This window comes from Paenibacillus lupini (assembly GCF_011761355.1).
Taxonomy (GTDB): domain Bacteria; phylum Bacillota; class Bacilli; order Paenibacillales; family Paenibacillaceae; genus Pristimantibacillus; species Pristimantibacillus lupini.
On the sequence record NZ_JAASRW010000001.1, the window covers coordinates 806,565 to 1,037,250 of the forward strand.

A 230,686-nucleotide genomic window follows, 5' to 3' on the forward strand; every position below is an offset into this window, starting at 1 on the left:
TCCTGTTACAGAGCTAGAGTATAAGCGCTACAGTTGTAATGCCGTACTCGAAGAGGCTGATATGGCGACATATCCGCGAATTTAGGGTGGTACCACGAGTATTCAAATCTCGTCCCTGAGACTATAGGAGTCTTGGGGGTGGGATTTTTTTATTTTAAACCAAAGGACGGCGAAAGCTGGTACGCCTTGGTGGCAAAGGGAAATATACCGCATACATGTAAGGTACGGCATACAAAATCAGGCTGAAAGGATTTGAATACACTTATGTCACAAAAACTTAAAGTTGGTATTGTTGGAGGAACAGGCATGGTTGGCCAGCGCTTTGTTCAATTGCTGGATCAGCATCCTTGGTTTGAAGTTACGGCTATCGCAGCGAGTGCAAGCTCGGCAGGCAAAACCTATTTGGAATCTGTCCAAAAAAGATGGAAACTCGCTACGCCAATTCCTGAAGCCGTTAAAAATATTATCGTGCAAGACGCTTCTAAAGTAGAAGAAGTTGCCGCAGGAGTTGATTTCGTATTCTGCGCAGTAGATATGCCTAAGAAAGAGATTCAAGCACTGGAAGAAGCTTATGCGAAAACAGGCACGCCAGTTGTATCAAACAACTCAGCTCATCGCTGGACTGCGGATGTTCCTATGGTTGTCCCAGAAATCAACCCGGAGCATCTTGAAGTGATCGAGGCGCAAAGAAAACGTCTAGGTACAACAACAGGCTTTATCGCGGTTAAACCAAACTGCTCGATTCAAAGCTATGTGCCGGCCCTTCATGCTTTGCGTGAATTTAATCCGACAACAGTAGTTGCATCGACTTATCAAGCGATCTCTGGTGCAGGTAAAAACTTTACCGACTGGCCAGAAATGCTGGATAACGTTATCCCATACATTGGCGGCGAAGAAGAGAAAAGCGAACAAGAGCCGCTTCGGATCTGGGGTACTGTTGAAGATGGTGGAATCGTGAAAGCGAGCTCGCCAATCATCACAACACAATGTATCCGTGTTCCTGTAACCGATGGACATTTGGCTACTGTATTCGTGAAGTTCGAGAACAAACCTTCGAAAGAAGAAGTTCTTGCGCGTTGGAAAGAGTTCCAAGGCCGCCCGCAAGAGCTGGGTCTGCCAAGTGCGCCTAAACAATTCATTACGTACTTCGAAGAAGAGAACAGACCACAAACGAACCTGGACCGTGACATTGAAGGCGGGATGGGTGTATCGGTTGGACGTCTTCGTGAAGACTCCCTCTACGATTTCAAATTCGTAGGTTTGTCACATAATACACTTCGCGGCGCAGCAGGCGGCGCGGTATTAATTGCCGAGCTGTTGAAAGCTGAAGGCTACATCCAAGCGAAATAATGATAAGCTGCAGCAAGCTCCTACTAGATTTTAGGGGCTTGCTGTTTTTTAATTCCAGCCTATTATGGTTTGTATCAGAGGAGGAGAGGATCCTATGAAATGCGCGATATTAGATGATTATCAGAACGCCGCCTTGTCGATGGCGGATTGGTCGACAGTTACTGACCGAATGGATGTTAAAGTGTTCAACCATCATTTTGACAATAAGGATGAGCTTGTCGCCGCGATCATAGATTGCGAGATTGTCGTGATCATGCGAGAGAGGACGCCATTTCAGAGAGAGTTACTGGAATGCTTGCCGAACTTAAAACTTCTGGTTACGACCGGCATGCGTAATAACTCCATTGACTTCGTCGCTGCAGCCGAATTCGGCGTAACGGTATGTGGAACACGCGGTGGAGGCGAAGGGACAACCGAGCTGACTTGGGCGCTAATTCTTGGACTTACAAGGAAGCTGGTGTTGGAAAATGAAGGGGTACGGAGCGGTGGTTGGCAATCAACCATTGGGGTTGATCTGAATGGCAAAAGGCTTGGCTTGCTTGGTCTTGGTCATATCGGGACCAATGTTGCTCGGATCGGACAAGCCTTTGGTATGGAGGTTATGGCCTGGAGCCAGAATCTCACGGCTGAGAAAGCGGAGGCGGCAGGGGTTACTCTTGCGTCTTCTAAGGAAGAGCTGCTTGAAAGCAGCGATATTGTATCCATTCATCTTGTATTAGGTGATCGTACGAGAGGATTAATTGATGCTCGTGAGCTCGAAAGAATGCGTCCAACAGCGTACTTGATAAACACTTCCCGCGGCCCCATCGTTGACCGGGAAGCTCTGCTCGAGGCACTGCGAAACGGTCAGATCGCTGGTGCCGGCATCGATGTATTCGAACAACTCAGGATGATCCGTTCCGGACGCTGCCGAATGTGCTTGCTACACCGCATATTGGTTATGTAACGGAAGCTGCTTATCGCGGATTTTATGAGGGAATCGTAGTAGATATTGAGGCGTATTTGAATGGTTCACCAGTAAACGTATTAATATAGTCTCAAAATTTCAAAAAGAGATAGACGATCGGATAACCGACAGTCTATCTCTTTTTGTTGTTTATTTAACTAGCGGAGCTTGAATTAAGGTCGAAAATTTAAATTTATGAACATGTCCATCATTGAAGGTCGTCTGGCCTTTTACAAAATGAACATGCTTGCCTCTTCCGACAGGGATAGCTGCTCCTGTCGTAATTTTTTTCAATTTATGAAAATGATTAAAGAAATCTGTATTGGTCAAGTCAATTTCATGAACATGGCTGTTTCCTCGTGGAATCGCCTGACCTGTAACACCTGCGAAGCGGTGATTATGACGATCATCTCCTTCTTCAGCAAGCTGAGTGCTGCCCTGAAACTCATGGACATGGCGCTGTACCTTGTAACATGGTGCAGCTTTCTTATTAATTGTCGCTCTTTTTCTAAGCATATTGGACAAACCTCCTAAATAATAGAACTGCTATCATCGTATTAAGAGTAGGTTTGATCCGTTCTAGGTTATTTCATTGATTTTAGTTGAAATAAAAGATTTACATGTACTTGTAAGCTCGCTATGATTTGGCGGGCTTTTTTGCATTGTTTCCTTATTTGGAATAATTCGTGAATAATTTATCAGCTTTTGGAAGAAAATTAGAAAACCTTCTAAAACGATATAGTAAGGAGACAACCATTATGGCAAATGATAAACCAAATCAGCCGCAGGACGAATCACGGCGAAGGTTCCTTAAGTATTCCGGTACAGCAATTGGCGGGGTCGTTTTAGGCGGAGTGATTGGCGGATTAGTTGGCGCTAACCTCAAGGACAAAGATAAGGAAGAGACACCAGCCGCGCCGCAGACGGCAACGGATAACAAAGATTACAACCAGGCGCTGATGTTCTTCAATCAGGATCAATTCCTTACAGCAGAAGCTGCCGCTGAACGATTGTTCCCTAAGGACGATCTAGGTCCTGGTGCGAAGGAGCTTGGGGTTGCTTTCTTCATCGACCATCAGATGGCAAGCGCTTTTGGCACGAATTCCAGAGACTATATGCAGCCGCCTTATTACAAGGCAGAAGCAACGCAAGGCTATCAGCTTGTCTTTAAACGCAGAGAGCTGATTGCTCTTGGACTAGATGCCTTGAACGGTTACAGCAATACGAAGTATAAGAAGCCATTCGTGGAAATTGCACCAGAGGAGCAGGATGCTGTACTAACTGCATTCGAAAGTAATGATATTGAGTTAAAAGATGTTCCTGCTTCGAATTTCTTCGCTATGTTTCTCAATTTGACGCTTGAGGGAGTTTACGCTGACCCACTGTATGGCGGCAATAAGAATATGGCCGGTTGGAAGATGAGAAATTTCCCAGGCAACCAAATGAGCTATACCGAGTACATCGAAAAAGAAGAATTTGTAAAACTTGAGCCGATGAGCTTGCATGATCATCTTGAGCTCGGATAAAGGAGGAAAGCATAATGGCAACTAAACTTCCAAAGGTTCCTGTTGTAATCGTTGGCATGGGCTGGGTTGGCGGCATAATTGCAGCCGAGTTATCAAAGGCGGGAATATCCGTTGTAGGAATTGAACGGGGCAAAAGCCGCGATACACAGGATTATTATCATGTACATGACGAGCTTCGCTATGCTGCACGGTATGAGCTGATGCAGGATTTGTCCAAGGAAACCGTCGCCTTCCGGAACACGATGAAGATGAGAGCATTGCCAATGCGTACATACGGGTCATTCCTGCTTGGAGATGGATTAGGTGGAGCAGGGGTTCACTGGAACGGTCAGTATTATCGTTTCTTGCCTTATGATTTTGAAATCTACAGCAAGACAGTAGAGCGTTATGGCAAAAAGAAAATCCCGGAAAATATGACAATCCGTGACTGGGGTATCACGTACGAGCAGCTCGAGCCTTATTTTGTGAAATATGAACAAATGGCCGGCATTTCTGGAGAGAAGGAAATCCCTTCTAATATCGGTGCGATGTCTACTCCTTTCCCTACAGGACCAATGAAGAAATCGCCAGGGATGAAGCTGTTTGAAAATGCAGCGAAAAAGCTTGGCTACCATCCTTACGTTATTCCGTCAGCTAACTTGTCTGAGGTATACAAGAACCCTGATGGTGTGGAAAGAGCACCTTGCCAATATTGCGGCTACTGCGAACGGTTCGGCTGTGAATACGGCGCGAAAGCAGATCCTGTTGTTACGGTGCTGCCTGTTGCCAAAAATACAGGTAAGTTCGAGCTTCGTACCCATTCCAATGTGACCAAGATTATTCACGATGGCAAAAAAGCGACTGGCGTCACTTATGTCCACACACCAACAGGTGAAGAATATACGCAGCCTGCAGATGTTGTTATCCTTGCTGGTTACTTGTTTACAAACGTAAAACTGCTGTTGACCTCCAAGCTAGGGGAGCCGTATGATCCACAAACGGAAAAGGGCTCGGTTGGACGTAACTATGCCTACCAGGTGAATGGTGCAAGTACAAGTGCCTTTTATGAGGACCGTGAGTTTAACCTCGCCATGGGTGCAGGGGCACTAGGCAGCAGCATTGATGATTTCAATGGCGATAACTTCGATCATAGCGATCTGAATTTCCTGCATGGTGCGAATATCCGATTTACCCAGACTGGCTTACGGCCAATTCAATATCAACCTGTTCCAGCTGACACACCGAAGTGGGGAGCTGAGTTCAAGAAGGCAACGATCCATAACGCAAACCGGGTGTTATCCGTTACCGGACAAGGTGCGAGTATGCCGAACCGTTATCACTATTTGGATCTCGATCCGGAATATAAGGATGCGTTTGGCATGCCGCTGATTCGGATGACATTTGATTTCGAAGATCAGGATCGTGAGCTCGTGAAGTTCATAGCTCAGAAGACAAAGGCGATTGCGGATGAGATGGGTGCGACCAAAACGGAGATTCATGATTCGATTAAGCAATACAATATCGTCCCTTATCAATCCACCCATAATACAGGCGGGACGATTATGGGAGCAGACCCTAAGACTTCTGTTGTCAACAACTATCTCCAGATGTGGGATGCTGAGAATGTGTTCATCTGCGGCGCTTCCAACTTCCCGCATAACAGTGGATATAATCCAACTTCGACGGTTGGTGCACTGGCTTACCGGACGGCAGAAGGGGTTCAGAAATATTTGGATAAAGGCGGTTCACTCGTGTGAGCAAAACGATGGGCAAAGCGGCAGAGGCGATCGACAGCGATTTGATCAGTCATTTAACAGAGCTCCGCAAACGCCTTATCTATGTGGCTGGCTGGTTTATTGCCTCCTTATGTGCAGGACTGTATGTTGCGCCAAGGATACTAACCTTTGTAAAAGGACATTTGGGTTCGATTGAAGTGGAGTGGAGCGTATTCGCTTTGTCAGATGGCATCGCCGTCTATATGAAATGTGCGCTCCTCGTGGGGATCATCTTAACCTTACCGTTCCTGATGTACCACTTATGGGCATTTGCAAGACCCGGCATGACAGAAAACGAAGCAAAGAGCACCCTTGTATATGTACCGACTTCGTCGTTGCTGTTCGTCTGCGGCGTGATGTTCGGATACACGGTTGCCTTGCCGATGATGATCAAGTTTATGATCAAGCTGAATCAGTCGATGGGAGCCAATGAAGTATATGGCATCCAGCATTATATGTCGTTTCTGATCAGTTTCTTGCTGCCAATGGGAATTGCTTTTGAAATGCCACTTGTGATGACCTTCCTGACGCGTATAGGTATGCTGACACCGGACAAGCTAAAGCAAGTTCGTAAATATGCGTATGTTGGGCTGGCTATTGTGGGAACACTTATTTCACCTCCGGATTTTGTATCCCATTTGTCCGTTACTTTACCGCTCATTGTTTTGTTTGAGATCAGCGCTTTTATCTCGACGCGCTACTATAGGCGGAAGCTTGCGATGCAAACGATCTAATCCTGGAGGGAGGTGCTTGTTATGTTTAACAACGTAGGTATTTCAGGGCTGATTATTATATTGGCTATTGCGTTAATCGTCTTTGGACCGGCTAAGCTTCCTCAGCTTGGACGCGCTTTTGGCGATACGCTGCGCGAATTCAGAAACTCGACAAAAGGAATTGCTGATGACGAGCCTGAAGTCAAATCAAACATCATTGAGCTTGACCAGTCAAAAAATTAAAGACTAAAGGAGAATAACACCATGAAGATTCGTAAGCTGCTTATGATTGCCGCACTTGCTGTTACGGTAATGGGTACTGCTGCAGGCTGCGGCTCCAGTAATGACAATGATGCGAACAACAATACAGGTGCTAATACCGGTACAAATACAGGTACAGATAATACAGTTGGAAATAACGCTGGCACCAATGCCGGTACTAACACTGGCGGCAATGCTTCTGGCGGTGGCGGCGAGAAATCGTTCACTGTCAAAGCAAAAAACTTTGAGTTTGATCAACCGGAGATTCGTGTGAAGCAAGGCGATAAAGTGAAAATCACATTGAACAATGCGGAAGGCTTCCATGGCTTTGCCATTCCGGACTTCAATGTGGACATCAAAGAAAACAACGGGACAGCTGAGTTTACGGCAGATAAAGCCGGTGAACATGAGTTCCAATGCTCTGTTGTATGTGGTGCCGGGCATAGCAAAATGGTTGGCAAGCTTATTGTGGAGTAAAACCTAAATAACGCAGAAGCCGCGAGTTTCGCGGCTTTTTTGTTGTGCCCAGAGTATGCTTGAATTCTCGGCTCATATAGAGGAAAATCACCTATACAGAGTAGGAGGAAGAACAGATGGTGATTACCGAAGTATTCTGGGATTCCTTATCCCATCCGGCATGATCTATTTGGCTGCCACAGAAGCGGGCTTAATCCAAATTACATTGCCAAATGAATCATTTGCTCAGGTTGAAGCGTGGGTAAGTAAGAAGATTCCGAAGGCGATTCTTATCCAAGATCCAACAAGGGTATCGGAGTACAAACAACAAGTACAGCAATATCTCGATGGTACTCGTAAGACGTTTACGTTTCCACTCGATTTCCGCGGTACAGCTTTTCAAAACGCCGTCTGGCAAGCTTTATTTAACATCCCCTATGGGGAAATGAGAAGTTATGCCGAGATCGCGGAAGCTGTTGGCAATCCTAAGGCCGTACGAGCTGTCGGGACAGCTAATGGTATGAACCCGATTCCGATCGTTGTCCCATGCCATCGGTGATCGGCAAGAATAATACGCTCACGGGATTCAGAGGCGGGCTGCAAATGAAAGAAGATTTGCTTCATCTGGAAGGGGTTAAGACCTTTAAGAAGCAAGGACATGAGAAGTATCGGTTCTAATTTGAGGAAGGATGTGATGGTGTGAAAGAAAAAGTTCTCCAAGCCTTTGATAAACTTGCCGCTGATTATGAACGAAATGTGGATACAAGCGGTGGTCACAATGCTTTTTATGAGCGACCAGCTATGATGAAGCTATTACCAGCTGACCTGACTGGACTTCATGTGCTTGATGCAGGCTGCGCGGCAGGCTGGTATACGGGGCAGTTCGTCGAGCGAGGAGCGCAAGTAACGGCAATCGATTTGAGTCCCGAAATGGCTGAGGCATGCAGAAGGCGCGTTGGAGACAAAGCAACGATATTGAATTGCGATTTGAGTCAGCCACTTCCGTTTGAGGATGAAGCTTTTGACCTTATTGTCAGCTCGTTAACTCTGCATTACCTCAAGGACTGGGCGCCAACCTTTCAGGAATTCCGCCGTATACTAAAGCCAGGTGGAAGTCTGCAATTTTCTGTTCATCATCCGTTTATGGATTATAAGCAATTTGATAGACCGGACTACTTTGCCCATGAATTGTTGACTGAAGTATGGAATAAGAAAGAATCAGGACCGGTGGAGGTTAGCTTCTACCGCAGGTCGATGATGGCTATTGTTAACGCAACTGCGGATTATTTTACACTTGATCGTATGGTTGAAGCGCAGCCAAGTAAGGAATTTATCGACCTTCCCGAGGCAAGCAACTGGTACAGCCGGTGGTACGAGCGTCTCATGACCGAACCATGGTTTCTAATTGTAAAGGCCCGGAAATAACACTAATCGCAAAAGTTAATACTAATCTAACAATCAATAAATACGCGGTTAATATAGTTCCTTTATGATAATAAAAAAGCACAAAGGAGCTATATAACGATGACAATGATTAAATTGCAAAAAACCGAGCCTGTCAAAATGGCGGAATTCCGAATTAGCGAAAGTGAATCGATGCAGTACAAGCTGCTTTATCAGATCCGCACAGGAAATATGAGCGCTAGCGAGCTCGACAAACTTCAATTCTTATGTACAAATGAACTTCATCAGCTTCGTTCCGAGCTTGATAAGATGCTGCAAGAGCTTCGTGATCAGAACAATCAAATGCAAGGTAAGAACGAAGAGAATAAAGAAAAAGATAAGGAAAGCATCGCTGCTTAAGAGGCACTGATGCTTTTTTTATTTGCCTGAAATCGCAATCGAGGACATATGTCCTTTTCGGAATCCATCGCTCATCGTTAAATAAGGGGAGTGGGATTAACGAGGAGGGGAAAAATAAATGAAAGGCGTAATCTATGCCTTGCTTGGTGGTATGTTCCTTACCTTACAAGGCACTGCTAACGCGGCAATTGGCGACTATCTTGGAACCTGGCAAGCAGCAGTACTGACGCAAGGCATAGGGTTTGTGGCGGCAATACTTATCGTATTGTTCACTGGGGATCGATCGTGGAGACAACTCTCGCAGGTAAAGCTGCCATTCCTATTCGGCGGTGCTTTTGCTGCGTTTATATTGTTCAGCAACATCACAGCGTTTCATCATAATGGTGCAGCTGTAACCGTATCCGGTGTTTTGATTGCGCAAATTATCGTCACTTTATTGATGGAAAAAGCCGGCTGGTTTGGTACAGTTCCTATACGCTTAAAGACACCGCAATGGGTTGGTCTTGGTCTGATGATCATTGGCATTCTGTGTTTATCCTTCTAAAGGATATAATATCCATGAAGGAGGTGCGCAGTAAATGAAGCAAATATTCGATTCCGAGCGGATTAATCAATATCTTAAAGAGTACGCTCTTGAGAATGTGCTGCCAAAGCCATTACAGCAGCACTTGTCATTGTACCAATTCGAACCAGAAGAAGCGCTTTGCCAGCAAGGAGAGGTTCCGGAATATTTCTTCTTTCTTGTGCGTGGTAAGGTAAAGGTTTACACCACTTCAGCAGAAGGACGAACGCTGCTTATTAACTTTACATCTCCGCTTGGCGTTATTGGTGAGATTGAATGTCTGCGGGGATTGGAAAATTTGAATACCGTATCAGCTGTTACTCCTGTCGAGGCTATTGGCATTCACAAGCGATTGTTAAGCCAATATGAAGAGGAAGTGTCCTTCCTGCAATTTATGCTTCATCTGGTCACTCAGAAGTTTTATAACAAATCGGTATCTCTGAGCTTTAATCTGTTGTATCCGGTAGAGGTTAGGCTTGCAAGCTATCTTCTCTCTGTCACCTCACTTGAAGACGCTGCGGTTAGTACTGCTAATCTGAAAGACATGGCGAACTTGATTGGAACCAGCTATCGGCATTTGAACAGAGTGGTTCAGAACTTTTGTAAGGAAGATTTGATTGAACGCAGCCGTGGAACCCTTGTACTGAAGGATCGGAGAGGTCTTGAAACGGTTGCTGTCCGTAATATTTATGAGAATGGAAATAGGAGGGATCAGTCATGATCGCAGGTATACTATTAGCTTTGGCGGCGGGGGCGCTAATCAGTGTTCAAACGCTGTTTAATAATAAAGTAAGTGCATCTGTTCACTCGCACACGACAACTGCACTGGTGCTTGGGATGGGGTTTATTGCTTCTCTCAGTATGGGCGTACTATTTGAGGGCGCAGATTTCTTTAACTGGAGAGCGATGCCTGTCTGGTTCTGGTTCAGCGGCTTGGTTGGGATAGGGGTTGTTACTTGTGTGGTCCGCGGAGTGAATTTGTTAGGGCCAAGTTATGCGATTTCAATCGTCATGTCCTCTCAACTGTTATGCGCATTATGGTGGGACTCGGCTGGCTGGTTTGGACTGGAGCAGGTTCCCTTTTCACCGCAAAAAGCAGTTGGTGTGATAGCATTAATCGCCGGATTGATCTTGTTTAAGCTCAAACCAAGAGAGATGAGAGAAGCAGCTGCTGATATTTGAAAAAAGTCTAACATAGGATACGGTTTATGCTATTATAGCAGGATAACTATTTAGCTAGAGAGGGAAGTACATGCAGCAAGAGAACGTACAACTAAGATTGGGTAGCAGCGAGGACAGCTTCCTTCAAGGAATTAAAGATTGTGTACCAACATTATTAGGTTATTTAAGCATTGGGTTTGCAGCTGGTGTGGTTGGACATACGTCCGGATTAAGTGTCCTCGAGATCACCTTGATGTCCATCCTCATTTATGCAGGTTCAGCACAATTCATTATTGCGGGTATGGTGGCAAACCATGGCTCCATTGCTGCGATTGTGTTCACTGTATTTATCGTTAATCTTCGACATCTCCTGTTAAGCGCAGCATTGTCGCCTTATTTCCGTCATTTAACCACGTTAAAGACCATGATGATTGGCTCCTTGCTTACCGATGAGACCTTTGGCGTATCTATTAATAAGGCGTCTAATCAATCATCTCTAAGCGAAAAGTGGATGAACGGCCTGAATGTGACCGCTTATCCGAATTGGATTTTCGCCACGATGGCAGGTGCTTTCTTTGGACAATGGATTACGAATCCGGAGAAGTTTGGACTGGATTTTGCACTGTCAGCGATGTTCATCGGACTACTTGTTCTACAGCTGCTTGGGCGCAAGAAGCTCGCAAGAGACCTCATTGTCGTTATTAGTGCGGTCGTCATCGTAGTGGGAATAAGTATGGTGACCTCCGGCAGCGTGGCGGTAATCATCGCAACCATTGGTGCCGCAACAATAGGAGTGTTGATTGAAAAATGGAAATAAGATGGGGAATATTCGCAATTATTATTGGTGCTTCACTTGTTACTTTTATTCCGCGGGTGCTTCCGCTTATGGTGCTCAGCCGTCTGCAAAAACCGGATTTGGCGATGAGATGGTTAAGCTACATTCCTGTTGCCGTTATGGCTGCATTATTAGGGAATGAATTGCTGATGACAGATGGAGAGATTACTCCTCTGAAGGATAACATCGAATTATTCGCAGCACTGCCGACATTCTTAATCGCTATTTTTACTCGTAGTCTATTAGGAACAATTCTTGTTGGGGTAGTTACGGTTATGATTTTACGATTCCTATTTTAAGTAACCTGGGAGGACGCTATGAGCATTCTTGCAATCATTTTTATGGTATTGGTCGTATTAGGCTTAATAAGCTTAGAAAGAAGACTCCAGCTCCAACTGAAAAATGATGAAAGAATCATTGCCAGACTCGACATCCTCATAAACGATCTGCGAAAACAGCGAGACGAGAACACATAAGCTTTGATGTTGATGTAGGTCTGCCTAAAGAGGCAGGCCTTTTTTATTCAAGTTTAGTTCCTAACGTACAGAAAATTAGTCTTGTTTACGAATTATTATCCAAGACAAAAGTAGCAGGTTGACGGAAGCTTGGAGGAAGTCGTATGAGAAGATCAGAAATTCATCAGCAAAAATCAAAGAAACGGGGCATTTGGAAAAAGGCTGCCCTTGCTGTTATTGGGGCAGGCATTGTGCTAGCCGTTGCATGTATCATTATTTTCAATATGCTTGTTGCCAGGCAGGATGTATCCCTGCTGGACGAGCCGCTCCCCGCAGCGACCATTATTTATGATCAGAACAAGGAGGAAGCGCTTCGTATTTCTCCCAAAAAGTCTGAGGCTGTAAGTTATGACAGCTTGCCGGAGCAGCTTATCGAAGCGGTTGTTGCTGTCGAGGATAAGCGGTATTTTGAGCATAGTGGTATGGACCTACAGGGAATTGGTCGTGCGTTAATGACTAATCTGACGAACGGGAAAACCGTACAAGGTGCAAGTACCATTACGCAGCAATTAGCTAAGAACGTCTTTTTGTCTCAAGAGCGGACTTGGACAAGGAAATGGAAGGAGCTTCTGCTTGCTGAGAAGATCGAGAAAAACTACGATAAGCAGCAGATTATCACGTATTATTTGAACCAGATTTATTTCGGCGAAGGGGCTTGGGGAATTAAGAAGGCGGCTGAAATCTATTTTGGCACAAGTGTAGATAAGCTTACGCTCCCTCAATCGGCTCTCTTGGCAGGCATTATTAAGGCACCTTCTGCGCTTACACCATACAGCCATCCGGACGAGGCCAAAGCACGCAGAAATGTGGTGCTTCAGCTTATGAAGAATCAAGGGAAGATTGATCAAGCAACGTATGAGAAGGCTATTAACGAACCACTTCAAATTCAGAGCTCTAAGCCAAGCAGCAGTAACTCAATAAAGTATCCTTATTTTGTGGATCAAATGATCCGCGAGGCTGGCGAGAAGTACGGCCTTACTGAGAATGAAGTTCTTCACGGTGGTCTAAGGATATATACAACTCTGGATACGAAAATGCAGGAGGCTGCTGAGAATGTATATTCACAAGACAGCCTGTTCCCTGCAAGCAGCTCTGATCAGCTCATCCAAAGTGGAGCGGTAATGGTTGATCCTAGGGATGGCGGCATTCGAGCCCTTATTGGGGGACGCGGGGAGCAGCCGTTCCGGGGCTTCAATCGAGCTGTTCAACTGAAACGCCAACCTGGTTCTACCATGAAGCCTATTTCAGTGTATACACCAGCCTTGGAGCGGGGCTACTCACCTGAAGATACCATTGTAGATGAACCCGTAAATTTTGGAGGCTATCAGCCGAAAAATGCAGGCGGCAGCTACCATGGCGAAGTGTCTCTTTATGAAGCGCTTATCCATTCCTACAATGTGCCGGCTGTCAAATTGTTAAACGAGATGGGGATCGAAGCGGGGATGGAATCGTCAGATCGATTCGGTATCGAGCTGATGGATGCGGACCGAACATTAGGGCTTGCCCTTGGCGGTTTGCAGGAAGGGGTTTCACCACTTGATATGGCGGAAGCATTCAGCGTCTTTGCAAATGACGGAACCCGGATTCCTGCGCATTCGATAACACGAATTGAAACGGCCGAAGGGGAAGCTGTCGCAGATGCAGAAGTAGTTAACGGCATTAAAGTAACAGAACCAGCAATAGCCAGAACCATGACCTCCATGATGGAAGGTGTCGTTAGTGAAGGAACGGGCGACGCGGCTCAGCTCACGGATCGTCCGGTAGCAGGTAAAACAGGCACTACAGAAATGCCTGGTACAGGTGGAGCAGGGATGAAGGACAACTGGTTTGTCGGCTATACGCCGCAGCTTGTTGGAGCGGTTTGGCTTGGTTACGATCATACAGATGCGACTCATTATTTGACCACGACATCTAAGGCTGCTGCTGCTGTATTCCAGAAGCTGATGAACGAAGCATTGCAAGATGAGAAGGTTATAGCTTTCCCGAAAGCTCCAGGCATTCCTGCAAAACCAAAGAAAGACGATAAGGAAAAAGGAGAGAAAGAGAAGGATAAGAAGCCTGAGCCACCAGGGAAGAATAAGCCAGACAAGGCTGACAAACCAGGCAAAGAAGACAAAAAGAAAGATGAACATAAAGGTAAAGAAGACCGCGGACCAGGGAGAGGCCGGGACCGAGAGGAAGATGATTGAGATGAAGAGCCAATCGGAGAGCGCTATTCTTGTTGCTCATGAAATTTATGGCATTAATCAACATATGATTTATACCTGCAAGGCTTTAGGTAAACATGGGTTTGATGTGTTTTGTCCGAATTTACTGGATCGACCTGAGTCGTTCGTTTATGAGGAAGAGCAAGAGGCATACAGCTATTTTATGACCAACATTGGCTTCGATAAAGCTTCTGCTGCTATTCAGCAAAAAGTCACAGAGCTCAAGGCCTTATACAAGAAAGTGTTCCTAGTCGGCTTTAGCGTGGGGGCGACTGCATCCTGGATTTGCAGCAGCAATCCGGATGTAGCCGGTGTCGTTGGGTACTACGGTTCTCGGATTCGTAGCTACATGGATGTATCCCCAGCTTGCCCTGCCTTATTGTTTTACCCGGAGATTGAGCCATCCTTTCAGGTGGATGAGCTCATCACTTCACTGAAGGAAAAACCTCAAGTAGAGGTTCATAAAATCAGCGGGCAGCATGGCTTCAGCGACCCTTATTCAGCCCGCTATTTGGAATCATCTGCAAATGAGGCCTTCCATATTATGTTGACTTTTCTGAAATCCAAAGGTTGAAATCCGGAAAAGGCTATGTTAAGATACGTTTAATTTAAGGATTGGGGATGAAGAAGATATGTAGAAATTTCTTGCGATGGTATAAATCAATAAAACAAACCAGGACGATCTATTTCGGTTGTTTTATTTTTATATGCGCAAGAAAGTTACTACATCTTTTTCATCTCAATGAATATCCCATTCTAACCCTGCATGCGAATTAGCGGGCTAGATTTGCTGTATTTATTTGAGTTGTGAGAAAGGTAACTTTCTTGCAGCTCTTTATTTATGTACAGGGGGAATTTGTTTATGACATTAATTAACGTATCTAACCTCACGTTTGCCCATTATGGCAGCTATGACAATATATTTGAAAATGTAAGCTTCCAAATCGACACCGACTGGAAATTAGGATTTACCGGCCGGAACGGCAGAGGGAAAACCACATTCATGAATCTGCTGCTTGGCAAGTATGAATACAGCGGTCATATTTCGTCGAGTGTAACCTTTGAATATTTTCCATTCCACGTCGAGCATCCGGAGTATCATACCATTGATGTGGTGGAGGAAATTTATCCCGACTATCAGCTCTGGGAGCTGATGCGCGAGCTGACTTTGCTGAGGGTATCCGACGATGTGCTGTACCGGCCGTTCGAGTCACTTTCTAACGGAGAACAAACGAAAGTGCTACTTGCTGCTTTATTCCTGAAGGAGAACAGCTTCCTGCTGATCGATGAGCCAACCAACCATCTTGATATGGAGGCTAGGAAGCTGGTCAGCCAATATTTGAACAGCAAAAGCGGCTTTATTCTAGTTTCTCATGACCGGACATTCCTGGATAATTGCGTCGATCATATCCTGTCCATCAATCGAACAAATATTGAGATCCAGAAGGGTAATTTCTCCGATTGGTGGTTGAACAAAGAACGGCAGGATAACTACGAGCTTGGTGAGAATGATAAACTAAGGAAAGATATTAAACGGTTGTCTGATGCGGCCAAACGTACAAATAACTGGTCAAATGAAGTAGAGAAGAGCAAAAATGGCACAAGAAACTCCGGTTCGAAGGTGGATAAAGGGTACGTTGGCCATAAAGCGGCGAAAATGATGAAACGCTCAAAATCGATCGAGCAGAGACAGCAATCGGCGATTGATGAGAAGTCAATGCTGCTCAAAAACATCGAAAACTCGGACAGTCTAAAAATTTCACAGCTGGCTTACCATAAACCTCAATTGGTAGAGCTCGAGCATGTCTCCATTTATTATGGGGAAAAGAGTGTCATCCATGATATCAGCTTCTCGATCGAGCAGGGTGAACGAATTGCTATAGCTGGCAAGAACGGTTCCGGCAAATCAAGCCTGATCAAATTAATCAACGGCGAAGATATCCAATACACAGGTACCTTCAGAAAGGGCAGCCAGCTGAAAATATCTTATGTATCGCAGGACACATCACATTTGCAGGGGAATCTGACCGATTATGCACGAGACCAGGGAATTGATGAAAGTCTCTTTAAAGCGATTTTGCGGAAGCTGGATTTCTCCCGAGTGCAGTTCGAGAAGGATATGTCCTCGTTCAGCGGCGGCCAGAAGAAGAAGGTGCTGATTGCAAAGAGCCTTTGCGAAAAGAGTCATTTGCATATTTGGGATGAACCACTTAACTTTATTGATGTCATCTCCAGGATGCAGATCGAGGAGCTGCTGCTGGAATATACGCCAACGATCCTGTTTGTTGAGCATGACCGAGCGTTCTGTGAAAATATTGCGACGAAGATCATTAATCTCTGATCTTAATAAAAGTTCATAAAAAAAGCCGCCCAGTTGGGCGGCTTTTTTGTTCAAAAAGTATTTGCACATTAAAAAGAAAGGTGCTATAGTAAGAGGATCTCTGCATCCTCAAATTTAATCGACATAGTTATTACATCTTATCTATACTTTAATAATATCATGTGGCGCCGGGGATGTCAAATGTCAAATCGTTTTTTGAGAAAATAATCTTCGAAAAGGAGTGTTCAGGTAAATGAACAAGAAAGATTGGGAACAAGAGCAGCTAAGGCTTCAGATCGTTTCGGAGAAGCTGCAGGAGAAATTAACGGAATTGGAACCCGAAGTTCTACAACTATACGGTCAGGCATCGGAGCTCCGCAAGCATTTCTGGGAGGAAGTAACGGTAAATACAAGTACGGATGAAGACTTCGAAGAATCCTTCTACAGTATCAAGCAGCAAGCTGCATTGTTATCCGAGCGGGAACGCATCCATCAAAAACGACTGCAGCAGTGGAAGAGTCTTAACCGGCTCCAGAAGTCTCCTTATTTTGGACGAATAGACTTTAAAGAGTATGACCTTAATAACACGGAGCAGGTCTATATCGGATTATCTTCATTCCTTGCATCTGACGGGATGGAATTCCTGGTGTATGACTGGCGTTCACCTATAGCAAGTCTTTATTATGACCATTCTCCAGGTCCTGCTTCCTATATTACTCCAGGAGGTCAGATTTCAGGATCGATGGAGCTTAAGCGGCAATACCAGATTCGGGGCAATCAGCTCATTAACTTCTTTGATGCTAGTATTACCATTGGCGATACCTTACTGCAGCAAGCACTTGGTCAAGGTGCAGATGCACAGATGAAAAGTATTGTGGCTACGATTCAGAAGGAGCAGAATGCCATCATTCGTAATGATTCGAGCCGCATGTTGATCGTACAGGGAGCTGCTGGCAGCGGGAAGACAACCGCGGCTTTACAGCGTGTTGCTTACTTGCTGTACAAACACCGTGAGCGGCTTAAAGCCGATCAGATCGTTTTATTTTCGCCTAATCCGATGTTCAACAGCTATGTATCGACCGTACTGCCAGAGCTTGGTGAAGAAAATATGCAGCAAACAACGTTCCAGGAATATCTTGCATTTTGGCTGGGGTCAACGATGAAGGTTGAAGATCCGTTTGACCAAATGGAATATGTTCTAACTGAACAGAATGCAGAAGGATACGAGGCAAGAGTAGAGGGGATTCGCTACAAGGCATCGGAAGACTTCCTTCAAGTGCTTCGCAACTATGCAGAGTGGCTCAGCAAGGAAGGGATGTTATTTAAGGGGATCAGGCTCCAGGATCGTGACCTCATCACCGCAGAGCAAATGAAAGAACAATTCTATAGCTATGATCCTTCAATCCGCCTTGCTAACCGAGTTGAGAAGTTACAGGAATGGCTGCTTAATGAGCTGAAGATCATCGCACGTAAAGAGAAGAAGATGGATTGGGTTTCGGAAGAGCTTGATTATCTGGACAATGAGCAGTATGTCGAAGCCTACAATAAGCTTCTCAAGACGGTTCAACGGGATGAAGAACTGTTTGAAGCTGCTGAGCGATATGCCGCGGTACATGATCGAATCCACAATTTTGAAAATATTGGTGAAGATAATGTATTCGACTTTGCTGATCAGCAAGTTGATCTGCTTCGTCAGATGATTGTGAAGGAGCATTTCAAGCCGCTGCGGCGGAAGGTGAAGCGATTGAAGTTTATCGATATGAATGGGCTGTACTCGCAGCTGTTTGGTGAGGAGTCTGAATATCGGGAGATGGCAGGAGCTGAAGTTCCATCATGTTGGTCGGACATGAGAGAGCAGACCAAAGATAAGCTCGGTAAACGTGAGCTGTTCTATGAGGATGCGACTCCATATCTATTCTTGAAAGAGCTGATCGAGGGCTCTAGAACGAATACGATCGTGCGGCATATCTTCGTGGATGAAGGCCAGGATTACTCGCCATTCCAATATGCATTTCTGAAGAGACTGTTTCCTAATGCCCGGATGACTGTACTCGGAGACTTCGGTCAAGCGATATTCACCCAATCCACCTTGCTTCAAGGAGGAGACTCTCCACTTAATAAGCTGTACGGTGAAGCAGAGACGACCTTGATTCCACTTCTGCGAAGCTACCGCTCAACGCAGGAAAATGTAGAGTTTACGCGTTCTATGCTGCCAGGTGGAGAGGAGATCATTCCGTTTAATCGGAGCGGCAGCAAGCCATTAATCCAATTATCGGACAGCCAAGAGGAACGCTTGAAGCAAATGGCTAAAGATCTAGCTGCGTTAAAAGCGGAAGGCTTTGGATCCATCGCTATCATTACGAAGACCGCTGAGGAAAGCCGAGAAGCTTATGAAGCGCTGACCTCATTGGGCTGCGAAGGAGTCCGTCTTATCACAAAAGAAACCCTTACCTTCGAGACCGGTATCATGGTGATCCCGGCTTATCTGGCTAAGGGTGTGGAATTTGATGCTGTCTTGATCTATGATGCTTCTTCGCATACGTACAACCGGGAAAGTGAGCGCAAGCTCTTCTATACGGCTTGTACACGAGCGATGCATCGTCTTCATCTCTATATAACAGGAGAGTGGACGCCGTATCTTCACTCCATTGATAAGCAATTGTATGAAGCTCGTTAAGGAGTATCAGCCTTAGCCAGTTCAGCGAAGTATTGAATGGTACGGTCCCGGAATGAGGCTGCTGCCTGAGTTAAATAACGTCCTTTTGGCCAATGAAGCGAGATTGACCGTTCACAATACCCTTCTTGTAATGGGATCGTAACGACATCAGCACCTGTTGATCCTCCCCAAGTAATGGCCGGAAGAAAGGCAACACCTTGCCCTGCTCGTATAAGTCCACGGACAGTCGCAGGATCATCACTTTCAAATTGAATATGCGGAGTGAAGCCGGCAAGCCGGCAGAAAGCATCTGTTGTCTCCCGCAGAGACTTGCCAGGAGGAAGGCTAATGAATCTTTCCTCCTTCAGGTCCTCTAAGCTGATGTACTCACGTTTCGCATAACGATGCTCAGAGGGGAGGGCGACTACAATGGCCTCCTTAAGCAGGGAGACAGAGTTGCAGCTAGGTGGTGGATTAGCGCCGTCCGATAGACATAGATCAAATTCATAAGCATGATCATTTGGCAAAGCATGCTGGAGCAGATGAAACTGCGTATCTGGCTTTTCCTTGCGGTATTCGGCTAGCAGGCCGGGAAGCAGGTGAGAAGATACTCGTACATCAAGTGTAATAAACTCCGAGGCTGCTTCTGTTAAATCCTTAAGTTCCCGCTGACCATCTTCTAGAGCCTGTAGAGCAATATCGACTTTGCTTAGAAAATGCCTGCCATGCTCATTAAGACGAATCGCTTTGCTTGTCCGCTCGAACAGCTTTACCCCTAATTCAGACTCGAGGGAAGCAATCATTTTGCTAAGAGCTGGCTGCGAGATATGGAGACGCTGCGCAGCTTGCGTCATATGCTCCATTCGAGCAGTCATTTGAAAATATTTTAACTGAAGCAGTTCCATTGTCTCATCACAGCTTTCTATTTTGTCATAACCTATAAGTTATGTATGTTATGAATTAATATATATTAGGATTTATCAATTCTCAAGACTATAATGATCTCATCAGACAGGATGGGAGCAACGTTCAAGTGATCATACAAACCTCATCAGGGAAAGTAAAAGGTGTTCAATTAAAGGACACTTATGTGTTTAGAGGTATTCCTTATGCAGCACCACCAGTAAGTGAGCTTAGATTTAAGCCCCCGGTTCCTCCATTATCATGGGAGGGAATAAGGGAGTGTGATAGCTTTGGTCCTATTGCACATCAGAGACATGATCCGAATACCTTTTTGCCCGAGCTTATGCATTCGGAGGACTGCTTGAATTTAAATGTCTGGACTCCTGGTACTCAAGGCAGCCCACGTCCGGTTATTGTCTACATCCATGGCGGCGGATTTATTGGCGGCAAAGGGGCGGAATGTGATGGTGCCCGCTATGCGACAGAGGATGATTTCGTCTATGTGTCGATTAACTATCGTCTTGGTGCTCTAGGTTTTCTTTATTTAGGGGAGCTGCTTGGAGAGGAATACAGCACCTCAGGCAATAACGGAATGCTGGATATTTTTGCTGCCCTTCGCTGGGTACAAACGAATATTACAGCCTTTGGCGGAGATCCGCATCGTGTAACGGTTATTGGCAATTCGGCTGGTGCGAAATGTACGGCAACACTCTATACGATGAAGGAAGCGGAGGGGCTGTTCCATAGAGCGATTGCCCAAAGTGGTGCAACACAGTCCATACGAGATATTCATACGGCTGGAGTAACGACAACAAGATTACTTGAAGCATTGGATTTGCAGCCAAGTGAAGTTGGTAAATTACTGAGTGTGCCTGCCGAATTATTAATCGAGGCACAGATGAAGGTTGGGCCGGATACGTCTAGAAATCTGCATATGTTTGGACCGGTTGCGGACGGCATCCTCATTCCAGTTGATCCGCTGGCTTCCATACAAGAAGCGGCTAATCTACCGCCCTTACTAATCGGAACCAATGAAGATGAAGCGGCTATGTTTATTTTGTATGACCCAGGTCTTCAGAAGCCTGATCCAGGTACAATCGAGAGATTGTTTGGGCAAAATCAGCTGATCGTATGGGAGTCCTTCATCCAATATTCTCAGATCATGCCAATCGACAAAGCGTGGAGTAAAATATTAACGGAGCATCTGTATACGATTGGCTGTTTGCAATTAGCGGACGCCATTGCTGACACAGGCTCTCCAGTATGGGTTTATCGGCTGCAATATGGCGGAAGTCTTGGAGCTGCTCATGGGTATGAAGGTAGTTTAATTCATTATATGAAGAATCCTGAACGAGAAATAAAAGTGGATACAACCGACCCGTATTACGTTGCTGACGAAGGGCGGGAGCTAGCCCAGAGTATGCGTGCGGCCTGGAACGCTTTTATTCGAGAAGGGGATCCTAATGCTGCTTTATTGCCTGAATGGCCGGTTTATGGGGATAGTCATTCGATGATGGTGCTTGATTTGGTCAGCGCTGCCAAGGAAGATCCTTCGCCGCCAAACGGTGTTGCCTGTTCACATCAGGTATGGAGGGCTGAAGGATGATGCTTGTCGAAGTTACAGCTACAATGCTGCTGCTTGGTCTGCTGCTAGGGTTTGTTGGGGCAGGCGGATCGGGCTTTATTATAGCGATTCTAACCGTTGCGTTTGGTTATCCCATTCATACCGCTTTGGGTACAGCACTAGCTGCTATGTTCTTTTCTTCCTTATCCGGTTCAATCAGTCATTATCGTGAAGGCAATATGATTCTGAAGACGGGAGCCATCGTTGGCTTAGCAGGAGCGCTCGGTGCTTGGATCAGCTCTAGCTGGTCCTCTTTTATTCCGGCGGATCAATTAGGGTGGATGACTTCGGGAATGCTGTTTACTTCCGGACTTGCTCTATGGTTCAGGATGGTGCATCAGGCTAAATATGCAGGCAAGAAGGCTGCCGCTCCAATGAGGACGAATGGTTGGAAGTTCTACCTATCTGCTGCTTCCATTGGTCTCGTTACTGGGGCGTTGTCCGGGTTGTTTGGAATTGGCTCAACACCATTTATCCAGCTTGGACTGATGCTTATTCTTGGCTTGTCGATGAGATTTGCTGCAGGCACAACGATGCTTGTCATTATTCCTATTGCACTAGCCGGGGGAGCTGGTTATTACTCCGTGGGTTATTTGGATATTCAGCTATTAATCGCCGTTGTGATAGGAACCATGCTTGGTTCCTATGTAGGCGCCAAGTTCACGAAGCGTGTGCCTGCCCTTATGCTCAAGACCTGTATGGTGCTGACACCAATGCTTGGCGCAGCGATTTTGTTGATCTAGTCATATGGGAAGGAATAGTCATTCTAACAGCGAACTTTTAATTTAGTTATTAAAGAGGAGGCGGTTAGCATGAGCATGAACACGGCTTTGCTGGTAATTGATGTACAAGCAGTGATGTTTCACGACGATTATCCCGTATTTGCGGGAGAGAAGCTGTTAGAGCACATACAAGAACTTCTGGTAAAAGCGCGGGCAAATCAGGTTCCGATCATTTATGTTCAGCATAATGAAGGGGCTGGAGAGCCTCTTGAATCAGGTACTCCCGGTTGGGAGATTCATTCTTCAATTGCGCCGGAAGAACAGGATACAATTGTTCAGAAGACTCGGCCTAACTCGTTCTATGAGACAAACCTTCAGCAGATCCTTGAGGAAAAAGGGATAAAACGTCTCGTCCTTACTGGCATTCAAACGGATATGTGCGTGGATGGAACCTGTTTAGGAGCATGTGAGCTCGGTTATGAAGTTACCGTTGTCAAAGACGCACACAGCACATGGGGACAAGAAACGATCAGTGCCGCTCAAATCATTGAGCAGTATAATGAGCAATTTGCAACAATTGCAGCAGTACAAGAAACGGCAGCCATTATATTTTAATGAGATTATAACTTGTATTAAGGGAGAGTACAGATGGGTTATATCGATGAGGTCACGAAAGACTTGTATAACTATTTGCCGCCATTAACGGGAAAAGATGATCTGGATGTGTTCTGGACGGCAACGCTGCAGCAAGCGAAGGAAGTTCCTTTACAGCCTGAACGGACAGAAGTGGCTTATCCAAGCAAACATGTGAAGGTTTACGATATCTCGTACAACGGTCTGGATGAGACAAGAATTCATGGTTGGCTTATTGTGCCGACTTTTTTGAAGGAAGCTTCTTATCCATGTCTCATTCATTATCATGGCTTCACGGGGAGTCGGGGAGAGCCTTCGGGGCTCATGCATTGGGCGATGATGGGAATGGCGGTCTTATCGGTGGATTGCCGGGATCAAGGCGGGCCTACAGGGAACAGCGCGAGCTATTCACATGGATTCCTCTCGAATGTGGCAAGTAAAGGCGTGCAGAACAAGTGGGAGTACTACTATCGTTATGTATACATGGATTCCTTGAAAGCAATCGATTTCGCCTGCGCGCAAGCCGAGATCGATCCAGAGAAAATCATCATTGAAGGTGGCAGCCAAGGCGGCGCAATTGGCATGGCTGTCGCAGCTCTGGATGATCGACCAAAGGCAGCATTGGTAGATGTGCCAAGCAACAGCAACATAGTGAGCCGGATTGAAGGCAATCACGGCGCTTTTGGTGCGGTAGCGGAATATTTGAAGAGACATCCAAATCAGACGGATCTTGTACTCGATAACCTGAGCTATTTCGATACGATGAACCTGGCTGAACGGATTACTTGTCCAGTTCTTGCCTCGGTGGCGCTCAAGGACGAGACATGTCCGGCACAAATGTACTTTGCCACCTATAACCGGATTCTAAGTGAGAAGGAAATCATCATCTATCCGTTTAATGGTCACGAAGGCGGAGGAGAAAGACAGACCGAAGTGAAGCTGGCTTACCTTGCGAAGCATTTTGGAGATTGGTTCGAGTGATGCAAGAAATTATTAACATCGCCAAAGAAGTTGCGATTCAAGCTGCCAAAGAGGCAGGAGAGCTAATCAAACACTATTATTCCAAAGATAAGCAAATCGTTGAAAAGGGTGATGATGGCGATCTCGTAACCTTAGCCGATCATCTCTCTGAAGAGATCATTATGAAAGCGATCCTCTCCCATTTTCCCGATCATCAGATAAGAAGTGAGGAAACAGGCTGGACAGGTGATGAAGGAGACTGGCTGTGGCTGGTGGATCCGCTTGATGGAACAAATAATTATGCGATAGGATTGCCGGTATACGGCGTCTCTATTACCCTCATCTATAAGAAAGAACCTGTGCTGGGAATCATCTATGAACCCCATGATGGCAATCTGTATGTGGCGGAAAAAGGCAAGGGTTCGGTTTGCAACGGTGCTCCTTTAGCTATCAGGAAAAGTGCTGACTTCAATAAAATGACAGTAGGCTGGATTCAAGGACATGCTGTTCAAAAAGATCAGATTGCCTTACAGCTTAAGCATCAATTAGAAGTCCGATTTAAGCGGGTGATCCGCCTCTGGGCTCCTACGATTCAATGGTGTATGCTTGCTCGAGGAGATTTGGATGGCATCATTCTGTATAATTCCGAAGGCGATGATCTTTATGCGGGATTGTTAATGGCCAAGGAAGCCGGCGCTATCATTATGGATTTCCAAGGAGAGAGCTTTGAAGGCATGCATCCGGAGCCATACATTATTGCGTGTCATCCTGCGTACAAACAAGAGTTCCTTGATTTAGTAAGTCAAAAATAAAAAACGGAGCTATGTTCAACGATTAACGTTGGCATAAGCTCCTTTTTTTCATGCTGTCGTTATGGCAATGTTGTTAAGTACGGCTTTACCGTATTGGCTAAGAGGTAACCACTTGAAGCATCCCAGTTAATTGACCAGGTCATTGCCCCGCGGAGATCCGGGTACTTGGCGACCGGTTTATAAGTGCCGCAATCACTGCCAGTTGCTAGACATTTGACCGCTTGATTCACGACGGATGGAGCAACATAACCGCCGCCTGCCGCTGAGCTTGTAGCTGGCACACCTATACCTAATTGAGATGGAGCAACCCATTGCAGGGTCAGATCAGAGAGAGCGGTCAAGAAATCAACAGTTCCTTGGGAGTAGCATTTACCATCACGTCCAAGCATGCAGCCTGAATTATAATACTGAACATTGATGACTGTCGTAATATCTTTCAGATTCGTGTAGAGCTGCATATAGGAAGTGCTTGCGCTTTGCATATCAATCGTCTGAGGAGCCATCGTAAGGATAAAGCTTGAACCAACTTTTTGTTGAAGCTGACGAACCGCAGAAGTGAGGTTCGCGACATTCATGCCATTCTCGAGATCGATGTCAATCCCGTCGAAGCCAAACTGTGTAATTAAACCGTACATGCTGTCTACAAAATTCGTTACGTTAGGTGAAGCTGAATTCAGATTAATATTACCTTTCTCGCCGCCGACAGAGAGAATGACCTTTTTACCCTGAGCATGTTTCTGGCTTATGTCGCTGATCAAGTTCGCATTCGTATAACCGCCAAGTGCGGAGGATAAGCCGGAGTCTACGTTAAAGGTAACACCGCCAGGTTTAGTTGTATCCATCTCAGCAAAGGAGACCACGATAATGTCGTACTGACTTGGTACAGCGCTTAATTTCAGATTTGTTGCTCCGTTCACAAAGTTTTGCCAGTAGCCTGTCAATGTATGCTTCGGAATGCTGCCGCTGCCGCCAGGATCTGTAGGGCCAGTTGTGACGCTTAAGACACTGCTCGGTGAAGAAATATTGCCGGCTGCATCCTTGGCTTTAACAGTAAAGCTATAAGTAGTAGAAGCTGAAAGTCCCGTAATAATGGCAGTGGTTCCTGATACAGAAAGTGCGAGTGTGGATCCCTTGTATACGTCATAGCCACTCACACCAACATTATCTGTGGAGGCATTCCAAGCTAAGGATACACTGGTGGAAGTCGTTGCTGTAGAGCGAAAATTGGAAGGAGTGGACGGAGCAGTCTGATCAACCGAAGGAGCGAGAGTTGTTACACTGAGTGCCGTGCTTGCAGCCGAACTGTTGCCTGCTGCATCTTTGGCTTTAACGGTAAAAGAGTATGTTGTACTTCCACTTAATCCGCTATTAGTAAAGGTAAGTACTCCATTACTTGTGCTGCCTGCAAGTGTGGTTCCACGATAGACATCGTATCCAGTAACGGCAACATTATCTGTGGAGGCATTCCAGGTTAATGTAACACTAGATGATGTAGTAGCAGTAACACGTAAGTTGGACGGGGCACTTGGAACCGTTGTATCACCACTACCACCACCTTGAACGGTACTCCACAATGCTGGAACAATCGGCGGTTCCCAGCCAACCAATGATGTGTGACCTTGTATGCACTTATACGTTGTACCGTTGTACGTGACCGTGTCGTTGACGGCGTACGATACATTTGGTGCCCAGGCCCCTCGGTCGGCTGCTTTGGCAGCAGTTGGCAGGAATGTGAGCAGCAGCGAGAGAGATAGAACGAGTGTTAGTAATGTGCGGGTGAAGCGGTGATTCTTAGCTTCCTTCATCATTTACTCCTCCTCTTTATTCAATTCTATCTTGCAGGAATATTATGGATTGGCTAAGGCAAGCTCTCAAGAGGAAAAATATACTTTTGATGGGATACAATTCATTGGGGGAGTGAAGCTATGAGGTTACTCAACATAGTATGTAAACGGTAATACAGAGCTTTAGAACTGCCGTTTTTTCAATCTATTTGACAAAGTGTCTATAACATCCCTATAATTTAAATGAACAACTGTTCAATAACTAGGCGGAGGGATTTATATGCGTTTGGAAGGTAGAGTAGCAATCGTTACAGGAGCAGCATCGGGTATGGGCAAAGCTATTGCAGAGTTGTATGCAAAAGAAGGAGCAAAAGTTGTTGTCTCCGATCTTAATATCGAAGGTGCTGAAGCAGTTGTTGCGGGTATTAAAGCAAATGGCGGCGAAGCCATTGCAGTAAAAACGAACGTTGCTGAGCTCGAAGATATCAATACAATGATCGATACTGCTGTTAATGAATTCGGAACGCTTGATATATTGGTTAATAATGCAGGAATCATGGATAATATGGCGCCAATTGGCGATGTAAATGATGATAGATGGGATCTTATCTTTGATGTAAATACAAAAGGCGTTATGCGTGCGATCCGCAAAGCCATTCCGATTTTCCTGGAGAAAGGTAAAGGCGTTATTGTGAATACGGCTTCTACCGGCGGTTTCAGTGGTGCGCATGCAGGTGCGGCTTATACAGCGTCCAAGCATGCTGTCATCGGGATTACGAAAAACACAGGTTTCATGTACGCTCAAAAAGGCATTCGTTGTAATGCCATCGCACCAGGGGCAACAATGACGAACATTACGTCTTCGATGAGTAACTGGGATGAATTTGGTGCTTCACGTACCAAAGTTACGCAAGGTGTTATTCCTCGTGTTGGACAACCTGAAGAAATTGCTCAAGTGGCCTTATTCCTGGCATCGGATGAGTCAAGCTTCGTAAATGGTGTAGTTCTGGCAGCAGATGCTGGCTGGACAGCAGGTTTCTAATCCACTCATATAAGAGAGTTGCAAGCAGCTGGACTGCTTGCAACTTTTTTTTATTTTTTATGATGCTATAATGGATTAGCAATAATACTAACTGTCAGTCACGAGGTGGAGGACTTGAACGAGAACGATCTAAGAATTGTGAAAACGAAAAAAGCCTTACATCATGCGCTTCTTACATTATTAAAAACAAAACCACTTGAAACTATTTCTGTATCAACCCTATGCCGTGAGGCTAGTGTGAATAGAGGAACCTTTTACTTGCATTACACGGACGTGGCTGCATTATTTGACGAGCATCTTCAACATTTGCTTAAAGATCTGGAAGACTCTTATTACGAGCCTTACCGTCATGTAACCGTGATCAATCATAAACTACTTGATCCTTCAACGATCAGGCTCTTTCATCATGTGAAGAAGTACCAAGCGTTCTATGAGATCGTGTTTGATAAAAAATCATCGCTGTCGTATTACTATTCCTTGTTTGAGAAAATTAAGGGATTAATATTGGAAAGCACCTCAGCTAATGGAGGACTGGATTTGTTTGTCATCTCCTATACAGCCAATGCCATAATGGGCTTGATTATTCAGTGGAGTGAAGAAGGCTTCGAGCATAGCCCGGAATATATGAATGAAAAGCTTAGTTATATTTTGAAGACGCTAGATCAGGGATGAAAAAATAATTTGCTTGACATTTCAGCGTGCTCGAACGGGTACTTGACTTCCGTATGCTATAGTAAATAGGCTAACTTATCATTTATAGGAGGCTTATTATGTTTCAATATAGCGATCAGAAATATACAGGAGTAGATTTTGGCTCACAGGATTTACGATATGGGGAGCTGATCAGTTGCACCTTTACTCGATGCTCGTTCGCGAATGGATCCTTGGAAGAGCTGACCTCCATGAATTGTCGATTTATTGAATGTGACTTTCGCGGGGCATTGCTAAATGGCTCTATTCATAAAGAATCAGCGTTCGATAATTGCAACTTTAATGGCGCAAATCTATTTGTCACCAAATTCGAAGCTTGTAAAATGACAGGTTCGGATTTCTCTGGATCAACGATGGATGGCATCAGCATCATTCAAGGGGATTGGTCTTATACGAACTTGCGGTTCTCCAACTTAGTGAAACAGGATTTACGTGGGATAAAATTTCATGAGGCAGACTTGTCTGGAGCCAATTTGGAAAAAGCGGATTTGAGAGATTGTGATCTTACGATGGCCGTGCTCGCCAAGGCAAAGCTGCTTGGCGCAGATGTAAGAGGAGCAGAAATGGCGGGTGTGGACTTCAAGAATTTCTCCATCGCCGGTCTACGAATGGATCGGGAGCAAACCGTATTGTTCGCGTTGTCTCATGGTGCAAGAGTAAGGTGATATGAATAAAAAGTATTAAAGAAATAGCAGCTGGATATCTATTATCCGGCTGCTATTCTTTTGCTGTCGAAACAAACATGTTCAGGATCTCGTAAATATGTAAAAATAGGGATAGACTGGAGGCGCGGAATGAAATCAAAAATTCTGGTTACTGCTTTAACGGTAAGTATAATAGCTATGATTATTAGTGTAATTGCCTTAGGAGTTGTATTAAGTAAGGTTTAGACTAATCATTCTTGTTATGCAAACATAGACATACAGGAGGTTCCGTTATAGGATACAACATTCAAGGCAATTGGAGATATGATGGTAGAGATTGGATCGCAAATGTTGGCAGCTTTATCTTTGAGCCTCCAGGTGATATTCATACTCTTATCTCGGAAAAGGAAGAATTCAGAGGAGATCTTATTTATTGAATTAATAGGGGTTACAACAAACGTCTTGACTAATCTTCTTCATTATGGTTATCATAGACACATGAAGTCCTTGATTGGGAGGGGTAAACAACAATGAAATATTCAAAAGCGACGAACTATGCCCTCCATACGATGCTTTATTTGATTGCTGTAGCAGTGGATAGACCTGTAGGCGTTCAGCAGCTCGCTGAAAAACAAGGCGTATCTCCGACCTACCTTTCGAAGATCCTGACTAAGCTGGTGAAGGCAGGGCTGATTGAATCTGCATCCGGCGCAAATGGCGGATATAGGGTAAAAGGGAGAAAAGAAGATATTTCTTTTCTAGATGTCATTCATGCGATTGAAGGCACTACTTCATTGTTTGAATGCTGCGAAAGTGAAAATCCCCATTGCCTTATAAATCACGTAATGGTGGCCGCTGAAGAAGATATGGAGCGCCATTTAAAGAATGCGAAGTTGGCTGATCTTGCTAAGCAAGCGGGCTTGTCCTTGTGATTACAAGGGCAATTTTTATTCAGCAATTATAGATATCATTTATCTACAAAGTCTTTAATTAAACGAATGGAGGGATTTATTATTAAGATTTATGATGTAGCTATTGTTGGAGGCGGACCGGCGGGATTAAATGCGGCATTGGTGCTTGGCAGAGCCAGAAAAAATGTGGTTTTGTTCGATAATAACGATCCAAGAAACAAGGTGACACATGCATCTCACGGATTCATAACACGGGATGGAGTTGAACCAGCCGAGTTTCGGCGCATTGCGTTGGAGGAGGTGCTGAGTTATCCAACCGTTCAGCATTGGCAGAAGGAAGTGACCGATATTCAGCGATCGGACAATGTCTTCACGGTATCCACCTCCGATGGTGAGCAAATGAAAGCCAGCAAGGTGATTTTATCCGCAGGGTTGAAGGAAATCTTGCCCGAGATTGATGGGATCCGTGATTTTTATGGAAAAAGTATATTCCAATGTCCCTTCTGTGATGGCTGGGAGCTTCGTGATCAACCGTTGGTTGTGATCTCGGATATGCCAAGCGTGATGCATAAAGTGAAATTACTGCTTCACTGGAGTAATGATCTGGTTGTATGTACGAATGGCAGTGACGTTCTTACAGATGAACAACAGGAGCAGTTGGCTTCCCGAGGTATACCGGTTATCCAGACTCCTATCTCAACTTTATCCGGGCAAAATGGGATACTGGAGAAGGTTCACTTTACGGATGGTTCTTTTATTGAACGAAGCGGCGGGTTTATTGATCCTATTCAACTTCCTAAGGCTGCTTTCCAAGAGTCATTGGGTTATCAAACGACTAGCAACGGTGGAATCGAGACCAGTGAGATGGGTAAGACCACCGTAGAGGGCGTATACGCAGCAGGGGATTCGGCTTATGTAATGCCGTCGCAATTAATCTACGCCGCGGCATCCGGCAGCAAAGCAGCAATGGCGGTAATGGCAGATTTGACTGAGGAAAATTGGCTTAAGCAATAAAATGGAGAAGTGTGCATGAGGAATGCACACTTCTTTTTTTCTGTAATAAAGGGGTATTCATCTGCGCAACATATACATGAACTTTCTGGAAGAGGAGGTAATCAGAGTGGAAGCCGTGGATGTGAGTGAACATTTAGCGATCAATCAAGATACTTTGCAATCTATTTTTCATAACTGCGCTGATGTGGTATTTCGCTCTTTGAAGCTATCGGAGAATTCGAGTATTCTTCTTGTTTACATATTAGAGATGACAGACTCCAAGGAAATGGAGCAGATTATTTCGGCATGTATGATAAGCCAAGATTACGAGCGGCTGACAAAGTATAACATGGTGACCCGTATATCGGATATTGTAGCTAAAGTTCTAAAAGGCAGCACCGCAATCATTATAGATGGTAAACCATATGCTTATATTGCAGAACTGACTTCTTTCCAGCATCGCTCAATCGACGAGCCCTCGAATGAAGCATCTATACGAGGACCACGTGAGGGATTCACTGAAGATCTAAAGACAAATAAGAGCCTGATTCGAAGGAAAATTAGCCATCAAAATTTAAAGTTTGAAATGCATCAAGCAGGAGAGTTGACCAATACCGATTTTGTTGTTGCTTATATTGAAGGTAAGGTAAAACCAGAACTGCTCCAAGAAGTTTCAAGGAGACTGCAAGCTTTCCGTACGAATCAACTGCTTGATTCAGGCTATATTGAAGAATTTATCGAGGACAAGACCTTCTCCTTATTCCCGCAAATTCAAAATACCGAACGCCCGGATACAGTTGCAGCGAGTTTATTGGCAGGGAGAGTAGCCATTATCGTTGACGGGTCGCCTAATGCATTGTTGTTACCAATGACATTCTGGTCCGGATTTCAAGCAGCGGAAGACCATTATGAACGTTTTATCTATGTATCTGCTGTTAGACTTTTGAGGTTCTTGCTTGCTATCCTGTCCTGCCTGCTTCCATCTATATATGTTGCACTGACGACATTCCATCCCCAGATGATTCCCCTGGCTCTAATGCTTAGTATTTCAGTATCCAGAGAAGGCATTCCGTTTCCGACCGTTATTGAGACGTTATTAATGGAGCTTATGTTCGAGGGGTTGCGAGAAGCTGGTCTACGTCTGCCAAAAGCAATCGGTTCAGCCGTGAGTATCGTAGGCGCATTAGTTATTGGGGAAGCAGCTGTTCAAGCTGGATTTATCTCTGCTCCTATAGTCATGATTGTTGCAGGTACAGGTATAGCTTCATTCGCATTTCCTAGTTATAGCCTTGCATTGCCATTTCGAATGTTAAGGTTTCCACTACTCATATTTGGGGGATTCCTTGGACTTTATGGTGTTGCGATAGGAATAATGTTTATTATGATCCACCTTGTGTCACTCAAGTCGTTCGGAGTTCCTTACTTAAGCCCAATGGCTCCTATTGCACCTAAATTTTGGAAAGACACATTGATTCGAATGAACAAACGTTACATATCGGGAAGGCAAAAACAATGAAAAGAATCTATTATTCCATCCTTTGTGTAATTGTAATACTGAGTGTTCTCCTTACAGGCTGCTGGGACAGGAATGAGATAAACGATTACGCTTTCTGGATTGGAACATCCTTGGATCTATCAGAGGACGGTCAGCTTGAAAAAAGCGCTCAAATCGCCGTTCCATCGGGCATTAGCAGCTCCAGAGGAGGGGGCGGTGGAAGTGAAGTAAGGGCAAATATCGTAGTAACCGCTTCTGGAGCTTCGATTGTTGATTCCATGCAGCAAATTCAAGATAAGCTGCCCCGGAGGATCTTTCTCGGACATCGCAGGTCTATATTCATCGGTGAAAAAATGGCCCGCAAGGGAATTCTCGATATAATGGATCAATTCACGCGAAACACGGATACGCGAATGCGGACAGATATTTTCGTTGTGAATAATGGAAAAGGAAAGGAATTGTTAGATATTAACAGTCCTTTTGAGCAATTCTCGACAATCGTGGCGGTTAATCAAGACCGATTTTGCCGATTAGGAGACACTGCCTTAAGGGATGTGTTACTCGATGTTGGACGGGATGGCATTCGGCCTTCGATGCCGATGGTCGATATTGCTCCCAAGAATAAACAAGAGAAACATCAAATTATCGAGGTTAGATCCGTTGCTATTTTTAATAAAGAGTTACGGATGGTTGGAGAAGTTAGCGGGAGAGAGTCACTGGAATTGTTTTGGGTCAAAGGGGTGCTAAAGAATCTATACATGACGGAAGAAACGGGACAAGGCAGCGTATCTCTGTATGAATCTAATCTTAAAAAAACCGTTCGTACGGAAATCAAAGACAATAAGCTTAAAGCCCATGTGAAACTGATGGGAACTGGACGGCTGCTTGAAAACAATACGAATATTGATCTTTCCGTAACTACCGAACGAATCCGTTTAGAACGAGAGTTAAATAAAATGAAAGCTAAGCAAGTAGAAGAGACAATAAAAAAGCTACAGAGTCAATACGGGCAGGACGTGTTCGGATTTGGAGAAGAGATACATAGAGAACATCCTTACTACTGGAAAGGAATTCGGACCAAATGGGATCAGCTTTTCCCTACCCTTGAAGTGTCTGTTGAGGTCAAATTGAAAATACAGAGTACAGGGGATATAGGCAAGCGCGTCCCGGGAATAGGAGATAGAAAGTGAAAATTTCAACTTGGCAGTTGTTCTGGATCTTCACTACGTTAGAAATCTCGATGAGCATATGGCTGACTGTATCGCCAACGATTGAGATAGCTAGACAGGACGCCTGGATCTCCCTTGTGGTGGCAGGCGTCATTGGTCTTGTTGTGACCATGATATTAATTCGAGTCAGTCAGATGCACGCCTCCCATACCTTAGTTGAGTTTACTCAGAAGCTATTTGGGAAATGGGTCGGAAAAGGAATTGCTATGCTGTATATTGTGATGTGGTTTTCTGTAGCCGCTGATATATTAAGAATCTTTTCATTATTTATTAATCAATTTCTATTTCACGATACGCCGGTATGGATCATCGCAGTTCTTATGGTCGCAGCTATGGTGTATATCAACTATGCAGGAAACATCGAAGCGATTGCCCGCTTTAGTGAAATGGCAGGGCCATTGCTCCTGGTGGGGATTATCATTACTTTTGCGTTGAATATAACTAATCTGCACCCATCACTTCTTTTGCCTGTATTTGCGGATACCGGTGTCATACCGATTTTGAAGGGTTCAATGGTGAATGCTTCTTTCTTAGGGGAATCGATGATGCTCATGATGTTAACCCCGTTCATCACAAATTCGAAAAAACTGATGAAGCCAACGCTGCTGGCGATTGGAACTCCATCATTAATTGCTGTAGTGACGGCGGTTATGGTTGTCGCAACCTTTGGAACTAATATTGGATCCACTTTATACTTTCCGTATTTTAGCATGGTCCGATTTATTAATTATCTGGAATTTATTCAAAACATGGATGTCTGGATCGTGTTCATCTGGATCTTCAGCGTATTTATCAAGTTGTCCATTTACTTGTTCATTAACAGCTATGGAACTGCACAATTATTAGGCATCAAGAACTGGCGGGCAGTGCTCGGATATGCTGCAGCCATCATTTTGGCTATAGCCTTAATACCGGCAAATATCGTTGGGATGTTGGATTACGCGAATTTTGTATGGATCAAATACATATTCCCTATTTTTATTGTTGGGTTTCCGATTATTTTCCTGCTCGTTAGCTTGATTCGAGGCAGGAAATTGGCAGCATCCTAGTGTGGCAGACATCACGGAGCAGGATTGGAATCAAGATGTCATCAAAGTCCTTCAGATGGAACCGAATTATATTATTGAAGAAGGACAATTTCTGGAGTACGTCGTTATGGTGCTGGAGGGCACAGTTAGAATGTATAAAGTAAGCTCCAGTGGCCGGGAAATCACATTGTACAGGATTCATAGCGGAGAATGTTGTCCACTAATGAGCTCTAGTGTTTTGGGAGAGTCCGAATATGAAGCTTCAGCTTGCGTAGAAACAGCCGGCCTGGTGCTGATGATTCCTGCGGAGATTTTCCGAGAGTGGACGGATCGATATCGGAACTTCCGTCAGTTCATCTTTAAATCTTTTGCCAGACGGATTGTCATTATGTCTAATCTGCTCGACAGTATCAACTTCAAATCCATTCGTGGACGAATTTCAGAGTTTCTCATTCAGATGGCCAATCAAACCGATAATTCCAATACTTTTCATATTACGCATGACAGTTTGTCCGTTGAGTTGGGTACGGCCCGCGAGGTGATCAGCAGAACGTTGAAGGAACTAGAGAGGGAAGATATCATTCAACTTTCAAGAGGGAGAAATACGATTAGAAATCGAAGCGCACTCGAGCGGTATATAGAGTAATAAATGATCAGCCACCTGTTAGATGGTTTTTTTTGTAAGTGACGAAGTAATTGCTTTACCATTTCTAATTACTGGCTTGGCACAAAAATGTGCCATCAATAAATTATTATTCCGTAATACTTGCCGAATCAGATAAGAGTGCCCTTTTTCGTAGTGTGTGAGCTAAATTCTTTCATAAATATTGACAACTCTGTTTAACAATGATAGTCTCACTTAGATGCAATTGATATCGATTATCATTATTGATTGCGATAATTAAGCTATTATGGAGGAAAGCACAAATGAAAAAGTTTTTACAAGTAAGTTTGGTTCTGCTATCTATTCTAATTATTACAGCAGCTTGTAGTTCGAAAAATACGAATAACACCAGCAACGTTACCCCTAGTATTGATACAGCAACTGGTTCTATCGTGATTAAACATGGTAAAGGCGAGACTAAGCTTGACAAGCCGGCAGTGCGAGTTGTCGCTTTGGAGTGGATTTTCTCAGAGGAATTAATCGCACTAGGAATTCAGCCAGTTGGTAATGCGGACAATAAGGAATATACGCTATGGGTCACTAAAGAAGCGGCACTCGCAGATAACGTTACAGATGTCGGCTTGCGTTGGGAGCCTAACCTGGAGACGATCGCTGCGTTAAAGCCTGATCTGATTATTTCCAATACAGATAATAACGATGCGATTTATGATCAGCTTAACGCGATCGCTCCCACGATTGAATTTGATCCTTATCCGAACGAAGGAGACGCTTATACAGGAATGGTCAAAGACTTCAAAACCATTGCTCAAGCAGTAGGTAAATCGGAGGAAGCAGATAAAGTGCTTGTCGATCTGGATCAGCATTATGCAGAGGCTAAGGAAAAGCTTGCAGCAGCTGGCAAAGACAAATTTAATTATGTTATATCTCAAGGATTCAGCAGTCAGAATTCAGTAACATTGCGGATGTTTACGGATACGTCGACAGTCGTTCAAACGCTCGATCGTATCGGTATTACCAGCGACTGGAAGTCGGACAAATTTGAGAAGTATGGTTTTACAGATGCGACCTTCGAGGCCCTACCCGCAGTGAGCGATTCCAACTTCATATATATTGTCCAAGATAACGATAACGTTTTTGGTGACGCTGCGAAAGATAATACGGTTTGGAATGGATTAAATTTTGTTAAAGAAAACCGGACTTATGGCATTGGTGGAGACACATGGACCTTTGGCGGCCCACTATCTTCCAAAGTATTAGTTGATCGTGTTGTTGAAGCTATTACAAAATGAGAACGTTTAGTTTATTCGTGAGCGGCTTAGCCGCTCTCTTCTTATTGTCGATAGCCAGTTTGTGTTTTGGAGAAGCTCAGATTTCTTTCAAAGTTGTCTTAGATGCGCTGATTCAGCGCGAAGATCTGCCCTTACATAATGTGGTATGGGATATGCGTATGCCGCGTGCAATATTAGGCATTTTCTCCGGGGCAGGGCTTGCGGTAGCCGGGGTCTTGCTGCAGACGATTACTAAAAATCCGCTAGCATCAACAGATACACTTGGGATTAATGCTGGTGCTTATTTTATGGTTGTTGCGGGAACGATCTTTTTCCCTAGCCTTCTTCACCAGTCACCGTTTCTCTTTGCCGCCGCTGGCGGAGGCGTTACAGCAATGTGTGCCTATTTGCTTGGAGGCGGTCGAGCTACAAGTCCAATCCGACTAGCTCTTTCCGGTATGATTGTAGCGATGGTAACTGGTTCATTTACAAGCGCCCTACATATATTCTACGCCACAGAAACACAATCGCTATACTTATGGGGCTCAGGCTCGCTCGCGCAACTTGATTGGAAAGGTGTTTCGTATGCCTGGCCTGGAGTCAGTGCTATTATAATTGCAGCTTTTTTTATGGGCAAGCAATTCGACGTCTTTAACTTGGATCAGTCCACTGCGCAATCATTAGGTCAGAAGGTTGAACTTACTCGCTTTGCGGGATTGGCGCTTGCCGTATTGGTTGCTGCAGTTGTGGTCAGCGTAGTTGGTCCTATCGGATTTGTTGGTCTCGTTGCCCCTCACTTAGTACGTCTAAGTGGATTGCGCAAGCATAATTGGCTCATTCCCGCTGCCGCCCTTTGGGGAGCCGTATTGCTTACTGCAGCAGATGTTCTGACGCGAATGGTTCGGAGCAGCATGGGGGAGATGCCCGTTGGCGCGATGATGGCGATAATCGGAGCACCATGGTTTATTTGGCTCATACTTAAAAAATTGAAAGGAATCTCGGGTTCTCTATCCAGCTCATCCATGTCTATTGGCAGAACTCGTGTTCACCTTTCATTCCCGCTTATTGCATTCAGTATGCTTTTCTTAGTTGTTGCATTCATTCTTGTAAGCATGACAATGGGCGGTACACGTATTCCACTAAGTCAGTTATTCCCGAGTCTGATGGGGGCTGATCAAGCAGGCACTTATTCCATACTCATGAATTTACGATTGCCTCGTACCCTTGTTGCTGCAGGTGCTGGCATTGCACTAAGCGTAAGTGGTGTTCTTGTTCAAGCAGCTGTTCGTAATCCGTTAGCTGATTCTTCTATATTGGGAGTAACCTCGGGAGCTGGATTCGGAGCATTGCTGGTACTCATTGCCTGGCCGCAAGTGTTGATTATCTTTCTTCCGATCGCCACTGTTGGCGGAGCTATTATTGCTGCAGGCGTCATCTTTCTATTCGCTTGGCGAAAAACGCTCAACCCATCAGTTATTATTCTACTGGGGATTGCGGTTTCCGCTATTGGATCCGCCGGCATTCAAGCTTTAATCGTACTGGGGCCATTATGGGGGAGTACAGGTTACATATGGTTGACGGGTTCGACATACGGTCGCACATGGGATCAATTCCTCATGATCTGTATCTTTCTAGTCGTTCTCCTGCCAATTGCATGGTGGCTAGGTCGTAAGTTTGACTTACTCGCATTTTCTGATGACAGCTCTATAGGATTTGGTTTGCCGGTGCGTAAAACACGATTAATAGCTATGACTGTTAGTGTTCTTTTATCCGCCGGTGCTGTGGCTGCTGTTGGAACGGTAGGCTTTCTCGGTTTAATTGTCCCACATATGATTAGAAGCTTAATTGGGCATAACACGCGACAATCTATTGTATTATCAGGCTTACTTGGGGCACTGCTGCTTGTATTGGCCGATACGATTGGTCGAACGATCCTTGCTCCGGTTGAAATTCCATCCGGTCTATTAATTACATTGATTGGTGCACCTTATTTTCTATACTTAATGTTTCGATCACAAAAGAAGACGTTTTAGGTTATATGCTAGTGAGCTCAATAGAGACACGACGACAGCCGATCACTATGATCGGCTGTCGTTTTCTCATTATTGGAGCTTAGCGTAACTTTTACTTTATTAACGCGTCCTAATTGTGGAAACATACAAATAACAAGCTTTGTGGAGGCGTAAAAGTTGAATAGAATATTATTGATTTTAATTATTGCCTTAATAGGAACGCTGCTTGGTTGTAGTAAACAACCTGATAAAGGTGATTATATCATCGGAAAAGAATACGAGAGTAATATACCTAAAATATATGTAGTTCATCATATCACGGATAAAGAAGCTAGGACTAAATCTCTTCATGATTTTTTAGTCAATGATGATGAGAATGATGTGGTACTGTACCACGTAAACGATATTAAACTATATAATGACCTGGATATTGGCGAAAGGGTAACTGTAAAACCAGGGGGATATACGATGTTATCTTATCCCCCTCAAGCAGTTGCTGAAGAAATCATTAGATATTCAAAAAGAAATTAACTGCGCAAAACGGTGATTACAAAATGTTGAGGCGCTTCAAGGCCTCCAGTGTAACCGTCTTGGCAGTTGTTCCGCTGCTGTCCACATTTGCAGCGAACACCCAGTCGGTCGTCCCGCGCTCCACATAGCCCACATACCAGCCGAGTCCCATGTCTGACAAACGCGTACCTGTTTTACCATGAACAGTGTATTTGTCCTGATCGTCATCAATCATGATGCGCTTGACGGTCTTCATCGTCTGCTCTTGGAAGGGCAGCGTCTCGTCCACTAGGTCTTCCATGAAACCGACTTGCTCTTGCGCCGAGATCTTGAGCGAGCTGTTCAACCAAAAGGTATCGATGCCCCCACTAGTATCCATATTACCGTAATGAATACGCTCCACGTAGCTCTTCATCCTCTCGGCCCCGATGTCTCTAGCCATCTCCTGGTAATACCAGATTGCGGATGCCCGCATTGCCGAGCCTAACGTATGGTCTCGGTTCCACACCTCGAACGGTCGAACGATGCCGTCCCACCGTTTGACATCATATTCGTCCTGAACGGCGCCAACCTCAAGTCCTATTAGCGCGTTCGGTACCTTGAATGAAGATTCTGGCGTGAACCGTTCCCGGCTGCGTTCGGGATTACAGACGTAAACGCGGTTTGTCTTCAGGTTTTTGACAATCAAGGTGCCATGCACGTCATGAAACAGCTCGTCACATGGAAGCTTCATTTCTTTCGGGGCGGCATTCACGGGAAGTACCGCTGTACCCGTTGTACCGGCGAACAACAGTGCGGCAAACGTTAAGGTGACTCGGTTAATCTTTTTCCAACTAATCAAGTTGCATTCCTCCTCGGGCTTCTTCATAATGGCGAAACAGTTGTCGACAACACTGAGTATAGAGGTATGTAAGGCTTGGCTGCACATCCGTTTGAAGCGAGTGTACCCATACAGTTGGTATGAAGGAGGCATGTAAAATGCTTTATGAAGCGATTGTGGAAAAGATCCTTCAAGAGATGAAGAACGGTAAGCGGAAGCCAGGGGACAAGCTGCCGTCAATCCGGGAAGCGGCGGAAACGTTCGGCTGCAGCAGAAATACAGTGATTCGGGCGTACGGAGAGCTCGAGCAAAATCACCGAATCTATGCCGTACCTCAGAGCGGTTATTATGTCGCGCACCGAAGTTCAGGCGCGGTGGAAGGAAGAGGGGCGGCGGAGAAACAGGACGTCATCGATTTCGAATGGGCAGGCCCGGACCGGAACGCCATGCCGTACCGAGACTTTCAGCACTGCATGAACGAGGCAATCGAACGGTACCAAGAGGACATGTTCACGTATTCAGAGGGGCAGGGCCTCACTTCGCTGCGGCTGCAGCTGACCCGGCATCTGCAGGATTTGCAGGTGTTCACGGTTCCAGAACGCATCTATGTGGTGACTGGCTCTCAGCAGGCGCTGCATTTATTAGTAGGGCTGCCTTTTCCGAACGGTAAGAGGAATATCGTCGTGGAGCAGCCGGTGCATCCCGGTATGGTCGAATCGCTGCGAGGATACGGGGGAGAAGTGCATGGCATTCGGTACGACGAAGGCGGCATGGATCTGGAGCGGCTGGAGGTGCTGTTTCGGGACGGCGACGTTAAGTTTTTCTACACCGTCTCACGTTTCCACAACCCAACCGGGTACAGTCATACGAACGAAGCACGCAAGCGCATGGTGGAATTGGCGCAACGGTATGACGTGTACATTATTGAGGATGATTACATGGGCGACTTGGACTTTAATCCGAAGAACGACCCCATGTTCGCATACGATCCGTCCGGAGTGGTCATCTATGTAAAAAGTTTTTCCAAAGTTATGCTTCCAGGCCTGCGCCTTGGGCTGGTCGTGTTACCGGACGGGCTACGCGAAAGGTTCCTGCACGCGAAGGCTGTGGCTGACGTACATTCGCCATTGTTGACACAAGGGGCTCTTGAGGTGTACCTCGAGAGCGGCATGTTCGCCGCTCACATTGACCGGATGCGAGAAATCTACCGCCGCAAAGCAGTGCTGCTGCAGGAGGCATACCGCAAACATTTGCCGCCTGGAACCATGTACACTAGATCGAACTCTGGCTTCTATACCACTATCGGGCTGCCCGCCATGCTCAAGGCACAGGCAGCGGCCGAACATCTACTGCAGTGCGGCGTGCGGGTTGATCCTGCCCAGCGGATGTACCTACCGCAGTTCCGGGAGGAGAATGTCCTTCGTCTGAGTGTCTCGCAGGTGGAGGAAGGACTCATCGAGCCAGGCATCCGAGTCATTGGTGACGGAATTCGGGAACTTCTCCGGCAGCGCACAGAAGTAAGGTTTGTGAGGCGGGGGTAGGCGCCCCCACAACCTCACCACTTCCTGATAGGCTTTGGGGAACGTAATATCACGTGCGGTGTGACGCTCTCCAATGGCTAGGAGTAATGCCGGTTACTTTTTTAAACACGGTGCTGAAATGCTGGCTCGTCTTGAAGGCAAGACCTAAAGCAAGGTGGGTAATGGAAATATCGGAGTGCGTTAACAGCTGTGCGGCGTGTTCCACACATGAACGTTCTACGAATGAGGAGGGCGACTGACCAAAGCTCTGCCGGAACAATCGGTAAAAATGGGATTCACTTACCCCTATTGAGGCAGCGATGTCTCGGTTGTTCCATTGCAACTCAGGGTTTCGTTGGATGTTTTCCGTAATGGAACGCAAGGCAGTCGGCAGGTCCTCAGGAATATGTAAATCAGGAGAAGGCTCGGTCATGTTAAGAAGAAGATCAAGCACAAGATGACGGACTTTCAGCTTAAGCCATGGCTGTGCTTCCGATTGAAGAGCTTGCTGCAGCTTACGGAATCTTATTTTCAACTGGACATTGGTTCGTAAGATTCTTGGCAGGCTTCGTAATTTATCGATGACAGCGGCGGCTTCACTCTCGCAAAGACCAAGCCACGAGGAAGAGTCCTTTGAAGGAGGTATTCTTACAATCATCCACCAGATCGTGCAGGGTTCCATAAAATCCATACGCGCTCGGTGAGGCTCATTCGGGCGGGTATGAAACAGTTCGCCGGCTCTTGTTTCATAATATTGTCCATTGACCTCCCAAGTTACTTTCCCGCTCTCTGTCAGCACAAATTCAAAGGCTCCATCATGCTCATGATGAGACAATTTCATTGCTTCTGTAAAATGATCATACCCAAGCATGAGAAGCTCGGGAACCTGGCTGACATTGGAATGGTCACTACTATTATCTGCTTCATATTCCCATCGTCCAGAACGGCTTTTCAAGGTAGTCATCAATAGGTCTCCTTGTGTCGAATCATATCTATGTATAAAATCCTATTCGATAGTTTTCGGGAAGTCAAAGCCTATATAAGCTGATATCTTGAGAGGGTAAATAATTAATAGTGATGAGGTGGAATGATGGGTTTTATTCCTTATGAAGTGACTGCACAAGATAAGCAGGATTTCGAAAATAACGGCTATTGGATCAGCCCTAAGCTTATTGATGATGAGACGATTGAAAAGCTTCGGCTGGCGCATGAGCGGATCTGGTCATCAGATTTCGACGGTGACGGCTACCCCATGCATGACATCCGTTTACCCGAGAATAAATTAGCGCTGCGTAAACATGATAATGGCTGGTGGATTAACGACGAGGTTCGAAGCGTTGTAACCCAACCAGATTTAGGGCATATGTCCGCTGAACTGCTTGGTGAATCCTCTATTAGGCTATGGCATGATCAGATCATCTACAAGCCTAGTGCTGCAGGTCAGGAGACGAGGGTAGGCAATGTTGGATGGCATCAGGATTATGGGTTTTGGAGATGCAGCAGTACAACAAATATGGTAACAGTCTGGATTGCCTTGCAGGATACCGATCTGAGCAACGGAGGAATGAGAACAATTCTGGGCTCTCACAAGTGGGGAATTGTTGAAGGCAGTGCTGCTTTTTTTGATCAGGATTTGGAAGGACTTAAACAGAAATTCTCAAAAGGCGACTGGAACGATGAACCTTGTATTTTAAAGGCTGGCCAAGCAAGCTTCCACCATGGATTAACGTTCCACGGCTCGGGTCCTAATCTGTCTGAAAATCCACGGCTCTCCATTGTTGCACATTTGATGCCTGGTGATACGGTCTATAAGGCAGGCAGAGGCAGACATGATAATGTTCGTCTGCTTGGTCCTCGTCCATACGACGGCCAGCCTTTCGACAATGAATATTTCCCTTTGCTTTACAGCAAATAAGAAGAATAAGTGGAAGGAAGGGCATATGCCTTTCCTTTTTTGTTAAGTGGTGGGCAGGATAACGTATTGACTATGCAGAATCAGTTTGTATCTTACAACTCAATAAAAGGATTGAAATAAGGAGGACTATGAGGAAAATCAAGAACATTTAATAGTCGCGGGGATAAGTCGGCTCGTCGACACTGGGGTGCTGTTCTACATGTTGCCCGTCGAAAAGATGGCTAATGGAGATAGTGAAACATGCTAACGTGAAGGAGGAAAGAATCATGTTGTATATTTTTGGCGGTCTGCCAGGCACCGGAAAGTCTACGTTATCGTCAGCTTTGGCTAGGGAACTTCGGGCAACGTACCTTCGGGTTGATGTTGTAGAGCAGGCTCTGCGAGCTACCGGACTCAGTGTTAATGGACCTGAGGGTTACATCGTGTGTTATGAAATTGCAAAGCAAAGCCTCCGTTTAGGACATGATGTGATAGCAGACACGGTTAATCCTATTCACATCACTTGTCATGACTGGAGAAATGTAGCGGAGTCTCTCGAAATTCCGTTTGTCGAGATCGAAGTGGTCTGCTCTGACGAAAGTGAACATAGACATCGGGTTCTTACGCGTAAAACAGATATATCTGGCTTAATGCTCCCCACATGGGATCAGGTTAAGAACAGGCATTATGAAGCTTGGGATCGCGATCATATCATAATAGACACGGCGAATCATACTGTGGAGGAAAGCTTGATAGAGTTACGTAAACGGCTAGGTCTTGAAAATTAATCGATAATTAGATGACGGATCATAAAAGTACTAAACATGACGAGGCAGCCAGAACGGCTGCTGTTTTATTTTAATAAATTTGAGGTGTGTTCTCTTGGTTACTGTTTCGACAGAGATTGAAATTAAAGCATCTATTGCAGTTTGTTTTGATATGGCAAGAAATATTGAATTGCATACGAAAACGGTCTGGAGACATACCCAGGAAAGTGCAGTAGCTGGAAGAACTTCTGGATTGATTGGTGAAGGGGAATTTGTCACTTTTCAAGCAAAGCATTTTTTAATAAGACAAAAATTAACTTCAAGAATCACTGACTATAATAGACCATACAAGTTTGTTGACGAGATGATAAGTGGTGCTTTTAAAAGTATGAGACATGAGCAAGAATTTATTGATTTAGGAAATCGAACGCTGATGAGAGATACCTTACACTTTGAGGCTCCATTAGGCTTAGTTGGATGGATTGTTGAAAGAGTTATTTTAAAAGGATATATGGAGAGATTTTTAAATTACCGTAATAAACAATTAAAGGAGCTAGCCGAAAGAGCAGTTTGATGGTGTAACGTAAGAAAATATAACCACCTTTATGCAAAAAAAGAGAACGTGCCCGAGTTATTCTCGAGCAACGTTCTGCAATATTCTTCGATCTAATGGGATACCCTTATTTACCGTTAAACGCGCTCAACATCCAAACATGTTTCTCAAGCTTTTTATGGATGGCAAGTAACATGTCTGCCGTTGTCTCATCGCCGGCTTCTTGCGCGATTTCCATGCCTTCCTTCAATTCATCGATAATAGACTTGAAGTCTTTTATTAGTTGATCAACCATTTGTTCAGCCGTTTCCTTGCCGCTGGCTTCCTTGATCGTGGACTCTTCTAGAAAGTCTGTCATCTTGGCAATTGGCTGGCCCTTCACCGCGAGCAGACGCTCAGCGATTTCATCGACGTGTAACGCGGCTTCCTCGTATAACTCTTGGAATTTTACATGCAGCGTAAAGAATTGCGAACCTTTCACATACCAGTGATAGTTGTGAAGCTTAATATAGAGGACGCTCCAATTGGCGACCTGGCGGTTCAAGAGTTGTTGAACGGATTGTGTTGTTTTTGTAGTCATGGTTTATTCCATCCCTTTCAAGTTAAATTGAATTATTAATATTGTTATATTTAAACCTAAATACGTTAAATGAAACAGCGATGCTTAAAATGGCAACAGCTTACAAGTTAAAATTAAATACATAGTTTAAAGAGGGGAAATAAAATGCAACGCAGATCGTTTCAATTTAATGTGAGACATTTTCACGGAATTACAGAATGGATTGCAGACGTTCAACCAATTAGTAATAAGAGTAATAAATTTTTAGTCCTCACTAAAAATAGTAAGATTTATGAATTGGATACTAAAAATGAAGTTATTACTGAGTTGTTTAGCTTTGATAGTGAAGGAATAATATTTGACGAGAATGTCTCGCTTCTGGTATCTGCAAAGGGCGAACTAATTGCCGTATATAATACATTCGGTAGTCATGGGATTGTAATAGATGTCCAAACAAAATCGATAATAATGCGTTTTAATCGAGATGATTATCATTCTGAACAAACCGTTTTTCCTGTCGCTTTTACCTATCATAACAAACAAATATTATTGATTCATGGTACAAAATGGAATAGGCTGGATATTACAAATCCTTTAACCCACGAAGTCTTTTCTAAGAGAAATGATCCTAAATTCGAATTATCTGAAAACAAATCTACAGAATCAGAACATTACTTGGATTATTTCCATGGGCAGTTACTAGTTTCTCCTGATTATAAATGGATTGTAGATAATGGATGGGAGTGGCATCCTGCTGGATGTGTGACAGGGTGGAGTATTTCTGAATGGTTACAAAACCGATGGGAGTCTGAAGACGGTAAGAGCAAAATGAATCTTTGGAGCTGGAAAGAAGATTGGAACGATCCAGTATGTTGGATTAGTAATAATGAGATTGGCTTAGTTGGTAGACATAATTCTGATTTTATTGATGAGAATGAGATTTTTGATGATAGATGTTTATTTAGAAAGGTAGATGTAAGTACAGGAGACGTTTTGAATGAGTTTCCTATTGCACCAGGCAATATATATTATGATGCATACTTATTTTCATGTTCCAAGGACGTAGGAATAAAAATATATGATGTTAATTCAGGTGAACTACAATACGAAAATAAGGAATTAATTATAGATAATTATCATCACAAATCAAAAGAGTTTATCAGATATGATAATGAACAAATAATAATCTATAGGTTGATCGAAGAGATTAACATACTTTAAAAGGGGATACTCAAATGTCATGTTTTATTTGTGATAAGCATCGTGGCATTTCAAATCAACCGCCTGGTGGATATTTTTATGAAGATAAGCATTGGAAAGTTTGTCACTTTCCCGCGGACCAATCTGTTCTTGGGCGTATTGTATTGGAATCTAAACGTCATTTTTTGGATTTTGCTGAGATGACAGAAGAAGAGGCTGCATCTTACGGAAATGTAATAAAGTTATTGTATGCAGCACTAAAACAGGTCACAGAAGCAGAACGGGTGTACCAACTCATAACTATTGATGGTACTCCACATTTTCATGTGCATTTTATTCCTCGTGGACGCGATGGCAAGACAAGAGGGTTAGAATATTTAAGACAAGAATTATCTTGTAATGAAGAAGACGCCATTCAATTAGTTAATAAACTGCAAGTAATTCTTAATCTTTCTAGATAGCTGGCTTGAAGATCCATTGTCACAACCTTTGTTTAAGTTATTCAAATAATACGTTGCTGGCATCTCAACAGGCGAACGAAGCTGGCAAGTCCGCTATAAACCGATTCTCCAAGATTCATTCCATAGTGATCAATGGAAGAACGTAGCTGGGGATGAAGAATTGCGAAAACTGGCCGCAGATTCACTAGATTGGGGGAACCCGAAAGCCCCGACAGGGTCCGATGCTATAATAAATGGCTGCAAGAACTCTCTATGCAGGTCCAGTCGGATGGCGAAACGTATTTTGTTGCCCGCAGCTTTGCCGACCAGTACTGGGCATACGTGCGTGATTCGGTCCGTGGCGGCGTGCTGGTGCTGGAAGACTTCGCTACGAAGGAATCTCATGCGGATGCCCTCATATATATCCTGCAATGGGCGGCTCACGAGGCATCCACCTTGGGATGCGAGTGGGTTACCATTACACGCCGTATTCATAAGCTGTGCGAGCAGCTGGGATTCGAAGCGGAGATTGTTTTACAAGAAGGATAGAGCTAAGAAGCCACAATGATAGGACTCGGTTCAACAGAGAGTCGCGTAAAGGTTAATTATTAAACTATAGAAGAACGTGGAAGCTGCATAAATTGCGGCTTTTTTTTATTAAAGTACATATCAGATTTGATCATCTTGACTTTCTTTGATTACAAATGTAGTATTGACTACAAAAGTAGTCTAATTGGAGGTAGAATGATGAAGGAAATTCCACGCATTTCTGATGCGGAATGGGAAGTCATGAAGGTGTTATGGGCAAAATCGCCGATGACAGCAGGTGAGGTGATTGACTCCTTAGCAGATATAAACGACTGGAGTCCAAAGACAATCAGAACCTTACTCACCAGGTTGGTTCAAAAAGAAGTGATAACCTTTGATTCAAACAGTAGGCCATATGTGTACTCTCCTCTAGTTGCAGAAGAAGAAACCACTCGAGCGGAAACGCAATCTTTTCTGAAACGGTTGTACGGTGGTGGAGCTTTAAAACCGATGTTGGTTAATTTTCTGAAGTATGAAAAATTGTCTAAAGAAGACATACAAGAACTGAAAAGTATTCTGGACGAAAGAAAGGAATAAGCCAGATGACTTCTGTTCTTACTGACGCATTAACCTGGATCTTATCCACGTCGTTGATGGCTAGTGTATTGGTCATTTTTATTTTAGTTGCCAAGTGGTTACTGAAAGATAAATTAAAGCCTAGGTGGGCCTATTTGCTGTGGATTCTCTTGGTCCTGAGGTTATTGCTGCCGTGGGCGCCTGAAAGCTCGTTTAGTGTTTTTAATATTTTCCAAACGCTTCCGGAAAATAGCCACCTAGTAACAGAGATAGAAAATCCAGCCTCCCCTGATGTTGAACCAAGCTATGAGATGTCATCAACGACACAGGTACAAGATTCATCCCCAAATACGGTATCGACCATCGGAGATGACTCGACTGTGAAAAAGCCGATGTCACTCTTGCAAATAGCGTCAATGATTTGGCTGGTTGGCATGGTTATGTTCCTAAGCTTTATGGTTAGGGCAAATGTACGGTTCGCTGCGCTAATTAAAAAAGAGGTTGCTGTCATTGATCAAGGGATTAATTCATTGTTTGAACGATGTAAAGACGAAATGAAAGTGCACCGAAAAATAGCGTTAATCCAGACGAATCAAGTATCTAGCCCAACCTTGTTTGGTCTACTGAAACCGAAACTCTTGATACCTGACTTGGCTCTACGTTATTTGAATGAAGTGCAGCTTCGCTACGTGTTCTTACATGAAATATCGCATGTCCGACGTAGAGATATTGCCATGAACTGGCTAATGAACATTTTGCTTAGCGTACATTGGTTTAATCCTTTTTTATGGTATGCATACCACAAGATGCGAGCTGATCAGGAGACGGCTTGTGATGCCTTGGCCTTATCGAGAATTAAGTCTGAGGAGTCCAACGAATATGCCTTAACGATAATAAAATTGTTAGAGCTATTCGCAAATCCAGTTCGTTTAGCAGGGGCAGCCAGTATTTCAGGAAATAAGAAAGAACTTAAGAGGAGACTAGTTATGATCACTTCATTTAAAAAACACTCCTATAAGTGGTCTTTGATAGGTCTTGCAGTCATCTTGTTATTGGGTGGTGCCGCGTTAACGAATGCCAGCACACAAGATAAGGGTAATCAGGCGATCGAGGACAACAATCAATCAGTTGATGTTGCAGCAATTGGAGAGCTAACTGAGGTATGGGCCAATGCACTAAAAACGCGGGAAGGTAAACCCCGTTATGAGATGATGTCTTCAAAAGCGAAAGACAAATTCATACAAGAACAAATCATTAGGAGCGGAGAAAACTGGAATTATAATATAGGGGTTTCTAGTCCTTGGGTTGTTGATTTTGAGAGTGAGATTGATGGTATGAATGTTATTATTACATATTTAACTTTAACAAGTGAACCGAACTATTATAAAACAGTGGAATCTCTAAAGTTTTCCAGGGAAAATGGTAAACTTGTAGTAGATGATTTTGAAACCGTTTATGAAGGAGAATGGACGGAGGACACAAAGATTTCAGCAACAGACTATGAGCGAATGATCAATATAATTATTTCAGTTAATAAAGGTGATCTACCTGTTTCCGCTCTAAAAGATGCTGAACCAATACTTCGTAAAAAAGGTGGTCTAAATAAGTTATCTACATCCATTAGAAAAAAGTATATTAGAGAGACTGTGGATAGGGTAACTACAACAGACCATTGAATTATCATAGAAGAAAGTATTTAAAAAGTATTTAAAAATTTCTCAACTCTCTCGGTGTACATAGGTTCCATGATTTCGTTAGAGATGGAGCAACCACTAAGCTGCCGGCATAATCGGCGGCTTTTGTTACGTTAACGGGCGTTTATCTTTAATAAATAACATCACAGCGCCAATCAGAATTGGTAAAATAATAGATAAAAAATAATTAATGGAAGGAGATTTTCACTCCATCACGAATTATTCAGATTGTTCACTTTGAGCGTAAGACAGCTGAATCTACAATCTCAACTACTGCTTGATAGGATGATATCCACGGCTGTGCTATTCTGATTTCGACAGTACTCTTCATCCATATTTCATAAGGCAATGCTTGCGAAGTAAGAATTGTCACAATGAGCCCATAAGGTGCTCATAAGGCAACAATTCTTTTTAGGAGGTTTTAGAGTGTCAACAGAGAAAAAAGCTGCGTACTCCGGGTGGTCAAACATTATGTACTCCATGCAGTTGCATTGGCGGGCGAGGCCGCTTACGTTGATTTGCTGTGCAGTCTCGATGCTTGTCGGCGTAGGTGTGCCTTTTGTAAGCATCTATATGCCTAAAATTGTCATCGACAACATCACTGCAGGAGTCACGCCAAGCGAGTTTATACTGTCGGTGGGCATTATGGCGCTTCTCCTGGCGGCGTTAAGCAGTGCTAAAAGCTACGCCGATCTCATCACCCATGAATCTGTAGGTACCATCAGCATTTTGAAACACCTTCAAACCATTATGCATAAGCATCTAAATATGGACTACGAGGTGCTGGAAAGCCCCGGATACGCAAAACGGGGTGAGAAGGCGTGGCGTGCCATGCAAAGCAATCACTCTCCAGCCTCCAACATACCGAGAAACCTATCACAGTTTCTAATGAACGTATTAGGTTTTCTTGTATATGGAACGGTTATTGTATCGGTACATCCCCTTATTATTCTCTTTCTAGCCATATCGGCCGGGATCAATTGGCTTGCGCTCTCTCGCGCCAGAAAAGTTGAGAGGGACACGCGGGAAGAGCGGTCAAAGCTTCAAGGAAAACTCTGGTATCTTCAGAAAGTATCGAAGGAGTCGTCCGGCGGCAAAGACGTACGTCTATATGACCTTAGCAGCTTAATCCGCGGTATTTTTCAAAACGTACTCGGTACCTCAACCGAAAAGGAACAAAAGGTAGCAACAGGCGATATGAAAGCACAGTTATCGGATGCGGTGCTCAGTCTGATTCGTGATGGTGCCGCGTACGCGTTTCTTATTTACTTGCTGCTGAACGGTGAGATGACATTGGGCAATTTCGTGCTCGTATTTGCCGCCATTGGCGCATTTGCAGGCTGGTTGTCGGGTATATTGACAAGCGCAAGCGAGCTGATTCGTGCCTTAAGTGAGCTGTCAGATATACGGGATTATCTGGATGTTCCCGATCTGTCTAATACAGGCGCCGGCCATGCGCTGCCGTCCGGCGATCTTCTTCCCCCAACGATTACATTAAGAAGCGTTGGATATACCTATCCAGAGGCAAAGGAGCCGACCCTTTACGGCATCGATTTTGAGATCAAGCCGGGAGAGCGCATCGCCATTGTCGGGGCAAACGGTGCGGGCAAGACGACGTTTATTAAGCTTTTATGCGGACTCTATAAGCCAACATGCGGGGAAATTACGCTCGGCGGCGTCGACATCACGCGATATAACAGAGACGAATATTTTTCTCTTTTTTCAACGGTATTTCAGGATATTCATCTCTTCTGCTGTGATATTGCCGGCAATATCTCGCAGCAGTCCCCGGATCAGACAGACTACGAGAAGGTAGAGGAATGTCTCGTCATGTCCGGACTTATGGATAAGGTAAGAGGGCTTGAGAAGGGTGAATCAACGCTTCTTGTACGTCGGGTGCACACCGACGCTATCGAACTGTCGGGCGGCGAGAAGCAGAAGCTGGCGCTGGCGCGCGCTTTGTACAAAGACGCGCCGGTTATCATCTTAGATGAACCTACAGCTGCGCTTGACCCGATCGCTGAAAGCGAGATTTACCAGCGATACGCCGAACTGACTGCAGGGCGAACTTCGATTTACATCTCCCATAGGCTGGCAAGCACACGTTTCTGTGACAGGATTCTATTAATCGACGGCGGCGGCATCGCTGAGTGCGGCACACACGACGAGCTCATGAGATATGGCGGGAAATATGCCGAGATGTTTAATGTGCAGTCCCACTACTATAAGGAAGGGGAGGTGGCCGATCATGAAGGAGCGTTCCATCTGGCATAACCTGCGCCGCGGATACGGCATCGTAAACCGTTTAACCCCAACCTACATACCGCTTACCATCGTCTCATCCTTTATTAAAGCGGTTCAGCCCTTAATGGTGCTCTTCCTGTCTGCCCAGATCATAAACGAGCTGGCCGGCGAGCGCGACATCGGGCGCATTATGCTGTATGCCGCACTAACAGTAGGGCTAGCTTTTGCCGCTTCGGCTATCAATGCCGCAGTTAACCGCCGGATAACGACATTAAACAGTACGTTGTGGGCGCGTTTCTACTTTTTCCTGGGCAATCGATATATGCAGATGAATTACGATCAAGTGGAAGATACGATGAATAATGAAAGGTTAGCGGATATTGAAGCTAAGTCGAACGGAAACGGGCTTGGCATTCTGCGCCTGCACTACAGTCTGCCGGAACTTTTACAGCCTCTTTTTGAACTGATACTATCTATCATACTGGTTATCGGGATGTTCACATCCACTTCATCCTATGAGCAGACATTTATAACATCACCGTATGCTACCGGTTTGCTTATTCTTCTCATCCTCTCTATGATTCCCTTTACTTATGTACTCAAAAAGAGGGAGGAGAAAATTCAGAAGAAAGTGTTCGAGGATAACCCGAAGTCAAATACCTATGTGAGTTTCTTCAACGAATATATGCAGGCAAAGAATGCAGCCAAGGACATTCGACTCTATAAACAGGCATCGGCGATAGAGGATCACTACAATAAATCGGTTGGAGCTGAGTACTGGTACCGCATTTTTGACTTGATCGGTAAGAACAATGCATTGTCAGCAGCTATGAATGCCATACTAGGCGGCTGTGTTTATCTCTTTATCGGTTTGCGGGCGCTAAATGGCATGTATCCTTTAGGCAGCGTAGTTCAGTACATTGGCGCGGTAACAGGTGCTGTCGGTGCGCTGGCCAAGCTTGTCTCAGTTGTGGGCAATTTTATTACAAACAACCCGTATCTGAACCTCGTGTACGAGTATCTTGACTTGCCGGACAATATGCAAAATAGCGCTAGAGGCAGACAAATCCCGCAAGAAGGATTAGAGTTTGAGTTTCATGATGTCTCATTCAAGTATCCTGGGTCCGACAATTACGCGATCAAGAACCTAAGCATGAAATTTAATATCGGCGAACGGCTTGCCATCGTAGGGCTGAATGGCAGCGGTAAAACAACGATGATTAAGCTGCTATGCAGGCTTTATGAACCTACGGAGGGCGTTGTCACGTTAAACGGCATCGACATTAAGGAGTACTACTATTCGGCATATATGGGCGTATTCAGTGTTGTGTTTCAAGATTTTAAACTGTATTCGTTCTCACTTGGCCATAATGTTACCGCATCCGAGCGTTATGACGCAGCATTGGCTGAGGAATCACTTATCTTGGCGGGGCTGGGCGAAAAGGTTAAGAACATGTCGGAAGGGCTTCATACCTACCTGCATAAGGAGTTCTCAGACGACGGCGTGGAGATTTCAGGAGGCGAAGCGCAGAAGGTAGCTCTCGCAAGGGCGCTGTACAAGAACGCGCCATTCGTGATATTAGACGAACCTACGGCGGCACTTGACCCGATCGCAGAGTTTGAGATTTATTCCCGATTTAATGAATTAATCGGCGGTAAAACGGCAATCTTCGTCTCACACCGGCTTTCGTCCTGCCGATTCTGTCATGACATCGCCGTGTTTCACGAGGGTAGGCTTATTCAACGTGGCTCCCATGATAAGCTTGTCGCCGACCGGGACGGGAAATACGCTGAGCTTTGGAATGCGCAGGCTCAGTATTACGTTGGGGCATAAGTAAGTGTCGGATGACAGGTGGCTAGTGAGAAATTAGTTCCTGAACATGGAGCGAACAGGAAGCCGGGTTAAATTTCGGCAAATAAGGGGAAAATAGTGGAGCTTAAGATTCTAGTTCATGGAGCGTGACTTTGCTTGTTTGACTTTTTCCATAAACAGGAGACCTTATCAGCCGTTGAATGGGCAATGCGGGCTATCGTAGCCTATTTCTTTCTGCTTATCGTAGCCAAGCTGCTCGGACAGCGTTCCATTTCCCAGCTGCGATTTCTTGACTTCATTATTGCGCTCATACTTGGCAACATTATTGCCCACCCCCTCTCTGACGAAGGGTTGTCGCTCACAGGCTCCATGATCACCACTATTGTTCTTGTAATCCTGTACATGATTACCTCATGGCTTGGTTTAAAATGGAACTTCCTGAAGCATTATCTTGATCCAGCCCCGATGAAGCTGATTCAGCATGGCAAGATCATCATGAAAAACTTAGGCAAAGCCCGCATTTCGATCGATCACCTCTTCTCGGAGCTGCGCAAGCAGCAAATTGAAGATTTTCAGAAAGTCGCCCTTGCCCTCTGGGAGCCGGGAGGAACCATCTCCTTCTTCCTTGAGACTCAGTATCAAACTGTTACAACGAAGGACTTGAAGATTCCGATCTCCCCATTCTCGTTAGTTAAGCCTATTGTCGTGGAAGGAACTACGAATAGTGCAATGTTAAAGGAGCAGGGGAAAAATGAAGCATGGCTGGCGATGAAGATTCAACATGCACATCTAGATATGAAGGATGTTGTACTAGCGACCATCGACGATCAGCAACAACTGCGCATATATACCGAGGTGGACATGATCGAACAAAACGAGCTGCCTCCTACTTGAGAAGAGTTCGTTTTTTTGTGTGTTTGAATATACTGGAGATTGTCAATCGATCAGCATATAGTTACAGATATTCCTGATGGGCAGACTTGCCTTGCGGATCCTAAAATGTTGGGAAAGGCGGTTTCAAATGTCATATTGAATGCAGTACAGAACACGCCGAACGGCGGAGAGATTCGGATATGGAGCGAATCTATTGCTTATCAATACCGCCTTTGTGTCTTAAACATTGGCGTGAGGATTGACAATACCGCTCTGCCGAAGCTATTTGACCCGTTCTACCGCGTGGATAAGGCACGGAGCCGGAATAACGAACGAAGTGGTTTGGGACTAGCTATTGTACGGAAAACGTTGGAATCAATGAACGTTGATTTTACTTTGGAAAACACTGCGGAGGGCGTTCTGTTTTGGATGAACTTGCCGAAGAAGTAATTGCGAAGGATGAAAAAAAAGGAGCTATTATGAATATACGAGAGCGAGTAATACAAGTCTGTTTATATGTTGTTTTCATCTGTTACCTGTTTTTATTAATTAAAATATTTTTCTTATCGAGAGTTTCAATTTCGGAGCTATTTAATAATGACAGGACGTTAGTTAGATCGATAAATCTTATTCCTTTTGATAGCATAGGTGAATACATATCTGGCAGCTCTGTAAATTTAAAAAGATTTGCTTTTGCTAATGTGGTTGGCAATATACTTATTCTTATACCCTTTGGTGTTTATTTGCCGTTATTAAGGAACAACAAGAGAGTAATGAATAATCTATTGTTTATATTTATAGTGAGTTTATTTGTAGAAATCATTCAGGGGATATTAGGCATTGGAACAGCAGATATTGATGATATCATTTTAAATTGTATTGGTGGATGCATTGGGATTCTAGGATTCAAAGTTTTACTATTTATATTAAGAGATGAGAAAAGAGTATATACTGCGGTCACAGTATTATCTGTTATCGTTGGATTACCTATTATCTATTATTATTTGTTCATGATAAAAATGAGATTCTAAATATCTTCATTAAACAGGCTGCCGATATTATCGGCAGCCTGTTCAGCAACTTGGCAGGAGAAGTACTCATTAATCAAAACATTATTGTCAACCAAGTCCAATCATTAGGCTTGGATTATGCACTTACACCTTGACTCCATTTGTAGAAGCCGTAGCCTTGCCCCTCAAAGAACTCTAAAAACCCAACTCCGGCCTGTATTGGTTCAAGTGTTACCTTAATCGATCTGGTAGTGTCACGTCTATGGATGAGCTTGCCCACCCATTCTCCCTTTAAGATATCTTCTTTCACCTGTTGCATAGTTTGACTTACGTACATGCATTTCCACCTTTCTTGTGCCTCATATTAGTGTGACAGCAATCTATTATACCCGCTATTTTTAGTCATCACTTCAGGTATTCATAGTTTATGCCGCTACTCGATTATATAGAAGGTGGTGGATAATTAATGTCACTTTCCGTTGTCGCATATTAGGTAGTTTTATCGACTGAGTTGTATAACCATGATAGCTGAGATCGTATTTTTATTTTATTCTATTTAACTTCCTTTTTCCGCAGAATCCATCAACGCCATCTTGTTTGCCAGCATTCGTGCCAGATGTGTTTGAACCTGCACCAATTCATCTTTTTTCTTTTCGATCTCCTGCATTTTTTGACTAAGAAGCTCAATTTTCTTACGAAGGGGAAGATCATCAGCCTCTTCCGCTTGGATCACTTCTTTGAGTTCAACTAACGTAAATCCTACGGCTTGAACCTTTTTGACCATCAGAAGATGTTCGACTGCTTCTTCGCAATAGTAACGATAATTGTTTTCTCCCCGTTGGACATGTCGGGCATCCAGAAGCCCTTCTTTTTCATAAAAGCGAATAGTAGGAGGGGTTAAACCGGTTCTCTGTGCCAGTTCATGTATTTTCATAAGAATCTCCTCAAAATGGTCTTGACCTTCAAGAGTACTTTATAGTTTATACTCTAAACGTCGAGAGGTACCGCGTCAAAAGAATAAAAAAGACCAGGAAAAAAATTCGAAAAGAAGGAGACACATGATGAATACTATTCGGGCCATTGTTGTTGATCCAAATGAAGAAGCACGTTTGAAAGTAGACGAGGTTGAGGCTCCCCATCCTGCATCGTCGGAAGCGTTGGTTCGCGTTTTTGCGGTCTCTCTTAATCTTGGCGAGGTTCGCACTACAACTAGAGCAAATGCAGGGTGGCGTCCGGGTTGGGACCTATCAGGTGTAGTAGAACAGCCGGCTGCCGATGGATCGGGGCCTCCGCTCGGGGCGAGAGTTTTTGGCATGGTTCATTCAGGTTCATGGGCGGAACTTGTCTCCGTTCCAACGGCTTTCTTATCAGGAATCCCCGAAAATGTTACTTTTGCTCAAGCTGCAACCTTGCCTGTGGCTGGACTCACTGCTTTACATGCATTGGAGAAAGGCGGCTTTCTGCTTAAGCGAAAGGTGTTAGTTACTGGAGCATCCGGCGGTGTAGGCCATTTTGCCTGCCAGCTGGCAAAGCAAGCAGGCGCTATAGTTACTGCTCTTGTACGACGCGAAGAGCGTGCGGCTTGTTTTCATAACATAGGATTACACAGAATAGTCGTAGGAGAAAACGTTGTTGCAGCCCAATCGTTCGGCCCTTATGATGTTATCATCGATACGTTAGGTGGTAAATCATTAAACATCGTTACGACATTTCTTGAAAAAGGTGGAAGTTGTATTAACGTTGGAGCTGCAACAGAACCGGAAATGACGCTACAGGCTAGACTTGAATCGCTACCGGTTGGAGTGCTCGTACTTGATGGAATAGGAAGTCTGACAAGTGTATCGAATGACCTTGAAAGATTAGCACAAATGGTTGCCGACGGTTTATTGCAGCCGCAAATCGATCTGGAGGCATCATGGACCGAAATTGCAGAGGTTACCCAGAGCCTTTTGAATCGACGAATTGCCGGTAAGGCGGTGCTGTCTATTTCTTGATGTTACGTATAAAAAGTTCGCTTTTTATAGGATTACACTAGTTGCAGCAAAACGAGCCGGAAGTGCTGCCATATGGCAGCACTTTCCTGCGTTATACAAAATGGTAGGATAGTGTGGTAATTATGGTATAATTTACAGCACTAAGGTTGAGAACGAGTATACCAATAAGGAAACGGAAAAAATGGTTTTTTTAGAAAATGAATGTTCAGAATGGAGACAGATATGACTTCAATCGTCACGGATATGAGGTTGCTTGAAGTATTTCCATGTTTGAGGGATGTATGCGCCGAGGATTGGGCTGAAGCAAAGCCGGAAATGCGGACATTCTCCGCCAAATCTCGTCTTTTTAAGCAGGAGGAGGCAAGGTTCTACGGCATGTTCTTGCTGAAAGGCAGTGCTCGTATCAGCCAAATCGGCAAAGATGGGAGCGAGAGGGTTGTCAATAAACTTAATCCTGGCGAAATATGTGCTCTCCTAGTGCTTAGCGGTCTGAGCGGACGAGACTACCCAGGCGTCATCGAGGCTGAGACGGAGGTCGAGACGCTGTTTGTATCCAAACGCAGCTTCTTACTCTGGGTGCAAAAATACGAGTCGATCCGTAAAACCGTATTCGGTAACCTGCTCGAAGGAATTATGCATATGGGCGAACTGCTTCAAGCGAGACAGACCAAACCACTGGAAATGCGGCTAGCCGAAGCACTATTGCGTTCCACATCAGAGCAGCAACCGATGCTGAGAATGACACATAATGAGCTTGCTTCAGAAATCGGTACTGCCCGTGAAGTCGTGAGCCGTACGTTACAGCGTTTTCAACGTGAGGGATGGGTGGAGACTGGACGGGGTTGGGTACAAATTACCTGCCGTACTGAATTGGAGGAGCTATTTGGTGACTAGGTCACAGAAGCGGTAATGCTATTCTGGTAAATTGGATCAGTAAGTAAATTCCAAATACAGGAGGTACCTACCGATGACTCACCAACTACTGCAGGGCATGATTGCTCCAACATTCCGAACAGTCGACCACTGCGGCAATCCTATTTCGTTTGAAAATTATCGTGGCCGCAAAGTACTGCTCGCCTTTATGCGCTTCTCCGCTTGCGCTCTTTGTAATTTGCGGGTGCATCAATTTATCAACAGATATCCCGATTGGCAGCGCCAAGGGATGGATGTTATCGTCGTCTTCGAATCAACAGAGACGAATATGCGGACATATGTTGGAGCTCAAAATGCTCCGTTCTCACTAGTCACCGACCCACAAGCGCACTTGTATGATTTGTATGGTGTTGAGACTTCTGAAGAGAAAGTACGTATGACAATGGCCGATGCGAACACAAAAAAGTTCGCTGAAGAAGCTGCTGCTGCCGGCTTTCCTCTTACTCCAGAGGAAGGTTCAAATTTTAATCGAATACCTGCCGATTTTTTGATTGATGAGAGTGGTATTGTACGGGTTGCACATTATAGCCATCTTATTACCGATCATCTCCCGCTCGTGGAAATCGACAGCTTCGCTTCAGGTGAATCACATATTTCATCATAATGCTGTACGCCTGGGAAAAGTATTTGAAGGGTTAACCTCAAATGCTTTTTTTTTCCGCCGGATGCTGTGAAACTAGCATCTGACCAGAAATCTGCTGTTGTTTTTGCTGAAGTAAAGGGTATTTCGATTACAATATATGGTAATATAAGTGTAATCCTCATGGAGCTAAGGAGTGGTACAACTGTCTACCAATAAGCTCATTGATTGGTTAAACCGAAAGCGCATATGCCGTTGCGAAGTATGTGATACTGAGCTTCATGTTTACGCGTATGCCTCAAAGAGATCGGTGATATTATTCTGTATTGAATGTACACAGTATTACTATATGGAGGACTTATATTCACCTATTATCAAATATGAAGTACCTGAGGGGCTTATGAAATTATGGGAGGCGGTTTTCTATGCAATTAAAAACCAGTTATCAGTACATACCTGTAACTAATCTTCAAGAGGCTTCGAAATGGTACTCTGAACATCTCGGCTTTAAATTAGCGGTTGATGACCCGATTTGTCTGGAATTGAGAACTGAATCAGGAGTCCGAGTATTCTTAATCCCTAATGATGAAGGAAAAGTTACATCTCATATGAAGTATACTAATGGTGTACAAGCAACATACGGCTTTACTGTGGATGATGATATCCGTTCGCTCTACCAGCAATTTAATGACAAGGGTATTAAGGTAGGAAAGTTGTCAGACTATCAAGGCTTGTCCTTTAAGTTTTTTGATCCTGATGGAAATGCAATTGAGCTTTGGGGTGACTACCCAACAACATAGCATTAAACTAACGTAAGAACATTAGCTAAATAAACACAGCACGACAGCTCAAACATGATGAGCTGTCGTTTTTTTAACGTTAGTTCAAAACAATGCAGTTTTATGGAAGTAAAGGGAAGTGTGTGTAATACAGTATCTCATACAAGAGAAACATGCTAATATAAGAGTGTTTTAATAAATGTAATTCAATTAAGGAGAGTTAACATATGATCATCAAATTCATTCGATTAAGGTAATGTAAGGTGCAGATCACATAACCCAGCTTTTTTAAACAAAATGCATGGGTTTATTTGACTGTGCCTTTTTTCGTTTACCTAATTTGAATGAAAAGGGTGCTATTTATGTTGGGAAAAAGTAAAAAGTTGATGAGTGCTGGAAAAATTGAAAGGTTTCAGGAGATATTCATATGCCCATTATGTAAAAAACAGATGCAAATGGTCAATTTACAAAGTTTAGTTTGCAGCAGTCAGCATTGCTATGATATAGCAAAGCAAGGATATATAAACCTATTGTCTCGAGCTAGTAATACTAAGTATGATAAAAAAATCTTCGAATACAGAAGGGTAATCAGCAAAAGCGGTTTATTTATTCCCTTACATGCTGCGGTAAGTGAAATTATAATGAGTCAACTCCCAAATATTGAGCCTATAAGCATACTGGATGCAGGTTGTGGAGAAGGCACTCACTTAAATAACATAAAAATAGAAATAAATCAGAAAAAACTCAACTCATTATTGGCTGTAGGAATCGATATTTCAAAAGAGGGAATTAGTTTTGCTGCAGCTGAATATTCAAATGCGATTTGGTGTGTCGCGGACCTTGCAAACTGTCCATTTGCAAGTCAGCAATTCAATTACATTTTAAACATTCTTTCACCTGCAAATTATTCTGAATTCCAGAGATTGATTACTGATGATGGTTTGGTGATTAAAATCGTCCCTGAACAGGATTATCTAAAAGAATTACGGGAAATCTTTTACGAGGGATTAGATAAACAGGTTTATTCAAATTCACTTATAATTAGTCATTTTAACGAGCACTTCAAATTATTAGATGTAGAAAGCATTCGATATCAAGTAAATCTAAGTGCCCCTTTAATCGAACCTTTACTAGGTATGACGCCATTATCCTGGGGGACTTCCAAAGAGCGCCTAGAAAAAATTCTACACATGAATCTGAAACAAGTCACGATGGACTTTAAAATTTTGATTGGTAAGAAATTAACCACATGATTAAACTATTTTACTAACGATGTACAGTAGTTGATAGTTGAATTCCCAAACTGATGAAGCTGCCGGTAAACCATCGGCAGCTTTGTAACGTTAATGGGCAGGATCATTTAAATGGAGGGGTTATCCTTCTCTTGATTGTTGTAAAACGTTTTACAGGTTCGGATAGGTTGCTTGAACTTGCATGCGGCTGGGGAACTTTAGTCAGGGCACTTGTCTTGCTCGGCTTGAACGATATTCATGGAGTTTCAATCTTGGTTGGAAGTATGGCGGCTCTAGTTATGCTGCCATTCTTAAAGCGATCGTCTACAGCACTCCCGTCTTGAAACTGGCATTTGGAACGAATTCGGAAATAGTGATTCAAACATCGATATAGAGGGTATATCTTAGAAAAGAAGCAGCATTCAACGTATCACCACACTGAAATGAAGGAGTCATTTAATTCTATTAATGCCGGCCTGAATCTAGGTCTTGTTGAACATTTGCTCCTTTTTGTTAATACATGGAGCAAGTGTTTATTTTGTTTGGGATACGTAATTAATCATTTGGGGGAATTTTCGATGAATAAACAATCTTTGGATTTCATTAAACAAACACTTGAAGAGTTAAAGCAAAGAACAATTTCTGTACTGGAGGAGGGACAGATTGAGCACGTTATTCTGATGTTGGACAGGAAGTATCCAGCGCATTTGTTAGAAGAAGCCAGTGGTGATATCTCTATTCAAGAAAGCTCTGAACTGAGGTATTTAGATGAGCAAGTATCAACTCGAAATTAAACTTATATATCGAAAAGGAGTGTTTGTAATGTCTGAAAAAACATTATACGTATCTGTATCCAGCAAAAGTCTTGATACGGAAGCTTCTATGAATGAACAGCTTGAGGTCCGCGGGACAGAGGAGGAGCTCGAAAAGCTGCATCGAATGCTTGAACATCTACAGCGGGACGATGAGGTGACCCAATTCAGAGCTCCAATTCCGTATAAATCCGCGGATCACGATAAAGCAACGGATCAGTTTAACGATGATCTGCTCAAACTCTATCAAGTAATCTACAATTTGGGGACAGACAAGACGAAGGCTCATATTCATGATATGAACATACTTAATAAGCTGCAGAATACCGATTACGAATATCCTGGCTACGAGCGTTAATTGGTAACACAATGTAAAACCTTCCGTTTCGAGTTTCGACGGAAGGTTTTTTTACTTATAATTTTTAGAACTCTTATGAAAGGGCAGGGTGATACTCCATCCAATCAATCACCTGCTATCAAGCTTCTGCCTAATCGATTGCTCAATCGAATCCATCGGATTGCTGCCTGGTTTCGGAATAAAGTAAGCAGGCACGTTTGGCTTATACAGTCCGCTGGCAGTGGCCAACTCAACGCTAATCGAACCTTTATCTTCAACGAGCGATTGGAGCAGAGTCGAGGTCATGCCGGCTTTCTTTGTCTGCAAAGCTGCGTGAACGACTTCGACCATATCACCTCGAAGGAAAGGCTTAGCGTTGGCAAGCCGCGAGGCAGCACCCTCTGTCAGCATTCCGTTGTTATGTGACAATTCTGCCGCATTGGAAGTCGTTGCGTTGGAATAACCAAGCAATCGGTTGATTAAGGTCAAAAATTCTTTGCCCGTCATTAAACGATCTGGAGCAAATGAGCCATTCCCGATGCCTTTGACATAACCCTTGCTAGCTGCGTAAGCAATGGATTGAACAGCCCAGTGTGAGCCTTTTACATCGGTAAAGCTGGACTTCTTTTGTATTCTTGCGGCGTCGTCCGCCTCACCGGAAAGTCGAAGCAGCATAACGGTGCCTTGCGCGCGAGTTATGGGGTCCCCTAATTGATACCCGTAATTGGTTCCCATAAATAGGCCAAGCTGATTCAACGTATCCGCTTGTTGCGTACGTTGGCTGGAATTTGTGGAATCGGATGCGGAAAGGATAGATACTTCTTCTAGTAGTTGATCCGATTGAACTTGTTTTGAATAATTTGAGGTTACTTCTTCAAGCTTTGGTTCATCGGTTTTCGGTGTCTCCGGTATTGGTTCAACTTCCACGCCGTTTATTTCTCCGGTATGGACTAGACTAGAGGGATCGGAGATATACGAGCTGACATAGTAGTCTGGAGCAGGCGGGTTATTAATCAAAAAGAGTGGAGAGGCGTTCAGTTGATATTCAGTTAAAATTCCTTGCGGGTCGAAGGATTGGACAAGAGTAATCGACTTCATTGGCTCATTAAAATCCTTTACTACCGTACTTTCATCCAATTTTTTACCAGACCAGAACTGGACGGAAGTTTGTTTCTTCAGCATACTATTCTCATCAAACTCATTGCTTATTGCATTGCTTAAGAAGCGATCCGACCCGCCTTCTCCGGACATTCTTATAAACTGCTCTTCGATGTATTGGTCGCCTGTGAACAAATGCACGATACCGTATAGGATTTGAACCGGCTTGTCCGTTCCGCCTGCAATTGTAGTCAGCCAATGATCGTCAGCGGCATAGCGTGGATATACAGCAAATTCAGCAGCATATACGACTTCAATTCGATCAAAGTCATATTTGATTTCTCCATCGGCAGCCGAGACTTGAGCAAATTGAAAAAGCATAATTACGGACAGCAAGACTGCAAACACAATTTTACGAGAATTCTTTTTCATATAGATACACATCCTCACCAAATAATTCCATTACAATCATACAAAGAGATATGGAATTTGTCACTATATTTGCGGATGAAGCAGCTATATGCTAAAGATACAATTTTACAACTTTATTAATTTTAATAGTGATTCAATCGTCTCGGAAACAACTTTCTAAGAGACTAATCTGGAATTGATATAGCACAGGAATCTTGAGTCGAATGATCTATATTTCTATAGCCTGCTACTTAATCTAAACGGAACGATTCTTACATCGCACTGCTTGATACAGTGCTGTACGAAGCCTTCTGGAGCCATGTTTGGTGATCCTATTCTGGGTTGCCACAAACTTACCTGAAGCAAATACACTGTCCAGCAAAGGCTAGATCGAACCATTCGATCCCCGGCTACCGCTATCTTACGACCATACAAAAAAGAGGTCGACCAGAAAGATCTGGTGACCTCATAATACGAAAGGGCAGGATAGTTTAGTAACGATGAGCCATACTTACTTTGACTTGTTCGGTTATAAAGGAAAGGCTTCGTGAGTTCAAGTTGCCTTTGTAAATCAATTGTATCGTAAATTATCGAATCTATGAACAAGTCACAGACTTAACCTGCTAAGAGGACAGCTGCGAGAAACACGAGCTGCAGCAATGTACGGACAAGCAGCTTAGGTGTAGGTCTTCCACCGATAGTTAATCCTTCCCGGGCTGCCCTTACATTGGCAGGAAACATGGTCAAGAGTAGAACCGCCAAACAGATGGAAGCCGCGTGGGAGGTAGCGGGGAACAGAATGCCGAAGGCACCCGCAATTTCCAGCCACCCGGTGGCAGTCACAATCCAATTCGGTTTTGGAAAAGCAACCGGGATCATCCGAATGAGATCAGGGCGTCTTTTTCCCCAGTGGGCAGAAGCTGTAAGCAGCAGCATGACGGCCACTGCTCCCTGAAGCGAAGAATGCCAATTGTCGAAATAAGACCAGCCGAACAGCCCAAGAACCCGGAACAGCAGAAACGAAACAAAAAGCGCAAATAATGGTGCCATTGTATCCCTCCGTTTAGAAGCTTTTCGTTATCATGAGAAATAATATGATGATCGGTAGCAATGTCGCGGGGATTCCGAAGAATGCCCAATAGCGGGAAGCTTGATGATATTCATTGGAGATGTTCCCACTTTCGATGCATTGAGCGCTATGGCGGATCATTCCGCGCTGCAGTGGAATGAGAATGGCTAACCAGATCACGCCGGTAACGGCAAACAAAATCAGCGATAGCGTAAGCCAATTCAGCCCCGACAGCGACATTTTCGCCTGTACGGCCATCACAATGCCCGAGACAATGATGATCACGAGACCCGGAAGCGTAAATACATAATCGGCAAGCATGACGTTTTTTACCGTGCTGTGAATGACGGCCGGGTTTTTCGACAAATCCGCACGAACTTTCCAAAATGCTGCAGTAATGATATTTCCTACGAATACCACGACTCCAACTAGATGCAACGTTAACCACAAGTTCATGATGCATTCTTCCTTTCTGTCTCTATTTATCGGGATTTTAAAATATTGACCATAAACGACGAATAATCTTGGGTATTGAAAGAAACCGAAGCTAAAGGAATAGAGGATCGGACGCGCAATCCGAGTGTTAGCAGGACGAACATTTCAGCTGTTTTATCCGTATCAATCGAATCCGAAATAACCCCGTGCAGTTGGCCGGTCAATATCCATTGCTTGGATAAATGCAGAGACCGCTCATAATACTGATTGAGAGTTTCCGCGACGATAGGTTGATCTTCCTTTCCAAGTAAATAGATCAGCACCTTGTTCGTTACATCCTGAGCATCTTCCAGCATGGTAAGATTGTCAATGATCTTTTGCATGGGTCCCTCGAGCGTCTTTTCACCTTGTTCCACTGCGTTCATAAAATGATCGTTTGTCTCTTCGAGCCGCTCCTGCAGCACCCAGGCAAAGATCTCATCCTTGCTCTTCACGTAATGGAAGATAGCGCCCTTTGACAATCCCGATTTTTCCATGATGTCCTTCATAGTGACAGAGTGACACCCTTTTTCCCGTATCAGCTCTTTGATCGAATCAAGCAGCAGCCTAGTTGTTTGCTGTCTACGTTCCTCATGCTTCAAAGTAATCCCTCCGTGTACTTTTAACGATTGATGAGTGTTATTATCCTTATTATAAAAACCGACCATCGGTTTGTAAATAGAAATTATCAAATCTCATCTCATCATTTATCTGAAGCAGGGATTATTGAAGGATTTCTCCGCCTCGAAGGCCTGCCGCATGGCAGCCCTTCGATATGCAACCGAGAGATGATAGTTCAGAAGAGCAAAGCGTCAGCTGAATAAGGATCAGTTGACGCTTCTATTGAAGTGAAGGGCAGAATAGTTTAAGAACGCACGCGATGAACCTTACCACAAGAACGGCAAGGTTTATAATAGAGAGCTTGAAATAGAGAGCTTGAAAGCTTGCTTAGAGTGCATAGGAGGGGCATTAAAATGTAAACTGAATCCGAAATAAAGCCCAACAAAAACCAATGCGAAATTGTGCAATGGTTTTTGTTGGGCTTTGTTAACTCGCCGATTTCACCACCGCTGAGTGTGAAGAGTTCGCCCTGCCAGCTCAAGTATCCGATCGACGAAATCAATGCCGCCGTACCTGTACCGAACACTTCTTGCAGTTGGCCGTTCTTGTGAATATTTGGCTTTGAGATTCGAGTTCGTTAGTATCTTTGTACCTTTAAATGTGGAGAATCCCGAAGAAAAACTCATTGTAAAAAGCAAAAATAGATATTACTCTTTCAAAGGAGATAAAGAAAAGACTAAAGCTGTTTTAAAATTTGCAGAAAATTAGGAGTACACGATTTCATAAGTACATCTGGACGGCATTTTAGCGCGAACTTGTTTATGAAGGAAAACACAGACCCAATCTGGAATATTATCTCAGGAGGACTAGGTCTATTCCCTTATAACCAATGTTTACAAAATTAGGTGGGTGTTCATATGGAAGATGTGTTCAATGCGCTACCAGTCTTAGAGACAAATCGACTTAAACTAAGAAAGATAACATTAAAAGATGCAGAGGATATGTATTATTACTGTTCTAATGAGGAAGTACCGAAGTACGCTTCTTGGTATCCCCACAAAACAATCACAGAAACAAAAGAGGCGATTGAGCGAGTACTTATTCAGTGGAATAATAAGAGCTTGGTTCATTGGGGTATTGAATATAAAGAAAATAGTAGGTTGATCGGTACAATAGAGTTCGTCACATGGGATAGACAGCATAAAATTGCCGAAATAGGATATGCCATATCACCGGATTATTGGGGAAAAGGTAACGCAACGGAATCCGCAAGAGAAGTAATCAAATTTGGTTTTACTAATATGGACATTGTTCGTATTCAAGCAAAATGCTACTTAGAAAATATCGGTTCTGCACGAGTTATGGAAAAGGCGAAAATGTCATTTGAAGGAATTATTAGAAAGGGGCTCTTTATAAAAGGGAGACATCAGGATTTGAAAATTTACTCCATATTAAAAGAAGAGTTTCAATCTATATGCTGAACTAAATGTAGTTTGATGCACCTACAAAAACAACTAGTCGATTCAACGGAGAACGAGTTCAGATCACACGACAGCGGTCAGCAGATAACCTGATGCTGTATTTCTTATCAAAGTAAGGTGCCAGGATAGCACCCATACTGAGCGAAAGTATAAAGTAATTATTTTACTAGCTATTAATAGTAGGTATGGACTTACTATAGGCATTGTTGGACTTATTACTTGAATATTTGGTTCTTTTAAAGATCAGAATACGGCCAAAGATAACTAAGGATACATTAGTAATATAATTTGAAGAACCGCCTTTATTAAACTAAACAGGAACATTAGTTTAAAACAACAAGCAGGCAACAGACCAGAGGTCTGCTGCCTGCTTGTTGTTGAAGTAAAGGGTAGTTATTACGAATTGGATAATGTTTTATGGAAGCGAAGTAAACCAATAAGGGGTTGTAAAAATGGAGTTTTTCATAGGAATCGTTCCACCCGAAGATTACAAACAACAAATTTCGGTATTTCGTAATAAATGGTCCAATACATTTCGAAATCGATGGGATGTTAACGGCTTTAGGGAACATGTGGAGCCCCATATTACTATTAAAGCAAAAAGTGGACTTACGAAAGATATGAATTGGCATAAAAAAGTAAGAGAAACTTGTTCATCATTTCCAATCTTCCAGTTAACTTTGTCTGAACCAGCAACATTCGGAACAGCGCTTACATTCCTTAGCGTTGAATCGAATGAGATATATAGTCTGCATAAGAACTTGGTAGAAGCGGTTTCCCCACCGCCCGAGCTTATTGAAAGGCATATAGAGTTGGATCACTTCATTCCACATTTGACTTTGGGTCAAACAAAATGGGGCATGAATGAAGCAGAAATTATAGAAATGAAATTGGCTGCAAGAGAAGCATTATCTCCTTACCCAAGCTTTGATGTAACATTCGTGCGAGTATTTGATATCAAAACAAACGCACCTTTTGAAGATATTAAACTTGCCAAGTTTTTCTAATCAGATCATAGAACGCTAACGGGAAACATTAGCTCAATAAAGACACTTGTTGAGCTGCCGTTTTTTCAACTAAGGACAGAATAACGTGATGGATGAACTAGTCTTATTTGAAGGGATTTACTATTTTATGGCGAAAATCGTTAAAGGAGGTGTTGAAATGGAAGTCAAAATTGACTTAGATTTTACCCCGAGATCGCCACGTCCCGGTATACCATATACTGAATCATCCTTTGTACGTTCGTCATCCCAGTTTACATTGCGAAATAGTGAAATTGGCGTAGCCCTCGTGGATTTGTGGAACTTTGGATGGGAGAATGGACCTGGTGTTTAATGATTCCTGGATGAATGTGCAAGGTCATGCCTATGAACAAATCAAGATACCAATTGAATTCGAGCCTCAAGAGGGAGATCTGCTTACTTACTCTAGAGAACAATTCTACCGTCTTCTCCGCAATAGAGGTATTAGAGTTCTTTTTTATATGGAATTCGAGACGGATGAGTGTATTATTAACAGCACGTACGGCATTAGGAATATGTATTCTGATGGAATCGGCTACTTTGTTCACTCTAACGGGATTAAGTACAAGCAGCTGTGTACATGGGAAGGATTTACATTTAACAAGAACCTGTGCTAAGATAAATTTAATTCATTTTGAACGGAGGGTTGTGTGTGGCAAACTAATTTTTCGATCTATCATTGCACAAAAAGAAGGGTACTTTAGTACTTTGGGTTATATTGTGTGCATTAGTAATCGAAGAATGGTCTGCCTACCTGGCTCCCAATTAAAATGATCGTTAATATTCCTTCTTGATAATCCATTTCGTTCAAGCTAGATTTATCTGTATTTTGACGAGTAGTGGGTTAGTCAACAAGGTATTCACACTCCGATCAAACCATTCTTTATCGATTACTTGAACACATGCACCCAGCATGTGTTTTTTTATTTTACACATTGAGGAGTGATACTCGTAATGAGCGAACAACTTTTTAAAGTAAACGGAATCGAACTTTGTGCTGAAAGCTTTGGAAACTCAGAACACCCAGTCATATTACTGATCATGGGGGCTCAAGCTTCCATGGTTTGGTGGGAAAAAGACTTTTGCCAACGTCTAGCCGATAAAGGACACTTTATCATTCGATACGATAATCGTGATGTCGGTCGGTCGGCCATCTACGAACCCGGAAATCCCCAATACACCTTTGAAGATATGGCTGACGATGCAATCCATATCCTCGATCATTTCGGAATAGAAAAAGCTCATATTGTAGGCATGTCCATGGGTGGCATGCTGACCCAAATCCTGGCCATGCGACATCCGGAAAGAGTCTTGACCGTTTCTCTACTCTCCACATCAAATTTCGCTCCGGATCTGCCGCCGATGGAAGAGAGGGTGCTGGATTATTTCTCTAATGCGACAGCGACTGATTGGTCGAATGAAGCATCAGTTATTGCTTTTACAGTTGGCAAATGGAAAGTTCTCGCAGGTTCGAAGCATCCATTTGATGTCAATAGAATCTATGATCTGGCTGAAGAAGAAGTCAAAAGAAGCCGTAATATGGCGAGCATGAACAATCACGGATTGGTGACGGGGGGAGAATCCTATTTGGTACGAACAGGCGATATTGATGTCCCCGCTCTCATTATTCACGGTACAGAGGATCCGATAATACCTTATGAGCATGGGGTTGCTCTTGCCCGAGTTGTTCCTGGATCCGTATTACTGACCTTAGAGGGGACAGGTCATGAACTTCACCATGAAGACTGGGATACCATCATAGACGCAATTTCCAATCATACCACGATTCAAGGTAGTTATACTTAAGTTCCGGCAGCATTCCAATTGGCTAAAAGAAAATGAACGCAATTATCTAATGATTCTGATGCGTAAGGCTATCATGCCTTTCCTGAAAAACGAGCCAGAACCGGGGAGGAGACAGTATCTTCTCAGTTCAATTATGTTCCCTTCCGATGACTTGCTTCCTGAAAAGGAGAAACTTAGTCAATGATAACGTGTCCGCGTTACCTCTACTTATCAGGTGAATCGGCCACGAGCCAAGGGCTGGGATACCTGCACGCGGGTTCCTCAGCGCGAATTTCAACATCAAACATGGATTTAACTATCGAGGGAACGAGAGCTCAATCCGACGAAACGGCAGCCGAACAAAAGATCGGTTGCCGTTTTCATTAAGCTAAGGGCAGCATTTTTGCCACCGTTCTTAAAGACATATTCTTTGGAAAGTATACCCTCACTGGAAAAACGAATTGCCTGAGAAACTCTTATTGATAGTAGTATTGTTGGAGCAGCTGTCAATGATTTGAAGCGCGAAAAGATCGCCATACACCAATCAAGCAGGTGCAGGCGATCTTATTAGAATTAATTAAACCCGCCGTTCACGCGAATCGTCTGTCCAGTAATCCAACGAGCTTTGTCGCTTACAAGCAGATCTACAGCATTAGCTATATCTTCAGGTTCCCCAAGGCGACCAAACGCATTCATCCTGCGGAACGAATCAACAAGTTCCTCGGATTTGCCGTTCAGGAACAACTCGGTCGCGACCTGACCAGGTGCTATACAATTGATAATGATATCCTTTGGAGCAAATTCTTTGGCCAGTTGACGGGTTAACTGCTCAACTGCGCCTTTTGTTGCAGCATAAACACTATAGGTCGGGAGCATGGCACCGGATACGGATGTCGAGAAATTGATGATCGTTCCGCCGCCTAGCATATGTCTCATCGCTTGCTGACAAGCAAAGTAGGTCCCTTTGACATTAATATTGAACTGCCGGTCAAACATCTCCTCCGTCACATCCGTAATCGGCGTCGTTTCCAAAATACCTGCATTATTCACTAAGATATCTACGCGTCCAAAATGTCCAAGCGACTCCGAGAACAAGGCTTCGACCTCGCTCAACTTGCTGATATCGCCGCGAATTGCCGCTGCTTCACCGCCTGCTTGCTCAATCAGCGCTACAACTTCATTTGCTTTATCCTGGTTGGAGGAATAGTTAATGACTACTTTTGCGCCTGCTTGCCCCAATTGAATGGCGATTTGACGACCAATTCCTCTCGAAGCTCCGGTAACGATTGCAACTTTTCCTTGTAAACTCATTTTTAATTCTCTCCTTTTTAAGTACTTAATGATGTTCTATTCGGAATTTCTAAGTGACTGTCTACAACTAAATTATATAAAGTATGGGATTACAACCGGTAGAACATAACCGTTCGTTCCTTGCCTAATTCTCTTTCATCCAGCTACAATAACATTAACCACTTTTTAGGAAAGGAATTCACGAACCATGGATGAAACTTTGCGTTTAGAGCAGACGTTGCAGCAAATGGCGGATTTAATACAACGCCACGCTCCAACGAGTGGCACGTTTTCTACCCCAGTTCCTAACTTGTCACTGATGCATGCTACACAATTGCGAGAGCCGCTGGAATCCGTATATAAGCCTTCCATCTGTCTGGTAGCACAAGGAGCGAAGACAGCTACATTAGGAAATGAAACTTATAGGTACGACCCTATGACTTATGTCGTCATTGCCGCTGAACTACCGATCATCAGCAAAATTGTAGAGGCAACACCTGATATTCCGTATTTAAGCCTAAAGCTGAGCTTCGACCCGGATGTGATTCTGGATATTGTAAAAGAGAGCAGCCGCCCAGTTTCCTCGGAGGCTTCGCGCGGCATAACGATGAATCGGATTTTTCCGGAATTGCTCGATGCCTCCATACGGCTTCTGCATTTGCTGAACAAGCCGAAGGACATTCCGATACTTGCTCCGCTCATTATCCGCGAGATTTTGTACCGCGTGCTCCAAGGCGAACATGGCGATTTTATCCATCCGTTTGCGATCATCGGCAGCCATTCGCACAGCATTGCTCAAGCGATTCAGATGATTAACCAGCAATACGACCATCCGCTCGCAGTCGAGCAATTAGCAAAATCAGTAAACCTTAGCACATCCGCTTTTCATAAGCATTTCAAGCGTGTCACGGCGATGAGCCCACTTCAATATCAGAAAACACTGCGCTTACAGGAAGCTAGACGCCTGATGCTTACTGAAACGGTTCAGGCCTCCGAAGCTGCCTTTCGCGTTGGATATGAAAGCCCATCCCAGTTCAGCCGGGAGTATACACGGATGTATGGACGGCCGCCAAAGCTGGATGTCCAGAAGCAGCGAGTATCAACAGCAACAGGGCCATGACGACGGATCGTCACGGCCCTGTATTTTTTTGATCTTATAATAGGTTCCAGTGTATTCAAAATGCCATGAATGGCTGACACGTTAATCGACTATTGGGCGAATATAAAAAACGATCATTATAATTTAGAAAGTTTAGGTAATTATAACCATGTAATGAAAAAGTATCATTACGCTGTAGGGAGATTGGTTAAACACGTTCAAAGATACTCCAATTTAATCCAGATTTATTGAGGAGTTAATGTTTGAATGTAAGCAAGGAGGATTGACCAATACAGCAATGAAGATAAAAAATTTAAGCCGTGCAATAAGCATTAGTATAATTTGGGTGATTCTTCTCATGCTGACAGGCTGCTGGGATCGTCGTGAGATTAATGACGTTGCGTTTGTATTAGCAGGTGGAGCTGATAAAGAAGGAGACAATATTCGTATCAGCGTACTTATCCCACTTACGGGTAATATGGGGGACAGTGGTGGTGGGGGAGGCTCCGGTGGACAAAAACCTTACAGCATTAAGACGGAGACAGGTAAGACAGTTAGCGAAGCAGTTTCGAAACTTCAATCTCGTCTCTCTCGACATCTGTTCTTTGGCCATCGACGTGTAATAATCGTTGGCGAGGAGCTAGCAAGAACAGGGGGCATTGAAACCGTTATAGATGCTATTACCCGTACACCAGAAAAGAGATTATCCACATTTATTGCAGTTTCTGAAGGTAGTGCCCTTGATATGCTTAACGCCGATACACGCCTTGAACGTTTCTCTGCAGAATCTATGAGGGAAGAATTACAATCAGAAACAAGCGCTGGTATCAATCTAAAGGAAATTCTCTACAAACTAATTTCTATAGGCGATGATGCCTATTTCCCATATGTACAGAAGGTGAAAACAAAAATAGAAGGGCAGGAATCTGAGGATATTCGGAGTGATGGTTTTGTTCTTTTTCATAATGGAAGAATGACTGGGGAATTAACAGGGAACTCGGCTTTAGGTTTTCGGCTGCTCAATCAGTCAATTCGCAATTACGATGAGACAATTAATATAGATGGGAGTTATTTAACAGTATCAATTAATCAGGCGAAAATAAGTATTAAGCCGATAGTTAAGAATGAAGAGTTATCCTATCGTATTCACTCTAGAGTGAAGGTTAGTATCAGAGAAGATAAAAATCTGGAAAGAAATTATAGCTATTCGGAGCAACGATACCAAATTGAGCAGAGCATTGCACAGCATGTTGTCGACAATATTAATCTCGCTATTAATAAGATGCAGCAAAATAATAGTGATGCCATCGGATTTGGATTGCAAGCGTATCGTGCCTATCCAAAAATTTGGACTACAAAATACCGAAAAGATTGGGACGAGCTATTTCCAAAAATAAAATTTGAAGTAACTGGAGAAGCAAATGTGTTCCGACTAGGCATGAGTAGTGAGAACTTGGGTAAAAAAGATAATTAGAATGATAGTTGAAATACAAATGCAGTATGATCGATCTTCTTTAAACGGACTAGCGTAATGTCGAACGCTAGTCCGTTTCTGTTTGTTCACTTTTCTCCCTTTTGAGTTGCTTTCGCTCAACATGGGCCACTCCCCATTGATGTAAGGTTTCCAAAATCGGAGACAGGCTCATGCCGTATTCCGTGATGGAGTATTCCACTTTCGGCGGGATTTGCGGATAAATGACTCGTTTAACGATCTCTTCCTCTTCCAATTCGCGCAGATGGAGCGTAAGCATCCTTTGAGTGATATCGGGCAGCAATCTTCTTAGCTCATTGAACCGCAAAGTTTTACCTTGAAGTAAATGATAAAGAATAATCGGCTTCCATTTGCCGACGATCGAATCTAACGCCACAACGAATTGACATTGGTCAGAGTTCTTTCGCATACTTCAGCCTCCCTTACAGTACCTTTTTTAATACTATACCACATTATTGTGCCTACTTAATATAAGTAAGTATATATATTATGATTATCCCTGAAAGTATAAAAATTCTGATTACAGAAGGGATGTTTTCATTCATGGTAACTGTATTGTACATCACCGCACACCCTCTCGATCCTCAATCATCGTATAGCCTCTCGGTAGGCAAAGAGTTTATCGAAGCGTACCGAGAGGCAAATCCGGGAGATGAAGTTGTTCATTTGGATCTGTACAAAGAGAATATTCCGCAATTTGATGCTGATGTTTTAAGAGGTTGGGAAAAGCTTCGGTCAGGTTCATCTTTCGATCAACTGACTGATCCTGAGAAGTCAAAGTTGTCTCGTCTTGAGGCAATTGTTGATCAATTCGTGGCAGCTGATAAGTATGTATATGTTTCACCGATGTGGAATTTCACGGTCCCACCGGTTATGAAAGCATACACGGATGCGACTTCAATTCCGGGTAAGACTTTTCAATATACCGAAAACGGCCCTGAAGGTCTGTTGAGCGGTAAGAAAGTCTTACACATTCAAGCTAGTGGTTCTGTTTATTCGGAAGGTCCTTTAGCTCCACTTGAAATGGGATACAACTATCTGAAAAAGGTTTTACAGTTCTATGGGATTCAATCTATTGAGGCAATTTTTGTTGAAGGAACAGCATTAAAATCACAAGAGCAAGCTCCAGCTATTAAAGAAAAAGCAATTGCACGTGCTAAGGAAGCTGCCAAACGTTTCTAATTAGGGGCATCGTTCTCAAACCGGAATTTATGAGAGTATATCCACCAAAAGTGAAGTAATAATAAATAGCCTGATTTCAATAGATATTTTTATTAAGCTTGACCGAGGATTCTTCCCTTAATTTTTTTGCTTTTTGTCACACTTCACATCCCTTGCCCGTCATACAGGTAAAATTTGAAAGGGATGATAAGCGATGCAAAAAGTTGATGTGGTCGTGGTTGGTGGGGGGATTGCAGGTTTAACCGCAGCAATTTACGCAGCCATAGTCGGGAAACAAACGGTGGTCATTGAAAAACAGAATCGCTTAGGCGGCCGAGCAATTTCCAATAAGAAAAAAGGAGCTTACTTCAATTTGGGCGCGCATTCCTTGTATAAGGGAGATGCATACGCGACTTTCCGGGAATTGGGGTTGACCTTGCAAGGAAAGCAGCCTTCATCGTTCGCTTATGGCGTTTGGAAAGGGAAATTGAACACCTTGCCTTCGGATATGAAATCCTTGTTTACGACCCCGCTGTTGTCTTGGAAAGGAAAGATGGAGTTTGCTTCCTGTCTAATGAAAGTTAAAAAAGCGGATACTCGTCAATTTGACCGGATCAGTATCCGCGAATGGGTAGAAGGGAATTTGCGAGATCCCATGGTGCGTAATATCTTTTATTCGTTACTTCGTGCCGTCAGTTATGTGGTCGGGCCGGATTTGCCAGCCGCTGGTCCCGTATTGAAACAGCTGCAGAATGCCCTTAAAGGCGCGTTATACCTGGATCGTGGCTGGGGCGAATTGATCGAGGAATTGCGGAAAAAGGCATCCGACCTGGGAGTGCGGTTTTTAACAAATACCAAAGTCTCGTCCATCGATACCCGGGGCGGTATCGTGCGGCAGGTTCTCTTGGAAGACGGTACGAAAATCGATACGGACCATGTTATCCTTGCCACATCGCCTTCAATTGCCAATGAGTTGGTACCCTTTGCAGAAAAAACGACCCTTCATACCTGGAAAGAACAAGCGATTGAGGTCACTGCGGCTTGCCTGGATGTGGCCTTGAAACGACTTCCCAAGCCTAAACAACAATTTGCTTACGGGATTGATCAGACCGTGCTTCTTAGCAATTATTCGCGTGCGGCTTATCTAAGCGACGATGGCGCGCAAGTCATATCGCTCATTAAGTACCAAGGGAAAGAATCGGACCCGGATAAAGATTTGCAAGAACTGGAAGGCGTGCTGGATTTGATGCAGCCGGGATGGCGAGAAGAATTGATTGTCAAGCAATACCTTCCTAAAATGACGGTTTGTCACGACTTTATGCATATGAAACGTCATGAGAATCCCGGACCCACTGTCCCGGAAATACAAGGATTATATGTAGCAGGAGAATGGGCGTCGCACGGTGAAGTATTGGTTGATGCCGCGACGGCAAGCGCCAAAAGAGTCATACAACACATGCTCTCCCTTGAGAGTAAGGAGAGGAATGTCACTAATGAGCACAGAGGAATTATATAAACGTCATAAAACGGAGCTGTTTTCGTTAGCCTATCGAATGCTCGGCAGCGTCATGGATGCGGAAGATATCGTACAAGATGCTTTTTTGAGCTATGAAGGAATGTACGACGTCGCGACAATTCGTAACGAAAGGGCATTCCTATACAAAATCGTAACGAATCGTTGTCTTGATCTTCTGCGTTCGTCAGCCAAAAAACGGGAAATGTACGTCGGTCCATGGCTTCCGGAGCCACTGATTGAAAAGGGGGCTTCGGACAACGATCCATCTAATAGGTATTTGCGCTCGGAGTCGATTTCCACGGCTTATCTTCTACTTCTGCAGCAATTGAGTGCAACAGAAAGGGCAGTTTTTCTTCTTCGAGAGATTTTTTATTATTCATTTGAAGAGATTGCCGATATAGTCGGGAAAAGCAGTGCGAATTGCCGGCAAATTTTCCACCGCTCCAAAAAAAGCATCCATTTCGACCCGGACCAACAACCGTCGGTTTCCATTGCAGAGGATAAGATTAAAGAGTTTGTGAATTCGCTGCTGCAAGGAAATACGGCTAAGCTTCTTGAACTGGTTAGTGAGAATGTTGTGCTCTACTCGGACGGCGGAGGCAAAGTAAGCGCGGCACAAGTGCCTGTTGTCGGGTTTGATCAAGTGCTGAAGCTTCATCAAAAAGTGATCAATTTGCATGCGGGTAATTTTAAGTACTCGTACCTTATGGTTAATGGGCTCCCCGGACTCCACATTCGTTTGGATACAGGGATTCAATATATTTATTCTTTTGCTTATCGAGATCATAAGATCGAAGCGATTTATACTGTAGCAAATCCGGAAAAGCTAAGACATCTATAGAATTACTATATAAAAAGAACTGTATAGTAAAATTCTACGAAAGGAGCTGCAGAGGCACTCCTTTCATTTTTTTTGCAAGTATTTAGGCGGTGATTAGCCGAAAGTAGGCTGCCATCAGATGATCCGAGGGCAGCCTACTTGGCTATCAGGCTTACTGCAGAGCCGCGAAATACATAGGATTAAATTTTAGGTGGTCATTTCCATATACGCTTTTGCTTGAAAATTTCTTCAGCATAACCGGAGAGAGCAACAGGGGCGATGATCATTTGAAATACGAATATGAAACCAAGCAGACCTATAAAGCTTTTCTTTTGATGGATGCCCAGTTGTCCCAACAGTCGTTTCTGATACAGATTAAGTAAATAAAAAATGATCAGTGTCACAGGTAAAACCATTAAGGTATTTGGTCCGACCAATCCAAAATATCCGAATGCGCAAAGAAATAGTCCCGGTATCCAAATAAAGGTATAGGCCAAGTCAAAGATGCAGATAAATTATTACATTTACTCAATTCGGTAGCTTCTTCTCCACTAGATATTGAAGGAGTAAATACAATTATAGAAGGTTTCGATTTAAATTTTGACCTAGATACATTATCTGTACAAATCAATGATGCTGGACTTGCAATGTATCCTGAAGGTGGGCAGTATGAATTCGCTTTGGTGGATAAGAACTTTAAGGAGTATGATGAAGAGAATTCGTTAGTTATTCTTTATCAAAACGGGGGTATTGTCTACCGCAATCCTTATTTACGGTATTTTCCTTATGCAGAGAAAATGGTCCTAAAATATATTGACCTTATTAATAAAGAGAATACAACCGAATTGGCTGGTTTTCTAAACCCCGACGATCTTGCCGTCCCAGATTGGGTAGCTGATGAGGTAATATGAAATTATAAGAATTTATTTGATTCGGGTAACATGTCAGTCCGTTATACAAATCATTTTACTTTCGTGATAGAGAACAACGAAGGTAAAGAGCATGAAATAAAAGTGATTTATGGTGATGGATTAATGGGTATAAAAGATAATTTTATACCTGATTTCTAAATTAGCTGGTGAAGTTACGTTCTTCAACCAAAGGGAGGTTAAATCACCAGGTCGATGCCTGATAAGCGAAAAAGGGGAATGTAAATTTTTTACAAATATATTCCAATCTTACAAGTGATGAACGAGAGGGAGTTAAAAGTGAAGAGAAAATATGGTGATCTATCTCATTGGAAAGGAGTACTGCAGAAAACTTACAGACAAATACATATCGATGAAGTGGATTTTACTGGACATGTAACACTTGTTGTTTTTAATAAAGTGAAGGAACCCATTTCTTTTAAACTCACTGATCATGACGACTTTAATATTGTAGCAGATGGATTTATTTGATTGCAGTATTTTCCAAAAGATGCCCATCATACAATGACGGCAGTTATTAATGAAAAAAGGGAAATAGTTCACTGGTATTTTGACATTACTTTGGCCAACCTCGATGTTGTAGTGTTACCTAACAGAGAGATATTTGTGCTGGATGAAGCTGAATTATTAAATGCATTGAATAACGAAAAAATAACTGATGACGATTATCGATTGGCAAAAGCGGAGCTAGATAAATTACTTACGACTTTAACAGCTGATAACAATGATTTACTAAAGCGATGGGAAGCTGATTTTAAAACATTACATGCTGTCATTTAAATTCCTGTTATTGTGACTGAAGTTGACGCTCCAAGTTTATGTCAATTGGATTGGTTATTATATGGGCTTCTATAGTGATCGCCGTTTTTGCTGATGTTAGAAAATGATTTAACGATCTAAGGGAATATCATAGCGATTAATATCACATATGCCCCGATGCCATAAAGCAAAGGAGATTCAACAAGCAAATGATTAAACCTATTCAAATCAAGCTTGACCATAATGCAAAAATGGTGCTGGACGTGCAAATTCCATCCTACTTAGTTGAAGCAGAGCTCATTCAGTCGCATGACCTGCCGCCACTAAGAGACACGATTGTTTCCTTGCAGCAATGCGATGAAACGTTCTATGGCTATTTTGATGACAACTCGATGCAGTTACTTGGCGCGATTTCTTATAAAATCGAAGACGCAGTCCTGGATATTCACCGCCTCATCGTCCATCCCGACAGTTTCAGACGAGGAATCGCAAACGATTTGCTCTCATACATCCAAACACTTGCAACCGATTGTACTAAAATCATCGTTTCAACTGGAGCAGCAAATGTTCCAGCGAAAGAGCTGTACCTGAAACATAACTTTCATGCAATCGGCGTTATCGAAGTGCTTCCAAATCTTTTCATCACATCATTCGAAAAAATGATTGTGCGTTAATACAGTTTAGAAGAATCTTCTGGAGCTTTTCGAAATTAATCTGATTTAGAACCTGAAGAAGCTGAATTAGTTTTAAGCGAAATTCGTCTTCTTGAAAGAAGTTCAGGTTTGGAACGATAAACCTTTAACAACTTTGTCGTTAGACTCCTTCAGGAGCCAATAATTCCAAACCAAACACGACAGCGGCCGACAAGTAATCGGTTGCTTTTTTTTGGTAATCATTTATAGAGCGTTTTTTGTATTCGCTAATTTAACCGACAACTCACCTGTCAGGGCTACACTGTTCTTAGTTGAGATTGCAACGTAGAAAATTCCAGTTGACCACGTTTTATCTGCGGTAACATATCTTTGAGTACCAGGTGCCACTTTAAATAACATCTTCTGAGTTCCTGTAAGACTGCCTCGAGTAACTCGGACTGTCATGGTCGACTTCGTTTTATTTTTAACTCGGACTTTGACCCAACCGTAGTTTACTGGGATAGTGAAAAATTGCTCTACTCCATCTTTAAGGGCATTATTGAAAATCACGTCTTGTGTATGATTAGTATTTATTTCAACTTGAGTCCTCTTGCTTGAAATAGAACTTGATAAAGGAGAAGCTTTATCGGTAGTCAATGCACACGCTCCGCTAACCAATAAAGTAGTAGCTGTTACTGCAAATGTTGTAAATTTCATTATTCTATTCACTTTTTAAAATAACCCTTTCTATAAAGACACTTTCATTTTCCATACTTTTCCGAATTGAAATATATCACATGCGACAGATTTTTCAAACCCTTCGATAGTCCCTTACCTCAAAAAGTTATCCCATAATAAGATTATGCAGTGTTAACATTAAACTAAATTGGTTATTAAATGAAACTTTTCACTTAGTAATGTAGTCTAATAAGTCGGGAACTTTGACCGGCTGCTTTTTTAGGAGGTTTGTTAGTGAAAAGGTGGAGAATATGGCTTTCAGTAGTTTCATTCGCTCTTGTGGTCGTTTTATTTTATGTTCTAAATACTAGAGTTTGGGTCGATAAGTACGAAATTAGAGGTGACACAATAGTATTTGAGAATAATCATTATGTATATGAGAATTCCGACTCAGATAAACTCGGCAAGCCAATCGGTATTGCTTATTTTGAAGGAAGAAAAAGGGGAATAACCGATTACATTTGGCCACAATGGGTGTATGGGTACAAAGGCGATAAAGATCATAAGCGTATCTTTGTAAGAGGCTTAATGGATCTAGGAGATACTTATATTAAGCAGTAATACTACTAGGAGGGTCTCGTATGGAAATAGCTTTAGGGCTTTCAGCTGATTTGGAATTATGAATAACAAATACTAAACGGAACACTTACGAGGGGATAGAATAAAAAATGAACAACAATAGCACAAGAATTCCATTAGTGTTGATTATTATAGGAGCTTTACTGATAGGTTATATTTTAGGAGTCACTGTTAATAAATCTAACTCAACTAATGAAGAGCAATATCGCTACCAATTAATTAATGCAAATGATAGTAATCTAATTTTCTTCGACCAGAAAACAGGCGAGTATTGGAGAAAGTTCATTCCAGTTAATGAAGGCCCTACTGAATGGGAAAAAGAGAAATCACCAATAGAGAAATAATAATGGAAACGGTCAGGTAGTTTTTATTGAAAATCTCTGCAAGAGGAGGAAGCTCTTGAATAGGTTTGTGTTACTTATTGTTGCTGGTGTAATATGCATTTTAATACCGGTAGTAGGGCTGCTATATTTTTACTGGGATTTTCATCAACCGAAATTAGGAGCTGTAGGTAATGGAAAAACAAGTTTCATTACGTTACCTGCATTAATATCAATTATATTTTGTTTCATTCTTGGAGTAGGGAACTTTCATGCTGCCATTGTATTTCGTAGACAAAATAATAAGACTCAACAACACGATAAGGAAAATGATAAATAAACCCATTATTTTCATAAGGAGTAATTCAATGAGTACACCAAAACATATCGTTTCTGCAGCAGCAATTGTTGTTAATGAAAAGAATGAATTATTAATTATAAAAGGACCAAGAAGAGGCTGGGAGATGCCTGGTGGTCAAGTAGAAGAAGGGGAATCCTTAAGTCATGCTGCAATAAGAGAAACAAAAGAAGAGTCCGGGATAGACATTGAAATTATCAAATTCTGCGGGATATTCCAAAACGTAGAAAATTCAATCTGTAACACCTTATTCCTAGCGAAGCCAATAGGTGGTGAATTAATTCAATCCTCTGAAGAAAGTTTGGAGACGGGATATTTCCCCATAGAAGAAGCACTAAATAAAGTGCAATGGAAAGATTTTAGACAAAGAATAGAGTACTGTTTAAGACCTGAAATTCAACCTTTTTGTATTGAGTTTCATGATGAGAAAAATATTTAAATAGTATTATGGTAGTAGCGGTAGCGATTGGAGGAAGTATGAAGAAAGAAGATTGGATTATAGTGATTTTAGTAGTATCCCTAATAGGGAATGTGGCATTATTAATTGATCATAGACATGTTAACAAGGATCAAGAATTGAAACATGAGTTATTTTATGCAAACATTTGGCGAGACCTATCTCAATTAGAAGTAACTATACAGTATCAAATAGATAATAATTGGAGTAATGAAACCCTGATTACCCAGAAACTAGATGATGCAATTGATTCAATTATCTTAGACACTGCAATGGAAAATGATGATGATAAGGAAGATATCCTTTGGAAGTTATATGAATACATGGAAGAGTTCAGGTTTGATGGCGATACCTTAGATGTTAGCCTAAACGATAAACAACGGACTGATTACATAAATCTAGGCAAGAAGCTGCGTTCAAGCGGGTGGACGTTTAATGCAGCATACGATATGAGTTGGAGTACTATTAAATCAAAAGTAGAGGATCTTACTTTGGAATCATGATTATTAATAATCAGTCAACAGGTATAACTGGTGCTTAAAATCCAGTAATTACCATAGTTGAAATCACAATAGTTTGCGACAATCAACATTGAAGTAATCACAACATAAAGGAAGTTAAATGAAATGAAAAAGTTCATAATTGCGTGCGCTGTAGTTGGTATGATTTGTTTCAATTCGACTGCTTTAGCTGCCGAAAATATCAGTATTAAAGTAAAGAATAAGCTAGTGCAAACAGACAGTGCAATCGTTCAGGGCAGGGTGCTGGTTCCTCTTCGTACGGTTTCAGAATCGCTTGGAGCCTCAGTCGAGTGGAGGCAGCAACAGAAGACGGCTATCGTGTCCAAGTGGTCAAAGAAGGCTTCACAAAAATGAGAGCGAATCAATTGGAACGATTTCGAATGTGCTTCCAAACGAGGTTCGAAATGAAGTCATAGCAATAAATTAAAAATGGTAACGGTAGCCGGGCAGAAGTTCGGCTGCCGTTTTTACTGAAAACACGTAAAGTAATATATAGTCATCGATGAAGGAGGAGTAGCAAATTGAAGAATAAGATCATTGAATACTGTATAAAAAAGAAAGGCGCGACTAAGGAATATCCCTTTGGATTCGATCCAATAGTGATCAAGGTCGCAGGAAAAATGTTCGCCCTTATTTTTGAAGACAAGGGTCAGAATCCCTACATAAATCTTAAATGCGACCCATTAATTGCGGATAATCTGAGAGAGCAGCATGATTATGTTAGTCCAGGGTACCACATGAACAAAAAGCACTGGAACACGATTACAATCGGATCAACCTTGCTTGAGTCAGATGTCTTTGCTATGATTGACCATTCTTATGATTTAGTTGTTCAAAAACTTCCTAAGCGTTTAAAAGCATCACTATCGGAAATGAAATAATTCAATAATTTATGATCTCGTTAAACAGTAGACAGGCAGGAAAATAAAGGGAAATATCCCCAGTTGGTAGAATTAATATATGGTGTATAGAATTGTAAGCTGACAGCGGTTGAGAATAGATGGGCTGACTTGTCTGTATGTTCAACCAAATCATAAAAGACAGAATATCGGAAGAGACGAAGATTTATGCTGTAAGTTCGGATCAACATTTATAATACCTAACGTTAATTGAATTGAAGGAGGACTATTTCTTGCCTTTTTTTATGAGGACAATGCTGAAGGTCTTGCGAGTACCCAATACGACAATCCTAATTGTTGTATTCGCATTCGTGTTCGGCAGCGCCACAATCGCTTATGCACTTGAACCGTCCACTTTTCATAACTGGTTTAATGCCCTTTACTGGGTGATGACGACTATGGCGACCGTTGGCTACGGAGATTTCTTTGCAAAGACCTATATTGGTAAAGCATTCACAATATTTATTTATGTGTTTGGCATTGGTCTACTCAGCTTGATTATTGGTAAAGTCATAGATATGTTTTCAACTATCTACAAACATTGGGAGGCAGGGAAATTGAACTTTCATGGGAAAGATCACATCATTATTATTAACTGGAGCAAAAAAGCCCAGTACGCTATAGAGGAAATCCTGTCCTTCTCTCCATCATCCCATATCGTCATAATAGATGAATCGGATAAGCATCCCATTCTGGACCGTCATGAGATTCATTTTATAAGCGGCGATCCGTCTTCGGAAGAGATCCTGGAGAAAGCAATGATTAGAGAAGCGAAGGCGGTCATTATATTCGCAGATACTCGTATTGATGAGCCTGCGCTTACTGACGGCAAGACATTGTTAATTGCGTCTAGTATTGAACGTCTCCACCCGAATGTTCACACGACAGTTGAGATTACTCAGGATAAGAATACGAAAAACTTCCGCCATGTAAAAGTGAATGATTTTGTACTGTCGTATGATGCCGTATCACGCCTTGCCGTTCGAGCTGCTTTACAGCAAGGGAGTTCCGAAATTATTAACCAACTGATTAGCCGAGAAGTTGGCGATGATATATATGAGATCCCGGCGAAGCGGGAATGGAGAACTTACAAGGATGCTTTCTTAGGGACATTGGAATACGGAGCAACTCTTCTCTCGGACAGAGGTGATCTTGGGATCAACCGCAAACTAAATGAACCGATTCCGCAAGATGCCAGATTATTCGTCGTGTCCGATGAAGCAACCTACCTTAAACTTAAAAGCAGCAAATAGATACGTAGAAAAGAGTGAAAATAATTGAGAGTCATCGTTATTGGAGCAGGGATTCTCGGTGCATCCACTGCCTATCACCTCGCGAAAACGGGAGCAGAAGTGCTGCTCATCGATCGAAAAGACCAAGGACAAGCTACGGATGCGGCTGCCGGCATCATTTGTCCTTGGATCTCGCAACGGCGGAATCAGAAGTGGTATCGGCTTGCGAAAGCAGGCGCTCGTTATTATCCCGAGTTGATCGAAGCTCTTGAGAAAGAAGGGGAAATCGACACGGGTTATGCTAGGGTTGGAGCCCTTAGTATTCAAACGGATGCTGAGAAAATGGATAAGCTAGCGGAGAGGGCTTCTATTCGTTTAGCAGATGCACCGGAAATAGGTGAGATTACGAAGCTTGATGAGAACTATACCCATGAACGGTTTCCATTGCTTGCGGAGGGCTATTCATCCGTTCATATTAGCGGAGCCGCACGTGTAGACGGTCGAGCGCTTCGTGATGCACTGATCCGTTCGGCACAAAGGCATGGAGTAGTTCTGATTCACGGCGATGCTGCGCTTGAGGTTCAGTCTAACCATGTAACGGGAGTTAAAGTTGATGAAAACTACTACGAAGCGGATAAGGTGATTGTCTGTGCGGGAGCATGGGCAGGGCAATTGTTCCAGCCGCTTGGTATAGATCTCAAAGTCAGCTATCAGAAAGCGCAGATCATGCATGTTCAGGTTCAAGATAGCCATGAAGATTCGGGCAGCTGGCCTGTTATTATACCACCTACTGATCAGTACTTGCTTGCATTTGATAATCATAAGATCGTTATTGGGGCAACTCACGAAAACGATGTCGCAGGATATGATACAAGAATTACTGCCGGCGGGATGCAGGAAGTTTTGAATAAAGGAATCACATTAGCGCCTGGTCTCGCTAATAGCACGTTCCAAGAAGTACGAGTAGGCTTCCGGCCGTTTACGCCTGGCTTCCTTCCGGTTATTGGCACAATTCCAGGTTGGGATAATCTTATTATGGCGAATGGGCTTGGAGCTTCCGGATTAACAACAGGTCCGTTTATCGGGAGCCAGCTTGCGAAGTTAGCTATAGAAATGGAATTAGATATTGATATTAGCGATTACGATGTAAGAAATGCGCTATAAAGAAAAGGCAGCCACGATGGCTGCCTTTTTATATACTTATTTTGCTGCAAGGGTATGGTTCGCATGGTATTCCCGGTAGAGAGGGTTCTCGCCACATACCATAAGGCCTTGACCCCAGTTAACATGAACGTCTGCAGTTGGAATGTCCATCGGATCTCGGTATTGGTACAGCACATTCCGGCGGTTACGGGTACTGCGGTTGACGTCAGAGCCATGAACCGTCAAGTAGTTGAAGAATAGTACATCTCCAGCTTTGGCAGGGCAAGGAGTTGCCATCGAAAGAGGGTATTCCTTATGGTCCAGATAATAACGGCCTACATGCGGCATGATGTCGTTCTTGTGAGTACCCGGAATCACGCAAAGACAACCGTTCTCCATATCCGAATCATCCAAATGAACACTAGCTGCCAACATAGAGTGATTAGCATGAGGGAAGTAAGGTGCATCTTGATGAAGCGGGAACGCAGCACCGTTTTCAGGTGGTTTTACGAGCATTTTGCTATGGTGCAGTTGAACGTTAGGACCAATCAGTTGGGAGAGAACAGACGCCATATTCGGATGAATAGCTGCACGAGTGAAGGAAGCATCTTGATAATGGACATCATGGAAGCCTTTCAGGACTAGCTTCTTCAATTGATCAGGTGGAAGATAGTCACCTTGCCAAGTTGCGTTAGAATCAAATTTAGATTGCGCAGCACGATTGAGGATGCCATCGATTGCTGTTCTCATTTGCTCAACTTCATTTTGGGAGAAGACACCTCTTACAAGTAAATACCCATTTGTTTTGTAAAATTCCACATCAGCCTGATTAATCACTTTTTTCAGCTCCTTGTATTGAAGTATATGGTAGCGATTACTTATACTCGAATTATAGGAAATTCAAACGAAACTGTATTTACTGAAAAGAGACGTAGTTTTAAGATTTTACGCCAAGGTGGTGTTTTATGAATACGGATGGTTTTGAAGCGGGAAGTGCATTTCTTAGTGAGATGTTGACAAAATGTCAATCGAGTAATCTATCGTTTCGGATCTATTATTGGGGCTGGAGAGATCCTCATTACAATAACAATGTTCATAAGCACTCCTTTTACGAGGTTTGTTACGTCGTATCGGGAGAAGGCGAGTACCAGGATGAGGATACCGTATATCAGCTGCGTTCAGGTTCGTTGTTTGTGTCTAGACCTGGCGTTTGGCATCAGATTCGAAGCACGACGGGCCTTGGGCTGCTCTATGTGGCGTACGAATTGGAGAAAGAGCAGTGCAGGGGAGAAGACTTCGCTTTGTACAGTGCTAATTTGGATACAGGACCAGTCTGCATGGAAGTGGATAACAGCGTAATTCATTATTGGTTAGGCCTTTATAAACATGCTGATTCTCGGCCTTATGGAGAACTCCAAGAATTGCATACGGTAGCTGGTATTCTGCTGGCGGGTCTACTACGGCCGTTTGTCAAAGATGATAGTAATAGAAGTCAAAACGTTGCGAAGCCAAGTAGCGAGACCCGTTCCGCAATTTTACGTCTGTCCAAACAATATATTAGAGACAACCTGTCGAGTCCTCTGAAAATTGAAGAAGTTGCTGAATATATGAACCTTTCCACGCGTCAGCTGTCCAGGCTCTTTCAACTCGATGGTAGAGACACATTTCTCACTTATTTGCGCAATGAGAGGCTGAAGCATGCGGAGATGATGCTGAAGACATCCATATTCTCGTTGAAAGAAATCGCAGCTTATTCGGGGTTTCAATCTGTCCATTATTTTACGAATGTGTTCACCGAGCAGAAGGGCTTGCCCCCAGGGGAGTACAGGAAGCAGTTCTTGGATGTGAAGTAAGACTGGGAGAACAAGCCTATTATTTAGTTTCATGAAAGAGGATTAAGGGCAGAGACAAAGAAATCTACTGAAGGTTAAGCATAAAATACGATGAGAAGGGATTGTTCTAATGAACGTGTATAATTCCGCTTCTAATGTTGCCAATCCGCAAGTAGGTCATCTTCTAACTGATATTCCAGCTCATGATCCGTTTATTGTAGCGGACCAAGCAACACAAACCTATTATTTGTATACGGGCGGTGGCCCAAGAATACATGGCATGGACCGATATGGTGTTTTAACTTATAAGAGCAAAGACTTGGTTAATTGGGAAGGACCTTATGTTGTCTTTACTATCCCTGACGGCATTTGGGCTAATCCGCAGCATGGCGCTTGGGCACCTGAAGTTCACTCTTATAATGGACGATATTATATGTTTGTTACGCTTCATAATAACGATAGAGCGCTTGAAGGTGAAGGACATGGCGGTTATCGCCTCCAGTGGCGAGGCTCCGTCATTGCCGTATCCGACTTCTTAGAAGGACCATTCGAGATTATAAAGCAAGAAGCGCCAGTACCTCCGGAACATCATATGACGTTGGACGGCTCTTTGTATGTAGATGAAGAAGGCGTGCCTTGGATGGTCTATTGCCATGAATGGGTACAGACAGCAGATGGGACGATCGAAGCTGTAAAATTAACGAATGATTTAACCGATCGGGCTTCTGATCCAATTCATCTCTTTGATGGTTCTGCGGCGCCATGGGATAACGGAGATCATCCGGCTGACGGCTCTAAATCCATCTATGTCACGGATGGCTGTCAGTTATATCGAACCAAGAATAATCGATTAGTCATGTTATGGTCTACATACGACAAAGGGAGCTACGTCCAGACAATCGCACGTTCTACGAGTGGTAAGCTGGAAGGACCATGGGAGCAGCTTGAACCTCTTGTTTTTGACGATAGTGGGCATGGCATGTTGTTCCAAACCTTCGAAGGCGAGTGGAAGCTAATCTTGCATTCTCCGTTCCGGATGCCAGCATCACGCTGCAAAATATACGATATCGTCGATGACGGGGATTCGTTCAGCATTAAGCAGGACTAAGTATATTTGTGATAACGCTGTCATGAAATGAGCTAGCCCTGAGATGATTAGATCTCAGGGTTTTTACTTTAACAATGAGAATTAAGTTGGAGGTATAATTATTTTAAAATGTTAAAATTAGTGTAGATTGATGAAAGTTACAGGAGGGTAATATGGAAATTCTAGTTATATTTATATTAATTTTTGGATTAGCAGGTGTGATAGGAAATCAATATTCGATGATAAGCAGAATGAGACGGATTGAAGAAGTCCTAGTTGAAATTAGGGACAAACAATAAGGGTAAGGAGGTTCATTACAAAACATGATGTGGTTCATTTACATAGGTTGTGCTTTTATTTTTATTAGTGGATTAATGGTTGGAGCATGGACAACGGCTGATCAGCAAAGGGCGAATTTCAATACAGAGGTGCCGTCTGAGAGAAAAATAAAGAGAAAGATTGCAACTATTTCAGCTGGTTTAGGAGTAATCTGTTTTGCAATAGCAGCAGCTATATATTTATTATAAGTCGCGTAAACCGCGGCTTTTTTATTTTTATATTGATAAAAAGATACTCGTCCGATATAATTCACAAAATACCCAATTGTGGTAGAAATATCAAAAGAAGGAGTGGTCGCTAGATGAACAACGTATCTGATTATTACGAGTTGATCGACGAGGATGCTAGATTCTCCAGAAACTCAAGAAAGATTGAATTTTACACAACCAATCTTGTCATGGAGAGTATGCTGCCGGGACGTTCAACGATATTAGATGTTGGTGCAGGCACTGGGGTCTACTCGTTCCATTATGCAGAGCGTGGTCATGAGGTCATCGCTGTGGATCTTACTCCGAAGCATATCCAATATATGACGCAAAAGAGTCAGGACACAGGTGTTCCTATACAAGCACATCTAGCTAATGCTACGGATTTAAGTAGGTTTGATAACTCCCTATTTGATGTTGTATTCTGCTTTGGACCGATGTACCATCTGACGAGTGAAAATGACCGCAATAGCTGCATTAGCGAATGTCTCAGGGTTCTAAAGCCAGGTGGGATTCTTGCTATCGCTTATATTAACAAGTTTCCTGTCCTGCCAATGCTGGCTACAAGAGATAAGAAATTTATTAGAGACAGCGTTATTCATAAGGTTATAAATGAAGGAGTCATTCAAGTTGGGGACGAGGATTGTTTTTGGACAGATGCTTATTTCACCTCGCCACCAGAGATTGAAGCGTTCATGCAAGATTACGATGTTTCACTCGTTGATCATGTAGGTACTGATGGAGTCAGTCATACGATACAAGAATACGTAGATGGATTGAGTGATGAAGAGTTTCATTCCTGGATGAATTATCATTATCAGACATGCAGAGAGAGCAGTATTCTTGGCATGAGTACTCATGGTCTAATCATCTGTAGAAAAAACTAATCCCCACGTATAGCTTCACGATATTGCCGGGGGGTAACCCCGGTTTTTTTCTTGAACAGCCGGTAGAAAAACTTCCTGTCAGCATATCCGACGGCGGAAGAAATCTCGTCCACCTGACTTTGACTCCCTGCAAGCAATCGGCATGCAGCATCCATTCGGATCCCCTGAACATATTCGATAAAGCTCATACCTGTCTGATGACGAAATAGGCGGCTGAATTGCCGTTCACTAAGCCTCGCTTGGGCAGCGAGTTCGGTAAGTCTAAGCTCAGAGGCATAATTACGGTCAATATAAGTAATCGCTTCATCAACGCTTATCCACTGCGGCCGTTCGCTTATCGGCGATTCGATCTGCAGCTTGTGCCTATACAAGCCAGTTAATATACGCATGACGATAGTGGTGAGAACAACTAAGTAACCTGGAGGTCTGGCCGCGAATTCTTGGTAGAGCTCACGAAACATCGCATGATATTCGCCTGTAGGATCTTTTATGGAAAACCAGGTTAGCTTCTCATCCGCAAAACAATTAAAAATCTCTGCAGCATAGGGGAACCCGTTGTGCAGCTCGGTCAAATACGCAGCTGGAAGTAAGCAGTTATAGACGATAAGAGGCCGGTCCTTTTTTGGCGTCTTGGGCCGAAACACATGACTTTGCCCTACGGGGATAAAAAACAAAGTGCCATGCTCGACGGGGACGGTTTCACCGGCAATATAGTGAACGCCAGCTCCTTCGCTGACATACGTTATCTCAACAAATTCATGTGAATGCTCATCCATATCGAAGCTTTCATAAGCGCGGTTTACATAGAGTGGTACACCGGGTTCGAAAAAGGAATCCGCAGACATGACATAAGTGCTTCGTTTGATACTCATCGGTATACCTCCTTCTATAACCTCACAAAATATCTGTATCTATCGTACGAAACCGTTTGCAATATGTCTAGATCAACCTATAAAAATGTCCGGATCGTCCCCTGAATGTCATTCTCATTTGCCATACAATCTAGGTAAGATGCCGACGATCGTTCGGCATATATGAGAAGCTGGAAGGGGCATTCAAAAATGACATTATTACAAGCGACGCACCTGCGGTGCGAGTACCAACACAATCCAATTGGTCTAGGAGTCACTACACCAAGACTCAGTTGGCAGCTTCACTCGGATGATGTTCATGTGATTCAGCTTGCTTATCAAATTCAAGTGTCATGCAGTCTTGAAGGATTTGATGAAACAAAGCTTGTATGGGATACCGGTCGGATCGAATCAGATCAATCTGTACTCATGGAGTATGGCGGTCAGCCGCTTCAGCCAAGAGGTCGTTATTACTATCAGATTAAAGTGTGGGACAATAAAGGCCGCGAATCAGACTGGAGCGAAGCAGCGTACTGGGAGATGGGATTGTTAAGTCCTGCGGATTGGACTGCAGCATGGATTACACCGGATAGCAATGCCATCGATGCGCAAGCTGAGCCAATTTTCCTCCTAAGAACAACGTTCAATACTAGCGAAAGCATTAGCCGGGCGACCATCTATGCGACATCGCTTGGATTATATGAATTGGAATTAAACGGACAGCGAGTGGGCAATTGGCAGTTCACACCGGGCTGGACGAGCTACAAAAACAGACTGCAAGTACAGGCTTACGATGTGACAAAGCAGCTCCTTGCCGGTGAGAACAACGCAATAGGAGCAGCACTTGCAAACGGATGGTACAAGGGCGATTTGGCCTGGAATAATCAAAAGAGTATTTATGGCGATACACGCGCCTTGCTCCTTCAGCTTCATATTGATTATGCAGATGGGACTACAGAAGTTGTCAGAAGTGACAGCTCATGGCGTGCTTCGACGGGGCCAATCTTAATGTCCGAGTTGTATCATGGCGAGACGTATGATGCCCGTTTGGAAAAAACAGATTGGGCAACTGCCGCATTCAATGATCAGGACTGGAGCAGTGTAAACGAATTGCCTCATTCGAAGGACATTCTTATTATGCAGGAGAATGAACCGGTTCGTATAACGGAGAAGTTGAAGCCAATTGAGCTGATCAAGACACCTTCAGGCGAAACCGTTATAGATATGGGTCAAAATATGGTTGGACGCCTGCATTTACAAGTGGATCTTCCAGCTGGTACAACCCTCACGCTCCAACATGCAGAAGTACTGGACCGTGAAGGCAACTTCTACATCGGAAACTTGCGCAAAGCAAAGCAGACCGTCCACTATGTATGCAAGGGTGGTGGAGAAGCATACGAGCCACACTTTTCCTTCCAAGGCTTCCGCTACGTGAAGCTCGAAGGCTGGCCTGAAGATGTTACACTGGACCTCAATTTGTTCACTGGCCACGTGATTCATTCCGATATGGAACCATCAGGTACCTTTGAATGCTCGAATCCTCTGCTGAACAAGCTGCAGCAAAATATTACTTGGGGTCAAAGAGGCAACTTTCTTGATGTGCCAACGGATTGTCCACAGCGGGACGAACGGCTTGGATGGACCGGCGATGCTCAAGTGTTTATTCGAACAGCTGCGTTTAACTACGATGTTGCACCATTTTTCACCAAATGGCTTCGAGATCTGAAAGCTGATCAACGCAGTGACGGAGGAGTGCCATTCGTTATTCCACATGTACTGGATGAGGGTTCCTATTCCTCTGCAGCATGGGGTGATGCAGCCGTTATCTGTCCTTGGGTCGTGTACTTGAGTTACGGGGATAAACGGGTGCTAGAGGAGCAGTATGACAGCATGAAAGCATGGGTCGAGTACATGCGCCAGCAAGGGGAAAATGAGCATTTGTGGAATACGGGCTTCCACTTTGGTGATTGGCTTGGCCTTGATGCCAAGGAAGGTGATTATGTAGGCGCTACTCCTCGTGATTTGATCGCAACGTGCTTCTATGCTTACTCTACCAAGCTATTTGTAAGGACAGCAGAGGTACTTGGCCGCACAGAAGACGCGATGTCGTATCGCGAGTTGTATGAACAAATCATCACGGCATTCGAGCAGGAGTTTGTAACCGCAAATGGACGGCTTGCGGCTCACACCCAAACCGCACATGTGCTGCCGCTGATGTTTGATCTTGTGGAAGGACCAGTACGTGAACGGATGGCAAAAACGCTCGCCGAGTATGTGACGGAGCAGAAGTTCCACTTGACCACTGGCTTTGTAGGTACTCCGTATTTGTGTCATGTGCTGTCGGAGAACGGTTATCATGACGTTGCTGTTAAGCTCGTACAGCAAGAGGATTATCCATCTTGGCTGTATTCGATTCATCAAGGAGCAACAACCATTTGGGAGCATTGGGATGGAATCAAAGCTGATGGCACTTTCTGGAGCGACGACATGAACTCGTACAATCATTATGCTTATGGCTCCATAGGGGAGTGGCTGTATAGAGTTGTTGCTGGACTTGATCTGGATGAAGCTCAGCCAGGTTACAAACATATTGTTTTCCGTCCACGTACGGATTCGGGACTTTCCTATGCCAAAGCATCGTATAAGTCAGCGTACGGCTTGATCCGCAGTGAATGGAGCACCGGTGAAGAGGGAGCGGCGACATATGAATTCGAGGTTCCAGCAAATACAACAGCAGAAGTAAATTTGCCTGGAGTATCTCTTGCAGTGATTTCAATTAATGGCTCCACCATCGGTCAAACGCCAGGTGTGCTTGCTTCACAAGAACAGGATGGGAAGCTTGTGCTTACGCTTGGGTCCGGGATTTATTACGTTCATGCTGCGGCAAAAGTTACCGTTTAAAACAAAAAATCCGTTCCCTCATCGGGAACGGATTTTTTTATAGTAGGCCTATGCTTTCTTAGATTGAATGTGCTTGGCGACTCGTGCTGCCAATTCAGTAGACGCATTGTTTAGATAAGTAAGCACAATGTTTTGTGTTTCCTGAGACACTGCTGCAAGATCAATAGCAAGATTTTCGACCAAATGATCTTTCTGCACAGGCTGCAGTCTATCATAGAACTCACCGGCTTGCGAGAAGTTATCAGGCTTCGGAATTTCGGACCGCACAAGATGGCCTTCTACATATCTGCCATTACCACTAGTCTGCATGGAGCCGGGAGTCCAATTCGCCTGATGGTTGATTGGCACTTTGCGGAAGTCTGAACCAATCCGATGACGCTGAGAATCCGTATAAATATTGGCACGTCCTTGAAGCATTTTATCATCGGATAACTCTGCTCCCTCCAGCAAGTTCGAAGGGGAGAACGCGAGCTTCTCAACCTGTTCCATATAATTGTCCGGATTTTTGTTTAAGACCATACGCCCAACCGGCAATAGCGGGTATTGGTCTTCATCCCAAATCTTCGTGTCATCAAGCGGGTCATAAGAAAGACTTGCCTCGTCAGCAGGGTCCATAAGCTGGACATAAAGTCCATACTCTACAGTTTTTCCACATGCGAGAGTATCGTATAGATCTTGACCGGCATAATCCGGGTTCTGGCAACTCAGCTCATTCGACTCATGGCGATCAATGTACTGGACGCCTGCATAAGGAATCCAGTGGTATTTGACATACGTACGAACCCCTTGTTCATTTCTCCAAACATACGTATTAACGCTATGCCCAGGGATGTGGCGGAGACTCTTAACGGTTCCAGCATCGGAATACAGCCAAAGTACAAAATTTGTTGATTCAGGCGCTCGTGCGATAAAGCTCCAGAACCGTTCGGGATCAATCAAATTGTTGATTGGAGAAGGCTCGAATGCCCTAATCGACTCTGGAAAGCGCATAGGATCTCTGACCAAGAACACCGGGATGTGATTGAATACCATATCAAATACGCCTTCATCCGTATAAAACTTGGTGGCGAATCCGCGCACATTGCGGGACGTATCTGGAGTGCCTCTATTGCTTACCGCAAGTGAGAATCTTACCGTTACAGGAACCTGACACCCGGGCTGTTGTAAAAAACAGAGCTTCGTATGAGCAGCCATCGAATGCACCGTTTCGAAATAACCAAATGCCCCGTAGCCTTTGACATGCACAGGTCTTTCCAAAATTTTAGTATGTATAAAGGTTTCCATGGTCTCATGCAAAACACTATCCTGTTCGAGAATCGGGCCGCGAGCGCCTACGGTTTGTGAATGAAGAGTGGCCGGTTGGTCAATTGCTTCCCATTGCGATGGTGACAGTCCATGAGAAGGCTCCTGTTTACTTGGCTTCTTGTCAGGCATAGGGGCATTATTTTCAGAAAAACCTTGATTATTGTCCATCGAATAACCTCCGAATCAGAATTTATCCACCTTTATGTTTATTCTGTCAGCTGGAGTAAAATGCTTGAGAGGGACTTGCATTCAATGGGTATATCCAAATATTAAGGAACATACGATCTAATTGAATGTAATGGGGGGATTTTTTGTGAGGGAGAAAAAAACCTTTTATTTGCTGGCACCATGCTTCACGGATGCACTCTTAACGAAGGATGTAGGCATTATCCCATATATCATGCAGAAGTATTATGGTTATAAAGCAGTATATGTCACCTATAGAAATAGCGATGGATACATGGACTGGCCTTCCCTTGATATGTTCGAAGAGGAGGTTGAATTTGATTATCTGGAAGCAGCATTCACTTATCATCCGGATAACGCTATTGAGACGATATTTGGCGCCAATGTTCAGGATTGCAGCAACGACTTGGTTCAATACATAGAGGATCATGCAGCACATATCGAGGTGTTATTCTTATTTGGGTTTTATCCGTTTTATTCTGAGGCGGTTGATCGATACAAGAAGCTTAATCCTGCCGGTAAGGTTTACTTAAAGCTGGACGCCAATATTCATTGGATTAATCGGACTCCATTAACTGATTTTTTTATCCATTTCCTTCGTAATTGCGATTTGATTAGTACTGAATCCATGATCGAATATATCAGGAGGAGATGGTCTGTTCCTATTTGTTATATTCCGAATGGATATTATTCTTTTGGCTTTGAATCCGAATCCATTATTCCATTTGAACATAAAGAGGATCGATTCTCACTGTTGGTCGTATTGGAAATCATGCAAAGGCTAGCGATCAATTATTAGAAGCATTTAAGATGGCTGTTCCTTTTATTCCTGTTAGCTGGAAACTTGCTCTGGTGGGGAAGGTGGATGAGTTATTTCGACCTTATTTGAATGATTTTCTACAAGCCAATCCTGAGCTTGAGGGCAGGATCATTCAAACCGGATTTATTCAAGATAAAGAACAGCTTCAGAATTGGTATCGAAGAGCGAAAATTTTTGTGCTCCCCTCCTTATATGAAGCTTCTGCCCATGTAGTATCTGAGGCAAAAACCTTTGGTTGCTATCTTATTACTTCAGATATAGAGTCCAGCCGGGAAGCCATAACCAAGCATGAACGAAGATTTGATCTGGTGGATGAATCGTTTAAAATCGCAAATCGTCATTTGGACTATGGATCGGTGCATGCAGTTGGTGATTATATGGAATTAGCGCATCGAATGATCGAAGCATGTAATAATCAGGAACGGCTAAAAGACGTATGTTACAGCACGCAGCAAGATGCCAGGGAGCACTTCGACTGGGTGAAGTTATGCGGCGAAATAAATACTTTATTATGAACACGTGGTAAGATAGGTAGAAATATTGCGGGCTAGACAAAGGAGTATGTTTAATCTTGGATGATAAGGACGCGGCAATCTTACAGTACGTGGCCGAAGAGCAAAGCTTGACCAAGGCAGCAGAGAGGCTGTATATGACGCAGCCGGCGTTATCTTACCGTATTCAGCAAATGGAGCGGGAGTTTGGCGTCCCCATCATCGTGAAGCACACGAAAGGAACGCACTTGACGCCGGAGGGCGAGGCACTTGCCGCTTATGCCAGGAAAATGCGGGATGAGCTTAACGCGATGAAAGATTATCTTGTGAATATGCGAAGTAGTGTGAAAGGAACGCTGCGACTTGGCGTAGCCAGCTATTATGGACTTTATAAGCTTCCGCCATTGCTCCGGAAATTCAGAGATCTGTATCCTGAGGTACAATTCAGTGTGACATGTGCACTCAGCTCCGAAATTATCGAACTGTTGTCTGAGCAGGAGATCCACGTCGGTATCGTCCGAGGAGATTATCATTGGCTGGAAGCGCAGCATTTACTGCATGATGAGCCGATCTGCCTCATTTCCCGAGAGCCGATTCAATTGGAGGAGCTGCCAAGGCTGCCTCAAATTCATTACAGTGCACCAAAGGCGAAAGCCGTCCGCCAAGCGGCGACAACATTTGATCATACGATTCAAGGCTGGTGGCATGAGCATTACAGCACACCTCCTGTGATTGCGATGCAGGTGGACGCATATGAGACTTGTAAGGAAATGGTGAAACAAGGTCTCGGATATTCGATTATTCCTGGGGTGTTCGTGACACCGGAGGATGAACTATATACCATGGAGCTCAAATTGAAAAATGGAGAAGCAATCCGCCGGAATACGTGGATGCTGTACCGGGAACATTCCCGTGAGCTTGCAATCGTGGATCGATTCGTGGCTTTTATGAAGACGGAACAACCAGGAAGTCCTGCAGAAGCCTAATGCAGGGCTTCTTTTTTTGTTTGAAATTCAAATACAAGGGCCATAAAAAATCTTAAGGTGCATCCCAAAAAACAATTAATTGTACTTATCGGGACTATTTCCTTATTATTTGATACATATTGATGCATAAATATACGGGTTGAAACGAATAGGTGGGATAATCATGAACAAGCAACAAGACAAAGAAATGAAACTTCAAATCGCGCAAGCAGTTGACGCACGTGACAGGCAGCTGCGGGAGCTTTCACTAAACATACATGCAAATCCGGAGCTTAGCTTTCACGAACATAAAGCACAACAATGGCTGACCGAGCCGCTGATTGAAGCCGGATTTACGGTAGAGAAGGGGATCTCTGGATTAGAAACCTCCTTCCGTGCAACCTGGGAAGGAACGGCTGGCGGACCAACAATCGCGCTGCTGGCCGAATACGATGCACTTCCGGGACTAGGTCATGGATGCGGGCATAGCCTCATTGGTACAGCGGCAGTTGGAGCGGCTTTGGCACTGAAGGATACTTATCCTGAGCTGCCAGGTAAAATCATCGTTCTGGGTACACCTGCTGAAGAAGAGGGCGGCGGCAAAATTATCATGTGCAATGATGGCGTCTTTGACGAGATTGACGCGGCTATGATGGTCCATCCTCAAAACAAAACGATGGTGCTTCGAGGGGCTTTGGCCTGTGTAGATGCCACGTTTACGTTCCACGGAAGACAAGCCCATGCTTCTTCTTCGCCTGAAAAAGGAATCAGTGCGCTCGATGCACTTGTTAATGCTTATGTAGCGATTAATTCACTGCGGCAGTATATGAAGGAAGATGTGCGGATCCACGGCATTATTACAAGAGGCGGAGACGCGCCAAATGTAGTGCCGGAGCTAACAGAAGCGGTGTTTATTTTGAGAGCATCTACCGTAGATGAGCTTGAGATCGTTAGAGAAAAGGTATATCGTGCGGTTCGTTGTGCGGCAGAAGGCGTAGGCGCAACCGTTGATATTAACGAAGGGTTGATTTATGCCGAGCGGAACAACAATAAAGAGTTAGCCGGTCTATTTGCCCGCAATCTGGAAGAGGAGCTTGGACTTGAGGTTTGTGATCCGCCGCAAAAAGGTGGGGTTGGATCATCGGACATTGGCAATGTCAGTCAAGTGACCGCAGTCATCCATCCGTACATCAGACTTGGAGACGCGACTACTCATACGCCTGAATTCGCAGCATTGGCAGGTTCAGAGGAAGGTATGACTCAGTTGAATTATGCGGCCAAAGCGCTGGCTATGACCGTTTATGACCTTTGCACTGACCGCGATGCGATGAAGCTCGTGCGAGATGAATTCGAAGAGTGGAAGAAACAAAAAAATGGGGGATAAGGCAATGAACGACTCGACTAAATCAACATCCCGCAAGTGGTTTAAGATGCCTCATACGTATGTTATTCTTATTTTCCTTGTTCTAGTGGCAGCAGCTCTGACTTATGTAGTCCCTGCAGGTGAATTTGATCGGGTAGAGGATGCTGCGACTGGTAAAACGTTAGTTGTACCTAATTCTTATCATGAGGTAGAATCCAATCCCGTTGGTATCTTCAGTATTCCTAAGTTAATCGTGCATGGACTGATTGACTCCGCGGACGTTGTGTTTTTCATCCTCATTATCGGGGGAACATTTGAGATTATCTCTTCCACGGGGACGATCGAAGCAATCACAGGGCGGGTAGCTAGAAACTTCTCGAATAAAGGCAGATGGGTCATCCCGATCTTTATCATGCTGTTCTCTATCGCTGGGTTCACGATGGGTATGTCGACGGAAGTTATGGTATTCGTACCAATTGGGATAGCAGTAGCGAGGGCACTCGGGTTCGATGCACTGACTGGTACAGCGATGGTCTCACTTGGTGCTTCATGTGGTTTTACGGCCGGAATTTTGAATCCGTTCAACGTAGGACTTGCCCAATCTATTGCTGAGGTTCCCATGTTCTCAGGAGCATGGCTGAGAGTGATTTTGCTCATCTGCCTTATCGCGGTTACAAGTTTGTATATCATTCGTTACGCTGGCAAGGTGCGTGCGAATCCTGAGAAAAGTCTCGTTGTTGATCTCGAACGTGAAGTGGAATCAAAAGAACTCGATTTGACTAAGCTGCCACGCATGCAGGTGAAGCATTATTTGACGATTATCGTCATCATTGCAGGCTTTGCAACACTTGTCTGGGGTGTATCCAAGAAAGATTGGTGGATGGAAGAACTGGCCGCGTTATTCTTGACGATGGGTATCGTGAGTGGTTTTTGTGCTGGGTATGGACCAAGCCGAGTCGCTACGGAATTCGTTAAGGGAGCTAAAGCGATTACTTACGGAGCGTTGATTATTGGCTTTGCACGCGGAATCATGGTCGTCCTGGATCAAGGCAGCGTCATCGATTCCATTGTAAATGGCTTATCCGTCTTGGTTGGCGAGCTTCCAGGACCGGTGCAAGTGCTTGGTATGTATCTGTTCCAGAACGTCATGAACATCTTCATTACATCAGGTACAGGTATGGCTGTAACAACGATGCCAATCATGGTGCCGCTGGCAGATATTATTGGCGTTACACGTCAAACCACGGTACTAGCCTTCCAATTAGGTGATGGCTTCTCGAATATGATTTTGCCGACATCCTCGGCACTGATGGGCAGTCTGGCTGTATCCGGCATTCCGTATCAGAAGTGGGTCAAGTTTTTCTGGCCGCTCATGCTGATGTGGATTGTAATCGGAGCTGTTCTGATGGTTGTAGCTCATATGATTAACTATTAGTTCGATCTTTCTAATAAAACGTGCCGTCCAGCTGGATGGCGCGTTTTTTGATTGTGGCAGGTTCCGTGGACATGATATGCTTTTCTAGGAGTCTATTGATTTTATGATGGAATAAGATGCTGTGCATGATTTGAACAATTCATTTTCCTGGAGGCTATTATGAAAATTCAAAGCTATGAACTGTTCCAAGTACCGCCGCGTTGGCTGTTTCTGAAAATTCAAACGGATGAAGGATTAGTAGGCTGGGGCGAGCCTATCGTTGAAGGACGCGCTGAAACGGTAAAGGCTTGTGTTCATGAATTAATGGAGTATTTGATCGGCAAAGATCCCCTGCGGATTGAAGATCATTGGTCAATGATGTATCGATCAGGGTTTTATCGGGGCGGCGCCATTATTATGAGTGCCATTGCTGGCATTGACCAGGCACTCTGGGATATTAAAGGTAAGTTTTATAATGCACCTGTTTATCAGTTGCTTGGTGGAGCTTGCCGGGATACTATGCGAGTTTACTCCTGGATTGGCGGGGACCGGCCGACTGAAGTTGCGGAAGAAGCGAGAAAAGTTGTAGCAGCCGGATTTACCGCAGTTAAAATGAATGGGACGGAAGAGCTGCAGTATATCGATTCTTATGACAAAATTGACGCAGCTGTCGCTAGGATTGCAGCTGTTCGGGAAGCATGCGGTTCCTCGATCGGAATTGGCATCGATTTCCACGGACGTGTACATAAGCCAATGGCCAAGATTCTTGCCAAGGAGCTGGAGCCGTTCCGTCCGATGTTCATCGAAGAACCAGTTCTGTCCGAGAACAACGAAGCCTTGAAGGAGCTTGCTAAGCATACCTCGATTCCTATTGCAACCGGTGAAAGAATGTTCTCGCGCTGGGATTTCAAGCAGCTTCTTAGCGATGGGGCAGTCGATATTATTCAGCCTGACTTATCTCATGCAGGCGGTATCACAGAGTGTAAGAAAATAGCATCGATGGCCGAAGCTTATGATGTTGCGTTAGCACCTCATTGTCCATTAGGCCCGATCGCCCTTGCAGCATGCCTGCAGGTTGATGCGACAGCGCATAATGCGTTCATTCAAGAGCAAAGCCTTGGTATTCACTACAATGAAACCAGTGATTTGCTTGATTATATAACGGATGCAACTGTTTTCGACTATAAAGATGGTCATGTTGCAATTCCGCAGGGTCCAGGTTTAGGGATTGAAATTAACGAAGAGTATGTGAGGAAGATGGCGGCCGTCGGACATAACTGGAGAAACCCCGTGTGGCGCCACAAAGACGGAAGCATTGCAGAATGGTAATTGAATAGCAGCTGGAACGTGGAGGAGGCCCCAATTTTTGATTGGGACCTCCTCTTTTATGTTAAATTGGGGGAGTTAATAAATCTTCTTTAACAGCTCTACGACTTCCTCAATCGAAAGGCCAAAGGATTTGTAGTAGGAAGCATCACTAACCATCTGCTTTAAGACCGTTTCGTTACGTATTTGTAATATCTCATCGGGTGAGAATTCGGCTACAAAACAACCCTTCCCCGTTACGGTATTGATTAAGCCGCATCTTTCAAGTTCTTCCCAAGCTTTTTTCACGGTAATAATACTCACACGCAGCTCTTGGGCGGCTTGACGGATAGGGGGGAGACAATAGCCGCTTTCTAACTCGCCTTTTAGAATTTGAGCACTGATTTGTTCGAATAGCTGCTGATAGATCGGTTTATCAGACGAATTCGAAATAGCTACATTCATTATATCTCCACTTTCGGGAATCGTTTAATCGCAACTCGGTAAGCTATCATGGTGAATGCAATAAATATAGCAATTCCAACAATGAGGATGGATGCTTGAAGGGCCATATTGTCCAGACCATCACCATAAAAAATATCATGCAAAAATGGGCTCTGGATCCCTAACCATTGTGCAACTCCGGCAAATAGCATAGCGGCCCCAACTGCCACGAATATCGCCTCGCCATATTTATAAGCTGTTTTATAAAACTTGGCTATAAAGATAATGTTGAAGATACCAAACATGACAAAACATAATCCCCAGAACCCCATATGTGGTTCGAAGAAATAGTAGGTGATATTCGAGTATAATCCGTTACTGATCATACCAAAGATCATTGCAATGACGATATGCATGAGTTCGAGGATGACTATCACATACACTTTTGCTTTCACAATATCTTTTTTTGTTACAGGCAGCATGAAGGTAAACATCAAATCATTCTGCGATCTAAACCCGGCAAACATATTGGGTATCGTGATCCAGCAAAAATATAGAAGGACAATAAAATAAATCCAGCCAGGAACAAACATTAGAGCTCCTGTCAGAACAGGCATAATTAAAAATGTGGGAAGTACGCCTATTTTAAACTCCTTTATCAACAAATTATACATACGAATCCTCCTTTTTCGAGAAATAAATCATAATTTCCTCGAGACTTGGTATGGCTGCATTAATCTCGGAAGATGGATCAAAGTCTTTGGAGTGGATTAAGCCTGTAAAGCCAAATGAATTTTTCTTATAGGAAATCAATTGATCTTTCACTTGTTCCAGCTGACTTTCTTTCCCGTTCAGCAGGCGATAGGATTCAATGAATTCTTCTTTCTCCGAACTTTTTACAATCTGGCCATTTACGATAAAGGTGATATAATCCGCGCATTTCTCCAGGTCAGATGTAATGTGAGTAGAGAATAGAATGCTGACTTCACCATCAACAACGAGCTCTTGGAAAATCTCCAATAAATTATCTCTTGCGACCGGATCAAGACCGCTTGTTGGTTCATCAAGAACGAGAAGCTTAGCACCATGAGATAAGGCTAGGGCTAAGTTGTACTTCACTTTCATACCTGTCGACAATTCAGCAATTTTTTTATTCTCATCTAATTTGAATCTTCTCAGGTAGTTGTAGTACGTTTCATCATTCCAATTCTTATAAAACTTCTTAATCACATCGGTCAAGGTTTTGATTTTGCTTCGAGTATAAAAATCGATATCGCCAAATGCGTATCCGATTTCTTGTTTTAGCTCGATTTCGTGTTCGGCAATATTTTTGCCCAGTATAAGGACCTCTCCGCTATCGATATGAAGCATATTCAAGATCGATTTGATTGTCGTTGTTTTACCTGCGCCATTGGCACCGATAAAACCCATGATATAACCCTTTTCTAGTTGGAACGAAACATTTTGTAGCTGAAAATTTGGATAAGCTTTATTTAAATTTCTGATGTCTAATGCCAGCATAACGTACCTCCTCGTTAAATTGTGTATGATGTATATGCACAATATATCACTTGAGGTTTTAGGAGTCAATGTCTCAAACCATATCTTTACAAAAAAATGGAAACTTTATTAACTTCATGTGCGTCTAACTGATTAAATACAGATTGAAATAGAAAAGGTGTATACGATGAGGCTTAAAATGATGTCATGAAATGACATCGTTCCATACTAGGGGGTTAGTGAACATGCGTGAAAAGGATGAGGCACAGCCTATCGAGGAAAAAGCAGCATCGACAGTAACTTCATTTAATGATGTGACCGATCACTATCAGAAAATAATGGGTGTACCTGCCCAAAGAGCAGATTTAAACAGTATGCCTAAGGTTCTGCGATGGTTTGCGTATTTCTTCTATACTGTCTTAATCCTAGGTGCTTTATTATTCCTCATATCTTGGTTGATGCAATAATGAAAGGAGCAACGATGAAACACTTCATTATCACGGGGACCTCTAGAGGAATCGGAGAGGCCATCGCTTATCAACTGCGTTCATCAGGTCATTTTCTACATTGTATCTCTCGGGAGAGGAATACAGCTCTAATAAGCAACAGTGAGAATATGGCTTATTATGAGTTCGATCTGGTGCAAACCGATGCGATTGAAGCCCTAATGGAGAGGATATTCAGTCAAATTGATCAGTCCCAAGTAGAAGGGCTTTATCTCATCAATAACGCTTCGATGATCGCGCCAGTGGCCCCAATAGATGCAGCAGATAGCAGTGAAATAACACGTAATATACAGGTGAATCTGATCGCTCCAATTCTTCTAACCTCTCTTTTTATTAAATATACAAGGGAATTAGCTGCTGAGAAGAGGGTTCTTAATATCTCTTCTGCATCTGCAAAAAATCTTCATCCAGGGATGAGTTTGTACTCTGCGGCTAAGGCTGGATTAGATGTTTTCACCCAAAGTGTAGCACTTGAACAAAATAACTCAAATGCTCCAGTTAAGATTGTATCCATCTGGCCAGGTATGATTGACACCAGCTTGCAAAGTGAAGCTAGAAGCATGGACCGAGCTATGCTCCCGACAGTAGAGTTGTTTAAGCAGGTCATGGAATCAGGAATGCTGACTACACCTGAAGAAACGGCGAAACAGATCATTGCTTTTTTGTTTAAAGAAGATATAGAGCATGGAGAAGTTGTCGACATCTACGATTATTCAAAATGACATAAGAATTACAGCTAGCTATTGAATTACGGAATAGTTTCTGGCAAAATAAAATCAAACGTTCAGTATGTGTAACTGGCGAGACGTGGAGTACCACGGTGGAGCACATACTTCATATGGCCGTTCGCCTGGGCAGAGGTAAGGAGATTTCTCCTTGCCTCTTTCTGTTTTCTATAACAAGTGGAGAGGATGACAGCTAATGAAATCAAGTCCATTATTGCTTGACGGAAACCGAGTTGCCATAGATATTAAGAACCAATTAGTAGGCCGTGTATCTAAGCTCAAGGAGAGAGATATCGTCCCATGTTTGGCAACGATTCTTGTTGGAGAAGATCCTGCCTCAGCAACGTATGTCCGAATGAAAGGTAATGCATGCTCACGGGTCGGTATCCGATCTATTCGGATCGAACTTCCTGAAGAAACAACTACGGAAGAATTGATACGCGCAATTAAGCAGTTAAATGATGATCAATCCGTACATGGCATACTTTTGCAGCATCCGGTTCCTAGTCATATCGACGAGCGAGCCGCATTTGAAGCTATTTCCATAGATAAAGATGTAGACGGAGTGACGATGCAAGGCTTTGCTCAAAATGCGTTTGGTATTGCAGCGTTTCCTTCCTGTACACCAGCAGCGATCATGGAAATCCTGAAGTATTATGAGCTGCCTATAGCTGGTAAGCATGCTGTAGTGATTGGCCGCAGCCCGATTTTAGGAAAACCAGTCTCAGCTATGCTGTTGAATAAAGACGCCACCGTAACAACATGCCATTCAAGAACGAGCAATTTGGAACAACATGTCCGTTCTGCCGACATTGTTGTAGCTGCCGTAGGTAAGCCTAAATTTGTTCAAGGCGATTGGATTAAGCCCGGTGCTGTTGTGCTGGATGCCGGTTATAATCCAGGCAACGTAGGAGATGTTGACTTTGAGGCATGCATCCCGCATGTATCTGCTATCACACCAGTTCCTGCTGGAGTAGGGCCAGTAACCATTACGATGTTGTTGAAGCATACTGTTGAGGCAGCGGAGAGAAGCAAACGGTAATAAACTCCAAAAGGGCTATACCTTTAGTCATTAAAATGACGATGGTATAGCTCTTTTTTTTCGAATATCACCTGGACAGAGCAGCGATAAGACCCTCGCAGGGTCTTATGATTACTAAATTCACATAACTACCACTACGTAAGACCCTCGTGGGGTCTTATTGGACCTTCGAGAGGACAGGTCAGCTTGATATTGTATCAATATAAAGAAAATAAGACCCTCACAGGGTCTTATGATTATTAGTTTCGCATAATGAGCACAGTATAAGACCCCAGCAGGATCTTACGCCATTTAGAACTTATTCAATTGTCATTTCATTCTATTTAGCAGTCAAATAATATGGTAGAATTTCCTAATAAACAATTCTCTTGAAAGGAGCTTACTTACAATGCGGCTAACAATATGTTTGTTCATTATTTTACTCGTCATATCTGGGTGTACTAATGAAAGTAATCAAACAGTGACTAATAACAAACCAGGTACTTCAGAAGAGAACAAAGTAACTGAAGACACTACAAAAGTGAAGGAAAACAAAATAACATTGACCCCTGTTGATGTATTTTCAGGAGATGCTGCGATTTTCAAGCCTTTCCTTGGTACGATGTCAGGGGCTTTCAAATTGTCTTATGAAGGAAGTGAGCCAAACGTATGGTTGGATCTGGACGTTTGGGAGAATGGAAAGAAGGTAGCGACGAAGGGTTCAATTGGTCAACTATTGTACAGTTCGGAGGAGAATCCGAGCAGTGGTGAAGTCGAAGTTATTATGTCGGTTGATACAGTTCCAATCGAGGGAAATGATGAAATAAGACTGATTAAAGTGAATGTTGTTCATGATAAAGGAAATTCAAGTCTTGCAACAACAACGATTCCTTGGGATAGCAAGCTGACTTTGCAGGGACTGCTTCAGCATAATGAGAAGAAGTCGTTTACAGCCGTTGAAACTGTGTATGCCTTTGGTGTGCAGGCTTCGAGCGCTAACAGCATGTCCACAGCAGAGCTTACTTCCGAATCATTAAGTAAGACGGAATGGGCACTTGTATTTACTTTGCGTTATCAAAACGATTGATGGCTCCTATCGATTTCTCCCCATAATGCCAGGATTGGCTGGGTGTTATGATAAGAGAAATGGTAAAGGGAGTGATTGTTGGTGACGAGTGTTGTTACGCATCTTGAAAAGCTAATCAAGGCAATACCAGATAAGCTAAAAGCATGGCCTGAAGAAAGGATGGTAACCCCACGTGCCGTCGGAAAATGGTCAAACCTTCAAATTCTTGGTCATCTCTGTGATTCGGCTATAAATAATCTAACAAGAATGATTCAAGCTCAGTCCGCTTCAGAGCCCTTGGCCATAACCCCGTACAACCAAGATAAATGGGTAGAAGCGCAGCGTTATGCGGATGCTTCTGTAAATGAGATCATCACCTTATGGGCAAGTTTAAATAGTGCTCTGATACGAGTCATTACGGCAGTGCCAGAGAATCTGATTAGGGCTAAACAAATAAGGCTTACAAGTGGAGAACAGCACACTCTGGAATGGCTCATTAGCGATTATTTGGAGCATATGAAGCATCACCTTCATCAAATCTCCCCCAAACTATTGGAAGACTAGAAAAAATATAATGATTCATGAAGCTGTCGGCCATTCGCCGCAGCTTTTTTATTTTCCGATAGTTAATCTGACATGCAATTTCAGTTAATGTGCATCATGCACAAATCAATCTCTTCTTTTTAGTGACTACTCTATATTTAATGTCAGTAATATTGACGTATAACTAACAATGACCTATATTTTCTCTAAGCTTTTCGAAAGATAAGGTTCGGCAAATAGGGGAGGGTCTCGTATGAAGAAGCTCATGATGGTTGTTGCGGCAGCTCTGCTTGTCTTCACTGCTGCGTGCTCAAAGGAAACAACGAACACCAATTCCGCAGAAACGGGAGCAACAGAATCGAAAAAGCCGCGCGTAGCATTCGTCTATCTAGGTGTACCGGGTGACGGCGGCTGGACTTACGAGCATGATCAAGGACGTAAGATGATGGAAAAAGAACTTGGCATTACCGCAACTACAGTGGAGAATGTTCCTGAAGGAGCAGACGCTGAACGCGTATTTGAAGAACTAGCCGAGAAGAATGATATTATTTTTGGCACTAGCTTTGGTTATATGGATGCCATGTATGCTGTGGCACAGAAGCATCCCGATGTGAAGTTCCTTCACGCGAGTGGATATAAGACTTTGGATAATCTCAGCACTTATCTGGGCAAGGAATATGAAAGTGCTTATCTCGTTGGGATGGCAGCTGGCAAAATGACGAAAAACAATCATCTGGGCTATGTCGGTGCTTATCCGATTCCAGAAGTTATCTATACAATTAACGCGTTTACTCTAGGTGTACAAAGCGTTAATCCGGAAGCGAAGGTAGATGTAGTATGGAGCAATACGTGGTTTGACCCAACTGCTGAACGTCAAGCAGCAACAAGCTTGCTGGATAAAGGTGTAGATGTGCTTGCGGCTTATCAAGATTCACCAGCCAGCATTCAAGCTGCTGCAGAACGAGGAGTCTGGGGAATCGGGAATGATTCGGATATGAGCAAATATGCGCCAGACCATTACATTTCGAATCCGAAGTGGAATTGGGGTCCTTATTATGTACAGACGGTGAAGGCGATCATGGATGGAACATGGAAGACGGAAAGTTATTTTGGTTCCATGAAGGATGGTATTACAGACATCGCGCCATATGGCAAGAACGTTCCGCAGGATGTACAAGATTTGGTCGAAGCAAAGAAAACAGAAATTTTGGACGGCAAATTTGATGTCTTTACTGGACCAATTGCCGATCAGAGCGGTGCGGAAAAAGTAGCACAAGGCAAAGCGATGACAGTTGATGAGATTTTGAACATGAACTGGTTCGTAAAAGGGATTGTAGGCACGATTCCTCAGTAAAAGCATTCATTCAATTTCATCTAAGTGAAATCAACAACGATAAGGGAAGAGTGGTGACTGGCATGATACTTAATGATCCTGTACTGCTTCATGAATGGCATCCGGTTGCTATCGCAGCCGATATTACAGATACCCCTAAACAGGTTATTGTAATTGGGGAGAAGGTTGTCTTATTCCGCACAAAACAAGGGATTCGGGCGATGAAGGACCTTTGTATCCATCGCGGTGTTCCGTTGTCGCTTGGGCGAGTGGAGAATGATGAGATCGTCTGCGCCTATCACGGCTGGCGTTATGATGGCGATGGCCGGTGTGTCTGTATCCCATCCCTGCCTGCATCCCAAGCGATACCACTAAAGGCAAAAACACATACCTACTCATGCCAAGAGCAGCACGGATTTGTGTGGGTGTGTCTCGGTGAGCCAAGGGAGGAACTCCCGCCGCTAAAAGGGAAGGTGGATGACGAGCTGCTGCCAATCTGGATGGGGCCTTATCCGGTAACGGCGTCAGCACCCCGTGTGGTCGAGAATTTCCTGGATGTCTCCCACTTGATGTTTGTACATGAAGGATTGCTGGGTGACAGTGCATTTGCCGAAATTAACGACTATAGTGTGCGCGATGTAGATGGAGCACTTGTCACAGACGAAATTGTTGTGTATCAGCCGGACCCGGATGGCCGTGGTGTAGGCGTCGACAATCGGTATATTTATGAGATTTACACCCCATGCTGCGTGAAGCTTGTTAAACGTAGTGAAGGTTCGGATGAAATATTCCATCTGTTCCTAATCGTGCTGCCGGAGACGGAGACGACCTGTACGGCGTTTATGCTGCAGCTTCGCAATTACGCACCTGATGTACCGGATCAAGTCTTTATCGACTTCCAGAACACTTTACTTGAACAGGATAAGCGAATTGTTGAGGAGCAAAAGCCGGAGCTGCTGCCACTTGATCTTCAGGCGGAGCTGCATCTCAAATGTGATCGCGTCAGCATCGCCTACAGGCGCAGACTGAAAGAGCTTGGCGTTATGATTGGAACAGAGTAAATAGCAAGCAAACAAAAAGCCGCAGCCACGCGGCTTTTTTTCATGTTGACTTATGGCTAATGGAACCGTATACTCCACTTATTAAAATAGTTTTAAAAAGTGTCGTAATAAAGGAGTCGGAACATGTCGTCTCACACACATAACACCGTTCATATTAAAAAAATGAATGTTGAGCTGGTTAAGAATGTTTTAAAAGCACAAGGAGTTGGAACCAAGGCTTCGATAGCGAATCTAACTAAGCTTAGCGTAGCCACATGCGGCACGATTCTGAATGAGCTTCTCGCTATAGGCGAAGTGATTGAATTGGATTCAGATAAGCCAAATGGAGGGAGGCCAGCGAAGCAATATAGGTATAATGAAGATTTCGGCTGCGTGATCTGTCTGCTTGTCAAAACAGAAGGAGGCATTCACTCCATCAGCTGCAGCATTGTGAATCTGATCGGTGAAACGGTCCATGAATCCACCGTTGAACTTCCGCATATTGACGTGAAGACGATCGACCACTTCATTGAGACCATGATCAGTGGCAATGAGAATGTTCAGGCCATTGGAATTGGAATACCTGGCGTTGTCCATCAAGGTGTGATCGGCGTATGTGATGTTCCGAATCTGGCCGGACAGGCGCTAGGGCCATATTTGGAAGATAAATATGAGATCCCTATTACGATAGAAAACGATATGAATATGACGGTATACGGCTTCTATCATCTTCAAGATTTTGAGGAGGAAAAAACGTTTGCTGTTGTTACCTTTCCGAGAAACCATTTTCCTGGTGCAGGATTTATCGTAGATGGACGGATCATAACCGGTAATACAACGTTTGCCGGCGAGGTCTCCTTTTTGCCATTTGGTATGACTCGAGAAGCGCAGCTGCAACAACTGCATACGGATGAGGGGTTTATCCAGCTGGCTGTTCAGACATTAACCTCGATCATTGCGATCATTAACCCGGTTTCCATTGCGATTACAGGCGATTTGCCTCGCGAATCACAGCTGGAGAAGCTCTATAAGGGCTGCTTGATGAATATTCCGGAAGAGCATATGCCTCAGCTTATGCTGCAGAACAACATACACAAGGAATATATGAAAGGTATGGTGACAGCAACCTTGGAAAGCTTAACCTACCGACTGTAGGACGTTTGGAGAAGATAACGAGTTAGGAGCACACTTAAAGTGGAGAACACAAAAAGCAAGATTAACAAGATTTATTTGATGCAGCTGGCCACCATCTTTATTGGATTTATTATCTTTGGATTTTCTGAAAATATTAAAGGACCGGCCATCCCACGCATTCAATACGATTTTATGCTAGATGAATCACAGCTTGGCACCTTATTATCCTTAAATGCCCTAGGCTATTTAATTGCGTGTTCCTTTACCGCGTATCTGACTAGAATATGGGGAATAAAGTGGGTGACCGTTACTGCATTTGCTTCAATGGCAGGTTCGGGAGTGCTTATTTTCTTCTCCCATTATTACACGATGTTTTCCGCTTCCTATTTCCTTATGTATATCGGTAACGGGATGCTGGAGATCGGCTTAGCCATTCTAAGCGCAAGGATTTTTGTAAGAAATACAGGAACGATGATGAATATGACGCACGGCTTTTATGGTCTTAGCTCCACGGTTGCGCCGCTTATTGCAACTGGTCTGATGAAGGTTACGATCGGTGGGCATACCCTGGATTGGCGCGGCATGTATCTCATTATACTGTTATTATCCGTTATTCCGATTGTCTTCGCTTTGCTAAGTAAGTTTCCCAGAGATGACTTTTCACATGAAGAGCGTATTCCATTAAAAGTGTTGCTGAAAGACAAAGTGTTGTGGTTAATGATTCTTGTTCTAACATTTGGTGTTGTGTCCGAATTAGCAGTCGGAGGGTGGCTGGTCAACTTCCTGGAGAAAGCATATGACTGGGATACCGTTAATGCTTCGGGTATGTTGTCCATCTTCTTCTTATGCTTTGCGATAGCAAGACTTGTGCTTGGTCCGTTGACCGATAAAATCGGATTCGTATTATCGCTAATCATATTCTCAGCCTTCTCTGCTATCTGCACTTTTGCTGCAATTACTGGAGGCGAGCGAACGGCGTTCCTCTTTGCTGCATCCGGCATTGGGATTGCTATGATCTACCCGACCGTAATGGCGTTCATCGCCAAGCGATATCCGAAAGAAAGCGACACAGCAATTACCTTCACAGTTACTTTGATGGGACTTGGCAGCGTAATTGGTAACTATCTCATCGGAGGAGTTATTGAAGTTGTGAAACATATGGTTGGCGAAGATACCGAGATCGGTCTGCTACGAGGACTTCAAGCGGGCTATGGCTTTATCGGCCTATGCGCAGCGTTATGTGCAGTATCTGGACTTATCCTCTATTTTTATTTATCCAAACGAAAAGAAATCATCTAACCGAAAAAGCCACTATTCAAGCCGACAAGCTGGATAGTGTCTTTTTTATTTAAAGTACCTCATGAGTGCTGACTTGAATGGCGGAAGCAGTAAGCCGCAACATTTCGACAATCTCCCTCGTTTACAGATAAAGGAATATACTTATGATAATGGGGGAGAACATTGGAATTATTGTTACATAGTCTAATTCATCTTGCAGCAGGCGCCAGCACAGCATATGTACTCAGCAGGAAAGTACCGGAATCTTTCCTAAAGCGATGCTGGCTGCTGCTCATTGGCGGGTTTGCAGGATTATTTCCTGATTTTACGAAGTTTTTCGGAGATATTTTCTTTCACTCTGTAATACTGATGCCTTTAGCCGGTTTGATCTGCGCCTTTATCTATCGGATCTTTCAGAAAGAAATCTCTTTCAAGCAGCAATGGCTCATATTTTCTATCTGCGTTTGTACTCATCTCTTCATTGATTACATAGGCAATGGGGTAGCGTTCCTGTATCCAATTATTGAGCATGAATATGAGTTCAGTATCGTTCAGCGTGATGATGTTATCGTTTTGTCTCCGCTGTTGCTAGCCCTGATCATTGGTGTTTGGTTTCGTAGCGGGAAAAAGGTGGTATGGGCAGGAGTTATCATCTCGCTGCTCTATCTTGGCGCTATGGCCGGATTTAAAATCAAACTGGAGAATGCCTTGGAGCAAAGGTATCAAATGGAGCATGTGCAGTCGTTGACCACGTATCCAAATGAGTTTAAGAGAGAATGGAGATTCATGCTTACTACGGATCAAACGGGTGTTTTTGGCCATTCGAACTTATTCGCTACGGATATTCAGATTGATAATGAGAATCCGTTTCCAATTTCATTTGATACTGCGCTGCCTGTCGAGCCCATCACGGTTACAGGAGCAATGACGATATCTCGGAATGATATAAATGAATACCTGAATAAGCCGTATTTTCTAAATATAGAGATGTTGAGCGGAACCTATTCGGAGGATTGGTCTCCTGGACCATTGATGGGGACGAGCTTGACTGGGGAATTTGAGATTGTTTTACGAGACGATAGTGGCAATGCAATTACTGAAGTAAGGCTGAATGATTTTTTTACGGAAGCATTGCTGTTTAATTCGACTTTTAACCTTGCATTCGATGATTACAACGGAGATGGAAGTATTGATTTTACGATTGGGCAATACGGGACCAGCAACGGGAATTATTATAAGCTGTTTACTTTGACGGCAAGAAATGAGTTCAAAGAACTGAAGGTAAGTGGTATGAACGAATTGTTCATTGGGGCAAGTGATTCGAGGTATTCCACTTATTTGGAAAAGGTAGATGCGACCACATTTAAGAGGTCCTATTACGATAATGCAACAGGCAGTAATGTCGAGGATATGTTTAGTTGGAATGGACAAGAATTTGTGAAAAGAAAATGATAAAACACAATAATAGGGTGATACAAAGCTGTCGGATAATCCGGCAGCTTTTTGTGTTAACAATCGGATTTGATCATGAATATCCTTATCGTTTCATATTTATAGATGGTGATTTTTTACAGCGAGAGGAGATAACTCTTATTTTGTTGAAATTAATATGACTCCTTACAGACAGAGAGGTAGAATATGACGTCATTAACGGAAGCTTACATTGATAGTTTGGCTCCTAATGCGGGAGCAATGAAGAATGGCCGGGATCTGGTCAAAAAGAACAGCTTCCCTGTACTTCGCATCACGGCAGACGGAACTTTGCTGTTTGGGGAATGCAAAGGCAGCGGCAAGGAGCCGTACCGTTGTTCAGTTGATTTTGTACAACCAGATAGTCCGCTGTCACGCTGTTCATGTCCAAGCAGGCAATTCCCTTGCAAACACACACTAGGCTTGATGTATGCCTATGCACTTGGCAAGCCATTCGAGCAAGCGGAGGTTCCACCAGATATCGCTGAGAAGCGGGAGAAGGCAGACAAACGCGAAGAGAAGAAGAAAGAAGCCGAAACGGCTGAAGCAAATGGGGAAGCTCCGGTTAAACGAAAGGTTAATAAGTCGGCCTTAACGAAAAAAATGAATGCTCAGCTGGAAGGTCTAAGCCTATTGGAGAAGCTAGTCCTTCAAACGGTGCAGGCTGGACTTGGAGGCTTAAATAAAAAGTCTGTTCAGCTTATCGAGGAACAAGCGAAGGAAATGGGCAATTATTATATTCCAGGTGTGCAAGCCGAGTTGAAAGGGCTGCTCTTGCTTTTGGAAGAGGAAGGTAACCGGGAAGCTGTCTATTCACAGGCGATTGAGCAGTTGATCCGTCTTCATTCTCTGGTGAAAAAGGGCAGAAGCTATTTGGAGCAGCGATTAGCTGATCCGGAAATGCCGATGGATACCGAGACAACGCTTGAGGAGCTTCTTGGACACGCTTGGCAGCTAGCTGAGCTCAAGGAATATGGCCGTATTAGACAGTCATCAGAGCTGTTACAGCTTTCGTTCTTATCCTATACCGATCAGGCAAAAGGAGAATATGTGGATGCCGGATGGTGGGTTAATCTGCAGGATGGCACCATCCATGCGACCCGCAATCTGCGTCCTTTCCGAGCGGCGAAGGCGATTAAAGAGGAAGACACCGTCCATGCGGTTGTTCAAACCGAGGAACTCTTTCAATATCCAGGCGAAGTAAATGCTAGAGTTCGCTGGGAAAAAGGTACGTTCCGCGATGCAAGCGGCCTGGATTATAAAGCAGCGAAAGCATTCGCGACAGCTTCGTTCCCGGATGTGGTCAAACAGGTGAAGAATGTAATCAAAAATCCACTCGCTGACCGGAATCCCGTTATGCTCATCGCATTTCACTCCCTAGAGAAAGTTGGAGACAGCTTTGTATTTAAGGATGTGCAGGGCAAACCGCTTCCTATAAATACAGAAATGATCGAAACACCTGCTAAAGTGGAGACGATCTTACCGTTGCTTCAAGCAGATGATTTGCAGGACCAAGCTGCTCTTGTAATGTTTCGCCATGATGTGGAGAGCGGTCGCCTGACGGCGCAGCCAATGAGCATTATCACAGATAGCCGAGTTATACGGCTGTTGTATTAGAAGGAGGACCATCATGAGCGTAAATGTATTACTAGACTTGCAGCAGGAGGTCCGCCGGTTGTTTGTTACCGGAAGTGCCTTAGCAGAAGGGGATTTGCGGCTCTCGAAGCTCCTTCCATCTTTGCGAAAAGCCGGAGAAGCAGCCCCAGTCTTTATTCGATTGGCTGATTCGGCAGAAGCTCTCTTAACGGCACCTCGCACAGAAAGTGCTTCAAAGCTTCTAGAGCTTGCAACACTTCTTAGTGCCATATTACATACGCAGGGAAAAACAGATGTTTCTGGAGAGCAGCAGCCTTTGGAGGCTCTTGGCATTGGTTTATCTACGGACATAACCTATCGAAGATTACATCCACTGCTGGAAGCTTTAACGACCAAAGGCTCCGGCCGGTTGGAGCAGCTCAGGCAAGCTTATGAAGGCCGAAGCTACCTCGACCTGCGAGCGCTGCCTGCGCTTTGCCGCGCACTTGATGACGTGTATGCGGAAATTCCTGATTTTTTGCAGCAAAAGCTAATTCCCGAATTTGGCACAGCAGCCGTACCCGTTCTAAGAAGCCAGCTTGATCTTCAAGGTGGAAAGGGAGATGCCAGACGTCTGCAGCTTCTTCACAGCAGCTTGGGGGAAGAGTCGCTCGAGCTCGTTAGTGAAGCAGGTTCTTCAGGATCGCCAGAACTTAAAGTGGCAGCGATCGGACTGCTGAGTGGATATGACGGGCAAGAACCATTCCTGCTCGAGCAAAGCCGCGAGAAAAGAAAGGAAGTCCGCGAGGCTGCCTATTTTGCTTTATCCCAGATTGCTTCGCTGCCAAGTCAGGATCGTTTATTCGAGGCTGTGAAGTCCAAGGACGGCGAACTGGTTGTTGATCCAATACGAAAGTGCAAGGCACTTGATCTTCATAAACGAATAATTGATCACGCCGATATACAGTTGGACCGTTATTTGAATAATGAGGGCAAGGACAAGAGTAATGCGCTTCAGCAGCTGCATATTGATCTCCGTTGCTTGAACGGGAACGGTCATGCACTCGCGAATGAGGCTTTCCCTTTACTTGGCAAGCTTCTAGCGACAGACGAATTTATTACAGCGGAATCCGAGGCAGTGCAAGAGTTAGCTGCAGAGCTGCTTCTAGAGTTGAATGCAGAGCCTGCTGATCGGTTTGCAATTGGTCTGCACTCAGCTTATAAAGGCAAATTTATCGGTTACAGCTTCCGCGCTGCATATAGGCAATTGTCCAAGGCCGAGCTTTACGATCGTTATGCTGATGCGATCAAGGGGCGTTCTGCTTCGGCAAAGCTCCTTCAGGCTGCCTTGCAGGAAGTGGCGCACGGTCAACTAGCGGATGAAGATTATGATAGTGCGGCGGCTGTACCTGTGGATGCTTGGGATCCTCGGTGGGCGAAAACGTTAGCCGCGCAGGATCTGATCGAGCTTGTATGCATGTTCACTCATAAAGAGGAGCGTGAGGTAACGACTTATCTGTTGTCTAAGTTGAAGGACGGTTCACGAGTTAATGATTATCGGACACAAAATGTACTGCTCACCTTATTCCGAATCGGTTATAAAGAGGCACCTGAGTTGTTCATGAGTCTCTTGGAAAATAAGTCTTCACGCAGCTTTTATTACATCGATTGGCGGATGAAGCTTCTCTTCTCATCGATGCCCAAAAGCTATGTACCGCGCCTGCGCGCATTCACAGAAGTGCTCACTTATGCAGCAGTTAAAAATGAATTGCTGGAAATCGTTGAGGCGATGGAAGCATTGCCTGATGAACCGGCAGGGGAGAGTGGAAAAGGAGTATGGGCATGGATCAAAAACAAAATGTATTAAGATTGCCTGCAGAACAGTTGTATGCACACGAGCTTGAAGCACTGAAAGCAGCTGATAAGGATAATGTCAAACCAACCGGCTGGCAGTTATCGCCTAAAGCAGTGCTTACATTTATCACTGGAGGAGAGGCTGGTAAGACGGTCATTACTCCAAAATATATCGGGAACAAACGACTGGTGGAGATGGCTATTGCCACTTTGCTCACAGATCGTGCTCTACTCTTGATTGGGGAACCAGGTACAGCAAAATCTTGGCTGTCGGAGAATTTGACCGCTGCTATTCACGGTGATTCGTCCAAGGTTGTCCAGGGTACTGCTGGCACAAGCGAAGAGCATGTCCGTTATTCCTGGAACTATGCACTTCTCTTAGCGCAGGGGCCATCCGATCAAGCGCTGATTCGCAGTCCAATTCTTCGTGCCATGGAGGGCGGCGGAATTGCGCGATTTGAAGAAATCTCGCGCTGCGCTTTCGAGGTGCAGGATGCGCTGATCTCCATTTTGTCCGAGAAGACGATCTCGATCCCAGAGCTGGGACGCGAAGTGCCGGCTGAGCGCGGATTCTCGATTATAGCTACGGCCAATACACGTGACCGTGGAGTTAATGAAATGTCTGCTGCATTAAAACGCCGGTTCAACATTCTTGTACTTCCGGCTCCATCAAGCCTCGATACGGAGATTGATATTGTTCGCCGCCGTGTCAGCGAAATATCTGCCAGCTATGAACTTCGTTCTTCACAGCCGGATGACGAGTCAGTTCGCAAGGTCGTTACGATTTTCCGTGAGCTGCGTAATGGTTTGACGCTGGATGGCAAAGAGAAGGTCAAATCACCAAGCGGCGTCATATCCACGGCCGAAGCCATCTCCCTCCTGACAGGCAGTATGGCACTTGCCGGAAGCTTTGGCACGGGTGAACTATCTGATGATGATATTGCGGCTGGCCTGCAGGGAGCGATCGTCAAGGATGATACGAAGGACCAGCAGGTGTGGAAGGAATATCTCGACAATATTATGAAAAAACGGGGGGCGTCATGGCGAAGCCTATACAACGCTTGCACGGAGATGAACGGTTGAGTGATGGACCCCATTATTTTGGCGTAAGGCATTTGTCTCCTGCCGGTTCTTATCATCTTCTCGCCCTCCTTCAGGAGGTAAAGCCCACAGCCGTATTAATTGAAGGTCCCAGTGACGCAGGTATATTGGCAGAACAGCTGACAGCTCGAGGTGTTATTCCGCCGGTTGCGATGCTTGCTTATACCGACCGGCTGCCCGTCCGCACGCTATTGTATCCGTTTGCCGAGTATTCACCGGAATATCAGGCGCTGCAATGGGCCAGATGGAATGATTGCCAAGCGGAGTTTATCGATTTGCCGACTGAAGTCTCGCTTGCGCTCGCTGACGTGAAATATGACTGGAAACCTGTCAATGATGAGAGCAGCCAGGAGCAGCCAGAACGGTCTGTCGACCTATACTCTCGGATAGCCGAGTTATCCGGGGAACCGGACTATGAAGCTTATTGGGAGAGACATTTCGAGCATCATTTACAGACGGATACGTATAACAATGCTATTAGGCATTATGCAGAAGAGATGAGAGCCTTAACGGAAGGCGATGAGCAGCGACTAACACCTAGAGCTTATGCATACAACGAAATACGCGAAGCTTACATGCGAAGAAAAATTCAAGAGACGATTGCCGCAGGGCATAAACCTGACCGGATTGTAGTCGTCAGCGGCGCTCATCACACATCAGCGCTTTCTCTAGAGCTTCCTGAGATGACAGATGCTGAGCTGAAGAAGCTGCCACGTGTTCCTGCCAAAATGACACTAATGCCTTATTCCTATTATAAATTGTCATCGCATTCTGGTTACGGAGCCGGCAATCAGGCTCCTGCTTATTTCACTTTGCTATGGCAATGTATGAAGCAAGGGAAGATGGATGAATTGCCAGCCCTATACTTGTCCAAGGTTGCTGCGCAAATGCGTGAGCAGGGAACCTGGCGTTCAACCGCATCTGTCATTGAAGCCGTTAGACTAGCCGATGCGCTCGCTTCCATGCATGATGGTGTACAGCCAACATGGAAGGATCTGCGGGATGCGGCAACGGTACTCTTTGGATTTGGAGAATTTTCGGTCGTTGCAGAGTCACTTGCTAGAGTGGATATCGGTACCACGATCGGCAGTCTCCCAGAAGGAGTCAGCCAAACCCCTGTTCAGGATGATTTGAACCGTGAGCTTAAAAGGCTCAAGCTGGAAAAGTATAAGACGCTTGTTGCAGCAGGATTGGAACTCGATCTTCGGGAGAACAGGCGAGTGAAATCCGAAGAAGCTGCTTATCTAGATTTGAATCGTTCTGTATTTCTACATCGTTTGGAGGCGCTGGGCATTCGGTTCACCCGTAAGCAGCGTGTCAGCCAGACGGATGCGACTTGGGCAGAGCATTGGGTACTGCAATGGTCACCGGAAGCTGAGATTGAGACCGTAGAGTCGACCTTAAAAGGGGAAACCGTGGAGCTTGCAGCCGCTTATGTCATTCATGAGGAGCTTCTCGCATGCAGCAATATAGCGGACGCGGCCAAGCTGATCCGCAAGTCCTGCGAATGTGGTCTTCCGCAAGTCATGGGGCAGGCAACCAGCTCCCTTCAAGCTCTAGCAGTTGATGCTGGCAGCTTCGAGCAGATTGCGGAAACCGTGCACGAGCTGTCCGTTCTGTTGCAATACGGTTCGATCCGGAGAATCGAGACGGAAACACTGGTACCTATCCTGCAGCAATTGTTTTTGCGTGGAGCCCTTATGCTGCAGGATGCCGCAGGCTGTAACGACGATGCCGCGGCTGGAATGCTTACGGCCATTCATGCGATGGATGCAGCAGCAGGCGAGCATCACCAGGAGTTGGATGGTCAGTTATGGATGACTAAGCTGAAGGAACTCGCGGAGCGCGACGACCGCAATGCGAAGCTGTCAGGCTATGCTTTCTCCATTGTACTGGAGCGGAATGAAGATGGCGAAGAAGACTGCGCAAGGGAAGTGTCGCGGCGGCTGTCGCCCGGCATTCCGGCAGATATCGGCTCTGGCTGGTTTGAAGGAATGTCCATGCGAAACCGATATGCCCTGTTATCCAGAGACTACTTATGGCAGCAGCTTGACGCTTATGTTCAATCGCTTGAAGCGGAGCCGTTCAAACGGTCGCTCGTTTTTCTCCGTCGGGCATTCGGCGGGTTCGAGCCTCGGGAGAAAGCGGCGATTGCGGAGCTGCTCGGTGATCTATGGGGCACTGGCGCTGAGGATACTGGAGCAGCACTGCAGCAACCGCTTAACGAGGAAGAAAAGGAGCAGCTGGATGAACTTAATGACTTCGACTTTGGAGATTTATAGCCTATGACGACGATCGATCAGGATCAGATCAGACGTTGGAGACTTATATTGGGAGCCGCAGCTGAGCAAAATTTACAAGGTGCTGGTGGTCCAGCAAGTGGATTTCAGTTAAGCGATGAGGACCTGCTGATGGATGAAGCGCTGGCGGCTATTTATGATGGAACGCCGGATGGCAGCACAGGTACAGATCTTGGAGGAAATGGTGCTGGAAGTCGATCAAAAGCACGCTCAGCTGGACTTGGATCATCTTCACCAAAGCTAGCCAAGTGGCTAGGCGATGTAAGAACCTTTTTCCCGCCGGATATTGTATCTGTCATTCAAGCAGACGCAGTCGAACGGAAAGGGTTAACCCAGTTGTTATTTGAACCGGAGCTGCTGTCTCAGGTGAAGCCTGATATTGGAATGGTTGCCACCTTGATGACCTTGCGTGGACAGATTCCAGAACGTACGAAAGAGACGGCAAGAGCGCTCGTTCGTGAAGTGGTGGATGACATTATGAAGCGGCTTGAGCAGAACCTTACTCGGGCTGTGACAGGCGCGATTAACCGCAGGCAGCACTCGCCACTTCCTTCAATAAGCGGTCTGGACTTCCGCACAACGATCCGCAAAAACTTGAAGCATTACGACCGAGAGCGTCAACTGATGATTCCGGAGAAGGTATACTTTTTCGACCGTGCCCGTAAGAGTAAGGAATGGACGGTTATCCTGGATATTGATCAGAGCGGATCCATGGCTAACTCCGTTATCTACGCTTCACTAGTTGGCTCGATCTTTGCAAGTATGCCATCACTGGATACGAGAGTTGTCGCGTTCGATACGGAAGTTGTGGATTTGAGTGAGCAGTGTGCTGACGATCCGGTTGATATGTTGTTTGGCATTCAGCTTGGCGGTGGAACTGACATCAACAAATCTCTTATCTATTGCGAGCCTTTCATTACGGAGCCGAAGAAAACAATCTTTATCCTCGTCTCCGACCTCTATGAAGGCGGCAACCGAACGGAGATGATCCGTCGACTAAGAGAAATGCACGAGTCAGGAGTTAAGACGATCTGTCTACTGGCTCTCTCGGATGACGGTGTCCCGTCCTACGACGAATCCGTGGCGAAGAGGCTTGCCCAATACGGCATTCCTTGCTTCGGCTGTACGCCAGATCGATTACCCGAGCTGATCGAAGGCGCGCTAAAAGGGATGGATCTGCAGCAGCTTGCTCAGCGGATGGGGGAGAAGGGGAAAGGCTAGCAGAACTGAATAAGCAATAATAAAAGAGGGACTGCTCACCAAAAGTCGATGACTTTGGAGCAGACCCTCTTTTTTCTAACGAATCGTCATATTCTCATGGCAGCGGAATAACCCGCCGGAAGCTTTTCCAATTAATAGTATTGGTCAGCATGAGGGTGAAGAAATAGAACAGCATAGATGCGACAATTGATGCGACTGTACTCCAAACCATCGTCCAGCCTTGAGAGGTAAAGTAATGCATAGTCCATCGTCCGCAGAGTGCCATCATCACCATACATAAGCCAACCTTGATATAAGGATCTACCCTCCAATAAAAACCGATCGAGCTTGATATCGAGAAGAAATTAAGCATCATCTGCAGGACCATGCCAATCCCGATGCCAAATGCGACACCTACGATTCCGAATTGGCTGCCAAATACAAAGATCGAGACTGCCTTAAAGGCAGTGGAAATAACAAAATTCCAGAGCGCAGCATTAGTGCGGCCAAGTCCAAGCAGAATCGCATGCAGCGGTGCATCGAAATAATGAAAGAAAAACATCGGGGCTAGTATTTGAAGCAGCAGACCGGCATCAGGAGCATTGTAAATGATCGTGGTCAACGGAGTAGCCCATTGAAATAAGATAACGGTAGCCGGAGCGCCTACTAAAAGCCCAACAATCATAGCTTGATTCATGCGTTCATGGATTAGTAAACTGTTCTTACTGACTGCAGCTTCGCTGATGGCAGGTACGAGTGCTGTGGACAAGGAATTCGTAATAAAGCTAGGCATAAATAGAAGCGGAAAAGCGTACCCGGCCAGCAGGCCAAACTGCTTCGTTGCTAAGGCCGTACTGATGCCGGCAAGAGCTAGGCTGGTTGTAATAAGTAACGGTTGAAAAGCGCTGTATATCGAGTGAATCGCACCTTGACCAGCCGTTGGTAAACCAAGATGAAGCAGCTCGGATAGTGTACTTCTTCCATGCTTAATGTGGCTTTTCCACGTTTCGCCAGCTTCTTTTTTCTCGCCATAAAGCTTGTAACTAGCCGCGAGGAAGAGAAGGCTGATCATTTCACTAACGACAGAGGCGGCCATAGCGCCTGCAGCTGCATAGGCTACGCCGTAAGGCAGGAGCAGGTGGACTAATGCCAGAACGCATGCGATTTGCACCGTATGTTCTAGAACATCGGATGCGGCGATTGCCTTCATCTGCTGCATGCCACGGAAGTAGCCTTTGAGTACTGCTGAGATGGCCACAATTGGCGCTATTGGTGTAATGGCAAGCATCGCATAATAAGCCCGCTGATCACTCAGTAAGATGGAGGCGATCCATTCAGAGCCAAGCAGTGAGAATGTTGTGAGCGTTACGCTTAATACGGAAGTAATGGCGAGTGATATATGCAGAATCCGTCTGATTTTCGCGCGGTCGCCTTGTTCATTCGCTTCAGCCACTAATTTGGAAATCGCTACAGGCAGTCCAAGTTCTGTTATGGTAATGACTAACGGAACAAGCGGATGTGCCATCATTAACAGACCAATGCCTTCCGCACCAAGAGCACGGGCAATGTACATTCCGCTAATAAAACCGAGAATCCGGTTAATGAAAGCGGCAGCCGACAGAACTAACGTACCTTTTACAAATGAAGATTTGGGTTGTGCCATGCGATCCTCCTGAGAAACAATCGAATACTTAAGTGTATTCATCGATTGGAAAAGCATGCGAACAAGCTGATTGGTTAGCTTTACTAGTATAATTTAGTAGATGACATCTATACGGAGGTAACGTTTAATAGGAAGGACTACTTATTAGAAATGAGGACTACTAAACTTGAATCAGGCTAGAATGTACAAAATCATTTCAATTATATTGTCATTAGGTTTGATAGGTTTCATGATGTATGGACATTCGTTACATAAACAATTAAACGAATACGAGAAAGAAAAACTCCAAGATACACGCACTTGGGTACAGATGCACCAGATGTATACAGAGGACTTTGATCGTGATTTGGCGAATGTGCTAGCCTCCAATTCTTCTTCCTATTACAAAAAATATTTGAAATCTGCTTATGACACAGCTTCTTCTCTATCGAAATCTAATCGGTTTAATCCACCATCTGATGTATTCAGTGATTTTCAGTATAATTATGAGGATTCAATGTGGAGCAACGCTGCGAGTTATTTAGGCTATTTGGCAGATGATAAAGCAGATACACTAACGGAGGTTCAGCGGCAGAATTTGCTAGAGATGCGGAATTACACGCTCAAAACAGTTCCGGCGATGCATCAAATGGTTAATAATGTATTATTTGTTCCGAATGTAACGGAAGTACCTTCAGAAGAACTGAGTGAACTTCTAACCTCTTTAACAAATGAAATTAAACCTTTTCCTACATTTGGGGATGAGGAGCCTTTGTTTAATGAGTATCTTTACCGATTACATCCTTACCAGCCTCATGATAAGACTCTTCTGTTTGAAAAAGACAAACGAATCCATAAAGAAGAATTACAGACTAAAGTGGTCTCTTTTATGGAATTGCTGTGGAAAGATAAACGTGATAATCAAATTACGTCAAGCGGTGGAGGTTCAGCTCCCGACTTTGGAGACAGTCTCAAGTTTTGGTCAGGTAACAGTAAGAAAATGTTCTACGAAGTTGAAATCAGTGTTGCAGGCGGACATATCTTACGTATTTATCCATCTGAAGATGGACCTAAGAAGCTTGATAATGGAAAGTTGACTTCGAACGAGGCTAAGCAGCTAGCCCAATCTCTCGTCAATGGCTGGGGAGAGGCTCAACTTGTTGTCGATCATACTTCAACAAAAGGATCTATTCTATATGTAACCTTTGTTCCGCAAGTTGAAGGGGTTCATAATACGGACGCATACCTGGATGTTTCTATAGATATGGAGAAAGGAATCTTGAATTCCTTTGATACGACAATGTATTATTTGAATAAAGATAGAAGCGATCAAGTAGTAGCAACAGTGACACCAGAAGAAGCGTTAAAACAAGTTAATGACCAAATGGAAGTTACCGGTGATCCAACATTGATGAAACGTGATGGGAAATTGGTTTATTCTATTGCTGTAAAAGGTTATGAGAAGGTTACAAAGGTCTATATTAACGCAAATACCGGGAAACAAGTTGATATTGAGTATGAAAGTGAATGGTCGAATTAATCAGATCACAAAAAAACCTGCGTGCCCAAAATGGCATGCAGTTTTTTTGCGCTTACGCTTAGTTATCTAGGCGTGAACCCTTTGATCTAATATCGCTTTCAGGCGTTTGATATCTTCCCTAGGCGGAAAGCCAAACATACGGGAATATTCACGGCTGAACTGGGACGCACTTTCATAGCCGACTCGGAACGCCACTTCAGCAGCATCTGCTAATTCGGTTAATAACAGGTGCCGGGCTTCCTGTAGACGCAGCCTTTTCTGAAATTGAATGGGACTCATCGCTGTGATTTCTTTGAAATGTCTATGAAAAGTAGAGACACTCATGCTTGCTGCGTCTGCAAGTTCTTCAATTCTTAAGGACTGATCAAATTGCTGAATGATTTGCTCGATGGCGTCTTTGATTCGATAGGTGCTGCTACCTTCCATGGCAATTTGTGCCAACGCAGCTCCATTTGGCCCTTGCAGCAGTTTATATAAAATTTCTTTGGTGTAGATCGGTCCGAGGTAAGCAATATCATCCGGCTGTTCCATCAATCGAACGAGTCGAAGGACCGCATCGAGTAAAGAGGACTCAATCTGACCGACGAACATAGCGCGGGAAGCATTTTCTTTTGAGGTGATTTGAATATCCGAGTCCTTCAGTACCTCTAAAATTTGATTTTGCGTAAAATCTAATCTCAAACTCAAATATGGAGCCTCGGAGGACGCTTCGATAATCTGGCCCATCACCGGTAAGTTCATAGAGGTAATCAGGTAGTCGGCAGGACCATACTCGTATCGTTCTTGTCCCAGTAGTAATTCTTTCTTCCCCTGAGCCAAGAAACAGAAGGCAGGTTTGTATACTCTGTGGAGCTGATCAGTTACATCAGAACGCTGAACAAAATAAAGGGACGGAACAGCTGTCTCGTAAACGCCGTCTTGATCGGAAAAACTTCTGATTCGCTGGGCAATTTCATTTCGCTTTTGATCGATGATTTCAGACATAAATTCACTCCGTTCCACAACTTCATTACTCGTTAGATTATAATGCAGAATTGACCTAATGAGAAAGTGCTGTGAGAGGATTAGGCAATCATATGGGAAGATAAAGATATTGTTCTCTATATCATTTGGTGCATAATAGGAGAAGCTCAAAAAAATCGAAAGAGGGCACATAACTTGTACATCCGTATTAAAAACCTGTTTGCGATCAAAGGCTACCGTTTATTTGTCTTATGTATGCTGCTGCTCGGAATTGGCATATCGATAACATCACCTTATCTATCCCTTTACGGTACGGAAGTATTGGGTATGAGTACAGGAGCCTTTGGTGTATTTATGGCGGTTAGTTCCTTAAGTGGTGTTATAGTCAATTCACTGATTGCAAGACGCTCGGAAAGAGGAATGGATCGAAAAAGAATTATTATTCTAGCTACAGTCTCTTCCGCATTAGCTTACATTTCGTACTTATTGTTTCATAATTATTTTGTTCTAATCATCGTTGTTACCTTATTGAATGGGGTGGGGGCTTCTACCATTCCGCAGCTGTACGCCAGCGCGCATGAAGCGGCATCAGACAGCAAATCGGATGATAAGACGTTCGCGATCTCTACCATGCGTTCATTATTTTCTCTCGGATTCCTAATTGGACCTTTAGGCGGGGCAATTCTGCTGGGAGCTCTGGATTACAAGGGACTTTTCTGGGGGACAGCAATTATCTACTTGATTATTGCATCACTTGTACTCTTGTTTCTGCAAAAACGAGTATATAGTAATACGAAGAAAATCAAATTTAAAAATGTCTCCTTTTTTAATAACAAAGGGATTAGGACGCCTGTGATTGCTTTTATTTTTCTGTTTGCCATTAATGCCATTAACAGTATCAATACGCCATTATTTATTGTGAATGAATTGGAGGGTTCACATACCGAAGTGGGGCTAGTGGCAAGTATTTGTGCCGGTCTGGAGATCCCGATTATGATTGTACTGGGAGCCTTGAATCGCAAAATATCGAACAAAGTGCTGATGATCAGCGGCTGCATAATAGCAGTCTTATATTATGTGATTCTAAGTGTATCCAGCCATTCTTGGCAGTTAATCGCAGCACAGCTCTTGCAGGCGACGTTTGTCGCTATCGTTATGGGCAATGGGCTCAGTTATTTTACAAGTATGCTGCCAGATTCTCCGGGGCTTGCAACCACATTCTATGCCAATAGTTCAACCATTGGACGGTTAGTAGGGAGTCTAGGAGGCGGCTTCCTTGCTCAGTTTATCGGGTTTCGTTATGTAAACTTGGTATGTCTCGCGATGGCTGTCCTGACCTTCTTAATCTTTTGGAAAATAAGACGCCAGGAAGTACTCGTCCAATAAAAGGACTTGACCTGGAGTTAACTCCAAGTGAGATAATATAAAACGATGAACCAATATCAATCAGAAAGCAGGGATACATATGGAATATGTGAAATTAGGAAATACGGGGCTAGATGTTTCCCGTCTATGTCTGGGATGTATGAGCTTTGGTGATGTCGATAGATGGAATCATCCGTGGATTCTTGATGAAGAGAATAGCCGCCCCATTATTAAGAAGGCTTTGGATCTGGGAATCAATTTCTTTGATACAGCGAATATTTATTCTACTGGAGCAAGTGAAGAAATTGTTGGTCGAGCGCTTAAGGATTACGCTAATCGAGATGAAGTCGTCATCGCTACAAAAGTGTTCTTCCGAATGCAAGAAGGACCTAATGGCGCCGGTCTCTCCCGTAAAGCCATCATGACTGAAATTGACAATAGTCTTAAACGTCTTGGAACAGATTATGTAGATCTGTATCAGATTCATCGTTGGGATTACAACACACCGATTGAAGAGACGATGGAAGCTCTGCATGATGTCGTTAAAGCAGGCAAAGCAAGATATATAGGTGGATCCGCCATGTATGCTTGGCAATTCCAGAAAGCACTGCATGTTGCTGAGCAGAACGGCTGGACCCGGTTTGTTGCGATGCAGAATCACCTCAATCTCATGTATCGTGAAGAGGAGAGAGAGATGATGCCGCTTTGCAAAGAAGAAAAAATCGGTGTCATTCCATACAGCCCGCTCGCATCTGGCCGATTGGTCCGTGAATGGGATACTGTAACGCATCGTTCACAAACCGACGCAGCGCAAAAAATGAAGTATGACTCATCGGCAGACGTGGATCGGTTGGTAGCTGATCGAGTTGCCGTTATCGCAGAGAAGCGTGGCATTCCTCGTGTACAAGTTGCCCTTGCTTGGCTGTTGCAAAAGGAACCAGTGACGTCTCCGATTATTGGCGTAACGAGCAATGCACAGCTTGAGGAGACAATTGGCTCAATTGAAGTTACGTTAACACCGGATGAGATTAAATTCCTCGAGGAGCTGTATGTTCCTCATCGCGTAGTAGGCGCATTGTAAGAATAAAATAAAAAGCTGGTTCCTTATCGGAGCCAGCTTTTTTGTATGATTAATTGGTTGCCAGTAATTTAGCATTAGCTTCTGCATCAAACAGGGTGCTTTTCCCACCCTCGATAATAATCGCTGACTTTGCTTTCACGGATTGACCATCCGCAGCGACAGCATCCTTGTCAGAGAAATTGACAATCACCTTTAAATGATCACCATACTGCGCGCTTTGCACCAATCGGTCATCAGAGAGGACCGAGAAATTAGTCATCTCCTGTGTAACAGCCTTGCTGTGGAAAGCGGACCATATCTTCAGAAAACCCGTAATGCTTGCTTGCTGCTTGTCCCAAGCTTCTGAATCTAGATGGTACAATGGGGGAGCGTTATACAGCAGCTCATACAGCATTCGCTCTGCCTCTGCACCTTTGATTTTGTAGCTTCCCCATTCCCAATGATTGGTTGTAATGATGGAATCATTGTAGACCAGCTTGTATAGAGGAAGAGAGTAGGTGGGGTCTAGGTACACTTTATCGTACAACGGTTTAATTGGCACCGCTTTGCTATAACGTTCCGGAACACCTGTCATGGCATAATAATCGCCAACATAATAGGAGCTGTCTTTATTTTTGCGCATATCGGGGTCTCCCCAGGCAATAATGGGGCTTTCTATCCCTTGGGCATAGGCGATTACGCTGCTTGCATAATCATTGCCGCCTTCGGATCCAACGACCATCTGTTTATCCTTCGCAAAATAACTAAGACGCTGGAGTCGTGCCTTCAAATCCTCCGCTTGAGTGGTGGTATGGCTTTGTGAGTAATCGTCGAAAATCTCGCCTGTAGCATCACAGTCTACAAACCACGAATTGAATGCAATTCCTTCCTGCAGGATGCTGTCGGCTCTCTGCTTAACGCTTGGCATTGCGAGTGTGGGGTTCAGCTTGCGCCCACGGTTTAGAAAACCAGCAACTTTCAAACCGTCCTTACGGTTAATAGTAGCTTGATCATACAAGGTTGAATCCGCGAAGGAAGCGGTATTCCAGGACGGATCTGGATTCTCCTGAATGGAATGGTAAGAATCGTACGGTGCGATGAGGTAACCGTCTTTCACCGCTTCATCAACCATCTCTGGATTTATTAAGCCGTCTGCCCAATTGGAGAGACCAATCCATGCTTTATCAATACCAGCTTCATGCATGTCTTGGATCAGCCCAGTTGAACCGGTTTGGCCCCAGCTTTTCAGATCAGTGGCAGCATCACCTAAAGCATCTTTTAGAAGAAGCTTATTTAATTCGTACAACTTTTGTTCACTGAGGCTGGACACACCTTCTTGAATAAGGGCAGTCGCCTCTTTTCCTGGATCAGGGAACATGTCAACCGAGTAGAAATCCTTCATTTTGACAGCCTGATTAATCGCGTTTAAAATAACCTTCTTCTGATACTTATCCAGATAATCCTGTTTTGAAATCTGCTCAAGCGTATCGGTAAGCTCGCTGCTGCCGTCGGCTGTTTCATCCATAAGATGCTTGAGCCATATACCAAATTTACCGGCCAGCACAGTCCTTATATTTGGCCAATTCACGTTCTCTTCAGTCAGAATAGATGGGCTCCACAAATAGATTTGTGGTGCTCCATACAGCTTTTGAATATTAGGGTTTTCCAAAGCTTTTTCTTCTAAAGTAACGAAGTTACCACTTTCAATGACGTAATTTTTGTAGGGCTGAACGACTTGTTGAGGGTCATTGCCCGTTACATACAGGCGGAAGCCATAACTTTTGTCTGGATTAATCGATGGGAAATCGTGAGTGAACTGCATTTGTACAGACGGTTCCGTATCGAAATGGACCTCGTCGTTATATTTGTTGGTGACCAGATAAACCATGGAGAATGACTTATGGTTCAAGGCAAAGAAATCCATCGAGAAGGATTCGCTGAATGTATAGCTCTGATCCTTTAGAGATGTTCTCCAATCCTTGTCATCTGCCGGGATCTGCTTTCCTTCTCCCAGCGGAAGCATGTAGCTGTCAGCCTGTACAACTGGCCATTGGAACGAATCAGCTCCTATAGATTCCAGCTTAATATCAAGGTAATTATTTTTCTTGGCAATCGTAACCTTCATCTGCCCCGGGTAAGTCCAGGACACAGAATCATCGCTCTTAACCAGGTTGCTCACTTTGGCCTTCGGCAGAGGCAGTGATGCTTGTTCTCGTACACCATCTTTGATAATAGTGAGTGCGAAGGTTTCTGGATCTACCTCGAACTCAAATGGTTCACCTGCCGGTATTACGGCATCTTTGACGGGTATAACATCGGCTCCTGTCTCATTGGGCGGTATAGAATTGTTTCCACTATTCGTACACCCTGATAATAAAGCGGCAAGCAGAGTAGATGTGACCATCCACGTGAATTTTGGTTTCATACTTTTATTCCTCCATCTCAAAATTTGAAATCGAGGTTATTGTAAGGGATGAATGTTACAGCAATGTGCCAAATTCAAATAGAGATGGAGATAATGAAGATATCCATTAATAAGTTAGGTTCGTCACATTGGTGTAACCTTTTTTTTATATAGTAGAATCATGAATGTCATTTCGTAAAATTTAAGCAGAAAGGTTGAAGTCTATGAATGTGCTGCTTGCAGAAGACGAACCGCTGATGCTGCAGATTTTAAGCAGTTATTTTATGAAAGACGGATTTAACGTACTGACAGCTGGGGATGGAGAACAGGCACTGGAGATGTTCTATGAGCATCAGATTGATATAGCTATATTGGATTGGATGATGCCAAAACTTAATGGGGTAGAGGTATGCAAGGAAATCAAAAAAGTCAGCAGAACCAAAGTGCTGCTTCTTACTGCCAAGGGTGATCCGGAGGATGAGCTGTATGCTTTAAACGCAGGAGCAGATGAGTATGTTAGAAAGCCATTTGATCCAAGAGTACTGCTTGTTCGAGCACGTAAGCTGCTGAATTGGGCTGCACAGGTGCGAGTTGGGGATTTACTGGTGGATATGGATGCGCAGAAAATGTACCGTGACGGTAAGGATCTTCAAGCTACATCCAAGGAATTTCAACTTATGAAATATTTGATTCAAAATAAAGGACAGATTGTAACCCGTAAAATGCTGCTGGATCAGGTCTGGGGATTTGATTATTTCGGAGATGAGCGGACGGTGGATACCCATATTCGCAGGCTAAGAGAGAAAATAGGTGAGCATTGGATCCGCACTTACCGAGGAATGGGTTATTGTCTCGAGGATTATACCAATGAGTAAACTGTCCTATAAGTTAATTACACAGATAACATTGTCGCTGTGCTTGGTGTTTATCATCACTTTTGCGATGAATACTTATTTTCTGCCAAAGTATTTCTTATATCAGAAGAAAGAAAAATTGGCAGCGCTGACTTCTGAGTTATCAGCGCTTCCGGTTGGCGCGCTGAACGTTCAGATCCCTGAGATGGAGCAGCGTGATCACGTTACAATCGCGTATACCTCTATGTCACAAGGGATAAATGATCTGAATGACCAAATGATGTTTCAGTTCGACCGGAAAGGAATTACTTTAAGCAAGTTTTGGTTAACTGAGGAAAATCTTAATTTACTAAGAGAAGGTAAGCGGGTAAATAAGCTTTTTGATCAAGCTAAATTAAAGTCCAGCTTTCTGGTTAATTTTTTGCCGTCAGGTGGGAATGTGCTTGCTGTTGGAGAATCGATATCCTATTCAACCGAAACCATTGGCATCATAAATCGGTTTAATCTATATATTTGGTCAGGTATGTTGCTGTTATTGATTCTTCTGTCGGCCTTGTACACGACAAGGATCGTGAAACCACTGGCCAAGCTGAATGAAACAGCCAAATCGATCGCCGAATTATCCTTCATTCATGCAAATATCCGTACAGGAGATGAGATTGAGTCTCTTGCCGACAGCATCAATAAGATGAGTGATAAATTGAAAGCATCTCAGCAATCGCTGGAAGTAAGAAATGCGAATTTGCGAACCTTTATTGCCGATGTATCACATGAGCTGAAGACACCTCTGTCTCTGATCAGGGCTTACGCTGCTGGAATACAGGATGGACTGGATGATGGCACATTTGCGGAAGTGATTAAGCGTCAATCGGAAGAGATGGGTAGTATGATTAATCAGTTGTTAGAGCTGTCTAAGCTGCAGACGGAATCGTATGAGCTGGAACCAACCGAGTTCCACCAGCTTCTAAACTCAACTATAGAGGACTATCATATTGTTTTTGGTCAGAGGAACCTGAAGTTAATCGTGGAAGACGAGCTCCCTCCTGAGGTTTGGGTCATGGCAGATCACCGCAAGCTTGAATCCGTGCTTCGTAATTTATTGACAAATGCGATGAAATATACGGAAGGTAATTGGATTGCTGTATCTGCAAAAGTGGGATCAAATGCTGTTCATTTTCGGATTGCAAACGAAGCGGATACAAGCGATAAAGCTAAATGGGAACGGGTGTGGGAACCCTTTTTCGTTATGGAAGAATCCCGCAGTAAACAGCTAAGCGGGACAGGACTAGGACTATCCATTACTGACACTATTCTGCAGAAACATCACGCGTACTACGGACATGAGGCAGGGGAAGGTAGAGTGGAATTTTATTTTTCCATTGATCTCATTAAGAGATGAAAATACCGACGTCTTTTACCCAAATTGTACGAGAATTAGTGTATACTTTGTAAAAGAAATAAATTATTGGAGGAATAACGGAATGGCTAAAACAAAAGTCCCAAAACGACCTACTCGCGATGAGTTTGTATTAGAGGAGATAGGGAACCAACTTTCTGAAGCCTTCCATGAAGGATCTACAATCGTTCTGACGATTTGGGGCCGAGAAGAGCCCGTTCAAGGCATCATTAATCATATGGATTCCCGTACAGGTAAAGTTCATGTCGAGACTGCTGCAGGAACTGATAAAGTTCCTTTCATGGATATTATGAAAGTTGATTACCCTAGGTATTGATGTGAAAGTCGCTTCTAAAAGCGGCTTTTTTCTTTGTTAACCTATAATGCAGCAGGAGGGATACCATGAGAATCAAAGCCATCTTCTTCGACCTGTTTGAAACACTTATCTCAGAATTTGAGAATGGCAGCAGGAAAGCACCGCGTTCTACATTATTGGAAGAACAGCTGCAGGTGGATGCCAAAAGGTATAGAGAGGAATGGAATTCTCGGCAAGAAAAAAGAATGGATGGCACCTACACAGATTTCCCTTCCGTTGTAAAAGAAATACTAGATGTACTCGATCATCGTGTTGATGATGAAATCATTGAGACCTTACATAAAGAGCGCATAACAGCAAAAGCAATCCCGTTTAGCAATATAGATAAGAACATCATTCTTATGCTCGAAGAGCTAAAGCAGCTTGGCCTGAAAGTTTGCCTTATAAGTAACTGTACGCCAGAAGAAGTAACCGCATGGCATACCTCAGAGCTGGCCAAATACTTCGATGATGCTTTGTTCTCCTACGAAGTTAAACTTGCTAAACCAAACCCACAAATTTATCACCTTGCGTGCGACAGATTGGGAGTTTCTCCTGAAGAATCGTTATTCGTTGGAGATGGTGGTTCCAATGAGCTTAATGGTGCTACTAACGTTGGCATGAATGCGTATCATGCTACATGGTTTATACCGCCGTATATCAGTGAGCGAATATCAGATTATCCAAAGCTGACGAAACCAGCTGAATTGATTAATTTAACCCGTAAGTTGGCGCTTTGACAAGTAGATATCCTCGTATCTTCATCTCATCTTTACATCACCTGAATAAAATCTTCATCTACCCGCTATAAAATGAAGATGTAGATCGAATTATCGATACTTTTTGTTTCGGCTTGATGATTTGATACACTGATTTCAGAACAACATGAAATGGGAGCATCGGGATGAAAACGATATTAATCGTTGAAGATGAGGAAATATTACGCGAAATCAGCAAGGATTATTTCTTAAGCGAAGGCTATAAGGTTATTGAGGCTGCCAATGGGAAGGCGGCCCTTTTACTATTTCAAGAGCATGAAGTGGACCTGATTGTGCTTGATATTATGCTGCCGGAGCTTGATGGCTGGTCGGTGTGCCGCCGAATCCGTAAAATATCAGACGTCCCAATCATTATGCTGACGGCACGCAGCGATGAAGAGGATACACTGCTTGGATTTGAGCTAGGTGCTAACGATTACGTAGCGAAGCCATATAGTCCGCCAGTGCTTCTTGCAAGAGCAAAGCGTCTCCTTGAGAGCCGCAGCGGGAGCGGGAAGGCGAAGCCTTCGGAGGATTCATTAATCATAAATGGGATCAAGGTTCATTTTCCATCGCGGACCGTTACGATTGATGGAACAATGGTTAACCTCACACATACGGAATTCGAGATTCTTGCCTACCTCATGGAGAATCAAGGGATTGTCATTACACGAGAGCAGATGATTACGAAAATATGGGGCTATGAGTATGCAGGAGACGATCGCACTATAAATACACATATGCGTAATCTACGAACAAAGCTTGGAGATAAAGCCTCGATGGTTGTCACCGTTGTTAGGACAGGTTATAAGTTCGAGGCACATACATGAAGATCTCCATTGTAGTAAAGCTGTTCCTGCTAACAACAGCATTGTGCATGCTCATCTTAGCGGTGATCTATATCGGTCAGACGTTTTTTTTCAAAGAGTACTATGCGAACCGGAAAGTAAGCGACTTACAAGCAAAGATTGAAGCTTTCAAGACAGCTTACATGAATACGGATGGCAATTCGCTGACTATAGAAAGGTTAGAGCAAGATTTCTATCGGAATAACAATACAACGATTACGACTCTGGATCATGATGGAAATCTTAAGACTGCGAATGACTTTTACCTGGAATTTAAGCTGCTTAAGCCTGTAACGGACGAGGATAAGCAGGAGCGAATTCGAGTTCCTCTGTATCACCTGATGAGTATAGAGGAAGCAAGTTCAGAACAAGCGTTGATTAAGGCTGCCGATGAAATTTTTTTCACGGGTATTAGGAACAAGTCCATGCTTATTCCAATCGAGCTGTATCAACAGTCGGGGAATATCTTGTATTCCAATGAGCTGCTCATGCATCAAGTTTATGGTCGCAAGGAGGAGAAGCTTAGTGATAAATCAAAAAAGGAAATGGCTTCCTCTAGTCAGTCGTCCATTATAACTTTACTTGGAAAGATCACAGATATCCAGCTTCCGAATGGCGGAGGATCATCGGATTTTATTTACTCCAATGAGCTATTTCTTGAACAGATCAACATTTTTCAAGTAAAGCTCTTGTTTAATGAGATTCCATTAACCGACTCACTTGTGATTCAGGATTACGAGGAAAATAACGTAAAGTACAAGCTGTTCATCCAGCCAGTTCATTATGATAATGGGACAACCAATTACATTTTCGCCATGGCATCGCTGCAGCCGGTAGATGAAGCCGTACAAATGGTGAAGGACTATTACGTCTATATTGTATTGTTTGTCATTGTACTCATTCTGATCGCGTCCCTGTACTACTCCATGAAGATCGCAAGGCCTCTTCTGAAAATAAATCAAACGACGAAGAAAATCGCAAATCTTGATTTCTCAGAGACCATTCCTGTTCGTTCCAGAGACGAAATCGGTGACTTGTCGCTTAATATCAACCAATTATCGGCGACATTGCATTCTTACATCGGTCAGTTAAGGGAAGATATCGAGCGGGAAAAGCAGCTTGAAAATACGAGGAAAGAGTTCATCTCTGGCGTATCCCATGAGTTAAAAACACCACTCAGCGTAATGAAGAGCTGTATCTCGATTCTGAAGGACGGCGTGGCTGCGCATAAGAAGGACCATTACTTCGAGGCGATGGAGAAAGAAGTCGACAGGATGGACCATCTCATCGTGGATATGCTGGAGCTCGCGAAATACGAATCCGGAACCTATAAAATGCAGATGGACGAATTCTTCATCGACAAGTCGATCGAATTGATCTGCGCTCAGTTAGCACCTGAATTATCAGCTAAACAGTTACAGTTACGAACCCAGCTTATTCCTACTCAAGTCATAGCGAATCAACATCGAATCGAACAAGTGATCACGAATTTCATGACCAATGCGATTCGATATACGCCAGAGAACCAGGAAATCATCGTATCAACAACAGAGGAAGCGGGACAAATCATCGTTTGTGTGGAAAACAAAGGAGCACGGATCGATAAAGATCAGCTGGATAAAGTCTGGGATCGCTTCTATCGTGGAGATATGGCCAGGCAGCGATCTGATGGTGGAACGGGACTGGGACTTGCTATCTCCAAAAATATACTGGAGCTGCACGGCGCTGAATACGGTGCAGCTAATGCGAAGGATGGCGTTGCGTTTTACTTTTGCTTGAAGAAGAAAAGCTAATCTATGACTCTGGTCATCAGCACCCGTGTAGAAGGTGAACTCCACCTTTTCCATGGGTGTGGTGATCAATCTTTATCCTATCTTTATTTCGGCTCCATTCCGTCTTTATGGGCGGTCATTATGATGTACCTATGAAAACAACAGCCAAATACTTAGTAGTCGCAACTGTCGGAGCTATTTTATCATCTATCATTCTTCATACCCATTCGGAAGGAGCAACAAAAACAAGGAATCAACCATCTAAAACAATCGAAATCGACGAAGAATTGAAGCTTCCTCTAGAAGGAAAAACAATCGTTCTTGATCCAGGCCATGGGGGCAAAGATGTAGGTTCAACAGGTAGTCAAGGGACTTATGAGAAGGACGTGACGCTGCTTACAGCGCTAAACATAAGCAGTAAATTGGTTGAGCAAGGAGCAAACGTGGTCATGACGAGAGCTGACGACACCTTTATCTCTCTGGAGGACAGAACAGAGTTGGCGCAAATCGAGGATGCGGATTTGTTCCTTAGTATACATTTTGATGCTTTTGAGTGCAGTGATGTTCACGGAATGACGACCTACTACAACAAATCGCAGGATCAAGATCTGGCACAGTCTATACATGACGAGCTGTTTAAGTTGGATACGGAAATAAAGGATAGAGGTGTGATGTTTGGAGATTACCATGTGATCCGTGAAAACACACAGCCTGCGATTTTGCTAGAACTCGGGTACATTTCGAATGCAAACGAAGAAAAGAGAATGCAAAGCGAGTCGTTCCAAGAACAAATATCAACCAATATTGTCAACGGTGTTATCAATGGTCTTGGTTAGCTTGAGAATGGAGGGAGCTGCCGTGATTCGTAAAATGATGCGTCGACACCGTTTAGCAGATGCTGTCCGAGGCCAGCGTAAGAAATATTGGTTATGAGACGACGATTCAGAAGATAATCGCCGAAGAAGTGGAAGCATTTTTCGCAGGGCAGAAGTCTGCTGATAATGTTGCCAAATTGATTCAGAATCGAGTAATGACGTATTTGAATGAGTAGGGTCAAACAAATTCTTGTTTTTTCAAAGAACAGGAAATTGTTATAAATGGAGTTAGTCACCTGCAAGTTGGCACTTTGACAAGAGTGCCCTTCTTGCGGGTTTTGCGTTGTCCGTAAATGGTGATATTGTTAATACAAGGAATGTGATGATTCACTGTGTCACTGAAATGTCATTGTGACGTCAGTACAAAATAGTGTTAATCATCCACCTTTTGAGTTACGATACAGATTGAAGTGAATTCCGAACACCGATGGCAGGAGTCATCGCAAACGGAGGGGACAAGACTTGGAAAATTTTGCATGCTTATATATCATTCGAGGCGAACCCTACCGAACGGGCACCTGTGTGAATCTAACCGCGGATGAAACGCAGATTGGAAGACAATCCAATCAGTTGACTCCGGATCTAGCCTTTACGAATCCATTTATCTCAAGGCAGCATGTTGTTATTCGCAAAGAACAGGACAAAGCGGTCTTGTATGATCTGTGCAGCCGCCATGGAACAGAAATTAACGGAATACGGGTAACGCCGCACACTCCATATATCTTGAACAATTTTGACATCATCAGACTCGCCAACGGGATGAGCGTTATTCACTTTTCCTATATGTTCGCCGATCAGACTCTTGAGATAGAACCGCTCAGCATCACGATGCAGCTCAATGTTTCAGACCTTCTGCCTACGATTCATTGGGAAAAACGAGAATGTGTGGTTGAAGGCAAGCGGATACCGATGTCTGAGAAAGAGTATTTGCTGCTTCGAATCCTGAACGAGAGTTTAAACAAACTCGTTCCACTTGAAGATATTAAATCTCAAGTATGGCCGGAACGTCCTGCAGGAGAAGAAGGTATCCCGGACGTTACTCTTGATGAAATTAACACGCTCATCTACCGGGTGCGGAAAAAATTCGGCAAAGATACCTTCCTTATTAGCGCAGTGCGCGGCAGTGGTTATATGCTGGAATCAGAATTTAATTCGCTATAACGAAAGTGGGGATCACCTCATGAAATATATTCAAGCAGAGTACTCAGGACCGTTAAACGGAACGGTGCAAATACCAGGTGCGAAGAACAGCTCTTTGGCGCTGCTCGCCGCTGCTTGCCTGGCCGACGATATTGTAACACTCGAGGGCATTCCTCGTATTGATGATGTTCGAATCATTGCAGAGATTTGCCAGGATATCGGCATGGAGATGAAGATGGAAGGCGGATCGGTTACCATTGATCCTCGCTGGATACATACTGCCGTCATTGATCCGGGAAAGGCCTCGAGCTATCGTGCGTCTTATTATTTTGCTGGTGCACTGTTGTCGAAGTTCGGGAGTGTGACGATTGGTATGCCGGGTGGAGACAATTTTGTCTCACGTCCTATTGACCAGCATATCAAGGCGTTTCAAGCGCTTGGAGCGCAGGTTCAAATTTTCGAGGACTATTATGTAGTAGTAGCTTCTGAGCTTAATGGTGCGGAGATTTATTTCGATACGATTACTTCGGGAGCGACGATCAATGCCATGCTGGCAGCTGTGCGTGCCAAAGGGCGGACGCTGCTGTGCAATGCAGCTGTTGATCCAGAAGTTGTCGATACGGCAAATTTCTTGAATCGGCTTGGGGCTAGAATCTATGGGGCAGGAACGGACCGGATTCGCATTGAAGGTGTCTCTTATTTGAACGGTGGAACACATACGGTGATTCCGGACCGTCTTATTGCTGGGGCTTTTCTGATGTCGGCAGGGATCAACGGTGGTCAGGTCACCGTTATGGATGTCATTCCTGAGCATTTGGGCTCTTGCCTATACAAGCTGCAAGAAATAGGAATTCATATCGAAACCGGTGAAAATCATATTACTGCTTACGGTTCGGGGACTTTAAGGGCTACACGGATTCGTACAGGCATGTATCCAGGTTTTGCGACCGACTTGCAGCAGCCTATGACTGCTCTGCTCCTGCAGGCAAAAGGCAAAAGTATTGTGACTGAACGAGTGTATCCGAAGAGATTCGCCCATGTACCGCAGCTGCGGCGGCTTGGTGCAGAGATAGAACTACGGAAAGAAAGTGCCTTTATCCGAGGAGGACTTCCACTGCAGGGTGGTTGGGTCCATGCAACGGATGTACGTGCAGGTACCAGCTTGCTTTTAGCCGGTTTAGCAGCAGAAGGGAACACATGTATTACAGGAATCGAGCATATTGAGCGTGGATATGAGGACGTTATAGGCAACTTCCGATCCATCGGTGCTAAGCTCTCTATCCGGGAGCTGGATAGTCAGGAGATGCCTGATATGATTAATCTGCAAGGCTAAAATAGTTAGTAGGGCATTCGGTTAATGGCATATTAACTGAATGCTCTTTTTTTGTTTACGTAATTAACATTATGTAAACTAATTAGGATAAATATTGCCATAGGCATCTAATTAAGCTGTAGGAATAAAATTTAGAATGAAGTGGAAGAAGAAAATGAAGAGGTGAATAGATGCCCTATTTTACATACCCCTATATTGGCTTGAAGCAGCAGTGTACCAGTGTCCCGACTGTTTTCCCTCCGGCAGCACCAAGAACAGCGGCCTGGGTTGGAAGATTTGATGAATCCTCGTCCACTTTCAGAGAACCCTAATTATCAAGGAAGCGAGAAGTACGAAGGTGTCGAGCAGGTTAAAGTTGCTTAAGAGACGAATAGGGGGAAACTTGATTGACGATGTACCAATAATTTGCTAATATTTGAAGATAAAGAACGTATGTTCTTGTTTGCTGGATCCAAGTGGAAGCGATAGGGTATGAATTCTGGACTATACAACAGAACAATGTTATGTTACGATGACATACGAAGCTTACAGTTATTGAAAGTTTAGATCGTTACGAATCTCGAAGGTGAACGTTAACTTGTTCTTCGGGCTTTGTGGCGGTTTTTTTCGGGTGAGATGCTCGGAAACCTGATTTGGCTAAACTCTCAATCTGCAGGATCGAGGTTGTTATTAGAAGCACTGAGAGTAGGGAAATGGTGTTTCGTAACATTGTTTCGAGACGTATGCAGTGTTTACTGTCAGCTTCAAAGGGTAACTTACTAATACTTATGTTAATGAAGAAAGGTTGCGTGCAAATTGATCGCAAATAAGAAAAGCAACGTTGGACTAGTCATCGCAGGTCTGTTGCTAAGCATTCTGATGGCCTCGATGGACAACACCATTGTCGCTACAGCAATGGGCAATATTGTCGCAGAACTTGGCGGCATGGACAAATTTGTGTGGGTCACATCCGCCTACATGGTAGCGGAAATGGCAGGCATGCCGATTTTTGGCAAGTTGTCCGATATGTATGGTCGTAAGAGGTTCTTCCTCTTTGGTATCATCATGTTCATGGCTGGTTCAGTACTGTGCGGAACGGCTGGATCGATAACGGAACTAGCTATGTTCCGTGCTGTTCAAGGGATCGGGGCAGGCGCCATGATGCCAGTAGCGTTCACCATTATGTTTGATGCTGTCCCACTGGAGAGCAGAGGCAAGATGGGCGGTATGTTCGGGGCAGTCTTCGGCATGTCCTCTATTTTTGGTCCGTTGCTCGGAGCCTATATTACAGACAATTTCGCTTGGGAATGGGTATTCTACATTAATCTCCCGCTTGGCGTCATAGCTCTTTGTATGATTGGTTTCTTCTATAAGGAATCAATGGAACACTCCAAGCAGCCAATCGATTGGTATGGCGCGGTGACCTTAATCGGAGCAATCGTCTGTCTCATGTTTGCTCTTGAGCTTGGCGGTAAGACTTATGCATGGGATTCGGTACAAATTCTTGGGATGTTCGCGGGCTTTGTTGTCTTGCTTATCACATTCCTGTTCGTGGAAACAAAGGTCAAGGAGCCAATCATCTCTTATGCTTTATTTAAGAATCGGCTATACTCCACCAGTATTCTAAGTGCATTGTTCAGTGGTGCGGCGTTTATTGTTGCTTCCGTATTCATTCCAATCTTCATTCAAGGTGTGCTAGGTGGCTCGGCGACCAATTCCGGCCTCGTGCTGCTGCCGATGATGTTAGGTACGGTAGTTACGGCTACTTCAGGCGGGTTCTTGATGACAAAGATTCCTTACCGGAACATCATGGTTGCGACGTTTATCATCCTTGTCATTGGATCAATACTGACTACAACTCTTACGGCTGAATCATCCAGATTAGTTGTCACAATTTATATGATCCTGATCGGACTTGGTATCGGAGCATCCTTCTCCGTACTTGGAAACACAGCTATCCATGGTCTGCCCGCAAGGCAGCGTGGTACCGCAAGTTCGACACTTAACTTCATTCGGTCGCTAGGTATGACGATTGGTATTACGATCTATGGCATTGTACAAAGTAATCTCTTCTCCAGTAAATTAACCGATGCCTTTATCGCAAGCGGTCAAACTGCGCCTGAAGGCGGTATGGAATTCAAAGACCCACGTGAGATACTCACTCCAGAGGCAAGGGAGCAAATCCCGGCTGATGTATTAGATAAGATTATTCATTCGTTGTCCGATTCAATAGTTGGCACTTTCGCATGGGCCGTTATTCCTGCGGTTCTTGCTCTGTTTGTTTCGTTCTTCATGGGCCGAAGCAAGCTTGACCCAACTACTGAGATGGAAGAGCAAGGCTTCAGCGGACACTAATAGCTAAAAGTTTTGAGAAATGCAGCCGTTTGAACGGCTGCATTTTTTTGCGTAAAAGCATGGTGAATGAAAAGGAATGGCTTATTTTCCCAAATCAAAGTAAAATGGTACATATTAATTGGAGGAGGCGGGATGACATATGTATGAATACATTTTTGTTGAAACCTCATTAGGTGGTGTTTGGTCTAGACCAGAGCATCAGGAAACTATTCAACAGTATGCCGCTGAAGGCTGGCGATTCGTACAAGTAGTACCACTAAATTATGATGGACACGGGAAACCGGGCTCGTTTGAAATTGTTTTCGAAAGACCAATTAAGGTGGAATAGTGGAGTATGGAGTAGAGGAGGATCAAGTTGAAAGCGATACTGCTTACGGTATTTTTCCTACTGGAACTAGCTGCGATTACTGTATTTGGCTTTTGGGGTTATCAGATTAATGCTGCACTTGCGGTTAAAATTATCCTAGCTGTAGGAGCACCGTTGGTTACCATTATTCTATGGGGGATGTTCCTCTCACCAAAAGCGTCGGTTCCAATCTTCTCCTATCCAGTAAGAACAGCCCTAAAGTTGTTCGTATTTATTGTGGCATCTGCTGCATTATGGGTAGTTGGACAATTTACGCTTGCGATTATCTTTTTACTGTTATCTCTTATTGTCATTGCATCGGTCTTCTTATTAAATTTACATGAAGTGAACAATGTAAATTAGGGAGCTGGTCAAAAAAAGCATAGGTTATATCACAAAGTTTTAATACATAGGAGGTTATTATTTATGGATGTGAGTACACCTGTTTCGGTTTTCTCGGCTTTTTCTATAATCATGATCGTCGTATATGGATTGTTTATTTTACTTGGGATATACGCCCTTTATCTATTTATTAAACTGATGATTCGAGGAATTGCGGCGCTGGATATTTATCTGGATGAGAAGAGAAACAGAATGTTGTAGACAGTATTATCAAGGAAGCTGCCGGTTAAATGCCGGCAGCTTCCTTACATTTTCAATGAATTCAGGCATTCTGTACGACTTGATCGATGATGCCGTACTCGAGTGCTTCCTGGGCAGAGAGGAAGTAGTCGCGATCCATATCCTTCTCGATTTTGTCGAGTGGCTGTCCGGTTCGATCAGCAGCAATTTGGTTCAGCCGTGACCGAGTATCCAGAATACGCTTGGCGCTGATTGCAATGTCACTCGCTTGTCCCTGCGCGCCACCATGTGGCTGGTGAATCATGATTTCGCTGCTTGGCAAAGCGAATCGTTTACCTTTAGCTCCGGACATCAGTAGGATAGCCGCGAACGAAGCAGCCATACCAACACAGATCGTATGAACTTCTGGCTTAATATACTGCATCGTGTCATAGATCGCGAACCCAGCTGTGGTCGAACCTCCAGGCGAATTGATATAGATGCTGATTTCTTTGTCAGGATCTTCGGCTGCAAGGAACAGTAATTGTGCGGTGATGCTATTCGCGACCTGATCATCAATGGCTGAACCGAGGAAAATGATTCGATCCTTCAGCAACCGGGAGTAAATGTCGTAAGAACGTTCCCCGCGATTTGATTGTTCAACGACATATGGAATGAAACTGCTCATGGAATCCCTCTTTTCTTTGCTTTATTGTGATGTGACTTACGATTTGTAAACGAGCGGAGGATCGGAAAAGATACGGTAAAAATATTTTTGAATACCGCGTATCTTTTTCTAGGTTTGATTCGTTTACGGTAATAAGGGTGAGTATAATGGTAAGTACCGGAGGTGCTTAAAATGGTGGAAGCGATTAATGAAAACGTGGAGATTAAACGGCTGCAAGGAGTGCTTGACCGTTATTGTCTATCATTAACGAAATCCCGCTGGGAAGCAGAGGACTTGGCACAGGAAACATGGCTGAAGGCATTAGATTCCCTGCAACCCTTGGAGCATATAAATCCAGAGGCATACTTAATGAGAATCGCGCGTAATTCGTGGATCGATCGAATGAGAAAACAATCCTCTAACGCCCGTATGGTGAAGGCTGTACAAGAATCCATGGAGTCTCAGGCTATGCCGGAGAACAGCCGAATCGGAACGGAAATAGTTATGCAGGCGATTATGACTTATCTTTCACCGCTTCAACGCACCGTTTTTCTGCTTAGGGACGTTTGCGGCTATTCATCAGCAGAGACAGCTATGAGGCTCGGTTTAACGGTAGGCGCAGTTAAAGCTGCCCTGCACCGGGCTCGCACAGCACTTCCGGCTGTGAGGAAAGCCATTGATGGTGCCACTTTGAAGGCCTCGAATGACGAAGGGCTGCGTGATGTCTTACGCTCGCTCGCTATTGCTTACGAAGTTGGCGATACTGAAGCCATGCTTGCACTTGTGCAGCATGGAGAGATGGAAGCGGCACCTGCAATTGCTGTGCTGCAAAGTAGAAGACTGCGTGCTTCCGGTACGGCCACTCGTCGCAGCAGCTCGTCACCGCTCATGAGTCTCGCGGCTTAATTATAGAAGGAACGAAAAAGGCAACCGGTATGTAAACCGATTGCCTTTTCTATGTTCAGATATTCTCAAGAGATTTCGTCATTAGAATATGTGGGATACCGTCCTCCATAAAAACTTCCGATGAAGTTTGATAGCCAAGTTTCAAATAAAAACCTTCAGCCTGGGTTTGTCCGTGTAATTTAACATTGGACACGCCCGTTTCTAAAGCGATATCCTCCAAAGCTTTGATGATTGTTTTACCTAGACCAAATTTCCGGTAAGGCTCTAAAATGCAAATACGCTCCAACTTACCTAGACCTTCATGTATTCGAAGTCGGCCAGTTCCTACTGGCTGCTCATTGTAATGTACAAGTACATGTTCACAACGTCCATCTAGTGTATCAAACTCATCTAGTTCCTCTTCAAGCGGTACTCCTTGTTCTTCTACAAAAACTTTTACCCGTATATCAAAGGCTGCCTTTAAATCCTCAGTCTTTGTGATTCTAGTTGTGTTCATTTATTCTCAGCCTTTCTGGATTTAGTGTAGGAATATATAATGAAATCAGGAACTATTTGAGTATATAGTAAACTTTAATTGTTGTAAATGCAACAAAAGACAAGCAGAGGACATATTGCAGAATGAAGGAGATCAGAAGGGGATCACTCCAATAAAATGGCCTTATCCGGATTTTCTCAAGAAGAATCGGAAGTCTTGTTTCAACTCCTTCAAAGAGGTAGACTATGCGATGACCAACTCTTAAAATGAGGCAGCCGATCAATTAATATCGGCTGCCTTTTCGCAGCTCATGGGTAATAGGAATCTCCTCATAACCACAAACAAATGGTATAATATTACAACCGTGGCGATGAAAACTGTGATGAGAGGGAGATACAGGTTATGGGAGACACTTTATCATCATCTGCGGATTATAAACGAGCCGTACCGGTTCTCCAGGGATCAGGTGTAAGCGGCGCATATGACGCTTGGGCTGTCGATTGCCCGTTTGTTTTCTACCATCGTGATAAATTTTATATGATGCATATCGGATTTGATGGTTTAGGCTATCGAACAGCATTAGCTACGAGCGAGGATTTACTTGAGTGGAAAAAAGAAGGCGTGATTCTGGATCGAGGAGAAAATCCTGCTCATTGGGATCACGTAGGCGCAGCGGGTTCGTGGATTCTGCTAGAAAATAATGATATTTACGAACTGCCTCGATTGAAGAAGGTAGATAATAAATACTGGATGATTTATCACTCGTATCCCGAATTCGGTTACGAAGCTGGCGGTGCCAAGATGGGACTCGCCTGGTGTGAGGACGAGAACCTTCTTGAATGGCATCGGCATAGTGATCCAATCTTTTCATATGAGAATGGCGGAAAGTGGGAGAAGGTCGGGTTATACAAATGCTGTTTCTTTGAATCGAATGGGCGATACTGGATGTTTTATAATGCTAAAGATAAGCCGGATTGGCCATGGAAGGAAGAGACCGGTGTTGCGGTATCGAACGATTTGATGAACTGGAAAAGGCTATCCGATGAACCTGTACTCGTTACGGAGGAGAACAGCTTTTACAGTCAGTATGTAAGTGATCCTTATATTCGGTTCGATAGCCGTACTAACGTCTGGGTGAACTTCGGATTTGGTTTCGACGGTAAACACGCGCAAGGCTTGCTCTCCGTATCTAGCGATCTCGTCAAATGGTCAACTATACACGATCCATGGATTGAGAGTGGTCAACAAGGGCAGCTGGATGAGACACATGCACACAAATCGAGTGTTCTGTACTGGAATGACCGTTTCTATCATTTCTACTGCGCTTGCAGGCCTTCAAAATCAGATGATCCAGCATCCAATTTAGAAGGAAATAGCGAATTCCGTTGTATTACTCTTGCGACTAGTGTACCTCTAGAGGTTTAAGGGAAGATAGAGATTGGATAAACATTGGAGGGAATCATGATTGATATTTCAAAACATTCCGTAAAAAATCCTTCGGGGATCAAAATGATAATTTGTATGACAGTAGTACTTATGTATTGGCTATATCGTCTCGTTGATTTATATCATGAAAAGGCAAGCATTGAGAGATTTTCATATCCAATAATTATATTGCTGTTGTATCTAATTCCAACGGTATTGATCTTGTATAGAACAACCAGGAAACCAACGGAGCTATCTATTGTTGATAACAAAATACTTGTAAAAGGACGTACAATTCATGCAGAAGAAATTAAGGTCATCATGATTATGGGATATTTCAGACCAACTATTGGGATAAAGCCTTATGGAAAGAAAGTTGTCCCGTTAAATTTGTGTTTCAGGTTTGCAGAGAATGAAGATAAGGGTAATGCGGATCTCGCAATTTGGGCAGAAACGAACAATGTGAAGATTGTCAATAAAGATTTTATGAGGTGGATATAAATAAGGTTACATAATAAATATTATGTTAACTAAACTGGATTACCAACGCAACTACAGTTAACAGTCATTTAAATGTGAGTGCGCTATCAGTGGAAAAAGGATGTTAAAGATCTTTTGTTTCCGTTACGATAATTAAGGGAAGCACAAATGAAATGCAATACACCTAAGAAGCCTCTGACAAAACAAATGTCAGGGGCTTCTTTTCTAAAGGAGAAAAGCTAGATGGGCTCACGAATGATGCATTACTGTATCACAACGGAGATAAACAAACATTTCTATCAATCTAAAGAAATCAGAATTCATTTAGGAGGACTTGCTCCTGATTTAACACATCCCATTTATGCACCGAAAGCTCTTACCCATTTTGTACAAGTCAGCGAGGATGGAAGGAAGCGAACCGATTACAATCTGTTTATCCAAAAGTATAAGGAGCATTTTGATGATTCCTTTTACATCGGTTATTTAAGCCATCTTGTTGCAGATTCCCTGTGGTATGACATGATTTATTTGAAACAAATAAAATGCCTTCCAGAAACCGAAAAACAAAGTGCGATCGAAAAAGGCTATCGTGATTTTAGACGATTAAACAAAATGCTGTTAACTTATCATCCGTTAAACCCAATAGGGGAGATACATCCAGTAGAGAACATCCATATTGAAGGCTTATATACAGAATATCTTCCAGTTATTGTGAAGCAGTTAAATGATGATTTTCAAGTTGAGCAGCCAACGGAACCACTAGAGATATATAACTTGGAAAATATGCTGTCCTATCTACGATTATCGATTTCAGAAACCATTAAATTGCTAAATCCAATTCTTAGGTAGTCTGAAAATCACAAAAGGTTACAAAATAAATATTATGTTAACTAATAAACAGATCCAACAGAAATAGGAGTTGGATCTGTTTTTATGCTATAATTAAGTGCGCAAAATCAGAGTTTTGTGCACTTTCCTTTGAAATCGATTTTTTTATACATAAGGTGGGGATTGAGTTGAAGCGCCAGCATGAATTAGAGGAACATTATGGAAAAATGACTCAGGCCTTTCGTATTTGGATGAAGCAAGCCGGCTATACAGATACAACTCAGAAGGAATATATGAGAGAGGCATATGGCTATTTGGAATCGCTGGAGGGAGCGGAGGTAGAGCAAGCCGCGAAAATGCATGTTATTTCGTTTCTTGTTTCCAAACAGCGCGGAGCAGGAGATCGGGCAAGGAATCGGACATTATCGGCGATTCGATCTTTCTATACAGCGCTGATTGATTTCGAGCTCGCCGTACGTAATCCAGCTATGGAAGTGAAGAAGTCGAAGACCGAGAAAAACAAGAAGCCGGTATATCTTGAAGAGGACGAGCTGGCGGCAAGTCTCGCTTTCATAGATGGGCGTTACCGAGCCCGCAATATCGCTATTTTCCTACTGATGAGTTATTGCGGTCTGCGGGTCGGCGAGGTACATCGGTTGAACCGGAGTGATTTCAATTCGGTTAGAGGGACAATCGAGGTGTTTGGTAAAGGGCGCAAATGGAATGAAATCCCTGTGCCTGAAGAGCTTGCGTCGGTGCTTACCGAAGTAGCTCAAGATCGTATTACCCCTTACAAGGAACAAGAGGATGCTTTATTTGTGTCGCAGAAAGGCAGAAGGTTATCGATCCGGCAAATTCAGAAAATCGCCAGCCAAACCTTTGAAGCATTCAAGAGTGAATATCCGAATGCCGCGAACAAGAAGCTTTCCTGCCATAAGCTGCGTCATACGTTTGCTACGATTTTGCTCAAAAACGGGGTCGATATCCGTGTCGTCAAGGAGCTGCTTGGTCATGCTTCTATCGAGACAACAATGATCTATACCCACGTTAATAACGAGCAGAAGAAGGAAGCGATGGCAACCATCCGACTTCCTATAAACATCTAGTCTTGGAGTTGTGGTGAACGCTTTGCCTGGTGCTGCCAGAAGGAAATCACATCTTTTGTATCAGCGGTCATCCCGAAATAAGTATCAATGGTCTTAATCGTCATATCATGCTCTTCCTGCGAAAATGCAGCACAGGAATCCTTTAAGAACACAATACGATAATCCATCATAAAACCGTCTCTAGCCGTTGATTCTACGCATAGATTAGTGCTCACACCAGTCATGACAAGGGTCTCAATCTTTAAGGTCTGAAGAACTGACTCCAGTCTTGTATGTATAAAACCACTATATCTATGTTTCTTGACAACAATATCGGTAGAGAGTGGGGCAACCTGGAAAAATTCTGCTCCCCAGCTTCCGGTATGACAAATAGGGTTGACGCCATCCTTAAAGCGAGATAGCCAAACTTCAGAATCGGTAGCCTTCTCATGATTGGTCTGTAGGAAGATAACAGGAATTTCATGCTCCCGAGCTGACTCTAACAAGGCTTGCAAATTCGGCATCATTTTATTGACAGCACTAACATCAATGCCGGTTTTGGCGATTGCACCTTCAGGATGGCAATAATCATTTTGAACGTCTACAACAATGACAGCCGTGTTCTTCTGGTCCAAATTCTGTTTCAACTTTTCCATGGTTTTTCACCCTCATGTTTTTGACACTTATTTTTCCATATTGAGAAATAATTATTACAAGAATTCAGAATAAATAATGGAATTTTAATAGTTTTATAATATAAAAAGCTGGTGAGCCTTTATATAGGGACACCAGCTTGCTTCATTGATAGTTAACAAAATATATGTTATGTAAACTAATTTAAATTTCCAGCCTTATGATGATGTGTAGGCTCATTCGGATTACAAGTATTTTTATTGTATAATTAGCGCTTAAAGGAGGTTTATATAGATGACATCACATACCTCTGACTCTGTTAAAATTCCGCAAGGGTTCTGGTCAGGTCTACGTGAATTAGGCTTTTCTGTTCAGGAAATTATGAGTCAAGCGCAACTGCCACTCCACATTATTGAAGACGCAGAAGGAGTAACTAACGAGCAATATTTCGCGATCTGGCAGGCATACTCTGATCTTGTAGGCGATATTACTCTTGCAATCATCAAGCTGTCAACTGCCTTTGATACAGCACATTATCCGCCATCGATGCTGGCGACTTATCATGCACGCGACTATCGTGATGCATTAAATCGGATGGTTCAATATAAACGATTATGTCCTCCTGAACATTTACTAATGACCGAGGAAGGAGATCGCTGCCTGATTGAATTGAACTGGCAGTATGCCAAGCAATCCGGTCCTGCGCTGCTTGTCGGGATCACGTTGGCTACACTTTTAGAGCTCGGTCGCCGGGGGACAGGTAAGCCATTAAATGCGAAGCATGTTGAATTTACTTATCCGATGGGAGATACCAAGTTGCTTGAAGCTTACTTTGGCTGCCCGATTCTGGTGGGTGCGGAATGTAACCGGTTGACGCTGCATCGATCGGATTTGGATCATTCATTTCTATCCTATAATGAAGAACTGCTTGAGATCCTAACCCCGGTACTGGAACGCACTTTAGAGGAACAGCAAAATAGTCCATCCATTATACAATCGGTCAAATGGATCTTAAGCCGCAGCCTTGCAGGTGGACATCCTGATATGAAATCAGTCGCCAGAAATTTGATGGTGAGCGAACGCACCTTGCAGCGCCGGCTTACGGACGAAGGGACGAGCTTTAAGCAGCTATTAACGGTGGTCAAGCATGAACGGGCATTAGAGTATTTGGCTGATCCTAAGCTTGAAATTAAAGAAGTAGCCTTTCTAACCGGATATGAGGATCAGAATTCTTTCTATCGAGCCTTCCGTTTATGGGAAGGAAGTACGCCTTCTGCTTGGCGTGTCAAACATATGAGTTCAGCTCATTCATTGGCGCGTTAGGCAAGAAGAATGTCGCTAGGGACTAGTTATCAAGTGCCAATAAAAAGGTAGTATAGTCTGTATCCCGAACTAACAATTAGCAGTAGAGGAGACAGAGGATATGGATATGAACTTAATGAATAAAACGGCACTTGTGACGGGTTCCACGAGAGGGATTGGCAAAGCTATCGCAATTGAGCTAGCTAGAGAAGGCGTTCATGTACTCATTAATGGGCGAAACGAGGAAGAGGTAGAACGAACCGTAGAGGAAATTAAAGCACTTTTCCCCGCCACTTCACCGCAGAAAGCGACAGCCGATATTGCAGATAAAAACCAAAGGGAAGCCTTATTTAAAAAATTCCCTCATGTAGATATTTTAGTGAACAATACTGGCATTTACGAGATTATGCAATATGAAGATGTGGATGATGAAGTGTGGGAGAGATACTTTAATACAAATGTACTCGCTGCGAATGCATTAAGTAAATTTTATCTTCCAGAAATGCTAAGCAGCGGTTATGGACGTATACTTTTCATTGCGAGCGAAGAAGCACTCATGCCATCGGGTCAGATGCCGCATTATGCAATGACCAAATCGATGCTGTTATCCTTGTCCAAAAGCTTATCTAAATTAACGATTGGTACGAACGTAACGGTCAATTCAATCCTGCCAGGACCAACACTATCCGAAAACGTCCATCAAATCATTGACAGCATTTACCCTGAAGCAAAATTAACCTTTGCGGAAAAAGAGAAAAAATTCATGACTACAAACCTGCCTCAATCCGAAATCCAGCGGTTTATCAGACCAAGCGAGATCGGCAGATTGGTTACGTTTGTCTGCAGTCCAGATGCTTCCGCGTTTAAAGGTTCTCCAATCCGTATGGACGGCGGAATGGTGCCAACGATTTTCTAACCTTCATAAAGTAATTGTAGGCGTAAGAATATGCTCATTATGAGTGGTTTCTGCGTCTTTTTTTATTATGAAATTTTGTCTTGCCTTAAAGTACACTTTAAGGCTTAGGATAGGGAAGTGGCCACAGATACTCTAAAAAGGAGAAGTTCTAGAACATGGCATTTTCTATAAAAGAAGCTTCAGAACGGATAGGTTGTCCGGCACATACTATCCGTTATTACGAGAAAGAAGGATTACTTCCTTACATCAAGAGAGATCAGCATGGGAATCGAGTGTTTGAGCAAGATCATTTAGACTGGATCAAGCTGATGACCTGTTTTCGAGCAACTGGCATGAAGATGTCATTATTGAAGCAAATGGTCAATCTCGCATTAGATGGAGATTCAACGATACCGCAAAGAAAATCCATTCTGAACCAGTACAAAGAAGAATTATTTAGACGCCAGTTAGAACTTGCGGAAGCCGTTGAAGCAGTAAATAACAAACTGACCATCTATGAGGGAATCGAAAAAGGAAGGATCAGTTCAGAGAGTAAAATGCTAAATCAGCTGGAATATTTACAGCAGAAATCGACCAATAGAGAGGGAATATAGATGAAAGCAAGAACATTAGGAAACAGTGATTTAGTCGTATCATCCATGGGGCTTGGGATAATGGGAATGTCTCCAGGCATGTATGGAGAAACCAATGATGAACAATCAATCAAGACCATTCATCGTGCTCTAGAGATAGGTGTGTCGTTGATTGATACTGCAGATGTATATGGAAATGGGCATAATGAGGAGCTTCTTGGCAAAGCACTTAAAGGACGCAGAGATCAGGCTGTTATAGCTACTAAGTTCTCATATACACCAAATTACGAGAGTATTAGTGGTCATCCCGATTACGTAAAAAAAGCTGTAGAAGAGAGCTTGCGTCGATTACAGATCGATTATATTGACCTTTACTATCAGCATCGAGTAGATCCAACGATTCCGATCGAGGAAACAGTTGGGGCTATGGCTGAGTTGGTTAAAGCAGGCAAGGTGCGTTTTCTTGGTCTATCAGAAGCATCAGCTTCCACGATTCGTCGTGCACATGCGATACATCCCATATCAGCCTTGGAAAGCGAATATTCACTTTGGAGTCGGGATATTGAAGACGAGATTCTCCCTACAGTTAAAGAGTTAGGGATTACCCATGTGGCTTACAGCCCGTTGAGTAGAGGATTTATTTCCGGTGAACTAAGGAAGTTTGAAGATTTGGGTCAGAATGATCTTCGAAGATATATGCCAAGATTCCAAGGGGGAAACTTTCATAAGAATATCGAAATTGTCGATAAAATTAAAGAAATTGCCACCGAGAAGGCATGTACGCCAGCTCAACTCGCCTTAGCATGGACGATTGCCAATCAAGCCTTGCCAATTCCGGGAACGAAACGTATAAACTATTTGGAGGAAAATGTGGCAGCCATAGAAGTTGAACTCACTCAAGAGGACTTGTTACGCATTGAACAGGTAAGTCCTAAAAATGTGATTCACGGCACACGGTATATGAAGGAACAGATGACGCTGCTTGATGGATAAAGTCTTTTACAATTACATTAGATGAAACATAAGAGTATGATATATGAATAAAAAAGCAGCAGCCATAGGGTGAGAAAATAAACCCTGGACTGCTGCTTTTTATTTGGTGTCTCATTCTACTTTTGTGGTGTCAACTTGTAAGCAACTTTTTCTTCATCGCTTAGAGTGACAAAAGTTGTTGCACTTCTCAGGAAGGTTGTACCATCAGCAATACGGACGATATCATCGTTGTATGCAATGATAGGCAATGGTGGTCTCAATCTCATGCGATCCTGATAAACCATAATAGGTTCTTTTGCAGACATTGCACTACGAATTTCAGTGTCCGTTTTCAACTCTCTTACAGTTGAGGACTGAGGTGTTTCAATCATATACAAACCTCCATCAATTTATTAAGGCAAACGGTAGCAACAGGTGAATCGTGCAGCAACTTGAGAAATCCAGCATTAGAGTTACTAGGATGCCCCAACTATGTAGAAATCATTCAATATAAGGAAATAGGGTACTACATAAGTTAGAACTTACAAACAGTTTCTCCGCGCAGTATGATGCAAGTAATTCAATACTGTGATAGGGAGGAGAACATCATATGCAAATTCCATTTAGTCAGCTTTTTATGAGAAAAATCATCAGTGCTTCAATAGCAAGCTTCTTATTCTCCATCATCTACGCATGGTTGGAACCAGATCTCTTCAATGTGAAGAATATTGAATCCATCGGTGCCCACATTCACGAGGCATTAAGCATAACTAATATTTACTTGATGTATGCTGCACCAGCTATTTACATCTACGGAACAGCGACCTCTCTACTTAGTGATTGGATTGCACGTGCAGTAACTCATCGCCAATGGCTACGACTGATTATCACGACCTTATTGCATGGTATATTCGGGTTAATATTAATGTATATCAGCCTTTTAGCAGCCGTCATCTTCTTAATCTCCGATTCTCTCATTGCATTAATTCGAAAAAAACCACTCACCAAAGAAATCACTCTTACAAGTCTAATTCTACCTCTTGCCTTATGGATTGCGACCCTTATTTATAGCAATATTACGGGATAAAGTCAACCTCGCCGAATAGGAGATAGGAGGAGCTGGCCATAAGGCGGCTCTTTTTTCTGTTTGTGGCAGAGTTAATTTATCCCGCAACCTTTCTTTTGAAATGACGTCTTATTATATGGTGTAAGGGAAAATAAGGAAAACAAAAGTGAGGTTACACATAAATATGATTCGAATTAATCGCTTGTTCATGATAGTAAGAAGAACACTTCTCGTCATCCTACTCCTCATTCTGCTGCCGTATTATATCCAGGATTGGCTGTCGGACAGTAGTAGAGGAATTAATGATCCGATAAAAGCAGTTAGTGCGGACGGCGAGTTCACGAAATTGAAGATTGGCAAGACGATGAAAATTGACGAAAGTACATTCACTGTGGATGAAGTCTACGTGACAACGGAGCATATCCTACTGACTTATACGTATCATACCAATCAAAAGATTTCGTGGTCTTTTCCCTCAATGACCCTCAAACTCGAGACTCCTGATGGTCAAGTGTTAGAAAGTCATAGCTCTGGTTCCAACGGTACCAGCTGGGGGGAACGAGGTTATATTTGGTACGACATGCCTGAGCAACCAGTTGAGTCAGCAACGATAATATACGATCATTATGACCGGCATTTCACCTTAGAGATCCCTCTTATGAAGGGAGTGGAGTAACATGAAGAAACACACAATCATTACAATGATAGAATGGATAGTTGTTATTTTCCTAATTTGGTTATTTATCCATGCTGACATCTTTCCGACTGGAAGTCGTACCCCTGAAAAGGCACATCAACTCTCGGAGCAAGGCTTTCATTATGGCCCATCGAATGTTGTTCGTAAGGTAACAGTCCCTTTCGATAAGGATCAAGTCATTTTCCTCGGGACATACAAAGATTGGTTTTCAGCGGACATGGTCCAAAAGAAACGGGGAGGATGGTTCCCGAGTGGTGGGGTTGCTGGTATTAAGATTGATCGTAGCAAAGCGCTCTCCTATAGCTGGGAAAGCATTAATTCGAAGGATAGCTATTTTATGACCTATAAAATATTTGGATATGTTACCGATGAACAAATTACCCGAATTGAACTAACCATGAAGGAAAAAGATACGGACAATCTGACGACAATAACTCAAGATATAAAGAGTGATAGAATGTTTTTATTTATTTTCAAAGGGGATTACGCAGGCAATCCAATGAAATCACTTCGAGGGATGGATCAAGCAGGCAAGGTTCGTTATGAAGAACAGCTCTATTAATAAAATCAGATAATCTCGTATTTTTTAGAGCGTGTTCGTTCGCCATCGGCGTTCGAATGCGCTATTTTTGTTATTTTTAGGGTATAAAAGGAGTCGAAAAATATGGTATCACTTGTTTATGGGGTGATAATCTTTTCTTTATTAGGTTGTGATAACCGCACTGATCGAAGAGAATGGGAACCACAACCGTTGAAGGGAGGTTAATTGTTCAATCACTAGCGAAGCAGCTTAGACAGCATCCCAGAATCCAGCCACCAATGCATTCACGCCACCCAATCGAGAAGGAGAAGTGAACATTCATGCGCAGTACGGGAATGATAAACAAACCGCTATTTATCCTCTTCATGAGCTTTATACTGGCCCTTGGTAGTATGCCGCTTGCGAACCGTTCGGTTGCGGCTGCAACGGCATTCAGCAATGTCTCTATGAACACCTCGACACCAGCTTTGTACGACAAATTGGAAATATCCTTTAACTTAAGCACCACTTATACAAATCCTTTCAATCCGGATGAGGTCAATGTAACCGCGACGTTCACGACGCCTTCGGGAGCAGTGGAGTCCGTACCGGGCTTCTATAAGTCGGACTCTTCGCCCAAATGGGCTGTCCGTTATTCCCCACGCCAGGCAGGCGTACATAGTGTTGTGCTGAGCGTCACTGACGCAAGTGGAACTGGGACATCCTCGATGTACACCTTTACAGCAGGTGGAGCAGGCAACAATCGCGGCTTCATGACGGCACAAGGTGATCGTTTCGTAGACAGCTATGGCTCCCAGCTCACCCTGCTCGGAACGAACTTCGCTTGGAATAATACATCGGACTCGACAGCAGTCACGACAGAGATTCCAAATTTGCTGCCAGCCAAAATGAACTTCCTCCGTGTCTGGTATTCGTGCTGGTGGAGCAGCTTTGCAGCAGAGTGGGGACCAATCACGGCTAATGAAGCCGGATTGTCAATCAACTATGCTGGTATTGGTAAGTATCAGCTGGATAATCAGGCTCGTATGGATCAAATGCTAGACACTGCCGCAGCGAATAATGTGTATATCATGCTGACGATGAACAGCTTTGGCGATATGTATTACCAATGGAACGTAAATGCCTATAACCAAGCGAACGGAGGGCCGTCCACCTACTCGGAGAACAACGCCGACTTCTGGACCAATCCAACAGCGATCTCATATCAGAAAAAACTTCTCCGGTATATGTTCGCCCGCTTCGGCTATAGCCGAGCACTTGGCATGCTGGAGTACTGGAATGAGTCCGACAACCGCGTTGATACTACGCCTGCAATCCGTGCCAGCTGGCATGCGACCATGGATAACTACTGGAAGTCCTTAGACTTCTACCATCACCCGACAACAACAAGCTTTGCTTGGAAAGACCATGCAGGTTCGGGGCAGCAATCGTGGGAAACCCTAACAACACTGAGCGCTACAAACGTCCATCGTTACGATTCCAGCGCAGGAGTTGTAGACGCTTGGGAAGAGCAGATTGATAACTTGCATACACTTGCGCCGGGCAAACCAGCTTTTATTGGGGAAGTCGGCAAAGCGGATACCGATCAAACGACGGATCCGACGATAGACGAATACATGCACAACTCGCTTTGGGGTCCAATATTCCGTGCAGGAGCAGCAGGCGGCAGTTTGTGGTGGATATTTGAAAGCGGTTTCGCACTGCCATCGAATTTCAAAGCCATCTATACGCAGCTCGCGAACTTCATCCAGCCAGAGGAAGACCATTTGATCAACATGCCGTTCGTGGACTACGGTCTGCAGTCGAACAGCACGAAGATCGGTGGATTTAAGGACAATTCCCGCGCGTACCTCTGGATTAATGATACACAGGCTAATCACACCGTAACGAATCCAAGAACGGTAAGCGGTATGAGCTTTACCATTCCTATGCCTAACAATTACTACAACGTCTCTTACTATAATACGTATACAGGCACTTATGGTACAACAAGCAGCGTTCAAGCGACTGGCGGCAATCTAGTATTGAACAATGTACCATCCTTCAGCCGTGATATCGCGGTGAAGATCGAATGTGAAGGATGTAATGCACCGGATACGACAGCACCAACAGCACCAACGAATCTGACTTCGCCTTCGAAGACAGATACGACAGTGAATCTGTCCTGGTCGCCTTCTATGGACAATGTTCGTGTAACGGATTATGATGTTTATCGCGGTTCAACGAAGATCGGCTCCACTGGAGGCGCGACAACATATACAGCGACTGGTCTAACAGCAAACACGGCTTACAGCTTTACGGTAAAAGCCAAAGACAATGCTGGTAACGTATCCTCGGCAAGCAGCACACTTAATGTGACGACCAATCCGCCGGATACGACAGCTCCATCGGCACCTGCAGGATTAACTTCACCATCCAAACTGGACATTTCAGTGAATCTCGCATGGACAGCATCGACAGATAATGTAGGTGTAACTGCCTATGATATTTACCGGAATGGTAATCTAGCGGGTACGGTTAGCGGTACTTCAACAACGTATACAGATAGCGGTCTGACACCGCTCACTGCTTATTCCTACTATGTGAAAGCAAGGGATGCGCGTAATAATACATCCTCAGCAAGCGGCACGATTAGTGTCACGACTCTTGCACCGATTCCAGTCAACAAGCTGCAGAACCCAAGCTTTGATACAAGTAATAGTAACAACAAGCCGGATGCTTGGACCTGTGAAAATGATTATTTCTGCTCTCGTGACACTTCAGTTAAGCGCAGTGGCACGGCTTCGATGAAGATGTCGGGTGATACAGGACCATGGCTTGGCTTCTATCAGGATGCTGCAGCAACAGCAGGTACAGCCTATACTTTCGATGGCTACTATAATGCAGCAGCCAATAACGGTACGACGATAGAGTTCAGACTTCGATTCCTGGATGCTTCGAACAACATCCTGCAGGATAACCTGCTGTATACGCATACAGGTACAAATACCGGCTTTGCCAATGTAAATGGATCGCGTACAGCGCCAGCAAACACGGCAAAAGCACGCGTATATATTTACATGAAAGATCTCAAAGGCTCCCTGTACTTCGATGACTTCTCGTTGACGGATGGAAGCGGTGGCACAGTCGATACGACAGCACCTACGGCGCCTACTGGATTAACTTCACCATCGAAAACATCCACAACAGTTAACTTGTCATGGACAGCATCGACAGATAATGTAGGTGTAACTGGCTATGATATCTATCAAGGTTCGACGCTTATTGGTTCCACGACAGGAGCAACAACTTACCAAGCAACGGGCCTCGCAGCATCAACAGCGTATAGCTTTACGGTTAAAGCGAAGGATGCTGCAGGCAATACCTCTGCAGCCAGCAGCGCGCTGAACGTAACAACGAATGCGGCGGCGGACACAACAGCACCAACAGCGCCAACGGGCTTAACATCACCTTCTAAATCAACAACTACGGTTAATCTGTCGTGGACAGCATCAACAGACAATGTAGGAGTTACTGGCTATGATATCTACAGAGGTACGACACTGGCAGGATCCACAACAGGTGCAACATCCTACCAAGTAACAGGCCTAACGGCAAACACAGCTTACAGCTTTACTGTCATAGCGAAGGATGCTGCAGGTAATGTATCAGCGGCGAGCAGTGCGCTGAACGTAACAACGAATGCGGCGGTGGACACAACAGCACCAACAGCGCCAACGGGCTTAACTGCGCCATCTAAATCAACAACTACGGTTAATCTGTCGTGGACAGCATCAACAGACAATGTAGGAGTTACTGGCTATGATATCTACAGAGGTACGACACTGGCAGGATCCACAACAGGTGCAACATCCTACCAAGTAACAGGCCTAACGGCAAACACAGCTTACAGCTTTACAGTCAAAGCGAAGGACGCTGCAGGAAACGTCTCTTCAGCAAGTACTGCACTTAATGTCACTACTGATGCTGCTTCGGGAGGCAGTAACCTGCTGACAAACGCCGGCTTCGAGACGGACAATGGCAGCAATCGCCCAGCTTCATGGACATACGAACAGGATTATTACGTATCCCGTAATACTTCAACTTATCGTTCTGGCTCCGCGTCTATTCGGATCAACGGCGATACGGGTCCTTGGTTCGGCTGGTATCAGGATGTGAATGCAACGGCAGGCACATCATATACCTTTGACGGGTATGTGAATATCACGTCCAACACGGGCAGCACACTGCAGTTCAAAGTACAATTCCTTGATGCATCGGGCAATGTATTAGCTGACAATACAGTTTCAACTTACAGCGGTACAACAACTTCCGGCTTCGAGAATGTACATGGTACGTATACAGCACCGGCCAATACGGCTAAGGTACGCGTCTATACGTATTTCAAAGACATGCGCGGCACGTTCTTCTTCGACGATTATTCATTGACGAGCAACTAAATAAGTGGATAGAAGGAAGAAGCGGTCCCGTTGTGGGGCCGCTTTTTCACATAACATATAGTTTTCGTTAATATAGGATCAAAATAGCATAACTATAATTATTTTTTATTCTCTATGATCTGGCTATAAATGGTAAGATGGTAATAAAGTGTTATTACAAGAGGAGAGTAAGTCTAATGGACAATACAATAGATGTAAATTTAATAGAAGTAGACATCGTTTCTTTGCAAGCAGCTATGGAAACAGGTGTGTTATCGTCGGAATCTTGCGTTCGCTGGTATTTGGACCGAATCGAGCAGTTAAATCCGATGCTGAAAGCAGTTCTAGAAGTTAACCCGGATGCAATAGAGGTAGCAAGGGCGCTAGACGCGGAGCGGGAGAAGCAGGGAACCCGTGGACCACTGCACGGCATCCCGATCTTGCTTAAAGACAATATTGATACAGGTGACCGTATGCATACTAGTGCAGGTTCGGTCGCTCTTGCGGAACATTACGCTCCGAAAGATTCAGGTGTAGCTGCACAACTAAGAGCTGCGGGAGCTGTCTTCCTCGGGAAGGCAAACATGACGGAATGGGCCAATTATATGTCCTATAAGATGTGGGCAGGGTATAGCTCTAGAGGCGGACTTACACTGAATCCTTACGGTCCTGGTGAGTTGTTCGTAGGTGGCTCGAGTTCTGGCTCTGGTGCAGCAGTTGCCGCGAATTTGTGCGCAGCCTCTATCGGAACAGAGACCTCTGGTTCAATTATCAACCCATCCTCACAAAATAACATTGTTGGTATTAAGCCGACAATTGGGCTTGTCAGTCGAACAGGTATTATCCCTATTACGCAAAGTCAAGATTCCGCTGGTCCAATGACAAGATCGGTAAGGGACGCTGCAATTTTGCTCGGAGCCATGACGGAGATTGATTCAGAAGATGCTGCCATGCAAGATAGCAGGCGAATAGCGTATAAGGATTATACCCCTTTCTTGGATGCAAAAGGTTTGGAAGGTGCGCGAATTGGCGTTCCGCGTCACTATTTTCAAGGACTGGACGAAGCAAGGACCGCGATAATAGAGCAGGCGATCGCTTTGTTTAAGGAACAAGGTGCTGTCGTGATCGACCCGGTATCATTGCCTTGCGAAAGTGCAAAGTGGGACTGGGATGTTATGCAGTTCGAGTTCAAAAAAGGGTTAAATGATTATTTAAAAAACGCTGGACCCGGCGCATCTGTAAGGACTTTAGATGAACTCATCGCCTATAACGAAGCAAATAGCGATATCGCGTTGAAATATGGTCAAGGCACACTGATTTTCTCGAATAGGACAAGTGGTACATTGTCTGAACCGGAGTACTTCGAGAGTTTACGACTTAACCACGAGTTTTCAAGGGAACAAGGCATTGACCATGCGATACGGGAATATCAACTGGATGCACTGTTGTTTCTGGGCAATGAGGATGGGCTCGATTTGTCTGCACGCGCAGGATACCCTGCCATTACCGTGCCGGGCGGATACGCGGAAACAGGCATCATAGCCGCAGGTGGCTACACAACAAAAGGACCGCAAGGTATCACATTCGTTGGAACTGCCTACAGTGAGCCTGTGCTTTTCCGATTAGCCTATGCTTACGAGCAAGCGAGTAAATACCGTTATGCACCGGCTGATCCGATAACTAATTGATTGATTTATCTGGAAGTACTTTTTATGATGTGAAGTAATTTAAAACTTGTATGTGACTGGCGAACTTGGAGATCCATGAGGAAGCATATAAGCTACGGCCGTACGAATGGGCAGAGGTAAGGGGATTATCCCCTTACCTCTTTATGTTTACCCGAGAGGAGCAAGTGAAATGAAAACAGCACAAACCGAATTATTTGATAAACCATATCCCGGCAGGATGCTTATTACGGGGATGACTCCTTCTGGAACACATTATGTACAGGTGTATTGGATTATGGGCAGAAGCGCGAACAGTCGTAACCGTGTTTTTGAACGAGAGGAAAGCAGCGTCATGAACCAAGCATTTGATCCCGCACAAATGGAAGATCCATCACTCATTATTTATTACCCTGTTCGTCATTGGGAGAACATGCATATTGTCTCGAATGGTGATCAAACGGATACGATCTATGAGGGGCTGCAGCATAATCGGACCTTCGAACAATCGTTAGTGCTCAGAGAGTTTGAGCCGGATGCGCCTCATTTTACCCCAAGAATTTCAGTTGTGATAAACACAGATCTTAAACAGTACGCTTTGTCGATACTAAAAACACATGATAACGACCCATCCGTTTGCTTACGACATAGTTATTCATATAATAATTTCAAAAGAGGCATTGGTCACTGCATTCACACCTATAATGGCGAGCAGGATGGTGTGTTGAAACCATTCGAAGGGGAACCATTCGAGGTGCCATTATTCGATTCTATTAATGAGATAGCAGACTACTACTGGGAACGTATTAATAAGGAAAATAAAATCTCGTTGTTGGTGAAGTTTATTGATGTATCTAGTCACGATATTCAATTCGAGTTTCGAAATAAGCTTACATAAGTAGGAGATGGCTGATGAAGAAAAAAGAAATTAGAGATTTAATCTATGTAAGCAAAAGCCAGCGTGAGGCGAATTGTTTTTATTCTTACGGGATAGAATTCTATGAATTTATGAATGGGGTATCGAATAGACCGGAGAATCTTATTTTACTAAAGCATGATTTTCATAACGAAAACTGGAATCAGCACTCCAGATTCGATTATGTAACAAAGGAAGAAATTAATGAACTGATCGAAGATAATGTTAATCGCTATGGAGATTTTGTATGGGTGGACTTCTCGAAAGAAGCGGATTTAGATACATTAAGCAGCAATGATATTGCGGAGTTATTGTTTTTCAGTCACCTTGCCAGACCACTTACTCGGATACCTAAAATTAGATTTGCCTATCATTCACATGATGATGGCTGGTTTAACAAGCTTTATGTGTCAGACTTAAAAGATTATGAGGATCTATTAGCCAATGTTATACCTGCGAAACTTCGTAAGTTAACGGGAAGAAAAATGAACGATATCCCTCAGGTTGTTGCATCAGCACTGTTGGAAAACACAAATGATGGTTTATTCATTGATTTATCAAGGCTAATAAAGAGTAGAGCTGAGTTGAAAATACCTATAACAACGATCGGCCATTTCACAGATATGGATAAGGTTTATGATTTTAGAGATGAAGTTAGGGAGTACAAGCTCTGGTTAGTCTACTCACAGAAATTATGGAAGCTAATAAAGGAAGATTAGGTTGAACTTTTTTTAATCCATTACGTCTAATGATCATAAAGGGATTTATGGAAAGTATTGGATTGTAGGAAAGGAGACTAATAAAATGAGAATGTATACAGATCCTAGAGGCGAAGCTTATAAGCAGCTCATTGATTTGGCAATACGTAATTCGGAGTGTTTTGTACTTGGGGAAAAGATGCCTGTTGATATGGCTGAGTGCAGGTGCATAAAGGTTTTAGAAGCGTTGGAGCCATATCTGATGAAAACAATCGTTATCGAAAATGGAAATATGGACGAAGTAATACGAATAAGAAATAGCTATAACAGTCATGCCTTTTATACTGCGGGAACTTATTATTTCTATAGATGCTGCGAAGGAAGCGGGAACCTGCTCAAGCAATTAGCAAACCGTTTCTCGGATTGGGTTTATCCAAATCTGCCGGAAGACTTGTGTTTCTTGAAAGATGGCGGGGGAGATTACCTCTATTCGGTTGTACATGAAGATATGTATGGCTTGGAGGTATCGGAGGAAGAAGCAATTGATTTGATGAATCGAATGACAGGGCTCTTTTTGAAAATAGAGGCTCACAAGGATCTGAATCGACTGCTGGATGATGCCATTAAGCATCAGACTGATAAGCTGTATATCAGTGGTTATAGACTAACAGAGCTGCCTGAGAGAATTCGAGAGCTTACAGAGCTTCGCGAACTGGAGATTTTTGAACAGGATCTTTATCGTCTGCCAGAAGGGCTGTTCGACTTAAGTAAGCTTGAGCATTTGAGAATCCTGACTGCTGATTTGGAGAGTATTCCCGCTTCTATAGCCAGGCTGAAGAACCTGAGACAGCTTTCCATCCATTGTGCAAGCTCGAATCGTCCAACTCCCGGCTATCGGGTGAAGCCTAAGGAAGAGATCGGCATAAATCACATCCCACCGGAGATTGGTGAGCTGGAACAGCTGGAACAGCTTACGATTCAATATACGTCGATCCATGAGCTGCCGCTTGAACTAGCAAAGCTGGAGAACCTGCAAGTCTTGGACATTGGAATGTGCTTGATTAAGAAGAAGCCGGATTTCCTAAAGGGAATGAAGCAGCTGAGATACATTAATGTGTCACAGGATTTATTTGGAGAACTGATAGAATCAGAATGAAGGTAATTACGCTAGTATATGACTCTTCCTACAAAGAAAAATTAATGACCGCTGGCAGCTGCCAGGAAGAGTATGAAGATCGGATAAATTAGAGATCTGGAAAAAATTATTTGTATTTTGCATAAGGGTTCCGTGTTAGATTTAAACAACTACATTACAGTAAAAAAGGTATTTTGTTTGTTTGGAGGATAAGATGAAAGTTTTCAAAGGGTTAATTAATGCACTGTTTTATAGTTTAGTTTTTCTTGTTTATTGGATTCAAATTTTCACATGGCTCTCAATCTTAATAGTCGATTTATTTCATGCCCATTTTAAATCTTTTGGTGTAATGGTAATCATAGGTGCTGTTGCGGCTTTATTATTCTGCTTTTTAATCCGATTTATAAGGAAGAGATACCCAATAATATTTAAGCTTTTATTCCTTCTTCATTTAGCTTTATTTTTGTATACGTTACATACGTTTTCCCACTTTGATGAACCTATAAAGACTCCGATAAATGCAGAAGTACAAGAGTGATATATTTGTGATTTGATTCAACATCTGGGAATTGGCTAATTATCTTGTATGTGTCATTATAAATTTGGACAAATTTCAAATTAATCTTGTCACAAATATGTTCCCTCAGTTGTCTTATTTGATATACAAACCAAAAACATAGTAGAGGGACCATTCAATGATCCGTAAATGAATGAATAGGGGGAAGTTTTTGATGACGAGTTTAATAGCTGATATAAAGATTCCCGATAGTAAAATAGCTATTGAAGCAGCTGAATTATTGCGTGAGCATGGCGACGACCTTCTGTGGAATCATTCAAACCGGGTATTTCTGTTTGCGGCTATGAAGGGTAATTTGAATCAAATGAAATACGATTCTGCTGAATTGCTTGATATCAGTTCACTTTTCCACGATATCGGCCTTACTCCCGCATTCCGAAGCACGGACAAACGCTTTGAGGTCGATGGGGCAAATGCTGCCCGCGATTTTCTTAAAAGTCACAACATCCCGGAAGATTCCATTCGGCTAGTATGGGATGCTGTTGCCCTTCATACTACTATCGGTATCGTCGAATATAAGGAAACCGAAGTCGCGCTTATGAATTTTGGAGTCGGTTATGATGTGGTTGGGAAGAACTTCGATCTCATATCAGCAGAAGCACGGCAGCAAGTCGTCGAGGCTTTTCCTCGCAACCAGTTTAAACAAAACATATTACATGCATTCTTGGAAGGCTTCAAACACAAACCGGAAACGACTTACGGCACGATTAACGCCGACGTATGCGAACTGCTTCTTCCGGGATATAAGCGGCCAAATTTTTGTCATCATGTACTTCATTCAAAATGGGATGAGTAACTTGATGTAGTAAAGCTGTAGTAAAGCTGTAGTAAAGTAAATGTTGAACGTTCATGAAGATCGGGCTAACTGCACGGTCTTTTTTTAATTCCACATCTAAATTCAGGCGATGTAAATCTAGTATGAAAAAGTGACTGATTTTTGCGGTATTTTGAGCCTCCCGGTTATGCTATAGTTGTCGCAATCAAGCTGAAAACTATAGAGGACGTGATATTTTTGATCGCAACAATCAATTTAGAGGGCATTTGGGAGTTCCAACTGGATGGAGAAAAACAGGGCTTCCAAAAGTCGTTGAACGATACAATCGCATTGCCAGGCACAACTTCGTATGCAAGGAAAGGTAAGCGCAACCAAGCCGCACATGAAGGCTCTCTTACGGATGAATATGAATTCGAAGGATGGGCTTGGTTTTCTCGTACTGTCGATATTCCTGAAGAGCTCGCAAGCTCAAATGTGATGTTGTACCTAGAGCGGACGCGTGTCACAACGGTATGGATCGATGGGGTAGAGCTTGGCACTCAAAATACCCTATGCGCGCCGCATCTATATAACGTAACGGGCCATTTGGCGAAAGGTGTCCATACGATCACTGTCCGGGTCGATAATACAAATTACCCGACAAAAGGTGGACATATGACATCGCGTGATACCCAGACCAATTGGAATGGTATTACAGGCCGGATGGAGCTGCAATTTTATAGAGCTGCCTATTTGGATGAAGTACGGACATTCCCTAATATCGCAGACCGGTCAGTCACCGTCAAAGCAAAGCTTATTGGAGCGTCTGAGGGTGTACTCAGCGTCTCGGCGGCTAGTGTGAACAGTACAAGCCAGCATGAGGCGGCAATGAGGACATATCCGGTCTCAGGCAGTGAGTTCGAATTCATCTATCCACTTGGAGAAGATGCGCTCCTTTGGAGCGAATGGGCGCCTAATCTGTATAAGCTGAAGCTTGAGCTTAAGCAGGCGGATGCAGTGACTGACGTTCACGAATCCCTATTGGGACTGCGCCAGTTCAAAGCAGAAGGCGGAGACTTTACGATAAATGGTGCGAAAACGTTCCTGCGTGGTAAGCATGACGGACTAATCTTCCCGTTAACAGGCTTTGCTCCAACCACAGTAGAAGAATGGCTTGAGGTTCTGGGTACCGCGAAGTCTTTCGGTATTAACCACTACCGGTTCCACACCTGCTGCCCGCCTGAAGCAGCCTTTGAAGCCGCAGATCGGCTTGGTATCTATATGGAGCCTGAACTGCCGTTCTGGGGAACGGTAACGGATGAAACCTACGAGAACCATAACGAGACGGAGCAGCAATATTTGATTCAGGAAGGCTATCGAATGCTGCAGGCGTTCGCTAACCATCCATCCTTTGTCATGATGTCGCTTGGTAACGAATTGTGGGGAAGCAAGGAACGGATTGACAATATTCTAAAAGGATACAAAGCTTACGACCACCGTCCATTGTATACGCAAGGCTCAAATAATTTTCAGTTTGTACCAGTCATTCTGGAGCATGAAGATTTCTATTGCGGCGTCCGGTTCTCGCGAGACCGGTTGATTCGGGGTTCCTATGCGATGTGCGATGCACCACTTGGTCATGTGCAGACAGGGCCGCAGGGCACTATGAAGGATTACGATGATGCAATCATTCCTCAGAGCTTGGATAGTGTTGACTCAGTAAATAAAGAAACAGACGGCGGCACCATCCAGATCCAATATGGCACAGAAGCTAAAACAGTGAAGGCCGATGCAGCAGAAGGAGAGTTAGTGCCACACATTCCTGTTGTCTCTCACGAGATCGGGCAGTTCCAAATCTACCCTGACTTCAATGAGATTACGAAGTATACCGGACCACTTAAAGCCCGCAACTTTGAAATGTTTAAGCAGCGTCTTGAGGAGAAAGGACTTGACCATTTGGCGGAAAAATATCATATCAGCTCAGGTCATCTGGCGGTCGAAAGCTATAAGGAGGAGCTTGAAGCGGCGTTCCGTTCGAAGCATTTGGCTGGCTTCCAACTGCTCGACCTCCAGGACTTCAGCGGGCAGGGGACAGCGCTCGTAGGCGTACTGGATGCCTTTATGGATTCGAAGGGTCTGATCTCGGCAGAGGAATGGCGTACGTTCTGTTCAGATGCGGTGCTGCTCGCAAGATTTCCAAAGTACAATTACTTGTCGGATGAGCGTTTCGAAGCTTCCGTCCAGCTCCGCTATCTTCGACCGGTGCCACTCAGCGGATTCAAGCTCCAATGGGAATTAAAAGCAGAAGACTTACCACTCGCAAGCGGTGAAGCAATTGCTTCCGTGTCTGGCTCGGGTGAATTTGTGGACATCTGCCAAATTGAATTCTCCATGCCGAGTGTATCCTCGATGACGAAGACAACGCTCCACTTGCGAATCGCTGGGACAGATATCCGGAAATCGTATGAACTTTGGATTTACCCTAACCACATAGAAGTTGATAAGAGTGGTGTATCGTTGTTCGAGGAACTGACAGATGAAGCTGCAGCATTACTTGAGCAGGGCGAACGTGTTGTCATCATGCCAAAGCTGAAGCAGCTTCAGAACACTATCGAAGGTACGTATTGCGTTGACTTCTGGTGTTATCCGATGTTCCGGTCCATCTCGGAAAGTATGAATAAGCCAGTGCCTGTTGGTACGATGGGGCTCCTGATCGATCATGAGCATCCGCTGTTTAAGTACTTCCCAAGCGAAATGCATTCTACAGAGCCATGGCGTCAGATTGTGGAGAACTCGCGCTCGATTATTCTCGACGGAACGGATAAAGAGCTTCAGCCAATGGTGCAAACCATCGATAATTTCGAACGAAACCATAAACTTGGTATGGTGTTCGAATGTCGCGTTGGAAACGGCAGCTTGCTTGTCTGCGTTCTCGATGCTGAGCAAGCGGGTGAGACGGTAGAAGGACGACAATTCCTGCACAGCATGTTCCATTATGTTAGATCGGATGATTTCCATCCGCAGGCAAACCTCGAGTTGTCCAAAGTACGGGAATTGCTCGCATAAACGATTATTATTATAGGAAAGACGCCTGTATCGGACTAGTCCGGAACAGGCGTCTTTTTGTAGCAATTCTAGTTCAATCGAATTGGGAACAAAGTCTAGTTTTTAGAAATCTTTTCATATTCATGCTTCAACGCACGGATTATCGAGTATTATCTTTGGAAAGAGGGTTTGTTGGCTTTCAAATGGAAAGCGGGTAAGGAGGGATAGACACGGATACGATATGGCGGATTCGAAGCGGGGTTAGAGACTACGCGGAAGCTATTTATCAATTCGTACGAGAAATACCGAAGCGTTATCCTTGGCTCAAAACGATCTATTCAGTATGGTGCTGGTTGTCGCTGCTGTTGTTCCTTGTAGGCTTGTTCTTTTATCGTGATTCGCGAACGATGCTGGTGCAGTATCTGTGGTCATTCTACGTCATGCTGCAGTTCTGGCTGTTATGCCGTAGTAAAACCTTTACCTGGAAGAAGACAGCGATGTTCATGCTGCTTGGTATCTTACTTGTGATCCCGATTACCGCCTGGACGCTGATGGCGGTACACGGTTTGGTTGGCGGAAGGACGTCTGACACCTGGTCAACCGCGGTGGTCACCCCAATCGTAGAGGAAGTATGTAAGCTGCTTCCGCTTGGCTTATATTTGTTCTTCTCACGCCGGGCATCTTCAATGAGCCTCGGCGACTTTACACTGGCTGGAGCAGCTTCTGGCGTTGGCTTTCAGCTCATGGAGGAGCTAAGCCGCAGATGGCTTAACTCCGGGATCATTGGCCGAACGTACGGTTACAGTACGACCATGCTGGGAGGAGAGACGATCCACTGGGATTTCTGGACACTATTTCCTGGCCGGTTCGAAGAAAGCTTTTTCCCAACCCTCATGACCGTCAGTCATCCCGTACATACAGCGATGGTAGCTCTAGGAATTGGGCTCGCTATACGCTTCCGCAAGCGGCTGACGAATGCGATTTATTTCTTGCCTGCGCTGCTGCTCGCTTGGTCGATTCTAGAACATGCCGCATATAACGGTCAGAACACGTTGCCGAATTGGGTCATGAAGATCAATGATTGGACAGGGAGCGGCTATCAGACAAAGGATGTTTTTCTGCTGATGCTGATCCTAGGATTAATACTGGATTATATTGCGCTCAATCGGGTAAGGAGTCAGCTTGCGATGATGACAGGCGATCGGATCATAGACCCGCTCTCTGAGCTATGGCATATGTCTGTAGCCTTCTTTCAGAAGAGGGAGAGGTTCTCCAGTGTGTTATCCTGGACGAGAGAACGCCGAGAAATGGGATTTTCTTTGCTTTACGGCAATTCCGAGGCTGCTTCTGTTCAAGAAGAGCTTAAGGGCCGGATGCAGCTTCATTATCGGAAGGCAGCAGGCTTGGCAGTGCTGTTAATTGGAGCAGGTCTGCTTGCTGGCCTAGCAGCTTATTGGCAATCGCCTGTACAGCCTGACGATACAGCCTGCTTCTCCTGCATGTTCGACTCGCTGCAAAATTGGTGGGACCGTCTCAGCTTCCGAGAACAAGCGGCCATCGTACTTGGGGCGTTCGCTCTTGCTTTGTTATTCGTTGGCTTCTGGCCGGCGCTTGGATTCGCGCTGACAGCGGCGAGTATCCCGGGCAGCGGCCATGAAATTGCGAAGAACATCCGGGATCCGAAAAGACTGCTCACACCGGAGAACGCCTCGGCAGCTTTAATCGGACTCGCATTAAGTCGTATTCCGTTTGGCCGATTTGCTAAGAAAGGCGGGGAGAAGCTCAAGGACTGGCTGGAGAAGCTGCTTCGACGCCGGAACAAGCCTGATCCGAACATTCCCCACAAGCCGGATGTGGATAGGCCAAAAGAGAAACCCGATGCCGATGAGCCAGAGCAGACCACTCCCAAAGACTCGGAAGATTATGTACACTGGAGTAAAGCGAAGTACAAAGGCGTTGAGCTGTACGACAGCCGTCACGGGCCACTTGGCGAATTCGATGGTATTGACGTCGAGAATGGCATCTTCTATGAAGCCAAATCAGCCAAGGGCTTAGATAAAATTCACCCTAAAACGGGCAAACCGCAGCAGACACCACAGCAGTTCACGGATAAACAGCTTTATCAGAAAACTCGGACACGGATCAACAACCTGATGGAGAAGGCAGTTGGTACGCGAACAACACCGGGAGGAACATCCGAAATTCCGAACTTGGAGGACATTAAGAGCATCCGCAACTTCCAGTTTCAGCTTGACGGAGATACACCAGAGCTGCGTGCCGCAGCTGAGAACAGCTTGAACCGATTGCGGCAGGAATTCCCGGATTATACATTTACAATTAGATTTGGAGTGAAGTAAACATGTCGATCAGCGCTATTATCATTGATCCTGAAGATGAATTCGAACGCTCGTTCATGCTGCCGGTTGCGACGGAGGACTTCTTCACAAAGTACTGGGAGCCTGCAGCGGAAGAACTTGGTCTTCAATGGACCGTTTTGTTCCAAGGGGGCACAGATGTGGAGTTAGAGGATTTGCCAACGATCTTGGCAGAAATCTCCCTCTTGAAGGAGTGGGTAGCTGCCAAGATGAGTGGTGATGCCCAGGAGCACATGCTGCGCAGGTTAAAGCTGCTGGAAATTGGGCTGCCAAAAGCTTTTCGCCGAGGTGGAGCGGTCGTGTATATCGGGTAAAGCGGGTGTGTCATGTCTTGTCCTATAACAAAGGTCGAAGCCAAAGGTTCGAGGTGTTCATCTCCTAGTTTTATTAGGAGTTGGCATATCTTGTTCTGAATATGAGCCTTCGGCCTTTTTTTTCGTCTATATGATCTTCTGTAATGGCATGGCCCCTCAATCCTCTCCTCCGTAAGACGGATGCCATAGAGACCTCCGATGGATGAAGGTAACCGCCTCAAGTCAAGCTGAATTCCAGTCATTGGACCGATACGGACTTACAGTCCCTTCCAGTAAAGTTAAAGTACCAATTAACGGGAAGGGAAGCGGTACTATGCAAAGGATTATGAATCAAGCAGCGATACGTAAGGTGAGGATATTTGAAGGGGAGAAATGGCTTGTTTGGACCGGACTACTCGGATTTGCTCTAGCCATCGTTTGTGGAGGCTGGACATTGATCAATGGAGGGGAAGTCGCTCCGGGAGGTGATGTCTCAAAAGCATTCTCCTTCGATGCGGCTCTTGGCATCTTCCTACTGTCAACGGCAGCGATTGTACCGTTCTCGGGATTGGGGAAGCGGGGCAGGAATTGGTTCCGGAGCGTCTATATTGGCCTTGCACTGTACTCTTATGGGGCAGAGACGATCCAGAATTTCCGCGGCGTCAATCCAAGGTTTGTTGATAGTGACGCCGCATTCGATCAGGCGGTTGGGAACATTTTTACCTTCGTCGCCTTATTTCTCGTACTGTTCTATGTCTACTTAGGCGTGCAGTTTTTCCGTAAAAAAGCGTACAGCATACGACCGGAGATAGCGCTTAGTGTACGCTATGCCATGATCGCCGTTGTAATTTCATTTGCTGCCGGTATCTGGATCTCATCCAATCAAGGCCGTTTCATTGGCGCGGAAGGAAATATCATCTGGCTTCATGGACTTGGCTTCCATGCACTCCAGGCAGTACCACTTGTTGCTTTAATCGCAGAACGTATTCATGCAAAAGTGTCTGTGCGGCATACCTTGATTCACATTACTGGCATCGCCTATTTGCTTGGCCTAGTTGCAATTGGCTGGCAGACGATGAACGGTTACTCCATTATGGAATGGTCTTTGCTTCCGATTGTAGCCGGCTTCTTCTTCCTAATTTCCATGACAGCTGGTGCTGTAGCCCTGCGTAAGGTACTAGGCCAGCAGCCGGATAGTCGGAATAAAATATCAGGCTTGTAATCTTTCTTTAAACTTCTGGACTTGGCGCCAGTTCATGATTACCAAGGATAAAGCAATTGCCGTAAGGATCATGGCGAGCACACGGAATCCCTCAAAGCTAAACGTACTTCCCATCACAACTCCTATCAACAAGGAAGAGAGAATGGTTCCCAAATACCTTGATGTGCTAAATAAGCCGGATGCGACACCAATTATCTCTTTCGGGGAGCTATTGAATAAAGCAGCTTGCATCCCCACATTGTTTAATCCGTTACTAATTCCGAAAGCAGCTAAAGCCAAACTAACACTGAACATGGATGAGGTTGGAGAAAGTGTTACGATCCATAGGGCACCAAATGTCATTAAAATAGCAGAGCTCAGTAAAACCGGCCGGGTTCCTGATTTGTCGATCCAGCGTCCTGCAAGTGGAGAGACAACAAGAGAGCATACGCCTAAACTCAACATCAGAATCCCGGTATGGAATTCACTAACTTGACGCACGAGCTGCAAGTAGGAAGGAAGTCCAAAAAAGATCGAGTAAAAAAGGATGTTAACAAGCATGAACTGAACGTTCACCCAAGTCATCTCGGGATATTTGCCGAAGGTGCGCAGTGGAATGAAGGGTGACTCTGTTGTTAACTCATGTCTTACGAATAGAACGAGTAATAGGAGTCCAGACAATCCGACAAACATATTGATTAGAGACATATGCCCGGATGATTTGATTGAAAGCAGTCCTACAAGAAGGGCGACTAGTCCACCTGCAAAAAGTAAGATCCCTGGCATATCGATCCTTTTCATCCATTTATGGCTTACTTTCGATACTGTTGGATGATCATCAGGAATCGTCCTCCACGCGAGTAGGAAGCTAGCGGCTACAAATGGTATATTGACGAGGAAAATAGCATGCCAATTCCACCAATGTATTAAGACCCCGCCTACAAAGGGGCCAATTGCTGCTGCGCCGGACAGGAAGATGGACAAAACGGATAACGCAGTTGCTTGTTTCTCCGTAATGTGAATTCGTACGATAGCTAATCCGACAGCTACAATCATACTTGTTCCGATGGATTGTACAATACGGAACACGATAAGCCACCCAAAGTTTGGCGATAGTGGAGCTATCAATGAAGCAACGAAGGATATTACAAGTCCAGTCAGGAAGATCCTCCTGCGGCCGTATAAATCACTGGCTTTCCCCATGACAGGTTGAGCAATTGCGCTTGCAATGTAGAATGAAAAAATAATCCAGGAAACCGCGGTATAGTCGAGTTGGAACGTACTTTGTAATCTTGGGATAGCAACAGAAACCATTGAAGAATTTAATGGATTCAGGAGTATCCCGAGACAAACGGCTATCATCAGCCACCAGCTGCGGGCATTCATATTCAAGTCCTCCTCAAATGAATTGTGAAGCAATTCATACTTCGTAAGCACACGCTTAAATGAATTGTGTTAATGATATCGTACAAGAGTTGAGTTATTTACTCCAACGCATTTCATGTTATGATTTCATTGACTGAAAGGAATGACGAGGTGGAGAGATGGAACTGCTGCAATTGCAATATTTTATTACGGTAGCCCGAATGGAACATGTGACTGAAGCGGCACGAAGTCTGCATGTGACCCAATCGTCGCTGAGCAAGACTATTCAGCGGCTGGAGGAAGATCTGGGGAGCCCTTTATTCGATCGTACGGGGAGAAAAATGCGGTTGAATGCGTATGGACACAGCTTCCTTCGCCGGGCGGAAAGGGCTTTGTTCGAGCTGGAACAGGGGAGGCAGGAAATTAAGGATCTGACTAGCCTGGAGCATAGTACACTTGAACTCGCCGTAACCACTGCAAGTACGCTGCCGAATATCCTTCGAGAGTTTCGCAAGAAGATGCCGAATGTTCAATTTCATGTTCAGATGCTTAACACACAGGAGATGGTTACACTTCTTCAACGTGGCGAAGTCGATTTCGGTTTATCTTCACCACCGCTGCAGAGCGATGATATAGAGTGTCAGGTCGTATATGTTGATCCGATGCTTATCGCTGTACCTATGGGACATAGATTGGCGAACAAGAAGAGTATATCGTTAATAGAGCTAAAAGATGAGTGGTTTGTTGGCGTTAAGAGGGGCTATGGAGCCCGTGATTTAGTGGACGCTTTATGTGAGTCGGCTGGCTTTGTTCCTCAATACGTGTATGAGGGAGATGAACCAGCAAGGCTAAGCGCTCTAGTGGAAGCGGGAATTGGCATAGCCTTCATTCCAAGCTCAGCTAGAAATTCGAAGGGAGATATTCAATATATCTCGGTTGAAGATCATGAGTTGGCTAGAGAAATTGCATTGTTATCGCACAAGAACCGATACTTTACACACGCCGCCAAGGAATTCCGCGAAGTCGTTATCGCCTATTTTGAAGAGCTATCTAAAGAGGAAAATTAAAGGAAATACTCTATTTTTGACGAATACTTTTAGTGGTTTATTTTACCATTAAAACAGAAGAGGGTGTTTTCTATGGTACAAGAAATGTTGAATGAGAGAAGGCGAAGATATAAACGAAGAATGGCGAGAGTGGTAAAAGTAGTGAATAAGGTACAATCAATAATGCTCCTCAAGCAGACTTTTAGCTGTTTAAGGAGCATTTTATCTTCTACAATCATAGAGGAGGCAATGGGGTAATCAATCGACACGACAAATTGTGAGATGAAATGATACAATATCCATGCTAATAATGAGCGAGGAATTTAATTAATGAAGAAGCCAGCTATCACATATTTGGTCTCGATACTTCCCACCATCGTAACAATCATGCTTTTAATTAGATTCTTTCCTTACACAGGACTGGGAAGGATTATCAGTGTTCCATTAACCATATTGTTGAATTTGGTATTTTTACTAGTTTCCCTGATAGTTGTTCAAAGAATACGATCCAAAGTATTTCAAACCCTTTGTTGGTGTGCAAGCATTCTTATTACCATTGTGAATGCTATTGTAATGCATCCACAAGAATCCTCACCCAGCGTGTTTAATCAACTTATAGAGAAATTTAATAACATCACAAGCTAAAGGCAGGTACATAACATGAAGCTTAATTTTCAACCCGTGACTACAATGGAACAAATCATCGAAACGGCACAACTAGCCTCAAAAATATGGCACGAATATTATATAACTATCATTTCAATCGAGCAGATTGATTACATGGTCGATAAATTCCAAACGGTTTCGGCAATCACGGATCAGATTCATAATCAAGGGTATGAGTACTATTTGATGCGTCAGGATAACTCCACTGTCGGATATTTATCTGTTAGAGAAGAAGAAGGGAAGCTCTTCCTAAGTAAGTTCTATATCGCCCTGGAGTACCGAGGAAATGGTTATGCTAGTGAGGCGATGGCGTTCTTGGAGCAGTTGTGTGTAGACAGAAAACTAAACCACATCTGGCTGACGGTCAATCGGCATAACGAATCCAGTATCGCTGTGTATGAGAAGAAAGGTTTCCGGAGCATTAGAGAACAAGTAGCGGACATCGGCAACGGTTACGTCATGGATGATTTTATTATGGAAAAAGAAATCTAGAATTTAACGGCGTTAAATAACGCTGAAGCGGCTTTGAAGCTATACGTCATGGCTGACAGCGTAGGAGATCCTCCAAGGAAGATTGATGGATGGATGCTATGAAGTTGGGGCTACACTCAAGACGAATGGTATGGCCTTTGAAGATTACTTAACGATGTTAAATAAATGGAGTAAACAGTGGAGCTTCACGGGGCTTCAGGCAGCCACCGATCTTAATGAACCAATAGGCAAAATCTTAGATATGACGTGTAATTTCAGATCAGAAATTACCATTTAAATAGCTTCCTTGAGCAGGTTCCTGTTTACATACAAACATACATTCGCTATTCTATTAATAATTAGGTAAATTATTGATAATGTGGCTGATAGGATGTGAAACTCACCTTGTTTACGAAAGCCAAGATTTTTATAAGCTCGGTTGCTCAAGACTCTCTCAAACAGCTGCGAGAGAGCATGTGGGACATCCTGCGTGATCTTGGGCATGAACCGATGCTGTTTGAGCGAAACTTCGGGGCGTGGGATTCCCACACGAATCCGGTTCAGAAGTGCATCGAATGCGTACGTGAGTCGGATGCTTTGTTACTCTTTATATCCAACAAGGCAGGCACGTTTTATGAGCGATCTCAGCGTACCGTCACACATATGGAGCTCATTGAAGCCTGTGCCAAAAGGAAAACCGTTCTCGTATTTGTAGATCGTATGGTGAAGGCAGAATATTTCGCTAAGGCAAAGTGGATTATTGAGGAGTATGTAGAGAGCTATAAAGCAGAAACATCCTCTTTTCCTAAGGCCTCAGACATCGTTGCAGTGCTAAGTCGTGCTGATCTATCGCCTAACGTTGATCCTTACGTTTGGTTCTTCCTCCATGATATTGTTGGCCGGGGCATCTACTTCGAAGATTTGAACCTCGCTGTCGCGCCAGATTGGAAAATGTATTTCAGTGATCTGCTGCGAAGAGGTCTCCAGCTAATGCCATTCAAGGACGCTATCGAGACAAATGAGCGTCAACTGGATCAATATGATCACTTCTACGATATATTGACCAGCGCTATTCCAAGTCTCGACATCACTGGGTTTCGCAATCTTAAAGCCTTATTAAAATCCTTCCAGCGCTCGGTGACTGGCGATGTCGTTGAACATGATTATGGTTACGTGAAGGAGCCTGTTGGTTCTTTTGGTGACTGCTCGGCAGTAACCTTATATGAGCTGCAAGAGGATCGTTTGGTCGTAAGGGGGAAGACGGGTACTGCAATTGGAGAGGATTATTATTTACTTGATAATAAGGATTCCTTCATTGCCCTTACCTATAGTAATCCGGAGCCTAATGACCAGGTTTTCTTCAAGGAATCAAATTGTACGTTTTATTATTGCCTCAGACTTCCTAAGCATGTCATGACTTTCCACTTGCCATGTGGCCCGGATTGGAACACAGACAAGTTCATGGCTTCCAAAGACAGTGTTATACGTGTTATAATTGATAAAAATGCATTGGCGTTCGATTTCGTGCGAATGCTGATAGGAGCGATGCAACATGGCGACTAAGGTATATGTATCGTTGAACGGAGTTGTTACGGAAGCAGTAGGCACGCAGCCTAAGGATGCGTTGTTGTTTGCACCTTCCAAGAAGAGCGCGGCCCAAGTTATTGTTGAGCAGCGGGCGAATCGACGGAGAAACAGTCAGTTCATTAGAGAACGTCTGGAAGAGGCGTTCAAAAGATAAATAGAGCTCAATCATGAAACAAGCACATACATATGATGTGCTTGTTTTTATTTTGCCTGCTTTTTGTCTCGTAGGGGAGCGGGATTGGTCAGATTTCCATGTTTCTATTCAACATTTTACATAGAGAAAATGTAGCGTTTATCTAAATCCTTAAGTCCTTTTATATACTGAAATTGCTTCATACTAGCGAATCAAAAAGGACTAGGGTGATAGATAGAATGTTAAAGAAACGTGATCTGCAAGAATGCCAATCACTGTATAACTTAATGGTTGATCCTGCCGTTTTTCCTTACGTTCGTAATAAGTCTCAATCCTATGAAGAGTATTTGTTTACAACCAAACAGCTGATCGTGGAAGAAGAACAGAAGACCTGTATTACCAGAACGATTCTTAATGATGTCGGACATCCCATCGGTACGATTGATTTATATAATATTGTGAATAAGACAGGATTTCTGGCCACATGGATTGGCATTCCGTATTTTGGACAAGGGTATAACCAACGAGCAAAGGAAGCCTTCTTTACTGAACTATTTCTGGAACATCCGATCGACACCATATATATGAAAGTCCGGATACAGAATATCCGATCAAAGAAGGCGGTAGAAAAATTACCGTATGCCAAATTAGCAAATGAGATTAATCAGCAAATTTACCAATCCGTAAATAAGGAACAACAGAAATATGATCTGTATCAAGTAGATCGTTCAGACTTTCTAGCATGCTGTAGTGTCATGCAGTATGAGGTTGCTACGTAGTATTATCGTTAAGTAGAAAGGGACACAACGCCATGTTGTGTCCCTATTTTTTAATACCGTTTCACCGTGCCGAAGTAAGTGTCTTGATTACGTTGTCGAAGGCAACATGCCAGTCATTTGTAATAATGCTGCCAATATAACCATCTGGCCGAACCAACACTAATGTGTCGCTAGTGATACCATAGGTTTTGTTTAGATTTCCTGTTGTATCATTTAGAACATGTTGTTCAACACCGCTCCCAGTACCTACGGCGTAACGAAGCAGTTTAGCTCCATCCGAAGGCCATTTAAGCTCAGGCAGTATTTTGGCAGCAGTGGGGCCGAAGGCCAGAAGGGTGAAATGAGTGCCTTGGAATGCTTCGAACAGACGACGCTCTCCACTTGGTCCGATAATTGGTGCGTCTTGTGCGCGATCGCCTACTCGCAATGTCTTTGTCGTTGGTGCATTGGCAGGAGCAAGTGGTCCGCCATGATAGGAGAGGCTCAGCTGTCTCTCTTCATCACCACGTTTCATGCCGGAGATCCGATTGTTATCTAGGCTGGAGTATAGTTCGCTGGACTTGCGGAGAACGCGGGCCGCAATCGGAAGCCGTTCGGCTTCATAGCTGTCAAGAAGACTGTCCGGTGCGCCAGCAATGACTTGAGCGATTTTCCAGCCAAGATTATAGGCATCCTGCACACCTGTATTGAGCCCTTGACCACCAGCAGGTGTGTGGACATGGGCAGCATCACCAGCCAGAAATATGCGACCTGCCCGATATCTCTCAGTGAGGCGGACGTTGGGACGGAACACTGAGATCCAAGTGATATTGCTAAGACTTAATTCGGTTAAAATATGGAACTGGGCAGCCAAAGCAGCCTCGTCTAGATCAGGCGTCTCATCAGGAGTCAGCCGAATCATAATTTGGAATTGATTAGAGTGCGGCAGTGGACATGCTCCAACGGTCTTGCCTTGCCTGCGAGGCCATATATGCCACCGTTGTCTTGAGAGTCCGTCTATCGAAGCATCGATGAGAAGAGTACGGTCAGAGTCATTGGTTTCTCCGATGAATGGTATACCCGCAGCCTTGCGAACGGTACTTGCCCCGCCGTCTGCTCCAACTAGATATTTGCAGCGGACCTTTTCGCCAGAAGAGAGCAGCGCTGTTACTTCATCTGCATCTTGTTCGAAATCCTCAATACCATTGCCAAACTCAACACTTAATCCGAGTCTCCCCAGCAGACGATGCAAGATCGCATCCGTACGGTGCTGGGCTAGCAATAAAAGGTTTGGATAAGGAGTATGAGGCATTACTTTGTACTTCTTAAACATCCGAAACGGCATGGTGAATGGTCCAAAATGGACGCCTAAGAGGGGATATACACCGCCTTCCGTAACAGCCTCGTCAAGTATGCCAAGATCTTCAAATACCTCCAAGGTGCGCGGCTGTACGCCTTTGGCACGGGAACCACTGAAGGCGTGAGGTGCTTTGTCTACCACCCTAACGCGAAGACCTCGCCGCAGCAGGTCCGCTGAAAGTGTTGAGCCCGTTGGACCGGCTCCTGCGATGAGTACGTCGATATCGTCTTTTTCAGTCATGCTATTCGGCCTCCTATAACTATCGATTATTGTTTCAAATGATTTTATTTAGTTTCTATAGATACATTATCGGTACAATGATCTCCTATGTCAATATTGTTTCTTGGAAACTTTATTGTTGTATTTGATTTTAGGTGGAGGGAGTGGGTGTAATCGTATAGTGGGTAAGTAAATCCAAAACAAAAACACTGCGCAAAATGGCGCAGTGTTTTTGTTCTGATGTCTTAACTTATAAAGTCTTTCACCCGTTGTAGGAGTAAACCTAAACCAGCTACAATATTTCCTCCAAACTTCGCACGACTACACCAAATGAAGACCAAGCACTTTTTCGATTTCATAACCATGAATTTTTTCAGTTGTAACGATTATCATTTTACATGACTCCTCGTTTTCATTTTTAGTTAACTACACCTCGCATCAGACGTCAGATGGTCTACTCCTCATGGAACCTGTGGCAATAACGAGTGCTATAGCGATAGCCACCGCTGTGACGATCGCAGTCAGCCAGACGGAGAGCGAGCTATTGTTTATATGTTGTGCTGTATCCAGACTTCCGGCAGCAAGGGTAGGGAGACGGCCGGGGTTCCATACCTGCTTGAATGGAAGGGTACTTGAAACAATTGAAAGTAAAGCCGCGGTTGCAAGTGCGCTGAAGGCGGCAGCGGCTGCGCTGCGAATAAGTGAACTAAACATTAATGCAAGCGTACCAACGAACCCGAGCCATAGAGCAAATAACATTGCGCTTAGAAGAACCTCTAACCATCGGACAGAATCAAAGAGAGCAATTGTGTAATACCAAGCAGCACTGTAGCCGAATAAGAAAGAGACCATGGAAAGGGAGAGGATCGCCGCCCACTTCGCTGTGACGAAGGATACGAAGGAAACAGGCTTCACTAGAATCATTGCGGCAGTGCCCGAAGACCTCTCGAGCGACAAGGCACTCATATTGGATAGAGCGATTAACAGTAAGCCAATTACGCCAAACTGCTGAAGCGAGCTTGCCAATACTTCGAAGGGCTTCGGCGTTGGGAGCGAAATAATGGCACCTTCGGGCATATTGCCTGCGCTGGACAGAATGTCTGGCATGAAGTAAGTTGCGATCGGTTGAGAAGCGCCCAGCACGATGAAGCTGATGGGCAGCCACACGATTTTGTAGCTCCGAATCATCTCCAGCCACTCCTTACGGAATAAGATGAGCCATTTCGTCATGGGGCAGTCACCACCTTCAGGAACAAATCCTCCAGTGTGGAATGTCCAATCTCGAGTTTAGATAGGCTAACTTCAGATTTCGTAAGCTCCTTCAGAACAGCTCGGCGTGCTGTCTCAAGGTCTTGAGCGATGAGCCTGACACTTCCTCGTGTCTCTGATGTGGCCAGAATGCCGTTCGGAAGCTTGTTAATCCATCCGGCTAACCATTGCCGTGAATGGTCATCTTCTTCAATTTCCAAAGACAACACCGGCTCACGATTCTCCTCGCGAAGAGTGGCTAGTGAGCCTGCAAGCGAGAGCTGGCCTCTACGCATAATAAGAATGTCATCACATAACTCTTCTGCATCGTGGAGCACATGCGTTGAGAACAATACCGTCGTTTCATTCTTTAGTTCGCCAATCATCGCCATCACCTCGCGGCGGCCGATTGGATCAAGTGCGGACACGGGCTCGTCTAAAACAAGCAGCCTCGGCCGGTGGATGAGAGCTTGCGCAAGTCCAAGCCGCTGCTTCATGCCGCCTGAGTAACCACCTATCTTTCGCTTGCCAGCGCTGGCAATTCCGACACGTTCCAGCAGCTCATTACTTCGGGAAGCCGCTTCCTTAGCGGAGAGTCCACACAGTCGTCCAGCGTACACAAGAAATTCGCGACCAGTCATCCACCCATAGAAAGCAGGTGTCTGGGGCAAATAACCGATCCATTCTCGACGGTCTTGGCCTTGCTTCATCCCTGAGAATTGAATTGTTCCAGAGGTGGGCTGCAACAGGCCAGTCAGCATACGGATTGTTGTTGTCTTGCCTGCACCGTTAGGACCAAGCAGTGCAACACAACGGCCTTCTCCAATCTCGAATCCAATATTATCGACAGCCAGTTCTTCGTCAAACCGTTTCGTCAATTGCTCCACTGAGAGTAATACCGACATTAAACCGACCTCCTGCCGAACAAGAAGAAGGCGATCGAGCCAAGTAAATTACCAAACAGAATGATAATGACCCAAAGCCATTTTGGCCCACGAGTTCGCTCTGCCTTGAATAGCACGATAAGTGCAATTACAATTAGCAATAATTGAATAAGGAAGAGTGGGGCGATTAAGGAAATCACCTTTGTGTTTGATAGTACATCCATTAAGGGAATGACCTCCTCATTTGCATTTCTTAATACGAACGATGAACCAATAGAAAATAAGCGGCATCGGGAATTGAATGAGACCCCAGATCGCCCAGAGCCACGGATAGCGGCTGCGGTGACGTGAATCTGTATAAAGCCAAGTGGATTGACACAACAGCAGAAGAGCGGCTGCCGCTAAAGTCACAATTTTTATGTCGTCCATTTGCTTTTCGCCTCCCGGTCCTTGCGAGATAAGAACGTGAAGAAAAGGATGGCACCGGTCACTGCGAAGATCTGTAGGAACCAGAACGCGTAGATATTCCAATTGAACAGGAGAACCATGCCCCCGATGACGAGGATACCAAGCAGCCACAGCTTAAACAGATCGAGCCAAAGCCTGCGGCCCGTCTGCTCCTTATGACGAGTCACGAGTTGTTCCAGTTCAATCAGGTGTGGAACCGGCGGCTCGATACGCGAGTCCCAGCTCTGGAGGGAATCTCCAAGCATCTCCATAAACTCTTCCGATTGCTCCGGCGAATCCGCGGGCTTTTTCTTTTTTTCAGATAATCCCATGTTATCTCGTTCCGGAATCTGCTTTTTCATTCTCGCTGAGCTCCTTTCGCAGTCGATTTAATCCGTTGTGGAGTCTGGACTTTACCGTTCCAAGCGGAATATCCAGCCATTCGGCAATCTCCTCATAGGCATAGCCATAATAGTATTTCAATAAAATGGGGACGCGTATGTTCGGAGGAAGGTCCGCTAAGGCATCTAATGCATGAGGCCATTCCTCTGTGGCCATTAAAGCGTCGAATCGAATCGCCTGTAGGGCTTGCTCATCGGTACGCCATTTGCGCTCCCGTCCCTTGCGGCGAATTTCATCCATGTAAAGCCGCGATGCTATTGCGATCAGCCAGGTCGAAAACTTCGACTTGGCTTTAAATGTGCGTATCCGTTCGATCGCTTTCAGCATCGTTTCCTGGACAAGGTCCTCAGTTAATGCTTTGTTCATTGTTACTTTGAGCAAGTATCGGTATAACATGGCATAATTCGATTGCAATAATCTCGCCAACGCACGTTCATCGCCGCGAACGGCAAGTCGTATCTCGGCCGAGTCATCGAATTCGTTCGTGCTCATGGCTGACGAGGCTCCTTTCAGTAAATAGATAATAGATGGTGTTATTCGCAATCTGACATATGACGCTCGAGATTAAGGAAAAGTTCACTCGAGATAAATATTTTTTTAATAAAAATGAACTTTTATAACCTTTCATTACTCTTATCTATGAATAGGGGGAAGAACATGAATGTAAGGCGATTGGTCAAACAAGCTAAAAAAGGAAATAAAGAAGCTTTATTACAACTCATCTTAAACGATCAGGATGCTTACTATCGACTTGCCTTCACGTACATGGGCAATAAGCATGATGCGCTGGATGCAATGGAAGACATGATTGTAATGCTGTACGAAAAAATTGATCAATTGCAAAATGGTGAAGCCTTCTACGGGTGGAGTAAAACTATTCTCGTTAATCGGTGTAAAACCTTGCTCCGCAAAAAGGAGCGATACCTACCACTGGAAGAAGAGAGCGAAGTAGTAGTTGAAGCATTAACGGACGATAATCCATATCGTACTACAGAGTCTGAAATGGACATGCAGGTGCTGCTCTCACATCTGAATGCACAGCAGCGGGAAGCGATTGAGCTTCGTTATGTACATGATCTATCCTATCAGACGATTGCAGACATTACCGGGGCACCACTTGGGACAATCAAATCAAGAATTTCGCAAGGTATTCAAAAACTAAAAGTCACGATCGGAGGTGATCGTTATGACAACGATCGAGGAGAAATTAGAGGAGAATAAGCGGACTTTGAATAAAGTACAGACTCCACCAGAGCTTGAGGATCGACTTAGAAAAGCACTTCAGAAGGTTCCAGCTAAGAAAAGAAACACGAATCGAGCGAAAACATGGATTGTTTCTGCTGCTGCAGCAATTGTTCTTATTGTAGGGACTTATCAATACCCTGCATTTGCTTACTTTGGCGGGAAGCTTTTTAATAAAGTCGAATTGAACTCTCTAACCTTTTCGGAGGTAGCAGAGCAAGGATACGGACAAGCGGTCAACAAAAGCAAAACGTTTGATGACGGTACGGTCATTACCATTAACGGCGTTATTGCGGACGATAACGCATTACTCATGTATTATACGATTGATCAACCCGCAGGCTCCGTATTAGATGACGATGGTTTTGTACGTTACAGTACGAATAAAATAAAAGGATTTTTGACTGATTCTTCCATATTGGGTGGAGGCGGCAATTTTAGTAAAGACAAGACCCAGTTTGTTGGCGTAGATAAATTCAAAGCTATTAGTCCCTTCTCCAGAACATTAACGGTTACATTCAGTGAAAGACTTGAAAATGGGGAACAGGTCACATATCCGATCTCCTTCAAGTTTAAAGCGAATAAAGCAATGAAAAGTTTACTTAAGGAGAACATTTCTAAATCCGTATCCGTTGACCGGGGAGAAGTCCATTATGACTCGATTACAGCTTCTCCAACTTCAACGATCGTGAAGGGACATTATGAAATGGATGATCAGGAACTCCCAAGATTTTCAGTTAAAACAAAGCTTTACGTCAATGGAACGGAAGTGAAAACATGGGGAATGCGCGAGCATCTTTCTCAGGACACAGGTATTCTGGAATTTGAATCTGAATACGATGTACTCCCTACAGACAAGTTGGAGAGTGTAGAACTCGTTCTAGAGAATTTCTCGGGGTTTCAGAAGGTAGATAAACCAATCTCACTCGCTTCACCATCAGATCAATCGATCAAGGTTGGTACTGAAAAGCTATGGATTCGAAGCGTCACAAAAACCGATACTGGCTATGATATCGTTATCGCCAGAAAAGAGTTTGTTCTCTTGGAGAGAGACAATATTGCAATTCAGGCCAATGGTAAAACCGTTCCCGTTTCCTCCATTTCCACGTCACGTCCTTGGGATCTGAAGAACGGTAACATCTTGTGGGAGCAGACGTATTCATTTAACACAACGGATAAACCAGAACTTCTGCTGCTAGAAGGATTTGAATACATTAAAACCTATGATAAGACCATTACTATTCCTTTAGAAAAATAAAAAATGAGTTCAACAAAGCAAGGAGCAGTCTGCCGGCGGCAGCTGTTCCTTTTTATACAACCCAATAATCATTACTCCTCTGAATCCTCAACTACGATAACAGTTCATCTCCTGTGATAAAAAAACCTCTTTTGTTAAACAATAGAGGAAATGATTACTAACAGCAGGTGGTGATTGCATGAATCACTTCAAGACTAAGAAATCAAATCGAATAGAATTGCTGCCTGGAGACCTCGATCAAAAGATTACTCAGATTGAACAGTACTTCTCACATACAGAAGATCTCAACATTCAAAAACTTGTCTGTTCCGATCAAGCGTGTGCGTTATTTTACATAGATGCCCTTGTTAATATAGAGCTCATTCAATCCACCGTCATAAAGCCGATGTTGGCTTCGTGTGAAAAAGGGATCGAACAGAGCTTGACCTCGGTCGAAGTGAGAAAATCTTCTGATCTTGTTCTAGTCGGTCAATGTTTACTTGAAGGTTACTGCATTATTGTTACGGAGACGGATTCTGACGCTATCATGCTGCCAGCCGCTCAGACACATAGCCGGTCCATTCAAGAGCCTACAGGTGAACAAGTCATTAAGGGACCGCATGATGGCTTTGTCGAAAGTTTAAACACGAATCTTTATCTGCTCCGTCATCGAATGAAAAACCCAAAAATGAAAGTGAAATATTTCAAGCTTGGCCACGTTACGAATACGAAAGTAGCGATGGTCTATATGGACAATATAGCGAATTCCAAAATCGTCGCGGAATGTGAGAAAAGGCTATGTGCTATCGATCTGGATTATTTGTATACAGCTAGTAATCTCGATGAAATGCTTGAAGAACATCCATTATCTCCATTCCCACAAACGTTACAGACCGAGAGACCGGATCGGGCCGTTTCCTATCTAATGGAAGGGAAAATAATGATATTTGTTGATGGTAATCCAAGTGTTCTCATTCTTCCCATCACGTTTTTTTCGTTCTATCAATCATCGGATGATTATAACAGCCGTTGGATAACGGGGTCCTTTTTCCGGTTCATTCGATTGATTAGTTTTATTATGGCTATATGCTTACCTGCGATCTATATTGCAACTGTAACCTACCATTCTGAAGTGCTTCCAATTGGCATTCTGTATTCCGTGAAAGTTTCTTTAACCTATGTTCCATTACCGCCAATCCTTGAAGCATTCTTTATGCAGATTATTCTTGAACTGCTTAAGGAAGCTGCGATTAGGTTGCCTACATCTATATCGCAAACGATTGGTATTGTTGGTGGTTTGGTCATAGGTACGGCTGTCGTACAAGCCCAATTGGTGTCCAATACCATGATTGTTATCATCGGATTGACTGCAATTGCCTCATTTGTGACTCCAATTAATGAATTTGGAACTAGCCTAAGGATATTAGGGTTTCCAATGATGATTGCTGCGGCGTTGTTTGGCTTCTTCGGAATAGCCATTATGCTGATGCTGGTTTTCATTCACTTATGCAAGATTGAGATTCTCGGAGTTCCGTATTTTGCGCCATTTGGACCCTTTCAGGGAAAGGAGAATATGAAGGATATTTTCCTCAGACTTCCTATATGGGCGGTCAATAAGACCCCATGGAAAAGTTCATTGAAGCAAACTGTATTCGGGAGGTGGAAGCGGCAGTGAATTTGACGATAAGCAAACCTCAATTCTTTTTTCTGATCATCAAAACACAGATTGGAATAGGCTTATTATCTTTGCCTTCCGAAACGGAGCGAATAGCGAAAGGAGATTCCTGGATTTCGGTTATTTGGGCTGGGGTCATGATTCAGCTTTTGCTAATTGTCTATTGGCAGCTGCTTAAAAAATTCCCTAATCATACCTTAAGTGAGATTATAGTGCGAATGCTTGGACCATATGTAGGCAAAGCGATAAACGTGATTTATTTAGCATTTTTCATACTCATAGCTTCTTATGCAAGTATGCTGTATGTGCGTTTATTGAATACTTGGATGCTGAGAATCACACCGGTGTGGGTGCTGCTTCTGCTCATTATCGGCACTTGTTTATATTTGGCTATTGATAATTTGCGCGTTATCGCAAGATTTTTTGTATTATCCTCCGTATTGATCGGGGTATTGCTATTGATCAGTATTTTGAACTTTTCCAATGAGGTACATTTCACTAATATCTTGCCGATAGGCCAAGCTGGTGCTACGCAAATTTTCACAGGGAGTGAGAAGACGTTCTTTGCTATGCTTGGTTTTGAGGTGACTCTTTATTTCTTCGCTCAAGTGGAAGGTAATCATAAAGGGATGTTTCGCATAATGACCTTAGCCAATTGCTTTATTACCTTGTTTTATGCCTATTTTGTCTTCATTTGCTTAATCGGATTAAGCCCTAAGGTTTTGGAAATGGTGAGTGAACCCGTATTGTATATCTTAAAAGGTTTATCTTATCAACTGTTTGACCGCATTGATCTGATCTTCTTGACGATTTGGATTATACCGATGTCGGTCACCATCGTTTCTTATTTGTGCATGGCCGGAAAAAGCTTAAGCCATAAACAAAGTTCATATCGAAAACTGGTATGGATCAGCGGAGGTTTAGTTTTTCTGGCAGGCTGGTATTTATCAACGCTAGAAAATGTGGATCTCTATAGTAAATGGTTAGAGTATGGCTACCTGATCATGATTGCAGCTGTGCCCGTATTGTTGTGGTTGGGATCATTTCTAATGACAAACATGAAGAAGGTTGGGTCAACATGAGAAGAGGACTTAGCCTCACTGTCTGCATAGGTTTTTTGTTAACGAATCTCACTGGCTGTTGGGACGTTCAATATTTAACCAACAAAAAGATGATCAACGGAATTAGTATTGATACCACAAAAGATAACGAAATAATGGGGACAGTGAGAGCGGTCATATTAGAGAATAAAGGAGGAGGACAATTTGATGTGAAGGATAATGTGGTGCAAGCAGTAGGGGATTCTGTGTACAATGTTGGCTTAAAAATAGACAGTATGCTCCCTGGCACTGCTGAAGCAAGTAAAACTCATATTGTTATCATCGGGGAAGAGTTGGCCAAAAAGGGGATACTGTCTCCTTTAGAGTTCTTCTACCGTGATCCGAAAGGATATCTAAAATCAAATATTATAATTAGTAAGGGCACAGCAGCAGATATTCTAACCTTCAAGAAGATTGAGAATACGCCTATTGCGTTTGGTATTAAGCAAATTTTGGATGGATCAAGACTCCTTACTGTTGTTCCAGAACAATCGCTGTATTCCTTATGGAGTCGAATCACGGATCCTGGTGAAGATGCAATTGTACCGATGATTCATAAAGTAGGGGACAAGGCGTTAATGGTTAACAACATCGCCTTATTCAACGGTGATCGATATTCAGGTATTTCTCTATCCACGGAATACAGTAAGATTTTATTACTACTAAAAGCAAAACTGGTTAGACATGCCTTCTTGGATGTTCAAACTAAAGAGGGTGTAGTTACATTTGAAGTGCGGAAATTAAAGAGATCTGTAACCGTATCTGTTGATGAAAAAACATCAGAAATCGCTTGCTCCATTAAGGTCCACCTGTATGGTGCTATTGCCAGCTACCCGGATGGGCTAAGCAGTGAAGTAGATAAAGACAAGATGAATAAGGAGATAGCTGAACAGGTCAACAAGGAAGCAGCATCCGTAGTAGATTTACTACTTCAAGCTAATTGTGATGCGCTTGGCATTGGCAGAAATCTGAGAGCGCACCATCCAAAGCTGTGGAAGAACATCACCTGGAAGAGCGAGTATAAAGATGTCAAGATACGTCCGGAGTTTCAAATCCATGTTACCAATACAGGGATTATTAGTTGAACAGGTTCAAATAAATGCTCATATTTACATGAGGGAACATATGTTCTATTATGGATGAGGATGATTTAATTAGGAGGTTATCGAATGATTAGCTTGAGTGATGAAACGCTTCTTCAGTACAAAGAATTTACAAGCTGGACAGATATCTTACATGATGTACAGATAAGCTTATGGCTGCAACCCATTGCTAAAGGGAAAGCAACCATAGGAGAGATCATTTCTCATCTTAAAGGTTGGGACAGTTATCTCATAACAACAGTCATCCCAGCTATTAAAAGGGGAGAGGCTGTGTTTTTCCCAGACTTTGATTCATTTAATGAAATCGCATATGAATATGCAAGGTCGGGAATTTCAAAGGATAATCTGCTTAATGAATTTCGGCAAACCCGTCATCAGCTAGTTGAGATCTTGCTGGCTGAGACGGATATTACTACTAAGTACATTACCGTAAACGGAATGAGCAATTCCCCTAGCGCAGATACTCCATATTCGCTTCTGTATATCATCCACGAATTTATCGAACACGACAATCATCATAAAGGTCAGATATTAGCGTTGCTCAATCAAGTGTGATTTTTTTCTGGACAACAAATGCGCAACTATTTCTCTCTTTTTCCGTCTATTAGTTGTAAGAAATAGGGAAGCAATAGGGCGAATGAAAAAAGTATATATGATCTCGCTCGTAGCACTCATAGGAGTAATCTTAGTAGGAGGAATACTTTCATGTTGGTGCCATTACTCTTATTTCTGACAGGAATATCATTATGTTTTATCATTGCTTATATGCTGATTAGATTGGTTCCAAAGGTCAATAAGATTACAGCATGTATTTCAGCTATTATTCTAACGGGCTTTTTCACTTATGAATGGGTAAATAACTTAACAAATAATCATTTCACAGCTATGCCCTAATAAATAGTTAAATGACACAAACAAGCAGCTGATCGCAACGGATCAACTGCTTGTTTTTAATTTAAGCATTATTGCTATTAGCAAAATATTCACGAGTTTCTTTGCGAGATTGAGGGGTTAACACTCGATCAAGCTCCTCATTCAACCATGTAAGTGACTTGTTACGCAGTACATTGCGCATACTATCCTCAGCTTCGAGCATTGCTTGGTTTATCACACAGGGAGAAGCTAGAGAGTATGCTGCATACTCCTCATCACGGCATAAATAGCTGTTATTTTTAATGTTTTTACATAGGAAAATGGGTTTAGCACCTTCAACAGCTTCAACTACATCCCAAAAAGAAATATCCTCAGGTGACTTGGCTAATTTATAGCCTCCTTTAACACCAGGGACAGAAATGACAATACCTGCTTTTGTTAATTTACTAAAAATCTTCGAAAGATAAGTCTCCGAAACACCCTGAAAAGCGGAGAGTTCTTTAATCCCAATCGTAGCATCAGGAGGAATATCAATCAAATATACCAAGCAATGCAGTCCATATTCAACGCCAATACTATACTGCATGCAACACCTGCTTTCTAAATACAAAAGTTGTTATCAATCATCTTAGGTGGATTTAAACCCCTTGTCAAATAAGGGGATTTGGGTAAATTCAGCTAAATGATCCATGATTTTTGGTTGACAGCTTTCATTCAAAGGGCTATATTGTAGACAAGTTTAATCGACGATTAAGATTATCCATGTTTAGTGTTTAGATAAGATTAAATTTATAGTACACGGAGGAGATTACAATGAAGGTAAGATTAAATCATTTGAGTGTAAGCCCAGGTGCAATGCAAGTGATGCTGAAGCTGGAAGGTTTCATTAAGACAACGGGGTTAGACGAGAAGTTGTATGAACTAATCAAGATAAGAGCCTCCCAAATTAACGGATGTGCTTTTTGTCTGGACATGCATACACGCGATTCGCGGAAAATGGGGGAGAAAGAGCAGCGAATTTATTTGCTAAGCGCATGGCGTGAAGCTCCTTTTTATACGGATAAAGAAAGAGTTGTGCTTGAGCTTACAGAAGCCGTAACACGGATCTCGGAACAAGGTGTGCCGCAAGATTTGTACGAAAGAGTTCGGGCACATGTAGATGAGGCAGAGTATGTAGCAATCATCATGGCCATCAATACGATTAATGCGTGGAATCGAATCGCCATCTCCACGGGGATGTTCCCTGCAGAAGAGAAAAATGAGCTATAAAATCCTATTATTCGATGTAGATGATACGTTGTTGGATTTTGCTGCTAATGAAACCGATTCATTAACGAAATTGTTTCAGCAGCACGGATATACGTTCACTGATGAACTATTTCAAGTATATAATGCCGTCAACAAACAACTTTGGGCTGATTATGAGAATGGGAAAATTGGGTTAGATGTTGTGCTAAACTCAAGATTTTCAGATACAATGTTGAGGTTAGGAAAAGTAGTGGATGGCACGGAATGGGAAAATCAATATCGTGAACTATTGGGTAATGGAAGTCAGCTGATGGAAGGCGCTTTGGAACTCTGTCAAAGCTTATCTGCCACCCATAGACTGTTTGTTGTCACGAATGGTATAACCCAAACTCAGATAAAGCGTTTGAAGCAGTCAGGCTTATATGATTTTTTTGAAGATATTTTTGATTCGCAAAGCATTGGATTTCAAAAGCCTTCAACCAAATTTTTCGATTACGTGATGAATCACATTACTGACTTCAATAAACAGGAAGCCCTTATTATCGGAGATTCATTAAATACCGACATTAAGGGCGGTATCCTCTCTGGCATTGATACCTGTTGGATTAACCATTCCCGTCATAACTCTACAGATATTCGCAGTACCTATACGATCACAACCTTAGGGGAAATATATGACCTCTTGGCATCTGTGAAATGATACATCGAACAGAACCGCGCTGCTGCGCGGTTTTTTGTTTATAAGATCAAATCAGCTTTGACGCAAAATGCCATCTCAAATACACACGAAGGACACAAGAACCTCCTATACTTCGACTTGTAGAACAAATGGAGGTGCAGTCACATGATAAAAAAGCCGTATTTCGGGTAAAGATGAAATAGAATAACGTTAAATCAATTCCGGTCTCGGATTTAATGGGTTCAAATCCGGACAAAGGCGGAGAGTACAATATGAAGCGAAGCATTTTATTGGTTGAAGATGATAGCTTAATGAGGGAATTTATAACGGATTATTTCAAAAAAGAGCAATGGGATGTACATGAGGCGGAGAACGGCAGAGTTGCTCTCGACTTGTTCGAACAGCTTTCCGTCGATTTGGTTGTCCTAGATATCATGATGCCGGAAATGGACGGATGGTCGGTGTGCAGACGTATTAGAGAAAAATCCGACGTTCCGATCATCATGATTACAGCAAGGTCTGAAGATGAGGATCAATTGATGGGCTTCGAGCTTGGTGCAGATGAATACGTGACGAAGCCGCTAAGTCCGAGGGTGCTTGTTGCCCGTGCAACCGCCTTAATGAAGAGGACGGAGGGAACTGTCGGGCGGGAAGCTGAAACGCTTCTTTACGGCGAGTTGTCAGTGAATCGAGAGGCACATACGGTGACGGTGGCAGGTCAGCTGGTCAATCTGTCGCCGAAGGAGTACGACCTGCTTCTATTCCTGATCAAGCATTACGGCAAGGTGTTAGCACGTGAATATATATTGAACGCGGTTTGGGGATACGATTACTTGGGAGACGAACGAACGGTCGATACTCATATCAAAAAATTAAGAGCTAAGCTCGGAGACGCCGGCAGGCTGATTGCTACCGTCATCCGTTCGGGCTACAAGTTCGAATCCGAAGCATGAGAAGACATGGTGTCGTACTCAAGCTGTTCGTCGTCACGTCCGTTCTGATTTTATTCATTTTTTCTCTGGTCATGCTGGCAGAAGGACTGTTCTTTGACCGGTTCTACCGAATGTCACGAATTGATTCACTCGAGTCAGCTATGAGCAAGTTCACGGAGCAATATAAGGAAGTTGAAACAAATGAACACGAGCTCTCAAAGCTGCTTGGGTCGTTCATGAATCGGAATGATACCAGCACCGCCGTGTTAAACAAAAGCTTCGTTCGCGCTAACATTAATCCTTACTATGTGAAGATGCAGACGAATGAAGGGATTGTTATTGCACCCATCCCGACAGACGGAACAACAATCAACACAATCCCGAGAGGGATAGCAGTAGGCGATAAACTGATCGTTGACGGCATATTCATGGACGAAAAGGACACTGTCCTGCACCCGATTGCTTTTTGGTCGGACGACACCGCTCCCCTTGAAGACGGCTTGATACGTTTGAATGGAACGGTGACCGATTACATGCTGCCGGAGCAGCGATCTTTCAACCCTCTTTATCAGGATGCGCTTGTAGACGAAGCACTCCAGGAATGGATAGCTAAGGCAGAATCGCATCTGTCCCGCTTGCGGGAGGGAGTGACCGTACAGAGCGAATGGAAGGATCCATGGAGCGGCGTTGAATACGCTGTATTGGTCAGATCTCTTGATCGAGGAGCAGAAGATGGACATTATATGTTCGTTATGGCTTCGCTCCAACCCGTTGGAGAAGCGGTAGACATTTTGAAAAAGTATGTCATTTATTTGGCACCGGTAATCCTGGCGCTCATTCTCGCTCTGTCGCTGGTTTATTCTAGAATTGTCTCACGACCACTAGTGACGCTCAGCCGCTCAGCCGCACGACTTGCAAAGCTGGATTTCACCGAGCAGCCTGAGATTCGCTCGAAGGATGAATTCGGCGAGTTGTCCCGAAGCATGATCTTATTATCACGAAACCTGGATTCAGCGCTGAAGGAACTCCAGCTTGCAAATGAGCAGCTTCAGGAGGATGTACGGGAGAAACAGCGGTCCGAACAGCTTCGCAAAGAGCTTGTCGCGAACATTTCTCATGAGCTGAAAACACCACTTGGTATTGTGAAGGGATTTGCAGAAGGGCTCCAAGACGGGGTGGCAGGCGATAAGAAAGAACGTTACCTGGCCTTAATTGTCAATGAGACGGACCGGATGAACGCCCTCATCATGGATATGCTGGAGCTGTCCAAATTCGAGGTGAAGGCAGTCTATCTGCAAATAGTCAGCTTCTCCCTTACAGATCTGATACGGGAAGTTGCCGACTCGTTCACGCAGCAGCTTGAGCACAAACGTCTGCGGATGAGGATACAGCAGAACAGAGAACAAGAGCTATTCGTAGAGGCAGATCGCAGGCGAATTGAGCAGGTTGTACTCAATTTGCTGAGTAACGCTATTCGGCACGCAGAGGAAGACAGTATCATTACAGTAGATATACAACGCTCAGTAGACGGTACAATCACGACCGTAGTTGAGAACGCCGGGCCTCCCATTGCGGAGGAAGATCTGAATCGATTATGGGATCAGTTCTACCGGGCAGAGCGCTCAAGGGACCGTAAATCTGGTGGTACTGGATTAGGGCTTGCGATTGTTAAACATATTTTAGAGCTCCACGGAAGTGAATATGATGTGACGAATACAGAAAAAGGCGTCGCGTTTTCATTCACCTTACAAGAAAACAAAGGAGAGTTTGTATAATGAAAAAAACAATAAGTTATCTGGTTTCCGCTTTAATTATTCTGGCTGTCATCAGCGCATGCGGTAATAAAGGGGATGTGGGGGCCCCGAACAATACGGAAGCACCTGCGACGAATCAGGCAAGCAATAACACTGGAAATGCACAGGAATCGGACGCTCCAACCGATCAGCCAGCCTCCGAACAACCTACTACAACTCCGGACGCTACAGCATCAGATGATGCAGCGGCAGATAGCTCAGAAGAGATTCTCATCATTATTGACCAAACGGAAAAACCAATCGAGGGGAACAGCTTCGACTTTGTCGTTAATAAAATCCCGGAAGGCTACATGTTATCTAAAATGTATTGGAAATCCGAGAAAAACAATATCGTCAACACCACGCAGGAAGCGATCGAGCATGGCGGTAGTGGTGGAAATGGGTTTTACATCAGCGGTGACGGTCAGTTTATGGGCTTCTTCTATCCCGATGAAATGAAAGGCGAGAAAGGTGAGGTCGGGTTCACATTCGTTAATGACCAAGGTAAAGAGCTCACTTGGAAGAAAAACATCACTTTGAAATAAGATAGCAACTGTTTCACACTAGAAAGCCGCGAATTAGTCTTCGCGGCTTTAATCCGTATTCAATCGAATCACGAAGAAATCAGAATACATAAATACTTTACTGATCGTTCTTAAACGTCTATGATGGAGGAAAGGGAGGTATGAGATATGGCTAGACCAAGAACATTTGATCAAGATGCTGTCCTGCAGAAAGCAATGGAGCTGTTCTGGCAGAAAGGGTTTGAACGTACCTCGATACAAGATTTGGTCGAACATACCGGAGTTCACAGAGGCAGCTTGTACGATACGTTTGGTGATAAGAATCAACTGTTTCTGAATTGCTTGGATAGGTTCCGGGATACAACCAAGACCCGTGCACATACAATACTTGAAGAGGATGGACCTGCTAAAGAGGTATTATGGCGCTATTTTGAGAGATTAATCGATATCGCGATGAGCGATGACAACGGACGGCGAGGCTGTCTAATTGCGAACACGGCTATGGAGATGGGGAAAGTCGATCCCGTTGTTTCATTTCGTATTGAGGCGTATACCTTGGAAATGGAATTGAACTTTCAAAAATTTCTGATGCGTGCTAAGCAGCATGGCGAATTGAAAACAAAGCACACCGTGCAAGAGGCAGCCAGATTTCTCTTAAATACAAGAAACGGGCTTTATGTGCTTGCGAAAATCGCTACGGATCGTAAAGTGTTGGAGGATGTTGCTAAGGTAGCGCATTCAGCCCTTGTCTAATTCGCAAAAATGATAGTTGACTAATCGTTCTTAAATTCATATAGTAAGACATGTGGAAATCATGTCTGTCTGTTATTTTAAGAATGAACATTCTTTAAAAAAACTCGTTTATTGACTGTCCTTGACATATGTTGTCGGTAAGCCAATGACAATTTTTTTTGGATATTAAAGAATGATTATTCTTAAATATTATTTTTAGCACTGATCAAAATAAACACAACGGAGAGAGGGCATTTTATGAAAACTATATCTTCGAAGACATCCTTCTGGATTGTCGCATGGGTACTAACCATTAGCTTGTGGTCCAGTACAGCGCCGTCAATTGAGTTTCCTATCTACGCCTTACAGTGGCATCTTTCTAAAGCTGTAACGACAGGCGTATTCTCGATTTACCCAATCGTCCTTATCTTAGTCCTGTTCTTATTAGGGAATATTTCAGAATACATTGGACGCAGGAATACCTTAATCACCGGACTCACTTTTTTACTAATTGGGGCAGTGGTCTTCGCAACCGCTCAAAATGTAGCTTGGCTGTTTGCCGGCCGAGTATTTCAAGGCTTTGGTGTCGGGCTAACAGTTGGATCAGGAGCAGCTGCGCTTGTGGAGTACAATCCTTCGCCCAACAAAAAACTGCCGGGATCCATTAACACCATAACGCAGGCAGTCGGTCTGTTTCTTGCAACAATTGTTGGAGCGGCACTCATTAAATATGCTCCTTCGCCGCTGTATTTCAGCTATTGGGTATTAGCTGTTCTTGTACTTGTCAGCATCATTCTTTGCTTATTCCTTCCTAAGGGAGCAACTACGCAATCTGTAATAAAACCTGCCTTTAAAATGCAAGGTGTTAAAGTACCGAAAGGGCTTTGGGGAGTTTACCTTTTGGCTGCCTTGGCAATCGGCACTGGCTTTGCAAATGGGGCAGTGTTGTTATCGTTAGGAGCACAAATTGCTCGTGATGTCATTGGTACACAGGACATTCTTGTTATCGGAACGGTATTGTCCATTTCCTATTTGCTAGCATCGGTTAGTGCAACCATTGCAGGACGATTAAAACCTGTAACTTCGATTCGTATAGGGATGGCATCGATTGCCGTTGCAATGGTTCTGCTTATTTCTGCGGCGGAATCCCATTCATTCGTGTTATTTATGAGTTCATCTATTCTTGGCGGACTTGCATACGGATTCTCAGCCTCTGGAGCAATTGGGCTTGCCGTAATCAATTCACCTGTTCAGAATCGCGTTCAGTTTTTGTCAGCCGTATTAGTCGCCGCCTATTTCTTCCAAGGTTCAAGTGCTTATGGTGGGGGAGTTGCATCGAACGCACTTGGCTTTAGCTCCGCGATCTGGTTAATGGCTGTGATCATTGGCATACTTTCCATTCTTACGCTGTTGTTTACCTTAAGAAAAGGTAAAGAGGCGCAGCCAAGCATATTGATCAATCGTTTTGAATCCCCTACAATGTGGAAGAATAATCAGGAGTAAGCATATGGAAGGGTCGATCAAATGGAGTTAAGACAATTAGAGTGCTTTATAGCAACATGCGAAGAGTTACATTTTACAAGAGCCTCTGTCAAGCTGGGCATTACCCAGCCTTCCTTAAGCCATCAAATCAAAACGCTTGAAGATGAGCTTGGCGTCCAGTTATTTGACCGTATCGGGAAAAAAATCGCAATTACCGAAGCCGGTAAGATTTTGTATAACCAAAGTAAACTTGCATTGAGCAATTTATCAAACGCCAAAGAGCAAATTGAAGAACTCATGCAGATTGAGCGAGGAACCTTGTCGATTGGTGCCCTCCCAGGGGAGCTCAGTCAATTAGTCTCCTCTATACTTCTCGATTTTCACAACAAATATCCTAAGGTACGGATTAAGGTCTTTGGGGTTGAAGATATCGTAACGCGAATTTTACAAAACGAATTGGATCTGGCTATAACGATTTTGCCAGTTGGGGATGACCGAATTGATTCCATTCCCCTCTATCAGGAAAGATTTTATTTTGTTGCAACAAAGGAGCATGCTTATGCAAGCCGAAAGGCTATTGATTTTAACGAGATCCTGCATGTACCGATCGTCATGTTCCCTGAAACCCATCGCTGCCGCCAATTAATTGATATGACTTGCTCGAGCGCCGGTTTGAAACTTGATCCTTTAATCGAAACGTCATCGATTGATTCGTTGTTCGAGCTTGTTCGTTCAGGTGGCGGGGGCACTGTATTATCGAAAACCCTTATTGAAATGTATCATTTCGATGATTTGGTTCATATTCCGATACAGGGACCTGCCCTGTGCAGACAAGTGGGGATTGTATATCTACGTGACAAATATATGGGGAAGGCTTCGCAAGGTTTTATCCAGGCTCTCAGGGCTCATGTAAAGGAGCTCAAGCAAGATAACCAACTGAAGCAATGTGACCATGAAGAGCAATAAATATACTGTGCATCCCATCTATCATTACGATAGAAACACCGATATTGATCTATCATTCTAAGTTTAATAGAATGAGGCCATACGGTGCAGAAAGGGTGGGATGACATGAATCAAACTAGACTCCAATTTGATGCTGACTTTGATAATGCCTTATTCTTCGGCCAATATGTAATGGTTGTAACCGATGAAAAATACACCTGCGGGGGATTATTGGAAGGTTACGACGACAACTGCGTTTGGATCAGAGGGAAGAAGCATTCACGCCTTAAATCATCATTCATTCAGATGCCTCCGCTTGATATCGATATAAGCTGGTAAACAAAAGGGTGTAAGATATTAAAGTACCATAACAAGACCATGAGACAGCTTTCCTCATGGTCTTTTCCTTTTTTTCAAACGAGCAACCGTTTAGTCTGATGCTCCTCACCAGTCGTATAATATTGGGCAAAAATTGGGAAAATACGACCATCAAGCTGGAGGGGGCATTTCAAGTGAAACGGTTTAGGAAATGGATACGTGTAGAACCTGGAAATGCTTCTATACCAGAAGAACTTCATGCAGAGAATGAGGAGAATGCTGAGTTAACCTTAGATCTGAATCAAAACGAGATGACTTTCCGAGACATTTTCGAAAACTGTTCCGATATCAACTTTCGTAAAATCTGTCTTGATGGACAAGAGAAGCAGCTTGTCATCTATCTTGCCACTCTCGTTAACGAAGAGTTAATCGACGATCATATTCTGCGTCCGATCCTGGACAATGCGATCATCTCAGCAGGCTCGACTAAGCAATCATCCAACGTCAATGAAATCGTTCGTCAGCTGTTAGATGGCCATGCTGCCATTCTAACGGGCACGGATAACAAGGCAGTTCTGGTTAAGGCAAACGGAGTCAAACAACGCAGCCTTGAAGAGCCTTCCTCAGAGCCTGTCATTCGTGGCCCTAGGGATGGGTTTATCGAAAATATCTCTACGAATATAGGCTTGCTTCGCGCAAGACTCAAAACACCACGTCTTAAGATGGAAGCCGTTACGATTGGCTCGTTGTCACAAACACAAGTGGTGCTGTCTTATATAACAGGTGTTGCTACTGAAACTCTAATTGATGAGGTCCGTGAAAGAGTAAAACGGATTCGAATTGATGCAATCCTAGATTCCGGTTATATCGAAGAATTCATTGAGGATCTGCCTTATTCTCCTTTTCCACAAGTGCATAGTTCGGAACGGCCAGATGTCGTTACCGCCGAGCTCTTAGAAGGGAAAATTGCCATTCTTGTTGATAATAGTCCATTTGTTTTAATGGTCCCCATGACGTTTTGGACCGGACTTCAAGCGAGCGAAGATTATTATGTTCGCTGGCCTATCGCAACTTTCGTGCGCTGGATTCGATTCTTATTCATCTTTATCGCTATCTTCGCTCCTTCCTTATACGTAGCGGTTACAACCTTCCATCAGGAAATGATTCCGACAAATCTGGTGCTGAGTATTGCTTCTTCTAGGGAAGCAGTTCCTTTCCCGGCTATGTTCGAAGCATTGTCTATGGAAATCGTCTTTGAAGCGCTGAGGGAGGCGGGAATTCGACTGCCGAAACAAATCGGGCAAGCGATCAGTATAGTAGGGGCATTAGTCATAGGGCAGGCTGCCGTGCAGGCTGGAATCATATCCGCACCGGTGGTTATTATCGTATCGATAACCGGAATTGCCACGTTTGCGATTCCACGCTATAACTTTGCGAGCGGAATTCGGCTGCTTCGCTTTCCGATCCTGTTTTTGGCGGGAACACTTGGTCTTTATGGAATAGTTCTTGGATTTCTATGCATTGTGCTACACGTTGCCTCATTGCGATCATTTGGGGTCCCGTATTTAGCACCGCTTGGCCCCATCACGGTTACAAGTCTTAAGGATATCCTTATTCGCGTACCTATCTGGGCAAGAGGACCACGACCTCTGGCAACAGGGAATTCTGATTCGGTTCGGGAACAGGCAGGGCAGAAACCAAGTCCATTCCGGGAGGGAAGAGAAGGGAACTAACATGAAACCATTCCTGCGGATCTGCTTGATCCTTTCAATCTTCATGACCAGCGGTTGTTGGGACCGTACGGAAATAAACGATCTTGCATTTATTACAGGTACGGCGTTCGATTTAACGGATAATGGTAAATATCTGTTGTCCCTGCAATTTGCTATTCCTTCTTCTTCGCAGAATGGGGGATCGGGAGGACAGCAGCAAAAGTTTTTCGTATTATCGGCTACAGGGAAGAATGCAAACGAAGCATTTGAGAAAATTCAGAAGAAAAATTCCCGTAAACTGTTTACCGCCCACCGCAGCGTCATTTTGATTGGTGAATCGCTGGGGCGGCAAGGGATAAACGATTTGCTCGACGTATTCTCGCATGATCCACGTCAACGATTAAAAACATATATCATGCTTGTAAAAGGAGGAGAGGCAAGGAAAGTTCTGCAGACGCGATATCCATTTGATCAGCTACCAATGGAAGCCGTCAAAGAAATGGAATCACAACAAACCGAAATCGCTACTTCATTGCGAGATTTTTTCATGGCAGCATCGAGTCCAGGGATTTACCCGATAGTGGGGGTTATTGAAGCGGATTCGGAAGGAAGTAATCCAAGCAAAAATAATGTATTTAAATTGGGGGGATCGGCCGTATTTAAGGATTTAAAGTTAGTCGGTCTATTGGATGGTAATGAAACGGATGGACTGAATTGGGCAAGGGGTCATATGAAGGATGGAAGAATTAATGCCGAATTGGTGGACGGCAAAGGGAACGTCGGAATGGTTGTTACTCATGCTAACCGTATGATCAAGACAGATTTACAGGGAGATCGCATACAATTCAAGATCATTTTACATGGGAAAGGGACTCTAATCGAAAATAATACCGATTTGGATGTCAGTCTGCCGAAGAATCTTACTCTGGTTCAGGACGCCTTGGAGAAATCGGCAGAGAAACAAATTCATGTTGCAGTCAATAAACTTCAAAAGCAATTCAAAGCTGATGCTATCGGTTTAGGTCGTGAACTATACAGAGATAAGCCAAATGATTGGAAATTGATACGAAATGAGTGGGACCAGAACTTTGCCGAAGCAGACGTTACCGTTGATGTGACGCTGACAATCGGGGGCTTTGGGATGGTGGGTCCACCTTTACAGCTAAATGAAGAGGGGATTAAGAAATGATTGCTTACATATTGGGCTATGTACTCTTTGTGGTCGTTTGGTCCATCTTTCGAATACGATTCATGCTGAGTAAGCAAAAAAATAAAGAAGCGATGGTGAATGGCGGTATTTTAGGTATTTCCCTGTTAATCGGCTCCTTGTTGATAGCGCAGGTTAAACTGCCAAGCTTTGTTCATGTCCTACAAGTCCTTCTTGAGCCAGCGGGAAAGCAGTTGCTAATGCAATGAACGTTCGGGTTTTCTTCTTATCGAATCTATCACCAAAAGCAATAAGGGAATTAGAGTTTGGTTGATAAAAGCCAAGAGCGGGAATGTAAAGGCAAGATAATTAAGCAGTTCTGCACCATTTTTGAAGATCCAGAAAGATCCAATAAGGGATAGCAGGGTCAATGGAGGTACAAGATCCCGATAATTCCGAATTCCGAACAGCTGGCTTACGCACAAACTCAAAATAAACACGGACACCGAAACTTTCACGAAGCAGCCTATCACCCACGTTGATACGGCAATGGCCTCCAGTCTTTCGAAAGATCCCTCGATTCCGATATATTGGACAACGCTTAGAAAGGAATAGGTTAATTTCTCTGTCATCGGACCAAAAATCATAACGGTAAGCATGACAATGCTTACCGTTATAAGAGTGATGCCAACAAGTGCAATCATTGAAGCTTTGCGGGCTTTGCTAGGCTGATTCAAAAAGGGCAAAAGCCATCCCAATATAAAGAGCTGATTCATAAATCCGCCTGCTGGACTAACAGCCCCTTGTAATACCGGGATTATTCCTTCAGCTAGAATCGGCTTAATTTGATTTGCATTGGCTTCCATAATCGTCAGAATTAAAAGCGGAATAAAAAAAGCGAGCAGGAGTATCGTAAGAAACTCGTTGCTTCTGGCGATGACTTCGATACCTAAATAAGCAGCTATACCACATAAGACTAAGAAGGTGAGGCTAGTAACGAGGGTAGGACTTTTTGGAAGCAGAAGCGTATTAATAAACCCAGTATGCTGCATTGTAATTGTCGAAATTGAAATAAGCCAATAATAAATATAATTGACCGCGACTAATCTCCCGAACCATTTTCCAAGGATGGTCGAGCTATACTGGATAATCGTCTTTCCAGGATATCGATTCGCAAGCACAATCATCGTCCAAATGCTGATGAATCCCGTAAGAGAGGCTAGCAGGGCTGACATCCATGCATCTTGCTTAGCGAACGTGACCATTAAGGAAGGAGAAGTTAATAAGTTCGTGGAGATGATAAAAGTAAATATTAAAAAGCTCAATTGCTTTCCTGATATTTTTTCAATCGCTGCCTGCATCTTGAATTCTCCGTTTCCTAGCAAAGGTGTTCCAAGTATTGACGTCCCGCTATCTATTTATACGGTTCTCGGACCCTTATTCACTGTCCGTATGAAAAATTCCTATCATAGTTGTTATCTATCGTTTTGATAGAAATAATCATATTGATCAATCATTTTGATTTTCATACAATGGCAAAGAGGAGGAAGTCCTCCGCAACAAAGATAGGAGAGAGGTGTCCGTCCATGCAGCAAACTATGGCTATCATAGAGAAACAAAGAAGCCTCGGATCTGTACAATTTTTACCCGTTAATCTGTTTGCTTCAGTAATGGGTATCTCAGGTCTTTCATTGGCTTGGAGAGAAGCTAACAAGTTATTTGGCACTTCCACCGTTATTGCCGATATTAGCGGTATTGTTGCCATTGTTATGTTTATCGTATTAAGTGTCGGATATATTTTTAAATGGGCCTTATACCCAGAGAAAGTAAAAAATGAATTTATGCACCCGATTTCGGGTAACTTTTTTGGTTCAATTACGGTTGCCATGCTGCTGTTATCCTCAGTAGTTGGTCATTACAACGAAGTATTCGGACAGGTTATTTGGATCATCGGCACGGTATTAACATTAGTACTTAGTTATGTTTTTGTTGCACGTTTATTGAATGGAAATCATGAGCCCGGAAACATCGTTCCGGCTTTGCTGGTTCCGGTAGTAGGTACCCTTGATATTTCTGTTGCTGGCGGGACAATGCCTTTTCCTTGGGCTCACGAAATTAATTTGATGTCACTTGCAATAGGTGGAATTATAGCTTTAGTATTCTTCACCTTGATCCTATATCGATTGATTCATCAGGCACCACTGCCAGCCGGATTAGTACCTTCCATGATGATTATGATTGCACCGTTTGAAGTTGGTTTCCTTGGGCTTACAAACCTCCAGCAGCGAATTGATTCGTTCGGATCGATTTTGTTTTACTTCGGATTGTTCTTATTTATCGTTTTGTTCTTCAAAGTGTTTAAAAAGACCATCCCGTTTAGCGCTTCCTGGTGGGCTGTAAGCTTCCCGATGGCTGCGCTCAGCAATGCCGCATTGAAATACGCACTTTTCGTTGATTCCTGGCTGTTAATCGCTATTTCTGGACTCCTGTTGGCTTTGCTCAGTATCGTGTTGGTCATTCTTTTTGTTCGAACACTACAAAATTTATTTAATGGGAAGTTGCTGAGAGGCTGATGCTGCTTTCGGATTGTCTAAAGCTGGCCTTAACTAAATAGCCTTGTGAAGCAAGCTGATCAAGTGGAGATCCGACTTCTGTCGGTTCTCTTTTTTTCTATACAATGAGTACAATGCTTAGTTAAAGGTTCAAAGAGGGTATAATAACATCCGTTATCCTACATAGATGTCTAAATGTTATTTCGGTAAGAGTTGCTATTGACATGACACCAAATGGTGTCTTATAATAAAAATGTCACCGAACGGTGTCCCATTAAGGGAGATTCACACAATTAGGAGTGGGTGTTGTGAGCGACAACAACCAAGAGCGGGATGTGTTTGACGCGATTGCAGACCCGACAAGACGCCGGCTGATTCAACTGTTAGCTCAGACAGAGGAGTTACCTCTCCATGAATTAACAGCACAATTTCAGATGGGGCGTACAGCTGTATCTAAGCATTTGACCATCCTGAAAGAAGCCGGACTCGTACTTGACCGCAAAGTAGGCAGAGAAACGTTGTTTAGGTTAAACGCTACTCCACTTCGAGAGGTGCAGGATTGGGTAGCTTTCTACAGTAAGTTCTGGAGTATGAATATGCTGCGTTTAAACCAACTAATCGAGGAGGATGAATTATGAGTTTAGAATTAACATTGGATTTTCAGTACAAAACAACGATCGAGAAGTTGTGGTCCGCATTAACCGATTCAAGCAAGCTTGCCAAATGGGTATTGGAAAATGATTTTGAGCCTACTGTTGGACATCACTTTCAATTCCGTGCTCAGCCAAACGAGTGGTGGGATGGCATTATCAACTGCGAAGTCTTGGTCGTAGACGAAACAAAACGCGTGTTGTCTTACACAGCAGCAACAGGTGCTGAAAAGCATACCGTTGTCTGGTCGCTGCAGGATTTGGGTGACGGGAAGGTTAACCTTCATCTTGAACAAACGGGCTTCTCCAATGTTCAAGGACTGGAAGGCGCTAGATATGGCGTTACACAATGGTGCGGTCAGCTTGAGAAGCTGCTTGCAGCCTAGCCACCTCACCTGAAAGGGAGTACTCCTTTATGATAAATAAAACCTTGTTCACGAAAGCAGATGCTTTCTTTAGTAAGGCTAAGACTTGGAAAGAAGAATATGAGAAGCTTAGAGCGATCATTCTTGAGTTTGAGCTGACCGAAGATTATAAGTGGATGCATCCTTGTTATACGTTAAATGATAAAAACATCTTATTAATTCATGGATTTAAAGAATATTGTGCGATTCTGTTTCACAAAGGGGTTTTGATGAAAGATCCCAATGGCATCCTAATCCAACAGACGGAGAATGTGCAGGCAGGGCGCCAGATTCGGTTCACCAGTGCCAAGCAAATCGAAGAGATGGAAGACATCTTGAAAGCTTATATTCAGGATGCTATTGAAGTTGAGAAGGCCGGACTTGAAATAGAGTATAAAAAGAATGATGAGTATACGATACCAGAAGAGTTCCAGATTAAATTAGAGGAAGTCGACGGCTTAAAAACGGCATTCGAATCCTTAACACCAGGTCGTCAAAGAGCATATCTGCTTCATTTCTCACAACCGAAACAATCCAAAACACGAGAATCAAGAGTTGAAAAGTATATGCAGCAAATTCTCGATGGAAAAGGATTAAATGACTAAAAGGGAGCTAAACGGCTCCCTTTTTTCGTTTGAGTTCCTATTTTCGCCAAAAGGTAGTGCAGTCTGCTTTATCTTCCATATTAAAAGTAATCATTTTCTTCAATAAGGAGTAATCAACCGGACTCTTCCACGGGATACGAACCAACTGGTTGGTGTGGTCATAGCCAGACTTCACGATTTCATCAGCGAGAAAAATCATTCCTGCCCGTTCAGGTGCAACAGCCAAATGCTGCTTAGATACGCTAAAACCAATGATAAAGGTATCGTGATCAGTAAACATAGGCTGATTCCATGCGATTTTGGGTACTAGAGTTGGAAACGTCTTAGCTACCCAATCAAAAACTTCCTCCGCTCGAGCTCGTTGGTCCGGGTTATCCATCTTTCCTAAAAACTCTTCAAATTCTACCAAGTTGTTCCCTCCTGAAAGGACAATGTTTATTTCATGATAACAGGATGTCTGAGGGCAAACAACATGGCTATCAACAGAAAGGCGGGTTAATAATGTCTGAAGAAATCATTGCGTTTCATAATCTCCATTTACCCAATGAGGTTAGAGTATTTCAGATTCCAAGAGAGAATATTCGTGTGTGGGATGACAATTACATGGTCTACGATGTTAAAATGAAAGATTCCCTAGGCAACGATTTCATCTTCAGACATTATTCTTTTTATGATAAATGGTTCGAGGTTAACATCACTCTTGATGAAAGCGGTAAGTTAATAACTGAACGTGGTCCGATTGATTGGAGCTATAATTGTGATATCTGTACTCCTTGCTTTAGTACCGGAACTGAGTTGTATAATTTGGATTTGGAATTAGACATTTTGGTCAATCAGGACGGCCAAAATTATATTGTCATTGATGAGGATGATTTTGAAAATGTCGTTAATCAAGGGTTACTCTCAGATGACGAGCGTATTGGTGCAAGAAAAGGGCTCGAGAGCTTAATTGAATTAATTGAATCGGGAAATTTACAACCTTATTTGGAGAGTGTTTGTTCATTTACGGATCTAATCCGTTTATCTGATACAATACCGCATCAGATCCTACAACTATCTGATGTGCCATTAATAGATGCTACCAAGAGACGAAGGCTATACGGTAAAAGAACTCAGTTATAGCTTTTTGCTGAAGAGATTTGGAAATAAGCCTTTTACAGTACGCAAAAGTCGCGAATTATCGCGACTTTTTTATTTATATATAGCGCACCTTCTCTACTTACTAGCAGGATAGTTTATTAGCCTAGTGGAATATACAGAAAGGAATCCCAATAACGATGTTCGAAAGGAGAAATGAGTTATGTTGAAACTTTTCGAGTACAACTGGCAGGTTCGCAAAGATTGGTTTGACTGGTGTAGTACGGTGAATGAGGAAGAGCTGCTCAAGAAACGCACCGGCGGCCTAGGATACATTCTTCCTACGTTGTATCATATTGTGGCTGTGGAATATGGCTGGATCTGCGGCGGCATACAAGATAAGGCGATTGAAATCCCGCCATTCGAAGAAGTGGCCAACTTACAGCAAATCATCGATTTTTCCGCGCGTTGCCATGAGGAGCTCGCACCATTTGTCTATGAGTGGAATGACAGTCTGGAAGACAAAATAATGATTGATATCACCGATGAAGGAGAACGGGTACCCCATAAATACGGTGAAGTGATGCGGCATGTCATTGCTCATGAGATCCATCACGTCGGTCAATTGTCTGTCTGGTCCCGAGAAATCGGACTAAAGCCGGTTACGGCAAACTTGATTGGCAGAGGATTATTTGATACGGTAAAAATCCACCTGTAAAGGAGTGTCTGAATAGTATGGAATTAGGGATTAAAGGAAAACGAGCCATCATTACGGGCGGCAGTAAAGGTATCGGCTTCCAGACGGCTATGCTGCTAGCATCCGAAGGAGCTCAAGTAGCTCTTGTTGCTAGGAGTGAGGGACCGCTAAAGGAAGCTGCAGAGAGGATCGCGGCGAAGACTGGTATAGAGCCGTTCATTATCGTGGCGGACGTATCCGTTGAAGAAGAGGTGTACAGCGCGGTAGCGGCGACTGCAGAGCGATTTGGCGGTATTGATATCCTGGTGAACAACGCAGGCACTTCGGCAGCAAAGCCGTTTGAAGCGGTAGATGCTGCTGCGTGGTCAGCAGATTTGGATTTGAAGCTATTCGGCGCGGTTCATTTTACACGTGCAGCATTACCGTTTTTACGTCAGGACGGGGGAGGAGCGATAGTCAATGTCACAGCGATCGGCGGGAAGACACCTTCAGGCTCATCGCTGCCAACTTCGGTCAGTCGTGCAGCCGGACTCGCGCTGACCAAAGCGATGAGCAAGGATCTAGCACCTGATGGTATACGCGTGAACGCGGTTTGCATCGGACTGATCCGAAGCGATCAGATCGAGCGAATGTGGCAGGCAATGGCGCCTCACCTGACTTGGGACGAATTCGCAGCCGATCCACGTCACGACATTCCGCTCGGACGAATCGGTCGCACTGTGGAAGCCGCGAAAGTCATCACATTCCTCGTATCAGAAGCTGCTTCTTACGTAACAGGTACATCGGTCAATATTGATGGCGGCAAGGCAGCAGTTCTTTAGCAGAGGTACATATGATTAGGGAGAAATGATGGTTCTATTATGGAGCCATCTTTTTTGCGTCTGCTGTTGGATGACAAGTCATTTTATCTTGTTGACGATTGTTATATGTTACAGTAAACTGTACACAATACACTTAACTGTAATGGAGGGATGATCGCATGAGCGGCTACACTGCAAAACAGATCTCAGAAATTCTTCTACAGGATGACCCTCGAATGAATTTGAGAACGGTTAGATACTACACTCAAATTGGAATGGTACCGCATCTGGAGCTAGTGGGCAATAAGAGGGCGTACACGGAAAAGCACCTTCACTTTTTTCGAGCCATCATAACCTTAACAAGAACGGGAGAAACACTGGCGTCTATACAAGAAAAATTAATGATACTCTCGATAGAAGAAGTAGTGAAGATTGGACAGCAGATGCATCTGTATGATCCGAATCGGATCTTGGAGAACGAAACTCTTACTATAACAGAAGATGTCGCAATCACATTAAGTCCCAGAATTTCCGCTGAATTAAAACAAAAAGTCATTGATTCTGTTTCCCAGCTTATAAGGGAGGATAAGAAATGATGCTTAATCTGCGGATGGCGAAATCAATAATGGAACAAGAAGACGGGATGAACCATTTGTGGATCCAGTTTTTATCCGAGGAATTAGTGACTATAGAAAAAGCAGAAGTTTGCATTGAGCTCCCGAGTGGACTGCATCGAACACCAAATTTGAATGGTTATGTGGAAAATGAAACAGGGTGTATTGTTTTAAATTTGTCGCACGATACAGATATACTCTTGGAGATATACACTCAAACCGCAGTTGACTTTGATGAGGCTCGTATCGTTGTTACTTTTCGTTTTCAAGATAGCGAGAACCAATGGAAGCAGTTCAATAAGGATATCTCTGTTCACTTCGTCTCAGAGGAGGAGCTGGAGGAAACTTTAGAGCTTGACCTACAGGTGATTGAACGTGTGAAAGAGCTAAGAACCCATGCTGCAGAAGAGTCTAATTCAGTTGAGTTCTTAATCATTCAAACTAGAACTTACGATCATACAGATAATGAGTACGCTTATCTTGAGAAAAAGTACCGGGTAGATTATTTATAAGGAGGAATTTACAGGTGGCAAATATGGAGAATGAACAAATTGATTTTTCAGTGGAGTATCAGGACACCAATGGAGTAGTGTTTTATAGAAATGTTAAAGCAGAAGATGTTGCTGAAGCCAAGCAGATCATGAATCAACTCCACCCTGAAGCTATCATACGGGCTGTTTCACTTGTACCAAATGAGGTAATTGGAAATAACTAAATAACACCACGATCATACCGCCACCTTTTGGCGGTTTTCTTATTTCCAGCAATAGGGACAAAATGGAGCATTTTATGAAACGTATTGATACCTTTTACAGTATGTAAGGCTAAAGGAAATATTCTAGCGAGGAGTCAATCCATCATGACAAGAACAGAAGACATAAACACTTTAAAATTGGAATTAAGACTTATTGAACAATGGGAAAAGGACCAAAAGGATCTTTTTTTCTGGGAAAAACTCGGCAGGCTGCCTTTTGCTATTCTTGACCGGCTGACCCCCAAGTTTATTCAGGATAAAATAGGGTTAGCGCTGGATGAGCTCGGAAGCTACGTGCAGAGTGGCGGACGTTATCTGATTAGTAAGGAACAGATGTATCGCAAATTTTTCCCGAATGAAGATCGTGATTCTGAGATGGATTTAAATCGGATCGGACAGCTGCCACTCAGCCGAATGGATGAGATGGCCAACAGCATTACGAAATCAAGCAGCAACACGGCGACTGTGCAAGGTGCTACAACGGGAATAGGAGGCATTTTCACTCTTGCCATCGACATTCCACTCCTACTCGGCATCTCAATTAAAGCACTACAGGAGATTGCGATTAGCTACGGTTATGACCCTACAGAAAAATCCGAGCGTATCTTTATTGTGAAGTGCCTGCAGTTTTCTTCTTCTGACATTGTAGGTAAGAAGGCCATTCTAGAGGATCTTGCTGCGTTCCATTCAAATGAGCAAAGTGCACAGGTTATGTCCCAGCTCCAAGGCTGGCGCGAGGTTATGCTTACTTACCGGGATAACTTTGGATGGAAAAAGATAGCTCAACTGATTCCGATTGCAGGCATTCTGTTCGGTGCCTATCTGAATCGCTCAACCCTCCAAGATGTCACTGAAACAGGTAGAATGATGTACCGGAAGCGTAGAATTCTCGAGAAATTGAATGCTGTCGAGGCAGACGAACAGGGGAGTTGAAGTTTTATGAATGATTTTATAATTACTAAAGTAAATCAAATAGACCCCAATACGTTAATGCAGCTGGTTGAAGAAAGCAGGAGTGAGGGACATCGTAACCTCACTCGGCTAATAACCGAATATGAGGATGGAACAAACAGATTTGATAAGGAGGGGGAAGCACTCTTTATCGCTATAAATAGTAATAAAATCGTAGGAGTATGCGGTTTGAATCAAGATCCATACTCTGATAGACAAGAAATAGGGCGAGTTCGAAGGCTGTATGTTTCGCCAAATGTACGACGGTTTGGAATAGGTCGGATGTTAATGGATTTCGTTATTGCTGATGCAAGAAATCACTATCAAATGCTTGTATTAAAGACGGACAATCCTATTGCTCACTTATTTTATCAGTCCATAGGATTTTCAGTTCAAACTCGATCAGAAAAGAACAGCTATATTCTTCAGCTAGGTTGAGCTGATGAACGGCTGATTATAGTTACGATAGATGCTGACCAAATCGAGAAGGAATTCACCTGAATCCGGAACAATTGTATCTCTAGTTTCCGGGATGGAAGCTATTTGGGTGCCGATACTAGGACAAATAAAGATATTTAACCGAAATGAAATAAGCTGCCGAATGAATGGCAGCTTATTTTTTGACTAACTAATCTAATCAAATATGAAGTGGTTCCAAATAAAGCATTGGCGGTGACAAAAGAAGATGTTACAGGCTGTTTTTATTGATAGAGATGGTACGATTGGCGGCTCTGATGAGGTTGTTTTACCGGATAAATTTGAAGTTTTTCAATTTACGCAACCATCTTTGGAGTTGTTAAAGAAGGTTCAGATCCCTGTTTTCTCATTTACGAATCAACCTGGCATATCTCGAGGTGAAGTTAAAGCTCAAGATTTCGTAGATGAACTTACTTCTTTTGGTTTTGATCAAATATACCTATGTCCACATCAGAGTGGGGAAGGCTGCTTATGCAGAAAACCTTCCACAGGAATGCTTATAAGAGCTTCACAGGATTATAACCTAGAGCTGAAAAACTGCGCTGTTATTGGTGACAGGTGGACAGATATGATTGCTGCCAACAGAGCAGGTTGTATAAAGGTGTTAGTCAAGACGGGTTCAGGAGAAAAAGATCTCACCAAATATAATAATAATCAATTTTTTGGAGAATGGAATGAAGCGGCTCCTGATTATATCGCAGAGGATTTGTTGGATGCGGTGAAATGGTTATTAAAAGGGGTTGAGTAAAGAGGATTTGAACCAGGGGAGAAGTCGGGGATCTATTTTGGAGGAGGTGTTGGAATGATTTCACTTCGAAAAATCACGTTGGAAAATCGGCGCGAAGTTTTCTTGTTAAAGGTGTCAGAAGACCAATCTCGGTTTGTTGCATCTAATCTGTCTAGTGTTGCTTCCTGTTATGTCCTTAGTGCAAATGAAGGAAATCCTCTACCATTTGCCATTTATGCTGATGAAGTAATGGTTGGATTTGTCATGATTGTATATGGCATTACTGGTTATGAAGTTCCTAAAATCGCGGACAACAATTATTGTATTTTGCGATTTATGATTAGTGAGCAGTACCAGAAACGGGGTTATGGCAGGGAAGCAATGACTAAAATTGTGGAGTATATACGCACATATCCAGTAGGTCGTGCTCAATATTGTTGGATACCATATGTACACGAAAACATTGTTGCTAAAAAGCTTTATGAAGAATTTGGATTCCATGATACTGGTGAGAGAATAAATGAAAATGAACATGTAACTTTGTTAAAGCTCTAACTTAATTAGGTAAGCAGGAAGCCCATAATTTATCCTCGAAAGATTTTTGCATAATTTAGTTTATTATGGAGAAATTAATTTCAGCAACACAAATCACTTCACACCAGGAGGGCTTATCAATGGCTAAGAATTCGTTACTTGTACCACAAGCATCCGCGGCATTAGATCGTTTGAAATTCGAAGTGGCTTCTGAACTTGGTATTCAGTTCTCGCAAGATGGTTATAACGGAGATTTAACAACGTATAATGCAGGGAAGATTGGCGGTTCAATTACTCGGCGTTTAGTCGAGATTGCCGAACAAAGCCTGGGTGGAGCTCAGACTTTTCGTAAATAAACAATAAACATAGATTAATTAACAGGCTGCCGTTCATTATGAACGGCAGCCTGTTTGATTTGTATCGTAATTTTATTATTCCAATTCCGCTATATCGAGCTGACGAATTCGTGATTTTTCGGCAATCATTTCAATCTCGATAATTTTGCCTTCTTCGATTTTAATTTCGAGTACAAAGAGCAATTTACCTCGAGGAGCGACGACTGCGCCAACAGAGCCATTTATGAGCACCAACCGTGCACCTTGAGCACGACCGGCAAAGCCCTTAGCCACAGCTTCCGCACCAAGCACAATTGGCCATGCTGCAACCGGAGGGAATGCAGGATCCTGACGGAGAACAACATCGGGGTCCAAGACCGTAATAAGCTTCTCAAAATCCCCCGAACGCGAAGCAGTCAGAAAAGCATCTACAAGCTCTCGTTTTCGCTTGAACTCCTCGGAATCAGCTGTCGCTTTAGCCCCCTGAATACGACGACGTGCACGGCTCGCAAGCTGTCGAGCTGCAATCTCATTACGCCCGATAATTGGTGCGATTTCCGAATAAGATAAGGCAAAAATATCATGTAATACGAATGCAATTCGTTCGGCGGGATTTAAGTTACCAAGGACCATCAGCATTGCAATACCAACTGAATCAGCCAACAATGTCTCGTGCTCGGGATCGCTGCCGTCTTGATGGCTATTCACCAGCTCAGGCATATCAACCAGTGTAAGCTCTTCACGCCGAGATTTGCGAGTGCGCAGCATATCTAGACAAACCCTGGAGACTATAGTCGTCAGCCATCCCCCCATATTATTTACCATGCTGTTATCGGTTCGGCTAAGCCGAATCCATGACTCCTGAAGCGCATCATCCGCCTCGTTTGTAGATCCGAGCATTCTGTAAGCCACCGCATGCAGGTGATTCCGATGCTTCTCGAATTGTTCAACAAGCCCATTTGGATCGTTCATCTATCCCATACCTTCCTTCGTTCTTTATATTTATATGTCGTATCAAATTGATCAAACGTGACAAAGAGCTGTGAAAGAAATATCTTAAAAATAAATTTCAGTGTATCTGTCACGTTCTCATGTTGTCTTACGACATAGTTAGTGACAAGGAAAGAACATCAAACCTGAGGAGATGATTAAGCTAACCAATATTTTGAAGCAATAAAACATAATAGTAAAGGGAGGATACTCTAAATGACAATTCTTTCGATTGTACTTCAAAGTTTGTTGATTTTATACTATGCCTTTTCAGGTGGTGCAAAAATTTCAGGGGCTAAATACTGGGTCGATATATTCAAGAATCTTGAAATTCCCCAGTGGTTCCGAGTCGTCACAGGCATTGTCCAGTTAGTCGGAGCTGCTGCACTCATCATGGGATACTGGTATGATTGGATGATCGTATGGGCAGGTATTTGGCTTGGAATCACGATGTTACTAGCGTGCTTAGCACATCTAAGAGTTAAAGATCCCATTAATAAAACGGCTCCAGCTATCGTTTTCGCAGTGTTAATCATCATTCTAACTGCCATTAATTCGGATGGTCTGTTTTTTTAAATGAATCTCTATTATACGTCGGCAGCCGGTCTAAAGATCGGCTGCCGTTTAGTTTGAAGGGATAATTTTGTTATAACCGTTTTCTACAAATCAATAATGCTATACTTTTGATAATAATGAGTGAGATAATACCGCATCATTTGGAGAAGGGGGCTAGGACGATGACGGCTTATATGAAACCAAGTTTGGCAATGAGTGAAATTGAGAACGTGTTACAGAAGCATCTTGGACCTGGTGCAGCCGAGATTACACCGCTGGCAGGCGGGAACTTGTCCAATGTGTTTTCCTTCACCCTTGATGGCAAAGGCTATGTCGTGAAGTTCAGTGACCTGGAAGGTGCGTATGAGACAGAACGATATGTCTCTAATTTGTTGTCTAGCGAAGGCATACCTTTTCCTAAATGTTTGGCACTGGGGAAAATCGACCAATTAGCATACGCAATCATGGAGCGGATGGATGGGCACAACCTCGCTGAATGCTCGGTTGATGAACAAAACCATCAGATACCGGAACTTATCAGTATAATGACCAGAATGGCAGAGGTGAATGTTGGGGCAACAAAAGGGTACGGATGGATCGAGCCAGACGGCAACGGAGTATATACATCTTGGAAGGACTTTGTAGTTGCTTTTAATGCGGAGGATCAGACGGGAACGTTCTGGGAGAACTGGCATGAACTCTTTCGAACATCTTGCTTGGAAAAGGACGTTTTTCAAGAGATCTATAATCGTTTAACGGCATACATTCCATATAACGAACCGCATAGGAACTTTGTACACGGGGATTTTCACCAATGGAACATTTTATCGGATGGCAAACGTATTACTGGTATCATAGACGGCAATTGCATATACGGCGATTACCTCGTTGACCTCGCCATTCTTGATCGACATATGCCCTGGAATGAGATCATTAAGGCATATCAAGACAATCAAGAGAAAGCCAATATCGTAATTCCTAACTTCAAGGAGCGCTTAACCGGCGCTTATTATTTCAAGGGACTTGATGGACTACGGTTCTACGCGAAAATGGGATGGACCGATGCGTATCAAGTCACACGGGATTTTTTATTGAACTTGAATGTGAAATGAGGGAGATCAGTGAACTATATAATAACTCCTTACAACCCCAAGTATGCTGAGCAAACCGTGACAATGTGGCGCGCTAGTAAGGAAAAAGCACTTGGGCAGAAAGAAGTCCGTCCTGTTGAGGATCACATTTACTTTATAAATCATATATTGCCTACACAGTTTCAAGTCGAATTAGTATTGATGGATAATCAAGTTATTGGAATTATTGCATTCAATAAGAGTGAAATAAGCCAGCTATATATTCATGTAGATTATCAAGGAATCGGCATAGGCGAAACGTTACTTAATAAAGCCAAAGAAAACTCTAATGGCAAATTACGCTTATATACCTTTGAAGTTAATCATGTTGCGCAGCGATTTTATGAAAAGCATGGATTTAAAGTCATTGCCAGAGGACATGAAAATGAAGAAAATTTACCTGATATTCATTATGAATGGGTATCTCAGTAATAGAGGAGTTATTTGACCCTTGACTTAGAAAATCATATCCAGTAAAATTCCATTTAATCGAATATTCTGAACAATAGCTATGACGAGAAAGAGTACCATGATAAGGTCTTTTACAGAGAGCCCCGGTTGCTGAAAAGGGGTAAAGAATAATCGTGGGAACATGGTCTCTGAGCTGCGCATCGAACCCACTTTGTGGATGTAGGCTGCGCCGGAACCCGCACCCGTTACTGTGCTAGGGTATAAACGCGATAGCGTCGTACCTGAAGAGGTTAATGCCGTAAGGCATTAATAAAATTGGGTGGTAACACGTGAGCATAGCTCTCGTCCCTTCGGGGATGAGGGCTTTTTTGTTTGTCCAAAAAAGGAGGCTTGACGATGGAAAATATTTTTATTGGCGGTGCATGGCCTTACGCGAATGGTTCATTGCATTTGGGACGTTTGGCAAGCTTGCTGCCGGATAAAAAGATCTACGTATGGATCGAGGCAGTCAGCGGATATTTATCGGCAAGCAAGCAGTGGGCTGCAGAGACAGGAGGCAGTTGGGAGCCTTTCTGGCTTACGGATAAAGACAAAACAACAGCTTATTATGTACATGGGAAAGATAATATCCCTTTTCATACCGTCGTATGGCCTGCACTGCTCTTGGGAGCAGGGAATTTGCACTTGCCTGATCGAATCATTTCCTGTGAGTATATGACCTTAGAAGGGAAAAAGTTTTCGACAAGTCACAACTGGGCTGTATGGGTACCGGACATTCTAAGCCGCTATCAGCCAGATTCTATTCGTTATTTTCTAATAGCAAATGGTCCTGAGAACCGGGATACTGACTTTTCATGGAGGGAGTTCATCCATAGCCATAATGGCGAATTGCTTGGCGCATTTGGGAACTTTGTTAATCGTACATTGTCCTTCATTGACAAATCATTTGAGGGATTGGTGCCAGAGGGGAATCTTAGTGAGGAATGGAAGAGAACAATAGAGGAATGGTATCTAAAGACTGGGGCCTTAATAGAAGCAGGTCGTCTCAAAGAAGCGATTGAGCTCATTTTCGCATTTGTTCGTGGAGCAAATAAATTTTTTGATGAACAAAAACCATGGGTACAAATCAAAGAGAGCAAGGCGGCATGTGGGTATACCTTGCATACGTGCGTGCAAATTATCGCGAATTTGTCCCAATTATTAAACCCGTTTATTCCTTTCTCCTGTGAAGAAATTAGAAAGTTTCTAACCATTGAACAACCGGAGTGGAAGTTGATTGTCGTTCCGGCTAACCGTAAAGTTCACAACTTAAAGATCCTGTTCGAGCGTATAGACATAAGTCGAATTGAAGAAGAAACAAGTTTATTAGAGAAACAGAAGCAGCAAAGATGAAGCTTTACTACATGGTGTGTTAATGAAACCCTTTTTCTTGCAATACGTAAAGGGTATTCAAACGAACAGGAAGGAAGAGATACTTGTATGAGACGATTGATGATACTATTATTGGTGCTTTCGACAATGATGTTAAGTGCGTGTTCTTTCTTACAAGAAGCAAACAACTCCTTACAATATGTAGATCAAGCTACAGAACATATAAATACACTCACTAATTTTGCAGAACAAGCACCACAAATGATTCAAGATGCTGCCACGAATCCTGAAACCAAGCAAAAGCTTGAAGATCAATTAATGTCGTTAAAAACTGAAATCGAACAATTTAATTTGATCGACGCCCCTTCGATTGCGAAAGATCTGCATCAACAATTGGTTGATAAGAACAAAGAATTGTTACAAGAGATTAATCAAGCGCTGGCTAATGGTCATCTCGCACTGGATCAACTTCAGAATTCACAAATTATAACAACCATAAACAATATAATCAGCTTTCAGAACCGAATCGAAAATCTAGGATTGTAATTGCTGCACGATAGGCGTTGTAGAGATAACGACTTCTTTAGGGTATACTAGGAGGCAATAAAGGCTTGGAGGGATATTATGGATCGAGGCGTCCGTAAAGTGCCGTTTGGTTATGTTGAGGAAAAGGACTCCCATTCAGGGAAAGGAACGCTGGTGTATTACGATACGTTCCAGGATGTAACGGAGCAACAGCTGACACATGCAGCGGCATTGGCAAAAGCACGGTCGTTCGCGAAGCTTGTTCTATATCCCTTGCATGAGGAAACGGCAAGACGAATGTGGAAACGTCCGATTGAGCCTTACTACATGCGAGAAGATCGTTTGTTTGATTGGCGTCGGGAAAGTGGAGAAGATGGCACGATAACAGTAGAGAATTGGGAGGGTAAGCGGAAGAAGTACACACCTATTGAAGCAGCTATCCGTCATTTGATGGATGTCTATCCGCAGCCACTGTTCCTATATGTATCGCCAGAAACGGCAAACGCATTTGCCTCGTTTAATTCCTTTGAGGAGTGGATCGGAAGGCTTCGTCTAATCATAACTGTACCGCCGCCAGACGCTCACCCCAATCTCACGAAGTACAGACATCGATGGGATGCAGACGAGAAAAGCTGATCTGATATAACGATGAATTAAGGTCGCGTATATCGCGGCTTTTTTTGTGTGTAGACAGAACGAATGATTGCAGTTCCGTTGTCCATCATATGATCTCGAAATTGAAGCAATATGGTATAATGGGCTTGAAATTCGGGAGACAAGGGAGAAAAAGATGATGAAGCTGATCGACTTAAGCGTACCTATTAGTCCACGTATTCAAGAGCCACTACCTGCGAAGATTGAATATTCGAGCCATGAAGCAGGGGCACTGCAAGCCGCGACGATCCTCGGACTTAAGCAGGAGGATTTTCCAGAAAGCAAAGCATGGGCAACAGAAACCGTGACCCTTAATACACATGCCGGTACTCATATCGACGCACCATGGCACTATTGGCCAACATCGGAAGGGAAGCAAGCAAGAACGATTGACGAAATGCCTCTCGAATGGTTTTATTCTGATGGTGTAGTGCTTGATTTCAGCACCAAACCGCCAGGATACGAGATTACGACGGACGATCTGAAAGCCGAGTTACAACGAATAAACTACACATTGAAACCTTTTGATATTGTTCTCATTCGCAGTGATGCGGACAAGCGCTTGTATAATGAACACTATGCATTCCTTCATGCCGGTGTATCAGCTGAAGCAACGTTGTGGTTGCTGGATCAAGGCATCAAGGTAGTTGGTACTGACGGCTGGGGCTGGGATATCCCGCTTAACCTGCAAGCTGAAGCGTACAAAAAGCAGCCTAAGGAAGGCGTCCTATGGGCAGCGCATTATGTCGGTAAGGACCGGGAATATTGCCAGATCGAGAAGCTGGCCAATTTGGATCAGATTCCTAAACCGTTTGGGTTCAAGGTATCCTGCTTCCCAATTAAAGTGGAGAAGGCGAGTGCAGGCTGGGCACGTCCGGTCGCAATCGTGGAGGATTGAGACTGACAAAATGGGAGGAAACGATCTTTGATTCATACAACAAAACAAGGTCTCAGACGTTTTCTATTAGAAAAACAACTGCTGTTGCAACCACGGCTCAACGAAACGACCAGTAGAGAGCAGGTTCTGGACGTTATACGACAACTGGAATGCGTGCAAATCGATCCGGTCGCTGCCGTTCGAGCCAATCAGCATTTGGTGTTATCTGCCCGAATTGCTAGCTATGAGCCCGGTCTTTTGAATGAATTGCTCAGTGAGCATAAAGTGTTCGAGTACTTTGCTAATGCAGCATGTATGATCCCAATGGAGCATTATCCTATATTTCAGCCTACCCGGACACGAATTCGTGAGCATACGTTATCCGCGTTAGAAGCTTTGCAGCCTGTACCGGAGCAGGTAATGGACAAGCTTCAGGATGAAGGGCCGTTGCCTGCCAGAGCTTTTGAATCGGAAATGCGGGTACATGGTTATTGGGAAAATACAAATGCAAAAGCAAAAACAAAAGCGACCTCCCATGCGATAAACCTATTGACTGATGCAGCTCACATTCGTATTGTCGGAAGGGAAGGCAATCAGAGGCTATTTGATCTGGTAAGTCGCAGCGTTCCAGAAGAGCTGCTCCAGACAGCTGAAGATTTGGATATGGAGGAAGCCGAGCGGTTAATGCTGCTTAAATATTTCCGTGCTTACCGCGTATTCGAGCCATCTGACGCTCGTTTTGGCTGGTTGAAGCTGAGTGCTGCTGAGCGCCGTGTAGCGATCAAGCAATTCATTCAATGCGGCATCATCACGGAGGTGGCGGTAGAAGACCTTAAGCATCCTTATTATGTATTGTCTTCAGATGTGGAACGGGTACTGGCACACCATAAGGAAGCTGCTGATAAGGATAACAGCTATTTAGATGCGGAGGCTGAGCAGATTACTTTTTTACCACCTTTAGATAATATGCTTTGGAGCCGTAAACGGCTTGAGGATTTATTTCATTTTGAATACCGTTGGGAGATCTACACGCCTGCGGATAAAAGAAAATACGGCTACTATGCGATGCCTATTCTAGCTGGAGACAGACTGATCGGCAGAATGGACCCGCGCCTGAACCGGAAAGAAAATTCGCTTAAGGTGGAACTGCTGCAGTTTGAACCTGAAGCTCACGTTACAGCACAGCTGCGCAAAAACGTGAAGAAGGCCATACAATTGTTTGCAAAAGCTAATGGTGCGGATCATGTTCAATATACTTAGTTCTGTATAGGCGTTGTGAATGGGCTAAGGCAAGGCGATGCAAAGAAAAGGCTGCAGATTATGGATCTGCAGCCTTTTTGCATTATACAAGTCTTTTAGTACGGTGGGGCGGAAGATGAACCGCAACACCAATTACGATTACTTTGCTGCCTTTTGGGTACGTTTGGATAACGACTGGAAAAGTCTTTCCGCTTGCAGTGGTGTTTTTCAGGGTAATGACGGAATGATGGGAAGTGGCTGTGTAGATAGCTTTAGATCCTGAGAAAGACCTTCTCCAGCATTTATCAAAGTAGAGGATCTCGTCCCGCATATCATGTACCGTGTAATTTCGTTCCAACCTAGCAGCCATAATCGAACACTTCCTTGTCCTAATATGAAATGGATTCTCTTAAGGATATGCAAGATTAATAGGTTGGATTGTTCTGCTGCCTAGAGGCTGCAAGATAACAGACAGCCTGATTTAAATAAAGAGCTCCTCCGGAAAGAAACTTAACGGAAAATGGAGGTTATTTTGGTAGGTCTAGAGACTTATTTCATATATTCATGGCATTGACTATACTATGCATGTTGGTAACTGGATAATGTTACCATACTTTTTGATTATGAAAGGGGTAATTTATGTTACTTAGCCAACCGACAGTCAGAAATCTTAATGTACATTATGATCTCCGATTTCTGGGTGACACGGGACAAGATGAACCACTCATTCTAAGAGCAGGAGGCGTATCGTATCCACTTGTAAGACATAATTTCGATTCATTAAGCGCCAATGGTTTTGAGTACGAGTCCGAAGTCCTGCCTCCCACTCATTATGGTGTCTCCGTCCCCCACGACACTTCCAAGGTTCAATTCATTCGCGTCTACGGTCCACCAGACAATCAAGGTATCCCAACGTTGAAGGCAGCAGCCATCTCCACATCTACAATCGGGAAAGTATTCTCTGCGGCCGATACAGTCAAAGCCATCCTATTTCTTAATCCAAGCATAACGGTCCTAACGCCTGACCACTCAGACACCGTGTTAAATCATATGGATGATACCGACGAGCTCCGCCAAATGGTTATGATGCTCGAGCAATTGAAGGACACCTGGAATACAGCAACGATCATAACGGACGATAAGGGCCAGCCAGTTATGGACAAGGCAGGAAAGCCGTTCTACACCTATGAGCTTCACCCGTACTTGTTGAATCTATCTGCAGGTGCTTCAGCTAGTATCAAGAGCAAGATTTATAGTGATCCTAGCTTGCGTGGGATCCGTTGGAATGTACAGGCAGGAATCAGCCACATTACGGAAAATCAGGAAAATCCATCAGCCTTAGCTGCAAGTCAGAGCGGATATCACTACAATTTGAAGGATGGCGGACCGCAATACGGCATTTCAGTAGCGGTTGAGAAGCTGACCAATTCGTTCGAGCTTGATCTGAAGGTGACTAATTCATTCATCCGGCATATGTCAGTCTACGCGACATTCTATAAGGGGGATGGTATTACTCCCATTGAGATGAATAGCGATGCTTTGCTTGCTCTGCTAAGGGGAGAAAATCTTCTCGAAGTAAAGGAATGGATGGATGCACTTGGTGAGGCGGAGCAGCTTCTTCTTGGTACCAAGTCGCTCAAGTTCATCGGTAACGTCAGCCCGGAGGGAACCTTCCTTGGTATACCTGTGACGGAATCTTCTTCGTTGTTCTCGTTCCAATTGCCATCCGCTGACCCGATTGGCAAGCTTCGTTTATCCATTGGAAGCCTCGGTAACGGCAATTCACATTCCGATGCGGATCCAAGTGCGGCGTGGATTGGAATCGGAGCAACTTCCCTGATGGAATTGGTCATCCCAACCGTATCCTTGATCATGACGGTAGGTACTGAGAGCAGCAAGATGTTCGATACGCTCTTCAAAAAAGTGAAGTTTATCGCTCCAACCGTCTATTCCATCTATACGGTAGTCAAGGATATCATCAACGACTCAAGTAATACAGGCAACGATGTGAAAAACATGATTGCCTCGCTTGCGGACAGGATTGTCTCCACGGTTCTCACTGGTTCAGAATTTGCAGCAGAGCTCGCTGCGATATTGTCGGCTGAGGAGGTCGAAGAAGCGATTCCAGTTGTAGGTTGGGGACTAAAGGCGTTGGCACTGGAGGGAACTGTCGCTCAATTGGCTCAAACCGTTGGCGAGGTTATCGCTTCTCCCCGTGTGGTTGATTTTGAACTCACCGTTACAATGGATGCATCGATATCTCTCATTGCCGAAGCAGATGACGGGCAGCAGCCGGAATTCGCTGCTACCGCAGCCTATTATATCGTCACAGCGCAATATAGCGACAATACAACCCGTACATACAGAGGTGTTATTCCAGATCCGAAGGCAGCAAGTATATCATTCGAGCTAAAGAACGTCCCAGTCGGCGGAAAAGTAACTTTCCTAGCTGCTGTATATTCCAAGGAAGGATGGCTTGTTGGCGGAGGAAAATCTGACTTAATAGATAATCTGCTTACGCCAGGCAAAGACCAATTGGTCGTCTCCGTGAACGTAAAGCAGATGCTGTATCCACTCAATGAACAGACGACCTACCAGCATAACCAGCTGCTGGTCCAGCAGGATGGCCAATATTCATGGCAACAGACAGCTGCGCCTCCATCAGAAACAGCTGAAAACCTCGGAACAGGGGGGAGCGGACATGTGCTGGAGAATCTAGCGGGATTGACGCTGAATTCTAATATGGGGCTGCTAGGCTATGCTTGGCAAGCATCAGGTATGAATATTCCGCCAGTTGATGGAGACAACGGGGACAATCTGCAGCTGTATGCTTTCAAGAATATTGCATATGGTCCAAATCCTAATGCAGGCGTAATGAATACGCCAAAAGGCTTCAATAAAGCTCCGCTGCTCGCTTATCCACAGTTAGGAGCGGAAAGCGGAGCTGCCGAGTATTTTTACTTGGATCCAACAGGAGATTCAGAGAGCGGATATCACCTCCGACAGATCAAGCCGATCAATGACTCCTCGGTTCCGCAGAACAGTCCGGATCGAGAATTCGACCTTTCGGCAGGAGAGAGCTGGGGACGATTCAATTTGCTCCCTGCATCCATGGCCTATCATTCCAATGGATATGTTGTTGCTGTCAATCCCGCGTATCCCGTCATGCAGGTTCTTCAAATTCCTTCTAGCGGACAATCGGACGACCAAGCACCATGGGCGATGATCACGCTTGGGCCAGGCACGAGGGAGGGACTGCTGCTGCAGCCGGAGCTCGTGGCGATAGCTCCTAACCAAACGGTGTACGTGTTGGAGAAAGGCAACCAGCGAATCCAGGCATTCAGCCGAGGTGGTCATCCAGTAGCTGCTTTTGCCGCCGATCCTGCATATCCGTATTGGATTAGCTTGGTGAACCACGATGCTGCTCAGGATGTGAAGTACCTCTCTATGAGCGTAGAAATTCAAGGCCACATCTATGTACTTAGTCAATACGGGAACGGTTATGAGGCAGATCAGTACTATCTGGATATTTACACACCTGCCGGAAGCCATTTGGTTACACAGAGGGGATTGGTCGCTGCGTCGATGGCCGTTGACCTCTGGCGGAATCTATATACCTTGAACTTCCAACAAATCAGCTCTCCAACAGGCTGTACAGAGCCTTCCGTCAGCGAATGGACGCCAAGCACGCCAAGAAAGGATGAAATCTAATGAATCCTATAACAAAGTGGACATTCAACACAGACACGCTTGGATATGTAGAATCCTTTTATGAAGAATATTACTATGCAGGTGGATTTGCTATCGTAGGTATAGGTAGTGGTGGAAAGACTTCTGAATTTAATATTTATAACTTGGGCGGCGGCCAGATCGCTATTCAAGACCCGTTTGCGAATTGGTATTGGAACAGTCACTACGAAGACGTGATGATGCTCTGGTATAATAACGATCATAATTTTACGTCCGACCATATCGGTGATGAACAAAAGTTCCGGCTTATTAATCGAGGCCATGGACAGGTATCCTTTCAATGTACAGGCGGAAAAAATGCAGGGAAGTATTTGCATTCCGACAAGGACGGCTGGTACCCCCGCGAATTTTCCTTTGGGGATGGCACTTTAACATTGAAGGAAGACGGTTCACTATTCAAGGTAGGGGGAAGTCTCTTGCCTATCTTGATCATTACGAACTCTGCGCGAGATTTGGATCTGTCCGGTGCAGATTTATCCGGATTGAACCTGGATAATGCAGATCTTACTAATGCTAATTTCAGCAGAGCAAACTTCACCAAAGTACAATCCTTTCATAATGCGCAATTCGTCAATGCCAATCTACAGCTCGCTAATTTCGACGGCCTGTGCTTGAACGGTGCGAATTTCACACATGCCGATTTCAGTGGAACGGATTTAACAAAGATATTGCCTTCACCTTCCCAGCTATCCTACGCCAATCTGTCTAAAGCCATCCTGAAGGGGGTCGATCTGTCGAAGTCTAATCTGACATATGCGAACCTGACCGGAGCGATGCTTGACGGAGCTAACCTGAGCGGTGCGGACTTATCGGGGGCGGACTTCACCGGCGCATCCCTAGTGAACACGAAGCTGGACGGCGCGATTATGCATAATACCCGATTTGACCATTGTGATCTATCGCAAGTTTCTTTCCAGTACCCGCCTGATTTCACCAGAACCGAGAAGGATCGCACCACATTTATCCAGGCAGTCGTACCTTACAAGCTTCTCGGCAACGACTGGTCTTACCTGGATCTGTCCGAAGCCAACATCACAGGTATTCCAGAAACCTTAGCTGATTTGAATGCAAACTATGCGCTGCTGCCGGATGGATTAGATTTCAGCAAAAAAGATCTACACAGCGCTTCTTTCAATGGAAGCCGAATGTATGAGATTCAGCTTCAGAATGCCAACTTGGAGAAGGCACAGCTCACCCATGCACGGCTGAAAGGGGCCAAATTAACTGGCGCTAATCTATCGATGGCTAATTTGGACAGTGCCTACCTGATTTCAGAGAATGCCTCGTCTCCAGGAGACCCAGTTAAGCATGAAGCGGCGGTTGTAGATGATGCTTTCCTCATCAACACGAATCTGACTGGTTCTTTCTGCGATGGGGTAGACTTCTCGGGCTCGCTGTTTATGACCTATGCTGCTCTGGATCCAGATGGTATTGCGAGCGCAAAGAGTGCAACGATGAATCTTGCAAAATTCAATAAAGCCATATTGATTCAAGCTGAATTCGACAACGCGCAACTAGCTGGCAGTGATTTTAGCAATGCTATATTGGTCGGAGCAAGCTTCAAGCAAGCGCAATTGATTCCCGCTACACAGCCCCCTAACCCTGATGCCAGCTTCTACGAAGCGGATTTGCGTGGAGCAGACTGTACCGGCGCCAATATGGATGGGCTTGATATGCGGTCAGCGCAAGTATCGACCGGGCAGGGCGAATTTAATCAAGTGTACAAGGATTACTACGGGGTTCCTATACCTGTAATACTGTCGTATTCCGCTACAGTGCTAGGAAACACAACTACCGGCACAACATGTCCGGATGGCTCAAGAGGGCCTTGCCATTTGAAGCTGATGACAACAGCCTTTTCCAGTGATGAGCAGTAAATAACTATAAAAAAGAACAGGCAAATTAGGATGAACTTATCCCAACTTGCCTGTTTTTATCCCCGTATTAAACCTTTTCCTAACAGATGCTTACTTCGCCAGTTCCCGATACTTTAAAGCAAGAAGGGACCTCATTAGCATTATAAGTATCCGAGTAGGATTCCTTCCCAACCAACAATAAGCTTGTAGATGGTTACGGTAACTTTAGATCCTTCCGGTACACCTACGGACAATTCTCCTGAACTGTTTTCTAAAAAACGATTCGTTTCTTTATGTCCTCCGCCATCCCAATCCAGTGAAAAATAAATTACAATCGGAGCCCAGTGATTCTTAACCGTTACTGCTACGTGAGTCATTATTAAATCCTCCTCAGGTCAGGCAGCTGTGGTACTTCCTTTTGAATGAAAATAAATGATTAGTCCACCCTAAGGATGATTGTGAAGTGATCTTTGAGGGGGATTCGCTTTGTCAAATTCATCAGGGTTAGTGTTAACTCCACCAGCACGTGATACTAAGGTATTTGTACCGGAACTCGTATATTTTGAACCGGATGCGCTAAACTATCCGAAAGGCCAAAGAATACATGAATGGGCTGTAGAGCAAGGACTTCCGATACGTATGACGACCTCTCATAACCGAATAACCAATTTACCGGGAGAGAGTGATCTTGAGAAGTATAGAATAGCCAAAAGAACTCTTGTCGTTGGCATTCGGAAAACCTTGAAATTCGACCAGTCAAAGCCTTCTGCTGAATATGCCATTCCTATAGCTACAGGATGTATGGGCCATTGCCATTATTGTTATCTTCAGACTACTCTTGGAGCAAAGCCTTATATCCGTGTCTACGTTAATACTGGAGATATTCTAGAGCAAGCCGAAAAGTATATCCAGGAACGCGCCCCGGAGATTACCCGATTCGAAGCGGCGTGTACTTCTGATCCAGTAGGTCTCGAGCATATCTCCGGTTCGCTGAAGGAATATATCGAGTTTATGGGACAGCAGCCGCTTGGCCGGCTTCGTTTTGTCACGAAATATCACCATGTTGAGCCGCTGCTTGATGCGAAGCATAATAAACACACTCGTTTTCGTTTCAGTGTCAATGCAGACTATGTCATTAAGCATTTCGAGCCGGGAACTTCGAACTTTTACGAACGAATTACCGCAGCCGGCAAGGTTGCTCATGCTGGTTATCCTCTTGGATTTATTATTGCCCCTATTATTTGGCATGAAGGCTGGGAAGATGGTTATGCCGAGCTTATCAGTCAATTAAGAAAAGCACTTCCACCTGAAGCAAGATCCGATTTAACCTTTGAATTAATTCAGCACCGTTTTACGAAAACGGCTAAAAATATTATTCAGCAACGATATCCAAAATCCAAGCTGGAGATGGAAGAAGAGAAGCGTAAATACAAGTGGGGACGTTGGGGCCAAGGTAAATACGTATATCCGGATGATCAGGCTACCGCACTTAAACAATTTTTATACAAACAGATCAATGAGCATTTTCCAGAAGCTAAAATCGAATATTTTACTTGATTTGGTTCACAAGTAGTTCAAAATAACCGAAGTCGCTTATGGGGGCTTCTTTATTTTTACGAACCATGGCAACTCGTCGTACGATATCAATGGATAGGAGCAAAAATAAGAATGAATAGCGAGAAAGTAGTGGAAAAAATAAAAGAATCCATGATCCCACTGGAAAGTGCGGGCGATCTTGATAAATTAGTTCAAACAATCGGGGATGCAGATTTTGTATTGCTGGGTGAAGCATCTCACGGAACGTCTGAGTTCTATACATGGAGAGCGGAATTATCCAAGAGGTTGATCGCTGAGAAAGGGTTCTCCTTTATCGCGGTGGAAGGGGACTGGCCATCTTGCTATACATTAAATCGATATGTGAAACAATATGCCGGTGCTGCCCCAAACGCCAGGGAGGCGCTTCGAGATTATAACCGCTGGCCGACCTGGATGTGGGCAAATGAAGAGATTTTGCAGTTTACTGAGTGGCTTTATGAATATAATAAGATTGGAACCATAAAGGAAAAGGTCGGTTTTTACGGCATCGATGTGTACAGCTTATGGGAATCCATTGATGAAATAATAAAGCATTTGGAAAAGACAGGTTCTCCCGAACTTGAAACAGCACGTAAAGCTTTTACCTGTTTTGATTCTTATAACCGCGAGCCGCAAAATTACGGGGTCTCCGCCGCTTTTCTATCCGAAGGCTGCGAAGAAGAGGTTATGAAGCTGCTGGGAGAGCTTCAAGCCAAAAGACAGCGAAGCGATTACCGGGACGAAGCACTGCTCAGCGATGAGATGAATGCGCTGGTAGCGGTCAATGCCGAAAACTACTACCGGTCGATGGTGCGTGGAGGTCCCGAATCATGGAACGTTCGGGACCATCATATGGTTGAAGCGTTGGAAAGGATTAAAACTTTTCACGGCAAGGGTGCCAAGGTCATCGTATGGGAGCATAATACACATATTGGCGATGCGCGGGCAACGGACATGCTCGAAGATGGGATGATAAACGTAGGCCAACTGGTCCGGGAGAAGTACGGACAAGAACGCGTATATGCGATCGGTTTCGGTTCACATCGAGGAACCGTTACAGCGTCCAATCGGTGGGGTGGGGAAATCAAGACCATGAAAGCCCCGGAAGCCCAGCCGGACAGCTGGGAGGATCTTATGCACCGGGCAGGTGCCTTTGATAAAATGCTTCTGTTTGACCAAAAAGAACCCCTCTTCATGGAACCCATTGGACATAGAGCAATTGGCGTGGTATACAATCCCCGGCATGAGCGAGGCAACTATGTTCCTTCTGTCATGGCGCATAGGTACGATGCATTTATTCATATTGACGAATCGCATGCTTTGTCTCCTTTGAAACAGGAGGTTTTGCACGTTTGAGTAATGGGACATTCCATAACAGGAATGTCCTTTTTTGGTGTTTATACATTAACGAATTGAAGCATAACTAACCTGAATCTGGAAAGGATAAACAAATCATGTTCTTGAATGAGGGAACAAGGAGGGGATGTATATGAGTATCTTTCGCCGATCCAAAAAAACTGACAAACAAATGAAGACAATAACAAATGAAAGGGAACTAGGCCCGTCAGAAGATGATGAGGCTGCTCTAAGCTCATCGCTTTCCGATACAATTTCTATCCTTCGTTCAAGAATAGGCTTAAGCTCTGATTTCATTATTCGGGAGTTGGGAGACAAGATAGCGATAAGCTATATCGAAGGTTTGGTTGACCAGAAGCAATTGAGCGAATTGATCGAAGCTTTAATTGCTGGACATGCTCAATTCTCCTCATTTACACATGATCCTGCAGAGCATTTGAAAAGTATTATCCCCATTGGAGGTATACACGCTGCCAATACGGTAGGTTTGCTCCTAACTGCTATTTTGTCTGGAGAAGCAGTCGTAGTGATTGATGGCCTGCCCGGAGCAATTACTGTCTCGATCTCTGGTGGGATAAGAAGGTCCGTTCAGGAGCCTTCCTCGCAGACCGTCGTGCGAGGGCCAAAAGAGGGGTTTACAGAAGAGATCTCAACGAATATTGCTTTGTTACGAAATAAGCTGCGA

233 protein-coding genes, 5 pseudogenes, 2 riboswitches and 2 other annotated features (2 of these 242 only partly in view) are annotated in these 230,686 nt (G+C 43.9%); of the genes and pseudogenes, 196 read left to right on the plus strand and 42 right to left on the minus strand.

Annotated features, from left to right (window positions below; all coding sequences use genetic code 11):
* Window positions 1-120, plus strand: a binding site (T-box leader) (it extends 144 nt beyond the left edge of the window).
* 144 nt (window positions 121-264) lie between these two features.
* Window positions 265-1,350, plus strand: a complete 1,086-nt coding sequence (gene asd, locus FHS17_RS03990; protein ID WP_167274933.1) for an aspartate-semialdehyde dehydrogenase — start codon at window positions 265-267, stop codon at window positions 1,348-1,350.
* 94 nt (window positions 1,351-1,444) lie between these two features.
* Window positions 1,445-2,296 (plus strand): D-2-hydroxyacid dehydrogenase family protein, encoded by an 852-nt coding sequence (locus FHS17_RS03995; RefSeq protein ID WP_243865159.1) that lies wholly within the window; start codon window positions 1,445-1,447, stop codon window positions 2,294-2,296.
* Between the two features lie 150 nt (window positions 2,297-2,446).
* Here the strand turns inward: FHS17_RS03995 and FHS17_RS04000 are convergent, their stop codons facing one another.
* Window positions 2,447-2,812 carry a YmaF family protein gene (locus tag FHS17_RS04000; RefSeq protein ID WP_167274937.1) on the minus strand — a complete coding sequence of 122 codons (366 nt, stop codon included), beginning with the start codon at window positions 2,810-2,812 and terminating at the stop codon, window positions 2,447-2,449.
* A 242-nt stretch (window positions 2,813-3,054) separates the two neighbouring features.
* Here FHS17_RS04000 and FHS17_RS04005 point away from each other — a divergent pair, with 242 nt between their 5' ends.
* From FHS17_RS04005 to helD, 17 genes are all read left to right on the plus strand, one after another.
* Window positions 3,055-3,822, plus strand: coding sequence for a gluconate 2-dehydrogenase subunit 3 family protein (locus FHS17_RS04005; RefSeq protein WP_167274942.1), 768 nt, complete (start codon window positions 3,055-3,057; stop codon window positions 3,820-3,822).
* 14 nt (window positions 3,823-3,836) lie between these two features.
* Window positions 3,837-5,558, plus strand: a complete 1,722-nt coding sequence (locus FHS17_RS04010) for a GMC family oxidoreductase (protein WP_167274947.1) — start codon at window positions 3,837-3,839, stop codon at window positions 5,556-5,558.
* Window positions 5,555-6,310, plus strand: a complete 756-nt coding sequence (gene tatC, locus FHS17_RS04015; protein ID WP_341805757.1) for a twin-arginine translocase subunit TatC — start codon at window positions 5,555-5,557, stop codon at window positions 6,308-6,310. The genes FHS17_RS04010 and tatC overlap by 4 nt, the downstream gene beginning before the upstream one ends.
* A 21-nt stretch (window positions 6,311-6,331) precedes the next feature.
* Window positions 6,332-6,532 (plus strand): twin-arginine translocase TatA/TatE family subunit, encoded by a 201-nt coding sequence (gene tatA / locus FHS17_RS04020; protein WP_167274951.1) that lies wholly within the window; start codon window positions 6,332-6,334, stop codon window positions 6,530-6,532.
* Window positions 6,533-6,553: 21 nt separating this feature from the next.
* Window positions 6,554-7,027, plus strand: a complete 474-nt coding sequence (locus FHS17_RS04025; protein WP_167274956.1) for a cupredoxin domain-containing protein — start codon at window positions 6,554-6,556, stop codon at window positions 7,025-7,027.
* 55 nt (window positions 7,028-7,082) lie between these two features.
* On the plus strand, window positions 7,083-7,565 hold the full coding sequence (locus tag FHS17_RS30810; RefSeq protein ID WP_341805758.1) for a methylated-DNA--[protein]-cysteine S-methyltransferase: 483 nt from the start codon (window positions 7,083-7,085) through the stop codon (window positions 7,563-7,565).
* A gap of 140 nt (window positions 7,566-7,705) precedes the next feature.
* Window positions 7,706-8,431, plus strand: a complete 726-nt coding sequence (locus FHS17_RS04035; RefSeq protein WP_167274961.1) for a methyltransferase domain-containing protein — start codon at window positions 7,706-7,708, stop codon at window positions 8,429-8,431.
* A 99-nt stretch (window positions 8,432-8,530) separates the two neighbouring features.
* On the plus strand, window positions 8,531-8,809 hold the full coding sequence (locus FHS17_RS04040) for a hypothetical protein (protein WP_167274964.1): 279 nt from the start codon (window positions 8,531-8,533) through the stop codon (window positions 8,807-8,809).
* Between the two features lie 118 nt (window positions 8,810-8,927).
* On the plus strand, window positions 8,928-9,353 hold the full coding sequence (locus tag FHS17_RS04045) for a DMT family transporter (protein ID WP_167274967.1): 426 nt from the start codon (window positions 8,928-8,930) through the stop codon (window positions 9,351-9,353).
* A gap of 34 nt (window positions 9,354-9,387) precedes the next feature.
* Entirely contained in the window at window positions 9,388-10,092 is a 705-nt protein-coding gene (locus FHS17_RS04050) for a Crp/Fnr family transcriptional regulator (protein ID WP_167274971.1), read from the plus strand.
* Window positions 10,089-10,553, plus strand: a complete 465-nt coding sequence (locus FHS17_RS04055) for a DMT family transporter (protein WP_167274975.1) — start codon at window positions 10,089-10,091, stop codon at window positions 10,551-10,553. Before FHS17_RS04050 ends, FHS17_RS04055 begins: the two co-directional genes overlap by 4 nt.
* 70 nt (window positions 10,554-10,623) lie before the next feature.
* Complete coding sequence (locus FHS17_RS04060; RefSeq protein WP_167274980.1) at window positions 10,624-11,349, plus strand: AzlC family ABC transporter permease; 726 nt, start codon at window positions 10,624-10,626, stop codon at window positions 11,347-11,349.
* Complete coding sequence (locus tag FHS17_RS04065) at window positions 11,340-11,666, plus strand: AzlD domain-containing protein (RefSeq protein WP_167274983.1); 327 nt, start codon at window positions 11,340-11,342, stop codon at window positions 11,664-11,666. Before FHS17_RS04060 ends, FHS17_RS04065 begins: the two co-directional genes overlap by 10 nt.
* Before the next feature lie 320 nt (window positions 11,667-11,986).
* Window positions 11,987-14,071, plus strand: coding sequence for a transglycosylase domain-containing protein (locus tag FHS17_RS04070; protein ID WP_167274987.1), 2,085 nt, complete (start codon window positions 11,987-11,989; stop codon window positions 14,069-14,071).
* Between the two features lies 1 nt (window position 14,072).
* A complete protein-coding gene (locus FHS17_RS04075) occupies window positions 14,073-14,663 on the plus strand; it encodes a dienelactone hydrolase family protein (RefSeq protein WP_341805759.1) in 591 nt (196 codons plus the stop codon).
* Window positions 14,664-14,951: 288 nt separating this feature from the next.
* The gene (locus FHS17_RS04080; RefSeq protein WP_167274995.1) at window positions 14,952-16,430 is read left to right on the plus strand and encodes an Lsa family ABC-F type ribosomal protection protein; all 1,479 of its coding nucleotides are present in this window, start codon (window positions 14,952-14,954) and stop codon (window positions 16,428-16,430) included.
* Between the two features lie 232 nt (window positions 16,431-16,662).
* Window positions 16,663-19,086, plus strand: coding sequence for an RNA polymerase recycling motor HelD (gene helD / locus FHS17_RS04085; protein WP_167275000.1), 2,424 nt, complete (start codon window positions 16,663-16,665; stop codon window positions 19,084-19,086).
* On the opposite strand, the gene FHS17_RS04090 is transcribed toward helD, so the two are convergent.
* Window positions 19,083-19,970, minus strand: a complete 888-nt coding sequence (locus FHS17_RS04090; RefSeq protein WP_167275005.1) for a LysR family transcriptional regulator — start codon at window positions 19,968-19,970, stop codon at window positions 19,083-19,085. The two genes, helD and FHS17_RS04090, sit on opposite strands and share 4 nt — an antisense overlap.
* A 128-nt stretch (window positions 19,971-20,098) precedes the next feature.
* On the opposite strand from FHS17_RS04090, the gene FHS17_RS04095 reads away from it, so the two are divergent.
* From FHS17_RS04095 to FHS17_RS04115, 5 genes are all read left to right on the plus strand, one after another.
* The gene (locus tag FHS17_RS04095; protein WP_167275009.1) at window positions 20,099-21,574 is read left to right on the plus strand and encodes a carboxylesterase family protein; all 1,476 of its coding nucleotides are present in this window, start codon (window positions 20,099-20,101) and stop codon (window positions 21,572-21,574) included.
* The gene (locus FHS17_RS04100) at window positions 21,574-22,335 is read left to right on the plus strand and encodes a sulfite exporter TauE/SafE family protein (RefSeq protein ID WP_415639912.1); all 762 of its coding nucleotides are present in this window, start codon (window positions 21,574-21,576) and stop codon (window positions 22,333-22,335) included. The genes FHS17_RS04095 and FHS17_RS04100 overlap by 1 nt, the downstream gene beginning before the upstream one ends.
* A 75-nt stretch (window positions 22,336-22,410) precedes the next feature.
* Complete coding sequence (locus FHS17_RS04105) at window positions 22,411-22,929, plus strand: cysteine hydrolase family protein (protein ID WP_167276373.1); 519 nt, start codon at window positions 22,411-22,413, stop codon at window positions 22,927-22,929.
* A gap of 33 nt (window positions 22,930-22,962) precedes the next feature.
* Window positions 22,963-23,928 carry an acetylxylan esterase gene (locus tag FHS17_RS04110; RefSeq protein ID WP_167275017.1) on the plus strand — a complete coding sequence of 322 codons (966 nt, stop codon included), beginning with the start codon at window positions 22,963-22,965 and terminating at the stop codon, window positions 23,926-23,928.
* Window positions 23,928-24,719, plus strand: coding sequence for an inositol monophosphatase family protein (locus FHS17_RS04115; protein WP_167276376.1), 792 nt, complete (start codon window positions 23,928-23,930; stop codon window positions 24,717-24,719). The genes FHS17_RS04110 and FHS17_RS04115 overlap by 1 nt, the downstream gene beginning before the upstream one ends.
* 59 nt (window positions 24,720-24,778) lie before the next feature.
* On the opposite strand, the gene FHS17_RS04120 is transcribed toward FHS17_RS04115, so the two are convergent.
* On the minus strand, window positions 24,779-26,527 hold the full coding sequence (locus tag FHS17_RS04120; RefSeq protein WP_167275021.1) for a fibronectin type III domain-containing protein: 1,749 nt from the start codon (window positions 26,525-26,527) through the stop codon (window positions 24,779-24,781).
* 256 nt (window positions 26,528-26,783) lie between these two features.
* Here FHS17_RS04120 and FHS17_RS04125 point away from each other — a divergent pair, with 256 nt between their 5' ends.
* From FHS17_RS04125 to FHS17_RS04185, 13 genes are all read left to right on the plus strand, one after another.
* Window positions 26,784-27,545: an SDR family oxidoreductase gene (locus tag FHS17_RS04125; RefSeq protein ID WP_167275024.1), complete on the plus strand. Its 762-nt coding sequence runs from the start codon at window positions 26,784-26,786 to the stop codon at window positions 27,543-27,545.
* A 114-nt stretch (window positions 27,546-27,659) separates the two neighbouring features.
* Complete coding sequence (locus tag FHS17_RS04130; RefSeq protein ID WP_167275029.1) at window positions 27,660-28,217, plus strand: TetR-like C-terminal domain-containing protein; 558 nt, start codon at window positions 27,660-27,662, stop codon at window positions 28,215-28,217.
* A gap of 98 nt (window positions 28,218-28,315) precedes the next feature.
* Window positions 28,316-28,921 (plus strand): pentapeptide repeat-containing protein, encoded by a 606-nt coding sequence (locus tag FHS17_RS04135; protein WP_167275034.1) that lies wholly within the window; start codon window positions 28,316-28,318, stop codon window positions 28,919-28,921.
* A 236-nt stretch (window positions 28,922-29,157) separates the two neighbouring features.
* Complete coding sequence (locus tag FHS17_RS04140) at window positions 29,158-29,337, plus strand: AraC family ligand binding domain-containing protein (protein WP_167275037.1); 180 nt, start codon at window positions 29,158-29,160, stop codon at window positions 29,335-29,337.
* 93 nt (window positions 29,338-29,430) lie between these two features.
* Entirely contained in the window at window positions 29,431-29,832 is a 402-nt protein-coding gene (locus FHS17_RS04145; protein ID WP_167275041.1) for an Rrf2 family transcriptional regulator, read from the plus strand.
* Between the two features lie 66 nt (window positions 29,833-29,898).
* Window positions 29,899-30,825 carry an NAD(P)/FAD-dependent oxidoreductase gene (locus FHS17_RS04150; protein ID WP_167275045.1) on the plus strand — a complete coding sequence of 309 codons (927 nt, stop codon included), beginning with the start codon at window positions 29,899-29,901 and terminating at the stop codon, window positions 30,823-30,825.
* Between the two features lie 106 nt (window positions 30,826-30,931).
* Window positions 30,932-32,320, plus strand: a complete 1,389-nt coding sequence (locus FHS17_RS04155; protein ID WP_341805761.1) for a spore germination protein — start codon at window positions 30,932-30,934, stop codon at window positions 32,318-32,320.
* Window positions 32,317-33,489, plus strand: coding sequence for a Ger(x)C family spore germination protein (locus tag FHS17_RS04160; protein ID WP_167275051.1), 1,173 nt, complete (start codon window positions 32,317-32,319; stop codon window positions 33,487-33,489). Before FHS17_RS04155 ends, FHS17_RS04160 begins: the two co-directional genes overlap by 4 nt.
* Window positions 33,486-34,577 (plus strand): endospore germination permease, encoded by a 1,092-nt coding sequence (locus tag FHS17_RS04165; protein WP_167275056.1) that lies wholly within the window; start codon window positions 33,486-33,488, stop codon window positions 34,575-34,577. Before FHS17_RS04160 ends, FHS17_RS04165 begins: the two co-directional genes overlap by 4 nt.
* 1 nt (window position 34,578) lies before the next feature.
* On the plus strand, window positions 34,579-35,202 hold the full coding sequence (locus FHS17_RS04170; RefSeq protein ID WP_341805762.1) for a Crp/Fnr family transcriptional regulator: 624 nt from the start codon (window positions 34,579-34,581) through the stop codon (window positions 35,200-35,202).
* Between the two features lie 281 nt (window positions 35,203-35,483).
* Complete coding sequence (locus FHS17_RS04175; RefSeq protein WP_167275060.1) at window positions 35,484-36,470, plus strand: ABC transporter substrate-binding protein; 987 nt, start codon at window positions 35,484-35,486, stop codon at window positions 36,468-36,470.
* Complete coding sequence (locus tag FHS17_RS04180) at window positions 36,467-38,482, plus strand: iron ABC transporter permease (RefSeq protein WP_167275064.1); 2,016 nt, start codon at window positions 36,467-36,469, stop codon at window positions 38,480-38,482. The genes FHS17_RS04175 and FHS17_RS04180 overlap by 4 nt, the downstream gene beginning before the upstream one ends.
* A gap of 156 nt (window positions 38,483-38,638) precedes the next feature.
* Window positions 38,639-38,992, plus strand: a complete 354-nt coding sequence (locus tag FHS17_RS04185) for a DUF3221 domain-containing protein (protein ID WP_167275068.1) — start codon at window positions 38,639-38,641, stop codon at window positions 38,990-38,992.
* Window positions 38,993-39,008: 16 nt separating this feature from the next.
* On the opposite strand, the gene blaOXA is transcribed toward FHS17_RS04185, so the two are convergent.
* The gene (blaOXA, locus tag FHS17_RS04190) at window positions 39,009-39,809 is read right to left on the minus strand and encodes a class D beta-lactamase (RefSeq protein WP_415639910.1); all 801 of its coding nucleotides are present in this window, start codon (window positions 39,807-39,809) and stop codon (window positions 39,009-39,011) included.
* A gap of 140 nt (window positions 39,810-39,949) precedes the next feature.
* Here blaOXA and FHS17_RS04195 point away from each other — a divergent pair, with 140 nt between their 5' ends.
* Window positions 39,950-41,332: an aminotransferase-like domain-containing protein gene (locus FHS17_RS04195; RefSeq protein WP_167275072.1), complete on the plus strand. Its 1,383-nt coding sequence runs from the start codon at window positions 39,950-39,952 to the stop codon at window positions 41,330-41,332.
* Between the two features lie 49 nt (window positions 41,333-41,381).
* Here FHS17_RS04195 and FHS17_RS04200 read toward each other — a convergent pair whose 3' ends face one another.
* Complete coding sequence (locus tag FHS17_RS04200) at window positions 41,382-42,275, minus strand: AraC family transcriptional regulator (protein ID WP_167275076.1); 894 nt, start codon at window positions 42,273-42,275, stop codon at window positions 41,382-41,384.
* 123 nt (window positions 42,276-42,398) lie between these two features.
* On the opposite strand from FHS17_RS04200, the gene FHS17_RS04205 reads away from it, so the two are divergent.
* The 3 genes from FHS17_RS04205 (at window position 42,399) to FHS17_RS04215 (ending at window position 44,546) form a co-directional block, all read left to right on the plus strand.
* Window positions 42,399-43,226, plus strand: a complete 828-nt coding sequence (locus tag FHS17_RS04205) for a phytanoyl-CoA dioxygenase family protein (RefSeq protein WP_243865162.1) — start codon at window positions 42,399-42,401, stop codon at window positions 43,224-43,226.
* Window positions 43,227-43,492: 266 nt separating this feature from the next.
* Window positions 43,493-43,993: a P-loop nucleotide/nucleoside kinase family protein gene (locus tag FHS17_RS04210; protein WP_167275079.1), complete on the plus strand. Its 501-nt coding sequence runs from the start codon at window positions 43,493-43,495 to the stop codon at window positions 43,991-43,993.
* A gap of 94 nt (window positions 43,994-44,087) precedes the next feature.
* Window positions 44,088-44,546 carry an SRPBCC family protein gene (locus FHS17_RS04215; RefSeq protein WP_167275082.1) on the plus strand — a complete coding sequence of 153 codons (459 nt, stop codon included), beginning with the start codon at window positions 44,088-44,090 and terminating at the stop codon, window positions 44,544-44,546.
* A gap of 106 nt (window positions 44,547-44,652) precedes the next feature.
* On the opposite strand, the gene FHS17_RS04220 is transcribed toward FHS17_RS04215, so the two are convergent.
* Entirely contained in the window at window positions 44,653-45,105 is a 453-nt protein-coding gene (locus tag FHS17_RS04220; protein ID WP_167275086.1) for a Dps family protein, read from the minus strand.
* Between the two features lie 144 nt (window positions 45,106-45,249).
* Here FHS17_RS04220 and FHS17_RS04225 point away from each other — a divergent pair, with 144 nt between their 5' ends.
* The 10 genes and pseudogenes from FHS17_RS04225 (at window position 45,250) to FHS17_RS04270 (ending at window position 55,483) form a co-directional block, all read left to right on the plus strand.
* Complete coding sequence (locus tag FHS17_RS04225; RefSeq protein ID WP_167275088.1) at window positions 45,250-46,305, plus strand: hypothetical protein; 1,056 nt, start codon at window positions 45,250-45,252, stop codon at window positions 46,303-46,305.
* Window positions 46,306-46,319: 14 nt separating this feature from the next.
* Window positions 46,320-46,745 carry an HIT family protein gene (locus tag FHS17_RS04230; RefSeq protein WP_167275091.1) on the plus strand — a complete coding sequence of 142 codons (426 nt, stop codon included), beginning with the start codon at window positions 46,320-46,322 and terminating at the stop codon, window positions 46,743-46,745.
* Between the two features lie 252 nt (window positions 46,746-46,997).
* Window positions 46,998-47,273, plus strand: a complete 276-nt coding sequence (locus FHS17_RS30385; RefSeq protein ID WP_243865163.1) for a hypothetical protein — start codon at window positions 46,998-47,000, stop codon at window positions 47,271-47,273.
* A 195-nt stretch (window positions 47,274-47,468) separates the two neighbouring features.
* Complete coding sequence (locus FHS17_RS04240; RefSeq protein ID WP_415639908.1) at window positions 47,469-47,849, plus strand: BlaI/MecI/CopY family transcriptional regulator; 381 nt, start codon at window positions 47,469-47,471, stop codon at window positions 47,847-47,849.
* Between the two features lie 5 nt (window positions 47,850-47,854).
* The gene (locus FHS17_RS04245) at window positions 47,855-49,504 is read left to right on the plus strand and encodes a M56 family metallopeptidase (RefSeq protein ID WP_167275095.1); all 1,650 of its coding nucleotides are present in this window, start codon (window positions 47,855-47,857) and stop codon (window positions 49,502-49,504) included.
* Window positions 49,505-49,948: 444 nt separating this feature from the next.
* Window positions 49,949-51,796: an ATP-binding cassette domain-containing protein gene (locus FHS17_RS31010; protein ID WP_167275098.1), complete on the plus strand. Its 1,848-nt coding sequence runs from the start codon at window positions 49,949-49,951 to the stop codon at window positions 51,794-51,796.
* Window positions 51,771-53,600: an ABC transporter ATP-binding protein gene (locus FHS17_RS04255; protein ID WP_167275102.1), complete on the plus strand. Its 1,830-nt coding sequence runs from the start codon at window positions 51,771-51,773 to the stop codon at window positions 53,598-53,600. The genes FHS17_RS31010 and FHS17_RS04255 overlap by 26 nt, the downstream gene beginning before the upstream one ends.
* A 135-nt stretch (window positions 53,601-53,735) precedes the next feature.
* Entirely contained in the window at window positions 53,736-54,473 is a 738-nt protein-coding gene (locus FHS17_RS04260) for a DUF421 domain-containing protein (protein WP_243865164.1), read from the plus strand.
* Window positions 54,474-54,521: 48 nt separating this feature from the next.
* Window positions 54,522-54,902 (plus strand): annotated as a pseudogene (locus tag FHS17_RS04265) (ATP-binding protein); the annotation flags it as partial.
* A complete protein-coding gene (locus FHS17_RS04270; protein WP_243865166.1) occupies window positions 54,878-55,483 on the plus strand; it encodes a VanZ family protein in 606 nt (201 codons plus the stop codon). The pseudogene FHS17_RS04265 and the gene FHS17_RS04270, both read left to right, overlap by 25 nt.
* A 535-nt stretch (window positions 55,484-56,018) precedes the next feature.
* On the opposite strand, the gene FHS17_RS04275 is transcribed toward FHS17_RS04270, so the two are convergent.
* On the minus strand, window positions 56,019-56,396 hold the full coding sequence (locus FHS17_RS04275; protein ID WP_167275110.1) for a MerR family transcriptional regulator: 378 nt from the start codon (window positions 56,394-56,396) through the stop codon (window positions 56,019-56,021).
* 124 nt (window positions 56,397-56,520) lie between these two features.
* Between FHS17_RS04275 and FHS17_RS04280 the strand changes: the two genes are divergently transcribed.
* From FHS17_RS04280 to FHS17_RS04310, 7 genes are all read left to right on the plus strand, one after another.
* The gene (locus FHS17_RS04280) at window positions 56,521-57,456 is read left to right on the plus strand and encodes a zinc-binding dehydrogenase (protein ID WP_208420209.1); all 936 of its coding nucleotides are present in this window, start codon (window positions 56,521-56,523) and stop codon (window positions 57,454-57,456) included.
* A gap of 222 nt (window positions 57,457-57,678) precedes the next feature.
* A complete protein-coding gene (locus FHS17_RS04285) occupies window positions 57,679-58,350 on the plus strand; it encodes a Crp/Fnr family transcriptional regulator (protein ID WP_167275114.1) in 672 nt (223 codons plus the stop codon).
* Between the two features lie 73 nt (window positions 58,351-58,423).
* Window positions 58,424-58,993 carry a redoxin domain-containing protein gene (locus FHS17_RS04290; protein ID WP_167275117.1) on the plus strand — a complete coding sequence of 190 codons (570 nt, stop codon included), beginning with the start codon at window positions 58,424-58,426 and terminating at the stop codon, window positions 58,991-58,993.
* A gap of 401 nt (window positions 58,994-59,394) precedes the next feature.
* The gene (locus FHS17_RS04295) at window positions 59,395-59,769 is read left to right on the plus strand and encodes a VOC family protein (protein WP_167275122.1); all 375 of its coding nucleotides are present in this window, start codon (window positions 59,395-59,397) and stop codon (window positions 59,767-59,769) included.
* Window positions 59,770-60,110: 341 nt separating this feature from the next.
* Entirely contained in the window at window positions 60,111-61,001 is an 891-nt protein-coding gene (locus tag FHS17_RS04300) for a putative RNA methyltransferase (RefSeq protein ID WP_167275127.1), read from the plus strand.
* Window positions 61,002-61,558: 557 nt separating this feature from the next.
* Window positions 61,559-61,774: a hypothetical protein gene (locus tag FHS17_RS04305; RefSeq protein WP_167275130.1), complete on the plus strand. Its 216-nt coding sequence runs from the start codon at window positions 61,559-61,561 to the stop codon at window positions 61,772-61,774.
* Between the two features lie 28 nt (window positions 61,775-61,802).
* Window positions 61,803-62,150 carry a hypothetical protein gene (locus FHS17_RS04310; protein ID WP_243865167.1) on the plus strand — a complete coding sequence of 116 codons (348 nt, stop codon included), beginning with the start codon at window positions 61,803-61,805 and terminating at the stop codon, window positions 62,148-62,150.
* 108 nt (window positions 62,151-62,258) lie between these two features.
* Here the strand turns inward: FHS17_RS04310 and FHS17_RS04315 are convergent, their stop codons facing one another.
* The 5 genes and pseudogenes from FHS17_RS04315 to FHS17_RS04335 form a co-directional block, all read right to left on the minus strand.
* Window positions 62,259-63,659, minus strand: coding sequence for an S-layer homology domain-containing protein (locus FHS17_RS04315; RefSeq protein ID WP_167275139.1), 1,401 nt, complete (start codon window positions 63,657-63,659; stop codon window positions 62,259-62,261).
* Between the two features lie 253 nt (window positions 63,660-63,912).
* A pseudogene (locus tag FHS17_RS04320) lies at window positions 63,913-64,011 on the minus strand (transposase); the annotation flags it as partial.
* A gap of 242 nt (window positions 64,012-64,253) precedes the next feature.
* On the minus strand, window positions 64,254-64,688 hold the full coding sequence (locus tag FHS17_RS04325) for a DoxX family protein (protein ID WP_167275143.1): 435 nt from the start codon (window positions 64,686-64,688) through the stop codon (window positions 64,254-64,256).
* 13 nt (window positions 64,689-64,701) lie between these two features.
* Window positions 64,702-65,163 (minus strand): DUF2269 family protein, encoded by a 462-nt coding sequence (locus FHS17_RS04330; RefSeq protein WP_167275146.1) that lies wholly within the window; start codon window positions 65,161-65,163, stop codon window positions 64,702-64,704.
* A 26-nt stretch (window positions 65,164-65,189) separates the two neighbouring features.
* Window positions 65,190-65,783 carry a TetR/AcrR family transcriptional regulator gene (locus tag FHS17_RS04335; RefSeq protein ID WP_167275151.1) on the minus strand — a complete coding sequence of 198 codons (594 nt, stop codon included), beginning with the start codon at window positions 65,781-65,783 and terminating at the stop codon, window positions 65,190-65,192.
* Window positions 65,784-66,659: 876 nt separating this feature from the next.
* On the opposite strand from FHS17_RS04335, the gene FHS17_RS04340 reads away from it, so the two are divergent.
* The 4 genes from FHS17_RS04340 to mle all read left to right on the plus strand — a co-directional run bounded on the left by FHS17_RS04340 (window position 66,660) and on the right by mle (window position 70,054).
* Window positions 66,660-67,223, plus strand: coding sequence for a GNAT family N-acetyltransferase (locus FHS17_RS04340; RefSeq protein WP_167275155.1), 564 nt, complete (start codon window positions 66,660-66,662; stop codon window positions 67,221-67,223).
* A 452-nt stretch (window positions 67,224-67,675) separates the two neighbouring features.
* On the plus strand, window positions 67,676-68,230 hold the full coding sequence (locus FHS17_RS04345) for a 2'-5' RNA ligase family protein (RefSeq protein WP_167275160.1): 555 nt from the start codon (window positions 67,676-67,678) through the stop codon (window positions 68,228-68,230).
* Between the two features lie 323 nt (window positions 68,231-68,553).
* Window positions 68,554-68,865, plus strand: coding sequence for a hypothetical protein (locus tag FHS17_RS04350; protein WP_167275164.1), 312 nt, complete (start codon window positions 68,554-68,556; stop codon window positions 68,863-68,865).
* 337 nt (window positions 68,866-69,202) lie between these two features.
* On the plus strand, window positions 69,203-70,054 hold the full coding sequence (mle, locus tag FHS17_RS04355) for an alpha/beta fold macrolide esterase (protein ID WP_167275167.1): 852 nt from the start codon (window positions 69,203-69,205) through the stop codon (window positions 70,052-70,054).
* A gap of 552 nt (window positions 70,055-70,606) precedes the next feature.
* Here mle and FHS17_RS04360 read toward each other — a convergent pair.
* A complete protein-coding gene (locus FHS17_RS04360; RefSeq protein ID WP_167275172.1) occupies window positions 70,607-71,344 on the minus strand; it encodes an SDR family oxidoreductase in 738 nt (245 codons plus the stop codon).
* A 187-nt stretch (window positions 71,345-71,531) separates the two neighbouring features.
* Here FHS17_RS04360 and FHS17_RS04365 point away from each other — a divergent pair, with 187 nt between their 5' ends.
* Both FHS17_RS04365 and FHS17_RS04370 read left to right on the plus strand, forming a co-directional pair.
* On the plus strand, window positions 71,532-72,443 hold the full coding sequence (locus FHS17_RS04365) for an AraC family transcriptional regulator (protein ID WP_167275176.1): 912 nt from the start codon (window positions 71,532-71,534) through the stop codon (window positions 72,441-72,443).
* Between the two features lie 262 nt (window positions 72,444-72,705).
* Complete coding sequence (locus tag FHS17_RS04370) at window positions 72,706-73,896, plus strand: Ger(x)C family spore germination protein (protein ID WP_243865168.1); 1,191 nt, start codon at window positions 72,706-72,708, stop codon at window positions 73,894-73,896.
* Between the two features lie 67 nt (window positions 73,897-73,963).
* Here the strand turns inward: FHS17_RS04370 and FHS17_RS04375 are convergent, their stop codons facing one another.
* The gene (locus FHS17_RS04375; RefSeq protein WP_167275180.1) at window positions 73,964-74,323 is read right to left on the minus strand and encodes a winged helix-turn-helix transcriptional regulator; all 360 of its coding nucleotides are present in this window, start codon (window positions 74,321-74,323) and stop codon (window positions 73,964-73,966) included.
* 134 nt (window positions 74,324-74,457) lie between these two features.
* Here FHS17_RS04375 and FHS17_RS04380 point away from each other — a divergent pair, with 134 nt between their 5' ends.
* From FHS17_RS04380 to FHS17_RS04410, 7 genes are all read left to right on the plus strand, one after another.
* Window positions 74,458-75,096: an FMN-dependent NADH-azoreductase gene (locus tag FHS17_RS04380; RefSeq protein ID WP_167275185.1), complete on the plus strand. Its 639-nt coding sequence runs from the start codon at window positions 74,458-74,460 to the stop codon at window positions 75,094-75,096.
* A gap of 193 nt (window positions 75,097-75,289) precedes the next feature.
* Complete coding sequence (locus tag FHS17_RS04385; RefSeq protein WP_167275188.1) at window positions 75,290-76,591, plus strand: protoporphyrinogen/coproporphyrinogen oxidase; 1,302 nt, start codon at window positions 75,290-75,292, stop codon at window positions 76,589-76,591.
* Window positions 76,569-77,432, plus strand: a complete 864-nt coding sequence (sigJ, locus tag FHS17_RS04390; RefSeq protein WP_167275193.1) for an RNA polymerase sigma factor SigJ — start codon at window positions 76,569-76,571, stop codon at window positions 77,430-77,432. The genes FHS17_RS04385 and sigJ overlap by 23 nt, the downstream gene beginning before the upstream one ends.
* 626 nt (window positions 77,433-78,058) lie before the next feature.
* The gene (locus tag FHS17_RS04395) at window positions 78,059-78,322 is read left to right on the plus strand and encodes a hypothetical protein (RefSeq protein WP_167275196.1); all 264 of its coding nucleotides are present in this window, start codon (window positions 78,059-78,061) and stop codon (window positions 78,320-78,322) included.
* A gap of 297 nt (window positions 78,323-78,619) precedes the next feature.
* Complete coding sequence (locus FHS17_RS04400; RefSeq protein ID WP_167275199.1) at window positions 78,620-78,811, plus strand: hypothetical protein; 192 nt, start codon at window positions 78,620-78,622, stop codon at window positions 78,809-78,811.
* A complete protein-coding gene (locus tag FHS17_RS04405) occupies window positions 78,812-79,120 on the plus strand; it encodes a DUF402 domain-containing protein (RefSeq protein WP_279590322.1) in 309 nt (102 codons plus the stop codon).
* A gap of 188 nt (window positions 79,121-79,308) precedes the next feature.
* Window positions 79,309-79,773, plus strand: a complete 465-nt coding sequence (locus FHS17_RS04410; RefSeq protein ID WP_167275208.1) for a GNAT family N-acetyltransferase — start codon at window positions 79,309-79,311, stop codon at window positions 79,771-79,773.
* 222 nt (window positions 79,774-79,995) lie between these two features.
* Here the strand turns inward: FHS17_RS04410 and FHS17_RS04415 are convergent, their stop codons facing one another.
* On the minus strand, window positions 79,996-80,448 hold the full coding sequence (locus FHS17_RS04415; protein ID WP_167275212.1) for a hypothetical protein: 453 nt from the start codon (window positions 80,446-80,448) through the stop codon (window positions 79,996-79,998).
* 255 nt (window positions 80,449-80,703) lie between these two features.
* Here FHS17_RS04415 and FHS17_RS04420 point away from each other — a divergent pair, with 255 nt between their 5' ends.
* The 9 genes from FHS17_RS04420 (at window position 80,704) to FHS17_RS04460 (ending at window position 85,999) form a co-directional block, all read left to right on the plus strand.
* Complete coding sequence (locus FHS17_RS04420; protein ID WP_167275216.1) at window positions 80,704-81,030, plus strand: hypothetical protein; 327 nt, start codon at window positions 80,704-80,706, stop codon at window positions 81,028-81,030.
* Between the two features lie 107 nt (window positions 81,031-81,137).
* On the plus strand, window positions 81,138-81,392 hold the full coding sequence (locus FHS17_RS04425) for a hypothetical protein (RefSeq protein ID WP_167275220.1): 255 nt from the start codon (window positions 81,138-81,140) through the stop codon (window positions 81,390-81,392).
* A gap of 55 nt (window positions 81,393-81,447) precedes the next feature.
* Window positions 81,448-81,708 carry a hypothetical protein gene (locus tag FHS17_RS04430; protein WP_167275225.1) on the plus strand — a complete coding sequence of 87 codons (261 nt, stop codon included), beginning with the start codon at window positions 81,448-81,450 and terminating at the stop codon, window positions 81,706-81,708.
* Window positions 81,709-81,736: 28 nt separating this feature from the next.
* Complete coding sequence (locus FHS17_RS04435; RefSeq protein ID WP_167275229.1) at window positions 81,737-82,165, plus strand: NUDIX hydrolase; 429 nt, start codon at window positions 81,737-81,739, stop codon at window positions 82,163-82,165.
* Between the two features lie 38 nt (window positions 82,166-82,203).
* Entirely contained in the window at window positions 82,204-82,686 is a 483-nt protein-coding gene (locus FHS17_RS04440) for a hypothetical protein (RefSeq protein WP_167275233.1), read from the plus strand.
* Window positions 82,687-82,809: 123 nt separating this feature from the next.
* On the plus strand, window positions 82,810-83,058 hold the full coding sequence (locus FHS17_RS04445; protein WP_167275238.1) for a stalk domain-containing protein: 249 nt from the start codon (window positions 82,810-82,812) through the stop codon (window positions 83,056-83,058).
* Window positions 83,059-83,225: 167 nt separating this feature from the next.
* Window positions 83,226-83,585: an MmcQ/YjbR family DNA-binding protein gene (locus tag FHS17_RS04450; RefSeq protein ID WP_167275241.1), complete on the plus strand. Its 360-nt coding sequence runs from the start codon at window positions 83,226-83,228 to the stop codon at window positions 83,583-83,585.
* A gap of 251 nt (window positions 83,586-83,836) precedes the next feature.
* Entirely contained in the window at window positions 83,837-84,856 is a 1,020-nt protein-coding gene (locus FHS17_RS04455) for a potassium channel family protein (RefSeq protein ID WP_167275246.1), read from the plus strand.
* 24 nt (window positions 84,857-84,880) lie between these two features.
* The gene (locus FHS17_RS04460; RefSeq protein ID WP_167275249.1) at window positions 84,881-85,999 is read left to right on the plus strand and encodes an NAD(P)/FAD-dependent oxidoreductase; all 1,119 of its coding nucleotides are present in this window, start codon (window positions 84,881-84,883) and stop codon (window positions 85,997-85,999) included.
* A gap of 36 nt (window positions 86,000-86,035) precedes the next feature.
* Here FHS17_RS04460 and FHS17_RS04465 read toward each other — a convergent pair whose 3' ends face one another.
* On the minus strand, window positions 86,036-86,815 hold the full coding sequence (locus FHS17_RS04465; RefSeq protein WP_167275253.1) for a phytanoyl-CoA dioxygenase family protein: 780 nt from the start codon (window positions 86,813-86,815) through the stop codon (window positions 86,036-86,038).
* Window positions 86,816-86,943: 128 nt separating this feature from the next.
* On the opposite strand from FHS17_RS04465, the gene FHS17_RS04470 reads away from it, so the two are divergent.
* From FHS17_RS04470 to FHS17_RS04485, 4 genes are all read left to right on the plus strand, one after another.
* Entirely contained in the window at window positions 86,944-87,831 is an 888-nt protein-coding gene (locus FHS17_RS04470; RefSeq protein ID WP_167275257.1) for an AraC family transcriptional regulator, read from the plus strand.
* A 109-nt stretch (window positions 87,832-87,940) separates the two neighbouring features.
* On the plus strand, window positions 87,941-88,918 hold the full coding sequence (locus FHS17_RS04475) for a glycoside hydrolase family 43 protein (protein WP_167275262.1): 978 nt from the start codon (window positions 87,941-87,943) through the stop codon (window positions 88,916-88,918).
* Window positions 88,919-89,220: 302 nt separating this feature from the next.
* Window positions 89,221-89,424 (plus strand): DUF5316 family protein, encoded by a 204-nt coding sequence (locus FHS17_RS04480; protein ID WP_167275265.1) that lies wholly within the window; start codon window positions 89,221-89,223, stop codon window positions 89,422-89,424.
* Window positions 89,425-89,537: 113 nt separating this feature from the next.
* Window positions 89,538-90,329 (plus strand): class I SAM-dependent methyltransferase, encoded by a 792-nt coding sequence (locus FHS17_RS04485; RefSeq protein ID WP_167275268.1) that lies wholly within the window; start codon window positions 89,538-89,540, stop codon window positions 90,327-90,329.
* Here FHS17_RS04485 and FHS17_RS04490 read toward each other — a convergent pair.
* Window positions 90,326-91,201: an AraC family transcriptional regulator gene (locus tag FHS17_RS04490; protein WP_167275273.1), complete on the minus strand. Its 876-nt coding sequence runs from the start codon at window positions 91,199-91,201 to the stop codon at window positions 90,326-90,328. The genes FHS17_RS04485 and FHS17_RS04490 overlap by 4 nt on opposite strands.
* Before the next feature lie 189 nt (window positions 91,202-91,390).
* Between FHS17_RS04490 and FHS17_RS04495 the strand changes: the two genes are divergently transcribed.
* Window positions 91,391-94,081: an alpha-L-rhamnosidase gene (locus FHS17_RS04495; protein WP_167275277.1), complete on the plus strand. Its 2,691-nt coding sequence runs from the start codon at window positions 91,391-91,393 to the stop codon at window positions 94,079-94,081.
* A gap of 48 nt (window positions 94,082-94,129) precedes the next feature.
* On the opposite strand, the gene FHS17_RS04500 is transcribed toward FHS17_RS04495, so the two are convergent.
* Window positions 94,130-95,554, minus strand: coding sequence for a catalase (locus tag FHS17_RS04500; protein WP_167275281.1), 1,425 nt, complete (start codon window positions 95,552-95,554; stop codon window positions 94,130-94,132).
* Window positions 95,555-95,699: 145 nt separating this feature from the next.
* On the opposite strand from FHS17_RS04500, the gene FHS17_RS04505 reads away from it, so the two are divergent.
* From FHS17_RS04505 to dgoD, 6 genes are all read left to right on the plus strand, one after another.
* Complete coding sequence (locus FHS17_RS04505) at window positions 95,700-96,371, plus strand: hypothetical protein (protein WP_167275285.1); 672 nt, start codon at window positions 95,700-95,702, stop codon at window positions 96,369-96,371.
* Window positions 96,335-96,907 carry a glycosyltransferase family 4 protein gene (locus FHS17_RS04510; RefSeq protein ID WP_341805778.1) on the plus strand — a complete coding sequence of 191 codons (573 nt, stop codon included), beginning with the start codon at window positions 96,335-96,337 and terminating at the stop codon, window positions 96,905-96,907. Before FHS17_RS04505 ends, FHS17_RS04510 begins: the two co-directional genes overlap by 37 nt.
* 56 nt (window positions 96,908-96,963) lie before the next feature.
* Entirely contained in the window at window positions 96,964-97,869 is a 906-nt protein-coding gene (locus tag FHS17_RS04515; protein WP_167275289.1) for a LysR family transcriptional regulator, read from the plus strand.
* Between the two features lie 163 nt (window positions 97,870-98,032).
* Window positions 98,033-99,232: a M20 family metallopeptidase gene (locus tag FHS17_RS04520; RefSeq protein ID WP_167275293.1), complete on the plus strand. Its 1,200-nt coding sequence runs from the start codon at window positions 98,033-98,035 to the stop codon at window positions 99,230-99,232.
* 4 nt (window positions 99,233-99,236) lie between these two features.
* The gene (locus tag FHS17_RS04525) at window positions 99,237-100,646 is read left to right on the plus strand and encodes a YfcC family protein (protein ID WP_167275297.1); all 1,410 of its coding nucleotides are present in this window, start codon (window positions 99,237-99,239) and stop codon (window positions 100,644-100,646) included.
* 159 nt (window positions 100,647-100,805) lie between these two features.
* Window positions 100,806-101,954, plus strand: a complete 1,149-nt coding sequence (dgoD, locus tag FHS17_RS04530; RefSeq protein WP_167275301.1) for a galactonate dehydratase — start codon at window positions 100,806-100,808, stop codon at window positions 101,952-101,954.
* A gap of 75 nt (window positions 101,955-102,029) precedes the next feature.
* Here the strand turns inward: dgoD and FHS17_RS04535 are convergent, their stop codons facing one another.
* Genes FHS17_RS04535 through FHS17_RS04545 form a run of 3 tightly spaced genes read right to left on the minus strand, consistent with a single transcriptional unit; the run spans window position 102,030 to window position 103,895 of the window.
* Window positions 102,030-102,395 (minus strand): GntR family transcriptional regulator, encoded by a 366-nt coding sequence (locus FHS17_RS04535; RefSeq protein ID WP_167275305.1) that lies wholly within the window; start codon window positions 102,393-102,395, stop codon window positions 102,030-102,032.
* Window positions 102,395-103,048, minus strand: a complete 654-nt coding sequence (locus tag FHS17_RS04540) for an ABC-2 transporter permease (protein ID WP_167275309.1) — start codon at window positions 103,046-103,048, stop codon at window positions 102,395-102,397. The genes FHS17_RS04535 and FHS17_RS04540 overlap by 1 nt, the downstream gene beginning before the upstream one ends.
* The gene (locus FHS17_RS04545) at window positions 103,041-103,895 is read right to left on the minus strand and encodes an ABC transporter ATP-binding protein (RefSeq protein WP_167275314.1); all 855 of its coding nucleotides are present in this window, start codon (window positions 103,893-103,895) and stop codon (window positions 103,041-103,043) included. Before FHS17_RS04545 ends, FHS17_RS04540 begins: the two co-directional genes overlap by 8 nt.
* Window positions 103,896-104,119: 224 nt before the next feature.
* Here FHS17_RS04545 and FHS17_RS04550 point away from each other — a divergent pair, with 224 nt between their 5' ends.
* The 15 genes from FHS17_RS04550 (at window position 104,120) to FHS17_RS04620 (ending at window position 122,041) form a co-directional block, all read left to right on the plus strand.
* The gene (locus FHS17_RS04550; protein WP_167275318.1) at window positions 104,120-104,341 is read left to right on the plus strand and encodes a hypothetical protein; all 222 of its coding nucleotides are present in this window, start codon (window positions 104,120-104,122) and stop codon (window positions 104,339-104,341) included.
* Window positions 104,341-105,102, plus strand: a complete 762-nt coding sequence (locus FHS17_RS04555; protein WP_243865169.1) for a (S)-benzoin forming benzil reductase — start codon at window positions 104,341-104,343, stop codon at window positions 105,100-105,102. Before FHS17_RS04550 ends, FHS17_RS04555 begins: the two co-directional genes overlap by 1 nt.
* Before the next feature lie 61 nt (window positions 105,103-105,163).
* Window positions 105,164-105,243: riboswitch (ZMP/ZTP riboswitch) on the plus strand.
* A gap of 58 nt (window positions 105,244-105,301) precedes the next feature.
* Window positions 105,302-106,147 (plus strand): bifunctional 5,10-methylenetetrahydrofolate dehydrogenase/5,10-methenyltetrahydrofolate cyclohydrolase, encoded by an 846-nt coding sequence (locus FHS17_RS04560; RefSeq protein ID WP_167275322.1) that lies wholly within the window; start codon window positions 105,302-105,304, stop codon window positions 106,145-106,147.
* Window positions 106,148-106,535: 388 nt separating this feature from the next.
* Entirely contained in the window at window positions 106,536-107,213 is a 678-nt protein-coding gene (locus tag FHS17_RS04565) for a hypothetical protein (protein WP_167275325.1), read from the plus strand.
* An 81-nt stretch (window positions 107,214-107,294) separates the two neighbouring features.
* Complete coding sequence (locus FHS17_RS04570) at window positions 107,295-107,756, plus strand: DinB family protein (protein WP_167275327.1); 462 nt, start codon at window positions 107,295-107,297, stop codon at window positions 107,754-107,756.
* A gap of 232 nt (window positions 107,757-107,988) precedes the next feature.
* Window positions 107,989-109,089 carry a BMP family ABC transporter substrate-binding protein gene (locus FHS17_RS04575; RefSeq protein WP_167275330.1) on the plus strand — a complete coding sequence of 367 codons (1,101 nt, stop codon included), beginning with the start codon at window positions 107,989-107,991 and terminating at the stop codon, window positions 109,087-109,089.
* A gap of 62 nt (window positions 109,090-109,151) precedes the next feature.
* The gene (locus FHS17_RS04580) at window positions 109,152-110,129 is read left to right on the plus strand and encodes an aromatic ring-hydroxylating dioxygenase subunit alpha (RefSeq protein WP_167275333.1); all 978 of its coding nucleotides are present in this window, start codon (window positions 109,152-109,154) and stop codon (window positions 110,127-110,129) included.
* A 123-nt stretch (window positions 110,130-110,252) separates the two neighbouring features.
* Window positions 110,253-111,263, plus strand: coding sequence for an ROK family protein (locus FHS17_RS04585; RefSeq protein ID WP_167275336.1), 1,011 nt, complete (start codon window positions 110,253-110,255; stop codon window positions 111,261-111,263).
* A gap of 78 nt (window positions 111,264-111,341) precedes the next feature.
* On the plus strand, window positions 111,342-112,541 hold the full coding sequence (locus FHS17_RS04590) for an MFS transporter (RefSeq protein ID WP_167276424.1): 1,200 nt from the start codon (window positions 111,342-111,344) through the stop codon (window positions 112,539-112,541).
* Between the two features lie 162 nt (window positions 112,542-112,703).
* Window positions 112,704-113,972 (plus strand): metal-dependent hydrolase, encoded by a 1,269-nt coding sequence (locus FHS17_RS04595; RefSeq protein ID WP_167275339.1) that lies wholly within the window; start codon window positions 112,704-112,706, stop codon window positions 113,970-113,972.
* A 186-nt stretch (window positions 113,973-114,158) separates the two neighbouring features.
* Complete coding sequence (locus FHS17_RS04600; RefSeq protein WP_167275341.1) at window positions 114,159-115,607, plus strand: SWIM zinc finger family protein; 1,449 nt, start codon at window positions 114,159-114,161, stop codon at window positions 115,605-115,607.
* 13 nt (window positions 115,608-115,620) lie between these two features.
* Complete coding sequence (locus FHS17_RS04605; protein WP_167275344.1) at window positions 115,621-117,432, plus strand: hypothetical protein; 1,812 nt, start codon at window positions 115,621-115,623, stop codon at window positions 117,430-117,432.
* Window positions 117,408-118,502 carry an ATP-binding protein gene (locus tag FHS17_RS04610; protein ID WP_167275348.1) on the plus strand — a complete coding sequence of 365 codons (1,095 nt, stop codon included), beginning with the start codon at window positions 117,408-117,410 and terminating at the stop codon, window positions 118,500-118,502. The genes FHS17_RS04605 and FHS17_RS04610 overlap by 25 nt, the downstream gene beginning before the upstream one ends.
* Window positions 118,460-120,802 carry a DUF5682 family protein gene (locus tag FHS17_RS04615; RefSeq protein ID WP_167275351.1) on the plus strand — a complete coding sequence of 781 codons (2,343 nt, stop codon included), beginning with the start codon at window positions 118,460-118,462 and terminating at the stop codon, window positions 120,800-120,802. The genes FHS17_RS04610 and FHS17_RS04615 overlap by 43 nt, the downstream gene beginning before the upstream one ends.
* Before the next feature lie 3 nt (window positions 120,803-120,805).
* Window positions 120,806-122,041 carry a VWA domain-containing protein gene (locus FHS17_RS04620; RefSeq protein ID WP_167275355.1) on the plus strand — a complete coding sequence of 412 codons (1,236 nt, stop codon included), beginning with the start codon at window positions 120,806-120,808 and terminating at the stop codon, window positions 122,039-122,041.
* Between the two features lie 94 nt (window positions 122,042-122,135).
* Here FHS17_RS04620 and spoVB read toward each other — a convergent pair whose 3' ends face one another.
* Entirely contained in the window at window positions 122,136-123,683 is a 1,548-nt protein-coding gene (spoVB, locus tag FHS17_RS04625; RefSeq protein WP_167275359.1) for a stage V sporulation protein B, read from the minus strand.
* Window positions 123,684-123,849: 166 nt separating this feature from the next.
* Here spoVB and FHS17_RS04630 point away from each other — a divergent pair, with 166 nt between their 5' ends.
* Entirely contained in the window at window positions 123,850-125,202 is a 1,353-nt protein-coding gene (locus FHS17_RS04630) for a PepSY1/2 domain-containing protein (RefSeq protein ID WP_167275364.1), read from the plus strand.
* Between the two features lie 66 nt (window positions 125,203-125,268).
* On the opposite strand, the gene FHS17_RS04635 is transcribed toward FHS17_RS04630, so the two are convergent.
* A complete protein-coding gene (locus tag FHS17_RS04635) occupies window positions 125,269-126,186 on the minus strand; it encodes an AraC family transcriptional regulator (RefSeq protein ID WP_167275368.1) in 918 nt (305 codons plus the stop codon).
* A 174-nt stretch (window positions 126,187-126,360) separates the two neighbouring features.
* On the opposite strand from FHS17_RS04635, the gene FHS17_RS04640 reads away from it, so the two are divergent.
* Window positions 126,361-127,551: a sugar efflux transporter gene (locus FHS17_RS04640; protein ID WP_167275374.1), complete on the plus strand. Its 1,191-nt coding sequence runs from the start codon at window positions 126,361-126,363 to the stop codon at window positions 127,549-127,551.
* A 79-nt stretch (window positions 127,552-127,630) separates the two neighbouring features.
* Window positions 127,631-128,611 carry an aldo/keto reductase gene (locus FHS17_RS04645; protein ID WP_167275378.1) on the plus strand — a complete coding sequence of 327 codons (981 nt, stop codon included), beginning with the start codon at window positions 127,631-127,633 and terminating at the stop codon, window positions 128,609-128,611.
* Window positions 128,612-128,660: 49 nt separating this feature from the next.
* Here FHS17_RS04645 and FHS17_RS04650 read toward each other — a convergent pair whose 3' ends face one another.
* A complete protein-coding gene (locus FHS17_RS04650) occupies window positions 128,661-131,015 on the minus strand; it encodes a glycoside hydrolase (protein ID WP_167275381.1) in 2,355 nt (784 codons plus the stop codon).
* A gap of 203 nt (window positions 131,016-131,218) precedes the next feature.
* Between FHS17_RS04650 and FHS17_RS04655 the strand changes: the two genes are divergently transcribed.
* The 14 genes and pseudogenes from FHS17_RS04655 (at window position 131,219) to FHS17_RS04715 (ending at window position 143,608) form a co-directional block, all read left to right on the plus strand.
* Window positions 131,219-131,869, plus strand: coding sequence for a response regulator transcription factor (locus FHS17_RS04655; protein ID WP_167275386.1), 651 nt, complete (start codon window positions 131,219-131,221; stop codon window positions 131,867-131,869).
* The gene (locus FHS17_RS04660) at window positions 131,862-133,247 is read left to right on the plus strand and encodes a sensor histidine kinase (protein ID WP_167275390.1); all 1,386 of its coding nucleotides are present in this window, start codon (window positions 131,862-131,864) and stop codon (window positions 133,245-133,247) included. The genes FHS17_RS04655 and FHS17_RS04660 overlap by 8 nt, the downstream gene beginning before the upstream one ends.
* Window positions 133,248-133,329: 82 nt before the next feature.
* The gene (locus tag FHS17_RS04665) at window positions 133,330-133,581 is read left to right on the plus strand and encodes a YolD-like family protein (protein ID WP_167275394.1); all 252 of its coding nucleotides are present in this window, start codon (window positions 133,330-133,332) and stop codon (window positions 133,579-133,581) included.
* 65 nt (window positions 133,582-133,646) lie between these two features.
* Window positions 133,647-134,339 carry an HAD family hydrolase gene (locus FHS17_RS04670; RefSeq protein ID WP_167275397.1) on the plus strand — a complete coding sequence of 231 codons (693 nt, stop codon included), beginning with the start codon at window positions 133,647-133,649 and terminating at the stop codon, window positions 134,337-134,339.
* Window positions 134,340-134,503: 164 nt separating this feature from the next.
* Complete coding sequence (locus FHS17_RS04675; RefSeq protein ID WP_167275400.1) at window positions 134,504-135,187, plus strand: response regulator transcription factor; 684 nt, start codon at window positions 134,504-134,506, stop codon at window positions 135,185-135,187.
* On the plus strand, window positions 135,184-136,998 hold the full coding sequence (locus FHS17_RS04680) for a sensor histidine kinase (protein ID WP_167275404.1): 1,815 nt from the start codon (window positions 135,184-135,186) through the stop codon (window positions 136,996-136,998). Before FHS17_RS04675 ends, FHS17_RS04680 begins: the two co-directional genes overlap by 4 nt.
* A 131-nt stretch (window positions 136,999-137,129) precedes the next feature.
* Window positions 137,130-137,813, plus strand: a complete 684-nt coding sequence (locus tag FHS17_RS04685; RefSeq protein WP_167275409.1) for an N-acetylmuramoyl-L-alanine amidase family protein — start codon at window positions 137,130-137,132, stop codon at window positions 137,811-137,813.
* 501 nt (window positions 137,814-138,314) lie between these two features.
* Complete coding sequence (locus FHS17_RS04690; protein ID WP_167275413.1) at window positions 138,315-139,013, plus strand: FHA domain-containing protein; 699 nt, start codon at window positions 138,315-138,317, stop codon at window positions 139,011-139,013.
* Between the two features lie 19 nt (window positions 139,014-139,032).
* Window positions 139,033-140,325, plus strand: a complete 1,293-nt coding sequence (gene murA / locus FHS17_RS04695) for a UDP-N-acetylglucosamine 1-carboxyvinyltransferase (protein WP_167275418.1) — start codon at window positions 139,033-139,035, stop codon at window positions 140,323-140,325.
* A gap of 170 nt (window positions 140,326-140,495) precedes the next feature.
* Window positions 140,496-140,664: pseudogene (locus tag FHS17_RS30395) on the plus strand (NAD(P)-dependent oxidoreductase); the annotation flags it as partial.
* A gap of 456 nt (window positions 140,665-141,120) precedes the next feature.
* Window positions 141,121-142,659: an MDR family MFS transporter gene (locus FHS17_RS04700; RefSeq protein ID WP_208420210.1), complete on the plus strand. Its 1,539-nt coding sequence runs from the start codon at window positions 141,121-141,123 to the stop codon at window positions 142,657-142,659.
* Between the two features lie 139 nt (window positions 142,660-142,798).
* A complete protein-coding gene (locus FHS17_RS04705) occupies window positions 142,799-142,987 on the plus strand; it encodes a DUF4177 domain-containing protein (RefSeq protein ID WP_167275421.1) in 189 nt (62 codons plus the stop codon).
* A 27-nt stretch (window positions 142,988-143,014) separates the two neighbouring features.
* Window positions 143,015-143,368, plus strand: coding sequence for a YrdB family protein (locus tag FHS17_RS04710; RefSeq protein WP_208420211.1), 354 nt, complete (start codon window positions 143,015-143,017; stop codon window positions 143,366-143,368).
* Window positions 143,369-143,431: 63 nt separating this feature from the next.
* The gene (locus tag FHS17_RS04715) at window positions 143,432-143,608 is read left to right on the plus strand and encodes a hypothetical protein (RefSeq protein ID WP_167275426.1); all 177 of its coding nucleotides are present in this window, start codon (window positions 143,432-143,434) and stop codon (window positions 143,606-143,608) included.
* Between the two features lie 61 nt (window positions 143,609-143,669).
* On the opposite strand, the pseudogene clpP reads toward FHS17_RS04715, so the two are convergent.
* Window positions 143,670-144,257, minus strand: a pseudogene (clpP, locus tag FHS17_RS04720) (ATP-dependent Clp endopeptidase proteolytic subunit ClpP); the annotation flags it as partial.
* Between the two features lie 168 nt (window positions 144,258-144,425).
* On the opposite strand from clpP, the gene FHS17_RS04725 reads away from it, so the two are divergent.
* The gene (locus tag FHS17_RS04725) at window positions 144,426-145,139 is read left to right on the plus strand and encodes an RNA polymerase sigma factor (RefSeq protein ID WP_167275433.1); all 714 of its coding nucleotides are present in this window, start codon (window positions 144,426-144,428) and stop codon (window positions 145,137-145,139) included.
* Window positions 145,140-145,194: 55 nt separating this feature from the next.
* Here FHS17_RS04725 and FHS17_RS04730 read toward each other — a convergent pair whose 3' ends face one another.
* On the minus strand, window positions 145,195-145,635 hold the full coding sequence (locus FHS17_RS04730; protein ID WP_167275438.1) for a GNAT family N-acetyltransferase: 441 nt from the start codon (window positions 145,633-145,635) through the stop codon (window positions 145,195-145,197).
* 381 nt (window positions 145,636-146,016) lie between these two features.
* Between FHS17_RS04730 and FHS17_RS04735 the strand changes: the two genes are divergently transcribed.
* The 4 genes from FHS17_RS04735 (at window position 146,017) to FHS17_RS04750 (ending at window position 149,453) form a co-directional block, all read left to right on the plus strand.
* Entirely contained in the window at window positions 146,017-147,039 is a 1,023-nt protein-coding gene (locus FHS17_RS04735; protein ID WP_167275442.1) for a glycoside hydrolase family protein, read from the plus strand.
* Window positions 147,040-147,075: 36 nt separating this feature from the next.
* The gene (locus tag FHS17_RS30400) at window positions 147,076-147,540 is read left to right on the plus strand and encodes a hypothetical protein (RefSeq protein ID WP_243865170.1); all 465 of its coding nucleotides are present in this window, start codon (window positions 147,076-147,078) and stop codon (window positions 147,538-147,540) included.
* Between the two features lie 222 nt (window positions 147,541-147,762).
* Complete coding sequence (locus FHS17_RS04745) at window positions 147,763-148,368, plus strand: hypothetical protein (protein WP_167275447.1); 606 nt, start codon at window positions 147,763-147,765, stop codon at window positions 148,366-148,368.
* A gap of 167 nt (window positions 148,369-148,535) precedes the next feature.
* On the plus strand, window positions 148,536-149,453 hold the full coding sequence (locus tag FHS17_RS04750; protein WP_167275451.1) for a tyrosine-type recombinase/integrase: 918 nt from the start codon (window positions 148,536-148,538) through the stop codon (window positions 149,451-149,453).
* Here FHS17_RS04750 and FHS17_RS04755 read toward each other — a convergent pair.
* Entirely contained in the window at window positions 149,450-150,088 is a 639-nt protein-coding gene (locus FHS17_RS04755) for a cysteine hydrolase family protein (RefSeq protein ID WP_167275456.1), read from the minus strand. The genes FHS17_RS04750 and FHS17_RS04755 overlap by 4 nt on opposite strands.
* Before the next feature lie 271 nt (window positions 150,089-150,359).
* On the opposite strand from FHS17_RS04755, the gene FHS17_RS04760 reads away from it, so the two are divergent.
* From FHS17_RS04760 to FHS17_RS04775, 4 genes are all read left to right on the plus strand, one after another.
* Entirely contained in the window at window positions 150,360-151,388 is a 1,029-nt protein-coding gene (locus tag FHS17_RS04760; RefSeq protein WP_167275461.1) for an AraC family transcriptional regulator, read from the plus strand.
* Window positions 151,389-151,488: 100 nt separating this feature from the next.
* Entirely contained in the window at window positions 151,489-152,283 is a 795-nt protein-coding gene (locus tag FHS17_RS04765; protein WP_167275466.1) for an SDR family NAD(P)-dependent oxidoreductase, read from the plus strand.
* 155 nt (window positions 152,284-152,438) lie between these two features.
* Window positions 152,439-152,876, plus strand: coding sequence for a MerR family transcriptional regulator (locus tag FHS17_RS04770; protein WP_167275469.1), 438 nt, complete (start codon window positions 152,439-152,441; stop codon window positions 152,874-152,876).
* A complete protein-coding gene (locus tag FHS17_RS04775; protein WP_167275474.1) occupies window positions 152,877-153,848 on the plus strand; it encodes an aldo/keto reductase in 972 nt (323 codons plus the stop codon). It abuts the gene before it with no gap.
* A 116-nt stretch (window positions 153,849-153,964) separates the two neighbouring features.
* On the opposite strand, the gene FHS17_RS04780 is transcribed toward FHS17_RS04775, so the two are convergent.
* Entirely contained in the window at window positions 153,965-154,219 is a 255-nt protein-coding gene (locus FHS17_RS04780; RefSeq protein WP_167275478.1) for a hypothetical protein, read from the minus strand.
* Between the two features lie 218 nt (window positions 154,220-154,437).
* Here FHS17_RS04780 and FHS17_RS04785 point away from each other — a divergent pair, with 218 nt between their 5' ends.
* From FHS17_RS04785 to FHS17_RS04855, 13 genes are all read left to right on the plus strand, one after another.
* On the plus strand, window positions 154,438-154,914 hold the full coding sequence (locus FHS17_RS04785) for a hypothetical protein (RefSeq protein WP_167275482.1): 477 nt from the start codon (window positions 154,438-154,440) through the stop codon (window positions 154,912-154,914).
* Between the two features lie 163 nt (window positions 154,915-155,077).
* The gene (locus tag FHS17_RS04790) at window positions 155,078-155,569 is read left to right on the plus strand and encodes a hypothetical protein (protein ID WP_167275487.1); all 492 of its coding nucleotides are present in this window, start codon (window positions 155,078-155,080) and stop codon (window positions 155,567-155,569) included.
* Window position 155,570: 1 nt separating this feature from the next.
* Window positions 155,571-156,152, plus strand: coding sequence for a hypothetical protein (locus tag FHS17_RS04795; protein WP_167275492.1), 582 nt, complete (start codon window positions 155,571-155,573; stop codon window positions 156,150-156,152).
* Between the two features lie 299 nt (window positions 156,153-156,451).
* Window positions 156,452-160,570 carry a fibronectin type III domain-containing protein gene (locus tag FHS17_RS31015; RefSeq protein WP_341805766.1) on the plus strand — a complete coding sequence of 1,373 codons (4,119 nt, stop codon included), beginning with the start codon at window positions 156,452-156,454 and terminating at the stop codon, window positions 160,568-160,570.
* A gap of 176 nt (window positions 160,571-160,746) precedes the next feature.
* The gene (locus tag FHS17_RS04815; RefSeq protein WP_167275496.1) at window positions 160,747-162,237 is read left to right on the plus strand and encodes an amidase family protein; all 1,491 of its coding nucleotides are present in this window, start codon (window positions 160,747-160,749) and stop codon (window positions 162,235-162,237) included.
* A 42-nt stretch (window positions 162,238-162,279) separates the two neighbouring features.
* Window positions 162,280-162,356, plus strand: a riboswitch (ZMP/ZTP riboswitch).
* 50 nt (window positions 162,357-162,406) lie between these two features.
* Window positions 162,407-163,111 (plus strand): IMP cyclohydrolase, encoded by a 705-nt coding sequence (locus FHS17_RS04820; RefSeq protein WP_167275501.1) that lies wholly within the window; start codon window positions 162,407-162,409, stop codon window positions 163,109-163,111.
* Between the two features lie 14 nt (window positions 163,112-163,125).
* Window positions 163,126-163,848 carry a hypothetical protein gene (locus tag FHS17_RS04825; RefSeq protein ID WP_167275506.1) on the plus strand — a complete coding sequence of 241 codons (723 nt, stop codon included), beginning with the start codon at window positions 163,126-163,128 and terminating at the stop codon, window positions 163,846-163,848.
* A gap of 85 nt (window positions 163,849-163,933) precedes the next feature.
* Window positions 163,934-164,983 carry a leucine-rich repeat domain-containing protein gene (locus FHS17_RS04830; protein ID WP_167275511.1) on the plus strand — a complete coding sequence of 350 codons (1,050 nt, stop codon included), beginning with the start codon at window positions 163,934-163,936 and terminating at the stop codon, window positions 164,981-164,983.
* A 710-nt stretch (window positions 164,984-165,693) separates the two neighbouring features.
* Window positions 165,694-166,335: an HD domain-containing protein gene (locus FHS17_RS04835; protein ID WP_167275515.1), complete on the plus strand. Its 642-nt coding sequence runs from the start codon at window positions 165,694-165,696 to the stop codon at window positions 166,333-166,335.
* Window positions 166,336-166,542: 207 nt separating this feature from the next.
* Window positions 166,543-169,359 (plus strand): glycoside hydrolase family 2 TIM barrel-domain containing protein, encoded by a 2,817-nt coding sequence (locus tag FHS17_RS04840; RefSeq protein WP_415639899.1) that lies wholly within the window; start codon window positions 166,543-166,545, stop codon window positions 169,357-169,359.
* Between the two features lie 332 nt (window positions 169,360-169,691).
* Window positions 169,692-171,695: a PrsW family glutamic-type intramembrane protease gene (locus FHS17_RS04845; RefSeq protein ID WP_243865171.1), complete on the plus strand. Its 2,004-nt coding sequence runs from the start codon at window positions 169,692-169,694 to the stop codon at window positions 171,693-171,695.
* 2 nt (window positions 171,696-171,697) lie between these two features.
* The gene (locus FHS17_RS04850) at window positions 171,698-172,027 is read left to right on the plus strand and encodes a hypothetical protein (protein WP_167275524.1); all 330 of its coding nucleotides are present in this window, start codon (window positions 171,698-171,700) and stop codon (window positions 172,025-172,027) included.
* Window positions 172,028-172,352: 325 nt separating this feature from the next.
* Window positions 172,353-173,228, plus strand: coding sequence for a hypothetical protein (locus tag FHS17_RS04855; protein WP_243865207.1), 876 nt, complete (start codon window positions 172,353-172,355; stop codon window positions 173,226-173,228).
* Here the strand turns inward: FHS17_RS04855 and FHS17_RS04860 are convergent.
* Window positions 173,217-174,593, minus strand: coding sequence for an MFS transporter (locus tag FHS17_RS04860; protein WP_167275529.1), 1,377 nt, complete (start codon window positions 174,591-174,593; stop codon window positions 173,217-173,219). The two genes, FHS17_RS04855 and FHS17_RS04860, sit on opposite strands and share 12 nt — an antisense overlap.
* Window positions 174,594-174,751: 158 nt before the next feature.
* Here FHS17_RS04860 and FHS17_RS04865 point away from each other — a divergent pair, with 158 nt between their 5' ends.
* From FHS17_RS04865 to FHS17_RS04885, 5 genes are all read left to right on the plus strand, one after another.
* Window positions 174,752-175,639: a LysR family transcriptional regulator gene (locus FHS17_RS04865; RefSeq protein WP_167275533.1), complete on the plus strand. Its 888-nt coding sequence runs from the start codon at window positions 174,752-174,754 to the stop codon at window positions 175,637-175,639.
* 639 nt (window positions 175,640-176,278) lie between these two features.
* Window positions 176,279-176,776, plus strand: coding sequence for a GNAT family N-acetyltransferase (locus FHS17_RS04870; protein WP_167275537.1), 498 nt, complete (start codon window positions 176,279-176,281; stop codon window positions 176,774-176,776).
* A 384-nt stretch (window positions 176,777-177,160) separates the two neighbouring features.
* Complete coding sequence (locus FHS17_RS04875; protein WP_167275541.1) at window positions 177,161-178,318, plus strand: DUF4062 domain-containing protein; 1,158 nt, start codon at window positions 177,161-177,163, stop codon at window positions 178,316-178,318.
* Entirely contained in the window at window positions 178,308-178,496 is a 189-nt protein-coding gene (locus FHS17_RS04880) for a hypothetical protein (protein WP_167275546.1), read from the plus strand. Before FHS17_RS04875 ends, FHS17_RS04880 begins: the two co-directional genes overlap by 11 nt.
* Window positions 178,497-178,714: 218 nt before the next feature.
* Complete coding sequence (locus FHS17_RS04885; RefSeq protein ID WP_167275551.1) at window positions 178,715-179,254, plus strand: GNAT family N-acetyltransferase; 540 nt, start codon at window positions 178,715-178,717, stop codon at window positions 179,252-179,254.
* Window positions 179,255-179,315: 61 nt separating this feature from the next.
* Here FHS17_RS04885 and FHS17_RS04890 read toward each other — a convergent pair whose 3' ends face one another.
* The 7 genes from FHS17_RS04890 to sigY form a co-directional block, all read right to left on the minus strand.
* A complete protein-coding gene (locus FHS17_RS04890; protein ID WP_167275555.1) occupies window positions 179,316-180,833 on the minus strand; it encodes an FAD-dependent monooxygenase in 1,518 nt (505 codons plus the stop codon).
* 417 nt (window positions 180,834-181,250) lie between these two features.
* Window positions 181,251-182,042 carry an ABC transporter permease gene (locus tag FHS17_RS04895; protein WP_167275558.1) on the minus strand — a complete coding sequence of 264 codons (792 nt, stop codon included), beginning with the start codon at window positions 182,040-182,042 and terminating at the stop codon, window positions 181,251-181,253.
* Window positions 182,039-182,965 carry an ABC transporter ATP-binding protein gene (locus FHS17_RS04900; RefSeq protein WP_167275562.1) on the minus strand — a complete coding sequence of 309 codons (927 nt, stop codon included), beginning with the start codon at window positions 182,963-182,965 and terminating at the stop codon, window positions 182,039-182,041. Before FHS17_RS04900 ends, FHS17_RS04895 begins: the two co-directional genes overlap by 4 nt.
* Window positions 182,965-183,168 carry a PLDc N-terminal domain-containing protein gene (locus tag FHS17_RS04905; protein ID WP_167275567.1) on the minus strand — a complete coding sequence of 68 codons (204 nt, stop codon included), beginning with the start codon at window positions 183,166-183,168 and terminating at the stop codon, window positions 182,965-182,967. Before FHS17_RS04905 ends, FHS17_RS04900 begins: the two co-directional genes overlap by 1 nt.
* Window positions 183,169-183,184: 16 nt before the next feature.
* Window positions 183,185-183,373: a hypothetical protein gene (locus tag FHS17_RS04910; RefSeq protein WP_167275571.1), complete on the minus strand. Its 189-nt coding sequence runs from the start codon at window positions 183,371-183,373 to the stop codon at window positions 183,185-183,187.
* The gene (locus FHS17_RS04915; RefSeq protein ID WP_167275577.1) at window positions 183,361-183,753 is read right to left on the minus strand and encodes a YxlC family protein; all 393 of its coding nucleotides are present in this window, start codon (window positions 183,751-183,753) and stop codon (window positions 183,361-183,363) included. The genes FHS17_RS04910 and FHS17_RS04915 overlap by 13 nt, the downstream gene beginning before the upstream one ends.
* On the minus strand, window positions 183,725-184,285 hold the full coding sequence (gene sigY, locus FHS17_RS04920) for an RNA polymerase sigma factor SigY (protein ID WP_167275580.1): 561 nt from the start codon (window positions 184,283-184,285) through the stop codon (window positions 183,725-183,727). The genes FHS17_RS04915 and sigY overlap by 29 nt, the downstream gene beginning before the upstream one ends.
* Before the next feature lie 165 nt (window positions 184,286-184,450).
* Between sigY and FHS17_RS04925 the strand changes: the two genes are divergently transcribed.
* From FHS17_RS04925 to FHS17_RS04950, 6 genes are all read left to right on the plus strand, one after another.
* A complete protein-coding gene (locus FHS17_RS04925; RefSeq protein ID WP_167275585.1) occupies window positions 184,451-185,014 on the plus strand; it encodes a sigma-70 family RNA polymerase sigma factor in 564 nt (187 codons plus the stop codon).
* Window positions 184,980-186,293, plus strand: coding sequence for a DUF4179 domain-containing protein (locus tag FHS17_RS04930; RefSeq protein ID WP_167275588.1), 1,314 nt, complete (start codon window positions 184,980-184,982; stop codon window positions 186,291-186,293). Before FHS17_RS04925 ends, FHS17_RS04930 begins: the two co-directional genes overlap by 35 nt.
* A gap of 178 nt (window positions 186,294-186,471) precedes the next feature.
* Complete coding sequence (locus FHS17_RS04935; RefSeq protein WP_167275593.1) at window positions 186,472-187,947, plus strand: spore germination protein; 1,476 nt, start codon at window positions 186,472-186,474, stop codon at window positions 187,945-187,947.
* On the plus strand, window positions 187,932-189,029 hold the full coding sequence (locus FHS17_RS04940) for a GerAB/ArcD/ProY family transporter (RefSeq protein ID WP_167275597.1): 1,098 nt from the start codon (window positions 187,932-187,934) through the stop codon (window positions 189,027-189,029). Before FHS17_RS04935 ends, FHS17_RS04940 begins: the two co-directional genes overlap by 16 nt.
* Window positions 189,026-190,132, plus strand: a complete 1,107-nt coding sequence (locus FHS17_RS04945) for a Ger(x)C family spore germination protein (RefSeq protein WP_167275601.1) — start codon at window positions 189,026-189,028, stop codon at window positions 190,130-190,132. Before FHS17_RS04940 ends, FHS17_RS04945 begins: the two co-directional genes overlap by 4 nt.
* 84 nt (window positions 190,133-190,216) lie before the next feature.
* Window positions 190,217-190,705 (plus strand): DinB family protein, encoded by a 489-nt coding sequence (locus FHS17_RS04950; RefSeq protein ID WP_167275605.1) that lies wholly within the window; start codon window positions 190,217-190,219, stop codon window positions 190,703-190,705.
* A gap of 400 nt (window positions 190,706-191,105) precedes the next feature.
* Here the strand turns inward: FHS17_RS04950 and FHS17_RS04955 are convergent, their stop codons facing one another.
* A complete protein-coding gene (locus FHS17_RS04955; protein ID WP_167275609.1) occupies window positions 191,106-191,609 on the minus strand; it encodes an RrF2 family transcriptional regulator in 504 nt (167 codons plus the stop codon).
* A gap of 227 nt (window positions 191,610-191,836) precedes the next feature.
* Between FHS17_RS04955 and FHS17_RS04960 the strand changes: the two genes are divergently transcribed.
* From FHS17_RS04960 to FHS17_RS05015, 12 genes are all read left to right on the plus strand, one after another.
* Entirely contained in the window at window positions 191,837-192,292 is a 456-nt protein-coding gene (locus tag FHS17_RS04960; RefSeq protein ID WP_167275613.1) for a carboxymuconolactone decarboxylase family protein, read from the plus strand.
* A complete protein-coding gene (locus FHS17_RS04965; RefSeq protein ID WP_167275617.1) occupies window positions 192,282-192,971 on the plus strand; it encodes a YjjG family noncanonical pyrimidine nucleotidase in 690 nt (229 codons plus the stop codon). Before FHS17_RS04960 ends, FHS17_RS04965 begins: the two co-directional genes overlap by 11 nt.
* Before the next feature lie 251 nt (window positions 192,972-193,222).
* Entirely contained in the window at window positions 193,223-193,903 is a 681-nt protein-coding gene (locus FHS17_RS04970) for a response regulator transcription factor (RefSeq protein WP_167275621.1), read from the plus strand.
* A complete protein-coding gene (locus FHS17_RS04975) occupies window positions 193,900-195,657 on the plus strand; it encodes a sensor histidine kinase (protein WP_167275625.1) in 1,758 nt (585 codons plus the stop codon). The genes FHS17_RS04970 and FHS17_RS04975 overlap by 4 nt, the downstream gene beginning before the upstream one ends.
* Entirely contained in the window at window positions 195,657-196,220 is a 564-nt protein-coding gene (locus FHS17_RS04980; RefSeq protein ID WP_167275629.1) for an LptM family lipoprotein, read from the plus strand. The genes FHS17_RS04975 and FHS17_RS04980 overlap by 1 nt, the downstream gene beginning before the upstream one ends.
* Window positions 196,221-196,367: 147 nt before the next feature.
* Complete coding sequence (locus FHS17_RS04985) at window positions 196,368-196,952, plus strand: TetR/AcrR family transcriptional regulator (RefSeq protein ID WP_167275633.1); 585 nt, start codon at window positions 196,368-196,370, stop codon at window positions 196,950-196,952.
* 237 nt (window positions 196,953-197,189) lie between these two features.
* Window positions 197,190-198,434 carry an MFS transporter gene (locus FHS17_RS04990; RefSeq protein ID WP_167275637.1) on the plus strand — a complete coding sequence of 415 codons (1,245 nt, stop codon included), beginning with the start codon at window positions 197,190-197,192 and terminating at the stop codon, window positions 198,432-198,434.
* Window positions 198,435-198,455: 21 nt separating this feature from the next.
* Window positions 198,456-199,379: a LysR family transcriptional regulator gene (locus FHS17_RS04995; protein ID WP_167275639.1), complete on the plus strand. Its 924-nt coding sequence runs from the start codon at window positions 198,456-198,458 to the stop codon at window positions 199,377-199,379.
* Window positions 199,380-199,484: 105 nt separating this feature from the next.
* The gene (locus tag FHS17_RS05000; RefSeq protein ID WP_167275642.1) at window positions 199,485-199,697 is read left to right on the plus strand and encodes a hypothetical protein; all 213 of its coding nucleotides are present in this window, start codon (window positions 199,485-199,487) and stop codon (window positions 199,695-199,697) included.
* Between the two features lie 173 nt (window positions 199,698-199,870).
* A complete protein-coding gene (locus tag FHS17_RS05005) occupies window positions 199,871-201,409 on the plus strand; it encodes a spore germination protein (protein WP_167275644.1) in 1,539 nt (512 codons plus the stop codon).
* A 1-nt stretch (window position 201,410) separates the two neighbouring features.
* Entirely contained in the window at window positions 201,411-202,577 is a 1,167-nt protein-coding gene (locus FHS17_RS05010; RefSeq protein ID WP_167275648.1) for a Ger(x)C family spore germination protein, read from the plus strand.
* A complete protein-coding gene (locus FHS17_RS05015) occupies window positions 202,574-202,804 on the plus strand; it encodes a hypothetical protein (protein WP_167275652.1) in 231 nt (76 codons plus the stop codon). The genes FHS17_RS05010 and FHS17_RS05015 overlap by 4 nt, the downstream gene beginning before the upstream one ends.
* On the opposite strand, the gene FHS17_RS05020 is transcribed toward FHS17_RS05015, so the two are convergent.
* Window positions 202,793-203,896 carry a GerAB/ArcD/ProY family transporter gene (locus tag FHS17_RS05020; RefSeq protein WP_167275655.1) on the minus strand — a complete coding sequence of 368 codons (1,104 nt, stop codon included), beginning with the start codon at window positions 203,894-203,896 and terminating at the stop codon, window positions 202,793-202,795. The two genes, FHS17_RS05015 and FHS17_RS05020, sit on opposite strands and share 12 nt — an antisense overlap.
* A gap of 225 nt (window positions 203,897-204,121) precedes the next feature.
* Here FHS17_RS05020 and FHS17_RS05025 point away from each other — a divergent pair, with 225 nt between their 5' ends.
* The 4 genes from FHS17_RS05025 to FHS17_RS05040 all read left to right on the plus strand — a co-directional run bounded on the left by FHS17_RS05025 (window position 204,122) and on the right by FHS17_RS05040 (window position 206,746).
* Complete coding sequence (locus FHS17_RS05025; protein ID WP_167275660.1) at window positions 204,122-205,108, plus strand: SLAC1 anion channel family protein; 987 nt, start codon at window positions 204,122-204,124, stop codon at window positions 205,106-205,108.
* A 287-nt stretch (window positions 205,109-205,395) separates the two neighbouring features.
* Complete coding sequence (locus FHS17_RS05030) at window positions 205,396-205,725, plus strand: metalloregulator ArsR/SmtB family transcription factor (RefSeq protein ID WP_167275663.1); 330 nt, start codon at window positions 205,396-205,398, stop codon at window positions 205,723-205,725.
* Window positions 205,722-206,123, plus strand: a complete 402-nt coding sequence (locus FHS17_RS05035) for an SRPBCC family protein (protein ID WP_167275668.1) — start codon at window positions 205,722-205,724, stop codon at window positions 206,121-206,123. Before FHS17_RS05030 ends, FHS17_RS05035 begins: the two co-directional genes overlap by 4 nt.
* A gap of 29 nt (window positions 206,124-206,152) precedes the next feature.
* Entirely contained in the window at window positions 206,153-206,746 is a 594-nt protein-coding gene (locus tag FHS17_RS05040; RefSeq protein WP_167275671.1) for a YdeI/OmpD-associated family protein, read from the plus strand.
* Between the two features lie 37 nt (window positions 206,747-206,783).
* On the opposite strand, the gene FHS17_RS05045 is transcribed toward FHS17_RS05040, so the two are convergent.
* The gene (locus FHS17_RS05045) at window positions 206,784-207,155 is read right to left on the minus strand and encodes an iron chaperone (RefSeq protein ID WP_167275674.1); all 372 of its coding nucleotides are present in this window, start codon (window positions 207,153-207,155) and stop codon (window positions 206,784-206,786) included.
* 92 nt (window positions 207,156-207,247) lie between these two features.
* Here FHS17_RS05045 and FHS17_RS05050 point away from each other — a divergent pair, with 92 nt between their 5' ends.
* The 11 genes from FHS17_RS05050 to FHS17_RS05100 all read left to right on the plus strand — a co-directional run bounded on the left by FHS17_RS05050 (window position 207,248) and on the right by FHS17_RS05100 (window position 213,733).
* Complete coding sequence (locus FHS17_RS05050) at window positions 207,248-207,868, plus strand: DUF402 domain-containing protein (protein WP_167275678.1); 621 nt, start codon at window positions 207,248-207,250, stop codon at window positions 207,866-207,868.
* Window positions 207,869-208,046: 178 nt separating this feature from the next.
* A complete protein-coding gene (locus FHS17_RS05055) occupies window positions 208,047-208,541 on the plus strand; it encodes a DinB family protein (protein ID WP_167275682.1) in 495 nt (164 codons plus the stop codon).
* A gap of 17 nt (window positions 208,542-208,558) precedes the next feature.
* The gene (locus FHS17_RS05060; protein WP_167275687.1) at window positions 208,559-209,341 is read left to right on the plus strand and encodes an SDR family NAD(P)-dependent oxidoreductase; all 783 of its coding nucleotides are present in this window, start codon (window positions 208,559-208,561) and stop codon (window positions 209,339-209,341) included.
* A 158-nt stretch (window positions 209,342-209,499) separates the two neighbouring features.
* A complete protein-coding gene (locus FHS17_RS05065) occupies window positions 209,500-209,916 on the plus strand; it encodes a MerR family transcriptional regulator (RefSeq protein ID WP_167275692.1) in 417 nt (138 codons plus the stop codon).
* Window positions 209,913-210,446 (plus strand): hypothetical protein, encoded by a 534-nt coding sequence (locus FHS17_RS05070; protein ID WP_167275696.1) that lies wholly within the window; start codon window positions 209,913-209,915, stop codon window positions 210,444-210,446. The genes FHS17_RS05065 and FHS17_RS05070 overlap by 4 nt, the downstream gene beginning before the upstream one ends.
* Before the next feature lie 14 nt (window positions 210,447-210,460).
* Window positions 210,461-210,649 (plus strand): hypothetical protein, encoded by a 189-nt coding sequence (locus FHS17_RS05075; RefSeq protein ID WP_167275699.1) that lies wholly within the window; start codon window positions 210,461-210,463, stop codon window positions 210,647-210,649.
* Between the two features lie 144 nt (window positions 210,650-210,793).
* Window positions 210,794-211,621 carry an EcsC family protein gene (locus FHS17_RS05080; RefSeq protein ID WP_167275704.1) on the plus strand — a complete coding sequence of 276 codons (828 nt, stop codon included), beginning with the start codon at window positions 210,794-210,796 and terminating at the stop codon, window positions 211,619-211,621.
* Window positions 211,622-211,627: 6 nt separating this feature from the next.
* Entirely contained in the window at window positions 211,628-212,077 is a 450-nt protein-coding gene (locus FHS17_RS05085; protein WP_167275707.1) for a GNAT family N-acetyltransferase, read from the plus strand.
* 247 nt (window positions 212,078-212,324) lie between these two features.
* Window positions 212,325-212,864, plus strand: coding sequence for an HAD-IIIA family hydrolase (locus FHS17_RS05090; RefSeq protein ID WP_167275712.1), 540 nt, complete (start codon window positions 212,325-212,327; stop codon window positions 212,862-212,864).
* Between the two features lie 54 nt (window positions 212,865-212,918).
* Window positions 212,919-213,398 (plus strand): GNAT family N-acetyltransferase, encoded by a 480-nt coding sequence (locus FHS17_RS05095; RefSeq protein ID WP_167275716.1) that lies wholly within the window; start codon window positions 212,919-212,921, stop codon window positions 213,396-213,398.
* 119 nt (window positions 213,399-213,517) lie between these two features.
* The gene (locus FHS17_RS05100) at window positions 213,518-213,733 is read left to right on the plus strand and encodes an alpha/beta-type small acid-soluble spore protein (RefSeq protein WP_167275721.1); all 216 of its coding nucleotides are present in this window, start codon (window positions 213,518-213,520) and stop codon (window positions 213,731-213,733) included.
* Window positions 213,734-213,808: 75 nt separating this feature from the next.
* On the opposite strand, the gene FHS17_RS05105 is transcribed toward FHS17_RS05100, so the two are convergent.
* Window positions 213,809-214,684, minus strand: coding sequence for a sigma-70 family RNA polymerase sigma factor (locus tag FHS17_RS05105; protein WP_167275726.1), 876 nt, complete (start codon window positions 214,682-214,684; stop codon window positions 213,809-213,811).
* Window positions 214,685-214,918: 234 nt separating this feature from the next.
* Here FHS17_RS05105 and FHS17_RS05110 point away from each other — a divergent pair, with 234 nt between their 5' ends.
* The 8 genes and pseudogenes from FHS17_RS05110 (at window position 214,919) to FHS17_RS05145 (ending at window position 221,485) form a co-directional block, all read left to right on the plus strand.
* Window positions 214,919-215,278, plus strand: coding sequence for a DoxX family protein (locus tag FHS17_RS05110; RefSeq protein ID WP_167275730.1), 360 nt, complete (start codon window positions 214,919-214,921; stop codon window positions 215,276-215,278).
* A 161-nt stretch (window positions 215,279-215,439) separates the two neighbouring features.
* Window positions 215,440-216,369, plus strand: coding sequence for an aminoglycoside phosphotransferase family protein (locus tag FHS17_RS05115; protein ID WP_167275735.1), 930 nt, complete (start codon window positions 215,440-215,442; stop codon window positions 216,367-216,369).
* A 63-nt stretch (window positions 216,370-216,432) separates the two neighbouring features.
* Window positions 216,433-216,819: a GNAT family N-acetyltransferase gene (locus tag FHS17_RS05120; RefSeq protein ID WP_167276455.1), complete on the plus strand. Its 387-nt coding sequence runs from the start codon at window positions 216,433-216,435 to the stop codon at window positions 216,817-216,819.
* Between the two features lie 70 nt (window positions 216,820-216,889).
* Window positions 216,890-217,151, plus strand: a binding site (T-box leader).
* A gap of 124 nt (window positions 217,152-217,275) precedes the next feature.
* Window positions 217,276-218,190: pseudogene (locus FHS17_RS05125) on the plus strand (methionine--tRNA ligase); the annotation flags it as partial.
* A gap of 87 nt (window positions 218,191-218,277) precedes the next feature.
* On the plus strand, window positions 218,278-218,715 hold the full coding sequence (locus tag FHS17_RS05130; protein WP_167275740.1) for a DUF6376 family protein: 438 nt from the start codon (window positions 218,278-218,280) through the stop codon (window positions 218,713-218,715).
* 78 nt (window positions 218,716-218,793) lie between these two features.
* Window positions 218,794-219,330 carry a hypothetical protein gene (locus FHS17_RS05135; protein WP_167275744.1) on the plus strand — a complete coding sequence of 179 codons (537 nt, stop codon included), beginning with the start codon at window positions 218,794-218,796 and terminating at the stop codon, window positions 219,328-219,330.
* Window positions 219,331-219,487: 157 nt separating this feature from the next.
* The gene (locus tag FHS17_RS05140; protein WP_167276460.1) at window positions 219,488-220,246 is read left to right on the plus strand and encodes a cyclase family protein; all 759 of its coding nucleotides are present in this window, start codon (window positions 219,488-219,490) and stop codon (window positions 220,244-220,246) included.
* 27 nt (window positions 220,247-220,273) lie between these two features.
* Complete coding sequence (locus FHS17_RS05145; protein WP_167275748.1) at window positions 220,274-221,485, plus strand: winged helix-turn-helix domain-containing protein; 1,212 nt, start codon at window positions 220,274-220,276, stop codon at window positions 221,483-221,485.
* Window positions 221,486-221,567: 82 nt separating this feature from the next.
* On the opposite strand, the gene FHS17_RS05150 is transcribed toward FHS17_RS05145, so the two are convergent.
* Window positions 221,568-221,834, minus strand: coding sequence for a hypothetical protein (locus tag FHS17_RS05150; RefSeq protein ID WP_167275751.1), 267 nt, complete (start codon window positions 221,832-221,834; stop codon window positions 221,568-221,570).
* A gap of 269 nt (window positions 221,835-222,103) precedes the next feature.
* Here FHS17_RS05150 and FHS17_RS05155 point away from each other — a divergent pair, with 269 nt between their 5' ends.
* Complete coding sequence (locus FHS17_RS05155) at window positions 222,104-225,175, plus strand: NHL repeat-containing protein (protein ID WP_167275756.1); 3,072 nt, start codon at window positions 222,104-222,106, stop codon at window positions 225,173-225,175.
* The gene (locus tag FHS17_RS05160; protein ID WP_167275761.1) at window positions 225,175-227,091 is read left to right on the plus strand and encodes a pentapeptide repeat-containing protein; all 1,917 of its coding nucleotides are present in this window, start codon (window positions 225,175-225,177) and stop codon (window positions 227,089-227,091) included. The genes FHS17_RS05155 and FHS17_RS05160 overlap by 1 nt, the downstream gene beginning before the upstream one ends.
* 140 nt (window positions 227,092-227,231) lie before the next feature.
* Here the strand turns inward: FHS17_RS05160 and FHS17_RS05165 are convergent, their stop codons facing one another.
* Entirely contained in the window at window positions 227,232-227,447 is a 216-nt protein-coding gene (locus tag FHS17_RS05165) for a hypothetical protein (protein WP_167275766.1), read from the minus strand.
* Between the two features lie 109 nt (window positions 227,448-227,556).
* On the opposite strand from FHS17_RS05165, the gene splB reads away from it, so the two are divergent.
* The 3 genes from splB to FHS17_RS05180 form a co-directional block, all read left to right on the plus strand.
* Complete coding sequence (gene splB, locus FHS17_RS05170; protein ID WP_208420212.1) at window positions 227,557-228,627, plus strand: spore photoproduct lyase; 1,071 nt, start codon at window positions 227,557-227,559, stop codon at window positions 228,625-228,627.
* Window positions 228,628-228,738: 111 nt separating this feature from the next.
* A complete protein-coding gene (locus tag FHS17_RS05175) occupies window positions 228,739-230,001 on the plus strand; it encodes an erythromycin esterase family protein (protein ID WP_167275770.1) in 1,263 nt (420 codons plus the stop codon).
* A gap of 133 nt (window positions 230,002-230,134) precedes the next feature.
* Window positions 230,135-230,686 carry the 5' end (the start) of a spore germination protein gene (locus FHS17_RS05180; protein ID WP_167275774.1) on the plus strand. 1,017 nt of this gene lie beyond the right edge of the window, so only the first 552 of its 1,569 coding nucleotides appear in the window; it begins with the start codon at window positions 230,135-230,137; the stop codon falls past the right edge of the window.

Coding starts and splice junctions, on each gene's coding strand:
- FHS17_RS04975 (WP_167275625.1), top strand. CDS start 193,900: ATGAGAAGACATGGTGTCGTACTCAAGCTGTTCGTCGTCACGTCCGTT.
- FHS17_RS30385 (WP_243865163.1), top strand. CDS start 46,998: ATGCAGGTCCAGTCGGATGGCGAAACGTATTTTGTTGCCCGCAGCTTT.
- FHS17_RS04025 (WP_167274956.1), top strand. CDS start 6,554: ATGAAGATTCGTAAGCTGCTTATGATTGCCGCACTTGCTGTTACGGTA.
- FHS17_RS04285 (WP_167275114.1), top strand. CDS start 57,679: ATGACTTCAATCGTCACGGATATGAGGTTGCTTGAAGTATTTCCATGT.
- FHS17_RS04395 (WP_167275196.1), top strand. CDS start 78,059: ATGTATCCTGAAGGTGGGCAGTATGAATTCGCTTTGGTGGATAAGAAC.
- FHS17_RS05150 (WP_167275751.1), bottom strand. CDS start 221,834: ATGGCTGCTAGGTTGGAACGAAATTACACGGTACATGATATGCGGGAC.
- FHS17_RS04580 (WP_167275333.1), top strand. CDS start 109,152: ATGATACTTAATGATCCTGTACTGCTTCATGAATGGCATCCGGTTGCT.
- FHS17_RS04110 (WP_167275017.1), top strand. CDS start 22,963: ATGGGTTATATCGATGAGGTCACGAAAGACTTGTATAACTATTTGCCG.
- FHS17_RS04240 (WP_415639908.1), top strand. CDS start 47,469: ATGATGAAGGAAATTCCACGCATTTCTGATGCGGAATGGGAAGTCATG.
- FHS17_RS04785 (WP_167275482.1), top strand. CDS start 154,438: ATGCAAATTCCATTTAGTCAGCTTTTTATGAGAAAAATCATCAGTGCT.
- FHS17_RS04825 (WP_167275506.1), top strand. CDS start 163,126: ATGAAGAAAAAAGAAATTAGAGATTTAATCTATGTAAGCAAAAGCCAG.
- FHS17_RS04765 (WP_167275466.1), top strand. CDS start 151,489: ATGGATATGAACTTAATGAATAAAACGGCACTTGTGACGGGTTCCACG.
- FHS17_RS04855 (WP_243865207.1), top strand. CDS start 172,353: ATGAATCAAGCAGCGATACGTAAGGTGAGGATATTTGAAGGGGAGAAA.
- FHS17_RS04480 (WP_167275265.1), top strand. CDS start 89,221: ATGATGTGGTTCATTTACATAGGTTGTGCTTTTATTTTTATTAGTGGA.
- FHS17_RS04575 (WP_167275330.1), top strand. CDS start 107,989: ATGAAGAAGCTCATGATGGTTGTTGCGGCAGCTCTGCTTGTCTTCACT.
- FHS17_RS04890 (WP_167275555.1), bottom strand. CDS start 180,833: ATGACTGAAAAAGACGATATCGACGTACTCATCGCAGGAGCCGGTCCA.
- FHS17_RS04745 (WP_167275447.1), top strand. CDS start 147,763: ATGGGCTCACGAATGATGCATTACTGTATCACAACGGAGATAAACAAA.
- FHS17_RS04445 (WP_167275238.1), top strand. CDS start 82,810: ATGAAAAAGTTCATAATTGCGTGCGCTGTAGTTGGTATGATTTGTTTC.
- FHS17_RS04080 (WP_167274995.1), top strand. CDS start 14,952: ATGACATTAATTAACGTATCTAACCTCACGTTTGCCCATTATGGCAGC.
- FHS17_RS04380 (WP_167275185.1), top strand. CDS start 74,458: ATGGTAACTGTATTGTACATCACCGCACACCCTCTCGATCCTCAATCA.
- FHS17_RS04990 (WP_167275637.1), top strand. CDS start 197,190: ATGAAAACTATATCTTCGAAGACATCCTTCTGGATTGTCGCATGGGTA.
- FHS17_RS05175 (WP_167275770.1), top strand. CDS start 228,739: ATGAATAGCGAGAAAGTAGTGGAAAAAATAAAAGAATCCATGATCCCA.
- FHS17_RS04925 (WP_167275585.1), top strand. CDS start 184,451: ATGAATGTAAGGCGATTGGTCAAACAAGCTAAAAAAGGAAATAAAGAA.
- FHS17_RS04540 (WP_167275309.1), bottom strand. CDS start 103,048: ATGTATAATTTGTTGATAAAGGAGTTTAAAATAGGCGTACTTCCCACA.
- FHS17_RS04715 (WP_167275426.1), top strand. CDS start 143,432: ATGGATGTGAGTACACCTGTTTCGGTTTTCTCGGCTTTTTCTATAATC.
- FHS17_RS04535 (WP_167275305.1), bottom strand. CDS start 102,395: ATGAATGTAGCTATTTCGAATTCGTCTGATAAACCGATCTATCAGCAG.
- FHS17_RS04500 (WP_167275281.1), bottom strand. CDS start 95,554: ATGGACAATAATCAAGGTTTTTCTGAAAATAATGCCCCTATGCCTGAC.
- FHS17_RS04150 (WP_167275045.1), top strand. CDS start 29,899: ATGGAGGGATTTATTATTAAGATTTATGATGTAGCTATTGTTGGAGGC.
- FHS17_RS04345 (WP_167275160.1), top strand. CDS start 67,676: ATGGAGTTTTTCATAGGAATCGTTCCACCCGAAGATTACAAACAACAA.
- FHS17_RS05050 (WP_167275678.1), top strand. CDS start 207,248: ATGTCTGAAGAAATCATTGCGTTTCATAATCTCCATTTACCCAATGAG.
- FHS17_RS05165 (WP_167275766.1), bottom strand. CDS start 227,447: ATGACTCACGTAGCAGTAACGGTTAAGAATCACTGGGCTCCGATTGTA.
- FHS17_RS05115 (WP_167275735.1), top strand. CDS start 215,440: ATGACGGCTTATATGAAACCAAGTTTGGCAATGAGTGAAATTGAGAAC.
- FHS17_RS04145 (WP_167275041.1), top strand. CDS start 29,431: ATGAAATATTCAAAAGCGACGAACTATGCCCTCCATACGATGCTTTAT.
- FHS17_RS04485 (WP_167275268.1), top strand. CDS start 89,538: ATGAACAACGTATCTGATTATTACGAGTTGATCGACGAGGATGCTAGA.
- FHS17_RS04725 (WP_167275433.1), top strand. CDS start 144,426: ATGGTGGAAGCGATTAATGAAAACGTGGAGATTAAACGGCTGCAAGGA.
- FHS17_RS04230 (WP_167275091.1), top strand. CDS start 46,320: ATGTCATGTTTTATTTGTGATAAGCATCGTGGCATTTCAAATCAACCG.
- FHS17_RS05110 (WP_167275730.1), top strand. CDS start 214,919: ATGACAATTCTTTCGATTGTACTTCAAAGTTTGTTGATTTTATACTAT.
- FHS17_RS05080 (WP_167275704.1), top strand. CDS start 210,794: ATGACAAGAACAGAAGACATAAACACTTTAAAATTGGAATTAAGACTT.
- FHS17_RS04675 (WP_167275400.1), top strand. CDS start 134,504: ATGAAAACGATATTAATCGTTGAAGATGAGGAAATATTACGCGAAATC.
- sigY (WP_167275580.1), bottom strand. CDS start 184,285: ATGAGCACGAACGAATTCGATGACTCGGCCGAGATACGACTTGCCGTT.
- FHS17_RS04930 (WP_167275588.1), top strand. CDS start 184,980: ATGACAACGATCGAGGAGAAATTAGAGGAGAATAAGCGGACTTTGAAT.
- FHS17_RS04590 (WP_167276424.1), top strand. CDS start 111,342: ATGCAGCTGGCCACCATCTTTATTGGATTTATTATCTTTGGATTTTCT.
- FHS17_RS04090 (WP_167275005.1), bottom strand. CDS start 19,970: ATGGAACTGCTTCAGTTAAAATATTTTCAAATGACTGCTCGAATGGAG.
- FHS17_RS05100 (WP_167275721.1), top strand. CDS start 213,518: ATGGCTAAGAATTCGTTACTTGTACCACAAGCATCCGCGGCATTAGAT.
- FHS17_RS04330 (WP_167275146.1), bottom strand. CDS start 65,163: ATGAACTTGTGGTTAACGTTGCATCTAGTTGGAGTCGTGGTATTCGTA.
- FHS17_RS04315 (WP_167275139.1), bottom strand. CDS start 63,659: ATGAAAAAGAATTCTCGTAAAATTGTGTTTGCAGTCTTGCTGTCCGTA.
- FHS17_RS04870 (WP_167275537.1), top strand. CDS start 176,279: ATGAAGCTTAATTTTCAACCCGTGACTACAATGGAACAAATCATCGAA.
- FHS17_RS04000 (WP_167274937.1), bottom strand. CDS start 2,812: ATGCTTAGAAAAAGAGCGACAATTAATAAGAAAGCTGCACCATGTTAC.
- FHS17_RS05020 (WP_167275655.1), bottom strand. CDS start 203,896: ATGCAGGCAGCGATTGAAAAAATATCAGGAAAGCAATTGAGCTTTTTA.
- FHS17_RS04935 (WP_167275593.1), top strand. CDS start 186,472: ATGAATCACTTCAAGACTAAGAAATCAAATCGAATAGAATTGCTGCCT.
- FHS17_RS05130 (WP_167275740.1), top strand. CDS start 218,278: ATGAGACGATTGATGATACTATTATTGGTGCTTTCGACAATGATGTTA.
- FHS17_RS04040 (WP_167274964.1), top strand. CDS start 8,531: ATGACAATGATTAAATTGCAAAAAACCGAGCCTGTCAAAATGGCGGAA.
- FHS17_RS05025 (WP_167275660.1), top strand. CDS start 204,122: ATGCAGCAAACTATGGCTATCATAGAGAAACAAAGAAGCCTCGGATCT.
- FHS17_RS05070 (WP_167275696.1), top strand. CDS start 209,913: ATGATGCTTAATCTGCGGATGGCGAAATCAATAATGGAACAAGAAGAC.
- FHS17_RS04970 (WP_167275621.1), top strand. CDS start 193,223: ATGAAGCGAAGCATTTTATTGGTTGAAGATGATAGCTTAATGAGGGAA.
- FHS17_RS04615 (WP_167275351.1), top strand. CDS start 118,460: ATGGCGAAGCCTATACAACGCTTGCACGGAGATGAACGGTTGAGTGAT.
- FHS17_RS04005 (WP_167274942.1), top strand. CDS start 3,055: ATGGCAAATGATAAACCAAATCAGCCGCAGGACGAATCACGGCGAAGG.
- FHS17_RS05060 (WP_167275687.1), top strand. CDS start 208,559: ATGGAATTAGGGATTAAAGGAAAACGAGCCATCATTACGGGCGGCAGT.
- FHS17_RS04290 (WP_167275117.1), top strand. CDS start 58,424: ATGACTCACCAACTACTGCAGGGCATGATTGCTCCAACATTCCGAACA.
- FHS17_RS04565 (WP_167275325.1), top strand. CDS start 106,536: ATGCGGCTAACAATATGTTTGTTCATTATTTTACTCGTCATATCTGGG.
- FHS17_RS04915 (WP_167275577.1), bottom strand. CDS start 183,753: ATGAAAAAGCAGATTCCGGAACGAGATAACATGGGATTATCTGAAAAA.
- mle (WP_167275167.1), top strand. CDS start 69,203: ATGAGCGAACAACTTTTTAAAGTAAACGGAATCGAACTTTGTGCTGAA.
- FHS17_RS04985 (WP_167275633.1), top strand. CDS start 196,368: ATGGCTAGACCAAGAACATTTGATCAAGATGCTGTCCTGCAGAAAGCA.
- FHS17_RS04065 (WP_167274983.1), top strand. CDS start 11,340: ATGGAAATAAGATGGGGAATATTCGCAATTATTATTGGTGCTTCACTT.
- FHS17_RS04470 (WP_167275257.1), top strand. CDS start 86,944: ATGAATACGGATGGTTTTGAAGCGGGAAGTGCATTTCTTAGTGAGATG.
- FHS17_RS04075 (WP_341805759.1), top strand. CDS start 14,073: ATGAAGAGCCAATCGGAGAGCGCTATTCTTGTTGCTCATGAAATTTAT.
- FHS17_RS04360 (WP_167275172.1), bottom strand. CDS start 71,344: ATGAGTTTACAAGGAAAAGTTGCAATCGTTACCGGAGCTTCGAGAGGA.
- FHS17_RS31015 (WP_341805766.1), top strand. CDS start 156,452: ATGCGCAGTACGGGAATGATAAACAAACCGCTATTTATCCTCTTCATG.
- asd (WP_167274933.1), top strand. CDS start 265: ATGTCACAAAAACTTAAAGTTGGTATTGTTGGAGGAACAGGCATGGTT.
- FHS17_RS05055 (WP_167275682.1), top strand. CDS start 208,047: ATGTTGAAACTTTTCGAGTACAACTGGCAGGTTCGCAAAGATTGGTTT.
- FHS17_RS04605 (WP_167275344.1), top strand. CDS start 115,621: ATGAGCGTAAATGTATTACTAGACTTGCAGCAGGAGGTCCGCCGGTTG.
- FHS17_RS04895 (WP_167275558.1), bottom strand. CDS start 182,042: ATGACGAAATGGCTCATCTTATTCCGTAAGGAGTGGCTGGAGATGATT.
- FHS17_RS04680 (WP_167275404.1), top strand. CDS start 135,184: ATGAAGATCTCCATTGTAGTAAAGCTGTTCCTGCTAACAACAGCATTG.
- FHS17_RS30400 (WP_243865170.1), top strand. CDS start 147,076: ATGATTGATATTTCAAAACATTCCGTAAAAAATCCTTCGGGGATCAAA.
- FHS17_RS04860 (WP_167275529.1), bottom strand. CDS start 174,593: ATGAATGCCCGCAGCTGGTGGCTGATGATAGCCGTTTGTCTCGGGATA.
- FHS17_RS04205 (WP_243865162.1), top strand. CDS start 42,399: ATGATGGGTTTTATTCCTTATGAAGTGACTGCACAAGATAAGCAGGAT.
- FHS17_RS04375 (WP_167275180.1), bottom strand. CDS start 74,323: ATGCGAAAGAACTCTGACCAATGTCAATTCGTTGTGGCGTTAGATTCG.
- FHS17_RS04635 (WP_167275368.1), bottom strand. CDS start 126,186: ATGTCTGAAATCATCGATCAAAAGCGAAATGAAATTGCCCAGCGAATC.
- FHS17_RS05090 (WP_167275712.1), top strand. CDS start 212,325: ATGTTACAGGCTGTTTTTATTGATAGAGATGGTACGATTGGCGGCTCT.
- FHS17_RS04070 (WP_167274987.1), top strand. CDS start 11,987: ATGAGAAGATCAGAAATTCATCAGCAAAAATCAAAGAAACGGGGCATT.
- dgoD (WP_167275301.1), top strand. CDS start 100,806: ATGAAAATTCAAAGCTATGAACTGTTCCAAGTACCGCCGCGTTGGCTG.
- FHS17_RS04440 (WP_167275233.1), top strand. CDS start 82,204: ATGAAGAAAGAAGATTGGATTATAGTGATTTTAGTAGTATCCCTAATA.
- FHS17_RS04010 (WP_167274947.1), top strand. CDS start 3,837: ATGGCAACTAAACTTCCAAAGGTTCCTGTTGTAATCGTTGGCATGGGC.
- FHS17_RS04910 (WP_167275571.1), bottom strand. CDS start 183,373: ATGGACGACATAAAAATTGTGACTTTAGCGGCAGCCGCTCTTCTGCTG.
- FHS17_RS04365 (WP_167275176.1), top strand. CDS start 71,532: ATGGATGAAACTTTGCGTTTAGAGCAGACGTTGCAGCAAATGGCGGAT.
- FHS17_RS04200 (WP_167275076.1), bottom strand. CDS start 42,275: ATGACTACCTTGAAAAGCCGTTCTGGACGATGGGAATATGAAGCAGAT.
- FHS17_RS04950 (WP_167275605.1), top strand. CDS start 190,217: ATGATTAGCTTGAGTGATGAAACGCTTCTTCAGTACAAAGAATTTACA.
- FHS17_RS05135 (WP_167275744.1), top strand. CDS start 218,794: ATGGATCGAGGCGTCCGTAAAGTGCCGTTTGGTTATGTTGAGGAAAAG.
- FHS17_RS04760 (WP_167275461.1), top strand. CDS start 150,360: ATGACATCACATACCTCTGACTCTGTTAAAATTCCGCAAGGGTTCTGG.
- FHS17_RS04275 (WP_167275110.1), bottom strand. CDS start 56,396: ATGAAAATACATGAACTGGCACAGAGAACCGGTTTAACCCCTCCTACT.
- FHS17_RS04255 (WP_167275102.1), top strand. CDS start 51,771: ATGAAGGAGCGTTCCATCTGGCATAACCTGCGCCGCGGATACGGCATC.
- sigJ (WP_167275193.1), top strand. CDS start 76,569: ATGAGCACAGAGGAATTATATAAACGTCATAAAACGGAGCTGTTTTCG.
- FHS17_RS04645 (WP_167275378.1), top strand. CDS start 127,631: ATGGAATATGTGAAATTAGGAAATACGGGGCTAGATGTTTCCCGTCTA.
- FHS17_RS04780 (WP_167275478.1), bottom strand. CDS start 154,219: ATGATTGAAACACCTCAGTCCTCAACTGTAAGAGAGTTGAAAACGGAC.
- FHS17_RS04100 (WP_415639912.1), top strand. CDS start 21,574: ATGCTTGTCGAAGTTACAGCTACAATGCTGCTGCTTGGTCTGCTGCTA.
- FHS17_RS05140 (WP_167276460.1), top strand. CDS start 219,488: ATGAAGCTGATCGACTTAAGCGTACCTATTAGTCCACGTATTCAAGAG.
- FHS17_RS04660 (WP_167275390.1), top strand. CDS start 131,862: ATGAGTAAACTGTCCTATAAGTTAATTACACAGATAACATTGTCGCTG.
- FHS17_RS05120 (WP_167276455.1), top strand. CDS start 216,433: ATGTGGCGCGCTAGTAAGGAAAAAGCACTTGGGCAGAAAGAAGTCCGT.
- FHS17_RS04475 (WP_167275262.1), top strand. CDS start 87,941: ATGAACGTGTATAATTCCGCTTCTAATGTTGCCAATCCGCAAGTAGGT.
- FHS17_RS04885 (WP_167275551.1), top strand. CDS start 178,715: ATGTTAAAGAAACGTGATCTGCAAGAATGCCAATCACTGTATAACTTA.
- FHS17_RS04620 (WP_167275355.1), top strand. CDS start 120,806: ATGACGACGATCGATCAGGATCAGATCAGACGTTGGAGACTTATATTG.
- FHS17_RS05085 (WP_167275707.1), top strand. CDS start 211,628: ATGAATGATTTTATAATTACTAAAGTAAATCAAATAGACCCCAATACG.
- spoVB (WP_167275359.1), bottom strand. CDS start 123,683: ATGGCACAACCCAAATCTTCATTTGTAAAAGGTACGTTAGTTCTGTCG.
- FHS17_RS04770 (WP_167275469.1), top strand. CDS start 152,439: ATGGCATTTTCTATAAAAGAAGCTTCAGAACGGATAGGTTGTCCGGCA.
- tatA (WP_167274951.1), top strand. CDS start 6,332: ATGTTTAACAACGTAGGTATTTCAGGGCTGATTATTATATTGGCTATT.
- FHS17_RS04280 (WP_208420209.1), top strand. CDS start 56,521: ATGATGAATACTATTCGGGCCATTGTTGTTGATCCAAATGAAGAAGCA.
- FHS17_RS04830 (WP_167275511.1), top strand. CDS start 163,934: ATGAGAATGTATACAGATCCTAGAGGCGAAGCTTATAAGCAGCTCATT.
- FHS17_RS04705 (WP_167275421.1), top strand. CDS start 142,799: ATGTATGAATACATTTTTGTTGAAACCTCATTAGGTGGTGTTTGGTCT.
- FHS17_RS04495 (WP_167275277.1), top strand. CDS start 91,391: ATGACATTATTACAAGCGACGCACCTGCGGTGCGAGTACCAACACAAT.
- FHS17_RS04305 (WP_167275130.1), top strand. CDS start 61,559: ATGAATAAACAATCTTTGGATTTCATTAAACAAACACTTGAAGAGTTA.
- FHS17_RS04060 (WP_167274980.1), top strand. CDS start 10,624: ATGCAGCAAGAGAACGTACAACTAAGATTGGGTAGCAGCGAGGACAGC.
- FHS17_RS04670 (WP_167275397.1), top strand. CDS start 133,647: ATGAGAATCAAAGCCATCTTCTTCGACCTGTTTGAAACACTTATCTCA.
- FHS17_RS04685 (WP_167275409.1), top strand. CDS start 137,130: ATGAAAACAACAGCCAAATACTTAGTAGTCGCAACTGTCGGAGCTATT.
- FHS17_RS05160 (WP_167275761.1), top strand. CDS start 225,175: ATGAATCCTATAACAAAGTGGACATTCAACACAGACACGCTTGGATAT.
- FHS17_RS04735 (WP_167275442.1), top strand. CDS start 146,017: ATGGGAGACACTTTATCATCATCTGCGGATTATAAACGAGCCGTACCG.
- FHS17_RS04340 (WP_167275155.1), top strand. CDS start 66,660: ATGGAAGATGTGTTCAATGCGCTACCAGTCTTAGAGACAAATCGACTT.
- FHS17_RS04160 (WP_167275051.1), top strand. CDS start 32,317: ATGAAAAGAATCTATTATTCCATCCTTTGTGTAATTGTAATACTGAGT.
- FHS17_RS04790 (WP_167275487.1), top strand. CDS start 155,078: ATGATTCGAATTAATCGCTTGTTCATGATAGTAAGAAGAACACTTCTC.
- FHS17_RS04815 (WP_167275496.1), top strand. CDS start 160,747: ATGGACAATACAATAGATGTAAATTTAATAGAAGTAGACATCGTTTCT.
- FHS17_RS04900 (WP_167275562.1), bottom strand. CDS start 182,965: ATGTCGGTATTACTCTCAGTGGAGCAATTGACGAAACGGTTTGACGAA.
- FHS17_RS04585 (WP_167275336.1), top strand. CDS start 110,253: ATGTCGTCTCACACACATAACACCGTTCATATTAAAAAAATGAATGTT.
- FHS17_RS04210 (WP_167275079.1), top strand. CDS start 43,493: ATGTTGTATATTTTTGGCGGTCTGCCAGGCACCGGAAAGTCTACGTTA.
- FHS17_RS04105 (WP_167276373.1), top strand. CDS start 22,411: ATGAACACGGCTTTGCTGGTAATTGATGTACAAGCAGTGATGTTTCAC.
- FHS17_RS04865 (WP_167275533.1), top strand. CDS start 174,752: ATGGAACTGCTGCAATTGCAATATTTTATTACGGTAGCCCGAATGGAA.
- FHS17_RS04050 (WP_167274971.1), top strand. CDS start 9,388: ATGAAGCAAATATTCGATTCCGAGCGGATTAATCAATATCTTAAAGAG.
- FHS17_RS05065 (WP_167275692.1), top strand. CDS start 209,500: ATGAGCGGCTACACTGCAAAACAGATCTCAGAAATTCTTCTACAGGAT.
- FHS17_RS04490 (WP_167275273.1), bottom strand. CDS start 91,201: ATGAGTATCAAACGAAGCACTTATGTCATGTCTGCGGATTCCTTTTTC.
- FHS17_RS04905 (WP_167275567.1), bottom strand. CDS start 183,168: ATGGATGTACTATCAAACACAAAGGTGATTTCCTTAATCGCCCCACTC.
- FHS17_RS04225 (WP_167275088.1), top strand. CDS start 45,250: ATGCAACGCAGATCGTTTCAATTTAATGTGAGACATTTTCACGGAATT.
- FHS17_RS04325 (WP_167275143.1), bottom strand. CDS start 64,688: ATGGCACCATTATTTGCGCTTTTTGTTTCGTTTCTGCTGTTCCGGGTT.
- FHS17_RS04555 (WP_243865169.1), top strand. CDS start 104,341: ATGAAAGGAGCAACGATGAAACACTTCATTATCACGGGGACCTCTAGA.
- FHS17_RS05010 (WP_167275648.1), top strand. CDS start 201,411: ATGAAACCATTCCTGCGGATCTGCTTGATCCTTTCAATCTTCATGACC.
- FHS17_RS04545 (WP_167275314.1), bottom strand. CDS start 103,895: ATGCTGGCATTAGACATCAGAAATTTAAATAAAGCTTATCCAAATTTT.
- FHS17_RS04550 (WP_167275318.1), top strand. CDS start 104,120: ATGCGTGAAAAGGATGAGGCACAGCCTATCGAGGAAAAAGCAGCATCG.
- FHS17_RS04850 (WP_167275524.1), top strand. CDS start 171,698: ATGTCGATCAGCGCTATTATCATTGATCCTGAAGATGAATTCGAACGC.
- FHS17_RS04560 (WP_167275322.1), top strand. CDS start 105,302: ATGAAATCAAGTCCATTATTGCTTGACGGAAACCGAGTTGCCATAGAT.
- FHS17_RS04310 (WP_243865167.1), top strand. CDS start 61,803: ATGTCTGAAAAAACATTATACGTATCTGTATCCAGCAAAAGTCTTGAT.
- FHS17_RS04120 (WP_167275021.1), bottom strand. CDS start 26,527: ATGATGAAGGAAGCTAAGAATCACCGCTTCACCCGCACATTACTAACA.
- FHS17_RS04410 (WP_167275208.1), top strand. CDS start 79,309: ATGATTAAACCTATTCAAATCAAGCTTGACCATAATGCAAAAATGGTG.
- FHS17_RS04655 (WP_167275386.1), top strand. CDS start 131,219: ATGAATGTGCTGCTTGCAGAAGACGAACCGCTGATGCTGCAGATTTTA.
- FHS17_RS04245 (WP_167275095.1), top strand. CDS start 47,855: ATGACTTCTGTTCTTACTGACGCATTAACCTGGATCTTATCCACGTCG.
- FHS17_RS04665 (WP_167275394.1), top strand. CDS start 133,330: ATGGCTAAAACAAAAGTCCCAAAACGACCTACTCGCGATGAGTTTGTA.
- FHS17_RS04965 (WP_167275617.1), top strand. CDS start 192,282: ATGAGCTATAAAATCCTATTATTCGATGTAGATGATACGTTGTTGGAT.
- FHS17_RS04415 (WP_167275212.1), bottom strand. CDS start 80,448: ATGAAATTTACAACATTTGCAGTAACAGCTACTACTTTATTGGTTAGC.
- FHS17_RS04525 (WP_167275297.1), top strand. CDS start 99,237: ATGAACGACTCGACTAAATCAACATCCCGCAAGTGGTTTAAGATGCCT.
- FHS17_RS04135 (WP_167275034.1), top strand. CDS start 28,316: ATGTTTCAATATAGCGATCAGAAATATACAGGAGTAGATTTTGGCTCA.
- FHS17_RS04820 (WP_167275501.1), top strand. CDS start 162,407: ATGAAAACAGCACAAACCGAATTATTTGATAAACCATATCCCGGCAGG.
- FHS17_RS05035 (WP_167275668.1), top strand. CDS start 205,722: ATGAGTTTAGAATTAACATTGGATTTTCAGTACAAAACAACGATCGAG.
- FHS17_RS03995 (WP_243865159.1), top strand. CDS start 1,445: ATGAAATGCGCGATATTAGATGATTATCAGAACGCCGCCTTGTCGATG.
- FHS17_RS04775 (WP_167275474.1), top strand. CDS start 152,877: ATGAAAGCAAGAACATTAGGAAACAGTGATTTAGTCGTATCATCCATG.
- FHS17_RS04295 (WP_167275122.1), top strand. CDS start 59,395: ATGCAATTAAAAACCAGTTATCAGTACATACCTGTAACTAATCTTCAA.
- FHS17_RS04220 (WP_167275086.1), bottom strand. CDS start 45,105: ATGACTACAAAAACAACACAATCCGTTCAACAACTCTTGAACCGCCAG.
- FHS17_RS04195 (WP_167275072.1), top strand. CDS start 39,950: ATGCTTTATGAAGCGATTGTGGAAAAGATCCTTCAAGAGATGAAGAAC.
- FHS17_RS04385 (WP_167275188.1), top strand. CDS start 75,290: ATGCAAAAAGTTGATGTGGTCGTGGTTGGTGGGGGGATTGCAGGTTTA.
- FHS17_RS05040 (WP_167275671.1), top strand. CDS start 206,153: ATGATAAATAAAACCTTGTTCACGAAAGCAGATGCTTTCTTTAGTAAG.
- FHS17_RS04795 (WP_167275492.1), top strand. CDS start 155,571: ATGAAGAAACACACAATCATTACAATGATAGAATGGATAGTTGTTATT.
- FHS17_RS04755 (WP_167275456.1), bottom strand. CDS start 150,088: ATGGAAAAGTTGAAACAGAATTTGGACCAGAAGAACACGGCTGTCATT.
- FHS17_RS04055 (WP_167274975.1), top strand. CDS start 10,089: ATGATCGCAGGTATACTATTAGCTTTGGCGGCGGGGGCGCTAATCAGT.
- FHS17_RS05095 (WP_167275716.1), top strand. CDS start 212,919: ATGATTTCACTTCGAAAAATCACGTTGGAAAATCGGCGCGAAGTTTTC.
- helD (WP_167275000.1), top strand. CDS start 16,663: ATGAACAAGAAAGATTGGGAACAAGAGCAGCTAAGGCTTCAGATCGTT.
- FHS17_RS04960 (WP_167275613.1), top strand. CDS start 191,837: ATGAAGGTAAGATTAAATCATTTGAGTGTAAGCCCAGGTGCAATGCAA.
- FHS17_RS05015 (WP_167275652.1), top strand. CDS start 202,574: ATGATTGCTTACATATTGGGCTATGTACTCTTTGTGGTCGTTTGGTCC.
- FHS17_RS04125 (WP_167275024.1), top strand. CDS start 26,784: ATGCGTTTGGAAGGTAGAGTAGCAATCGTTACAGGAGCAGCATCGGGT.
- FHS17_RS05105 (WP_167275726.1), bottom strand. CDS start 214,684: ATGAACGATCCAAATGGGCTTGTTGAACAATTCGAGAAGCATCGGAAT.
- FHS17_RS04180 (WP_167275064.1), top strand. CDS start 36,467: ATGAGAACGTTTAGTTTATTCGTGAGCGGCTTAGCCGCTCTCTTCTTA.
- FHS17_RS04955 (WP_167275609.1), bottom strand. CDS start 191,609: ATGCAGTATAGTATTGGCGTTGAATATGGACTGCATTGCTTGGTATAT.
- FHS17_RS04835 (WP_167275515.1), top strand. CDS start 165,694: ATGACGAGTTTAATAGCTGATATAAAGATTCCCGATAGTAAAATAGCT.
- FHS17_RS04980 (WP_167275629.1), top strand. CDS start 195,657: ATGAAAAAAACAATAAGTTATCTGGTTTCCGCTTTAATTATTCTGGCT.
- FHS17_RS04650 (WP_167275381.1), bottom strand. CDS start 131,015: ATGAAACCAAAATTCACGTGGATGGTCACATCTACTCTGCTTGCCGCT.
- FHS17_RS04730 (WP_167275438.1), bottom strand. CDS start 145,635: ATGAACACAACTAGAATCACAAAGACTGAGGATTTAAAGGCAGCCTTT.
- FHS17_RS04300 (WP_167275127.1), top strand. CDS start 60,111: ATGTTGGGAAAAAGTAAAAAGTTGATGAGTGCTGGAAAAATTGAAAGG.
- FHS17_RS04175 (WP_167275060.1), top strand. CDS start 35,484: ATGAAAAAGTTTTTACAAGTAAGTTTGGTTCTGCTATCTATTCTAATT.
- FHS17_RS04880 (WP_167275546.1), top strand. CDS start 178,308: ATGGCGACTAAGGTATATGTATCGTTGAACGGAGTTGTTACGGAAGCA.
- FHS17_RS04115 (WP_167276376.1), top strand. CDS start 23,928: ATGCAAGAAATTATTAACATCGCCAAAGAAGTTGCGATTCAAGCTGCC.
- FHS17_RS04425 (WP_167275220.1), top strand. CDS start 81,138: ATGAACAACAATAGCACAAGAATTCCATTAGTGTTGATTATTATAGGA.
- FHS17_RS04945 (WP_167275601.1), top strand. CDS start 189,026: ATGAGAAGAGGACTTAGCCTCACTGTCTGCATAGGTTTTTTGTTAACG.
- FHS17_RS04600 (WP_167275341.1), top strand. CDS start 114,159: ATGACGTCATTAACGGAAGCTTACATTGATAGTTTGGCTCCTAATGCG.
- FHS17_RS05000 (WP_167275642.1), top strand. CDS start 199,485: ATGAATCAAACTAGACTCCAATTTGATGCTGACTTTGATAATGCCTTA.
- FHS17_RS30810 (WP_341805758.1), top strand. CDS start 7,083: ATGCTTGAATTCTCGGCTCATATAGAGGAAAATCACCTATACAGAGTA.
- FHS17_RS04995 (WP_167275639.1), top strand. CDS start 198,456: ATGGAGTTAAGACAATTAGAGTGCTTTATAGCAACATGCGAAGAGTTA.
- FHS17_RS04520 (WP_167275293.1), top strand. CDS start 98,033: ATGAACAAGCAACAAGACAAAGAAATGAAACTTCAAATCGCGCAAGCA.
- FHS17_RS04435 (WP_167275229.1), top strand. CDS start 81,737: ATGAGTACACCAAAACATATCGTTTCTGCAGCAGCAATTGTTGTTAAT.
- FHS17_RS05155 (WP_167275756.1), top strand. CDS start 222,104: ATGTTACTTAGCCAACCGACAGTCAGAAATCTTAATGTACATTATGAT.
- FHS17_RS04610 (WP_167275348.1), top strand. CDS start 117,408: ATGGATCAAAAACAAAATGTATTAAGATTGCCTGCAGAACAGTTGTAT.
- murA (WP_167275418.1), top strand. CDS start 139,033: ATGAAATATATTCAAGCAGAGTACTCAGGACCGTTAAACGGAACGGTG.
- FHS17_RS04045 (WP_167274967.1), top strand. CDS start 8,928: ATGAAAGGCGTAATCTATGCCTTGCTTGGTGGTATGTTCCTTACCTTA.